The sequence below is a fragment of the Streptococcus sp. 3.1 genome (assembly GCF_016648915.1).
Lineage (GTDB): Bacteria > Bacillota > Bacilli > Lactobacillales > Streptococcaceae > Streptococcus > Streptococcus salivarius_E.
In genome coordinates this window covers 1-230,686 of sequence record NZ_JACLQV010000001.1, presented here as the reverse complement: position 1 = coordinate 230,686, position 230,686 = coordinate 1, and the positions used below count along the sequence as shown (strand labels likewise).

At 38.4% G+C, this 230,686-nt stretch carries 249 protein-coding genes, 5 tRNA genes, 2 other RNA genes, 6 pseudogenes and 1 other annotated feature (1 of these 263 cut by a window edge); of the genes and pseudogenes, 173 read left to right on the top strand and 89 right to left on the bottom strand.

Features of this window, described 5'->3' with window-relative positions; translation table 11 throughout:
* The 13 genes from tilS to H7U02_RS01215 form a co-directional block, all read right to left on the bottom strand.
* Nucleotides 1-739, bottom strand: partial view of a tRNA lysidine(34) synthetase TilS gene (tilS, locus tag H7U02_RS01275; RefSeq protein ID WP_073690160.1) — the 5' portion only. Its footprint begins 527 nt before the window's first position; 739 of the gene's 1,266 nt are visible here — the first part of the coding sequence; it begins with the start codon at nt 737-739; its stop codon lies beyond the left edge, outside the window.
* Nucleotides 739-2,031, bottom strand: a complete 1,293-nt coding sequence (locus H7U02_RS01270) for a serine hydrolase (protein ID WP_073690161.1) — start codon at nt 2,029-2,031, stop codon at nt 739-741. The genes tilS and H7U02_RS01270 overlap by 1 nt, the downstream gene beginning before the upstream one ends.
* Nucleotides 2,028-2,159, bottom strand: a complete 132-nt coding sequence (locus H7U02_RS01265) for an SP_0009 family protein (protein ID WP_002883955.1) — start codon at nt 2,157-2,159, stop codon at nt 2,028-2,030. The genes H7U02_RS01270 and H7U02_RS01265 overlap by 4 nt, the downstream gene beginning before the upstream one ends.
* Nucleotides 2,159-2,530, bottom strand: a complete 372-nt coding sequence (locus H7U02_RS01260; protein WP_037597264.1) for an FtsB family cell division protein — start codon at nt 2,528-2,530, stop codon at nt 2,159-2,161. The genes H7U02_RS01265 and H7U02_RS01260 overlap by 1 nt, the downstream gene beginning before the upstream one ends.
* Nucleotides 2,514-2,789 (bottom strand): RNA-binding S4 domain-containing protein, encoded by a 276-nt coding sequence (locus H7U02_RS01255; protein WP_002883975.1) that lies wholly within the window; start codon nt 2,787-2,789, stop codon nt 2,514-2,516. The genes H7U02_RS01260 and H7U02_RS01255 overlap by 17 nt, the downstream gene beginning before the upstream one ends.
* Nucleotides 2,790-2,973: 184 nt before the next feature.
* Nucleotides 2,974-6,480 carry a transcription-repair coupling factor gene (gene mfd, locus H7U02_RS01250; protein WP_201042633.1) on the bottom strand — a complete coding sequence of 1,169 codons (3,507 nt, stop codon included), beginning with the start codon at nt 6,478-6,480 and terminating at the stop codon, nt 2,974-2,976.
* Nucleotides 6,473-7,042 (bottom strand): aminoacyl-tRNA hydrolase, encoded by a 570-nt coding sequence (gene pth, locus H7U02_RS01245; RefSeq protein WP_037597255.1) that lies wholly within the window; start codon nt 7,040-7,042, stop codon nt 6,473-6,475. The genes mfd and pth overlap by 8 nt, the downstream gene beginning before the upstream one ends.
* A gap of 71 nt (nt 7,043-7,113) precedes the next feature.
* Nucleotides 7,114-8,229, bottom strand: a complete 1,116-nt coding sequence (gene ychF, locus H7U02_RS01240; protein ID WP_073690163.1) for a redox-regulated ATPase YchF — start codon at nt 8,227-8,229, stop codon at nt 7,114-7,116.
* A 209-nt stretch (nt 8,230-8,438) separates the two neighbouring features.
* Nucleotides 8,439-8,630 (bottom strand): DUF951 domain-containing protein, encoded by a 192-nt coding sequence (locus H7U02_RS01235; protein WP_110980769.1) that lies wholly within the window; start codon nt 8,628-8,630, stop codon nt 8,439-8,441.
* A gap of 51 nt (nt 8,631-8,681) precedes the next feature.
* Complete coding sequence (dnaN, locus tag H7U02_RS01230; protein WP_110980770.1) at nt 8,682-9,818, bottom strand: DNA polymerase III subunit beta; 1,137 nt, start codon at nt 9,816-9,818, stop codon at nt 8,682-8,684.
* 155 nt (nt 9,819-9,973) lie between these two features.
* A complete protein-coding gene (gene dnaA / locus H7U02_RS01225) occupies nt 9,974-11,338 on the bottom strand; it encodes a chromosomal replication initiator protein DnaA (protein WP_037599382.1) in 1,365 nt (454 codons plus the stop codon).
* Nucleotides 11,339-11,576: 238 nt separating this feature from the next.
* A complete protein-coding gene (locus H7U02_RS01220; RefSeq protein ID WP_037598566.1) occupies nt 11,577-12,344 on the bottom strand; it encodes a ParB/RepB/Spo0J family partition protein in 768 nt (255 codons plus the stop codon).
* Nucleotides 12,345-12,409: 65 nt separating this feature from the next.
* A complete protein-coding gene (locus H7U02_RS01215; protein ID WP_002892211.1) occupies nt 12,410-13,645 on the bottom strand; it encodes a S1C family serine protease in 1,236 nt (411 codons plus the stop codon).
* 205 nt (nt 13,646-13,850) lie between these two features.
* On the opposite strand from H7U02_RS01215, the gene rlmH reads away from it, so the two are divergent.
* Together rlmH and H7U02_RS01205 are read left to right on the top strand one after the other, a co-directional pair.
* Nucleotides 13,851-14,330 (top strand): 23S rRNA (pseudouridine(1915)-N(3))-methyltransferase RlmH, encoded by a 480-nt coding sequence (gene rlmH, locus H7U02_RS01210; protein ID WP_107373293.1) that lies wholly within the window; start codon nt 13,851-13,853, stop codon nt 14,328-14,330.
* A gap of 16 nt (nt 14,331-14,346) precedes the next feature.
* Nucleotides 14,347-15,030 (top strand): YoaK family protein, encoded by a 684-nt coding sequence (locus H7U02_RS01205; RefSeq protein ID WP_002892206.1) that lies wholly within the window; start codon nt 14,347-14,349, stop codon nt 15,028-15,030.
* Nucleotides 15,031-15,054: 24 nt separating this feature from the next.
* On the opposite strand, the gene H7U02_RS01200 is transcribed toward H7U02_RS01205, so the two are convergent.
* Nucleotides 15,055-15,128, bottom strand: a tRNA-Arg gene (locus H7U02_RS01200).
* A gap of 186 nt (nt 15,129-15,314) precedes the next feature.
* Between H7U02_RS01200 and H7U02_RS01195 the strand changes: the two genes are divergently transcribed.
* Nucleotides 15,315-15,386, top strand: a tRNA-Glu gene (locus H7U02_RS01195).
* A 22-nt stretch (nt 15,387-15,408) separates the two neighbouring features.
* A tRNA-Asn gene (locus H7U02_RS01190) sits at nt 15,409-15,482 on the top strand.
* Between the two features lie 96 nt (nt 15,483-15,578).
* Here H7U02_RS01190 and H7U02_RS01185 read toward each other — a convergent pair.
* The 3 genes from H7U02_RS01185 to H7U02_RS01175 form a co-directional block, all read right to left on the bottom strand.
* On the bottom strand, nt 15,579-18,173 hold the full coding sequence (locus H7U02_RS01185; RefSeq protein ID WP_107372429.1) for a YfhO family protein: 2,595 nt from the start codon (nt 18,171-18,173) through the stop codon (nt 15,579-15,581).
* Nucleotides 18,174-18,222: 49 nt separating this feature from the next.
* Nucleotides 18,223-19,845 carry an ABC-F family ATP-binding cassette domain-containing protein gene (locus H7U02_RS01180; RefSeq protein ID WP_037602413.1) on the bottom strand — a complete coding sequence of 541 codons (1,623 nt, stop codon included), beginning with the start codon at nt 19,843-19,845 and terminating at the stop codon, nt 18,223-18,225.
* Nucleotides 19,846-19,911: 66 nt separating this feature from the next.
* Entirely contained in the window at nt 19,912-20,784 is an 873-nt protein-coding gene (locus H7U02_RS01175) for a YitT family protein (protein WP_037599377.1), read from the bottom strand.
* 144 nt (nt 20,785-20,928) lie between these two features.
* Nucleotides 20,929-21,168, top strand: a binding site (T-box leader).
* A 45-nt stretch (nt 21,169-21,213) separates the two neighbouring features.
* Between H7U02_RS01175 and trpS the strand changes: the two genes are divergently transcribed.
* Nucleotides 21,214-22,236 (top strand): tryptophan--tRNA ligase, encoded by a 1,023-nt coding sequence (gene trpS / locus H7U02_RS01170; protein ID WP_073689258.1) that lies wholly within the window; start codon nt 21,214-21,216, stop codon nt 22,234-22,236.
* 178 nt (nt 22,237-22,414) lie between these two features.
* The gene (gene guaB, locus H7U02_RS01165) at nt 22,415-23,896 is read left to right on the top strand and encodes an IMP dehydrogenase (RefSeq protein ID WP_021144763.1); all 1,482 of its coding nucleotides are present in this window, start codon (nt 22,415-22,417) and stop codon (nt 23,894-23,896) included.
* 182 nt (nt 23,897-24,078) lie between these two features.
* Here the strand turns inward: guaB and recF are convergent, their stop codons facing one another.
* Nucleotides 24,079-25,179, bottom strand: coding sequence for a DNA replication/repair protein RecF (gene recF / locus H7U02_RS01160; RefSeq protein WP_073689259.1), 1,101 nt, complete (start codon nt 25,177-25,179; stop codon nt 24,079-24,081).
* A gap of 2 nt (nt 25,180-25,181) precedes the next feature.
* Nucleotides 25,182-25,559, bottom strand: coding sequence for a S4 domain-containing protein YaaA (yaaA, locus tag H7U02_RS01155; RefSeq protein WP_037599372.1), 378 nt, complete (start codon nt 25,557-25,559; stop codon nt 25,182-25,184).
* Nucleotides 25,560-25,636: 77 nt separating this feature from the next.
* On the opposite strand from yaaA (H7U02_RS01155), the gene yfmF reads away from it, so the two are divergent.
* The 18 genes from yfmF to rpsD all read left to right on the top strand — a co-directional run bounded on the left by yfmF (nt 25,637) and on the right by rpsD (nt 44,680).
* The gene (yfmF, locus tag H7U02_RS01150; protein ID WP_073689260.1) at nt 25,637-26,887 is read left to right on the top strand and encodes an EF-P 5-aminopentanol modification-associated protein YfmF; all 1,251 of its coding nucleotides are present in this window, start codon (nt 25,637-25,639) and stop codon (nt 26,885-26,887) included.
* A 1-nt stretch (nt 26,888) separates the two neighbouring features.
* Complete coding sequence (gene yfmH, locus H7U02_RS01145) at nt 26,889-28,166, top strand: EF-P 5-aminopentanol modification-associated protein YfmH (RefSeq protein ID WP_073689261.1); 1,278 nt, start codon at nt 26,889-26,891, stop codon at nt 28,164-28,166.
* Between the two features lie 58 nt (nt 28,167-28,224).
* The gene (locus tag H7U02_RS01140) at nt 28,225-29,082 is read left to right on the top strand and encodes a helix-turn-helix domain-containing protein (RefSeq protein WP_073689262.1); all 858 of its coding nucleotides are present in this window, start codon (nt 28,225-28,227) and stop codon (nt 29,080-29,082) included.
* Between the two features lie 12 nt (nt 29,083-29,094).
* A complete protein-coding gene (gene pgsA / locus H7U02_RS01135) occupies nt 29,095-29,637 on the top strand; it encodes a CDP-diacylglycerol--glycerol-3-phosphate 3-phosphatidyltransferase (RefSeq protein ID WP_002892178.1) in 543 nt (180 codons plus the stop codon).
* A gap of 12 nt (nt 29,638-29,649) precedes the next feature.
* Entirely contained in the window at nt 29,650-30,480 is an 831-nt protein-coding gene (locus H7U02_RS01130) for an energy-coupling factor ABC transporter ATP-binding protein (protein ID WP_073689263.1), read from the top strand.
* On the top strand, nt 30,456-31,298 hold the full coding sequence (locus tag H7U02_RS01125) for an energy-coupling factor transporter ATPase (protein WP_073689264.1): 843 nt from the start codon (nt 30,456-30,458) through the stop codon (nt 31,296-31,298). Before H7U02_RS01130 ends, H7U02_RS01125 begins: the two co-directional genes overlap by 25 nt.
* Nucleotides 31,291-32,085 carry an energy-coupling factor transporter transmembrane component T family protein gene (locus H7U02_RS01120; protein ID WP_002892171.1) on the top strand — a complete coding sequence of 265 codons (795 nt, stop codon included), beginning with the start codon at nt 31,291-31,293 and terminating at the stop codon, nt 32,083-32,085. Before H7U02_RS01125 ends, H7U02_RS01120 begins: the two co-directional genes overlap by 8 nt.
* Before the next feature lie 300 nt (nt 32,086-32,385).
* On the top strand, nt 32,386-32,967 hold the full coding sequence (locus H7U02_RS01115; RefSeq protein WP_073689265.1) for a LysM peptidoglycan-binding domain-containing protein: 582 nt from the start codon (nt 32,386-32,388) through the stop codon (nt 32,965-32,967).
* Nucleotides 32,968-33,150: 183 nt separating this feature from the next.
* A complete protein-coding gene (locus H7U02_RS01110) occupies nt 33,151-33,849 on the top strand; it encodes a transglycosylase SLT domain-containing protein (RefSeq protein ID WP_073689266.1) in 699 nt (232 codons plus the stop codon).
* Between the two features lie 100 nt (nt 33,850-33,949).
* Complete coding sequence (locus H7U02_RS01105; RefSeq protein WP_073689287.1) at nt 33,950-35,659, top strand: hypothetical protein; 1,710 nt, start codon at nt 33,950-33,952, stop codon at nt 35,657-35,659.
* 144 nt (nt 35,660-35,803) lie between these two features.
* Nucleotides 35,804-36,925 carry a tRNA 2-thiouridine(34) synthase MnmA gene (gene mnmA / locus H7U02_RS01100; protein WP_002892162.1) on the top strand — a complete coding sequence of 374 codons (1,122 nt, stop codon included), beginning with the start codon at nt 35,804-35,806 and terminating at the stop codon, nt 36,923-36,925.
* Nucleotides 36,926-36,944: 19 nt separating this feature from the next.
* Nucleotides 36,945-37,559 (top strand): MarC family protein, encoded by a 615-nt coding sequence (locus tag H7U02_RS01095; RefSeq protein WP_073686048.1) that lies wholly within the window; start codon nt 36,945-36,947, stop codon nt 37,557-37,559.
* 179 nt (nt 37,560-37,738) lie between these two features.
* Nucleotides 37,739-39,640 carry a tRNA uridine-5-carboxymethylaminomethyl(34) synthesis enzyme MnmG gene (gene mnmG / locus H7U02_RS01090; RefSeq protein ID WP_073686047.1) on the top strand — a complete coding sequence of 634 codons (1,902 nt, stop codon included), beginning with the start codon at nt 37,739-37,741 and terminating at the stop codon, nt 39,638-39,640.
* A 73-nt stretch (nt 39,641-39,713) separates the two neighbouring features.
* Nucleotides 39,714-41,678, top strand: a complete 1,965-nt coding sequence (locus tag H7U02_RS01085; protein WP_201042628.1) for a DHH family phosphoesterase — start codon at nt 39,714-39,716, stop codon at nt 41,676-41,678.
* 1 nt (nt 41,679) lies between these two features.
* Entirely contained in the window at nt 41,680-42,138 is a 459-nt protein-coding gene (gene rplI, locus H7U02_RS01080; protein WP_002885729.1) for a 50S ribosomal protein L9, read from the top strand.
* Between the two features lie 43 nt (nt 42,139-42,181).
* The gene (gene dnaB / locus H7U02_RS01075) at nt 42,182-43,543 is read left to right on the top strand and encodes a replicative DNA helicase (RefSeq protein ID WP_073689270.1); all 1,362 of its coding nucleotides are present in this window, start codon (nt 42,182-42,184) and stop codon (nt 43,541-43,543) included.
* Nucleotides 43,544-43,568: 25 nt separating this feature from the next.
* Complete coding sequence (locus H7U02_RS01070) at nt 43,569-43,871, top strand: Veg family protein (RefSeq protein ID WP_002885699.1); 303 nt, start codon at nt 43,569-43,571, stop codon at nt 43,869-43,871.
* A gap of 197 nt (nt 43,872-44,068) precedes the next feature.
* On the top strand, nt 44,069-44,680 hold the full coding sequence (gene rpsD, locus H7U02_RS01065; RefSeq protein ID WP_002885833.1) for a 30S ribosomal protein S4: 612 nt from the start codon (nt 44,069-44,071) through the stop codon (nt 44,678-44,680).
* Between the two features lie 210 nt (nt 44,681-44,890).
* On the opposite strand, the gene H7U02_RS01060 is transcribed toward rpsD, so the two are convergent.
* Entirely contained in the window at nt 44,891-45,079 is a 189-nt protein-coding gene (locus H7U02_RS01060) for a hypothetical protein (RefSeq protein ID WP_110980772.1), read from the bottom strand.
* Nucleotides 45,080-45,194: 115 nt separating this feature from the next.
* Here H7U02_RS01060 and H7U02_RS01055 point away from each other — a divergent pair, with 115 nt between their 5' ends.
* Entirely contained in the window at nt 45,195-45,557 is a 363-nt protein-coding gene (locus tag H7U02_RS01055) for a DUF1304 domain-containing protein (protein ID WP_110980773.1), read from the top strand.
* 74 nt (nt 45,558-45,631) lie between these two features.
* Here the strand turns inward: H7U02_RS01055 and H7U02_RS01050 are convergent, their stop codons facing one another.
* Nucleotides 45,632-46,171 (bottom strand): TetR/AcrR family transcriptional regulator, encoded by a 540-nt coding sequence (locus H7U02_RS01050; protein WP_110980774.1) that lies wholly within the window; start codon nt 46,169-46,171, stop codon nt 45,632-45,634.
* A 128-nt stretch (nt 46,172-46,299) separates the two neighbouring features.
* On the opposite strand from H7U02_RS01050, the gene H7U02_RS01045 reads away from it, so the two are divergent.
* A complete protein-coding gene (locus tag H7U02_RS01045; RefSeq protein ID WP_110980775.1) occupies nt 46,300-48,669 on the top strand; it encodes a YhgE/Pip domain-containing protein in 2,370 nt (789 codons plus the stop codon).
* 38 nt (nt 48,670-48,707) lie between these two features.
* On the opposite strand, the gene H7U02_RS01040 is transcribed toward H7U02_RS01045, so the two are convergent.
* From H7U02_RS01040 to H7U02_RS01030, 3 genes are read right to left on the bottom strand one after another with little or no spacing between them, the layout of a single operon-like run.
* Nucleotides 48,708-49,553 carry a DUF4097 family beta strand repeat-containing protein gene (locus tag H7U02_RS01040; protein ID WP_110980776.1) on the bottom strand — a complete coding sequence of 282 codons (846 nt, stop codon included), beginning with the start codon at nt 49,551-49,553 and terminating at the stop codon, nt 48,708-48,710.
* Nucleotides 49,550-50,134 carry a DUF1700 domain-containing protein gene (locus H7U02_RS01035; protein WP_110980777.1) on the bottom strand — a complete coding sequence of 195 codons (585 nt, stop codon included), beginning with the start codon at nt 50,132-50,134 and terminating at the stop codon, nt 49,550-49,552. Before H7U02_RS01035 ends, H7U02_RS01040 begins: the two co-directional genes overlap by 4 nt.
* A complete protein-coding gene (locus H7U02_RS01030) occupies nt 50,121-50,447 on the bottom strand; it encodes a PadR family transcriptional regulator (RefSeq protein ID WP_110980778.1) in 327 nt (108 codons plus the stop codon). Before H7U02_RS01030 ends, H7U02_RS01035 begins: the two co-directional genes overlap by 14 nt.
* Before the next feature lie 162 nt (nt 50,448-50,609).
* On the opposite strand from H7U02_RS01030, the gene H7U02_RS01025 reads away from it, so the two are divergent.
* Entirely contained in the window at nt 50,610-51,218 is a 609-nt protein-coding gene (locus H7U02_RS01025; protein ID WP_110980779.1) for an NUDIX hydrolase, read from the top strand.
* A gap of 233 nt (nt 51,219-51,451) precedes the next feature.
* On the opposite strand, the gene H7U02_RS01020 is transcribed toward H7U02_RS01025, so the two are convergent.
* From H7U02_RS01020 to H7U02_RS00920, 21 genes are all read right to left on the bottom strand, one after another.
* Nucleotides 51,452-51,952 (bottom strand): hypothetical protein, encoded by a 501-nt coding sequence (locus H7U02_RS01020; protein ID WP_110980780.1) that lies wholly within the window; start codon nt 51,950-51,952, stop codon nt 51,452-51,454.
* The gene (locus H7U02_RS01015; RefSeq protein WP_110980781.1) at nt 51,927-52,718 is read right to left on the bottom strand and encodes a hypothetical protein; all 792 of its coding nucleotides are present in this window, start codon (nt 52,716-52,718) and stop codon (nt 51,927-51,929) included. The genes H7U02_RS01020 and H7U02_RS01015 overlap by 26 nt, the downstream gene beginning before the upstream one ends.
* 1 nt (nt 52,719) lies before the next feature.
* Complete coding sequence (locus H7U02_RS01010; protein ID WP_110980782.1) at nt 52,720-53,652, bottom strand: hypothetical protein; 933 nt, start codon at nt 53,650-53,652, stop codon at nt 52,720-52,722.
* A gap of 302 nt (nt 53,653-53,954) precedes the next feature.
* Complete coding sequence (locus H7U02_RS01005; protein ID WP_201042627.1) at nt 53,955-54,389, bottom strand: protein-export chaperone SecB; 435 nt, start codon at nt 54,387-54,389, stop codon at nt 53,955-53,957.
* On the bottom strand, nt 54,390-54,734 hold the full coding sequence (locus tag H7U02_RS01000) for a hypothetical protein (protein ID WP_201042625.1): 345 nt from the start codon (nt 54,732-54,734) through the stop codon (nt 54,390-54,392).
* Nucleotides 54,735-54,748: 14 nt separating this feature from the next.
* A complete protein-coding gene (locus H7U02_RS00995; RefSeq protein ID WP_201042623.1) occupies nt 54,749-55,336 on the bottom strand; it encodes a hypothetical protein in 588 nt (195 codons plus the stop codon).
* Between the two features lie 439 nt (nt 55,337-55,775).
* Nucleotides 55,776-57,047, bottom strand: a complete 1,272-nt coding sequence (locus H7U02_RS00990; protein ID WP_201042621.1) for a tyrosine-type recombinase/integrase — start codon at nt 57,045-57,047, stop codon at nt 55,776-55,778.
* 10 nt (nt 57,048-57,057) lie between these two features.
* Entirely contained in the window at nt 57,058-57,315 is a 258-nt protein-coding gene (locus H7U02_RS00985; protein ID WP_201042619.1) for a MerR family transcriptional regulator, read from the bottom strand.
* Between the two features lie 13 nt (nt 57,316-57,328).
* The gene (locus tag H7U02_RS00980; protein ID WP_201042618.1) at nt 57,329-58,441 is read right to left on the bottom strand and encodes a CHAP domain-containing protein; all 1,113 of its coding nucleotides are present in this window, start codon (nt 58,439-58,441) and stop codon (nt 57,329-57,331) included.
* Between the two features lie 16 nt (nt 58,442-58,457).
* Nucleotides 58,458-58,682 (bottom strand): hypothetical protein, encoded by a 225-nt coding sequence (locus H7U02_RS00975; RefSeq protein WP_183135895.1) that lies wholly within the window; start codon nt 58,680-58,682, stop codon nt 58,458-58,460.
* Nucleotide 58,683: 1 nt separating this feature from the next.
* Nucleotides 58,684-60,564 carry a conjugal transfer protein gene (locus H7U02_RS00970; RefSeq protein ID WP_201042616.1) on the bottom strand — a complete coding sequence of 627 codons (1,881 nt, stop codon included), beginning with the start codon at nt 60,562-60,564 and terminating at the stop codon, nt 58,684-58,686.
* Between the two features lie 11 nt (nt 60,565-60,575).
* On the bottom strand, nt 60,576-63,080 hold the full coding sequence (locus H7U02_RS00965; RefSeq protein WP_201042614.1) for an ATP-binding protein: 2,505 nt from the start codon (nt 63,078-63,080) through the stop codon (nt 60,576-60,578).
* A 13-nt stretch (nt 63,081-63,093) separates the two neighbouring features.
* On the bottom strand, nt 63,094-63,504 hold the full coding sequence (locus H7U02_RS00960; RefSeq protein WP_201042612.1) for a conjugal transfer protein: 411 nt from the start codon (nt 63,502-63,504) through the stop codon (nt 63,094-63,096).
* A gap of 2 nt (nt 63,505-63,506) precedes the next feature.
* Complete coding sequence (locus H7U02_RS00955; protein WP_021144863.1) at nt 63,507-63,731, bottom strand: hypothetical protein; 225 nt, start codon at nt 63,729-63,731, stop codon at nt 63,507-63,509.
* A 9-nt stretch (nt 63,732-63,740) separates the two neighbouring features.
* On the bottom strand, nt 63,741-64,736 hold the full coding sequence (locus tag H7U02_RS00950; protein ID WP_201042610.1) for a conjugal transfer protein: 996 nt from the start codon (nt 64,734-64,736) through the stop codon (nt 63,741-63,743).
* An 11-nt stretch (nt 64,737-64,747) separates the two neighbouring features.
* Nucleotides 64,748-65,305, bottom strand: a complete 558-nt coding sequence (locus tag H7U02_RS00945) for a conjugal transfer protein (protein WP_104020566.1) — start codon at nt 65,303-65,305, stop codon at nt 64,748-64,750.
* A 4-nt stretch (nt 65,306-65,309) separates the two neighbouring features.
* Entirely contained in the window at nt 65,310-65,540 is a 231-nt protein-coding gene (locus tag H7U02_RS00940) for a hypothetical protein (protein ID WP_021144867.1), read from the bottom strand.
* Nucleotides 65,541-65,554: 14 nt separating this feature from the next.
* Nucleotides 65,555-66,787 carry a replication initiation factor domain-containing protein gene (locus H7U02_RS00935; protein ID WP_201042609.1) on the bottom strand — a complete coding sequence of 411 codons (1,233 nt, stop codon included), beginning with the start codon at nt 66,785-66,787 and terminating at the stop codon, nt 65,555-65,557.
* A 234-nt stretch (nt 66,788-67,021) separates the two neighbouring features.
* A complete protein-coding gene (locus H7U02_RS00930) occupies nt 67,022-68,161 on the bottom strand; it encodes a tyrosine-type recombinase/integrase (protein ID WP_061564367.1) in 1,140 nt (379 codons plus the stop codon).
* A complete protein-coding gene (locus H7U02_RS00925) occupies nt 68,148-68,351 on the bottom strand; it encodes a DUF3173 domain-containing protein (RefSeq protein WP_061564366.1) in 204 nt (67 codons plus the stop codon). The genes H7U02_RS00930 and H7U02_RS00925 overlap by 14 nt, the downstream gene beginning before the upstream one ends.
* Nucleotides 68,348-69,340: a replication initiation protein gene (locus tag H7U02_RS00920; protein ID WP_201042608.1), complete on the bottom strand. Its 993-nt coding sequence runs from the start codon at nt 69,338-69,340 to the stop codon at nt 68,348-68,350. The genes H7U02_RS00925 and H7U02_RS00920 overlap by 4 nt, the downstream gene beginning before the upstream one ends.
* 518 nt (nt 69,341-69,858) lie before the next feature.
* On the opposite strand from H7U02_RS00920, the gene H7U02_RS00915 reads away from it, so the two are divergent.
* The 4 genes and pseudogenes from H7U02_RS00915 to H7U02_RS00900 all read left to right on the top strand — a co-directional run bounded on the left by H7U02_RS00915 (nt 69,859) and on the right by H7U02_RS00900 (nt 71,284).
* Nucleotides 69,859-70,158 (top strand): helix-turn-helix transcriptional regulator, encoded by a 300-nt coding sequence (locus H7U02_RS00915; RefSeq protein WP_183140007.1) that lies wholly within the window; start codon nt 69,859-69,861, stop codon nt 70,156-70,158.
* A 103-nt stretch (nt 70,159-70,261) separates the two neighbouring features.
* Nucleotides 70,262-70,438: pseudogene (locus H7U02_RS00910) on the top strand (conjugal transfer protein); the annotation flags it as partial.
* A gap of 77 nt (nt 70,439-70,515) precedes the next feature.
* Nucleotides 70,516-70,944 (top strand): VOC family protein, encoded by a 429-nt coding sequence (locus tag H7U02_RS00905; RefSeq protein ID WP_049513388.1) that lies wholly within the window; start codon nt 70,516-70,518, stop codon nt 70,942-70,944.
* A 19-nt stretch (nt 70,945-70,963) separates the two neighbouring features.
* A complete protein-coding gene (locus H7U02_RS00900; RefSeq protein WP_183140006.1) occupies nt 70,964-71,284 on the top strand; it encodes a TfoX/Sxy family protein in 321 nt (106 codons plus the stop codon).
* A gap of 286 nt (nt 71,285-71,570) precedes the next feature.
* On the opposite strand, the gene H7U02_RS00895 is transcribed toward H7U02_RS00900, so the two are convergent.
* Genes H7U02_RS00895 through H7U02_RS00880 form a run of 4 tightly spaced genes read right to left on the bottom strand, consistent with a single transcriptional unit; the run spans nt 71,571 to nt 74,273 of the window.
* Complete coding sequence (locus tag H7U02_RS00895; RefSeq protein ID WP_201042607.1) at nt 71,571-73,259, bottom strand: FtsK/SpoIIIE domain-containing protein; 1,689 nt, start codon at nt 73,257-73,259, stop codon at nt 71,571-71,573.
* A gap of 13 nt (nt 73,260-73,272) precedes the next feature.
* Nucleotides 73,273-73,734 carry a conjugal transfer protein gene (locus tag H7U02_RS00890; RefSeq protein ID WP_201042606.1) on the bottom strand — a complete coding sequence of 154 codons (462 nt, stop codon included), beginning with the start codon at nt 73,732-73,734 and terminating at the stop codon, nt 73,273-73,275.
* Between the two features lie 21 nt (nt 73,735-73,755).
* Nucleotides 73,756-74,052, bottom strand: coding sequence for a hypothetical protein (locus tag H7U02_RS00885; RefSeq protein ID WP_021144871.1), 297 nt, complete (start codon nt 74,050-74,052; stop codon nt 73,756-73,758).
* A gap of 38 nt (nt 74,053-74,090) precedes the next feature.
* Nucleotides 74,091-74,273, bottom strand: coding sequence for a hypothetical protein (locus H7U02_RS00880; protein WP_081721214.1), 183 nt, complete (start codon nt 74,271-74,273; stop codon nt 74,091-74,093).
* A gap of 652 nt (nt 74,274-74,925) precedes the next feature.
* Here H7U02_RS00880 and H7U02_RS00875 point away from each other — a divergent pair.
* From H7U02_RS00875 to H7U02_RS11430, 5 genes are all read left to right on the top strand, one after another.
* Complete coding sequence (locus tag H7U02_RS00875) at nt 74,926-75,267, top strand: helix-turn-helix domain-containing protein (RefSeq protein ID WP_201042605.1); 342 nt, start codon at nt 74,926-74,928, stop codon at nt 75,265-75,267.
* Entirely contained in the window at nt 75,251-76,288 is a 1,038-nt protein-coding gene (locus tag H7U02_RS00870; RefSeq protein WP_201042603.1) for a hypothetical protein, read from the top strand. The genes H7U02_RS00875 and H7U02_RS00870 overlap by 17 nt, the downstream gene beginning before the upstream one ends.
* A 115-nt stretch (nt 76,289-76,403) precedes the next feature.
* On the top strand, nt 76,404-77,264 hold the full coding sequence (locus H7U02_RS00865) for an ImmA/IrrE family metallo-endopeptidase (protein WP_201042601.1): 861 nt from the start codon (nt 76,404-76,406) through the stop codon (nt 77,262-77,264).
* 8 nt (nt 77,265-77,272) lie between these two features.
* Complete coding sequence (locus tag H7U02_RS00860; RefSeq protein ID WP_201042599.1) at nt 77,273-77,962, top strand: XRE family transcriptional regulator; 690 nt, start codon at nt 77,273-77,275, stop codon at nt 77,960-77,962.
* 4 nt (nt 77,963-77,966) lie between these two features.
* On the top strand, nt 77,967-78,266 hold the full coding sequence (locus tag H7U02_RS11430; protein WP_221339815.1) for a DUF5960 family protein: 300 nt from the start codon (nt 77,967-77,969) through the stop codon (nt 78,264-78,266).
* A gap of 142 nt (nt 78,267-78,408) precedes the next feature.
* Here the strand turns inward: H7U02_RS11430 and H7U02_RS00855 are convergent, their stop codons facing one another.
* Nucleotides 78,409-79,143 (bottom strand): HAD family hydrolase, encoded by a 735-nt coding sequence (locus H7U02_RS00855; protein ID WP_201042597.1) that lies wholly within the window; start codon nt 79,141-79,143, stop codon nt 78,409-78,411.
* Between the two features lie 4 nt (nt 79,144-79,147).
* Nucleotides 79,148-79,906: a DeoR/GlpR family DNA-binding transcription regulator gene (locus tag H7U02_RS00850; RefSeq protein ID WP_201042595.1), complete on the bottom strand. Its 759-nt coding sequence runs from the start codon at nt 79,904-79,906 to the stop codon at nt 79,148-79,150.
* 516 nt (nt 79,907-80,422) lie between these two features.
* Between H7U02_RS00850 and lacA the strand changes: the two genes are divergently transcribed.
* The 8 genes and pseudogenes from lacA (at nt 80,423) to H7U02_RS00810 (ending at nt 87,291) form a co-directional block, all read left to right on the top strand.
* Nucleotides 80,423-80,848 (top strand): galactose-6-phosphate isomerase subunit LacA, encoded by a 426-nt coding sequence (lacA, locus tag H7U02_RS00845; RefSeq protein WP_201035983.1) that lies wholly within the window; start codon nt 80,423-80,425, stop codon nt 80,846-80,848.
* Between the two features lie 16 nt (nt 80,849-80,864).
* On the top strand, nt 80,865-81,380 hold the full coding sequence (lacB, locus tag H7U02_RS00840) for a galactose-6-phosphate isomerase subunit LacB (protein WP_002889666.1): 516 nt from the start codon (nt 80,865-80,867) through the stop codon (nt 81,378-81,380).
* 120 nt (nt 81,381-81,500) lie between these two features.
* Nucleotides 81,501-82,481, top strand: a complete 981-nt coding sequence (gene lacD, locus H7U02_RS00835) for a tagatose-bisphosphate aldolase (protein WP_201035982.1) — start codon at nt 81,501-81,503, stop codon at nt 82,479-82,481.
* Between the two features lie 28 nt (nt 82,482-82,509).
* Entirely contained in the window at nt 82,510-82,827 is a 318-nt protein-coding gene (locus H7U02_RS00830) for a PTS lactose/cellobiose transporter subunit IIA (protein ID WP_002290550.1), read from the top strand.
* Nucleotides 82,827-84,533, top strand: a complete 1,707-nt coding sequence (locus H7U02_RS00825) for a lactose-specific PTS transporter subunit EIIC (protein WP_201042593.1) — start codon at nt 82,827-82,829, stop codon at nt 84,531-84,533. The genes H7U02_RS00830 and H7U02_RS00825 overlap by 1 nt, the downstream gene beginning before the upstream one ends.
* A 136-nt stretch (nt 84,534-84,669) precedes the next feature.
* Entirely contained in the window at nt 84,670-86,076 is a 1,407-nt protein-coding gene (lacG, locus tag H7U02_RS00820) for a 6-phospho-beta-galactosidase (RefSeq protein ID WP_201042591.1), read from the top strand.
* 22 nt (nt 86,077-86,098) lie between these two features.
* Nucleotides 86,099-86,371 (top strand): annotated as a pseudogene (locus H7U02_RS00815) (DUF3884 family protein).
* A gap of 20 nt (nt 86,372-86,391) precedes the next feature.
* The gene (locus H7U02_RS00810) at nt 86,392-87,291 is read left to right on the top strand and encodes an aldose 1-epimerase family protein (protein ID WP_201042589.1); all 900 of its coding nucleotides are present in this window, start codon (nt 86,392-86,394) and stop codon (nt 87,289-87,291) included.
* Between the two features lie 1,156 nt (nt 87,292-88,447).
* Here H7U02_RS00810 and H7U02_RS00805 read toward each other — a convergent pair.
* From H7U02_RS00805 to H7U02_RS00800, 3 genes and pseudogenes are all read right to left on the bottom strand, one after another.
* Nucleotides 88,448-89,257 (bottom strand): hypothetical protein, encoded by an 810-nt coding sequence (locus tag H7U02_RS00805; protein WP_145517048.1) that lies wholly within the window; start codon nt 89,255-89,257, stop codon nt 88,448-88,450.
* Nucleotides 89,258-89,404: 147 nt separating this feature from the next.
* Nucleotides 89,405-89,643, bottom strand: a pseudogene (locus H7U02_RS11605) (Fic family protein); the annotation flags it as partial.
* Entirely contained in the window at nt 89,642-90,562 is a 921-nt protein-coding gene (locus tag H7U02_RS00800; RefSeq protein WP_145517049.1) for a helix-turn-helix domain-containing protein, read from the bottom strand. The pseudogene H7U02_RS11605 and the gene H7U02_RS00800, both read right to left, overlap by 2 nt.
* A 276-nt stretch (nt 90,563-90,838) precedes the next feature.
* Between H7U02_RS00800 and H7U02_RS00795 the strand changes: the two genes are divergently transcribed.
* From H7U02_RS00795 to H7U02_RS00775, 5 genes are all read left to right on the top strand, one after another.
* Nucleotides 90,839-91,294, top strand: a complete 456-nt coding sequence (locus tag H7U02_RS00795) for a hypothetical protein (protein ID WP_145517050.1) — start codon at nt 90,839-90,841, stop codon at nt 91,292-91,294.
* 274 nt (nt 91,295-91,568) lie between these two features.
* Nucleotides 91,569-92,000, top strand: a complete 432-nt coding sequence (locus tag H7U02_RS00790) for a hypothetical protein (protein WP_145517052.1) — start codon at nt 91,569-91,571, stop codon at nt 91,998-92,000.
* Nucleotides 92,001-92,002: 2 nt separating this feature from the next.
* Nucleotides 92,003-93,031: a replication initiation factor domain-containing protein gene (locus H7U02_RS00785; RefSeq protein WP_145517053.1), complete on the top strand. Its 1,029-nt coding sequence runs from the start codon at nt 92,003-92,005 to the stop codon at nt 93,029-93,031.
* Between the two features lie 65 nt (nt 93,032-93,096).
* Nucleotides 93,097-93,345 (top strand): hypothetical protein, encoded by a 249-nt coding sequence (locus tag H7U02_RS00780; protein WP_201042587.1) that lies wholly within the window; start codon nt 93,097-93,099, stop codon nt 93,343-93,345.
* Between the two features lie 9 nt (nt 93,346-93,354).
* Nucleotides 93,355-94,839, top strand: a complete 1,485-nt coding sequence (locus tag H7U02_RS00775) for a tyrosine-type recombinase/integrase (protein WP_145517055.1) — start codon at nt 93,355-93,357, stop codon at nt 94,837-94,839.
* 597 nt (nt 94,840-95,436) lie between these two features.
* Here H7U02_RS00775 and H7U02_RS00770 read toward each other — a convergent pair.
* From H7U02_RS00770 to rpmF, 8 genes are all read right to left on the bottom strand, one after another.
* Nucleotides 95,437-95,640 carry a CsbD family protein gene (locus H7U02_RS00770; protein WP_145517056.1) on the bottom strand — a complete coding sequence of 68 codons (204 nt, stop codon included), beginning with the start codon at nt 95,638-95,640 and terminating at the stop codon, nt 95,437-95,439.
* Nucleotides 95,641-95,687: 47 nt separating this feature from the next.
* Complete coding sequence (locus H7U02_RS00765) at nt 95,688-96,272, bottom strand: Asp23/Gls24 family envelope stress response protein (protein ID WP_145517057.1); 585 nt, start codon at nt 96,270-96,272, stop codon at nt 95,688-95,690.
* Between the two features lie 14 nt (nt 96,273-96,286).
* Nucleotides 96,287-96,457 carry a DUF2273 domain-containing protein gene (locus tag H7U02_RS00760; RefSeq protein ID WP_145517058.1) on the bottom strand — a complete coding sequence of 57 codons (171 nt, stop codon included), beginning with the start codon at nt 96,455-96,457 and terminating at the stop codon, nt 96,287-96,289.
* A gap of 11 nt (nt 96,458-96,468) precedes the next feature.
* Nucleotides 96,469-97,035, bottom strand: a complete 567-nt coding sequence (gene amaP / locus H7U02_RS00755; RefSeq protein ID WP_201042585.1) for an alkaline shock response membrane anchor protein AmaP — start codon at nt 97,033-97,035, stop codon at nt 96,469-96,471.
* Nucleotides 97,036-97,114: 79 nt separating this feature from the next.
* Entirely contained in the window at nt 97,115-97,354 is a 240-nt protein-coding gene (locus tag H7U02_RS00750) for a GlsB/YeaQ/YmgE family stress response membrane protein (RefSeq protein ID WP_145517060.1), read from the bottom strand.
* A gap of 162 nt (nt 97,355-97,516) precedes the next feature.
* Complete coding sequence (locus H7U02_RS00745) at nt 97,517-97,819, bottom strand: class I SAM-dependent methyltransferase (protein ID WP_260315545.1); 303 nt, start codon at nt 97,817-97,819, stop codon at nt 97,517-97,519.
* 84 nt (nt 97,820-97,903) lie between these two features.
* Nucleotides 97,904-98,053, bottom strand: coding sequence for a 50S ribosomal protein L33 (rpmG, locus tag H7U02_RS00740; protein ID WP_002262412.1), 150 nt, complete (start codon nt 98,051-98,053; stop codon nt 97,904-97,906).
* Between the two features lie 15 nt (nt 98,054-98,068).
* Nucleotides 98,069-98,251, bottom strand: a complete 183-nt coding sequence (gene rpmF / locus H7U02_RS00735; protein ID WP_002892130.1) for a 50S ribosomal protein L32 — start codon at nt 98,249-98,251, stop codon at nt 98,069-98,071.
* 231 nt (nt 98,252-98,482) lie between these two features.
* Between rpmF and H7U02_RS00730 the strand changes: the two genes are divergently transcribed.
* From H7U02_RS00730 to yaaA (H7U02_RS00700), 9 genes are all read left to right on the top strand, one after another.
* Nucleotides 98,483-99,595, top strand: coding sequence for a vitamin B12 independent methionine synthase (locus H7U02_RS00730; protein WP_073949428.1), 1,113 nt, complete (start codon nt 98,483-98,485; stop codon nt 99,593-99,595).
* Nucleotides 99,596-99,660: 65 nt separating this feature from the next.
* Nucleotides 99,661-99,792, top strand: a complete 132-nt coding sequence (locus H7U02_RS11460) for a PTS transporter subunit EIIB (protein ID WP_260318260.1) — start codon at nt 99,661-99,663, stop codon at nt 99,790-99,792.
* A 6-nt stretch (nt 99,793-99,798) separates the two neighbouring features.
* Nucleotides 99,799-100,146: a PTS beta-glucoside transporter subunit IIABC gene (locus H7U02_RS11455; protein WP_311637357.1), complete on the top strand. Its 348-nt coding sequence runs from the start codon at nt 99,799-99,801 to the stop codon at nt 100,144-100,146.
* 24 nt (nt 100,147-100,170) lie between these two features.
* A complete protein-coding gene (locus H7U02_RS11450; protein ID WP_037598555.1) occupies nt 100,171-100,818 on the top strand; it encodes a PTS transporter subunit EIIC in 648 nt (215 codons plus the stop codon).
* A 152-nt stretch (nt 100,819-100,970) separates the two neighbouring features.
* Entirely contained in the window at nt 100,971-102,251 is a 1,281-nt protein-coding gene (gene hisS, locus H7U02_RS00720) for a histidine--tRNA ligase (protein ID WP_201042583.1), read from the top strand.
* Nucleotides 102,252-102,258: 7 nt separating this feature from the next.
* A complete protein-coding gene (locus tag H7U02_RS00715; RefSeq protein ID WP_002885776.1) occupies nt 102,259-102,681 on the top strand; it encodes a hypothetical protein in 423 nt (140 codons plus the stop codon).
* A gap of 109 nt (nt 102,682-102,790) precedes the next feature.
* Nucleotides 102,791-104,542 carry an aspartate--tRNA ligase gene (gene aspS / locus H7U02_RS00710; protein ID WP_201042580.1) on the top strand — a complete coding sequence of 584 codons (1,752 nt, stop codon included), beginning with the start codon at nt 102,791-102,793 and terminating at the stop codon, nt 104,540-104,542.
* On the top strand, nt 104,535-105,476 hold the full coding sequence (locus H7U02_RS00705) for a YitT family protein (RefSeq protein WP_002892117.1): 942 nt from the start codon (nt 104,535-104,537) through the stop codon (nt 105,474-105,476). The genes aspS and H7U02_RS00705 overlap by 8 nt, the downstream gene beginning before the upstream one ends.
* A gap of 86 nt (nt 105,477-105,562) precedes the next feature.
* Nucleotides 105,563-106,294, top strand: a complete 732-nt coding sequence (gene yaaA, locus H7U02_RS00700; RefSeq protein WP_037599334.1) for a peroxide stress protein YaaA — start codon at nt 105,563-105,565, stop codon at nt 106,292-106,294.
* A 31-nt stretch (nt 106,295-106,325) separates the two neighbouring features.
* Here yaaA (H7U02_RS00700) and nrdG read toward each other — a convergent pair whose 3' ends face one another.
* From nrdG to rpmB, 9 genes are all read right to left on the bottom strand, one after another.
* Nucleotides 106,326-106,931 (bottom strand): anaerobic ribonucleoside-triphosphate reductase activating protein, encoded by a 606-nt coding sequence (gene nrdG, locus H7U02_RS00695; RefSeq protein WP_060973092.1) that lies wholly within the window; start codon nt 106,929-106,931, stop codon nt 106,326-106,328.
* A 4-nt stretch (nt 106,932-106,935) separates the two neighbouring features.
* A complete protein-coding gene (locus H7U02_RS00690) occupies nt 106,936-107,436 on the bottom strand; it encodes a GNAT family N-acetyltransferase (RefSeq protein ID WP_107372416.1) in 501 nt (166 codons plus the stop codon).
* A gap of 1 nt (nt 107,437) precedes the next feature.
* Nucleotides 107,438-107,569 carry a hypothetical protein gene (locus H7U02_RS11445; RefSeq protein ID WP_002885877.1) on the bottom strand — a complete coding sequence of 44 codons (132 nt, stop codon included), beginning with the start codon at nt 107,567-107,569 and terminating at the stop codon, nt 107,438-107,440.
* Nucleotides 107,570-107,658: 89 nt separating this feature from the next.
* Entirely contained in the window at nt 107,659-109,863 is a 2,205-nt protein-coding gene (gene nrdD / locus H7U02_RS00685) for an anaerobic ribonucleoside-triphosphate reductase (protein WP_002892109.1), read from the bottom strand.
* Nucleotides 109,864-109,961: 98 nt separating this feature from the next.
* On the bottom strand, nt 109,962-111,608 hold the full coding sequence (locus tag H7U02_RS00680; protein WP_073689285.1) for a hypothetical protein: 1,647 nt from the start codon (nt 111,606-111,608) through the stop codon (nt 109,962-109,964).
* Nucleotides 111,609-111,818: 210 nt separating this feature from the next.
* Nucleotides 111,819-112,124 (bottom strand): DUF1292 domain-containing protein, encoded by a 306-nt coding sequence (locus H7U02_RS00675; protein WP_002887079.1) that lies wholly within the window; start codon nt 112,122-112,124, stop codon nt 111,819-111,821.
* Between the two features lie 107 nt (nt 112,125-112,231).
* Nucleotides 112,232-112,651, bottom strand: a complete 420-nt coding sequence (gene ruvX / locus H7U02_RS00670) for a Holliday junction resolvase RuvX (RefSeq protein WP_002887078.1) — start codon at nt 112,649-112,651, stop codon at nt 112,232-112,234.
* The gene (locus tag H7U02_RS00665; RefSeq protein WP_002885737.1) at nt 112,651-112,917 is read right to left on the bottom strand and encodes an IreB family regulatory phosphoprotein; all 267 of its coding nucleotides are present in this window, start codon (nt 112,915-112,917) and stop codon (nt 112,651-112,653) included. Before H7U02_RS00665 ends, ruvX begins: the two co-directional genes overlap by 1 nt.
* Before the next feature lie 126 nt (nt 112,918-113,043).
* Complete coding sequence (rpmB, locus tag H7U02_RS00660; RefSeq protein ID WP_002885786.1) at nt 113,044-113,232, bottom strand: 50S ribosomal protein L28; 189 nt, start codon at nt 113,230-113,232, stop codon at nt 113,044-113,046.
* A 169-nt stretch (nt 113,233-113,401) separates the two neighbouring features.
* On the opposite strand from rpmB, the gene H7U02_RS00655 reads away from it, so the two are divergent.
* From H7U02_RS00655 to H7U02_RS00645, 3 genes are all read left to right on the top strand, one after another.
* Entirely contained in the window at nt 113,402-114,670 is a 1,269-nt protein-coding gene (locus H7U02_RS00655; RefSeq protein WP_049529097.1) for a replication-associated recombination protein A, read from the top strand.
* Between the two features lie 86 nt (nt 114,671-114,756).
* Nucleotides 114,757-114,952, top strand: a non-coding RNA gene (gene ssrS / locus H7U02_RS00650) — 6S RNA.
* Nucleotides 114,953-115,025 (top strand) — tRNA-Lys (locus H7U02_RS00645).
* An 86-nt stretch (nt 115,026-115,111) separates the two neighbouring features.
* On the opposite strand, the gene H7U02_RS00640 is transcribed toward H7U02_RS00645, so the two are convergent.
* From H7U02_RS00640 to H7U02_RS11600, 4 genes are read right to left on the bottom strand one after another with little or no spacing between them, the layout of a single operon-like run.
* The gene (locus H7U02_RS00640) at nt 115,112-116,251 is read right to left on the bottom strand and encodes a tyrosine-type recombinase/integrase (RefSeq protein WP_003091984.1); all 1,140 of its coding nucleotides are present in this window, start codon (nt 116,249-116,251) and stop codon (nt 115,112-115,114) included.
* 1 nt (nt 116,252) lies between these two features.
* On the bottom strand, nt 116,253-116,441 hold the full coding sequence (locus H7U02_RS00635) for a DUF3173 domain-containing protein (RefSeq protein WP_000369785.1): 189 nt from the start codon (nt 116,439-116,441) through the stop codon (nt 116,253-116,255).
* An 11-nt stretch (nt 116,442-116,452) separates the two neighbouring features.
* Entirely contained in the window at nt 116,453-117,430 is a 978-nt protein-coding gene (locus H7U02_RS00630) for a replication initiation protein (RefSeq protein ID WP_037601278.1), read from the bottom strand.
* Nucleotides 117,431-117,475: 45 nt separating this feature from the next.
* Complete coding sequence (locus H7U02_RS11600) at nt 117,476-117,658, bottom strand: hypothetical protein (protein ID WP_080702562.1); 183 nt, start codon at nt 117,656-117,658, stop codon at nt 117,476-117,478.
* A 207-nt stretch (nt 117,659-117,865) separates the two neighbouring features.
* Between H7U02_RS11600 and H7U02_RS00625 the strand changes: the two genes are divergently transcribed.
* From H7U02_RS00625 to H7U02_RS00410, 45 genes are all read left to right on the top strand, one after another.
* Entirely contained in the window at nt 117,866-118,378 is a 513-nt protein-coding gene (locus tag H7U02_RS00625; protein WP_037601283.1) for a helix-turn-helix domain-containing protein, read from the top strand.
* Between the two features lie 218 nt (nt 118,379-118,596).
* A complete protein-coding gene (locus tag H7U02_RS00620) occupies nt 118,597-119,112 on the top strand; it encodes a DUF308 domain-containing protein (protein WP_037601286.1) in 516 nt (171 codons plus the stop codon).
* Between the two features lie 579 nt (nt 119,113-119,691).
* Nucleotides 119,692-120,702: a YeiH family protein gene (locus H7U02_RS00615; protein WP_037601289.1), complete on the top strand. Its 1,011-nt coding sequence runs from the start codon at nt 119,692-119,694 to the stop codon at nt 120,700-120,702.
* Between the two features lie 347 nt (nt 120,703-121,049).
* A complete protein-coding gene (locus tag H7U02_RS00610; protein WP_014635148.1) occupies nt 121,050-122,195 on the top strand; it encodes a low temperature requirement protein A in 1,146 nt (381 codons plus the stop codon).
* A 510-nt stretch (nt 122,196-122,705) separates the two neighbouring features.
* Nucleotides 122,706-123,212, top strand: coding sequence for a DNA topology modulation protein (locus H7U02_RS00605; protein WP_110980790.1), 507 nt, complete (start codon nt 122,706-122,708; stop codon nt 123,210-123,212).
* A gap of 263 nt (nt 123,213-123,475) precedes the next feature.
* Nucleotides 123,476-124,768 carry an adenylosuccinate synthase gene (locus H7U02_RS00600; protein WP_014632520.1) on the top strand — a complete coding sequence of 431 codons (1,293 nt, stop codon included), beginning with the start codon at nt 123,476-123,478 and terminating at the stop codon, nt 124,766-124,768.
* 275 nt (nt 124,769-125,043) lie between these two features.
* The gene (locus tag H7U02_RS00595) at nt 125,044-125,478 is read left to right on the top strand and encodes a low molecular weight protein-tyrosine-phosphatase (protein ID WP_021144715.1); all 435 of its coding nucleotides are present in this window, start codon (nt 125,044-125,046) and stop codon (nt 125,476-125,478) included.
* Entirely contained in the window at nt 125,475-125,885 is a 411-nt protein-coding gene (locus H7U02_RS00590; RefSeq protein ID WP_014635145.1) for a membrane protein, read from the top strand. The genes H7U02_RS00595 and H7U02_RS00590 overlap by 4 nt, the downstream gene beginning before the upstream one ends.
* Complete coding sequence (locus H7U02_RS00585; protein WP_110980791.1) at nt 125,882-127,705, top strand: acyltransferase family protein; 1,824 nt, start codon at nt 125,882-125,884, stop codon at nt 127,703-127,705. Before H7U02_RS00590 ends, H7U02_RS00585 begins: the two co-directional genes overlap by 4 nt.
* Nucleotides 127,706-127,785: 80 nt before the next feature.
* Nucleotides 127,786-128,787, top strand: a complete 1,002-nt coding sequence (gene ruvB / locus H7U02_RS00580) for a Holliday junction branch migration DNA helicase RuvB (RefSeq protein WP_002892095.1) — start codon at nt 127,786-127,788, stop codon at nt 128,785-128,787.
* A gap of 243 nt (nt 128,788-129,030) precedes the next feature.
* The gene (gene rpsJ / locus H7U02_RS00575; RefSeq protein ID WP_002885653.1) at nt 129,031-129,339 is read left to right on the top strand and encodes a 30S ribosomal protein S10; all 309 of its coding nucleotides are present in this window, start codon (nt 129,031-129,033) and stop codon (nt 129,337-129,339) included.
* 114 nt (nt 129,340-129,453) lie between these two features.
* Complete coding sequence (gene rplC, locus H7U02_RS00570; protein WP_002885755.1) at nt 129,454-130,080, top strand: 50S ribosomal protein L3; 627 nt, start codon at nt 129,454-129,456, stop codon at nt 130,078-130,080.
* A 24-nt stretch (nt 130,081-130,104) separates the two neighbouring features.
* Entirely contained in the window at nt 130,105-130,728 is a 624-nt protein-coding gene (gene rplD, locus H7U02_RS00565; protein ID WP_002885795.1) for a 50S ribosomal protein L4, read from the top strand.
* Nucleotides 130,728-131,024: a 50S ribosomal protein L23 gene (locus H7U02_RS00560; protein WP_002887066.1), complete on the top strand. Its 297-nt coding sequence runs from the start codon at nt 130,728-130,730 to the stop codon at nt 131,022-131,024. Before rplD ends, H7U02_RS00560 begins: the two co-directional genes overlap by 1 nt.
* A gap of 17 nt (nt 131,025-131,041) precedes the next feature.
* Nucleotides 131,042-131,875, top strand: a complete 834-nt coding sequence (gene rplB, locus H7U02_RS00555; protein WP_110980792.1) for a 50S ribosomal protein L2 — start codon at nt 131,042-131,044, stop codon at nt 131,873-131,875.
* A gap of 93 nt (nt 131,876-131,968) precedes the next feature.
* Nucleotides 131,969-132,247: a 30S ribosomal protein S19 gene (gene rpsS, locus H7U02_RS00550; RefSeq protein WP_000533765.1), complete on the top strand. Its 279-nt coding sequence runs from the start codon at nt 131,969-131,971 to the stop codon at nt 132,245-132,247.
* 15 nt (nt 132,248-132,262) lie between these two features.
* Complete coding sequence (gene rplV, locus H7U02_RS00545; protein WP_002887063.1) at nt 132,263-132,607, top strand: 50S ribosomal protein L22; 345 nt, start codon at nt 132,263-132,265, stop codon at nt 132,605-132,607.
* 12 nt (nt 132,608-132,619) lie between these two features.
* Complete coding sequence (rpsC, locus tag H7U02_RS00540) at nt 132,620-133,273, top strand: 30S ribosomal protein S3 (RefSeq protein ID WP_002885727.1); 654 nt, start codon at nt 132,620-132,622, stop codon at nt 133,271-133,273.
* A gap of 3 nt (nt 133,274-133,276) precedes the next feature.
* Nucleotides 133,277-133,690: a 50S ribosomal protein L16 gene (gene rplP / locus H7U02_RS00535; protein WP_000960950.1), complete on the top strand. Its 414-nt coding sequence runs from the start codon at nt 133,277-133,279 to the stop codon at nt 133,688-133,690.
* A gap of 9 nt (nt 133,691-133,699) precedes the next feature.
* Nucleotides 133,700-133,906 carry a 50S ribosomal protein L29 gene (rpmC, locus tag H7U02_RS00530; protein WP_002885754.1) on the top strand — a complete coding sequence of 69 codons (207 nt, stop codon included), beginning with the start codon at nt 133,700-133,702 and terminating at the stop codon, nt 133,904-133,906.
* 27 nt (nt 133,907-133,933) lie between these two features.
* Nucleotides 133,934-134,194 carry a 30S ribosomal protein S17 gene (gene rpsQ / locus H7U02_RS00525; RefSeq protein ID WP_002885836.1) on the top strand — a complete coding sequence of 87 codons (261 nt, stop codon included), beginning with the start codon at nt 133,934-133,936 and terminating at the stop codon, nt 134,192-134,194.
* 24 nt (nt 134,195-134,218) lie between these two features.
* Nucleotides 134,219-134,587, top strand: a complete 369-nt coding sequence (gene rplN / locus H7U02_RS00520; protein WP_002885711.1) for a 50S ribosomal protein L14 — start codon at nt 134,219-134,221, stop codon at nt 134,585-134,587.
* 80 nt (nt 134,588-134,667) lie between these two features.
* Nucleotides 134,668-134,973, top strand: coding sequence for a 50S ribosomal protein L24 (gene rplX, locus H7U02_RS00515; protein ID WP_002885874.1), 306 nt, complete (start codon nt 134,668-134,670; stop codon nt 134,971-134,973).
* Nucleotides 134,974-134,999: 26 nt separating this feature from the next.
* Nucleotides 135,000-135,542: a 50S ribosomal protein L5 gene (rplE, locus tag H7U02_RS00510; RefSeq protein ID WP_002887058.1), complete on the top strand. Its 543-nt coding sequence runs from the start codon at nt 135,000-135,002 to the stop codon at nt 135,540-135,542.
* A 17-nt stretch (nt 135,543-135,559) separates the two neighbouring features.
* Nucleotides 135,560-135,745 (top strand): type Z 30S ribosomal protein S14, encoded by a 186-nt coding sequence (locus H7U02_RS00505; protein ID WP_001085699.1) that lies wholly within the window; start codon nt 135,560-135,562, stop codon nt 135,743-135,745.
* A gap of 123 nt (nt 135,746-135,868) precedes the next feature.
* Nucleotides 135,869-136,267: a 30S ribosomal protein S8 gene (gene rpsH / locus H7U02_RS00500; RefSeq protein ID WP_002885642.1), complete on the top strand. Its 399-nt coding sequence runs from the start codon at nt 135,869-135,871 to the stop codon at nt 136,265-136,267.
* A gap of 125 nt (nt 136,268-136,392) precedes the next feature.
* Entirely contained in the window at nt 136,393-136,929 is a 537-nt protein-coding gene (gene rplF / locus H7U02_RS00495; RefSeq protein ID WP_002887056.1) for a 50S ribosomal protein L6, read from the top strand.
* 89 nt (nt 136,930-137,018) lie between these two features.
* Nucleotides 137,019-137,375 (top strand): 50S ribosomal protein L18, encoded by a 357-nt coding sequence (gene rplR / locus H7U02_RS00490; protein WP_002885810.1) that lies wholly within the window; start codon nt 137,019-137,021, stop codon nt 137,373-137,375.
* A gap of 18 nt (nt 137,376-137,393) precedes the next feature.
* On the top strand, nt 137,394-137,888 hold the full coding sequence (gene rpsE / locus H7U02_RS00485; RefSeq protein ID WP_002885626.1) for a 30S ribosomal protein S5: 495 nt from the start codon (nt 137,394-137,396) through the stop codon (nt 137,886-137,888).
* 14 nt (nt 137,889-137,902) lie between these two features.
* The gene (gene rpmD, locus H7U02_RS00480; protein ID WP_002885773.1) at nt 137,903-138,085 is read left to right on the top strand and encodes a 50S ribosomal protein L30; all 183 of its coding nucleotides are present in this window, start codon (nt 137,903-137,905) and stop codon (nt 138,083-138,085) included.
* 127 nt (nt 138,086-138,212) lie between these two features.
* Nucleotides 138,213-138,653 carry a 50S ribosomal protein L15 gene (rplO, locus tag H7U02_RS00475; RefSeq protein ID WP_110980794.1) on the top strand — a complete coding sequence of 147 codons (441 nt, stop codon included), beginning with the start codon at nt 138,213-138,215 and terminating at the stop codon, nt 138,651-138,653.
* Nucleotides 138,654-138,669: 16 nt separating this feature from the next.
* Nucleotides 138,670-139,965, top strand: a complete 1,296-nt coding sequence (secY, locus tag H7U02_RS00470; RefSeq protein WP_002892081.1) for a preprotein translocase subunit SecY — start codon at nt 138,670-138,672, stop codon at nt 139,963-139,965.
* Between the two features lie 131 nt (nt 139,966-140,096).
* A complete protein-coding gene (locus tag H7U02_RS00465; protein WP_048790850.1) occupies nt 140,097-140,735 on the top strand; it encodes an adenylate kinase in 639 nt (212 codons plus the stop codon).
* Between the two features lie 117 nt (nt 140,736-140,852).
* Nucleotides 140,853-141,071, top strand: coding sequence for a translation initiation factor IF-1 (gene infA, locus H7U02_RS11440; protein WP_001040189.1), 219 nt, complete (start codon nt 140,853-140,855; stop codon nt 141,069-141,071).
* A gap of 25 nt (nt 141,072-141,096) precedes the next feature.
* On the top strand, nt 141,097-141,213 hold the full coding sequence (rpmJ, locus tag H7U02_RS00455; RefSeq protein ID WP_000868345.1) for a 50S ribosomal protein L36: 117 nt from the start codon (nt 141,097-141,099) through the stop codon (nt 141,211-141,213).
* Nucleotides 141,214-141,230: 17 nt separating this feature from the next.
* The gene (rpsM, locus tag H7U02_RS00450; RefSeq protein WP_002885820.1) at nt 141,231-141,596 is read left to right on the top strand and encodes a 30S ribosomal protein S13; all 366 of its coding nucleotides are present in this window, start codon (nt 141,231-141,233) and stop codon (nt 141,594-141,596) included.
* Nucleotides 141,597-141,622: 26 nt separating this feature from the next.
* Nucleotides 141,623-142,006, top strand: a complete 384-nt coding sequence (rpsK, locus tag H7U02_RS00445) for a 30S ribosomal protein S11 (protein WP_002885718.1) — start codon at nt 141,623-141,625, stop codon at nt 142,004-142,006.
* A 48-nt stretch (nt 142,007-142,054) separates the two neighbouring features.
* Nucleotides 142,055-142,993 carry a DNA-directed RNA polymerase subunit alpha gene (locus tag H7U02_RS00440; protein ID WP_002885793.1) on the top strand — a complete coding sequence of 313 codons (939 nt, stop codon included), beginning with the start codon at nt 142,055-142,057 and terminating at the stop codon, nt 142,991-142,993.
* A 17-nt stretch (nt 142,994-143,010) separates the two neighbouring features.
* On the top strand, nt 143,011-143,397 hold the full coding sequence (gene rplQ / locus H7U02_RS00435) for a 50S ribosomal protein L17 (RefSeq protein ID WP_002885709.1): 387 nt from the start codon (nt 143,011-143,013) through the stop codon (nt 143,395-143,397).
* Nucleotides 143,398-143,645: 248 nt separating this feature from the next.
* Complete coding sequence (locus H7U02_RS00430) at nt 143,646-144,941, top strand: gamma-glutamylcysteine synthetase (RefSeq protein ID WP_110980795.1); 1,296 nt, start codon at nt 143,646-143,648, stop codon at nt 144,939-144,941.
* Nucleotides 144,942-145,133: 192 nt separating this feature from the next.
* Nucleotides 145,134-145,219 (top strand) — tRNA-Leu (locus H7U02_RS00425).
* 145 nt (nt 145,220-145,364) lie between these two features.
* Nucleotides 145,365-146,246, top strand: coding sequence for a class II fructose-bisphosphate aldolase (locus tag H7U02_RS00420; protein WP_002885816.1), 882 nt, complete (start codon nt 145,365-145,367; stop codon nt 146,244-146,246).
* 300 nt (nt 146,247-146,546) lie between these two features.
* Entirely contained in the window at nt 146,547-146,903 is a 357-nt protein-coding gene (locus H7U02_RS00415) for a hypothetical protein (RefSeq protein WP_002892073.1), read from the top strand.
* A gap of 32 nt (nt 146,904-146,935) precedes the next feature.
* Nucleotides 146,936-147,274 (top strand): hypothetical protein, encoded by a 339-nt coding sequence (locus H7U02_RS11435; protein ID WP_080611667.1) that lies wholly within the window; start codon nt 146,936-146,938, stop codon nt 147,272-147,274.
* Between the two features lie 15 nt (nt 147,275-147,289).
* Nucleotides 147,290-147,850, top strand: a complete 561-nt coding sequence (locus H7U02_RS00410; RefSeq protein ID WP_070576053.1) for a TIGR01440 family protein — start codon at nt 147,290-147,292, stop codon at nt 147,848-147,850.
* 44 nt (nt 147,851-147,894) lie between these two features.
* Here the strand turns inward: H7U02_RS00410 and H7U02_RS00405 are convergent.
* Nucleotides 147,895-148,422, bottom strand: a pseudogene (locus tag H7U02_RS00405) (UTRA domain-containing protein); the annotation flags it as partial.
* Between H7U02_RS00405 and H7U02_RS00400 the strand changes: the two are divergent.
* The 13 genes and pseudogenes from H7U02_RS00400 to ilvC all read left to right on the top strand — a co-directional run.
* Nucleotides 148,418-149,452, top strand: a pseudogene (locus H7U02_RS00400) (alpha-amylase family glycosyl hydrolase); the annotation flags it as partial. The pseudogenes H7U02_RS00405 and H7U02_RS00400 overlap by 5 nt on opposite strands.
* Nucleotides 149,453-149,533: 81 nt before the next feature.
* Nucleotides 149,534-151,429 (top strand): M13 family metallopeptidase, encoded by a 1,896-nt coding sequence (locus tag H7U02_RS00395; protein ID WP_201042578.1) that lies wholly within the window; start codon nt 149,534-149,536, stop codon nt 151,427-151,429.
* Nucleotides 151,430-151,547: 118 nt separating this feature from the next.
* Nucleotides 151,548-154,157 (top strand): annotated as a pseudogene (gene adhE / locus H7U02_RS00390) (bifunctional acetaldehyde-CoA/alcohol dehydrogenase); the annotation flags it as partial.
* Between the two features lie 160 nt (nt 154,158-154,317).
* Nucleotides 154,318-155,163, top strand: a complete 846-nt coding sequence (locus tag H7U02_RS00385; protein ID WP_110980819.1) for a hypothetical protein — start codon at nt 154,318-154,320, stop codon at nt 155,161-155,163.
* A gap of 25 nt (nt 155,164-155,188) precedes the next feature.
* Nucleotides 155,189-156,166 (top strand): hypothetical protein, encoded by a 978-nt coding sequence (locus H7U02_RS00380; protein WP_110980820.1) that lies wholly within the window; start codon nt 155,189-155,191, stop codon nt 156,164-156,166.
* 159 nt (nt 156,167-156,325) lie between these two features.
* On the top strand, nt 156,326-157,810 hold the full coding sequence (thrC, locus tag H7U02_RS00375) for a threonine synthase (RefSeq protein WP_080611672.1): 1,485 nt from the start codon (nt 156,326-156,328) through the stop codon (nt 157,808-157,810).
* A gap of 60 nt (nt 157,811-157,870) precedes the next feature.
* Nucleotides 157,871-159,157 carry an MATE family efflux transporter gene (locus H7U02_RS00370; protein WP_110980821.1) on the top strand — a complete coding sequence of 429 codons (1,287 nt, stop codon included), beginning with the start codon at nt 157,871-157,873 and terminating at the stop codon, nt 159,155-159,157.
* Nucleotides 159,158-159,268: 111 nt separating this feature from the next.
* A complete protein-coding gene (locus tag H7U02_RS00365; RefSeq protein WP_002885694.1) occupies nt 159,269-159,634 on the top strand; it encodes an Asp23/Gls24 family envelope stress response protein in 366 nt (121 codons plus the stop codon).
* Nucleotides 159,634-161,301, top strand: coding sequence for a DAK2 domain-containing protein (locus H7U02_RS00360; RefSeq protein WP_070437464.1), 1,668 nt, complete (start codon nt 159,634-159,636; stop codon nt 161,299-161,301). Before H7U02_RS00365 ends, H7U02_RS00360 begins: the two co-directional genes overlap by 1 nt.
* A gap of 168 nt (nt 161,302-161,469) precedes the next feature.
* Nucleotides 161,470-163,191 carry a dihydroxy-acid dehydratase gene (gene ilvD / locus H7U02_RS00355; RefSeq protein ID WP_070437467.1) on the top strand — a complete coding sequence of 574 codons (1,722 nt, stop codon included), beginning with the start codon at nt 161,470-161,472 and terminating at the stop codon, nt 163,189-163,191.
* A 133-nt stretch (nt 163,192-163,324) separates the two neighbouring features.
* Nucleotides 163,325-165,025 carry an acetolactate synthase large subunit gene (locus H7U02_RS00350; protein WP_070437470.1) on the top strand — a complete coding sequence of 567 codons (1,701 nt, stop codon included), beginning with the start codon at nt 163,325-163,327 and terminating at the stop codon, nt 165,023-165,025.
* Nucleotides 165,018-165,494: an acetolactate synthase small subunit gene (gene ilvN / locus H7U02_RS00345; protein WP_002892046.1), complete on the top strand. Its 477-nt coding sequence runs from the start codon at nt 165,018-165,020 to the stop codon at nt 165,492-165,494. Before H7U02_RS00350 ends, ilvN begins: the two co-directional genes overlap by 8 nt.
* Before the next feature lie 75 nt (nt 165,495-165,569).
* Nucleotides 165,570-166,592 carry a ketol-acid reductoisomerase gene (gene ilvC, locus H7U02_RS00340; RefSeq protein ID WP_002885764.1) on the top strand — a complete coding sequence of 341 codons (1,023 nt, stop codon included), beginning with the start codon at nt 165,570-165,572 and terminating at the stop codon, nt 166,590-166,592.
* Between the two features lie 153 nt (nt 166,593-166,745).
* Here ilvC and tyrS read toward each other — a convergent pair whose 3' ends face one another.
* Entirely contained in the window at nt 166,746-168,002 is a 1,257-nt protein-coding gene (gene tyrS / locus H7U02_RS00335; protein ID WP_003092098.1) for a tyrosine--tRNA ligase, read from the bottom strand.
* Between the two features lie 101 nt (nt 168,003-168,103).
* Between tyrS and pbp1b the strand changes: the two genes are divergently transcribed.
* The 17 genes from pbp1b (at nt 168,104) to H7U02_RS00250 (ending at nt 187,087) form a co-directional block, all read left to right on the top strand.
* Complete coding sequence (gene pbp1b / locus H7U02_RS00330; protein ID WP_201042576.1) at nt 168,104-170,527, top strand: penicillin-binding protein PBP1B; 2,424 nt, start codon at nt 168,104-168,106, stop codon at nt 170,525-170,527.
* A gap of 359 nt (nt 170,528-170,886) precedes the next feature.
* Nucleotides 170,887-174,468 (top strand): DNA-directed RNA polymerase subunit beta, encoded by a 3,582-nt coding sequence (gene rpoB, locus H7U02_RS00325; RefSeq protein ID WP_002885744.1) that lies wholly within the window; start codon nt 170,887-170,889, stop codon nt 174,466-174,468.
* A 100-nt stretch (nt 174,469-174,568) separates the two neighbouring features.
* The gene (rpoC, locus tag H7U02_RS00320; RefSeq protein ID WP_070437474.1) at nt 174,569-178,207 is read left to right on the top strand and encodes a DNA-directed RNA polymerase subunit beta'; all 3,639 of its coding nucleotides are present in this window, start codon (nt 174,569-174,571) and stop codon (nt 178,205-178,207) included.
* Nucleotides 178,208-178,362: 155 nt separating this feature from the next.
* Nucleotides 178,363-178,725: a DUF1033 family protein gene (locus H7U02_RS00315; RefSeq protein WP_002887019.1), complete on the top strand. Its 363-nt coding sequence runs from the start codon at nt 178,363-178,365 to the stop codon at nt 178,723-178,725.
* A gap of 80 nt (nt 178,726-178,805) precedes the next feature.
* Nucleotides 178,806-179,747: a competence type IV pilus ATPase ComGA gene (gene comGA / locus H7U02_RS00310; protein WP_002885658.1), complete on the top strand. Its 942-nt coding sequence runs from the start codon at nt 178,806-178,808 to the stop codon at nt 179,745-179,747.
* Nucleotides 179,629-180,729, top strand: a complete 1,101-nt coding sequence (gene comGB, locus H7U02_RS00305; protein ID WP_142236643.1) for a competence type IV pilus assembly protein ComGB — start codon at nt 179,629-179,631, stop codon at nt 180,727-180,729. Before comGA ends, comGB begins: the two co-directional genes overlap by 119 nt.
* On the top strand, nt 180,726-181,052 hold the full coding sequence (comGC, locus tag H7U02_RS00300) for a competence type IV pilus major pilin ComGC (RefSeq protein WP_070576715.1): 327 nt from the start codon (nt 180,726-180,728) through the stop codon (nt 181,050-181,052). Before comGB ends, comGC begins: the two co-directional genes overlap by 4 nt.
* Nucleotides 181,012-181,440, top strand: coding sequence for a competence type IV pilus minor pilin ComGD (gene comGD / locus H7U02_RS00295; protein WP_253183867.1), 429 nt, complete (start codon nt 181,012-181,014; stop codon nt 181,438-181,440). The genes comGC and comGD overlap by 41 nt, the downstream gene beginning before the upstream one ends.
* Nucleotides 181,412-181,702 (top strand): competence type IV pilus minor pilin ComGE, encoded by a 291-nt coding sequence (gene comGE, locus H7U02_RS00290; RefSeq protein WP_073689936.1) that lies wholly within the window; start codon nt 181,412-181,414, stop codon nt 181,700-181,702. The genes comGD and comGE overlap by 29 nt, the downstream gene beginning before the upstream one ends.
* Nucleotides 181,689-182,126: a competence type IV pilus minor pilin ComGF gene (gene comGF / locus H7U02_RS00285; protein ID WP_037600123.1), complete on the top strand. Its 438-nt coding sequence runs from the start codon at nt 181,689-181,691 to the stop codon at nt 182,124-182,126. Before comGE ends, comGF begins: the two co-directional genes overlap by 14 nt.
* Nucleotides 182,104-182,421 (top strand): competence type IV pilus minor pilin ComGG, encoded by a 318-nt coding sequence (gene comGG / locus H7U02_RS00280; RefSeq protein WP_060973072.1) that lies wholly within the window; start codon nt 182,104-182,106, stop codon nt 182,419-182,421. The genes comGF and comGG overlap by 23 nt, the downstream gene beginning before the upstream one ends.
* A gap of 44 nt (nt 182,422-182,465) precedes the next feature.
* Nucleotides 182,466-183,422 carry a class I SAM-dependent methyltransferase gene (locus H7U02_RS00275; RefSeq protein WP_073689935.1) on the top strand — a complete coding sequence of 319 codons (957 nt, stop codon included), beginning with the start codon at nt 182,466-182,468 and terminating at the stop codon, nt 183,420-183,422.
* Nucleotides 183,423-183,478: 56 nt separating this feature from the next.
* A complete protein-coding gene (locus H7U02_RS00270) occupies nt 183,479-184,672 on the top strand; it encodes an acetate kinase (protein ID WP_073689934.1) in 1,194 nt (397 codons plus the stop codon).
* A 250-nt stretch (nt 184,673-184,922) separates the two neighbouring features.
* Nucleotides 184,923-185,120 carry a helix-turn-helix transcriptional regulator gene (locus H7U02_RS00265; RefSeq protein WP_013991261.1) on the top strand — a complete coding sequence of 66 codons (198 nt, stop codon included), beginning with the start codon at nt 184,923-184,925 and terminating at the stop codon, nt 185,118-185,120.
* Between the two features lie 11 nt (nt 185,121-185,131).
* Entirely contained in the window at nt 185,132-185,788 is a 657-nt protein-coding gene (locus H7U02_RS00260) for a CPBP family intramembrane glutamic endopeptidase (RefSeq protein ID WP_064523497.1), read from the top strand.
* A gap of 77 nt (nt 185,789-185,865) precedes the next feature.
* Nucleotides 185,866-186,312 carry a hypothetical protein gene (locus tag H7U02_RS00255; protein WP_013991259.1) on the top strand — a complete coding sequence of 149 codons (447 nt, stop codon included), beginning with the start codon at nt 185,866-185,868 and terminating at the stop codon, nt 186,310-186,312.
* Between the two features lie 112 nt (nt 186,313-186,424).
* A complete protein-coding gene (locus H7U02_RS00250) occupies nt 186,425-187,087 on the top strand; it encodes a CPBP family intramembrane glutamic endopeptidase (RefSeq protein ID WP_013991258.1) in 663 nt (220 codons plus the stop codon).
* Between the two features lie 26 nt (nt 187,088-187,113).
* On the opposite strand, the gene proC is transcribed toward H7U02_RS00250, so the two are convergent.
* Entirely contained in the window at nt 187,114-187,884 is a 771-nt protein-coding gene (gene proC / locus H7U02_RS00245) for a pyrroline-5-carboxylate reductase (RefSeq protein ID WP_073688780.1), read from the bottom strand.
* A 15-nt stretch (nt 187,885-187,899) separates the two neighbouring features.
* Entirely contained in the window at nt 187,900-188,967 is a 1,068-nt protein-coding gene (gene pepA / locus H7U02_RS00240; RefSeq protein ID WP_014632550.1) for a glutamyl aminopeptidase, read from the bottom strand.
* 99 nt (nt 188,968-189,066) lie between these two features.
* Between pepA and H7U02_RS00235 the strand changes: the two genes are divergently transcribed.
* From H7U02_RS00235 to tadA, 7 genes are all read left to right on the top strand, one after another.
* Nucleotides 189,067-189,351, top strand: a complete 285-nt coding sequence (locus H7U02_RS00235; RefSeq protein WP_002885838.1) for a DUF4651 domain-containing protein — start codon at nt 189,067-189,069, stop codon at nt 189,349-189,351.
* Entirely contained in the window at nt 189,348-189,662 is a 315-nt protein-coding gene (locus H7U02_RS00230) for a thioredoxin family protein (RefSeq protein ID WP_064523491.1), read from the top strand. The genes H7U02_RS00235 and H7U02_RS00230 overlap by 4 nt, the downstream gene beginning before the upstream one ends.
* Before the next feature lie 3 nt (nt 189,663-189,665).
* The gene (locus H7U02_RS00225) at nt 189,666-190,190 is read left to right on the top strand and encodes a hypothetical protein (protein ID WP_064523488.1); all 525 of its coding nucleotides are present in this window, start codon (nt 189,666-189,668) and stop codon (nt 190,188-190,190) included.
* 31 nt (nt 190,191-190,221) lie between these two features.
* A complete protein-coding gene (gene ytpR, locus H7U02_RS00220; RefSeq protein ID WP_002885779.1) occupies nt 190,222-190,845 on the top strand; it encodes a YtpR family tRNA-binding protein in 624 nt (207 codons plus the stop codon).
* Nucleotides 190,846-191,109: 264 nt separating this feature from the next.
* Nucleotides 191,110-191,787 (top strand): CPBP family intramembrane glutamic endopeptidase, encoded by a 678-nt coding sequence (locus H7U02_RS00215; protein ID WP_045001371.1) that lies wholly within the window; start codon nt 191,110-191,112, stop codon nt 191,785-191,787.
* 429 nt (nt 191,788-192,216) lie between these two features.
* Nucleotides 192,217-192,609, top strand: coding sequence for a single-stranded DNA-binding protein (locus H7U02_RS00210; RefSeq protein ID WP_064523486.1), 393 nt, complete (start codon nt 192,217-192,219; stop codon nt 192,607-192,609).
* 767 nt (nt 192,610-193,376) lie between these two features.
* Nucleotides 193,377-193,895 (top strand): tRNA adenosine(34) deaminase TadA, encoded by a 519-nt coding sequence (gene tadA, locus H7U02_RS00205; RefSeq protein WP_048790863.1) that lies wholly within the window; start codon nt 193,377-193,379, stop codon nt 193,893-193,895.
* An 86-nt stretch (nt 193,896-193,981) separates the two neighbouring features.
* Here the strand turns inward: tadA and H7U02_RS00200 are convergent, their stop codons facing one another.
* The 3 genes from H7U02_RS00200 to H7U02_RS00190 are packed head-to-tail and all read right to left on the bottom strand — an operon-like array spanning nt 193,982 to nt 194,626.
* A complete protein-coding gene (locus H7U02_RS00200; protein WP_064523483.1) occupies nt 193,982-194,233 on the bottom strand; it encodes a hypothetical protein in 252 nt (83 codons plus the stop codon).
* Between the two features lie 47 nt (nt 194,234-194,280).
* Nucleotides 194,281-194,448 (bottom strand): class IIb bacteriocin, lactobin A/cerein 7B family, encoded by a 168-nt coding sequence (locus tag H7U02_RS00195; protein ID WP_002885883.1) that lies wholly within the window; start codon nt 194,446-194,448, stop codon nt 194,281-194,283.
* Nucleotides 194,449-194,467: 19 nt separating this feature from the next.
* Nucleotides 194,468-194,626 (bottom strand): class IIb bacteriocin, lactobin A/cerein 7B family, encoded by a 159-nt coding sequence (locus tag H7U02_RS00190; protein ID WP_002885650.1) that lies wholly within the window; start codon nt 194,624-194,626, stop codon nt 194,468-194,470.
* A 321-nt stretch (nt 194,627-194,947) separates the two neighbouring features.
* Here H7U02_RS00190 and ffs point away from each other — a divergent pair.
* The 7 genes from ffs to H7U02_RS00155 all read left to right on the top strand — a co-directional run bounded on the left by ffs (nt 194,948) and on the right by H7U02_RS00155 (nt 200,010).
* Nucleotides 194,948-195,033, top strand: an RNA gene (gene ffs / locus H7U02_RS00185) — signal recognition particle sRNA small type.
* Nucleotides 195,034-195,047: 14 nt separating this feature from the next.
* The gene (locus tag H7U02_RS00180) at nt 195,048-195,887 is read left to right on the top strand and encodes a methyltransferase domain-containing protein (protein WP_073689933.1); all 840 of its coding nucleotides are present in this window, start codon (nt 195,048-195,050) and stop codon (nt 195,885-195,887) included.
* Nucleotides 195,888-196,000: 113 nt separating this feature from the next.
* Nucleotides 196,001-196,753, top strand: a complete 753-nt coding sequence (locus tag H7U02_RS00175; RefSeq protein ID WP_073689932.1) for an HAD family hydrolase — start codon at nt 196,001-196,003, stop codon at nt 196,751-196,753.
* 85 nt (nt 196,754-196,838) lie between these two features.
* The gene (dapD, locus tag H7U02_RS00170) at nt 196,839-197,537 is read left to right on the top strand and encodes a 2,3,4,5-tetrahydropyridine-2,6-dicarboxylate N-acetyltransferase (protein ID WP_037598512.1); all 699 of its coding nucleotides are present in this window, start codon (nt 196,839-196,841) and stop codon (nt 197,535-197,537) included.
* A 78-nt stretch (nt 197,538-197,615) separates the two neighbouring features.
* Nucleotides 197,616-198,749, top strand: a complete 1,134-nt coding sequence (locus tag H7U02_RS00165) for an N-acetyldiaminopimelate deacetylase (protein WP_037601504.1) — start codon at nt 197,616-197,618, stop codon at nt 198,747-198,749.
* Between the two features lie 68 nt (nt 198,750-198,817).
* Nucleotides 198,818-199,345, top strand: a complete 528-nt coding sequence (locus tag H7U02_RS00160) for a 5-formyltetrahydrofolate cyclo-ligase (protein ID WP_073689931.1) — start codon at nt 198,818-198,820, stop codon at nt 199,343-199,345.
* Nucleotides 199,336-200,010: a rhomboid family intramembrane serine protease gene (locus tag H7U02_RS00155; protein ID WP_073689930.1), complete on the top strand. Its 675-nt coding sequence runs from the start codon at nt 199,336-199,338 to the stop codon at nt 200,008-200,010. The genes H7U02_RS00160 and H7U02_RS00155 overlap by 10 nt, the downstream gene beginning before the upstream one ends.
* 45 nt (nt 200,011-200,055) lie before the next feature.
* Here the strand turns inward: H7U02_RS00155 and galU are convergent, their stop codons facing one another.
* From galU to H7U02_RS00125, 6 genes are all read right to left on the bottom strand, one after another.
* The gene (gene galU / locus H7U02_RS00150; protein WP_002891986.1) at nt 200,056-200,970 is read right to left on the bottom strand and encodes a UTP--glucose-1-phosphate uridylyltransferase GalU; all 915 of its coding nucleotides are present in this window, start codon (nt 200,968-200,970) and stop codon (nt 200,056-200,058) included.
* Between the two features lie 17 nt (nt 200,971-200,987).
* Nucleotides 200,988-202,010, bottom strand: coding sequence for an NAD(P)H-dependent glycerol-3-phosphate dehydrogenase (locus tag H7U02_RS00145; protein ID WP_060971571.1), 1,023 nt, complete (start codon nt 202,008-202,010; stop codon nt 200,988-200,990).
* Nucleotides 202,011-202,128: 118 nt separating this feature from the next.
* Nucleotides 202,129-202,689, bottom strand: coding sequence for an MptD family putative ECF transporter S component (locus tag H7U02_RS00140; protein WP_037600087.1), 561 nt, complete (start codon nt 202,687-202,689; stop codon nt 202,129-202,131).
* Nucleotides 202,690-202,697: 8 nt separating this feature from the next.
* Nucleotides 202,698-203,489 carry a formate/nitrite transporter family protein gene (locus H7U02_RS00135; protein ID WP_014635096.1) on the bottom strand — a complete coding sequence of 264 codons (792 nt, stop codon included), beginning with the start codon at nt 203,487-203,489 and terminating at the stop codon, nt 202,698-202,700.
* Between the two features lie 116 nt (nt 203,490-203,605).
* On the bottom strand, nt 203,606-204,856 hold the full coding sequence (locus tag H7U02_RS00130; RefSeq protein ID WP_002885631.1) for an NAD(P)H-dependent oxidoreductase: 1,251 nt from the start codon (nt 204,854-204,856) through the stop codon (nt 203,606-203,608).
* Between the two features lie 18 nt (nt 204,857-204,874).
* Nucleotides 204,875-205,477, bottom strand: a complete 603-nt coding sequence (locus H7U02_RS00125; RefSeq protein ID WP_002886986.1) for an NADPH-dependent FMN reductase — start codon at nt 205,475-205,477, stop codon at nt 204,875-204,877.
* Nucleotides 205,478-205,683: 206 nt separating this feature from the next.
* Between H7U02_RS00125 and H7U02_RS00120 the strand changes: the two genes are divergently transcribed.
* The 5 genes from H7U02_RS00120 (at nt 205,684) to H7U02_RS00100 (ending at nt 209,398) form a co-directional block, all read left to right on the top strand.
* Nucleotides 205,684-206,130 carry a dUTP diphosphatase gene (locus H7U02_RS00120; protein WP_002886985.1) on the top strand — a complete coding sequence of 149 codons (447 nt, stop codon included), beginning with the start codon at nt 205,684-205,686 and terminating at the stop codon, nt 206,128-206,130.
* Nucleotides 206,131-206,139: 9 nt separating this feature from the next.
* Nucleotides 206,140-206,592 (top strand): isochorismatase family protein, encoded by a 453-nt coding sequence (locus tag H7U02_RS00115; RefSeq protein ID WP_110980830.1) that lies wholly within the window; start codon nt 206,140-206,142, stop codon nt 206,590-206,592.
* A gap of 11 nt (nt 206,593-206,603) precedes the next feature.
* Nucleotides 206,604-207,965, top strand: coding sequence for a DNA repair protein RadA (gene radA / locus H7U02_RS00110; protein ID WP_110980829.1), 1,362 nt, complete (start codon nt 206,604-206,606; stop codon nt 207,963-207,965).
* A gap of 88 nt (nt 207,966-208,053) precedes the next feature.
* Nucleotides 208,054-208,749 carry a TIGR00266 family protein gene (locus tag H7U02_RS00105; protein ID WP_037598509.1) on the top strand — a complete coding sequence of 232 codons (696 nt, stop codon included), beginning with the start codon at nt 208,054-208,056 and terminating at the stop codon, nt 208,747-208,749.
* A 151-nt stretch (nt 208,750-208,900) separates the two neighbouring features.
* Complete coding sequence (locus H7U02_RS00100) at nt 208,901-209,398, top strand: beta-class carbonic anhydrase (RefSeq protein ID WP_002885818.1); 498 nt, start codon at nt 208,901-208,903, stop codon at nt 209,396-209,398.
* Between the two features lie 95 nt (nt 209,399-209,493).
* Here H7U02_RS00100 and H7U02_RS00095 read toward each other — a convergent pair whose 3' ends face one another.
* On the bottom strand, nt 209,494-209,847 hold the full coding sequence (locus H7U02_RS00095; protein ID WP_037600084.1) for a DUF3397 domain-containing protein: 354 nt from the start codon (nt 209,845-209,847) through the stop codon (nt 209,494-209,496).
* 171 nt (nt 209,848-210,018) lie between these two features.
* Between H7U02_RS00095 and rplK the strand changes: the two genes are divergently transcribed.
* The 18 genes from rplK (at nt 210,019) to tgt (ending at nt 230,384) form a co-directional block, all read left to right on the top strand.
* Nucleotides 210,019-210,444, top strand: a complete 426-nt coding sequence (gene rplK / locus H7U02_RS00090) for a 50S ribosomal protein L11 (protein WP_002885648.1) — start codon at nt 210,019-210,021, stop codon at nt 210,442-210,444.
* 99 nt (nt 210,445-210,543) lie between these two features.
* Nucleotides 210,544-211,233, top strand: coding sequence for a 50S ribosomal protein L1 (rplA, locus tag H7U02_RS00085; RefSeq protein WP_037598508.1), 690 nt, complete (start codon nt 210,544-210,546; stop codon nt 211,231-211,233).
* A 181-nt stretch (nt 211,234-211,414) separates the two neighbouring features.
* Nucleotides 211,415-213,385, top strand: a complete 1,971-nt coding sequence (locus H7U02_RS00080; protein WP_110980824.1) for a peptide ABC transporter substrate-binding protein — start codon at nt 211,415-211,417, stop codon at nt 213,383-213,385.
* 236 nt (nt 213,386-213,621) lie between these two features.
* On the top strand, nt 213,622-215,076 hold the full coding sequence (gene gltX / locus H7U02_RS00075; protein WP_073950622.1) for a glutamate--tRNA ligase: 1,455 nt from the start codon (nt 213,622-213,624) through the stop codon (nt 215,074-215,076).
* Nucleotides 215,077-215,528: 452 nt separating this feature from the next.
* Entirely contained in the window at nt 215,529-216,836 is a 1,308-nt protein-coding gene (locus tag H7U02_RS00070) for a GHKL domain-containing protein (protein WP_037600068.1), read from the top strand.
* Nucleotides 216,837-216,891: 55 nt separating this feature from the next.
* A complete protein-coding gene (locus H7U02_RS00065) occupies nt 216,892-217,782 on the top strand; it encodes a hypothetical protein (RefSeq protein ID WP_002891966.1) in 891 nt (296 codons plus the stop codon).
* Nucleotides 217,783-217,803: 21 nt separating this feature from the next.
* Entirely contained in the window at nt 217,804-219,084 is a 1,281-nt protein-coding gene (locus H7U02_RS00060; RefSeq protein WP_201042569.1) for a hypothetical protein, read from the top strand.
* Nucleotides 219,085-219,107: 23 nt separating this feature from the next.
* Nucleotides 219,108-220,424 (top strand): GHKL domain-containing protein, encoded by a 1,317-nt coding sequence (locus H7U02_RS00055; protein ID WP_201042568.1) that lies wholly within the window; start codon nt 219,108-219,110, stop codon nt 220,422-220,424.
* A gap of 1 nt (nt 220,425) precedes the next feature.
* Complete coding sequence (locus H7U02_RS00050) at nt 220,426-221,169, top strand: response regulator transcription factor (protein WP_002885796.1); 744 nt, start codon at nt 220,426-220,428, stop codon at nt 221,167-221,169.
* A gap of 944 nt (nt 221,170-222,113) precedes the next feature.
* Nucleotides 222,114-223,313: an argininosuccinate synthase gene (locus H7U02_RS00045; protein WP_002885646.1), complete on the top strand. Its 1,200-nt coding sequence runs from the start codon at nt 222,114-222,116 to the stop codon at nt 223,311-223,313.
* Nucleotides 223,314-223,639: 326 nt separating this feature from the next.
* The gene (gene argH / locus H7U02_RS00040; RefSeq protein ID WP_037600057.1) at nt 223,640-225,025 is read left to right on the top strand and encodes an argininosuccinate lyase; all 1,386 of its coding nucleotides are present in this window, start codon (nt 223,640-223,642) and stop codon (nt 225,023-225,025) included.
* 84 nt (nt 225,026-225,109) lie between these two features.
* Nucleotides 225,110-225,445 (top strand): ribonuclease P protein component, encoded by a 336-nt coding sequence (gene rnpA, locus H7U02_RS00035; protein WP_002891957.1) that lies wholly within the window; start codon nt 225,110-225,112, stop codon nt 225,443-225,445.
* Between the two features lie 114 nt (nt 225,446-225,559).
* On the top strand, nt 225,560-226,366 hold the full coding sequence (locus H7U02_RS00030) for a membrane protein insertase YidC (RefSeq protein WP_064523431.1): 807 nt from the start codon (nt 225,560-225,562) through the stop codon (nt 226,364-226,366).
* 11 nt (nt 226,367-226,377) lie between these two features.
* Complete coding sequence (jag, locus tag H7U02_RS00025) at nt 226,378-227,421, top strand: RNA-binding cell elongation regulator Jag/EloR (protein WP_110980826.1); 1,044 nt, start codon at nt 226,378-226,380, stop codon at nt 227,419-227,421.
* A gap of 129 nt (nt 227,422-227,550) precedes the next feature.
* Entirely contained in the window at nt 227,551-228,147 is a 597-nt protein-coding gene (locus tag H7U02_RS00020; RefSeq protein ID WP_073690050.1) for a TetR/AcrR family transcriptional regulator, read from the top strand.
* Nucleotides 228,144-228,707: an NAD(P)H-dependent oxidoreductase gene (locus H7U02_RS00015; RefSeq protein ID WP_073690051.1), complete on the top strand. Its 564-nt coding sequence runs from the start codon at nt 228,144-228,146 to the stop codon at nt 228,705-228,707. Before H7U02_RS00020 ends, H7U02_RS00015 begins: the two co-directional genes overlap by 4 nt.
* Nucleotides 228,708-228,902: 195 nt before the next feature.
* A complete protein-coding gene (gene rpmH, locus H7U02_RS00010; protein ID WP_002885866.1) occupies nt 228,903-229,037 on the top strand; it encodes a 50S ribosomal protein L34 in 135 nt (44 codons plus the stop codon).
* Nucleotides 229,038-229,241: 204 nt separating this feature from the next.
* Entirely contained in the window at nt 229,242-230,384 is a 1,143-nt protein-coding gene (tgt, locus tag H7U02_RS00005; RefSeq protein ID WP_037600045.1) for a tRNA guanosine(34) transglycosylase Tgt, read from the top strand.
* Nucleotides 230,385-230,686 lie beyond the last annotated feature (302 nt).

Here is a 230,686-nt window from a genome sequence, read left to right as displayed (position 1 = left end):
GAAGAAAAAGCTGGACAGCATCTGACTGTTGCTGAAAAACAGATAAATCAGTGGTACTAATATCCTTTGTTAACTCTCCTAGAGCTTGCTCCATAAGACCAATCTCCTCGGCTAAAAGACAAAGGTGCTCCTTAATTTTAGGATTTTCCTGAGATAAAGTAGGAAGATAGGACAGTCTGATGCGATTCCGAAGGTAGGCTAGTGAAGTATTACTCCTATCTTCAAAATGGAAAGTTACGGGAAGCTGAGCTTTCGTAAGATGCAAAAAGGGACGAATAATCTGACCAGTGCCAAATGGTCTGATAGCTGAAATTCCTGTCAGGTGTCTTAAACGACTTCCTCTCAACAGTCTCATAAAAATTGTCTCTGCCTGATCATCTGCATGATGGGCTGTTACAAGAGCAGAGTAATCATAATCTTTCATGACCTGCTTAAAAAACTCATAGCGAAAGGTACGGGCAGCATTTTCTGAAAACTTTCCTGAGAATGCACTATAGTGAAAAGGGACCTTGTGTTCCTCTGCCCAATGATGTAAATACGCTTCTTCATGCTCCGACTCTTGTCGTTGTTTATGATTAACGTGAGCAATCCCCAACTGAATATCCAAATCTTTTTGATGGTTATACAAAAAGTGCAGCAAACTCATAGAGTCTGCTCCACCTGATACTGCTACTAAAATTTTCTTGTGCCGGTTAAAATAACCCTTGGCTTGCATCATTTGCAACAATTTTTGTGTCATTATTTCAAAATTCCATAAACATCATCTGCAATTGAGGTGATTTTGTCATAGCCTTCTTTATCCGTAAAAATCGATAAAATAAAGGGAGAATCTGCATAAACAATAGCGACATCATGTTTAAAGTCGTAGGCATCCCCTATTTTATGTGCAACAGGGACATCAATGTTTTTGGAAATACGTTCGCCATCATAGTCCGTGCTTGAAAGATAATTGATAATATCTCCATTTTGTCTATAAACAGCCTCCATCAAAGTACCTGCGGCTCTAGCAGTCAACTCCTTTTTATCCATATTCCACGAGGTCGCTGCGGCTTTATCTACTGATTTTTGGAAGGCTTTATCATACTGATTGGCTACATAATAACCTAATATATTTGTCGCTACATTATCTGAGTTTTGGGCTACAGCCTTTAACAGATTTTCCAAGCTATAATTCTTATCATCAGGCATCTTACTAATCTTTCCAGAACCATCTGGATCATAAGCACCTGGAAAACCATTCACAGCAGAGGTATATTGATACTCATCTAATAATGCTAATTTCTCTTGAGACAGACGTTCCTGTGCATAGTAGAGTACACCAAGCTTCGCTACGCTAGCTGCATACATGCTTTTTTCGTCATTGATAGCAGCTACTCGGTTCGTATCAAGCTGTTTAACATAAACTGAAATGCGCTCTTGATTGTTATACTTCTCATTAAGGACTTTTTGAACAGACTCGATGCGATTATCAGTCGTTGACAAATCAGAAGCGTTAATCCACCCCTCTCCGTCTACCAAATAGTAGGTCCCTGCATGCGTCTGAGCTGCTTGGCTAACCTTAATAGGTTTGAAACTAGCGAGTTTAGAGTCAGCTTTTTCGGTTCCTAACACGTAAGGTTCTTTGTATACCGTTAAACCATCTTTAGTCCAGAAGGTCATATCTACTGGTTTTTGATTATAGATACTATCATCCACAATTGATTTCTGACTAGCGGCTACATAATCACCATCTTGAAGTTGGAAAACAGGTTCACCTTTTGCATTCCAAAAAATAGTAGAAATCGATAGTTTGGTATCCGCTTGGATACTGGTTTTAAATTCGGTTAATTCCTTGTTCTTATAAGTTAGGATATTTGTTATCGTTCTTGGATTTTTAGGAATCTGTTTAAATTGACTCAAGCTAGCTGTAGTATTTTGAGTCAATTTTTGAACCTGTTTTGGGGTCAGAGCTAGCTCCTTCTCCATAGGAAGTAGGACTAGAGGGCTAGAAGATACAAGCACAACAGTTGCAGCTATTAAGAGCTTTTTCATGCTTGTTTCTTCACCTCCTCTTTCCTCGGTAATTCCGTTTTAAGTTGCTGATTTTTTTCTGATAGTTCCTCTAACTTGGCTTCTGAATAGGTTAAAAAAGTTTCTACAGTTTTAAGTAAATCTTTCATTAGGGTAATAAGCTTGGTACAGGATAGATAGACTCTCCTTCACGTGAATAATAGTACTTAGCACGCGCATATTTCTCGGCGAAAGCATCATCCTTAAGTTTCTTAGCCAAATCCTTTCGTTCCTTTGTCTGATCTGACAATTTATCATAGTCTTTCTGAAGCGACAAGACTTCCTTCTCTTGCTGTTTGATGTTCATATAGGTCTCAACCAGATTGTAGGTTGGCAAGATAAAGAGTAAAACAACCACAAAGAGAATCCACCCCATAAAGCGATTCCTTTGTTCGTGTTCGGCACGCTCTAATCGTTGCTCTTGATTGGCACTATCAATGTAATCATTCGTAAGCTGTACAATATTAGGCTTCTTGCTCATCTGCTTCAATCCTTGTTTCACTTATAATCTCGTACATTTTTGCCGCATCTTCTTTTTTCGTACTATCTTTCATTTCTAGAACACGGACAGTCAAGAGTTTATTTCCAAAACGAACTTCCACTTGGTCACCAATTTTTAAATCTGTAGATGACTTAGCGAGTACACCATTTACTTTTATACGCCCTTTATCAGCCACTTCTTTAGCAACTGGACGGCGTTTGATAATTCGTGATACTTTTAAATATTTGTCTAATCTCAATGTTACTGTTTCCTTTTCGTTAGGATATCTCTTCTATGATAGCATTTTTTTTAGAAAATAGGGGACTAAAGCCTTTTCAATACAAAAATAAGAGGATCGACACTAGTCGACCCTCTCAGGAGATTTATGAAAAAGAAAAGTTTTAGGATGTTTTATAGTATAGAGAGACTTACTTAAACTTTCCTTAAGCTTCTTTTTTTTCTTTACGTTCTTTGATTTCCATAAATGTATGTCCAAAAATCTTTAATTCTTCAAGAATTTCATAGTCTTTCTTGTTACGAACATCAAAAGTAATCTCAACTTTCCCCTGGTTATCACTGATTTTTGCTTTTAAATGCGTTTTAGAGATGGCTTCGAAATAATCTTGAGTCAAGAAGAATTTGAGAGAGGCTTTTTCGAAACGAACAGTGATAGTATCGTTCTTACGCTCAACTAATTCTGCAAAGGCAGCATCCAAATAGGCCTTAACCAGACCAATCTCAATGAGATAGGCAACTTGGTCTGGATATTCTCCAAAGCGGTCAATAAGCTCATCTTGAAGGTCTTGATAATCTTTCTGATTCTCAATTTCTCGAATACGCTTATAAATTTCAATTTTTTGGCGCTCGTCAGAAATATAGTCAGAAGGGAGGTAAGCATCAATCTGAAGATTGAACTCTGCATTTCCTTTACGTCGAACTTGAGTTTTACCTTGACGTTTATTGATAGCCTCTTCCAAGAGTTGCGAGTACATCTCGAACCCGACTGAGTCGATGAAACCACTTTGAGAAGCACCAAGAATGTTCCCCGCACCACGAATTGATAAATCACGCATGGCTATTTTGAAACCTGATCCCAGTTCTGTAAAGCCCTTAATAGCATCCAATCGCTTCTCAGAGACTTCCGTCAACACTTTGTCAGGACGATACATGAGATAGGCGTAAGCAATTCGATTACTACGTCCCACACGACCTCTCAACTGATAAAGGGTAGATAAGCCCATATGATCTGCATTCTCAATGAAGAGAGTATTAACGTTGGAGATATCAATCCCTGTCTCGATAATGGTCGTTGCTACCAATACATCGTAATCACCATTCAAGAAATCCAAGAGGGTATTCTCCAACATAACCTCACTCATCTGACCATGAACAAATCCGATACGTGCTTCAGGGACTAGCTCATGTAATTCAGAAACTTTTTGATCAATGGTTTCAACACGATTATAAACATAAAAAATCTGACCACCTCGGTCCATCTCTCTTAATATCGCTTCTCGAATAAGACCAGGATTAGTTTCCATAACATAAGTTTGAACTGGATAACGGTTGGTAGGGGCTGTCTCAATAATCGACAAATCACGAATACCTAGCATAGACATATGAAGCGTACGAGGAATAGGTGTCGCAGTTAGAGTAAGGACATCAACCTTAGCTTTCAACTCCTTAAGTTTCTCTTTATGCTTCACGCCAAAACGTTGTTCTTCATCAATTACTAGCAAGCCTAAGTCAGAAAACTTAACATCTTTAGACAGTAGGCGGTGAGTACCAATAATAATATCAATACGCCCTTTAGCTAGATTTTCAATAGTCTCATTCTGCTCTTTTTTACTTCTAAAACGACTGAGTTCATCTACTTCAACGGCATGATTTTCAAAACGCTCTTTAAAATTCAAATAGTGCTGATGGGCAAGAACCGTTGTAGGAACTAGGATAGCAACTTGCTTTCCATCATTGACTGCCTTGAAGGCGGCACGCATAGCTACCTCTGTCTTACCAAAACCAACATCACCAACCAAGAGACGATCCATGGGTTTGTCTGACTCCATATCTGCCTTAATTTCCTTGCTAGAACGCAATTGATCCTCTGTCTCAGCATAGGCGAAATCATCTTCGAAATCCCTTTGATTATCATCATCTGGTGAAAATGCAAAACCTTTAAGTTGACTGCGTTCGGCATAGAGTTTTAGGAGGTCATCAGCAATATCCTCTACTTGCTTACTTACTTTTTGTTTAGTCTTTTGGAAACGCCCATCATTGAGTTTATTAATTTTAGGCTCTTTCCCGTCCGCTGACACATACTTAGAGAGACTCTCAATCTGCTCAACAGGTAGAGAAATTGTTGCAGCATCCTGATATTGGATGGTCAAGTAGTCACGATGCACCCCTTTAATCTCAATAGTCTCAATACCTTTAAATTGTCCGATACCATGAGTCTGGTGTACAACATAATCACCTTTTTCAAGCTCATTGTAATCTTTTAGACGCTCAGCATTGGAAACGTGACTGGCACGCGCACGACGTTTTACTTTTTTATGGAAAATCTCACGTTCAGTGACCAGAACAAGCTTTTCATCAGCAAAGTAAAAACCATTGGATAAGTTTCCTATAACTAATTGAGGCTTATAAGGAATCAAATCTCCAAAACTACTAAGTGGTAAATCTAAATCATATTCTTCCAAGGTTTCCTTCAAAGATTTGAGTTGCTTTTCAGACCCCACTTGTAAAATAACTGTAGCCTTATTCTTGGTATAGCGATGTATTTCATCAACTAGAAGTGGAAACTGGTTAAAGAACTCCTGCATTGGGTATTGCGTAAATTGATACAACTTATCAAATTTAAGATTTCCCAAGCCCTTATGAAAATTCGAAAAGAAACTAGCTGGCTGATAGTTACGTAAAGTCTTAAATGAATCCACTAAGTAATTTAGATGACTCAGAGACTTGCCTTGGTGAAGATCCTCAGTTAAAAGATTAGCCACCTCCAATTCAAGACGTCCATGGCGGTCCACTATCTTTTGAAAATCATCAATGAATACAGGAGTTCCTTTGGGAAGGTAGTCAAATAAGGTATAAGCCTTATCATAAAAGAGAGACAAAAACTTACGTAAATCTTTATGACGGTATCCATCAATCGTAACCGACAGAACTTCCTCAAGGTAAGCCTTATGAGGACCTTCTGCCTTTGAGACCGCACTTTCTAGGGCCTTCTCAGCACGTTGGTAATCCTCTCTTGTTAAGATAATATCATCTGCTGGTGATACGATAACATGCTCTAAATTGTCTAAAGATTTCTGACTATCGCTATCAAACTGACGAATGCCATCAATCTCGTCTCCAAAAAATTCTAAACGGTAGGGGAGCTCTGAAGTCATTTCATAAATATCTAAAATATCGCCCCTCCGACTAAACTCACCAGGTGAGAGAACTTGCTCCACTCTTTGGTATCCAATATGAGTCAGATGCTTACTGAGAGCCTCTAAATCATGTTCCTCCCCTAGTGTTAAGTCAATGCGAGAGTCTTTATAAACCTTAGGGTTAGGCAAATGTAACTTAGTACCAACTAAACTCATGACCAAAACCCCACTGGCCTCTTTATCCATTAAAAAATTAAGACTTTCAAGACGAGAATGGGTCTTTTCTGGTGAAGAGAAGATAAACTCTGCAGCTACTACATCATCTGCAAAAAAAGAATAAACCTTATCCTCTCCTAAGATAGCTGACAAATCTCCTATCAGTTGCTCAGCTTCATTTTGTGTTGAAGTAACTATTAAAATCTTAGGAACCTGCTCAGAAAGAGCGTATGCCATGACAACTGCCTTGCTGGAACCAGAAAATCCCATGACCAACTGCCTACTCAATAGGGTTACTTTATCACGCCACTCAAGCAATTGATGATTCTTCTCAAAAAGATCTAATAGAGTATTAGCCATTATAACGCCTCATAGTATCTTCGAAATCATTGGTTTTCAGATAATGATTGAGGGCTGTCTCTACCTTGTCTAAAGTCAGTAAAATTGTGGCATAGTCATCTTCACTAAATTTTCCAAGGACATGATTAACGACCGTCATTCCTTTCTGTGGGCGGCCAATACCAATTTTTATACGGTCAAATTCTTGAGTGCCAGTTTCAGCAATGATAGATTTAATACCATTATGACCACCCGCTGAACCTTTTTGACGAAAGCGCAATTTCCCAACTTCCATATCTAAGTCATCGTAAATGACGATAAAATCCTCCATGGGAATATTGTAATAAGCTAGTAATGCTCTAACAGCTAGACCTGATAGATTCATAAAGGTTGTTGGTTTCACAAAATAAACCTTCTCACCGTTTAAAAAGGTCGAAGCCACTTCAGCCTTAAAGGTCCTTTCTTCAGAAAAAGTTAATCCCAGTTCCTTAGCCATTAGGTCAATAGCCATAAAACCAACATTGTGACGTGTCTCATGGTATTTTGAACCAGGATTTCCCAAGCCAACTACTAATTTTGTCATTATTTCTCCTCTTTGATAAACAGCAAAAGGACTGAAAAATACTTTTCAGCCTTGTGCACTATTTTTATTTTCTAAACGTTGAAACGGAATTCCATGATGTCGCCATCTTGGACAACGTATTCTTTTCCTTCTTCACGAAGGCGACCAGCTTCCTTAACAGCTTTCTCAGAACCATATTTAATGAGATCATCGTAAGACATGGTTACGGCACGGATAAAGCCTTTCTCGAAGTCAGAGTGGATAATTCCGGCTGCCTGTGGTGCCTTGATACCGCGTTTAAAGGTCCAAGCACGTACTTCTTTCTCACCAGCAGTAAAGTAAGTTCCAAGACCAAGCAAGTGATAGGCTGCGCGTGTCAGTTTATCAACTCCTGATTCTGTCAAACCAAGGTCTTCCAAGAACATTTCTTTGTCTTCATCATCCAATTCAGAAATTTCTTCCTCAACACGTGCCGAGATAACAACTACTTCTGCATTTTCAGTCGCTGCAAACTCACGAATTTGCTTCACATAATCAATATCATCAGGATTTGCGACCTGATCTTCATCAACGTTAGCCACGTAAAGCACTGGTTTTGTTGTCAAGAGGAAGAGTCCCTTAACAATTTTTTGCTCTTCCTCAGTAAAATCAATCGTACGTGCAGACTTACCATCTTCTAGAACGGGTTTAATCTTTTGAAGAATATTAAACTCTGCTACAGAATCTTTATCTTTTTGTGTACGCGCAATTTTTTCGACACGCGCATAACGTTTGTTAATTGATTCAAGGTCAGCCAAAATCAATTCTAGATTGATTGTATCAATATCAGCCACCGGATCTACAAAGGCATCCTCACGCCCTTGTTCACGCATAACGTTTTCATCATCGAAAGCACGAACCACATGGACAATCGCATCTACTTCACGAATGTTCGCCAAGAACTTATTTCCAAGACCTTCACCCTTTGATGCTCCTTTTACGATACCCGCAATATCTGTGAACTCAAATGTAGTTGGAACTGTCTTTTTAGGGGTAATAAGTTCAGTCAGTTTGGTCAAACGCTCATCTGGTACCTCAACCATACCGACGTTTGGATCAATTGTCGCGAAAGGATAGTTAGCAGCTTCCGCACCCGCTTTTGTAATTGCATTGAAAAGAGTTGATTTACCAACGTTTGGCAAACCGACGATACCTGCTGTTAAAGCCATTAATTTATTTCTCCATAAAAAAGTAATTCAGTTAATTATAACACAAAAATTGTTAAAAATAGGCAACTTCCCTTTGAGAATCATAAAAAGGAAAGCAAGGCAAAGAATGCTATAAAGAAGATGATTAGGGACTTTAGAAAGTCTTTATATTGCTAGTGAACTAATTTTCTTAACATAAAACTCTCGTTATATAGTCTCTCCAACATCTGTTATAAAACCTTCTTAAGTTTCTTCTCGAAATCATGACGACTCATCATGACCACATGATTACAATTCGTACAACGAATCTTAATGTCAGCTCCAAGACGGATTACTTCCCATTCATTAGCTTTTTTTCCTGTTGCTTTGATAGTACAAGCATGTGGTTTTTTCATTTCAACTAAACTTCCAATTTGGTACATAAACTCCCTTTCTAGTAAAAAAGTTATCCACAGTGGATAACTTTTTCGATTTTAGTTTGTTCTTACAGGTGTAATCAATTGAATAAAATTCTCACTGTCATCTGCTGGCGTCAATGTAAATGGACGTACTGGTGAAATGAAACGTACACGGACAGTCTCACTCTTAAGAGCTTTCAAAGCATCTATTAGGTAGGTTGGATTGAAACTAATGACCAAATCACTACCTGAAACATCTTGCACGTCAATATCCTCATTCACCTTTCCGACTTCTGGCGAATTAACATGGGCACTGACACTACCATTAATGATTTCGAGTTTAACGGTACCACTTTGACTAGCATTAGAAATCAAATATGAACGTTCCATAGCAGAACGAAGGCTAGCTGTCTCAAAAACAACTTCTGTTTCAAATGAATCGGACAAGAGACGATTAGTGTCTGGATAATTTCCTTCAAGTAAACGTGTATAGAAAGAAATTGTTTCACTACGGAATAGAATTTGATTTGCTGAGAAGAAGACCTCTAAGTTTTCAATATCATCGCTAAAAACTGCCGACAATTCTTTAAGTGAGCGACTTGGGATTACGACATCAAAGTTATCTGCAGAATGCTCCAAAACAAGTTGACGTTGGCTCATTCGGTGAGAGTCAGTTGCTACAGCTTTGAGATCTTTATGATTTGAAAGAACAAAGTGAACTCCGGTTAAAATTGGACGACTTTCTTGTGTGCTTGCTGCGAATGAAGTTTCAGCAATGATAGATTTTAACACTTTTGTGTCCATGAGTAATGGTGTCAAGCTATCAACTTCCTGAATACGGGGATATTGTTCAACATCTTTCCCTTTTAAAGTAATCTCTGATTTACCACTCTTTAGTAAAACTTGGTATTGTTCGATTTCTTCAAAAGTAAGGGTAACATCAGGCAAGCTTGAGACAACATTAATGAAAAAGTTTGCTTCCAAAAGAATACTACCTGGCTGTGTAATTAATAGACCTGCATTTTCTTCCGAAACTGAAATACTATTTTCAATTGAGATTTGCCCGTTTGATCCTGTTAAATAGATACCATCACTGTTAACTTCGATTTTAATCGTCGATAGAATTGGGATAGCATTTTTAGAAGAAATAGCACGGCGAGTCGTATGAAGTGCTTGTAAGAAATAAGCTTTATTAATCGCAAATTGAATCATGATGCTCCTTTATTTTTATTAGTATTATTTTAGTAGTAGTAGTAGGTCTTGTGGACACTGTGCATAAGTCTACAAAACATAGTTTTATCAAGGCTTTGAACTTGTGCACAGCCTGTGGAAAAGTTTGAATGATTTTTAATAGTTTTCCACAAGTGTCATTTTATCTTGTTTTTGATGGTATCAATTTCAATGCGTAAACTGTCATCTTGGGCAATCATATTTTTGATTTTATTGTATGCATGTAAGACAGTTGAGTGGTCTCTTCCGCCAAATTCTTTTCCAATTTTTGGAAGGGAGTTATCAGTCATTTCACGCGCAAGATACATGGCTACCTGACGTGCCAAGACAATATTTTGTGTTCGTTTAGTTGCCTTAATTTCTTTTACAGTGACATTATAAAATTTCCCTACCTCAGTTTGGATATCCTCAATTGGAATAAGAGTTAACTTAGGACCATCCATTTTACGTGCGCGAATAGCTTCAGCAGCTACCTCAACTGTGATAGTATCTAACTGGCGAACATTGGCAACTAAGCTAATATCTTTTAATGCCCCCTCCAAGTCACGGACATTTGAATCAAATTGGCCAGCTAAATACTCAATTGTTTCAGGAGGAAAATGATAATCATAGTCCATAATCTTATTAGTAAGAATGGCCACTCGCGTTTCAAAGTCAGGTGGTGTGATATTGACGGTTAACCCCCATTTAAAGCGCGTGACAAGACGCTCTTCCATCTCGTTCAATTGATCTGGATTACGGTCGCTGGTCAGGACAATTTGTTTGTTATTATTGTGAAGGACATTGAAAGTATTGAAGAATTCCTCTTGAGTGGCTTGCGTTGATTTTTTAGCCAATGATTGAATATCGTCAATTAAGAGAACGTCCAGATGACGATATTTAAGTTTTAGTTCGTCCATTTTATCTAAACGGATATGTACAACAAATTCATTAATAAAATTCTCTGCAGTGATGTATTTAATGCGTGCTTGAGGATTATCATGTAAGACCTTGTTTCCAATGGCATTGAGCAAGTGAGTTTTCCCGAGACCAGGTCCTCCGTAAATAAATAGAGGGTTATAAGTAGCTCCTGGTGAGTCAGCTACAGCTAAAGATGCAGCAACTGACCAACGATTTTCATCCCCTTGGATAAAATTATCAAAGGTATACTTACTATTTAAGTCTGAGTCCAATGTAGGAAGAGCAGGGGTCTGCTGTTCCTTTTTATTACCAAAGTCATTATTTGCTACAGTTGAATTTGCCTCGTTTATGAGCGCTTCGTCAAAGACGTACTCAACTTTTATTTCACTATTATAGGCTTCAAAACCAGCCATCAAAATGAAAGATTGCATATTCTTTTCCCAGAATAGCTTTTTGACTTCTTCAAGCAGAATTGTAGCAACGTTATTTTGAACTTTGATGAGCTTGGTGTCTAGGACATAATAATCAAAAGTGGCTTGTGTTAGTTCCTCTTTGGCTAGCTCTAAGAGCTTATTCCAAAAAAAATGCTCTTTTTCGGTCATTCCATCAATTCTCCTTCTTTATTCTTGTTCTCTGATTCTATCATAAAACAAAAAAGTTTTCCACAGGTCAGAAGATAAAAGTTTCTCGAGTTATCCACAGCTAAAAAAAGACAATTCACATTGTGCACAAGAGTTATCCACAAGTTGTGAATAAAAAAAGAAACCCTCTAAAATAAAGGGAGGGCAACATTTTTATGATGTGGATAAGTTTGTTTCTCTTTTCTCATCAATTCACAGGTCAAATTAGCTTGTTGATAATTCTGTTAAAATCTTCTTCCGTCGAAAAGTGGATCTGAATAGTTCCAGAGTGATTTTTGTGATAACGAAGAGTAACGGGGAGACCAAGTGATTTTTCTAGTTCTTTTTCTTTATCTTTTATGTGAATATCTTTTTTTGATTTTTGTTTTTTAGGAAGTTCTTGAAGTCTTTTTTCCAGAGTACGAACGGACCATTTTTCAGTAAGCACCTGATGATAGATAGTTAATTGCTTTTGGGTATCCTCAACAGATAAAAGCGCTCTAGCATGTCCTTGACTCAGTTTGCCATTTTCGATACTTGTCTGTATCTCTTTGGGAAGTTGGAGGAGTCTGAGAGCGTTACTGATATAGGGCCTGGATTTCCCCATAGCTTTTGCCAGTTCCTCGTGACTGTAAGCTAACTCATTAATTAAACTACGATAGGCCTTTGCTTCTTCAATAGGATTGAGATTCGAGCGTTGTAAATTTTCAATAATAGCTTGTTTACGACTCTCTTGATCTGAGACTTCCTTTACGACTGCAGGGATTTCTGTCATTCCCAGACGTTTACATGCACGTAAACGTCTTTCCCCAGCAATTAGTTCATAACCAATAATGTCCGATTTTCGGACAATGATTGGCTGTATCAGTCCATTTTCAGCGATTGATTGGCTCAGTTCTGCTAATTCTTCATCAGAGAATTCTATACGAGGTTGAAAAGGATTTGGGTAGATTTCACTAATAGGTAAAGCTTTGAGTTGTTCTTGCATGTTATTCCTTTCCAAAAAAGACCTTTACATTATTGTAAAGGTCTTTTGACAGATTTGTCAATGACTTAGTCAGATAAGTCTTCTGTAGATTTTGTTAATTTAAGTTCTTCAGTTTTCTTCTCTTTACCACGATAGAAGGTTACCTTGATTGTATCTCCGATACTATGGCTGTAAAGATTGGTTTGAATATCAGTTTTTGAGCTGATTTCCTTACCGTCAATTTCAGTAATAACATCATTTTCTTGAAGTTTACCGTCAGCTGGCATACCTTTTTGAACGCTACCGACAACAACTCCAGATTTAACTTCATCTGGTAAATCTAATTTAGAAGTTGCACTGCTAGAAAGGCTATTAAGATCGGCCATTGAGATTCCTAGGGCTGGGCGTGTAACTTTACCGTCTTTTTCCAATTGATTAATGATTTCGACAACATCGTTTGATGGAATGGCGAATCCCATACCTTCAACGGCACTACCAGCGACTGCTGACGTTGATGAAATCTTACTTGAGTTAATACCAATAACTTGTCCTTCAATATTGACTAAGGCACCACCAGAGTTACCAGGGTTAATGGCAGCATCTGTTTGGATAGCATTTGTTGAGACAGTTTCACCATTGTCGTTTTGCATAGTTACGGTACGGCTAAGGCTAGATACGATTCCCTCTGTTACTGAGTTGGCGTATTCGGTACCAAGTGGGCTACCGATAGCAATTGCCTTTTCACCAACTGTGAGGGAGTTTGAATCTGCAAATTCTGCGACGGTTTTTATTTTATCTGAAGAAACTTTGACAACTGCTAGGTCAGAGTAAGTATCTTTACCAACGAGTTCACCAGTAATTTTTGATCCATCTGAAAGCATGATTTCAAGTTTTTTAGCACCATCAACAACGTGGTTGTTGGTTACGATGTAGGCCTCTTTCCCATCTTTTTTATAGATAACACCGGAACCTTCACCAGCGACTTGCAATCCATCAGAATCTTTTGATTTGTCTTGGCTAGAATCAGAACTATCATCTCCACCAAAAATACGACCATAAAGTTCATTTAGGGAATCTGAAGATGAGCCTTCTTGGTAATTGATGACAGAAACAACGGCATTTTGTACTTTCTTAACGGCCTTAGTTGTATCTGTTGTATTGTTGTATACGGTCTTAGCTGTTTTAACACCTGTATCTGTTGTATTGGTAAAAGATACCCCTGCTGCTGTTAATAGGATAAAGGCACCTAGTAGACCACCTAGTAAGCCAATAACAAGCATTGCAATTGGCGCTACTATTTTTTTCCAGTTAAATTTTTTCACGTTTAGTCCTCCTTTTTGATAAACATATCAAAGTAAGCTTAATTATATCATAAAGTGATTTTAAAAAACAGTTATCAACAGTCTGTGGATAAGTTTCAAAAAGTGTAGATAAAAAGCGATTTTATAAGGATAACTATAGATGCTTGACACGAAAAAGGTGTGGATAAGGTGTTAAAAGATTGTGGATATGTGCTATAATAAGCCTATGAAAGTTAAATTGATTACCGTTGGAAAACTGAAAGAAAAATATTTGAAAGATGGCATTGCGGAGTTTGTCAAACGACTAGGACGCTTCACAAAATTTGAATCTATAGAATTAACGGATGAAAAGACGCCAGATAATGCAAGTGAAGCTGAAAATAAAGCTATCCTAGACAAAGAAGGACAGCGTATCTTGGCTAAAGTAGGTGATCGTGATTATGTCATTGCCTTAGCTATTGAAGGAAAACAATTTCCCTCGGAACAATTTGCTAAAGAGTTAGAGCAAGTGACCCTTAGAGGCTATTCAGATATTACTTTTATTATAGGGGGCAGTTTGGGACTCTCTCCAACAGTAAAAAAGAGAGCTAATCGATTGATGAGTTTTGGTCTCTTAACATTCCCTCATCAGCTTATGCGCCTTGTATTAGTAGAACAAATTTATCGTGCATTCATGATTCAGCAGGGAAGTCCTTATCATAAGTAGAAAAAAGGAAACAGACATGTTCAGAATGAAAAAACGCTCCTATCGTGTTTTTGAAGGATTACGAGTAGCAACTCTAGTTAGTTATATAGGAGGCTTCATTGATGCCTATACTTACAATACTCAAGACGGTCGATTTGCAAGTATCCAGACAGGCAATCTCCTCTATTTGGTCATTCACCTTGTTGAGGGGCATATTGCAAGAGCTTTTAGCTATGTAATACCTATCTTTTTCTTTGTTTTAGGTCAGTTTTTTGTTTTTTTTGTTAAGAAGTGGCTCATTAACCATAAGTGGGGATGGCATTTGCAAGCGATTAGACTTGCCCTTCTCTTGATGACTATTCTTGCAATTATTACACCATACGTTGATTCTACTATTACGATTGCAGGCTTGGCATTCTTCGCCTCTCTTCAAGTAGGTATTTTTAAGCGAGTCAGAGGTGTAAATTATGCTTCCTTTATGATGACTGGTAATATTACTAATACTTCTTTAACCATTGCTAGGGCTATTGACGAGGGTGATGCCAAAGCGCTTAAACAAGCTTCTTATACAACTATTATCATCTTTACATTCATGGTAGGAGTCGCAGCCTCAACTTGGTTTGCTCAATATTTACATGAATACAGCCTATATACGACTTTGCTTCCCTTGTTTGTTTTAAATTATTTCTTATTTATCGAGGCAAAAGAAAAACGCAACTAGAAATTCTAGATTGCGTTTTTTATCTGATCCCAGCAGGATTCGAACCTGCGACCGTTCGCTTAGAAGGCGAATGCTCTATCCAGCTGAGCTATGGGACCAATAACTCTATTAGTTTACAAAATATATAGCAACATGTCAATACTTTGTAAAAGCAAGATAAAAACTAAGGTAAAATTCGAATAAATTTAGCAAAATTTAATATTTTTTTTGAAAAAAAGTATAGACAAAATCGAATACTCTGATATAATAATAAGAGTATTAACGAGATAAAAATCTCAGAACTTGGTCCGTTGGTCAAGGGGTTAAGACACCGCCTTTTCACGGCGGTAACACGGGTTCGAATCCCGTACGGACTATTTTTGCTACTTAGCAGTTTTATCCGCCATAGCTCAGTTGGTAGTAGCGCATGACTGTTAATCATGATGTCGTAGGTTCGAGTCCTACTGGCGGAGTGATAAGACACCTCAAGTTGTATAGCTTGAGTTTTTTTGTACCCAAAGTTAAATAGGTCTGGAACACTTGTTCCAGACCTATTTAATTTAAGATAATCAGCTTTTTTGAATAATAGTTGTTTTTCTGATGAAGTAAGCGTAGCAACAAAATATGATACTTGCCAATAGACTAATCAATGAACCTGTCTTAAGTCCATAGGGAATAAAGGTTAGAACAACTTTTCCTTTTCCACTAGGGACATCGACTTTCATGAACCCCTTTTGAGCTCGTTGAATCTTAACTTTTTTATGATTTATGGTCGCTGTCCATCCCTTATCATATGGAATGGTAAAGAATAGTGACGCATTCGTTTTACTGCTATAATCAACGAACACTTTATTTTTTGACGTAGTAACCTTGCTATCACGTTCATTAATAGTATTCATAGCTATCTGATAGTTTTGAGTATCAAGGGCATAAAAACTAGGATTATCAAAGGATATTGCTTTATTGCCAGGGAAACTAAGTTTGATGGTAACCATTGATTCTGTTTCAAAGTAGCCAAGGTCAAAGAAATCAAAGGTATTGTCAGTAACTTGATTCTTTGTCACACCGTTTACAGTAATTGACAGAGTGTGGTTATTGTCATCAGACCAAGAAATATTAGGAATACTAACATAGAGTTGACTATGTGGTGGAGCAATAACTTGATAGGTGATTGTTACAAAATCTTTATTCGAGTTGCTAACGTTTTTAGCCACGCGCTGATTCAAAGATCTAGCATCCTTATCAAACAGTTGAGATGGAGCTCGTTTAAAATAGGTTAAGTTAAGTCCAGAGAGAGTATTCAGCAAGCTAGTTTGATTGTCAAGCGTATTGACAGTGAAGTCAATATTATTGTAAATGCTATCAGTTAAGATAGCAAGCTGGCTTGCATTATTATTTTGATAAAGTCCCATTGTTTTCTCAGAAGTTACGTGATTAAAACCATACTTATTAAGGTCAAAGTTCGATAAATTATATTTTATTCCGAAGAGACTATCAGCGATAATGGTGTTATTTTGGTAACGTAGGTTTAAATTAGTCCCTTCAGATTTGAAGCCTAACCTATCGAGTGTTGAGCTTGAAGCAGTATTTCGAATGGATGAAAACTGAGAAATACCATTATAGTTAAATTTCATACTGTCGTTACCAGTTTGAGCCTCTAACCTTTCAGTACGGTAAAAAGTCTTATTCGCTTGCTTAGTATCTGAAACTAGTTTTGTAATGGCAGACATATTTCGTAGGTAGCCTTCACGAGTTGGGAATACCCACTCATTTCCCAGAGCTCCAACAACATAGTAAGTACTTAATGCAAGCTCAAAAATGCAGAATAAGAAGGTGAAACAGCGAAAAACACTCCCAGGAATTTGCTGTCTAAAATAGCTAATAAATAGAATGGCATAGGCTAGAAGAAATGCTAGGCTTAATAGCCAGGAGACTGATTCAATGAAGCTATAGTGAGATTGGAAAATCCAAGTTAGTAAGTAAGCGGTACTCAATCCTAAGAAAGATAGGAGGAGTCTTTTAAAAGAAAAGTTTTTAATTCGGTTGAGTGTTTCTCCTGCCAAAAGAACAATTAGGAGAGATAGGAGCCAAGAATAGCGATGGAGAAACATGTTGGGTGCATGCATTCCTTGCCAAAACAAATCAAGAGGCTGTAAGTAGAAGCTAGCGATAAAGAAAGCTACTAATAGGAGATAACCTATACGTAATGATAGCTTGACTTCCCTACTAATAAATAAAAGTAGAAAAAGAATCAAAGGTAAGATTCCCACATAGATCATAGGTATTGATCCAAATTTAGTAGTATCGTAAACTCCAACGAGATTTTTCGCAAAGAAGTCAAAATAATAGGTGGAATCTGTCAACAAACTTGACGCCCCTGTAAACTTTTCACCATGTGTGGTCAAGTCAAGTAGTGTAGGCAGTAACATGACAGCACTACTTAAACCAGCAAGTATAGAAACAATTCCAAAGTCTATGAAATGAAGAATCTTACTCTTCCACCCCTTGATAGTTATCAATTGTACTATGGTGTAAAGGGTTAGGAAAATCGCCATCATATATCCAAAATAGTAGTTTTGGATAAAAAGGCAGGTTAGACTAAAAAAGTATAAGCCCCGTCTATTGAATCTTAGTAAGAGGTGTAAACCTAATATGATTAGAGGTGCTAGAATAAAGGCATCTAGCCAGGTGTTAATTTCTAACTGACTGGTAGCAAAGCTCATCAAAGCAAATCCTGTAGAAAGACATAGGATGAAACTTCTTGACACTTTTGTAAAGAGACGCTTAAAGCTAAAAGCTCCTGAGAGCCCAATAAGACCAAACTTAAGCAGTGTTATATAATAAAAAGCATCGGCCATTTGGTTGACAGTAAAGAAATAGTAAAGTGGAGACAAGAAGGAACCTAAGTAATAGCTTGTTAGAGCATAGAAATTAAGACCTAGCCCACTTGTAAAGGTGTAAAAGAGGCTTCCATCTCCATGAAGTATATTCCTAAGTCCAGTTGCAAAAATCACATACTGATGAAAACCATCACTTGTTAAAATAGTCCGCTCACTACCAGGATAGATTTTTTGGCTATACAGCACACCTATCATGATTAGTACTGGCAAGAAAAAGGCAGCCAGATAAAATAATAAAGTCGTATGGTATTTTTTATTTGTCATAATGATACTAAGACAGGTTGGGATATCCCAACCTGCATCTTTTTATAGTTTAATCAGCCCATAGTGCTTTGACTTTAGCTTGCACTTCTTCATTTTCAAGGAATTCATCATAAGTTTCATCAATACGGTCAATAACCCCATTTTTAGAAACGACTACGATGTGGTTCGCTATTGTTTGGATAAATTCATGGTCATGACTGGCAAAGATAACAGACTCTTTGAAGTCACGGACACCATCATTCAGACTTGAGATTGATTCCAAATCCAAGTGATTAGTAGGATCATCTAGAAGAAGGACGTTAGATTTCAAAAGCATGAGCTTAGAAAGCATGACACGTACCTTTTCTCCCCCTGAGAGAACACTAACAGATTTATTAACCTCATCTCCTGAGAAGAGCATACGTCCAAGGAATCCACGCAAGAAGGTATCATCATCTTCACCTTTTTCGGCAAATTGACGGAGCCATTCGAGAATTGATTCACCGGATGCAAAGTCTTTAGAATTATCTTTTGGAAGGTAAGAGCGGCTAGTAGTAACACCCCATTTGATTGTACCTTCGTAGTCAATATCATCGGCAAGAGCACGAATCAATGCAGTTGTTTGAATATCGTTTTGACCGATGATGGCAGTCTTATCTCCTGGTCGCAAGATGAAACTAATGTTATCAAGAATAGTCTCACCATCCATCTTAACAGTGAGATTTTCAACTGTTAGAAGGTCATTACCGATTTCACGCTCTGCTTTAAAATTGATGAATGGGTATTTACGACTTGATGGGACGATTTCTTCTAGTTCAATTTTATCAAGCATTTTCTTACGAGAAGTCGCTTGTTTAGATTTTGAAGCGTTGGCAGAGAAACGTGCAACGAATTCTTGAAGTTCTTTGATTTTTTCTTCTGCTTTTGCATTACGGTCAGCCTGCAAGCGTGCAGCCAATTCTGAAGATTGTTTCCAGAAGTCATAGTTACCGACATAGAGTTTGATTTTACCAAAGTCAAGGTCGGCCATATGCGTACATACCTTATTCAAGAAATGACGGTCATGGGATACGACAATGACCGTATTTTCAAAATCAATCAAGAAATCTTCAAGCCAAGAGATTGACTGGATATCAAGACCGTTGGTAGGTTCGTCAAGAAGAAGTACATCAGGTTTACCAAAAAGCGCTTTTGCAAGGAGCACCTTCACCTTGTCACCATTAGCCAATTCACTCATGTTTTGATAGTGAAGGTCTTCTGAGATATTTAGGTTCTGAAGTAATTGTGAGGCTTCACTTTCAGCTTCCCAACCACCTAATTCAGCAAATAGACCTTCTAATTCAGCAGCACGGACACCATCTTCATCTGAAAAATCTTCCTTCATGTAGATGGCATCTTTTTCTTTCATAATATCGTAGAGGCGTTCATTCCCCATGATAACAACATCAATGACGCGTTCATCTTCATAGTCAAAGTGGTTCTGACGAAGAACAGAAAGACGCTCATCAGGACCAAGAGAGATATGTCCTGTTGTTGGTTCGATATCACCAGCTAAAATTTTCAAAAAAGTAGATTTACCAGCACCATTGGCACCGATAAGACCGTAAGTATTACCTGGCGTGAAGGCAATATTAACATCATCAAAAAGTTTACGATCGCTAAAACGAAGCGATACATCCGATACAGTAAGCATATAATATCCTTTATTTTTATTCTTAACTACTATTTTACGAGAAATTAGACTTTATTTCAATCGATTTTATAAGGGATTAATAAAGTCATTTGGAACTTTTTGGTAATCTTTTTGGAGGCTAAATCCACGTCCCATAACTGTAGAAGCAGGAACAATGACGATAAAGGCGGTTTCATCTATTTTTTGGATTTCTTCTTGAACTTTCGGAACCTCATGAGTTGACAAGGTAGTCATAATCATATTTTGTGCATGTCCAGTATGTCCACCAAGAACTGGAATTTTTGTTGCTCCTCGATCAGCCACTCTAGTGATGTAGTTTAGGATTTGTTCACTATTTTGCGAAATGATTAGAAGATTTCGTGATGAATTGAGTCCGACCATCATTTTATCAATTGTAAGAGAAACAACTCCAAGTGAGAGAATGGAGTACATAACAGTATCAGGTGGAAAGGCAATAGCACTGATTGCGACAATGATTCCATCAACAATAAGTAGTACCATTCCTAGTGGGAGTGGCGTATACTTGTGGAGAATTTGTGTGATAATTCCAGTTCCCCCAGTTGAGGAATTTCCGTAAAAGACTATTCCTAGTCCTAACCCTAATACAATCCCACCAAAAATAGCAGCCAACAAAGGTTGTTTGGTGAGTGTAGGTAAGCCCTCGGTTAATTTAATAAAAGTTGGGAAGATAAGAGATCCATAGAAGGTTTTTAGGAGAACTTCGCGACCAAGAAAGCACCAACATAAAATTAACAAAGGGATGGTGGTTGCTAAGACGAAGTTAGCATTGTTCCAACCAAAAAGGGCGTTTAAACTAATGGCTAGCCCTCCGACACCACCCGAGGCAATATTATTCTTAACTAAAAGTGAGTTATAGCCAACCGAAGCTATAAAAGAACCGATTGTAACTAAAAGTATATCTATTATTCGACGTTTCATATATTATCTCCTAGAAATGATATTCTTATTATCAAGTCTTTTTAAGTTTCCGTCAAGTATTGACTATTTTGGTTGTATCTAAGGTTGTGTTTCACGTGAAACTAGAAACATAATCTTGACAAGAATAGATAAAACAATGTAGAATAATAGTCATCAGAAGAGTAATTCTTTCCTTTTTTATAGAGAGCTGGTGGTTGCTGAAAACCAGTATGAAGGTGGAATGAATGGGCTGAAGAGAATTGACGGTTAACGTGAACACATAAACGTTAGGTTTGGCACCCCTTATCGTGCAACTTCTTTGTTGAGAAGGTTTGAGATGATAGCTTCAGAAAGAGTTATCAACTGAGGTGGTACCGCGTATCAAAAGTGATTAACGCCCTCACGCATGTTTTTGCGTGGGGATTTTTTTTGTATTAGAGAGGTAATTATATGACGAAACCTATTATTTTGACGGGAGACCGTCCAACAGGGAAACTTCATCTAGGACACTATGTTGGTAGTTTAAAAAATCGTGTCCTTTTACAAAACGAAGATAAATATAACATGTTTGTCTTTTTAGCTGATCAGCAAGCCCTTACGGATCACGCCAAAGAGTCAGAGATTATCAAAGAATCAATTGGGAATGTTGCTTTAGATTATCTCTCTGTAGGTTTGGATCCAACGAAGTCGACTATTTTTATTCAAAGTCAGATTCCTGAGTTGGCTGAGTTGACTATGTATTACATGAACCTAGTTTCATTGGCACGTTTAGAGCGTAACCCAACGGTTAAGACGGAAATTGCTCAAAAAGGCTTCGGAGAATCTATTCCAACAGGCTTTTTAGTTTATCCAATTTCTCAGGCAGCTGATATCACGGCCTTTAAAGCAAATTATGTTCCTGTAGGTAATGACCAAAAGCCAATGATTGAGCAGACACGTGAAATTGCACGTAGCTTCAATCATACTTATCATTGTGATATTTTGGTTGAGCCAGAGGGAATCTACCCTAAAAATGAAGCTGCAGGACGCCTTCCAGGTCTAGACGGAAATGCTAAGATGTCAAAATCCTTAGGTAATGGTATCTTCCTTTCAGATGATGAGGACGCTGTTCGTAAAAAAGTCATGAGCATGTATACGGATCCAAATCATATTCGTGTGGAAGATCCAGGCCAAATTGAAGGTAATATGGTTTTCCATTATCTTGATATCTTTGGTCGCGAAGAGGATGCTACTACAATTGCTGAAATGAAAGAACATTATCAACGAGGTGGTTTAGGAGATGTGAAGACAAAACGTTATCTTCTAGAAATCTTAGAACGTGAGTTAGCTCCAATTCGTGAACGTCGTTTAGAATATGCCAAGGATATGGGAGAAGTTTTCCGTATGCTTGAAAAAGGTAGTCAAGCAGCGCGTGAAGTTGCTGGACAAACATTGGCAGAAGTAAAAGAAGCGATGGGAATTAAGTATTTCTAAGAAATAAAAAGTAGGGACTCAAGATAATCTGGAGCCCTATTTTTATTTGGAAAAAGGTTTTCTTAGAATCTTATGCGAAATCTGTTGACAAATCATTTTAGCATGATATGATATTAACAATTAAAAAATAGGCTGGGGTTTTTGTACCTCAAAACTTTGAGAAAAGAGGACGATTATAATGTCAAATTGGGACACTAAATTCTTGAAAAAAGGTTACACTTTTGATGACGTATTGCTTATTCCTGCGGAAAGTCATGTTCTACCAAACAACGTCAACTTGAAGACGAAATTGGCTAAAAATTTGACATTAAATATCCCAATTATCACTGCAGCCATGGATACGGTCACAGATAGTAAGATGGCTATCTCAATTGCTCGTGCAGGTGGTTTGGGTGTCATTCACAAAAACATGTCTATTGCGGAACAAGCTGAAGAAGTTCGAAAAGTAAAGCGCTCTGAAAATGGTGTCATCATTGATCCATTCTTCCTAACGCCTGAAAATAAAGTTGCTGAAGCTGAAGAGTTGATGCAACGTTACCGTATCTCAGGGGTTCCGATTGTTGAGACACTTGAAAATCGTAAATTGGTTGGTATTATCACAAACCGTGATATGCGTTTTATCTCTAATTACGATACTCCAATTTCAGAACACATGACTTCTGAGAAATTGGTCACTGCTCCAGTTGAAACAGATCTTGAAACGGCTGAAAGTATTCTTCATGAGCATCGTATTGAAAAGCTACCTCTAGTTGATGAAGAAGGTCGTTTGTCAGGACTTATTACTATTAAGGATATCGAAAAAGTTATCGAGTTTCCTAATGCAGCTAAGGATGAGTTCGGTCGTCTTTTGGTAGCAGGTGCTGTAGGTGTTACTTCTGATACCTTTGAACGTGCAGAAGCTCTTTTTGAAGCAGGCGCAGATGCTATTGTCATTGATACTGCACATGGTCATTCAGCAGGTGTTCTTCGTAAAATTGCTGAAATTCGTGCCCACTTCCCAGACCGTACTTTGATTGCAGGAAATATCGCAACAGCTGAAGGTGCGCGTGCACTTTATGAAGCAGGTGTCGATGTTGTTAAAGTAGGTATCGGACCAGGTTCTATTTGTACAACACGTGTGGTTGCGGGTGTAGGTGTTCCTCAAGTCACTGCTATTTACGATGCAGCTAGTGTTGCGCGTGAATACGGAAAAACAATCATTGCTGATGGCGGTATCAAATACTCAGGTGATATTGTAAAAGCTCTTGCAGCAGGTGGTAATGCTGTAATGCTTGGTTCTATGTTTGCTGGTACTGATGAAGCACCAGGTGAAACTGAGATTTTCCAAGGTCGTAAATACAAATCTTACCGTGGTATGGGATCAATTGCAGCGATGAAGAAGGGATCAAGCGATCGTTACTTCCAAGGTGCAGTTAATGAAGCGAATAAACTTGTTCCAGAAGGAATTGAAGGCCGTGTAGCTTATAAAGGTTCTGCTGCTGATATCGTATTCCAATTGATTGGCGGTATCCGTGCAGGTATGGGTTATACAGGTGCAGAAGATATCCAGGCTTTACATGACAAAGCTCAGTTTGTTGAAATGTCAGGTGCAGGACTTATTGAAAGTCACCCTCACGATGTTCAAATTACAAACGAGGCGCCTAACTACTCAGCTCATTAAAAAAACATAAAAGTACTTACTTCAGGTAAGTACTTTTTCTTTACATTAATTTTTACAGTAGGTTTACAATATATTTACACAAACAAAATTGTTAACAAAGGGTTTGGGTGAGTTTTCATTTACACTCTTTTTAACATCACTTGTCATATATGTAAAGCACAAAAAACAGAAAAACAAGTCGCTTAATCGACTTGTTTTTCACAAATAATACCATTCTTGACTAAGAAGGTCTTTAAATCGGGTGGTAGCTTACTCAGATGATCAAGTGAAGTTGTCGTCATGAAGGTTTGAACCTCTTCGTCAATACTTTCTAACAGTTTGAGTTGACGGTGATTGTCAAGCTCACTCATGACATCATCGAGGAGAAGAATTGGAAATTCACCTGTTACTTTTTTTATCAGAGCAATCTCAGCCATTTTTAAAGAAAGAATGAGACTACGTTGTTGCCCCTGACTGCCGAAAGATGCGTTCATGTCATTAATGTAAAATGTCAAATCATCCCTATGTGGACCAACACCAGTGTTCTTTTTGAAGATATCCCTTTTGTGATTTTGCTTTAACGTGGTTAAAAATGATTCACGAATAACTTTGTTATTCCCGAATGGTATATTAGATTCGTAGGAGATTTTAAGGCGCTCTATCTGATTTGAGAGATTACTATGATGTCTATCTGCCTCTTCCTCTAATTGCTTGATAAATTCTAGTCTATGTTCGATAACGCGTGCTCCAAAATCGGAAAGCTGTTCATCTAACACTGAGAGAAAATTAATGTCTACATTGTCAGTAGATTTGAGATAAGCATTACGTTGCTTGAGTACATGATTATAACTTGATAGGTCTGAAAGGTAAACAGGCTTAATCTGTCCTAAATCAATATCTATAAATTTACGTCTTAGGCTTGGAGATCCCTTTACAAGTTGTAAATCCTCAGGAGCAAAGAGTACCACTGTCATGTGACCGATATAATCGGATAATTTAGCTTGTTTGAGGTGGTTGACCTTTGTTATGCGGCCTTTATTAGATAAACTGATTTCCAGAGGTAGCTTTCCACTATGACGATGCACGATGCCGTTCAGTTTGAGAGTATATTGCTGAAATTGAATCAGTTCCTTATCTGAACGGGTCCGATGACTACGTGTCAATGCTAGAAAATAGATGGCCTCAAGAATATTTGTTTTCCCTTGAGCATTGCGACCAAGAAAAATATTGAGATGAGGTGAGAAGCTCACAGAGGCTTCAGTATAATTTCTAAAGTGTTGAATATCAATATTTTCGAGCCACATAGTTAGGTTCCTGGGAAACGAACGGGTTTTCGTTTAGTTTTATTGCCTTCTTTTGACGGATGTGCCTTTTGTTTCTTTTTATTATCCTGATTCATTTTTTTAACAATGGCAGCAACACGTGCTTTTTCAGCGACTTCTTTTTGATGCTCTTCAATTTCATTTGTTGTAGGAGCTACAATCGTTATTTCAAGTTTCTCAGACGGAATGGTAATAACATCTCCATAACGAAGTTTTTTTCCACGACGTTTTTCATCTTCACCATTGAATAAAACGGTATTGTTAGCTAAAAAACCTTTAATAGCTCCGCCACTATGAATGATACTTAATTCTTTTAAAAGTGCCTGCAGTGTGATGTATTCATCAAATAATTTATATTCCATAGTACCTCAACTTTCTCTTGAGATAAGATAGCATAAAAATGGTATAATTGGAAGCATAAACTTTTTAGAGGTTATCAATGAAAATTGCTGATGGTGTCTATGTACACTTCATTCCAACACAAAAATATAAAACTAATCGTATTGTTTTTAGAATGACAGGTTCTTTGAATAAACAGACAATTGCTAAACGAGCTCTGGTTTCACAAATGTTGGCTACAGCCAATCAGACGTATCCAACAGTACAGTCTTTTAAAGAGAGATTAGCTTCTCTTTATGGAACACAGTTGTCAACTAGAGTGTTAACTAAAGGCTTGACACATAGTGTTGACATAGAGTTGACATACCTGAAAGATGCCTTTATCCCTAAGAATAATGGATTATTTTGGGAAGTTCTAGGATTTTTGAAAGAGTGTCTTTACAAGCCACTGTCAAGAGTAGCTCAATACCAAAATAAAGTATTTGATATAGAGAAACAAAATTTAAAGACCTACCTTGATGTTGACACAGAGAATAATTACTATTACAGTGAAGTTAAGGGAAGAGAGCTTTATTTTGTAAATGAGGGCTTGAAAGTTCCCAAATATGGTCAAGCAGAACTTGTTGAAGCCGAGACTTCGTTTACAGCTTATCAAGAATTTCAAAGTATGTTGACAAGAGATCGTATTGATATCTTTATGGTTGGAGAATTTGATGATTATCAAGTACTCCAAGGTTTACATCGTTTTCCTTTGGAGGGACGTCAAGTTGATTTACAGTTTAGCTATAGTCAACCTTATGTCAATGTGGTGAAAGAAAAGATAGAACCTAGACAGAGTAGTCAATCTATTTTACAATTAGGGTACCAATTTTCATGTCAATATGGAGATAAAGATTACTTTGCTTTAATTGTATTCAATGCCATGTTTGGTGAATTTGCCCACTCTGCTTTATTTACAACGCTTCGAGAAAAGGAAGGATTGGCTTATTCAATTAGTAGTCAATTTGATGTCTTTACAGGTTTACTAGAAGTTTACGCTGGAATTGAAAAATCTAATAGAAATCAGGCTATGCGAGGAATTAGTAGAGAATTGAATTACATTAAATTAGGACGTTTTTCAAGTTCTCTCCTGAATCAAACCAAAAAAATCATACGAATGAATGCCCTACTCTCTGAAGATCATGCCTTAACATTGGTGGAACAACGTTTTAATAAGGTGATTTTTGGCGATAAAAGTCTTTCATTAGAGAATTGGTTAGATGAGATTGAGAAGGTTACTAAAAAAGATGTTTGCCGTGTAGCGCGTCAAGTTAAGCTACAGAGTTTGTTCTTTTTAGAAGGAGTGTCTTAGAATGGCTGCTTTGAAGAAACGTTATTATCAAAAAATTGATGAAGAAGTTTATTCAGCAATTTTAGATAATGGTATGTCTTTATCAATTATTAAGAAAAAAGGATTTTTAGAAAAAGCCGCCTTTCTGTCAACGAATTTTGGGGCGCTAGATAATCACTTTTATATTGATGGTGAGTTACAATCTTACCCTGCAGGTATTGCTCATTTTCTAGAACACAAGCTATTTGAGGATGAACAGGGAAGGGATGTGACATTGGATTTTGTCAAGCTTGGAGCTGATGTCAATGCTTTTACAACCTTGGATAAGACAACATATTATTTCTCTACCCTTGACCACTTTGAGGAGTCTTTAGAACTTTTATTAAAGTTTACATCAAAGTTTACAAGTTCTGAAGATGCTGTCAATCATGAAAAAAGAATTATTGAACAAGAAATAAATATGTATCAGGATGATCCTGATTATAGAGTATATCTGGGTTGTTTGCAAAGTTTGTATCCTAATACTATATTAGGACAAGACATTGCTGGAAGTGTTGATAGTATTGAAAAAATTACTGTAAATGACTTGAAAGATAATTTTGACTGCTTTTACAGGCCAGCAAACTGTCATCTCGTCTTGGTAGGTGATTTTGATGTTGAAGATGTTTACACTTTTGTCAATGAAAAACAAAGCGGGTTTACACTACCTGAGAGAATAGTTGAAAAAGAAAAGAACCCCATTGAGTCAGATATCCAAAAATTAGATAGTCTTCAAATGGAGATTTTCATCTCAAAGCTAGCCATTGGTTTTAAGAGTGTTCCTTTTACTGATAATCGTATGAGAGAAAACATACTGGTACAGTTGTTGTTTAATTTACTGTTTGGCTGGACGTCTCCTTATTATCAAAATTGGTATGCTGAAGGAAAAATAGACGAGTCTGTATCAATTGAATATGAGGTATCTAATCGATATTCATTTGTCATTATGACTATGGACACTGCAGAACCTATCCGTATGTCAAGCTTAATTCGTCAAGTGATGACGTCGGCAGATAAAAAAAGACTGTTGACGGATGAGGCATTGGATTTGCAAAAGAAAGCTTTCTATGGTGAATTTTTACGTAGTCTAGACAATATCCAGAATTTAGGAAGTCAGTATTTAGCTTATTTTGAGAATGATAAAACATACTTTGATTTTGGTCAGGAACTGATGAGCATTACTTCCAAGGATTTGAAGGATTTTTTGAATCATTATCTCTCAAATATAGAGATTACCGATTTTGTTGTCTTCCCTAAATAAGTGATTATTTGCTATAATAGAGACACGAAAACAAAGAAGAATATTAGAAAGGGGAAAAATGAAGTTACACTCTCTAGGTGAGCAATTACGTGCAGCACGTATAAAGAAAGAATTAAGTTTATATGATGTAGAAAAAATTTCTGGAGTAGAAGCTCAGTTTCTTCTGGCTATGGAAATGGATCAACTTAAAGCTTTGCCAGAGGACATTCAGCAAGAAGCGCTTGAAAAGTATGCCACTTCGGTTGGTTTAGATGGAAAGCGTCTGTTTGAGGAGCAGAGACAGAGCGAGCAAAAACTAAAAAAAGAAAAGAAACCAGTTGAACGTAAGGAAGAAAGCATAGCTACCAAAGCACCTATGTCACGCTTTTTAAAGCATAAACGTGAAGAAAAAAGAAAGTCTAACTATCTACCTTTACTAATTCTTAGTGCGGTTTCGTTACTTATCATTTGTTCAGTAGGTTATATTATTATTAGACATCTTTCTAATCAACCTCAGGTGATAAAACCGAATACTATCTCTACAGTTAATCATCTATCAACGGCTAGTAAGGCTAAATCGTCACGAAGCATTTCTGAGGTTACCGTTTCGGGGGCAAATGTAACAACGACAACTCAAGGAAATCAGCTAATGGTTGATTTCTCCAATGTAAATTCTTCAGTAGTTTTAGATGTAGAGTTATCAGAAAATAATGATGACACCTGGTTTTCAGTAGATAATTCAGAGACTTCAGAGAGTTACCTCCTTTCAAAAACGAAAAATTCAAAATACTCTTTAGATTTTTCTGATAAAACGAAACCAACTCAAATTATTATTGCTCAATCTTCAAAAGTAACTCTAAAGGTAAATGGGGAGTCACTTGATTTATCTCAATTAGATAAAAATACACCTAGCTACCTCACATTAAGAATCCAATAGAATCGAGAAGAAATGTTTAAAAAAGAAAATTTACCTAATTTATTGACACTTGCTAGAATTGTTTTGATTCCTATCTTTTTACTGATGACATCACTTGCGTCAAGTAATGTTATGCATATTGCTGCGGCGGTTGTCTTTGCTATTGCCAGTATTACAGATTATTTAGATGGCTATTTGGCACGAAAATGGCATGTTGTTACTAATTTCGGGAAATTTGCAGATCCATTGGCAGATAAGATGCTAGTGATGTCAGCATTTATTATGTTAGTCGGTATTGATCAAGCGCCAGCCTGGGTGGTTTCAGTTATTATCTGTCGTGAGCTTGCAGTCACAGGTCTTCGTCTTTTATTAGTGGAAAACGGTGGTACAGTTCTCGCTGCAGCTATGCCTGGTAAGATTAAGACAGTGACTCAGATGTTATCTATCATTCTATTATTGTGTCATTTGCATTTTATTGGAACAATTATGCTTTATATCGCTTTGTTCTTTACAATTTACTCAGGCTATGATTATTTCAAAGGTGCAGGTTTCTTATTTAAGGATACTTTCAAGTAGTACGATAAACAAATGATTGAAATAAAAAATTTAAAATTTAAATATCATCAAGATCAACCATCCTATATTCTTGATGATGTATCGTTTCACGTGAAACGTGGGGAGTGGCTATCCATTGTAGGGCATAATGGTTCTGGAAAATCCACGACAGCACGTCTTATTGACGGACTATTAGTGGCAGAGTCTGGGCAGATTATCGTTGATGGTCAAGAATTAACAGAAGAGAATGTCTGGGATATTCGTGATAAGATTGGCATGGTCTTTCAAAATCCAGATAATCAATTTGTTGGGGCGACTGTTGAAGACGATGTTGCTTTTGGTCTTGAAAATAAAGGTGTTCCCTATGAAGAAATGGCTTCAAGAGTTCAAGAGGCTCTGGAATTTGTAGGAATGTCAGAATTTAAGGATAGAGAGCCAGCTAGATTATCTGGAGGTCAAAAACAACGTGTGGCTATCGCAGGTATTGTAGCTATGAGACCATCAATTTTGATTTTGGATGAGGCAACTAGCATGCTGGACCCAGAAGGTCGCCAGGAATTGATTCAATCTATTAAAGCTATTCGTAAAGAATACGGAATGACTGTTTTATCAATTACTCATGATCTAGATGAGGTCGCTTTGAGTGACCGTGTTTTGGTTTTGAAAAAAGGTAAAGTGGAGTCTGTTTCAAGTCCTCGTGAACTATTTAGTAGAGGCACAGAGTTAATTGACTTAGGTTTGGATATCCCTTTTAGTGCATTATTAACTCAAAAGCTAAGAAATAAAGGTCTGATAGAGTGTGAAGACTATCTGACAGAAAAGGAATTGGTAGAACAATTATGGGAATCTCTCTCGAAAATGTAAGTTATATCTATCAAGCGGGTACTCCTTTTGAGGGGCGTGCCCTTTTTGAATTGACAACGACGATAAAAGATGGTTCATATACAGCCTTTATTGGACATACAGGAAGTGGTAAATCTACTATTATGCAGCTCTTGAATGGCCTCTATTTACCAACTAGTGGTCAGGTTCAAGTTGATGATACTATCATAACCAGTCAATCAAAGAACAAGGACATAAAACCAATTCGTAAGAATGTAGGTTTAGTTTTTCAATTTCCAGAAAGTCAGTTATTTGCAGAGACTGTTTTAGAAGATGTTGCCTTTGGACCTCAAAATTTCGGAGTTTCTAAGGAAGAAGCAGAACAACGTGCTATTGAAAGTCTAAAATTAGTTGGACTCCCGGAAGAATTTCATAGACAGAATCCTTTTGATTTATCAGGAGGGCAAATGCGACGTGTTGCCATTGCAGGGATTCTAGCTATGCAACCAGATATTCTAGTGCTGGATGAACCGACTGCCGGTCTAGACCCACAGGGACGGAAGGAATTGATGTCTCTCTTTAAGGAGTTACATCTTTCTGGAATGACGATTGTTTTAGTCACTCACTTGATGGATGATGTTGCCGATTATGCGACAGCTGTGAATGTTATGGAAAAAGGGCAACTGGTATTTTCGGGAGCTCCTAAAGATGTTTTTCAAAAGGTTACTTTTCTTAAAGAAAAACAATTAGGTGTTCCTAAAATTACAGAGTTTGCACTACAGCTACAAGAAAAAGGTTATCGATTTGAAACTCTCCCTATTACAATCGAGGAATTCGTAGAGGTGGTGTCGCATGGATAAGTTAATTATTGGACGTTATATTGTTGGGGACTCTTTTATACACCGATTAGATCCTAGAAGTAAATTATTAGCCATGCTGATTTATATTGTTATTATCTTTTGGGCTAATAATCCCTTAACTTATGCTGTAATAACTTTATTTACACTTTTCTTGGTTTTCTTGTCTAAAATAAAACTTGGTTTCTTTTTAGGTGGAATTAAACCAATGATTTGGATTATTTTATTTTCTACCCTATTTCAAGTTTTCTTCAATACAAAAGGGAGTGTGCTTTGGTCTATCGGCTTTTTAAAGATTACGGAAGTCGGTTTAAATCAAGGTTGGATGATATTTCTTAGATTTATCCTCATTATTAGTTTTTCTACCCTACTTACTCTAACGACAACACCTTTAAGTTTATCTGATGCAGTTGAATCACTTTTAAAACCACTTACTGTTTTCAAAGTGCCAGCACATGAAATTGGTTTAATGCTATCTTTGAGTCTACGTTTTGTACCAACTTTGATGGATGATACGACTCGTATTATGAATGCTCAAAAGGCGCGTGGTGTTGACTTTGGTGAAGGAAATATTATTCAGAAAGTACGGTCAATAATACCTATTTTAATTCCTTTGTTTGCATCAAGCTTTAAACGAGCAGATGCTCTGGCGATTGCTATGGAAGCACGAGGCTATCAAGGTGGTGAAGGACGAACAAAATATCGTCGACTTTCATGGAATAGTCGAGATACCTTATCAATTATTGCTATTTTAGCTTTAGGATTAATGCTTTTTTATCTTAAGAGTTAATTCGTTGAGATAAATAAAAACTAGGTCTTAAGACCTAGAAATTTTAGATGGACGCCCACGTAGGCGTTCTTTTTTCGTCTAATCCCAACCTACTTGTAATATTTTTAATATCCCTAACAAGGGGATGTTATATTTCCAAGGTATCATAGATACATGGTTATAGTTCTTCAGCTTAATCTGGATTGAAAAATCCCTATATAGAATAAGCCAGTTGATTTACCCATTAGTCATAAACAATAAAATAACTTAATATCTTTGACTAATATGGATTGGACTATAAATAGATAAAGGAGCATCATCATGCAAAAAAAGAATACATCTAACACTAAAAAATTAGGTCTTTTTGGACTTGTTACAGTAGCAACACTTGGAGCAACAGCCTTAGCTAATGCAGAAACTTACACAGTTCAAAAAGGCGATACCCTTTCAGCTATTGCTAAGAAGAATGGTACGACTGTAGATGAAATCGTTTCAAAAAACAGTATTCAAGATGCCAATAAGATTTCTATTGGTCAAAACTTAACAATTAATGAAACTACTGAAGAAACTACAGAACCTTCAGTTACAACAGAAGCAACAGAAGCAACTGCTGAATCAACACAATCAACAGAGTCTACACAAAGTGAAGATACTCAAGCAACCAATACAAATCTTTCTTCTTCAGAGGCAGCTGCCAAAGAAGAAATTGCACAACGTGAGTCAAGCGGTAGCTATACAGCTCAAAATGGGCAATATTATGGACGTTACCAATTAGCATCATCATATTTGAATGGAGACTTGTCTCCTGAAAATCAAGAGAAAGTAGCAGATAATTATGTAGCAAGCCGTTATGGTTCATGGACTGCAGCTCTTGCTTTCTGGAATGCTAATGGTTGGTACTAAATCATTATTACTGACTTATGAGGAAAACTAGTAAAACCTCATACAAATAAGGGAAAAATGCCAGATTTTTGGCATTTTTTTATTAAATTGATAAATAATTGTAACATTAGACATAATACAAATAATCGGCAGTAATATTACTAGGTTATGATGAATGTAACTAGAATTAACTAGGAGGGATTTATGTTTAAAAAAAGTTATAAGGGACGCCGTATTAAATTTGCAGCGAAGAAATCATTGGCGGTACCAGTAGCAATTGTAACAAGTTTTATTGTCATTTTGGCAGTATCACTGTCTACACTAATTAATAAAGGGTTGGTTAATGCATTTTCAGATTCTGTTACTCCAGCGCCTTCAACAGCATCAACAACGTCAGAATCGACAGCAGATTTAGTAAAATCAACAGAAATTAGCTCAAGTAAAGATAATAAGGCTAATAAAGAAAAGGTTGAAGAAAGTAAGCCTCAGTCAGAAACAACAGGAGAAGCGGTAGAAGCAGCTGAAAAGTCTCAGTCAGATACTGCTACTACAAGCACTGCTACAACGAGTACTGATACTACGTCGACTCAAAATACTGGGACAGCTCCTTCGGCTGCTGCAAGTGGTAGTGGGTCAGTTGTTCTCTCAAATGGTAACACTGCAGGAGAAGTTGGTTCTTATGCAGCGGCACAGATGGCAGCTGCTACTGGTGTTCCTCAGTCAACTTGGGAGTCAATTATTGCGCGTGAGTCAAATGGTGACCATACTGCAGCAAATGGTTCAGGTGCATCAGGTCTTTTTCAGACAATGCCTGGATGGGGCTCTACTGCAACGGTTGAGGATCAAATTCAATCAGCCTTGAATGCCTATAACGCACAAGGTTTGTCAGCTTGGAATTACTAATATTAATAGAAGTTGGGAGCATACTCTCAGCTTTTTAATTTGGATGTGGTTAATATGTTTTATAGAGCTTTTTGTTATAATAGGAATGAAAGGTATAGCAATGAAACAAATTTTTAAATCAAGAGAAAAGTTGTGGGTTTCTCTTATTATTATAGCTTTTGCTGTGTTATTGGTTACACCACAACTATTTACAAGAAAAGTCATTTTAGGTTCAGATTCCATCTTTCACTATAACAGATTCTATGAAGCTGCTATGCAACTAAAAAATGGTAACCTTTCTTACTTTTTATCTTTATATGGATTCCAACAGTCAGGCCGCATTGTCAATGCTCTTTACGGTCCTTTTTTTGCCTATTTACAAGGAGGGCTTGTTTTAATAAGTGGCACTTGGTTTCGTTATCAGATTGTGTCAAGGGTATTACTACATATACTGTCTGAGTCCTCAATGTATGCTTTGCTCAAGCAGTGTAAAGTTAAGACAACAATTGCCTTGTCACTAGGTTTACTTTATGCGACAACATTCTCTATTCAATACTGGACGATGCGTCAGGGGTTCTCTAGTTGGGGAGCAGCTTTACTACCTTTTTGTTTTATTCCAGCAATTCACTATGTCTTTTATCAAAAAGTAGAACCAATTAGACTTGCCTTATCTATGGCATTGATTTTTCAGGTTCACGTACTTAGTGCTTTGATGCTAGTGATGATGTATCTTCCTTTTTATCTTTACACTTTTGTAAAGTCTCCTATCGCAAAGAAAAAGGAAACCTTCGTGCAAGTCGTTATAGCAGTCATTCTGTTCCTCTTACTGACTGTCAATATCTGGTTAGTACTCCTATATTTGAGAGGGACTAATCACCTTTTAGATCCATTTATAAATAGAGAAATAGGTAAGAATGGGATAGATGGAACGGCAAGATACTGGCTATATACCCCAATTTCCTTAATGGTGTTACTCATTTTACAGTTTATTTACGCTGTTTTGAATTGGAAGAAATTTGCTAAATGGAAAAAAATACTGCATTTTATTTATTTTATCTTTTTCTTCTTATCGACAGGTCTTTTTCCATGGCAGTATCTAGTAGAAAATGGAAATACATTTGCTGAATTGATTCAATTTCCATTTAGATTTTTTGTTCCTGCGACTATTTTACTTTTAGCAATTACAGGGTTAACGGTCACGCGATTTGTAAACTGGCGAAAAAGTATTGCTGTTTTACTCTTTGCCTTTGCGGGCGTTGGTCTTATTCAGAATATGATGGATACTACCGATCGTGTAAAAACTGCGGCACAAGATGGTGAACTTATTTCCATTGTTAAACATACTTACGTTGAAGGAGATTACCAGACGATAAGTCTTACCATGAATGACAGTGACTTGTCACAGTTTTTAAATTTAGTTGTCAAACCCACACCAGATTACGTACCGATTTATGGGAAAATAGGTGAGCAGAATACTTACGATCTTTATTATAAAAATATCGTTACGAATCAGAAGGCAGAAAAGCTAGTAGAAGATGGTTATCTTGTATTAACTTGGCCAGCTGCTGAAGGGGAGGAACTGAATCTACCAATAGTTGTTTATAAAGATTCTATCTTGACACTAAATGGTAAAGAACTAGACAAGGATGACTATAGTTTGTCAACGATTGGTACACCGACCGTTTCATCACAAAAAGGACAGAATAAACTTGTGTTAAGTTATCAGGAGCCAGGATGGCTATTTGTAGCGTTAGTGATTCCAATAATAGTTCTGGGAGTAATAGGTTTACAGTGGCTTTACACAAAAATAAGTATAAAAAAGGTTGCCTAGTGGTAACCTTTTTGCATTATTCTTTAATCATGATATAATTAGGCTTGCGTGCTTTTACGCTTCAAAATCGACCTTCAAATCGATATTTGAATAACTAGACCCTTCAAGTCTATGTTAATTTTTATTTGATGGGAGGAGTTATCTATGACTGATAATTCAAAAACACGTGTTGTTGTCGGTATGAGTGGTGGCGTTGATTCATCAGTGACAGCCTTACTTTTAAAAGAGCAAGGTTATGATGTAATCGGTGTTTTCATGAAAAACTGGGATGACACAGATGAATTTGGTGTGTGTACAGCAACCGAAGATTATAAAGATGTAGCAGCAGTAGCTGATCAGATTGGTATCCCCTATTACTCTGTCAACTTTGAAAAAGAGTACTGGGATCGTGTATTTGAGTATTTCTTAGCAGAGTACCGTGCAGGCCGTACCCCTAATCCAGACGTTATGTGTAATAAGGAAATCAAGTTTAAGGCATTCTTAGATTATGCGATGACATTGGGAGCAGATTATGTGGCTACAGGACATTACGCTCAAGTTGTTCGCGATGAGGACGGCATTGTCCATATGTTGCGTGGTGCAGATAATAATAAAGATCAAACCTACTTCCTTAGTCAACTTTCGCAAGAGCAGTTGCAGAAAACGATGTTTCCCTTAGGACATCTACAAAAGCCAGAAGTTCGTGAGATTGCTGAACGTGCAGGTCTTGCAACAGCCAAGAAAAAAGATTCGACAGGAATTTGTTTTATTGGTGAGAAAAACTTTAAAGAGTTTCTTAGCCAATACTTGCCAGCTCAAAAAGGTCGTATGATGACTGTCGATGGTCGTGATATGGGGGAACATAACGGACTCATGTATTACACCATTGGTCAACGTGGAGGTATGGGTATTGGTGGTCAAAAAGGTGGCGATAATGCTCCTTGGTTTGTAGTAGGGAAAGATCTTTCTAAAAATATTCTTTACGTGGGTCAAGGTTTCCACCATGAGTCGTTGATGTCAACTTCACTTGACGCTTCAATGATTCACTTTACTCGAGATATGCCAGAAGAATTTGAAATGGAATGCACAGCAAAATTCCGTTATCGTCAACCTGATAGTAAAGTTACTGTAAAGGTTAAGGGTGATAAAGCAGAGGTTATTTTTGCTGAACCTCAGCGTGCTATTACACCTGGTCAAGCCGTTGTTTTCTATGATGGTCAGGAATGTTTGGGCGGCGGTATTATTGACCAAGCGTATAAAGACGGAAAAGTTTGTCAGTATATCTAACTGGAGGTAAGTATTAACGATGGGTTCCCAATTGTTTTATGCATTTATGGCATTTTTCGCTATAATGAATCCAATTTCAAATCTTCCTGCTTACATGGCTTTAGTAGCAGATGATAGTCAAAAAATTTCACGAAAAATTGCTTTTAGGAGTCTTTTGATTGCCTTTGTTATTATAACTGTTTTTATCTTTTCAGGAGATTTCATTTTTAAAGTATTTGGAATTACAATTGTTTCTTTCAGAATTGCTGGTGGAATATTAGTGGCCGTTATCGGTTATCATATGATTAATGGTAATCATTCACCTAGCTATAAAGGAATGGAGCAGCAAGCAGTAAATTCAGATCCAATGTCTATTGCTATTTCTCCTCTTGCAATGCCGCTTTTTGCAGGACCAGGAACAATTACAACTGCCTTAAGCTTGGCTAATGGAGGTTTGCGGAATCAACTAATAACCGTAGTTGCTTTTGCTATACTATGTGTAATCACTTATCTCCTACTAAGAAGTGCAAAACAAATTGCAGGCTTCTTGGGAAAAAATTTGATGAAAATTATAACGAAAATGATGGGACTTTTACTATTCTCGATAGGAATACAGATGATTATCGTCAGTGTGCAGACCTTGATCAAACAGTGATTTGCATTGACAAAATGATTTGATTTGATAAAATAACTTTAACAATAGTCATGATGGTCAAAGCTCATGAGAATTGTACGTTTTTGCGTACAGTTTTCTGGAGTTTTGGCTATTTTTGTAGGAAAAAAATAAAGAAAGGATGGGGCAGTTGATTGTAAATCACTGCATAAATCTAAAAAATGTCTTACGAGTTTGATGAAAATTTTGATGTAATTGTTGTTGGTGCTGGTCACGCTGGTGTAGAAGCCTCCCTAGCTGCAGCCCGCATGGGATGTAAGGTTTTATTAGCGACTATTAACCTAGAGATGCTGGCATTTATGCCATGTAATCCTTCTATTGGAGGATCGGCCAAGGGTATTGTTGTCCGTGAGATTGATGCCCTCGGCGGAGAGATGGGTAAAAATATTGATAAAACTTATATTCAAATGAAAATGTTGAATACTGGTAAGGGACCTGCTGTCAGAGCTTTACGTGCACAAGCAGATAAAGCCTTGTATGCTATGACGATGAAGCATACAGTTGAGCGTCAGGAAAACTTAACTCTCCGTCAGTCAATGGTTGATGAAATTCTTGTTGAAGATGGTAAGGTAGTTGGTGTCAGAACAGCCACAAATCAAAAATACGGAGCAAAAGCGGTTATTGTAACAACAGGAACGGCTTTGCGTGGTGAAATTATCCTAGGTGAGCTCAAATATTCTTCAGGTCCTAATAATAGCCTTGCATCTGTTACATTGGCAGATAACCTGAGGGATCTTGGCCTTGAAATAGGAAGATTTAAAACGGGTACCCCTCCTCGTGTTAAGGCATCATCAATTAATTACGAAGAAACTGAAATTCAACCAGGTGATGAAAAGCCAAATCATTTTTCATTCTTGTCGAAAGATGAAGATTATCTTCAGGATCAAATACCTTGTTGGCTAACTTATACGAATCAAGAGAGCCACGATATTATCAATAATAATTTACACCGTGCACCAATGTTTTCAGGTATTGTCAAGGGTGTAGGACCTCGTTATTGTCCATCAATCGAAGATAAAATTGTCCGATTTGCCGATAAGAATCGCCATCAACTTTTCCTTGAACCTGAAGGAAGAGAGACTGAGGAAGTCTATGTGCAAGGTCTGTCAACTAGTCTGCCAGAAGATGTTCAAAAAGAGTTGATTCACTCAATTAAAGGTCTCGAGAAGGCAGAGATGATGCGAACTGGTTATGCGATTGAATATGATATCGTGCTCCCTCATCAATTACGTGCAACACTTGAAACGAAGTTGATTTCAGGTCTCTTTACAGCAGGACAGACCAACGGAACTTCTGGATACGAGGAGGCAGCAGGTCAAGGTCTAGTTGCTGGTATCAATGCGGCTCTTAAAGTTCAAGGTAAACCTGAGCTTATTCTCAAACGTAGTGATGCCTATATTGGTGTAATGATTGACGATCTTGTCACAAAAGGAACCTTGGAGCCATATCGTTTATTGACATCACGCGCAGAGTATCGTCTCATATTACGTCATGATAATGCTGACATGCGCTTGACACCTATTGGTCGAGAAGTTGGTTTGGTTGACGATAAACGTTGGCGTATCTTTGAAATTAAGAAAAATCAGTTTGACAGCGAGTTGACACGTCTGTCAAAAGAAAAATTAAAACCTATTAAAGAAACGAATGAGAAAATTCAAGCTCTAGGCTTTAAGCCATTGACAGATGCCATGACAGCTAAAGAGTTTATGCGTAGACCAGAGATTGATTACGCCACAGCTACTCAGTTTGTGGGCCCAGCTGCAGAAGATTTGGACGCTAAGATTATAGAGTTGCTTGAGATCGAAATCAAGTACGAAGGTTATATCAATAAAGCTTTGGATCAAGTAGCTAAGATGAAGCGTATGGAAGAAAAGAGGATTCCGAAAAATATTGATTGGGATGCTATTGATTCCATTGCTACCGAAGCTCGTCAAAAATTTAAGAAAATCAATCCTGAGACCATTGGTCAAGCGAGTCGTATTTCAGGGGTCAACCCAGCAGATATCTCAATTTTGATGGTTTATCTTGAAGGTAATAATAAGGCCCGCAGGAAAGTAGACTAACGGTGCTAACACGTTTAAAAGCCTTTTAATTAAGGCTTTTTTATGTTATAATTGTTAGATTAAGAGGTTTTATATGAAAAGATTTCACTTTGCAACGATTCATCTTGTAATGATTGGGCTAATTCTTTTTGGAATTGCTACTATTTTTGTTCGCGTACTAAAATCGGAGTCTGCACTCATTTTTGCGCTTTTTATTATTATGGTAGTAGTTGTTGCCTTATTGCATTACCAAAAGACAACATATGAGTCCTTAGAAATAGAGCAATTAGATGAACTGAATCAGGATGTTGAAGATTCTTTGAAGACCCTTCTCGGAAAGATGCCTGTTGGGGTTATTACTTTTGATGAGAACGATCATATTGAATGGTTCAACCCCTATGCGAAGCTAGTACTTTCGGATGAAAATGGAAATTTCAATAAGCAGTTGATTGCGGATTTTATTTCCCAGAAACGAAAGGGTTCACCTTCGAATGTGATAACCGTTGGTGATAATAAATATGCCGCTTTTGTGGATTTTGACAATAAGTTGACATATTTTATTGACAATGTTTATGATCAAGATGAAAATGCTGATCCAAATATGACTCGTCCTGTTATCGGGATTATTTCAGTTGATAACTACGACGATGTGACGGGAAGTTTACCCGATGCCGATGTTTCAAAAATCAATACATTTGTGGCAGGGTTTATTTCTGAGTTTGCTAAGGCCAAGCATATTCATTATCGACGTATTGAAGGTGATCGTTTTTACTTCTTCACCAACTACAGTGTTTTGACAGAATTCATGGATCAAAAGTTTTCTGTCTTGGATGACTTCCGTCAGCAGGCTCAAGAGCGTGGTTTACCACTGACTTTGAGCATGGGAATTTCGTTCGGTACGCTTAAGCATGATCAAATCGGTCAGGTTGCCTTGCAGAATCTGAACATCGCACTAGTTCGCGGTGGAGATCAAGCTGTTGTCAAGGAAAACGATGATCACAAGGAACTTCTTTATTTTGGAGGAGGTTCTGTCTCAACAGTAAAACGTTCTCGTACAAGAACAAGAGCTATGATGACTGCAATCTCAGATAAGTTGAAAACAGTCGAAAAAGTGTTTGTTGTCGGACATAAGAATCTCGATATGGATGCTCTAGGGGCCACTGTCGGTATGGCTCATTTTGCTAGTCAAATTGTTCGAAAAAGCTATGCTGTTTACGATGATACGGCTATGAATGCAGATATTGAGCGTGCGGTCGAACGCTTAAAAGAAGATGGTCAATCACCTCTTGTTACACTTTCAGAGGCTGAAGAGTTAGTCAACCAACAGTCATTACTAATTATGGTTGACCATTCTAAAATCAATTTAACTTTGTCTAAGGATTTTTATGATCGATTTAATGAAGTTATTGTGGTAGATCATCACCGTCGAGATGACGATTTTCCTGAAAATGCTGTTTTGACCTTTATTGAAAGTGGGGCAAGCTCAGCCTGTGAATTGGTTACGGAGTTGTTGCAATTCCAAGGTGCCCCAGAACGTTTGAGTAAAATCCAAGCCTCTATCCTTATGGCAGGTATCATGCTAGATACTAAAAATTTCTCAACTCGTGTGACTAGTAGAACCTTTGATGTCGCCTCTTATCTACGTAGTTTAGGAAGTGACAGTGGAGAAATCCAAACAATCTCTGCTACTGATTTTGAAGAGTATCGACGTATCAATGAGTTAATTCTATCAGGTGAACGTATTACAGATGATATCATTGTTGCCTCAGGTGATAATCCTAAATGTTATAATAATGTTGTGATTTCTAAGGCAGCAGATACGATGCTTTCCATGGCAGGTATCGAAGCAACTTTTGTTGTCGCTAGGACAAGCGATTCTACTGTGAATATCTCTGCTCGAAGTCATAAAACGATTAATGTACAACGTATTATGGAGAAAATGGGTGGTGGTGGCCATTTCAACTTAGCTGCCTGCCAATTGCGAGACTGTAGTGTTGCTCAAGCAAAAAATAAATTGATTGAAACTATTATGGGAGAGTTGGCTCCCAAGGAGGACTAAAATGAAAGTTATTTTCTTACAAGACGTTAAAGGTAAAGGTAAAAAAGGCGAAATAAAAGAAGTACCATCAGGTTATGCTCAAAACTTCTTGATTAAAAAGAATCTTGCTAAGGAAGCGACAAACCAAGCTATCGGTGAGTTGAAAGGCAAGCAAAAATCTGAAGAAAAACATGCAGCAGAGTTGTTGGCTGAAGCGAAGCAAGTTAAAGAGCAACTTGAAAAAGAAGAAAATCGTCTTCAATTTACTGAGAAGGTCGGACCAGACGGACGTACTTTTGGTTCAATTACAGCCAAAAAGATTGCAGAAGGACTTCAAAAACAATTTGGTATAAAAGTTGATAAACGTCATATTGAACTTGAACATCCTATTCGTGCGATTGGTCTGATTGAGGTTCCTGTAAAGCTTCATAAAGAAGTGAGCGCACAAATTAAACTTAACATCAAAAATAGTGCTGAGTAATTCGTTGACACTATAAGTAAATCTTGTAAAGGAGGGAATAATTGTGGTAGAGGCTCAAGAATTACGAGTACAACCTCATGATTTAGTAGCGGAACAGTCTGTTCTAGGGGCTATTCTCATTAACCCGGAAAAGTTGATTACAGTTCGAGAATTTATCGAAGCAGACGACTTTTACAAGTATTCCCATCGTGTCATTTTTAAAGCAATGGTAACGCTGTCGGATCGAAATGATGCCATTGATGCCACGACAGTACGTACCATTTTAGATGACCAAGATGACCTCCAAAATATAGGGGGTATTTCTTATCTTGTAGATTTGGTCAATAGTGTCCCAACATCCGCAAATGCTGAGTACTATGCTAAGATTGTGGCTGAGAAAGCCATGCTTCGACGTATTATAAATAGGCTGACAGAGACTGTCAACCAAGCATATGAGGGCGCAACAGAATCTGATGAAATTATTGCGAATGCTGAGAAAGCCTTGGTTGATGTTTCAGAGCATAGTAATCGTAGTGGTTTCCGCAAAATATCTGAAGTTCTTGACGTTAATTTTAATACCTTGGAGATGCGTTCCCAGCAAACATCAGATGTTACTGGATTACCAACAGGTTTCCGTGACCTTGACAAGATTACAACAGGTTTACACCCTGATCAATTAATTATTTTAGCAGCTCGCCCCGCAGTTGGTAAAACAGCCTTTGTGTTGAACATTGCTCAGAATGTTGGCACCAAGCAAAATAAAGCTGTTGCAGTCTTTTCATTAGAGATGGGTGCAGAAAGCTTAGTTGATCGTATGTTGGCAGCTGAAGGGATGATTGATTCTCATGCTTTACGTACAGGTCAATTGACAGAGCAAGATTGGAATAATGTTATGATTGCTCAAGGAGCACTGGCTGAGGCACCTATTTACATAGATGATACCCCTGGTATAAAGATTACTGAGATTCGTGCACGGTCCCGTAAATTGTCACAAGAAGTAGAGGGTGGTCTTGGTCTCATTGTGATTGACTACTTGCAGTTGATTACAGGTACGCGACCAGAAAATCGCCAACAAGAGGTTTCAGATATTTCAAGACAGTTAAAAATCCTGGCCAAGGAGCTCAAAGTTCCTGTAATTGCCTTGAGTCAGTTATCTCGTGGGGTTGAACAACGTCAGGACAAACGTCCAGTATTATCTGATATCCGTGAGTCAGGATCTATCGAGCAGGATGCCGATATTGTCGCCTTCTTGTATCGTGATGATTACTACCGAAAAGAGGGTGAAGAACCAGAAAATGCGATTGAAGATAATACCATCGAAGTTATCCTAGAAAAAAACCGTGCTGGTGCGCGTGGAACAGTCAAGTTACTATTCCAAAAAGAATACAATAAATTTTCATCGATTGCTCAGTTTGAGGAATCATAATTTTCAGATTTAAGGAGATATATATATGAGTGATGCATTTGCAGATGTTGCTAAGATGAAAAACATCAAGGAAGCTATTAAGTCACATGAAGGTCAGCTAGTAGAATTGACCCTAGAGAATGGGCGTAAACGTGAAAAGAATAAAATTGGTCGATTGACAGAAGTTTATCCATCATTGTTTATTGTTGAATATCAAGACTTCAGTTCCCAAGCAGGAGCTATTAATAATAGTTATGTTGAATCTTACACTTATTCAGATATTTTGACTGAGAAGACTCTCATTCGTTATTTGAGTCCTGAGGAACAAGCTGAAATCGAAAATAAATAAGAAAAAGCCTTTACTTGGGCTTTTTTTCGTGGTAAAATATTTAAGTATGTGAAATAATAGCAGGATAAAATGAAGCTCGTCAACAGGAAGTCGGCTAGAAAAGTAACCTTTGCTGTTTGGGCGAAGTCTTTCTGAACGAATCAGGTTTATCTAAAACGTTATTTCCTAAAAATATTTTTTATAGGAGGACATTATTAATGTCACGTTATACAGGTCCATCATGGAAACAATCACGTCGCCTTGGTTTCTCACTTACAGGCACAGGTAAAGAATTGGCACGTCGTAACTACGTACCAGGTCAACACGGTCCAAACAACCGTTCAAAACTTTCAGAATACGGTTTGCAATTGGCTGAGAAACAAAAACTTCGTTTCTCATACGGTTTGGGTGAAAAACAATTCCGTAACTTGTTCGTACAAGCTACTAAAGTTAAAGGTGGAACACTTGGTTTCAACTTTATGGTTCTTTTGGAACGTCGTCTTGACAACGTTGTTTACCGTCTTGGTCTTGCAACTACTCGTCGTCAAGCACGCCAATTCGTAAACCACGGTCACATCCTTGTTGATGGTAAACGTGTTGATATCCCTTCATACCGCGTTGAAGTTGGTCAAGTAATCTCAGTTCGTGAAAAATCAGCTAAGGTTCCTGCTATCCTTGAAGCAGTAGAAGCTACTATCGGACGTCCAGCATTTGTATCATTCGATGCTGAAAAACTTGAAGGTTCATTGACACGTCTTCCAGAACGTGATGAAATCAACCCAGAAATCAACGAAGCACTTGTCGTTGAATTCTACAACAAAATGCTTTAATTTTAAGATTATTGTATCGAAAAGCCCGTTGTTATGGGCTTTTTTGTTTGTCTTAAATCATTGATTTCTAGGTTTGTTCAGTTACAAGTTTCCTAAAGCCATTTCATAGAATGAGACGGCTTTTTGTTTTCGAATATTAAAAAGACCCCTAGTCTGATACAAGTGACTAAGGGATTCGTAACATGATGATAGATGATTTTGAGGTATAAATTATTTATTATCCAATCCGCCTTCAAAATCTGCTGAAACGTTTGAAACGTAGTTGGTGAAGTAGCTTTCAAAATCTTTTTTTAGTTGGTCGTACTCCTCTTCGGAGTAATCTTTATCCTCTATATAAGCCTGAAATCTAGGAATTCCCAAATCTTTTTGGAGATGTTGGATTACTTCTGTCTTTGTCATAAGAACCTCTCTTTCATTCTTTATTTTACCATATTTCAAATTGTATGAAGCATACATGTTGTTTTAAAAGTTTACTTTTGATATACTGTCAAAGTTATTTAAGAAGGAGGCTACTATGTCTATTATTACACTGATCTTAGCTGGGATTGTTGCTTTGGAGCATCTCTATATCATGTATTTGGAAACTTTTGCGACACATTCAGACACGACTAGTCGTGTTTTCAATATGAGTAAAGAAGAACTTCAACGTGATTCTGTTACAAACTTATTTAAAAATCAAGGGATTTACAATGGTTTGATTGCTGTATTCCTCTTGTATGGGATTTTCACAAGTAGTCAGCTACTTGTAACTGTTTTTGTACTCAATGTTTTCTTTGCTGCTATTTATGGTGCTATGACTGCAAATAAGAAAATTATTTTAACGCAAGGTGGACCCGCAATCTTGACCTTACTTTCACTTATCATTTCCTTATTTTAAGGATTTTATTGTAAAAGAAAAAGCTGCTTTAACTGTTGAAATGGTTTGCAGCTTTTTATGCTTTTGAAGTTGTTTTATTGTGGAATAAATCGTAGAAGAAAATCTGTCATTTCTCGGGGGGATTCTTTTTTTCCTTTATTTATCCAGGCTTGACAAGCACCAAAAATAGCGTGCGCAAAATAAATACTGGCATAGTCTTTCTCAAATCCTTTTAGAGATCTTTCTTCAGCACTAGGGACAATGAAGTCCTCAGCTATCATACGCTGAAGTTTGTGTATTAGAAAATCTTGAATTTCTTTTGATCCATTGGTAGACAATAGAGCTGATAGGAGCTTTTCACGAGTGAGAAATTCAAAGATTTCGAGAAAGGCTCCCTCTTTCTTTCCTTCATATTTATCGAAGATATACTCTAGCTTGTGGAAAAGCTCTTTCTGATAACTATCAATCATTTCATACTTATCTTTGTAGTGGGTATAAAAACTCGAACGGCTAATCCCTGCTGTTTGAACCAGACGAATGGTAGTAATATCATTGAAATCTTGGTCTTCAAGACATATTACTAAAGCATCTAAAAGAGCTTTTTTTGTTTGCGCGCGTCTTTGATCTTTTGACATACAAATCTCCTTTTATACACTTTTAGACTATGTGTCCAAAAAGCGATTGTTTAACATTGATTTTCAGGTAAATGAGTTTATAATTGATTATATCATAAAAATAAACACAATGTCTAAAAAGGAGAAATATGTTAGCAGAATTAAAGGCTCTTCTTAAAAGTCCAAAGCTCTGGATAACTATTATTGGTGTCTCATTGATACCTGCTTTATATAATCTAATCTTTTTGTCTTCTATGTGGAATCCTTATGGTAATGTCAAACACTTACCAGTGGCAGTAGTGAACAAAGATAAGAGTGCTAGTTTCCAGAATAAGACTCTGAATATTGGTCATGATATGGTAGACAATATGTCTAAAAACAAAAATCTAGACTATCACTTTGTGACTGAAAATGAAGCCCAAAAAGGGATTGAGGATGGTGATTACTATATGGTAATCACTTTTCCAGAAAACCTCTCAAGTAATGCAGCAAGTCTTTTGACAAATGATCCCAAGAAACTGGAAATTTCTTATCAAACAACAGCAGGACATAGCTTCGTTTCTTCAAAAATGAGCGATTCTGCCATGTCTAAGTTGAAGGATACTGTTTCTAAAAATATTACATCAACTTATGTTGGAGCTGTCTTTAGGAGTATGTCTCAACTTCAGGGTGGTATGGGAACTGCAGCGAATGGGGCTAGTCAATTATATGCAGGTGCAGGCGCACTTCAGTCTGGGAGTCAGACCTTATCAAATGGCTTAGGAACTCTTGCTGGATCTACACAAACATTGGCTACAGGTGTTGATACCTTGAGTTCAGGCGCGTCTGCCTATACTTCAGGTGTGTCAACTTTGTCAGGCGCTTTGTCACAGTTAAATGCGAACTCTGAGGCTGTTAATTCTGCTGCAGGTCAATTTGTATCAGGAGCAGAGGCCATGAATACCTTAGTTACAGGTGCAGATTCGTTGTCAACAGCGCTCAGTCAAATGGCCACAGCAACAAGTTTATCCGAAGAACAGCAAGCACAGTTGTCAACCCTATCAACTAATTTAACTGATTTAAATACAGCAATTCAAAATCTTAATACAGCGGTAAGTAACACATCATTACCAAGTGGAACATCAACAACATCAGTAGATACAAGTTCAATAGCGACTTATCTTTCAAATATTTCTTCTGCAGCTAGCTCTATAGCTACAGCTAGTGCAACTGATAAAGCAAATGATTTGGCTGCGGTACAAGGAACAGCTGCTTATCAAAGCTTGACTGCAGATCAACAAGCAGAGATTACATCGGCAATTAGTAATGCAGGATCTACAGCTAGTAGTTACGCTTCAACTATTGCATCTGATGTGTCAAGTATGTCAACTGCTTTATCTAGCTTGACAGGTACGACAACAACTAGTAGCGGCGATTCAAGTAGTTTGGCTTCTCTACAAACGTCTATTTCAGGCATTGCAAGTTCGGCGAATGCTCTTCTTCCTGTAGCTTCATCAACGGTATCATCAATGCAAGCTAATATTGCTAATGTCAATTCGGTACTTGTCAATCAATTATCACCAGGAGCAATTCAAGTGGCTTCAGGTGTGTCAACCGCTCAAAGTACTCTAGCAACAGGTGCAAGCGCACTTTCAACTGGTTTGTCAACTTATACTGGTGCTGTGTCAACAATTGCTAGTGGCGCTCAAACTCTAGATGTTAACAGTAGTAGTTTAATGACTGGTTTTTCTACTCTTCAAAGTGGTACAAGTGCTCTCAATGCAGGTGCTCAACAATTAGCAACTGGAGGAAACACCTTAACAAATGGTTTGACAAGTCTGTCAACTAACCTTTCTACATTATCTGATTCATTAAACAAAGCTAATCAGCAACTCTCTCTTGTTTCTGTAAACTCAGACAATGCAAAAATGGTGAGTGCTCCGCTCAAAGAGAAGAAAACTGATAAGGATAAGGTTGACACTAATGGTGTGGGAATGGCTCCATATATGATTTCTGTTTCTCTTATGGTTGTCGCTCTTTCAACTAATGTTATCTTTGCTAAGAGCTTGACAGGAAGAAAATTTACGGGCCGTTTTGATTGGGCTAAGAATAAGTTACTTATCAATGGTATTATTACAACTATGGCTGCTATTGCGCTTTATATTGCCATTCGATTTGTGGGAGTTGAACCAAATCATCCATTAGCTACATTTGGTATGATTCTCCTTGCAGCATGTACTTTAATGGCGCTGGTTACAGCCCTTGTAGGTTGGAATGATAGATATGGCGCATTTGCTTCCATGATTATGCTGCTTTTGCAACTAGGGTCTAGTGCAGGGACTTATCCAATTGAACTTAGTCCTAAGTTCTTTAAGGTCATCCAACCATTCTTACCAATGTCCTACTCCGTATCAGGTCTTCGTCAAACTATTTCAATGACAGGACAGATCTCAGATCAAGTTCGTATGCTATTTATTTTCTTACTTATCTTTGTAGTTGTAGGTATTATGATTTATAGACCAAAGTTTGAAAATGAATAAACTAAAAGCCAGCTCTAATGTGAGCGGGCTTTTTTATGTTATTCAACAGTTATATCACCGAGATCTGATGTAATGGTAAGTGTATTATCCTTTGAAATCTTAAGGTTATTTGTAATGTCAACCTCTCCTGAGTGACTATCGGCTTGAACATTGAGCATATAATCTTTAAGAGCTAGTTCAATATCACCAGATGTAACATCAAGTTTATTGTGACCATTGAAAATTAGGTTATCTCCAGAGTAATCTCCCATTGCAATAGATAAATCTGAGTTAGTAAAAAGTGTATGATTACTATCAACACTACCAACATCAAGGTTAGCTTTTAGGTTGCTGACAATCATTTTAGTAAAAGTTAGGTCCCCTACATTTAGATTGATATCTGCTTGTTTGATGGTGCTATTACTTAAATCTAGATTTCCAGTTGCTAAATCAACCTTTAAAAAATCAATCGTTTGTTTTTTAGGGAGTGTAATGACAATGGTTTTATTTCTGACTTCCTCGTTGAGAGTAGAAAGCTCTACTAAATCTTTTAATCCGAAAAAGTTAATATGTTTGTTAGAAGTTGAATCTAATTCAGAGTTGCTATCATTGATAGTCAATTGATCATCCTTTACAGATGTGTCAATTGGATTTTTTGTTTTTTGGTAGTAAGAAAGCGTTGCTTTGTCAACATCACCATTTTTTATAAGCACATTGTAGTTACTACTTTTAATATCAATTTTATTGAAGTCCTCAACTTCTTTCTTGACATAATCTTGCTCACTTATAGTTTGATTTTGTAAATCTGTTAAGCCACCTTGGCTATAACCCCAAGCTACTAATCCTCCTCCTAAAAATAGAGAGATAAGAGACACTCCGAGGACAATCTTTTTCCAAGTTTTCATGATTTTCTTCCTTTCTTGATGAGCCATTTAATCAATAGGGTAATTAGCTTTACAATAAGTTTACAGATTTCAAACGAAATCAAAAGTAGTAAGAGTGCTCCTCCAAACATCAATAGACCTAGACCTCCTCCAAACAGTGTTGAAGCTAGTGAAACACTTAAGAGAGAGAAGCTTGTAAAGAAAGTGTAAACACCACTAATGAGTAAAGCAAAAGTAAGAGCTAAGGCAGTCACTATAACTGCGAAAATAATCATAAGAAGTGTCATTATCATAGCTAAGAAGAATAGTAGAATTGGTAAGGCAACTGGACTGGCTAAAACAGCTAGAATCGCAATCCAAAGGATAGCTGTTTTATTGCGTAAGCTGCTCTTGTCCTCAACAATCTTTTCTTCTAGAAGACGACTAATGACTTCATGTGCGGCTTCCTTAGGTGTACCCAGTTCCGCAATAACCCGAGCTTCATTTTCAGGTCCAGCCTCTTCAAAATATTCCATGAAATATTCGAGGGCCTCTTCATAGTCCTTTTGTGGTAATTTTCGTAGATATTTTGTTAATTTGGCTATATATTCAGTCCTTGTCATGTCTTAATCTCCCTTCTACAATACCATCCATAGTTTCTTTGTAGGTTAACCATTCTTCATTAAGAAATTGAAGTTGATTTTTTCCCTCTTGGGTAATACTGTAATATTTACGTTTACGCCCTTGATACGCTTGGCTATAGGTGGTCATATAGCCTGCTTTTTCAAGCTTTTTTAGAATAGGATAAAGTGTTGACTCCTTGATATTAGCCACAAGCTTAATGGTTTGACTAATTTCATAGCCATAAGAGTCTTCTCTATCGATAATAGCTAGTATTAGGAACTCTATCAGGATTGACGATGTTGGAAAATACATAGTGTGCTCCTTTGCTTTTAGGATATGTATAAAAATTATATATAATTATTTTACACATTGAGTGTATCTCTTTTAGAAAGATATGTCAATATTTTATATATAAAAATTTTATATAATAGGGATAACTTCTTTTTTATGATAATATGAAGTCAAGGAGTTCTTATGACTATTAAAGATAAACTAGCTCATTACGAGCCGAAGCCACTAGGGGAGAAAGGACGCTATGCAGTGCTCTTACCCTTGATATATGATGTAAAAACTGATAAGTATCAAATCCTTTACCAAGTACGAAGTGAGCATATTTCTCAACCAGGTGAGGTCTCTTTTCCTGGTGGCCGTGTCGAAGATGGTGAGACTTTTCAAGAAGCTGCTATACGAGAAACTTGTGAGGAACTAAACTTAACTCCTGATCAAATTGACATTTGGGGAGAGATTGATTATCTCATTCATCAGGGGAGAACCATCCATTGCTTTGTTGGAAAGATAAATATAGAAAATTGGGAGGATATTCATCCAAATGAAGAAGTGAAACGGTTGTTTACAGTCTATGTTGACACGTTGTTGACAGAGAATCCGATTTATTATAAAGTGACTTCTACCTTGAGTGATGCAAAAGATTTCCCATTTTTCCTGGTAAAAAACAGAGAAAAATACAATTTTGGGTATAGTGAACGTCATATTCCTTTTTACAGAAACTTGACAGAAAATATATGGGGGATGACAGCTATGTTTACACACAGATTTACAGATATTCTGAAAAATTTAGAGTAAAAATAAAAGATCAACGGTCATATGTTGATCTTTTTACTATTAATTAAATTGTTTATTTGCTACAAAAGGAGTGAAATTTATTTCTGGGACATGAGTCTAGAGTATTCCTAAAATGATTTTCAAAATTAATATGGAAGCTTTTAGCTAGGTGGTCGACTTCAGAGTTGACAATGATTTTTTGTTTCGTTTGTGTCATTCCTATGCTAAAAAGAAGGGGAGGTGGATACAGGCAGTTATGCTTTGGTGTTATTCTGCCTAAGATTGATGATTCTATTGATCTTTCTTAGGGAGTTACCTATGTTGAAGAGAAGGTAAAGCATATAACTATAAATAGTAAAACTCCAAAAATCTGGGACAATACTGAGACTATAGACAAATAGGACTGTTGCACTAACAAAAATTAGACAGCTACATATTATTGAAAGTAGAGGATATCCTTTTGAAAATAATAGGCTTTCTATGATTAAGGCAAAAGCAGGTAGCAATAGAGTTAGAATGATAATAATAAAGATGAAGCGTTGTGTATCATCTAGCATCAAGTTACCCAATGATTTACCTAGGTAAAAACGAGAATCACTCCCACCAGGGTAAATCAATTCTTTTGTCAAGGGACTAACTAGGATTAGGGTGTCAAATAGTGAGAAAGCCGCCCATCTCCAAATAGGGAAAGCCCATTCTTCCTCAGATAATTCTCTCTGAGTGCTTTCTTTAGTTAATTCTAATTTGATTACCATCAATATGTACCTCTTTTGGAAAGTCGTTATTTTGATTTAAGATATACCATCCATCTGGTAGTTCAGAGTTTTTTAGTACTTGTTCTAATTGAGAATGTAAGTCAATTTCTTTAGTCGTGGAACCAGAAGGAAAACTCAATTGAACAGTAAGTTTTTTGCTTTGTAGAGCATCTTTAAGTGAAAAATCATAATAGCCACCTAGTGCTTTAGAATGTCCCCTTTCATAAGTATAGAGCGTCGTGTATGGTACAGGTTCTATTTGAACAATAATATTTTTTAAATCTTTCTCTGTGCTTAGAGCTTCAGAGATATCATTGATGAATTTCTGATTTCTAGGGTTGATTTTAATAGACTTTTTAACAAAATCGTCCCAATATTCCCTTTCATCAGGTAAAATCTTATATTCACTATTTTGGCGATTAAAATCTGAGTCGTTTTCTGTTGGGCTGGCAATGTAAGGATAGAGTAAATCTTGAATATGGAGAGGTAGTTGAGTCTTTACATGTTCTTTTTTGTTATTAATGGTCTCTTGATAATCAATATGGAAAATCAGGTAATGTTTAACCTCATCTTCTTTATTCATACGATAAGTAATTTTATCTGCCCATCCGATACCAGTTATTTGCACCTTTCCTTGAAATCCACGAGTTTTATAAAAACCTTTAATATTTTCTTGAGCATTGTAATAGAAAAAGATAGCAATCATGGTCAATAATAAAATCAAGGGCATAGTAATTTTAAGGTATTTGAAGCTATTTTTTACCATCTTAGTTCTGACTCTCCTTAACTAGTAGGTTGTAATCTTTTTGACTTTTAACTTCCTCGAGGCGTCCAGTAGTTGTGTTAGTGCTTGTAAAATACCAATAAATATCCTCCTTATCTGGTGTTAACTCTTTTTGTAGTTTAACAGCATCATCCAGATTAAGTGAGTCAGTTGTTACAATAATTAAGCTAAATCTTATTTTGAGTGATTGATCACTGTATTCGTTATCATCTTGATCTTTGTAATCAGCAAAATTTCTTTCTTTGGTCCAGATAAGGGGCATGGAGTTGATAGTGAGGGGATCATCTTTATGACCTACAGAAAAATTATCCTTTGAAAGGAGATAGCGGTAAGGTTTAGCAAATCCGTAGTATTGACTGACTCTTTTTGGTTTGGTTTTAGTTGCCTTCTGGGTGCGTAAATTGACATAGAATACTCTTTCGTTATCATAGGATGAAAATTTCACAAACTCATCCTTACCATCTGAGTACATGGTATTATCCATGGAACCGGGATTATCATATCCTAGTTTCTTAGCAAGGTTTAGTACATTAATAGTGTGTCCTTTTCCAGTGTCTTTACCGAGCTGATAATAGTGAATAATATCATAATTTTTAGAGTCCTTCTTGTGTTTAGATACTTTATACCTAGATTCTTGGAAGGCTAGATAGGTGCGACCGACGGCTAATTGACTTCTCTCCAGTGCTTTTTCATTTCCAAACTTAACACCTAAAACGTTAAAGTTTCCAATTTTGACGTTTTGAAAGGATGTTACAGTAACTTTTTTGTTAGTATAGTCGTAAAGTCTATCGTCTAAGGAATAAGCGGCCTGAATTCTATAACCATAGCGAACGAATGTACCTGTAAGTAGAATAGTGATAAAAATAAGGAGATAAACATGCCACATACGCCATCTAAATGTTTCTATTTTTGTCATGGGAGATCCTCTTTGAGTAATAGAAAAACCATGAAAATCTTATTTTCATGGTTTTTAATTCAATTATTTAACCTCAGTAAAGATTAAGTAATATCCTTTTCATATACCTATAAACCTTGATATCATCATGTTCTATACAATATATTATTTTTAGGGATTGAAAAGGTAGAGAAAAAGGTAGAGTGTTACAAATATATTGCTAAAAATAACCTTGAAAAAGGAAGGAGAACGGTCTTACTTTCTCGATAATAGCTAACCATTCTCCATACAGTTGATAAAGCACTAAAAAATATATACTTTATTTATTCGTAAGTTACCATGATAGAATCATTTTCGTCAAGCATTTTTTTTACGTTAACAACAGGTAGGATGAAATTTGGAAATTCATTACCTCGAGTAATCATATCAGATACCATAGGTCTAATATAAGACCAAAGAATTGCTAAACCATTCTCTTTAAGAAATGTTTCAAAATCAATATCAAACTCTTTTTCATCGTGTATAAATGAAAATTTACCAACTATATCTACAATAATTTCAAAAGCAGAATCTTCTAAATTTATATTTCCTTGCTTTGTTGATAAGTTAACATAAGCAATATTTTCAGATTTCTTTATTAAAATTTGTGCAGATAATTCGGGTTCCAGATTGATAGTACTATTTGTTTGGTCAAAATTTGGATTTCTTCGATATGATATCTCATTTAAAAAGTAATCTTTAAATTGTAGAGAGGACATTTAGGCCGCCACCTCACAGTTTTCTTTTGTTATGATAGAATTTTCAGAATTTGTTAAAAAATATGAAAAAACAGTCTTTCTATTTTTTATGGCATGTTTAGACATAGTATTTACGTTATTTATTGAATTTAAATTATAAAAACCATTTTGTTCATCAAGTCGAGAAGTAAAGCGTATCTCATCTCTATATTTTTGAGGTTTGCTTGACAAATTCAAAGAGTAATCGAATTCTCTGTTTGCTGAATAAATTCGATTATTCTTAATATTTTCAACTAACTCTTGAAACATCGGAGAATCCATCAAAGAAAAATCCTCAGTTCCCAAAAAGTCTGCTAATAAACTCATAAACCCCTCCTACTTTATAAAATGTTTGTAATACAGTTTAAATCACGGATACAAATTTCTTCCCCATTTTTGCCATCAAACACCGGTAAAAATGGAATATCTGTATATGTTTTGGACTGTACAGCTTTAAAATCTTTCCCATGTTGAGACGCTAAATCAAGTAGAAGTTCAATAACTAATCCTTGATTTTGATTAACTAGAGTAGCTCTATTTTTGGCTCCGCTATCTGAAATACTTGCAATCTCACGTTCAATTTCAATATATGCCCTTTGTCGATATTCATCTAATAGACTTTGGTTTTTTGGTTCATCCAAGATAAAAATATTGTCTTCAGATTCTATGGTAATTTCAGCATTAATTAATTCAGGTGTAATTCCTGGTTTTCTTAGTTCAGATGACTTATACTTTGCTACGTAAGCAGAAGCAATAATTTTGCCGGTATCTCTATTAAAAGGTAGAAAAAAGTAAATACCATTACCCAAGTCATTTGGATGTCTCTGTTTATCAATACCAGGTTCATATTTTTTATAGGAAAAACCAGTGGATAAGATTTCCTCTTTCCTTTTATTGGTGGTGCCGTGCCACCCACTATATTGTAGCATAGAACCTCCTAATAAAGCTACTGGTTCAATTATACTGCTTAAATTTAGATAATTCAATGACTAAGTAAAGTTTTTAAAATCATACAATTGCATTAACCAGCCCTTGTTGCCTAATTTATCAATAATAATACCATTAATCCCAAGCCATATTGCTAAATAATTCTCTAGTGATTATTGCATTGTGGCCGAAGATAATCGAGAATAACATAAATATTGGTACCTTCAATAAAAGTGAATGGTAAACCCAAACTACTATTTTCTCATTGTTTAATAGTGCATAGATGAATTGAATAATACAAATAATGCTTTCCAATTAAAAATTATAAAGAGTAAACAAAACTAGGCTCATCGAAGATTCAGAGGTTATATCTAATTTTCTACATTTTGTATATAATAGACGGAAAGATTTTGTTTCTTATCACAAATTAAATTCTCTGATTTATTGCGTTTTTTTTATTTTTGCAAGACGTTTCATCAAAATATCGACTGCTTCATTCTTGCGGTTAGGATCTAATTTAGCGTATATGTCCATCGTAGTTGAAATAGATTTGTGTCCCATTCGTTCTTGTAATTCTTTCCAATCTGCTCCAGAATTGAGCATTAAGGAAGCGTGGGTGTGACGGAACAAGTGAAAGCCGTAATTGGGTAAACCTATTTCATGTAAACGTCTGGTAAGTGTAGCTCGTTCATTTCGATCAGTCATGTAATTTCCATAGATTGTTGGAAATATTAGTTTAGATTTTGGTAGTCCATGTTTTTCAAAATAGCTATTCATTTCACTATTAAAGTCTCTAAGGTCTTGAAGGATGCTAATTGGTACTGAAACTTTACGATTTCCTGAATCAGTTTTCGCAGAATTTTTACAAACAACCTTTCCTTTAGTACCTAATTTTTTATCCCCTTTCTTCCACATGAGAGTCTTACTGACATTTATTTCAGAAGTATCAAAAAGTAAGTCATCTATTTCTAGTGCTAAAAGTTCATTGATTCTCAAAGCGGAGGCAAGAAGAGTGTTACAGATGATTTTAAATCGTCTGTTTGCTCTTGTATTAGGCAGTGTATCTAAATAATTCAGCCATATGGCGATATCTTGTTCATGAAGAACTTGAATTCGTTTTTGAGCTGGCTTTGGTTTTGGTGGTATTCTAACTTGCTTAGCAGGATTTTTCTTTAAGTTGAAGTGTACCATTCCAAAGTCAAGGATATCTATTAGTTTATGAATGATAGCTCCATAATCAGAAGCTTTTCCTTTATCCGCCTTACGTTTACCTTTGTTGACTTCAATTCGTGCTTGTTCTGCTAATTGGTCAACCCATTTCTGTACTTCCGTAGACTCTATAGCATCCATCTTATAATCACCAAATTTTGGGATGATATAGGTATCTAAATATCCCCTCACTTTATTTCTTGTATTATCTGAAGAAACCCATGATTTATAACTGCTATACCAAATTTCAGACAGTTCTTGTATAGTGCCGATAGATACAGTGTTTTTTCTAGTAGAATCATTCTCTTCAAATTTCCTTTTAGCCTCTAAATATTTACGATCTAGTGCCTTTAGAGTCGGGGCTGTTATGGTTGTTGTAACTTGCTTTCCTGTTTTTTTGTCAGTTCCTAGATAGGCCCCCTTCATCAAGTAAGTTATTGTGCCATCTTTTTTTGTTTTCTTAAGAACTTTTTTATTGTTTCTTTCTATAGTTTCTATCTGCATGTTTTTTTCCTTAAATGGTCAAGAATTTTAAGATGTCACCACGTTTATAATATACAGTTCGTGTTCCTTCAATAGGAGGTTCAAGGCGTGGTAATCCTTTGCGTTCCCAACTTTTGAGTGTATTTGGAGAAATATTAAGTTCCTTGAGAACTTGTTTTTGAGTCATAATTTCGAGATGACTTGTATCAGTTTTTTTATCAAGAAGATTTACTAAGACTTGTAGTAGGCTTTCAATTTTTTCTAGTTTTACTTGTTGCAGTGTATCCATATTATTGACCTTTCTATTTTCCAATAACATAAGTAAATTGTTTTGCTGTTTCTGCATCAAAAGTGCGGTAGCTAACGACTCCTAGTCCTTTGATGTTTGATTCAGAGATAAGAATGGAGCCATCTGATTTGACTTGTTCCACAAAGGCAATGTGTCCATAGGTTGGATCTGCTCCAGCTTGTCCTGGGCTAAAAGATAGTGCGGAGTGTTCGGTAGGGGTATGAGTTGTTTGGTAACCTGGGGCATTCATCCATTGACCACCATTTCCCATGTACTCGCCGAAGCTAACACCGACCTCTTTTCCTCGGTTATAGACAAACCAGGTACATTGTCCCCAAGGATAAGACAGTCCTGTATAGCTTGAGGTATTGATTTCTTTGGTGAGGCTATAGCCTTGTGGGACATCCCCAGTTGTAACACCGCCTCCGTCTCTGGTTTTTCCTGTCGTTTGTTCAGGGGCTTTTGGTGTGCCACCATGCTCATCAATATAAGTATCGAGTTTTTGCATGGTTTCAGCACGCCTCTTTCCTGAGCCAGAGGTATCGGTGAAGTAGACTCCACCATCTGTTGACGTATTGAGAGAACCGCTCGCAAATTTTTGCGCTTTGTCATCTTGGACTTTGAAGGTTTCATTTTTATTGCCAATGATGGTCTGATTGGTGAGTCCAACAACGGCTACTTCATCGTTAAAATGATTGGCGTTTTCTGGATTAGAGTCAAATGCCCCAAAACCAAACATGTTGGAACCAGGATTAGTAGCGACTCCAGCTGTTCCAAGTGAGCTTTCATTTAAGGCAATCGCTACAATAGCACGAACATCTAGATTAGACTTAGCTTCCCAGTCTAGGAGCTTTTTCCCATTGATGCGTTTCTTGTCATAGGAAATTCCTAAAGTATCTAAAAAACCGTCCAATTGCTCTGGTTTAATACCATAGCGATGGACGAGTAAATTATGGGTATAGGGATCTCCATTTGACCAGTGGTCTGTGTAGGTTGCCCCATTCAGTGATTGGGAAGAGCCCCCAGTGCTACCTCCTCCGACGGCTCCCATAATGATGATAATGATAAAGACAGGAAAAAAGAGAGGAATAAGACTAGATAATAGATACCATTTTAGTTTTTTCATTGGCTCTCCTTTCACCTTAATGTCTGATATAAGCTGTAAATAGAACAGTCCCAAAGCGCCATTTGGCATCTAAGACGACGGAATGGGCTTTCGTTTGTGCAATGATCTGATCTTTGTCTTTTTCTGAGACTGGAAATAAAAGAAGGAAATCGACGGAGCGTTTCCCTTCTTGGTAGGCTTTAAAAAGTGTCTCTTCAAGTATTCTTGGAAAGGCTGTTCTTGAGCGTATTTTAGTATTCATTCTATTCCCCTCTCAATTGGTTTAGGCGTTGTGTTAAACGATCTCGTCGCTCGATATTGGCTCTTATTTTATCGTCTCGTGTCAGGGTCTTTCGATAAGCACGGGTGAAGGCATTGGAACCTTGGGCTTTATACATGGCTTGAGGGTCCTTGTAAGCATCCAATCTACGTTCTAGGGTATTGATACGGTGTTGTTTGAATGGTGACATCCACTCTTCTCTGAGCGTTTGGAATTCGTCCTCTGAACTAGGTGTTCCTTCTGACATGATTGGTGAGTCACTTGGAGGTGTTGGGCTCTCTTCTTCAATTGGCTTGAAGTTATCAGGTGGGGTTTGTGTTGGAGGAATGATTGGTTCTGGATCTTCTGGCGTTATTGGAGCCTCTGTTGGCCCAGCTGGCATGACTGTCTCTGGTTGGCTTGGTTCTTTACGTGTGAAGAAGGAGCCTGCATTTTGGAAATGGCTCTTGGCATTCATCATTACTCCAGTCCCAAAACCAGCACCAGCCAATGCAAAGTTTCCTAGGTGTTGAGCCGTCGCAAGGCTTCGTGTTGGGACTTGTGAAGCAACCTCCTTGGTCTTTGTGACGCCATGTTCAACTTTAGTGCCAATATCTGTCGCAACCATTCGAGCTTTGGAGCCAAGAATAAATTGGAGGAGTTGTCCTTTAAATCTCCAAATGAGGAAATAAATGACACCTTTAGAAACTACAGATACTAAGAGTTTAAAGACAAGACCAAATAAGAGAAGGGATGGTAAGGTTTTTAGAACACCATCAAACCCATTTGTGACCAAGTTTTCTATCATTTTTTCAATATAGAAAATAAGGAGTGTTAAGAGAGTCGTAATTGCTGGAAAAATCAAGCCCCCAAACATAACTTTAAGTACTCCAAAGACCAACTCTTGCATCCTTGGAACGAAAGACATGAGAAGAACCACTGGAAACAGTAGAATCATGGTGAGGACAAGGATTTGAGCTACCACATTTAAGAGCTGGATAAGAATAATGGGGACGGCTAATACAAAGGCTTCTACAATTTTAAAAATCACATAGAACATCCGAGTGAAGATGAAGTCTGGCATGGCTGATACCCAACGGTTCTTTTCACCATCATCGTTGGCACCATCTCCTAAATCATCTAAATACTTGGAACGGTCTTTCGCTTTGACAGACTTAAAGTTTCCATTCTTATCACTAGTCCCAAGAACTTTACTATCGTCAAAGGTTTCTTCTTTCCCGTCTTGGCTGTTCTTGTATTTTCCATTTTCTTGGCCAGTATTGACAAAGACATAGGCTTTATAGGACGTTTCTGCAATGTAACTATCTGACATCGATTTTCCAATTTTAATCGACTTGTCTTTAGCATAGTCCACCTTAATGCCTGCAATCTTTTTGGTAACGTCTTTAGAGACGTTATTAACGGTATCAAGGAGATAGAGACCACCAGAGGTTCCAGCGACTGTCCCAAAGTACCCCAGAGCTAATAGGAGTACTAGACAGACATGGAGGAGTGTTCTTGAAAAGGAGCCTTTTGAAAAGAAATATTGGTAGAACAGGTAGAAAGCTAAAACCAAAAGCAAGGTGCCTACAAGTGATTTGTTGGTAATGTTGCCAGTATTAGAGCCCGTAAATCCGTGCCAAATACTGCTTGCCCCATGAAAGACATAGTTTTTATAGGTGGCGTAGAGATCAATCTTTTCTAAGATGCGGATGAGGAGGGAAAAGAAGCCAACGACGGCATTGAGAATGAAAAAGAAGAGGTTGACGAAGAGTTCATTAATTAGGACCCAGGCGCCATTAAAGGAGCCAAAGTTGGTTGGTTCCATGTAGGACTTTAGGGAGAAGATATCCACACCCTTTAGCTTGGCAAAAGCTTCTTGCATTGGTTCACCTCCTAACTAGCGTATTTATTTTCGAGACTTGAAGACACCGTTGCTTTCATAGGTTTTAGAAGCATATCAATATCTTCAAAGAGATTGTGGACGGAAATCATATTGAGATTACCGTAGACATCGTAGTAAAGGCACTGACCAGAAATCATATTATCAATCCATTCGAGGTTACTTTCAGTGACTTCGAGATTGACGTGTCTGAGAATATCTTCACGTTCAGATTTTTCATAGAAGGCAAAGATGGTTCCAAAACCAGTTGTGTCATCGTCATTTTCTGCATCATGTACAGATTGTGTAATCAGTGCCAAGGTATTGTTTTTGGAGCGTCCAATACGCCTCATATTTTTGATAACGGCCTTTCCCTCTGCGGACTTCATCAGAATCCAAGCTTCGTCAAAGAACTCGATGGTATCTTCATTTTCATTGCGTTCTCCAAAGTGGGTACAAAAGGCTCCAAGTGCAAACATGAGGGCAATAGAGTTTCGTTCGTGGTCTGAAATCTTTGTGGAGTCATCTTTTGGGAGCTTGAGGTTATTGACTTCTAGGATAGTGACTCGGGACTCATAGTTAAGACCTGGTGTACTACCATCTGAGAAAGCGAGTTCCAAGATGGAGTTTGTCACAATGGACGTCAGGTAGCGTCCAACTGAGGAAATCTCAGAAGAGGAAGCGTTCCTTAAGGCTTCTAGGACATGCTTAAACCCGACGTTTTCACCAGCCACTCGACGTTCCACGATAGCATTGATGGCTTCTGTGATGGCTGTTTTCTGGTCCATTGTCACGTCATCGACAGCTTGTAGGAGAAATTCAAGCATGTTCTTTGCGACCTCTACGGCTTGTTCCTTATCAAGGACTACAATGGGATCTAGGACTCCGTGGTTTGATGGCAGTGAGCTATCTAGTGTCACAAAGTTAAAGTGTTCAATCTGTTTTTTGCGTTCAGGATAGCGTCGTGCAAATTCAGGGGAATTGATTACTTCTTGATAGTGATTTCTAAGTTCTCGTTTGGGGTCAATATAGAGGGTTTTGACATTTTGTAAAGCTACACTTAAAAAGATAATCTGAGCGAGGAAAGATTTCCCTTGTCCTGTCGCACCCGTAATAATGATATGTGGGTTCTTGGTAATCTTTCCAGCGATGTCTTCTTTATTACCGACTGTGGCATTGTAGAGGACGATATTTTTAGAGGAATCAATGGCTTTAGTGATAGAGTCCCAACGTCCCGTCCAGTTATCCACTCGTCCGATATACCAACCGATACGGTTCCCTGAGGATGTATTGGTAAAGGGCATAAGTTCTGAAAATCCACGTGCTGTGACCATATGTGTCCAAGTGCGTGTTTTCTTTTGGAGGTTTTCCCCGTAGAGTAGGGCTTGAAAGAGGTAAGGACCATCTTGAGAGGCTTCACTGATTTCAACACCCATATCATCAAAATAGTTGAGAACTACTTGTCGTCTTTGACGAAGTTGATTGACACTAGAAGCAGAGACGATGAGATAGGCTCCATATTCGATGATATCTTCCTTGTTTCCGACTTTCTTCATCAAATCTTTTAAAGAGATAGAGCCCATAATGATTTCATCTTGTTGGACCGTATCTGTGTTTTCAGCTTCTTCCATGATGTTTCGATAACGAGTATTGGAACGTCCCATTCTCCCCTTGATTTTGTTGGTATCAATAAATTCTGCTTTGATACGCAGTTCTACGGGAAAGTTCAAGCGTTGGACGAATTCGCCTAGGTGAAAGCCGTTGAATTGCACAGGAAACTTTCCAACAGGAAGAATGGTCACAAAGGAAGACCCATAAGGACTTTCGAGCTTGAGGAAGCCTCCTTTTAGGACTTTAATTAGGGTATCTGTGATGTTAAATTGGGAGCGATTAGCGAGGACCTCCTTCTTGTAGTGGGGAATGTAGCGGAGGTATTGCATCCGCTGGTAGTAGAAGAGCTCTTCATTGCTCAGACGTTTAGCACGTAGGACGGAAAAAGCTTGGAAAATAGTGAATTCGTCACTTCTGTAATCGTCATACCAGGTGGGACTCAATGCGTATTCGTAGCCAAGACCTTTTGCGATTTTTTCTGAAAAGTCGTTAAAACTCTCATAGGCCAAGTCTTTCACCGTTGCCCCGTGATTTTGCTTGCGTAAGGTCACGCCTACAACCCAATCAAACTGATAAGGAATTTCCATTTCATCCGTGAGACGGTCGACCGTGTAAAGAAGGAGTTCTTCTCCTAGTTCACGGCTATCATCTGCCAGTGCTTCTGAAAAGTCCCTCATTTTCTCTTCTAAGAGATAGTCTTTGGGAATGAGTGAAATCTCAAAGAACTTGTTTTTCTGGAGCTTTTTCATCATCTGAGCAACTGTGATTTTATGTTTGTCCTTTTTCCCTTCATCTGTAATGGTGATGGGAGTATTGGGGATACGGTAGTAAGCCACCACCGTTCGATCTTTTTTGAGGGCCAGATTTTCATGGGTTTCCCTAATAGGATAGGTTAAGGTAATACTCATAGGGCCTCCTTTTCTATAGATTTGTTTTTTCAAAGACAATTTCTTCTACAGGCTCTATTCGGTCTTCATGGTAGATGGCTTTTTGATTGAGCTTGAAATCCCAGAAGTAAATGAGGTAGTCCCCGATGAAAACGTGCATCTTCTTACCGTGTGGCTCGTATTCGGTGTAGAATTTAGCCAGTTTATAGGGGAGGTACCAATAGAGCAGTAGTGAAATAGAGTGTGTTAATTTTGCGAGAGGAACCAGGACGAATCCTCCAAAGAGCAACATGGCTACAAAAACAAAGGTAAAGACAATGAAAAAGGATAATTGCATTGGTGTCGCAAAGTACCAAAGGCGAGTCCCTTTTTTTGTCTTGATTTCCTGGATCCAATAGGGGGCGTTTAAGCCCTTACTGTAGTCATAGAGTCTTTCGTCAGCCATGCTTATAGTCCTGAATCAATACCAAAGAGTCGTAGGAACCAGCCGACCACTTTTAGGATATCTTGTCCTTTTGCGATAGAGACAATGACGGCATAGAAACCAACGACTGAGAAAAGTTGAAGCCAAGAACTGTTTCGCCAAGCTTTAATAGCCAACAAAACAGCGATAGCGGTGAGAATCCAAATCCCATCGCCTTGGAGGAAGGTACGTAGATTGTCTGTATTCATAGAGTTCTCCTAATCTTTATCGTTTGCGTAGTTGAGAGGAATGGTGTGTTCTAGTTTTGTGACATAGTAGCTCTTGTCTTTTTCTGAGAGTGTGAAGGTGAAGTTTTCAGTGTGAGTCGTTCCTCCCACCTCAAAGGTTGCTTGGACATAGGCGATGAAATCAGCCCCATCTTTTTTTAGATAGGTGTAGTCAATCGTTTTAAAGGTGGTATTGGCTACAATAGGAACGTTCTTAGCAATAAGGTTAAGGTTATCTTGATTGGTAGTATAGTTGGTAAAGAAAACCTTGAGGAACTTTTCAACCTTCTTGTGTTGGCTATCTGAGACGTGGTCGTTAGCTGTGAGTTGAAGTTGGTCGTCTTCGCTAAAGTGTCCAGCTTGTGAAGAGTCAATTGCTGAGAACCAAGGGAGTCCAGAAATGTAGTATTTCCCTTCTTTCTCATCAAAGGGAATATTAAATCCCGTTACCAGTTCTTTTTCCTCGGTATCTTTGTCATGTTGGATGATTTCCTTGTATTTAACCTTGTAGGTAGCTACCTTACCTTCTACCGTGACTAATTGTGAGTAAAGTAGGGTGCTTGGGTTACGCACTTGACCTTGTGCTTTGACGTCTGGAACGAAGTTATAGAAACTGTTGAGGTGTTCGACTTGTGCTTGTTGTTTATCCCCTTCTTGTGGGAGGGTGAAGTAGGCATAGACATAGTCATTGAGGTAATACTGGAGCTTGTAGTCATACTTACGATTAGCATCCATAGGTTGTGCCTTCTGTTTTTGAGTCGCTTCGACTTGAGCTTGTAGTTTGCCCACTTTATTTGAGAGTGTGATGGCACGGATGGCACCCATAAGACCAACAAAAAGGAGGAAAGCAATTCCCCCGATGACAGCTATATTGACGGTCTTTTTCGTAGTGACTTTTAACTTTGGTGGACCTCCTTTCTTCTCCACCTTTTTAAAATTTGAGAGGTATTCCCTTGCTTTTAGTAAGTAACGTTTAGCTTTTATCATAGGTCCTCCTTCTAGAGACTAGCGAGTTCAATGAGTTTGGACCCTTTAGCGTAGAGGCGCTTATTGGCTTTTTCAATCTCACTGTTGATGTAGTAGTAGCCTCGTAACTCATTATGCAATTGTTCGACTAACTCAGTCTTTAGGTCTTTGGCTTCTTCTTTTTTGAGCAGAGCGTTGAGTTCTCCAGCCTTGGTCCAAGCTTGTTTGTGGTCTTTCTTTTTGAGTAGTTCTCCAAGTTCGTTGGTAACTTGTCCAACTTTTGTTTCAAACATCGTTTTAGTAGCCATATCAATTTCCTTTCTAAAAGTTTCGTGATTGTTTTTGATGGTCTGTTGAATATAGGCAATGAGAGAGGGACGCATCCGTTTATTGAGACTCAGAACTTGACCGTCTAGGGTGAAACAGGCATGTTCATAGTCGTAGAAGCCCCTATCATCTGGAGGCTTTTCGGTACATCTTCCAGCACATTCATAGTAGAAGTCCTTCCCTTTCCTAAGGAGGATATACATGTTCCAAAACTCCTGATCAGGAAGAAGGAGGAAGTCTGCTTGATAGATTTTCTTAAGCATGGCCTTAGCCCTCTAGGAGATCCTCGTAGCCTAGTGCTTGGTAAATAAAGTCTGTATCAAACCAAAGCCAATCATTGATTTGAGTGTCGGTAGGGGTGTTGCCTGAAAAGAGGTCTTCACAGATGGTGGTTAGGGTATCTATGCCACCACGTTCACGGACAGTGTTTAAGGTACTAAGGCCACCAGACCAGGCTTTAAAGTTGTTTAGTGAGTTGATTTCGACTTTGTATTCCATAAGGGAATTCCTTTCTAGTGTTCATAGTGTTTATTGGTTTTGAGGAGTCTTAAGATAGCTTCCCCACGATCGGTGATTTCACCGCTATTTTGAATCATTTTCATGTACTCTGTTTGCATGATTTTGTCTGCTTCAGAAACGAGTGCAAGAGAATTTGCGACTTGATAGGTTAGCCAACGAATGGTCCGTTCGATACTGTAGGGTTGTGGACTGGTTGAGAGTTTTAGGGGTTCAACCCCTCCAAAGAGTTCTTGCCACTTTTCATCGGGCTTATAGGCTCCAAAACGAGTGAGACCATCATAGACTTGGATTTCCTTATTGACGATACCTCGTGCAATTTCTCCGAGATCCACACCGTTGATGTATTCCTCCACAACGCCTTGTGCTTTCTGGTCTGAAAAGCGTAGTTCGTAGCGGTTCCAGATACCAAAAATCTCCAAGGATTCTTCCAAGGAGATATTTTCCATACGGGCGATTTCGTATCGCTTTTCATAAAAGTTGAAGTAGAGTTGACTTTGTCGGCTCCCAAAGTATAGGGAAAGCCCGTGATTGGCTTCCATGTCCTCATTATCGGTGAAGGAACCTCCACCAGTGATATTCCATTTTTTGATAGTATCTAGTACAATCTCTTTGGCATAGAGCTTATCAATGAGCTTGGGGATCTGGATGTGTTCCTCCTCGTGCCCATAGCCTTTATAGAGTTCGTCTAGGGCGATATCAAGGCGTTTTACCCTGACATCTTGGTAGGCATAGAGAATATTCTGAAGAAAGGTCTGCCAAGAAATCCCCTTGTGTTCTAGGAGGAGTTCCATCTCCCGACAGCCTTGACCCGATAGTTGGAGACACGTTTGGTAGTTATTGGTCGCAGACTTATCAAAGAAATCGAAAATCCAAATGTTTCCCCGTTGCCACAAGTGGGTATAATTCATAAGCCGTGTTTCTTGGTCAGTAAATTCGCTTAAGTGACAAAAAAGAAAGTTCTCACAGAAAGCTTCTAAATCTCGCAAACTGGGGAAAGTTAATCGCAAGTAGTCGATGTGAGCCCTGAGATTGTTTTTGTGACACTCTTGATAGTAACCAAGTTTTTCTTTGAGTTCTCGGAACTTGTCAATGGTGAGACCTCTTTCCCCTGATTCATAGGAGCGGTAAGTTCTTATGGGTAAGTTAACTGCCTGTGCAAAGGATTTTTGGCTGAGGCCTGTTTGTTTTCTGAAGTTTTTGATCTGAAAGGGACTTATTTTAGTCATTCATGGGCACACCTCCTTTTGACTAAGTGACACACTTTTTGGACCAAAGTGACACACTTTCTAAATCTTGAAATTCCAACTCCCACAAGGAATGAGGAGGGGTGGACGTGGCACTTTGGCCAAATGTAACCCCCCTATTAGAAATAGTGGGAAAAATTCAAAAAAAGACCTTTAAAATAAGGCTTTTTAGATACTTTTATATTTTTTGGTAGCTCTTTTGGTAGCTAAGTAGATTTAATCAATAAAATCATTTGATATGAGATTGAGTTTATCAGTTAATTCGGTATCTGCGTTGGGGTATAAATGACTATAAATGCTAAGTGTTGTTTTGACATCAGAATGGCCTAATCGTCTTTGGATATATAGGGCATTTACATTATATTCATTAATAAGCAAAGATGCGTGGGAGTGTCTCAAACCTTTTGGTTGAATGTATTTAACACCAGCACGTTTAGAGTATTTTAAAATTTGGTCTCTAATACTACGTTTACGATATGGAACTCCGTCGGGCGACAGAATGAATGGTATTTTATCGACTTTTTCTTGTCTTTCTTTCCACTCCTTAAGAACCTTTAGAGTATTATCATCGAGTCCAATAGTACGCCGAGAGCTTTCGGTTTTTAGCTTGTTACGGCGTTCCCAATTTTCACGATTTATATACTGTAAGTTGTGATTGATTGCTAGTGTTTTCTTTTCAAAGTCCACATCCTCCCAATAAAGAGCAGTCGCCTCATTTACACGCATTCCCGTAAAATAATAAAGCCAAAGGAGTGTATAAATAAAATGCTCAAAATAACTTTCTTTATCAAGGGATTGTATTACTTTTTGAAATTCATCTTTTGTCCAAAAGTCGATATGTTTTTTTGTTATTGGAATAGGACTGATATTACTTGTAGGTATTTCATGGAAAATTAACCCATACTTTTTTGCGGTTTTCAAAACTTGATTAAGTAATGTCATTTTGTTTCTTGCGTATGAATTTGAATATTTTTCTAATAAACTATTTCTATAATTTATTACATCATAAGTTGTAATTTCTCTAGGCTTTTTCTTACCAAAATATTGAATAAATTCATCAAATATAATTTGACGTCTTCGTTCAATATCTGGACTTGTAGTAGCATAATAGTTTGGTATAAATACTTCGTCCATAAATTGTTTAAACGTCCACTGAGTGTGCTTAATTCCACCTTTTTGATGCACTTTATTTAAAGCTCTTGTTCGTGCCTCAAAGGCTTCTTTTGCGGTTTGAAAACCACGTCTGCGTTCTTGATATGGTTTACCAGTAGCTAGGTCAACTCCAGCTTTAAAATAATAAGTATATTTCCCAGTTTTATCGTCTCTAGTAACACCAGTATATCTAGTTTTTGACATGAAGTTCCTCCAATCCAAGAATTTCTGATACAACTGATACGGGAACAGTTCCGAGCCCTTTATTGTTATAGAAATCGAAACCACGTTCAACCATAATGTGTTTTGCTTGTCGTAAAATGTTATAAGCAGTCCATTTTGAGAACCCTAAGTCCATAATATCTTGTACTGTCATAGTGTGTTTATTGTTCATAAAATATCTTCTCCTTTACTAGTAAGTTCAATGAATTCACCAATTAATTGTTTTAATTCATTGTTTAATCGTGGTGTTTGTTTTTTAAGTGCATCTTGAAGCTCTAAAGAAAATGAGTTACTATCAAATGCTTTTAGGTGTTTTCTAAGCCTAGTTTTTTTGACTCTTATAGTGTTAGGTTTTAGATAGGGAAATAATTCGGGTAAAAGAGCTGGTGCATGGAGAAAGATATAAGCAAATGCTTTGCTATCATCTGGAACACTTGAAAGACTAAAAAAGCTAAAATTCTCCAATCGTTTAGAAATCTCTGAAATGGTTTCTTCATTTATAGCCTTTGTCCGAAGTTGGAACTCTAATCGCCACCAAAAAGGCTTACTCTCTATATTTAATTTATCAGCTCTTTTATGACTTAATACCTCTATATTCTTATCATACAAACGTACTTGAACGTTGCTACCACTTGCACCCCAGTATTTACTTTCTATATTTCCCCCTCTACCGTAGAATATTTTATGACTAACCCCTCCTTTGATATGTTGTAAAAAAACTATTTCTGGCCTATTAAAGATATCAAAAGCAAGGTCTAATCGTGACAGTCTAATTTCTAATCGATTTAATCGAGCGTAATTCATAATCTGCCTCCACACTTGTAACCCCTCAAATTCTTTTAGTGAGTTTGGGTTGAAGTCTAGGCGTATGACCTGATAACCACCATAATCCGATAGTTGGAAGAAAATTAGATTTATACTATCTTCGTTTATTGTTTTATATAGAGTGAAATAGTCTTCTTTTAGATTTTCTTGAATACTAAATTCTTGAATTATATTATCGAGTGATTTTCGTAATTCACGAAATATTCGTCTAAGTGATTGGTTTTCACTATCAAAGATTACTGTTAATCGGTCAATGCTGATATAAATAGATTTTTCTAGTTTTGATAAATCTACTTGATTTTGATATTCTCGTAGAGATTGAATGGTATTTTTCAACTGTAACGCCTCCTTTCTATACTTAAAATCTGCGTAATTAGTTGCTACTATTGATTTTTGCCAATGACTCGTTACTTAGGACGTTGTCTTAAGTGTATCGGTTTGCTGGCTGTTAGAAACGCCAGCTTTTTATTAGAGATTGAGAGAACTGCGTGCTTCGGGCGCATTGCCTTCGGCTTGCGCCCTTGCTCTTGTCTCACAATCTCTAAACTAGGCGAATGGTAGAAGTAAGTAATGCCAATTTTTATGACTTTAACTGTGTAGAAGTCATAAGAACCTTAGCATAGCCAAATCTCGCTTCATGTGGACTTTTTATTACCATTTTGGTATAATCATATTGGTTTTAAACGAAAGCCTCAGAATGCTTTGCAGAGCTTTCTGGGGTGTTTTTTCATATTCATAAGTAGACTAGTATTGCCTACAAAGTATACTTTTTATTTATATAACCAAAATGGTTATATAACCATGATACAACCATTTTGGTTATAGGTCAATAGAAAAGCGAAAGGATTTTTAAAATGTTGAAAGACAATATAAAAAAAGCCCGTCTGAACGTAGGACTTACTCAATCAGAAGTTGCTGAAAAGTTAGGTGTAGCTCAAGCCCAGTACGCTAGGTGGGAAAACGGAGGGAGAAATCCGAAAGATGAAACAGTAGAAAAATTAGCTGAAATCTTTGGTACATCTTTTGAGATTTTAAAAGGACGTGATGACGGACTAGAAGAAATTGTTAGTTTATTGAGAGAGTATGAATTGACAGAAACAGATAAAAACAAAATTATTAACACTTTAAAGGATTTATTAAATCAATCAAAATAATGTGGTAGTTGGGGAGCACAATGTGAATAATATCCGGGAACAAAAAAAGCAAGCTAAAGCATTTATTAAACGCTGGGAAAATAGAGGAAACGAGAGGCAAGATATTTTCCAGCTTCGAGGTGTCAGACCATTTTTGTCGGATAAGTTCGATATTACAAAGCACAAGAATTATAAGTTACTTGAAGATTTTGATAAAAAGAATGTGTTTGATATTGAAGACTATATCAAGAGAAAAGGCAAAGTCAAGCTTAATAGAAATACAGTAATTTCAAGATTGTAATATTTTTCTGTTATAGCTTTATGTGACAGGGGTAAATTTGGTATAATTGAACAAATTAGAATTTATAGGAGGTAACGATGAACAAGATTACTTGTATTTGTTTAGGTGTTAAAGATATGGAAAGGTCAATCAAGTTTTATAGAGACGGTTTAGGATATAAGACTGATTGTACAGAAAATAATCCGCCGGTATGTTTTTTTGATACTCCGGGAACAAAGTTCGAATTATTTCCTTTAGAACAATTAGCAAAAGATATTAATGAAAATAATCCACCAAAAGGAAATGGATTTTCTGGGATTACATTAGCTTACAATGTTGAACATAAAGAAGATGTAGATAATGTGATTGAATTAGTAAGAAAAGCAGGTGGGGAAATTGTAAAAGAGCCACAGGAAGTTTTCTGGGGTGGATATCATGCGTATTTTTCGGACCCAGATGGATACTATTGGGAAGTTTCATGGGGACCGCATTTTCAATTTGATGAAAATGGATTGCTGAAATTTTGAGGATAAATAGGAAAAGAGTATGGCTTCAAGTAAAGAATATTTAGATTTTATTTTAGAACAATTATCCGATTTGGAAGAAATAACATATCGTGCAATGATGGGTGAATATATAATTTATTATCGTGGAAAAATTATTGGTGGAATTTATGATGATAGATTTTTAGTGAAGCCTGTAAAATCTGCAATAGAATATATGGAAAATGCAATATATGAATTGCCATATGATGGAGCAAAGGAAATGTTATTGGTAGATGATTTAGATAACAAGGAGTTTTTAACTGGTTTAATTAATGCAATGTATGATGAATTACCTGCACCAAAACCCAAAAAGAAGAAATAACTAAATGTATTTTGTTAAAAAACGACAAGGTGAATTTATTCTTTTAGATAACTAGGTATTTAAAAATAGTACTACTAATTTATTTTTTAAAAATTACAAATCTGTTGGTAGCTTTTTGGTAGCTAAACAGACAAAATATCTTGTTTTTTGCAAATAATACTTAAAAAGAATGTTGAATTATCAGCATTCTTTTTCATTTCAGATTGATTCTCGGAATTAGAAATCGGGGGTTGAAGTCTCATCATGGCCTAGGAACTTCGGGCTACGGTCTGCGCCTGACCTGTGGTCAGGCTTGCCCTTGCCCTTGTCCTAGCCCATGATGCCTAAGCGTCGCTTCAACGGCCTTTGGATAAGATTTGCGTCCTCCCTCCTCAAAGTGGATAAGACTTTCAAGAAGGAGTTCTTCTTGAAAAGGATCGACTAGAATGGCAGATTCCGTCCGTTCAAAATCAATCCCCTGTTCTTGTAAGAGATAAATGATCTTTCGAAGTGTCGCCATTTTGAGGTCTTGTTCCTCCGCAAACACCTTGAGCGGTCTTAGGTTAGTATCAGTGTTTAGAGCATCTTCCTCCTCTATTGATTCAATCGTTTCTGGTTGAGGTTGGACTTCTCCAAAGACCTCAAATTCTTTGCCATCATATTCCATAATAGGGATCTTTGCGTAGGCATCATAGAAAGAGAAGCCTTGGTCAAGTGGCACGTAAGGTGAGAAGAATTCCCCAGCCAGGTCCCCATTATTTGCGATATAGCCTCGTCCTTTAACTTTGACGCCATTGATTTCATCAAGCTTTTTGAACTCTTTGGTTTTGTTAGCATCTCCAAACATCATGTCGTAACCTGTTGATTCCAAGTGGCCAACTGAGAGACGTTTCATAAAGTTATCTCGAAGAGCTGTTTTGATGAATTCTCCATCAGGTCGTTGCATGGCAAAGATGATAAAGACACCAGCTTGACGCCCTTCTAGGACGAGCTGAGAGAGGTATTCCATGAGTTCAGATTGGAGACTATAGTCACGGTCAATCTTGGCTATAAGGGCTGCCCACTCGTCGACGAGGATGAATTTGGGTGTCATACCGTAGTATGTAAAGTTCTTTCCAGCTTGAAATTTAGGTGACGTTGACATAAGCTCGTAGCGTTTTTCCATGAAGGCGACGTTCTCTTTAAAACACTGGATGATATCTTCTTTACTTGTATAGACACGACCATGAAAGACAGGTATCTTTTTGAGACCAGCCAAATCAGAGTTCTTTGGATCACAGATATCCACAAAGCCAATCTTAGCCAGTGCATAGATAATGGTCATAAGGACAACGGTTTTACCACCACCGGTTCCCCCACCAATGAGCAAGTGAGGCTCTTCAATATAATCCCAAGTGACGTCTTTCATAAGTTGGAGTTTAGATCCCTTGACATCGACCTCATTAATGGTGATACGGCTATCAATGCGGTTGATGGCAATGTCATAGGTGATAAACCGTTTATCAAAGGTTTTATTACGAAAGTCCCCGTTAAACATGACTTCAAGAGTCGAGCCAAGATTGAGAAAACGGTCCTGAAATTTATTGCCTTCTAGGATAAAACGAACTTCAATCTTGTAGCGAGACTGTTTCAAGTAGACCTGAGGAAGGACAATCTTTTCAATCGTTTTGTTTTCACGTCTGATATTTTTAATCAAATAGAGGTTATTTTCTATCAAGAAGCGAGATAAAATCCGTAGGCTATTGAGCTTTTGGAAGAAGACGATTTTCTCGTAACACATCCGATTCAGTAGGTAAGCCACCAGGCAAGAAGCAACAAGGACACCCCCGATAAAGTAAACTTGTGGCAAGGGATGGTCCTTCAATTCTTCTAGGTTAAGATAGCAATAATTTCCAATCGCTAACAAAGAAGGGAACCACCAGATAAACCAGGTGATTCCCCGAATATAACGATAAAAGGCCGTGACTCTTATCCCACGATAGGTAAAGAGCTTCATCCTGCATCACCTCCTAATTATCCTTTTTGTTGTCTAGAGGTTTGTTTTCCTTGATAGGCGTCCCTCCATTCTTTTTCTTGATTTTAGAAGCAAAGAGCTTGTAAATATCATTACGATTAACGTGAGTGTGAGTAATGACGATATCTTCAAGTTCAACCTCTTCTCGATATTTAATTCCTAAGTCTTCAATTTCAGACTGTGCCATATCAGCAATGGTGAAAAAGAGGGTTTCATGTTGGACAGAAGAATGAATTGCGACAACGATCCCACGGATTTCTCCTGTGTTGACTTGGACGAAAGAGCCGTCAGGATTTCGTTGGGTGCGATCTTCTTCAAAGATGATATCAGGACCTTCAATGCCACGGAAGGATAGTCTTCCAAGGACTTCAGGTACGTTTAGGCCATCCGTAATGACACGATAGGTCTTGTCTGCAATTTGTAGTTTTTCTCCGTAGTTTAATCCAATTTTAGCCATAGGTATTTCTCCTTTACTTTCTTATTTTTTTAGGACTAATTTTTCCGCAAAGACATTGAGGGCTGGGGCAACTGAGTTGCCGTTTAGAGCCGTGTCTGAGAGAAAAATTGGGTTGACCGCTTCTACGAGAGCATCTTCTGGGAAAACGGTGGTAGAAGCAGGGGTAATGACGTGAAAAGCACCGTGCTTTTCGCTATTAAGGATATGACGTTGGTATTTGCCTTCTTTACCAAAGATAAAACGAGGAGCATTTCCTAATTTTTCGTAGTAAGCAGGGCCGATAAAATCTGGTTTCATAACAAGTGTTTCTGGAATCATAGGTTTTTCCTTTCTGAATTTAAGCAAAAGAAAAAGAGTTAAGCTAGTTGCTTCACTCTTGAGTAATAGTGGGTAAATAGTTTACGTTTAAACTGTCGACTATAGAACTGAATATCACCACTAGGATAGCTGTTTCTACGAGCTTCTTGGACTAAATGTTCGAGGTCAATAAGAGCTTGTGCATAGAGTTTAGCTTGTAGTTTAGGCGAGTAGCTAAACATGTTATAGGTGAATTCATAGTTATCATAGAGGCGTTTACATTGTAGTGCGAAAAAAGTTAGTCATAATTTCTCCTTTATTGTAAGCGTAAAAAAGCTACTAAGATATAAAGAAGACTTAGTAGCTTGAGAGTAAGTCTATCTCAAAAGATAGACAGCAGTATAGAAAAGTTGTTTGGTTGGAAAGATTCTTCTTTCCACGGTGGCAACGTTTAGCAAGGTGCATTGCATGAATTACCATCGCTTGCCCGGCCAATCTCTTTAGGTAGTCCTTATCACACCCAAGGGATTCTCTTACGCCCTTTGGCGAAGCCAGTTCACTTTACTATTCGGCAAAAGCGATGAACGTCCGAAATGCGTGGAAGCCCACAAAATATTTGTTTTAATCTTCACTTCAACCATAAAACAGACTTGACTTTTCTTATTCAAACAATTACAATAAAGGTACGAAGTTTAGTGTAGTTTGATAGTCAGTCCTCTGGTTGTCAGACGCACTTTTTATTTAATTTTCAATGATCCGGGAACTTAGCCTTGAAAGAGGTTATTATTTTCAAGTCAATTACAACTATCAGTTGTTGATTACATTATACAACCTGTGGTTGTATTTTGTCAAGGGGTTATTCGAAAAAGTTAAAAAATTTTTTAGAGGTTAAAAATGGAATTTTCGGAACGCTTAAAAAATCTTAGGAAGAAAGTAGGATTAACTCAGGTTGATGTTGCAGGGAAATTAGGAATTTCGCAACAAGCATACGCTTCATGGGAACGTGGAGTCAAAAAACCTACACAAGAAAATCTAGTCAAGATTGCACAAATTTTAAATGTGTCAGTTGACTATTTAGTAGGTAATTCAGAAGAAAAAGCTGATGAACTAGATAATATTGAATTGCTTTTTCGTATGAATTCAAAAGGTCTGACTGAAGAAGAGAAAGCAGTCTTCAAACAGGAGTTGATTGCATTCATGGAAGAAAGGAAGAGAGCTTTTGAGGAAGAAAGATAATATAATACGAGAAATAATTAGTCTATATAAAATAAAAGTTGAGCATAGAAAGAAAAAGAATCGTATAGAAGCTTATCTAGAAGGAAGTAAGGAATTTTCTAACTTTAATTTGAATCCATTGTTCAATGGAAATGATACACAATTAGAAGATTATTTGATTTCTGATATTTTATATTGTTTTCATTGTATGGAGTATAGCTATTCAGAACAAAAAAAAGCATTTTATGCAAATATATTGGTGAGATTATTGGGCTCGTTTCTTGATCTATATGCACAGGTTTTAAACAACTTTTATGATTTAGAATTAAATCCTCTAAGGAAAGATATTGCCCCTACTTTACTTTCAAAAGGTGTTGTTACTCAAGCTATAAATGGTGTAGAAGATTCTGATAAAAAATATAAAGCAGTTAACCTTAATGCAGTTATTAAGAAAATAAAAAGTAAGTATATAATAAATGAATATTTTATGGCGATTGAAGAAATTCTTGGTAAAAGTGAAATCCGATCTATGAATATATTAAGAAATTATGAAACTCACTATCAATCTATTTTTTCTAAGTATAATCAAAGCTACAGCTTTGATGGTAGTGGGCTATATAAAAAGGTCTTTTCCATCAATGGATCTATTTATAATGTAGATGAATTTAATAAATTTGTGGAATTATCGCAAAAGGTTATCAATCTATACTCAAAACTAGTTTACTATTTCAATAGAATGCTATTTGACAGAAAATTGATAGAGAAGGGGGAAAAACCAGAAGAAACGTATATTCTTCAATGTCCGGAATGCTCAAAAAAATTTTTATTTACTGAATCTCAGAAATTAACTTATGAACATGATTTAAATGTTACTATAGAGCACAAAAATTGTTCTTCAAAGAAATATCTCATATGGACTAATGAAAAAATAGAGGTTCATCCTGAAAAATATAATCAAATGATTATTGATGAACTTGAAGATATAAAGAAAGGTAACTTAAGGATATATGATAACGATGGAAAAGAGATATTTTTAATGTGAGACCAAAAAACAATGCTGAGATGTTATGAGTAGACAAATGTCTACTTTCTTTATACAATTAACTAAACCAAAACGGTTTAGTTGTATAACTTTTACTTAAAGGAGGTACTGTTCGTTGAATGAATTGTATGCAAGAGTGAGTAGGGCAACAAAACAAGTGTTATATCAGTATATGAAAGATGATGATATTTCATTATTGAACTATAATTTTAATTATTTTTTTCAACATTGTATCCAGAATAATCAAATTCAAGTGATTAGTCATCACTTTTCCAATCATAAAATAGAGGGATTAACAGTAGTTGACGAATTGGGGGTCAGTTTTTCTTATGAGATAGATAATCCAAAAGTTAAACAGAATTTTACACTTTGTCACGAATTGGGGCATTTTATTCTTAAACATAATGGAAATTATTTTGCAGAATCTATTGATAATCAAGAGAATTCGATAGAACGAGAAGCTAATGTCTTTTCAGCAGTAGTATTGATGCCTGATATTGTACTTTTATCAAAAATCTACTATAGTTGCGATACCTTCTATCAAGTACAAAATAGTCTTGAAGTTTCAAAACAGGCTTTATTTTTTCGTCTTTTGGACTTTCTACGTGAATATTATCCTGATAAAGATAGTGAAATCAAACAAGCAATTGAGACCTATATAGAAGGGAAGAATGCTTCTATTTTTCGTTTGTTTCACGATATTAAAGAACAAATTATAGATGAGTTCCATCAGTTTCAACCTTCTCTTCTTAATCAGGTTAGGCAGAGGGTGAGTAAACTAGGTTTTACAACCAGTCAAGAATATCCCGATTTATTGAATCAAGATAACTGGAAAGCAATTAAAGCTAGTAGTATCAATCTGAAGACGTGGCTTGTTTATAACAAAGGAAAGTCTATTGCCTATGTTTGGGATAAAGAAAAACTCTCTGATGAAGAGGCAAAGAAAAAAGCAGAATTACAATTACTATTAATGTGAGGTGAACAATGTACCAACCAGAAAAATTAAAAGCTCGTAGAAAAGAGCTAAAGTTAACCCAAAAGGATATAGCAGATCAATTAGGAATCAGTTATCAAGCCTATTCAGCATGGGAACGTGGAGTAAAAGAACCATCCAAAGAGAAAGTAAAACAGTTGGAAAAAATACTTAAAGTACCAAAGGGATATTTTACAGAAATTGAGATTGTTCGTCTGTATAATACATTATCGAATAAAGGTAAAAATCAAGTAGTAGAGTATGCACGTGACTTGGTGCGAAAAGAGAAAACTCAACAAGGAATATCGGTTTTAGAAAATCTCTACGAATACCATGTTTATGAAAAAATGTCTGCTGGTATTGGTGCATCAGTTTACGATGATCGAAATTATGATACTGTTTATTTTGGTGAAGAACTAGCTCATGATTTTGCCTCTTGGGTATCTGGAGATTCTATGGAACCAAAATATCAAGATGGTTCAGTGGCTCTTATCCGTGAGACAGGTTTTGATTATGATGGGGCAGTTTATGCTGTAGTATGTAATAACCAAACTTATATTAAACGAGTCTTCCGTGAAGAAGAAGGTTTACGCTTAGTTTCGATTAATCCAAGATATGATGATATCCTTATTTCCTATGATGAAGATCCACGAGTAGTAGGAATCATAGTTGGAAATTTTATACCATTGAAAGAAGGTTGAAGAAATGGATAGAAGGTCTTTATATGCAAGTGATTTACAAATAGACTACTTTTCTGAGAGCTACTCACATTTTGAGGAGGATTTTCAAAGGTACTCTAATATGAGTGTTCCTCTGACATTTTTGACTGATGATATTCTTCGAACGATGGCCCTATGTCATACTAATTACTTCAGATTAAATCAAGAAAATGCTAAAGATGGAAGAAATCATTATTTTGTTTTTAAAGTAAAGCAAAGACAAGAGATGAAAAACATAAGGATATTTGAGTATAGCCACCATTCGTTAAACTTAGAAGGAAAATAAAAATAGGGGAAAGCCATTATTCTCCTCCCATAGTTTTAATAAGATTACCAAAAAAACGCTCGAAATCAGCGTTTTTTCTTTTGTATTGATTCGAAATGGCCCCTTATTTCGCCTAAGTAGGTGAAGGAGCATGTTCTTAGATCTATTTGAAATCATGATTAATATTAAATAGGCCAAGAACTAAATCTCGAAGTTCACTTGCACTAAAGACTTCATAAGTAGGCATTTCTTCTTTCTCTTTTGCTACCTGTCTGTTTCTATGATTGAACCAGATAGGATGCCATCCTGCTAGGTAACTGCCTTCAATATCATTGATAAACGTATCTCCGATGTATAGGCTTTCTGAAGGTAAGAAATTTAATTTTTTGGCGGTATAGTCAAAGATTTCTTGTTGTGGTTTGCTATATCCTGTGGTCTGACTAATAATGATTTTTTTCTTTTCAAAATATTGATAGGCACCAATAAGTTGGAGTTTTCGACTCTGTAAGTCAACAGGGCCATTAGTTAGAATACCTATTGGGATGTGGTTTTCATGTAGAGCCAGCAGTAGTTGATGTATCTCAGGAATCATCGTAATCTGATCGAGTTCATATTCATAGTCAGCTTGAAAGTCTACGGCTTCTGTTTTAGAAATATTATCGATGCCAAATTCCTCCATTGTCTTCTGACAGCGAAAAATTCTAAGTTCTTCGATACTGATAAGTTTTTTCGTATATTTAGGAAAAGCAACATCAGACCAATATCTAAAACGTTTGTAAATAGTATCTATTTGTTCAATATTAATCGTTGGGAAACATTTCTCAACGCTCCGTTTAAAGGGAAGTTGGTGGTCGTAAAGAGTATCATCAAGATCAAAAACAATATTTTTAAAAATCATAATTCTAGTCTGCTTTTAAAATTGTAGTGTACTGACTAAATTCCTCGAATTGTTGAGGGCTAATTTTGTTATCAGTAATAAGGGTATCGAACTGGTCGAGATTGTAAAAGTTAAAGAAGTCATATCGGTGGAATTTGGTATGATCAACTAATAAGAACTTTTCAATAGCATTGTTTAGTGCAAGTTGTTGAATCTCCCCCTCCTTATCACTGTAGGTAGCAATAGAATTGTTAGTGACAGCATTTGCACTAACAAAGGCTTTAGCAAATCTCATTGACTTTAGGTTGGTTGAAGCCATCGAACCAACAAAGGCCCCTGTTACCTCTCTATATTCGCCACCAATAAGTAGTAAATCAATAGTGGCACTATTGATTAAAATAAGGAAAACAGGGAGACTGTTTGTAATGATACGGATGTTCCTGTCCTTCAATTCTTGGGCAAGATGCTCTAGCGTACTTCCAGGACCGATGAAAATAGTGTCGCCTTCTTTAATTAAAGAGCTGGCCTTTGTAGCGATGGCTCTTTTTTCTTTAGTATTAAGGATTTTCTTCTCGGTATGCGTTTTTTCAAGCGGTTTCTTAGAAGGAACAAGCTGAGCCCCTCCATGAGTACGCGTCAAAAACCCTTCAGCTTCGAGAGTATCAAGATCTCTTCGAGCGGTCATGTCAGAAATATCGAGTTCATCTATGATTTCTTTGATGGTTATCGTTCCATCTATCCTTAACATATCTAAAATTTTTTCTAATCGTCGTTTTTTGTTCATATAAAGCTTCTTCTCTCATTGAATAATTTTCTTAAACTTATAACTTTCTACTATTGTATTGTATCATAATTAGTCAGTTTTTCAAAGAAAAACAAACATTATCAAACACAATATAACTTTTCTAAATTGAAACACATGTTTGATAAGTTTGTGACTGTTAGCGTAGCCATCTTAAAAGACTTCCTATAAATAATAAGGTTCTAAGAGGGAGAAGCTTATAAGAACTTCGATAATACATATGAAAAATGATGAGCGAAGAGATGTCATATGACTTTTCTTGTAAGAAGTTTAGTCACAGAAAATACTCAATAAGAGAACAAAAACCCTTAACGAAAGAAGAATTTTCAAAAAAACACCAAAAATAAACAAAAAACAAACATAAAAGTGTTGCTTTTTTTTTTTTTTGTTTGATATTATAGAGTCAAAGAAATGATGAAAGCGTTATTTCAAACATTTTTGCAAAATATTTTCTACTTTTATGTAGCATTTCTTTCTAAAATTTAGGAGGTAGTCAAAATGGCTATTGTTGTTGGTGCAGATCTCAAAGGTAAGAGATTAAAAGATGTTGTCAAACACTTTCTTGTTGAAGAAGGTTTTGAGGTAATTGATGTGACTGAGGACGGACAGGATTTCGTTGATGTTACCTTGGCAGTTGCTTCTGTAGTAAACAAAGATGAGCAAAATTTGGGTATTGTCATTGATGCCTATGGAGCTGGCCCATTCATGGTAGCAACAAAAATTAAAGGTATGGTTGCTGCGGAAGTTTCAGATGAACGATCAGCATATATGACACGCGGACATAACAATTCACGAATGATTACAGTGGGTGCTGAAATTGTTGGTGATGAGCTTGCTAAAAATATCGCTAAAGGTTTCGTCAACGGTAAATATGATGGTGGACGCCATCAAATCCGAGTAGATATGCTTAACAAGATGTGTTGAGAAAAGGAGTTAACGAATGAGAATCGCAATTGGATGTGACCACATTGTCACAGATGAAAAAATGGCAGTATCAGAATTCTTGAAATCAAAAGGACATGAGGTTCTTGATTTCGGGACATATGACCACGTACGCACTCACTACCCTATCTATGGTAAAAAAGTCGGTGAAGCAGTAGTTAGTGGTCAAGCAGACTTGGGAGTATGTATCTGTGGTACAGGTGTCGGTATTAACAATGCAGTCAATAAAGTTCCAGGTGTTCGCTCAGCATTAGTTCGTGATATGACATCAGCTATATATGCAAAAGAAGAGTTAAATGCGAATGTTATCGGTTTCGGTGGAATGATCACTGGTGGTCTTCTTATGAATGACATTATTGAAGCTTTCATTGAAGCAGAGTACAAGCCAACAGAAGAAAATAAAAAATTGATTGCAAAAATCGAACACGTTGAAACTCATAATGCACATCAAGCAGATGAAGATTTCTTTACAGAATTCCTTGAAAAATGGGACCGTGGTGAGTATCACGACTAGATAATAGATCTATAAATCTCATAATTAGATAAAATAATTGGTTGAAAATTTTTACGTATAAACTAGAGACATTCATCTTGTAAAAGAACTTAGTAGGAAAAGTATAAAAGAGGTATAAAAATGGTACTTACAGAACAGAAACGCAAATCTTTGGAAAAACTTTCAGATAAAAACGGTGTTATCTCAGCTTTGGCATTTGACCAACGTGGTGCTTTGAAACGTTTGATGGCACAATATCAAGATGCAGAGCCAACAGTGGCTCAAATGGAAGAACTAAAGGTTTTGGTTGCTGATGAACTTACAAAATATGCATCATCAATGTTGCTTGATCCTGAATACGGACTTCCAGCAACAAAAGCATTGGATAAAGAAGCTGGTCTTCTTCTTGCCTATGAAAAAACAGGTTATGATACATCAAGTACAAAACGTTTGCCTGACTGCTTGGATGTTTGGTCTGCAAAACGCATCAAAGAGCAAGGCGCTGATGCCGTTAAGTTCTTGCTTTACTATGATGTAGACAGCTCAGATGAACTTAACCAACAAAAACAAGCTTATATTGAACGTGTTGGTTCTGAATGTGTAGCTGAAGATATTCCTTTCTTCTTGGAAATCCTTGCTTATGATGAAGAAATCTCAGATGCAGGTTCTGTTGAATATGCAAAAGTGAAGCCTCGCAAAGTCATTGAAGCGATGAAAGTTTTCTCTGATCCACGCTTTAACATTGATGTTCTTAAAGTAGAAGTACCAGTTAACGTTAAATATGTCGAAGGTTTTGCTGATGGTGAAGTGGTTTACAGTAAAGCTGAAGCTGCTGACTTCTTTAAAGCACAAGAAGAAGCGACTAACCTTCCATACATCTACCTAAGTGCAGGTGTATCTGCTAAATTGTTCCAAGAAACATTGCAATTTGCTCACGACTCAGGTGCCAAGTTTAATGGTGTGCTTTGTGGACGTGCTACTTGGGCAGGATCTGTAGAACCTTACATCAAAGAAGGTGAAAAAGCAGCACGTGAGTGGTTGCGTACTACTGGATTCGAAAATATTGATGAACTTAACAAAGTTCTTGTTAAAACAGCTAGTCCATGGACTGATAAAGTATAGTAAAAAATACAAAACGGAGGATATTGTTATGAACAGAGAAGAGATGACTCTCTTAGGGTTTGAAATTGTTGCTTATGCTGGAGATGCTCGCTCTAAACTTTTAGAAGCGCTTAAAGCGGCTGAAAATGGTGATTTCGCTAAGGCAGATAGTCTTGTAGTAGAAGCAGGAAGCTGTATTGCAGAGGCTCACAATTCTCAGACAGCTATGTTGGCTCGAGAAGCTTCTGGGGAGGAACTTCCATACAGCGTTACCATGATGCATGGTCAGGACCACTTAATGACTACTGTCTTATTAAAAGATGTGATTCATCACCTCATCGAACTTTATAAAAGAGGAGCAAAATAATGCATAAACTCATTGAACTTATTGAGAAAGGGAAACCATTCTTTGAGAAAATTTCTCGAAACATCTATCTTCGTGCTATTCGTGATGGATTTATTGCTGGTATGCCAGTCATCCTTTTCTCATCTATCTTTATCCTTATTGCCTATGTACCAAATGCTTGGGGTTTCCACTGGTCTAAAGATATTGAGACATTCTTGATGACTCCTTATAGCTATTCGATGGGTATCCTAGCATTCTTTGTTGGTGGTACTACCGCTAAAGCTTTGACGGACTCTATGAACCGTGACCTACCTGCGACAAATCAGATTAACTTCTTATCTACGATGCTAGCGTCTATGGTTGGTTTCCTTTTGATGGCAGCTGAGCCAGCTAAAGAAGGAGGCTTCTTGACAGCCTTCATGGGAACAAAAGGTCTTTTGACAGCATTTATTGCAGCCTTTGTGACAGTTAATGTTTACAAGGTCTGTGTTAAAAATAATGTTACTATTCGTATGCCTGAAGAAGTTCCACCAAATATCTCTCAAGTATTTAAAGACTTGATTCCATTCACTGTATCGGTTGTTCTCCTTTATGGACTTGAACTCATTGTTAAAGGAATTCTTGGTGTAACTGTTGCAGAATCAATCGGTACCCTTCTTGCTCCTCTTTTCTCAGCTGCAGATGGTTACCTTGGAATTACACTTATCTTTGGTGCTTATGCCTTCTTCTGGTTTGTTGGCATCCACGGTCCTTCAATCGTCGAACCAGCAATCGCTGCTATCACTTATGCCAATATCGATGCCAACTTGCATCTTATCCAAGCTGGACAACATGCAGATAAAGTTATCACTTCTGGTACACAAATGTTTATTGTTACCATGGGTGGTACAGGGGCTACACTGATTGTTCCATTCTTGTTCATGTGGATTTGTAAATCAGAACGTAACCGTGCCATCGGACGTGCCTCAGTTGTTCCAACATTCTTTGGGGTTAATGAGCCAATCTTATTTGGTGCACCAATCGTATTGAATCCGATTTTCTTTGTACCATTCATTTTCGCTCCGATTATCAACGTTTGGATCTTTAAATTCTTTGTTGACACATTGAACATGAACTCATTCTCTGCCAACCTTCCATGGGTTACTCCTGGTCCGTTGGGAATTGTACTCGGTACTAACTTCCAAGTTCTATCATTTATCTTAGCCGGACTCTTGGTTGTTGTTGATACTCTCATTTATTATCCATTTGTTAAGGTATACGATGAACAAATTCTTGAAGAAGAACGTTCTGGTAAAACAAACGATGCTCTTAAAGAAAAAGTAGCTGCAAACTTCAATACTGCTAAAGCAGATGCCGTTCTTGAAAAAGCAGGCGTTGCTAAAGAAGATGTAGTAGCAGACAATAACATCACAGAAGAAACTAATGTCCTTGTTCTTTGTGCAGGTGGAGGTACAAGTGGCTTGCTTGCCAATGCCTTGAACAAAGCAGCAGCAGAATACAATGTTCCAGTCAAAGCGGCAGCGGGTGGTTACGGTGCTCACCGTGAAATGTTGCCAGAGTTTGACTTGGTTATCTTGGCTCCACAGGTCGCTTCAAACTTCGATGATATGAAGGCTGAAACAGATAAATTGGGCATTAAACTTGCAAAAACTGAAGGAGCTCAATATATCAAATTGACACGTGATGGACAAGGTGCTCTTGCATTTGTTCAACAACAATTTGATTAATAAATTTGTAAAAGTTATTTGAGACGAGATTACTCTTTCCATTCCTTTTAATATTGTTAACCATATCATTTCATTTCCTTGGTTTCCGGAACTCAGAATCTCGTCTCAAATGCTTTTTTTGAAAGGATTTATAGTTATGACTAAAACACTTCCTAAAGATTTTATTTTTGGTGGCGCTACAGCTGCTTATCAAGCAGAAGGTGCGACTCATACAGATGGTAAAGGCCCAGTTGCATGGGATAAGTATCTTGAAGACAATTATTGGTACACAGCAGAGCCTGCAAGTGATTTTTACCATAAATATCCTGTTGATTTAGAATTAGCTGAAGAATATGGCGTTAATGGTATTCGTATTTCAATTGCCTGGTCTCGTATTTTTCCAACTGGCTATGGCGAAGTAAATGAAAAAGGTGTTGAATTCTACCATAATCTTTTTGCTGAGTGCCACAAACGTCATGTTGAACCATTCGTGACTTTGCACCATTTTGACACTCCAGAAGCTCTTCACTCAGATGGAGATTTCTTAAACCGCGAAAATATAGAACACTTTGTAGATTATGCCGCTTTCTGTTTTGAAGAGTTCCCAGAAGTAAATTACTGGACAACTTTCAATGAAATTGGCCCAATTGGAGATGGTCAATACTTGGTTGGTAAATTCCCTCCAGGCATTCAATATGATCTTGCCAAAGTCTTCCAATCACACCACAACATGATGGTTTCTCATGCACGTGCTGTGAAATTGTATAAAGATAAAGGTTATAAAGGCGAAATTGGTGTAGTACATGCGTTGCCAACCAAATACCCTTATGATCCAGAAAATCCAGCAGATGTTCGTGCCGCTGAGTTAGAAGATATCATCCATAACAAATTTATCTTGGATGCAACCTACCTTGGACACTATTCAGATAAAACGATGGAAGGTGTCAACCACATCCTAGCTGAAAATGGTGGAGAACTTGATCTTCGTGATGAAGACTTCCAAGCACTTGAAGCAGCTAAAGATTTGAACGATTTCCTTGGTATTAACTATTACATGAGTGATTGGATGCAAGCCTTTGAAGGTGAGACTGAAATCATTCACAATGGTAAGGGTGAAAAAGGAAGTTCTAAGTACCAAATTAAAGGTGTTGGTCGCCGAATCGCACCAGATTATGTGCCTAGAACGGATTGGGACTGGATTATTTATCCTGAAGGCTTGTATGACCAAATCATGCGAGTAAAAAATGATTATCCAAACTACAAGAAGATTTACATCACTGAGAATGGTCTTGGATACAAAGATGAGTTTGTAGATAATACTGTTTATGATGATGGTCGTATTGATTACGTGAAGAAACACTTGGAAGTTTTATCAGACGCAATTGCAGATGGTGCAAATGTTAAAGGTTACTTCATCTGGTCACTTATGGATGTCTTCTCATGGTCAAACGGATACGAAAAACGTTATGGACTATTCTATGTAGACTTTGACACGCAAGAACGTTATCCTAAGAAATCAGCTCATTGGTATAAGAAAGTAGCAGAAACTCAAGTGGTAGAGTAATATCACTTGAAAATGTAAAATATTGTTATCTGATACTTTAGAAAAAGTACAATACTTATTTAGATCAGGCTTTGAAAAGGTATATATTGTTAGTTTCGAAGATTGTCCTATGATTCCTAAGCTTGAAGCTATCTCGTTGCTAAAATGTGGTAAATGATATGTTTCAACTGGAAAAGAGTGGATTTGCCATTCTGATTTAGAGTTATCAGCATTTGAATGGGAATTTTTACAATCACTCGATGTAGAAATACGTGAGACTGTTCACTTCGAGGTAAATTATTTGCCTTTCCAATAATAAAAAGAAAGGAATTAGTTGTGACTATCGAATTAAAAAACGAGTATCTTACTGTTCAGTTTAAAACACTTGGTGGTCAACTGACTTCGATTAAAGATAAGGATGGGATAGAGTATCTCTGGCAAGCTGATCCAAAATATTGGAATGGACAGGCGCCTATTCTATTTCCTATCTGTGGTAGTTTACGAAATGATTGGGCTATTTATAGACCTCAAGAAAGACCCTTTTTTACAGGTCTTATTCGTAGACATGGTTTTGTTCGAAAAGAAGAATTTACTCTGGAAGAAGTTAATGATAATAGCGTGACCTTCAGTATTAAACCAAATGCTGATATGCTTGATAATTACCTATATCAGTTTGAACTTAGAGTTGTTTATACCTTGAATGGTAAATCAATTAGAACCGAATTTCAGGTGACGAACTTGGAAACGGAAAAAACAATGCCTTACTTTATTGGAGCTCATCCAGCATTCAATTGTCCTTTAGTAGAAGGCGAAAACTATGAGGATTATTATATTGAATTTAGTGAGGTTGAGTCGTGCTCGATACCAAAGAGTTTTCCTGAGACAGGGTTATTAGATTTACAAGATCGGACACCTTTTTTGGAAAATCAAAAGATTCTCGATTTGGATTACTCACTTTTTTCCCATGATGCCATTACACTTGACCAGCTCAAATCTCGCAGCGTGACACTTCGGTCAAGGAAGTCTGACAAAGGTCTTCGAGTAGATTTTGATGATTTTCCTAACTTGATTCTGTGGTCAACAACTAATAAGAGCCCATTCATTGCTTTGGAGCCTTGGAGTGGTCTCTCCACATCACTTGAAGAAGGTAATTTCTTAGAAGATAAAAGACAGGTAACGAAGGTTTCACCTCAAGAAACTTCTAGAAAAACCTACGATATTACGATCCTTAATTAAAATTTGTTATTATTTGAGTCTTCAATAAGATTTGAATACTCTTACCTTGTGATGATAGATTGGTCTTCTCCGTACCAGTCTTATATCGCAAGGTTTTTAAGTTTTTTGTGGGTCTATGTCAACTGTAGTGGGTAACGAAAAGCTAATATCTAAAGACAGTCTGGTAGAAAAAAATAAGATTATTTACTACTTATTGATTTAGAATAATAGTGAAGCTATTAATTTGTGGCAAATTTAGTTTAATATTTTGCCTCAAATTAGCCACACTTTTCATAGAATTAAGAGGAATAATGAAGTTCTTTTCCTATTAATATGGTTGTTTGAAATCTTAAATATAGAGATTTACGATGTAATGGAAAGTATGGCGAATAAATCAACTATGTTCAGCAAACAAAGCTTAATTGAACAAAGAAACTAGATCCGAAGAGAAACTTGTTTTTTGTAACAGAATAATGAGCTAGTCTTTGACTACAGATAAACAAAGACCAATCTTCTATCTGAACTTTATTTAAGACATAACCCTTTTAAGATGATAGGACCTATTGGTAGTGTAAAATAAGTTGTGTAAACACCAAAAGGAATAAATCCGTTATAGTAGAGTTGCGAAACATTACTAGAAAAAGATTTATTCCTATGACTCAGTTTCCACAGAACTACTTAACTTCCTAGTCCAAAAGCAAGATATTGATAATAACAGAAGGAGAAACTTTCCCTTTTTTAGTTCAACTTATTCAATTTTTTTATTAAATATTGTAATAGAAGGACAAAAGATGTTGATATCATGCTACACTAAAATAAATTAAAACAAAACCTTGTCAAACCAGGTTTTACGAAAAAAGGTAGAGAAAAAGGTAGAGTTTGAATTGAAATTCAGTGCAATATATCGCATTTGACAAAAAGAAAAAACGCTTGAAATCAGCGTTTTTCTTTTGTATTGATTCGTATTGAATCCTTATTTAACCTCAGTGAGCGTAATGTGTAATTTGGCAATATTCGTTACGTTCAGGAACGTTGATTTTAAGGGCTTTTCAATCTTTCAATTATTAATGAAATAGAGTGATTTTGACCTTGCTTTGGTTTTAATCAGACAAAAATCAGACAAAATTTAGTTCACTGATAATAAATTGCATAGGAGTGAGGTCGCTTTATTGGTGATTCAGTCAAACTGGACTAACTTACTTGGATTAGTTACCCACGGAAGTGAATCGGGAGAAATTTCTTTAGGGGCAGAATATATCTCTACTCTTTCAATACTAACTGTTAGTGAAGTTTCTTCATCTGACTTGTCTGCTTGAACTTGGTGGAAAATACGTAATTTAAACGATTGTTCGTACCAATTATTTAAGCAATCCTGAAAATAGGTTGAAAATTTGATAGGAGAAATGAGCAAATGAAATTTATCTTCCTGATTAAATTCTTTAAGATAACCAATTTTTTCATAGAACATAAGATTAAGTTGTACCTTATGGTTTGAATATAAAATTGGATTAAGTTGATAATAATGGTCGCCATTATCAAAATAAGTAGCTTCAAAATTTCCTATATATAAATTATACAGCTCTCTAGTTCCAAGATTTTCTAGAGAGATAGTGACATTTGGAGTGTCAACATTATACTTTCTTGGAAGGTTTGGATATGCTTTTGGGAACATAAAGTCAAATTGAATATACTTATCCTTGTAATTATACTCGTCAACGGGTGACACATCAATTAAAGGCTTTACAATCCGTTTGGTATCTTCTATCTGTGACTCATATTGACTGTTAATTGTTATAAGTACACCATATAGAGTTAACCCACTTCCTAAAAGTGTAGCGTAAATATTCCAAACTTCGATGTTTAAAGTCTTTATATTAAGACCAAGTTTTGTTGGAAGATTAACTATATCAAGGACTAATAGTATAAAAGAGACTACTAAGATTAAGCCTCCTATATTGATGAAATTATTTATCCTATTTTTGGGCATGGGTAAAATTCCTTTTATTAAATATAAGTAAATAGCGTACAAATGATAAGTCACTTGCTACTCGCTAAGTGAAGTGAAAACCAACTCTGCTTCATATAACGAAAAATAAGTGAAGCCAAAACGGGTTTTGCTTCACTAAGAGATACCTTATTGAACGATTGAAAGAAGTTGAGGACAGTAGTAGGTTCTATTCCTTTGAGCGTTATCAGTTAAAAGATACCTTTGTCAATCAGCTTATTTAGTAAAGTATAAGTAGTTCGTTCAGAAATTTTTAGGTGTTCACTAACTTGTTTTGCCTTAAAAATTGGAGCTGAGAATATAAAGTCAAGAAGCTGAATACCTGAAACAGAATTAAGTTTAGGGATGACTTTTTCCTTTCTAAAGTTATTTCTCTGCCCAGTCAGTCCAATCATCAAAGGTCGTGTTATTGTAAAGTTCTATCAGTCGTGGTCTGATAGATTGGATGATCTCAACTAACTCGTGTCCCTCATGAAATTGTGAAAAAGGCATACCGATAGTTGCTTGGGATATATCTGAAAGTAATTGGCGTGTTGTTTTGCTATCTGCAAGTGTATTAATCAGAAAACCAAGTAGATAATTAGAATCATAGTTAACTTGTACACCTGTTGAGGATGTATCCTTAAGCAGACGTTCATAGCCTTCTTTGATTTCTTGCTTGATTCTATCCTTGGAAAGCTCTTCTAAATTACCGACAAAGTCATATGAGATGTAGATTTGGTTAGCAAAGTAATCAGAAAGTTCGTTGATTTTAGTAGCATCAAGTCCGTCTTGCTGGCTTAAGTAGGTTTTGGCTTCCTTCCTAATTGTGCCCCTCAGCGTATCATAAAGCATTTCAAAAAAGATATCATCTAGGTAGCCTTCATTTGGGTATCCAAATTCATTTTCCCAGTCAGGATTTTCAAATGTTCCAATGGTTACTCCCCCACTTCTTGTGACCGATTGTATTGGATTTGTTTTTATTCTAAAAAGCTCTTCTTTTATTTTTAATGGAATATCAGGATACTCATCTAGGAATGTGCCATAACCAAGTTTTCTAAGGTAAAGTTCAATGTATTCTTCCAATTCACCATAATAAAACCAACCTACAGGCTTTCCATAGATTTTTGATACTTTTTCTAAAACTTCAAGAGGAGCTAGGTTGTCTCCTCTTACATATGCGTTAATAGTTGATTTTTTTAGTCCAAGGCGATTTCCAAAATCTGTAAAGGACAAATTTAATTCATCCTTGACTTGCCTAAGTCTTCGCCCGACAGCCTTTTTATCAGGTTTAAGTATTTCAAACATAAGTTACCTCTCAGACCATTATAACATAGGAGTTTATAAAATCGTACATTTTTTGAGCAAAACTCTTGACTCCGTATATGATATCGTATATAATTATTAGTGGGCGTTAAGATTGCTCAAAAATTTTCCGCTAAACGTACATAAAAACGTATATGGCGGTGGGAGGAGTTAACCCAACAATCAAAAGAGAAAGGAAGGTAGAAAAATCCTTGAATGATGTATCAGAGATTTCGGATAACTGCTAGCTGAATGCAAACGTCAGAAAAGAGAGGAATTATGAATGAATACGATTATCAAGAAGTAGTGGATAGAGTTGATGGCCTCAACTCAGTCTCAACGTTAAAAAAGTGGCGATTAAAAATTGAAAGCCTGACTGGTACTCAATTTAAAGAAAGTAGAGTGAGAACGGGTCGAAAATCTTATTCTAAAGTCTATCTTTTTACAGAGGATGACCTAAACCATTTTCAAGCGATTGCTGATAAGAAGTCTTCGTTGGGGCTGGAAAGAGCAATTCTAAGCGTTTATGGTTTTTCTAAAGAAAATGATAATCAAAAACCTATTAGAGAGCTTGTTGATGAGCTAGAGGTCTCCATCAAGGAAATCCAAGAAGATTATCGAAGGAACCTAGCAAAGTTGAAACAGGAGTTAAAAGTGCTTCTTGCTAGAATCCAGACCTTGGAGAAAGAGACGGAAGAGAAATCATCTAAGAGACTTGGCTTCTTTCATCGATGAAGACGGTTCGCCACCCCACCGCTGGGCGAGTGGTCAACACGGTAGCCCAGAGCAGGTGGGGAAGGTGGCAAACGGCTGAACTCGGTTTGATATTTGCACCCCAGTCCCTATTAGGGGGTGCACACATACATGAAATGTGGTCAAATCCCTTGATACGCAAGGGGTTCAGCGATTTGAAGCAAAAATCACGAAAAAACCTTTATAAAGCCCATGATATCAATAGTTTACTACAGATTTCATGTAGGCGTAGCTTTTATGAACAGGAGAAAAATGTATGACAAAATTTAACTTAACAGACGAAACCGTAAAAGTTGGCGATTTGAAATTGGATAAATCACAATTTGACATTCCAAAGAAAGTAACCATCCTTTCTTCACGGGTCGCCCCAGTCTATAAAAATGTGAATGGCGAAAGCATTGCGACAGATGAAGTGGCTAAAATTACTTGTTTTGTACAAGATACAGACAAAATTCAAGCCTTGAAAGACTTGGGATATTCCCCTGATGACCTTAAGAGCATTCGTTTGGAGATTGTAGATAACCTCGACAAGTTGGCCAAATCCGTTGAAAAGGATGAGCTGAACTCTCTCGTAGTAGAACTTATCAATCCAGAAGTCCACCTTGGCTGGCGAGCTAACAATAACGGTGGTGGAAATTGGGGTGGCTTAAAGCTAGTGGCAACCGATATTAAATTCATTGGAGCCTAGACATGGATAACTCAGTGATGTTAGACTACTTAGCCGTAACGATTAAAGGCTTAGCCCCAGATGATGTCATTGAGAAAATCCTCATTCTTCCAAAAGAAAAGTTTGTCCTCAATGAATGGGGGATAAACAAGTACCAACGGCATTATGCCTTCTCAGAAATAAAGGTTTATTTCAATAAGGATTGGGAATCGAAAATGGGGGTCTTTATCGAACTGAAAGGGCAGGGGTGCCGTCAGTATGAAGAATACATGGAAAGCAATGTCAATAACTGGGTAACCTTGATGAAGCGTATTTCTGAATGTCACAGTAACGTCACAAGACTAGATATCGCCAATGATATCTTTGATGACAGTCTATCCGTCCCACTCATTTACAGTTATTGTAAAAAGCAACTCTGCATATCAACCGCTAAAACCTTTGATTATCATGAAAAGAGCATTCTTGAAAATGGTGAAAAGGTCGGTGAGATGGTCACGATTGGTGTTAGAGGTACTCAGCAATGGTGTGTCTATAATAAGCTGTTAGAACAAAAACTAGACAAAGATTTACCAGAAACACCGTCATCATGGACAAGAGCGGAGCTAAGATGTTGGCAAGAAAAGGCAAATTTACTAGCTAAACAGATAAAAGATGGGCGACCACTCAAAGAGATTTACTTTGAGGCGATTAACGGACACTATCGCTTTGTCAGTCCGAGAGACACGGATTCTAATCGTTGGCGAAGGAAAAACGTAAGGTGGTGGAATGAGTACCTAGAGACAAGAGAAAAGACCGTCTTAAGTGTTAAGCGAACGAAGCCAACTCTAAAACAGTCTGAGCTATGGACGGAAAAACAAGTCTCACGGACACTTGGGAAACTTTATGTGGCAAAAGCAGAATCACATGGACGAGAAAAGGCAGATAATTATATTCAACACTTACTTGAACTTGGTATATCCAAGCTAACGGAAGTAGACGAAACAGACATTCAGCAGTACAAACAAGAGCAGTTAAGCTCAGCCTATTGGGGTGTAAGAAAAGACGACCTATAGCACGCTACAAATCGCCTTTCCAAAAATAACTAACTAGATTATAACCAAAGCAGAAGGAGAATTCAATGGCAACATTAAAAACAGAACATGACTTTGACTTGACCCGTAACTGGTACCGAAAATCCGTCTTTTTAGCTGAACTCTGGCATGGCATGACAGTTGCAACACTTAATAGTTACATTCGTCAGATGAAAGACAGCCCATATGCCTTCGGTATTAAAGGAACGCATGGTAACGTCTTTATCCACTCGGAAGTCTTCGTGGCATGGTTTGACTATAAAATTGCCAACCAGTATGTTGCAAAGATGGCGTAGGAGGTACCTATGAGAGATAACGGTTCAAGAGTACTCATCATCAGTTCTTGGCGACCTGATCCTTATAAATCCGGCAATGTTTTAGTGAAATTCGCTATGCGATTTACCCACCCTATTACAAAAAAATCTCACAAGAAATATCTTTCTACAGGAGCCAGCAAAGGGTGGTTTACCACTAAGGCAAGCCCAAGCAAAAGGACATCATCTGGAAAAGAGCGTCTTTTGGTCAACGATATTAAAAACTCCCAACTGATTACACAAGTCACGAAAGAACTGAACAAATTAGTTGATGACTATATCGCCGAGATAACAGGGGTTAAGCCAAAGAAAGCCAAGAGACTTTTAACCCTAGAAGAAATTGCCAAGCCCTTTGATGAAAACGGCAATCTCTATGGTAAAGCCTTTAAATCATGGCATGATAGAGTTAAACCTGCCAATAATACCCTCAAAACGAGAGTCACTATCTACAATCGCTATATCGAGCCTAACTTTGATACAAAGATGTCCATCACAAAATTTGTTACCATGACAGATGAAATTCAACGTCTAATCGATAGTTCATCGATATCCATGGCTAGAAATCTACATATTTTCCTTAAAATGATTTTTGACTGGTCAGTTGAAAATGGACAGATTACTCTTACACAAGACCCGATTGCCAACAACAAGGTTAAAAGGCGAGTTCTGACAAAGAGTGAGGAGCAGGACAAGAAACGTGAAGACATTGCGGAAAAATATCTAGAAGCAAGTGAGGTTAACTATGTTCTCCGCCTGATAGAGAGCTGGATTAACCGACCTGATAATCAACTTATCGCAGATGTTCTGAGAATGATTTTCCTAACAGGCATGCGACCAAGTGAAGTTCTGGGATTGAATGAGGATATGCTTGATTTCGAGGAGAAGTGGATAAAGGTTCATTGGCAAAGGGCAAGTAAGAATAAGTCAGACGAGGTGATGGAAGCTCTTGATCTTGATGAAAAGGAACGTTACCGTTCAGACCTTAAGACCAAGGAAAGTGTCCGTACGATTCCAATGAGCCCCGAGATAGAGAAAATCTTGCGACATTACATTGACAGAAATAAGTTTCAAGCTCAATTCAATCCGACTTACCAAGACTTGGGATATCTCTTTACTAGAACCTATATCAGGGCAGGTAATCGGCAAGGTTCTCCGCTTTATCACAACGAGCTTTCACAATTCCTGAGAGGCGGTTCTAGTCAGTCAGCAAAGTATAACAAGAAAGCTGGTAAACCCTATAAGGATATCGATAGCTTTCTAAACTTTGGCAGACCGATTCATGTCATTCCTCATATGTTCCGTCATAGCTTTATCTCTATTATGGCAAGTGAAGGCATTGACCTTCCCACCATTCGAGAGTTTGTAGGACATTCGGAGGATTCCAAGGAGATTGAACGTGTCTATCTTCATGTGATTAAGAAGCAAAAAGACACCATGAGAGGAGCGGTAGAAAAGCTAGAAAAGCTGATTGAATAACAAAAGTAACGTTTTAATCAGGCAAAACTAAATTTTGAACAACAGAAAAAGCCTAGAAATATTAATTTCATAAGGCTTTCTTTGTACTGATTTACTTAATTTCCACGAGTGCAAGATATGGTCTGGCATATGGTATGATTTCGAAGAATATTGGTATAATCGCATTTCTGATTTTCTAATTGTAGATAATTTGTGCGCTTTTTAAGTCAAATTGAGTTGACTCAGACATAAACTCTTAATAGTAAAAGATATAGATTGGTAGTGTAAACAATTGCGTATATTATAAAAACATCCAGAATAGTAACACTTTCTTAAAACATTTGATTAAAAAGCACCCTAACTTCTATGATTGAGCTAAAACTGTAGAAATTAGAGTGCTTTTACTATTAGAAAGAATATGTACATGGAATTAAAAAGGAATTTAAATTCATCTAAAGAAAGTTGATTTTTCAACTGAATAATATTAAAAGAATATCGAGTTGTAGTTATGTTGAAAGTAATCTTATAAGTGAGTAATTAGGAGTAGAATACGACAACCTTATCTTTTTAGTAGAGTAGCTTGTTATATTTTCTATGAAAAATCAATTGACTTTATGACTATTTATCGTCTTTTTTTACCATATTTTTAACGCCTTCGATTGCGCCTTCAACGGCATCTTTTGCGTCTTCTGCCACTTCTTTAACTTTAGAAACTACTTTTTCTGCAGCCCCTTCTTTTTCTGTTTTCTCGTCGCCAGTCAATTTACCGACACCTTCTTTGATCGCACCTTTTGCTTGATTTAATTTTTCTTCTGTAGACATAGTCTTACCTCCATATTTTTTTATTTGTACGTTTTTAAATATCCAAATTAATGAACACGTGGTTTTTCATTTGATGAAGAGTCAGTTACAGCTTCTACGCCTTCACCAACTTTTTCTTTAACTGCTGAGAATCCATTCCCCAAACCTGTTTTAACATTTTCAAACTGTTCAGATGCAAATTCACCTGTTGATTCAACTGTACCAGTTACACGATCTTGCAAGCTTACTGAATCTGCTTCATGTTGTTCTTTTGTTTTAATATCGACAACATTCACGTTCACTTCAACAACTTCCAAATCTGTGATTTTAGAAACTTGTTCTACAACTACTTCTTTAATGTGTTTGTACAAGTCAGGAACATTCTTTTGATATTCCACAACTACATTCAAGTCAACAGCGACTTGTTCTTTACCAACTTCAACGTTTACACCATTGGCAACATTGTCAGTGTTAACAATCTTATCAGCTAGATTAGAGAAAAATCCGCCATCTACAGCCAACAAGCCGTCTACTTTTTCTAAAGAAAGTCCGATGATTTTTTGGATGACTTTATCTTCGTAAGTCAATTCTCCTTTTACTGCATCTACTTTTTTAGTAGGTTCTTTTTTATCCACATTTTTTTCGTTTGACATATGAAACTCCTTTATTATTTAAATAGACCTTTTTGTTGTAAGTAAAATCCAACTCCAGCTCCTATGACGGCGAAGATTAAAACAAACAATGTTTTAAAGAACCCATAGGACAAGGTGCAGCAAGCTAAAATAACACCTGCTAATCCAAACAGTAGTGGGTACTGGTATTTTTTAAACCATTCCATTTTTTACTTCCTTACTTTACACGACTCACAGTTTTTTTAGCTGGTGTTTTAGGCTTATAATCTTTTACAGAAACATAAAGCTTAACACCATGATTCATTCCAAAAAACTGTGTCAATCCATTACCGATCTCATCTTTTATAGACTGAGTTCTTTTAATAATATTATCTGAGGGAAGAATTTCTCCTTCCACGGAAACTAAACATTTATTTTTCCGACTATTTACATGAACTTTAGGATTCTTAATGAAGTTATTTTCATTAACTACACTACGAACAAATCCTTCAATAGCAGAATTTTTTAGTTTTAGCTTACCACCTGCATCTTCTAACTTTATCTCTAAATGTTGTTTAGGATAAAAGATGATTACTAGCATAAATAATAAAATTAAAATTGAGAGAGCCAAGGAACCCCAGAAAAGATATCTTGAAAGATAATATTCTAAAAAGGAAATTCTCTTCCAATTAACTAATTGGAGTCCTAAACCACTAACTTTATGGTAATCTAGCAAAATAGGAATCAAAATTGTCAAGATTAAAATACAAAATATAAGAGAAAGTATTTTCTTAGATTTTGACATATTGAATCCTTTCATGAATACAATCAAATCATAACCTTGCCCTGTCTTAAAGATTATGATTTATTCTTGAAAAAGAACATTATTCTTTTTTACCTAAGAAAAACGACACTACGGCAACAACAATGACTGCTCCTAAGATTGATGGAACTAATGCCATTCCAGCTAGACTAGGTCCCCATGCACCGAAAAGTGATTGTCCAATAGATGAACCGACTAAACCTGCAATGATATTGGCAATTATTCCCATGGAACCTCCCTTTTTAGTGATTCCACCAGCTATAAAACCGATAAAGCCTCCTACAATAATAGACCAAAGCATAATAGGCCTCCCTTCTATCTCAAAGAAAAGTTATTCAATAAGTAAGTATTATGAAGAATATAACATTTTAATTGTTTTATTCTTTTGATTTTCAGCTAAAAATTACTTATTGAATGAAAATTAAAGCGCTTTCTTTTCTAAGATTAGTATCATTATACGCTATTATTTAGGGGAAATCAACGAAAATGTTTGACAGTATCCATTTAAAGGATTGAATGGCATTTTCAAAACTATTTCTTTTTCATCCTTATCCACAATATAGTTTATTTCATTATTTAATCCTGTGAGAAAAATGCCTCCCTTTTTCAAAACTCTATGCGCTTCATTGAAAATATGTTGCATATTCTCAGTATAGTAATTTGATACGGGGTGAAATACAATATCAAAAGACTCATCTTCGTATGGAAATGTTTTTGTCATATCTCCCTCTATAGCCTCTATTTTATATCCCTCCCTTTTAACCAATCAGACAAAAATCAGACAAAACTATATTTTAATCAAGCAAAAAAGCCTAGAGACGTTGGTTTCATAGGCTTTTCTTTTAATGTCTTATTTAACCTCAGTAAAGATTACGTGTTTACGCAATTTTGGTGAGTATTTTTTCAATTGAAGACGGTCTGGAGTGTTACGTTTGTTTTTTGAAGTAAGGTACAAGCGTTCACCAGATTCTTTGTGTTCAAGTGTAATATTTACGCGCATGGTATCTCCCTTCTATTATTTAGTTGCGTTAGCTTTAGCGATTTTACGTCCTTTGTAGTATCCTTTAAGTGATACACGGTGTGAACGTGAGTAATCTCCAGTTGTTTCGTCAAATTGTACTGATGGAGCAGTCAATTTGTAGTGTGTACGACGTTTGTTTTTCTTCGCTTTTGAAGTGTGACGTGCAGGTACTGCCATTTCTTTATTTCCTCCGAATTAATATTTATGTTCTTGATTTTAAATCAACTATAACAGAATAACATATCTTTTTTGTAAAGTAAAGTTGCTTGACAAAAAAACTTGTCAATAAAATATATAGTTAAAAACTATATCGTATGATAACAAATATATATTTCACTGCTATAGCAGCAAGTGCTAGAATAGGCTTATTATTACATTAAGCGAAAGCATAAAAAGGAGTAAATAACTATGAGTAAAGTTCATTATCATTTTGATCATGTTGGTTCTTACCTTCGTCCACAAGCTTTAAAAGAAGCACGTGAAAAATTTGCCAATGGTGAGATTTCGCAAGAAGAATTGTTGAAAGTACAAGATGAATTGGTTAAGGAACTGGTTCACCATGAGGTAGAAAATGGTCTTCAAGTAGTTTCTGATGGTGAATTTGGTCGTTCTTGGTGGCACCTTGATTTCCTATGGAACCTAACTGGTTTTGAAGCTTACCAACAAGAAGATTCATATAAATTCCATGGAGCTAAGACACGTACAACCAATGTTCGTATCAATGGTAAGATTGCCGAAAATCCTAATCATCCTTTCTATCGTGACTTTGAATATCTTAAATCAGTGACTCCTGAAGGAATTACTCCAAAAGTAACTATTCCAAGTCCATCACTCATCATTAACCGTGACCACCGTAGTGATCTTTATGCAGATTACTATGATTCATGGACAGATTTCCTTGATGATTTGGCTAAAGCTTACCATGATACCATCCAACATTTCTACGATTTGGGGGCACGTTATGTACAGTTAGATGATACGACTTGGGGTTATTTGATTCAACAGTTTGAGAATGAAAAAAATAATCCTGAGAAAACAGCTGAGTTGGTAAAAATTGCTGAGGATGATGTATACACTATCAATAAAGCCTTGGAAGGTCTTCCAGAAGATTTGACTTTGGCTACTCATATTTGTCGTGGAAACTTTAAATCAACTTATCTTTTTGAAGGTGGCTATGATTCAGTAGCTAAATATCTTGGGAAATTGAATTATGATATCTTCTTCTTGGAATACGATGATGCGCGTTCAGGTAGCTTCGCACCACTTCCAACGATTTGGAATAACCGTGATCATGTTGAATTGGTGCTTGGTGTGATTACTTCTAAGGATCCAGCTTTGGAAGATGTAGATGCTGTCATCGCTCGTATCCATGAAGCGGCTGAGCTTGTACCACTTAAGAACCTTGGTATCTCAACTCAATGTGGTTTTGCCTCAACTGAAGAAGGCAATATCTTGACTGAGCAAGACGAGTGGAATAAATTACAATTGATTAAAACAATTACTGATAAAGTTTGGTCATAATAGAAAAAATGCAGAGAACAGGCTCAGCTTGTTCTCTCTTTTTATGAGTATAGAAAGGAAGTGTCATGAACTATAAAGAGACAGGGCCGAAAATTTTAGATGCTATAGGAGGAAAGGAGAAAGTTCAGAATCTTGTAAACTGTGCTAAACGTTTATGTTTTACCTTAGCGGATGATAAAGTTGTTCAAACTATCTAAGGTATTGTGAGTTTGGCTAAGAGTGGTGGCCAGTATCAAGTTGTTGTTGGGAGTGATGTACCAAATGTATGCCGTGCTTTGGAAGGCTTATTAGACCTAGATGAAGTGTCTAAGGAATCATCGGAAAAACAAGACAGAACTCCTCTTCAAAGCTTTTTAGCCCTTATTTCTGGGATTTTCACACCAATCTTACCGGTAATTACAGCAGCAGGGATGATCAAAGCCGTTTTGTCTCTTTTGGTTGTCTTTAAGGTAGTAGCTGTAGATGATGTTAACGATCAAGTTCTTAATTTTATTAGTGATGCTGGATTTTATTTTTTACCTGTATTTTTAGGTGCTTCAGCAGCTCGATAGTTTAAGACAAACGCTCAATTGGGGATGTTGATTGGTGCTATTTTATTACACCCAATTTTTACGCAGATTGTGACAACTGCCAAGGAATCAGGTCAGGGCGTCTCTTTCTTTAGTATTCCCCTTACATTAACTTCTTACTCATCAACGGTTATTCCTGTTATTTTGGCAGTTTGGTTTATGAGTTATGTGGAGCGCTTTGCAATTAAAATTTCATCAAAGGCTGTTAAATTTTTCTTGGTGCCTATGATTACGACCTTGATTACTGCAATCGTAACACTTTTGATTTTAGGTCCAGGTGCTTTGGCTTCGAATGTGGCTCAGGGGGGAGTAACCCTTGCTATTGCTTTAAAAACTAAGGATACCAATAAAAAAGTTCTGGCTTCATCTGCTGGAATTACTGCAATTTGTGGGATTACGAAACCGGCTCTTTATGGGGTAACTTTGCAAAATAAAGCTGCCTTCATAGGATCTATTGTTGCAGGGGGAGTAGGTGGCTTCTTCCTTGGTATTTTAGGTGCGAGAAATTTTGTAGGTGCTTCCCCAGGTCTCTTGACGATTGCAGCCTATATCGGTGAAGATACACTTAAATATTTTTACACAGCTATTGCAGGTCTTGTAATTTCTGTTGTGGTCTCTTTTATTGTGACCTTCGTTCTTTATAAAGAAGATTAATGATTGTTGCAGGTCGAGAGGTCTGTTTCTTTCTTACGTTGAAAAAACCTCTACCATTTCCCAAAAGCTATGTAAATTATGATAGAATAGAGTGATTATATCTGTAATAACGGAAAAGGAGGGCAGGTCTATTTGAGACCTGTATCATCATTATGAAACTTCAAAAACCTAAGGGAACGCAGGATATTTTACCTGCTGATAGTGCTAAATGGCAGTACGTAGAAAATGTTGCACGTGAAACATTTAAGAAATACAATTATGGTGAAATTCGTACACCTATGTTTGAACATTACGAGGTCATTTCACGTTCAGTAGGTGATACAACTGACATCGTTACTAAGGAAATGTACGATTTTCATGATAAGGGAGACCGTCATATTACACTTCGTCCAGAAGGAACAGCACCGGTTGTACGCTCTTATGTAGAAAATAAACTCTTTGCGCCAGAGGTTCAAAAACCCGTTAAAGTTTATTATATTGGATCAATGTTCCGTTATGAACGTCCTCAAGCAGGACGCTTGCGTGAGTTCCACCAACTTGGTGTAGAGTGCTTTGGATCAAAAAATCCAGCCACAGATGTTGAAACCATTGCTATGGCCTACCAACTCTTTAATACGCTTGGCATCAAGGAAGTTACCCTTCATTTGAATAGCCTTGGAAATACTGAGAGTCGTCTGGCTTATCGTCAGGCCTTGATTGACTACTTGACACCAATGCGTGAAAGTTTGTCAAAAGATAGTCAACGCCGTTTGGATGAAAATCCTTTGCGAGTACTCGATTCAAAAGAAAAAGAAGATAAGGTTGCAGTTGAAAATGCTCCCTCTATCCTTGATTATTTAGATGAAGAAAGTCAAGCGCACTTTGACGAAGTACGTACCATGCTCGATAGTCTTAACATTCCTTACGTGATTGATACTAATATGGTACGTGGTCTTGATTACTATAATCACACGATTTTTGAATTTATTACCACTATTGATAAGTCTGAATTGACAATCTGTGCAGGTGGTCGTTATGATAGTTTGGTTGAATACTTCGGTGGTCCAGAAACAGCTGGTTTTGGTTTTGGACTTGGTTTAGAACGCTTGCTTTTGGTTCTTGATAAACAAGGTATCGAACTTCCTGTGGAAGAAAGTCTGGATGTTTACATTGCAGTACTTGGTTCAGGTGCCAATGGCAAAGCTCTTGAGTTAGTTCAAGCTATCCGCTATCAAGGATTTAAGGCTGAACGTGATTACCTTGGACGTAAGATTAAGGCACAATTTAAGTCAGCAGATACCTTCAAGGCTAAGACGGTTATCACATTAGGTGAGAGTGAAGTGGAGTCAGGTCAGGTCAATGTCAAAAATAATGCTACTCGTGAGGAAGTTACTGTAAGTTTCGAAGAGCTAACTAAAAACTTTGCTGTAGTCCTCGAACAGTTAGAAAAGTAGGGGGCATATGGTTAGTATAGTTGATATGCTCAAACGGAGTGAAAAGTTCAGTTTGGCTTTTGATCGTAGTATGCCCATTCGTTTCCAACAACAGTTTTGGCAATTGATTGCCTTTCTTGATAAACATGACATTACTTGGTTCAATGATGAGCCTGCAAGTGATCATGCGATGTGTCAGCAATTACTTGGTCAAGTTTGGCGTCAAGATTGTCAAGATGTGGTCTTGAGTTTTGAAACACAGGAACGTTATTTGGGATGGCAGGTAGACGAGGAAACTGATGAACTTAGTGTTATCATTGAAGATGTTTACGGATTCCGTTGGAATAGTTTACTTGACTTAGAAACAGCCGATTATCGTTTTGAAGATTTTGAAGAGTTTGCTGAAGATTACGTGGATACTAGTGATTTGTTGAAACAATTTGGCAAATAGTTTTATAAAAAAGAAAGTCTATTAAAATTCTAACCTGAAATGGGTGGGGTTTTGATGGGCTTTTTGCTATAATAGTTAAGACTAAAAAATTAACGAAAGAAGTGTATTTATGGAACGTTCTATGTATGCCGGACGTGTTCGTAGTGAACACATCGGAACTACTATTACTTTGAAAGGTTGGGTATCTCGCCGTCGTAACCTCGGAGGTTTGATTTTCATCGATCTTCGTGACCGTGAAGGTTTGATGCAGTTGGTTGTTAACCCTGAAAATGCGGATGCTAATGTTGTTGAAACAGCTGAAAGCTTGCGTAGCGAATTTGTTATTGAAGTAACAGGAACTGTTGAAGCGCGTGAACAAGCTAATGATAACTTGTCTACAGGTGCTGTCGAACTTAAAGTTGAAAATCTTAAAGTTCTTAATACTGCCAAAACAACGCCATTTGAAATTAAAGATGGTGTTGAGGCTAGTGATGATACACGTATGCGTTACCGCTACTTGGATCTTCGTCGTCCAGAGATGTTGGAAAACTTTAAGCTCCGTGCAAAGGTAACTCACGCCATCCGAAATTATCTTGATGACTTGGAATTTATCGATGTTGAAACACCAATGTTGACAAAATCTACACCAGAAGGTGCTCGTGATTACTTGGTTCCAAGCCGTGTTAGCCAAGGTCACTTTTATGCTCTTCCGCAAAGTCCTCAAATCACTAAACAATTATTGATGAATGCTGGTTTTGACCGTTATTATCAAATTGTTAAGTGTTTCCGTGATGAAGATTTGCGTGGAGACCGTCAACCTGAGTTTACACAAGTTGACTTGGAAACGTCATTCCTTAATGAGCAAGAAATCCAAGATATTACAGAGGGATTGATTGCTAAGGTTATGAAAGAAACTAAAGGGATTGAAGTTACATTACCATTCCCCCGCATGTCTTATGATGATGCCATGAATAACTATGGTTCTGACAAGCCAGATACACGCTTTGACATGCTTTTACAAGACTTGACAGAAGTTGTCAAGGGTGTAGACTTCAAAGTATTTGCTGAGGCACCAGCTGTTAAGGCAATTGTTGTCAAAGGAAATGCAGACAAATACTCACGTAAAAGTATTGACAAGTTGACAGAGTTTGCCAAACAATTTGGCGCAAAAGGTCTTGCTTGGGTTAAGATGACTGACGGAGCTCTAGCAGGTCCAGTTGCTAAATTCTTGACAAGTATTGAAGGAAAGTTGACAGATGCTTTACACCTTGAAGAGAATGATCTAGTTCTTTTTGTAGCAGATACACTTGAAATCGCTAATAACACACTTGGTGCTTTGCGTAATCAGATTGCTAAAGAACTTGACATGATTGACAATACTAAGTTCAACTTCCTTTGGATTGTCGATTGGCCAATGTTTGAGTGGTCTGAAGAAGAAGGACGCTATATGTCTGCTCACCACCCATTTACTTTGCCAACAGAAGATTCTGTAGCAGAGCTTGAAGGTGATCTTTCCAAGGTTCGTGCTGTGGCTTATGATATTGTCTTGAATGGTTATGAGCTTGGTGGGGGTAGTCTACGTATCAATCATAAAGACCTACAGGAACGTATGTTGAAAGCCCTTGGCTTCTCTGAAGAATCAGCCTACGAGCAATTTGGATTCCTTCTTGAAGCTATGGACTATGGTTTCCCACCACATGGTGGTTTGGCTATCGGTCTTGACCGTTTTGTTATGCTTCTTGCAGGTAAAGATAATATCCGTGAAGTGATTGCCTTCCCTAAAAATAATAAGGCATCAGATCCTATGACTCAGGCTCCAAGTCTTGTGGCTGATAAACAGTTGGAAGAACTTGCCCTTCATGTAGATTTAGAAAATGAATAAAGCACCTCTTCATAAACATGTTAAATTTGTAGCGAAAAAGTCTGCGAAGAGAATGGGCGTTTTGCAGGCTGTTCGTAGTATTTCCCGTGAAAAGTATACTGAAAAAGTCTCAGCGTCTTTACTTTATGGGCTCTTATCGTCAATCGCCGTTAATTTCTTTTTTCAACCTGGACATGTTTACTCTAGTGGAGCGACAGGTTTGGCACAGGTTTTATCGGCATTGAGTGTTAGAACTTTGGGCTTTGAGATACCAGTATCATTGACTTTCTACGCGATTAATATCCCTCTCTTGATTTTGGCTTGGTATAAGATTGGCCATAAATTTACTATCTTTACCTTCATTACAGTAACGATGAGTTCCCTTTTTATTCAGGTGATGCCACATGTAACCTTGACAGAGGATCCTTTGATCAATGCTATCTTTGGTGGTTTGGTCATGGGAACAGGGATTGGTTTCGGTTTAAAATCTCGTATCTCTAGCGGAGGGACGGATATCGTTAGCCTCACTATTCGTAAGAAAACAGGCCGTGATGTTGGTAATATCTCCTTGATTGTCAATGGGATTATCATGGTTTTTGCGGGCATTCTTTTTGGTTGGAAATACGCTCTCTATTCAATGGTTACGATTTTTGTTTCTAGTCGAGTAACGGATGCGATTTTCACTAAACAAAAGAAAATGCAGGCTATGATTGTTACAAGTAATCCAGATCCAGTTGTACGAATGATCCAGAAGAAACTCCACCGTGGAGTAACGTTGATTAATGATGCGGAAGGAACATATAATCACGAAAAGAAAGCCGTATTATTGGCGATTATTACGCGTGAAGAGTATACTGACTTCAAGCATTATATGAGAAAAGCAGACCCTAAAGCCTTTGTCTCCATTGCAGAAAATGTACATATTCTAGGTCGTTTTGTTGATTTAGATGACTAACAAAAAAAGAAAGTTGACGAACGTTAGCTTCTTTTTTGTTGGATAGAATTCTTGACGAAATGCTTGCTTGACTTTACAATATCAGTATGATTAGATTTTTAATTCCAACCGCAAAAGAAATGAAGGCCAGTAAGGAAGTTCCGTCTCAAAAATTATCTGAAAAGAGTGCGGCTATCCTAACTGAAATGGCAAAATTATCCACAGATGAATTGTCCACAGCTTATAAAATAAAGCCTGAGCAGGCTGAGAAAGAGAAGCAGCGCTGGGCTGCGATTTTGTCTGGAGAAGCGAAGAACTATCCGGCTGTCGAGCTTTTTAATGGACTGATGTATCGTCACATCAAACGTAGTGACTTATCCACATATGAAAAAGATTTCTTAGGCCAACAAGTATTCATCACATCTTCTTTTTATGGAATCATTCCCGCTTTTTACCCGATTCAAGAACATCGTCATGACTTTCATACGAAGATCAAGGTTAATGGTCAGTCCTTAAAAAACTATTGGCGTGCTGAATATGACCAATTTCTAGAGGAGAGTCAAGTTCCAGTTGTTTCTTTGCTTTCAAGTGAATTTGAAGATGTTTTTAGTCCAACTCTTCGTAAGCAGTTATTCACGGTTAGCTTTATGGAAGACCGCAATGGGGTTCTTAAGACTCACTCTACGATATCCAAAAAGGCAAGAGGGGCTTTTTTGACAGCTGTTATGGAGGAGAATTGTCAAACGATTAATGCTTTACGAAAATTGTCTTTTGATGATTTTAACTATCGTGAGGATTTATCCTCTAACAATGAGCTAGTTTTTGTTAAAATCGTCTAAAAAAGTCTGAGTTATCAACTCAGACTTTTTCTTATAGCATATCTTTACGATCAACTTGTTCATAGTTAGTTTGACCGTCATTTAGTTTGTCCCAAATAACGACTGCTCCTTGATCAAGAGATTTTTTGACATCAATAATACGTTGATTAGATGATCCTCGAAACTGGAGCATAAGATTCTTTTTAGTGATGTCAAAGCGGCCGTCAACGAGAATATCAACGAGTTGAAGAAGTTCTAGTTTATCAGGGGTTTCAAGCATCAACTCCTCCCAAGTATACCCAGTCCAAGACCAGATATCTTTTTCCGGGAGTTCCTTACGAATGCGTTTGACTAAGGGAATGAGAATTCCTGTGTTTAGGAAGGGTTCACCACCAAGTAGCGTGAGACCTTGTACGTAAGGTTGAGCTAGATCCCTCATGATTTGTTCTTCAAGTTCTTTAGTATAGGGAATTCCTGCCTTAAAGGACCAAGTGGCAGCGTTATAGCATCCCTCGCAATGAAACATGCAACCAGAGACGTAAAGGGAGTTACGTACGCCTTCACCATCAACGAAATTAAAAGCTTTGTAGTCAATAATGCGTCCTAGGCTAAGCTCTTCAGACTTCCATTCCTGTGGTTTTGGTGTATTCCATGTCATGATTCTACTCCAAATCTATCCAATAGCGCTCAGTTTCATGGCGAATGTCCTCCAACTGACCACCGTTGGCCAATATAACAGCTTGGCTAGCAGGATTCTTGATACTACAAGTGACCAGAACACGATGAATATTCTTTTCTTTAGCTATTTGTAAGCCTTGACGGAGAGATTCTTTCGCATAACCCTTTCCTCGTTCGGATGGACGGATGGAGTAGCCGATATGGCCCCCTTTTTCTAGTAAGTAGTCATTTAATCGGAGACGAAGGTTGAGAAAGCCAAGAGCCTGGCCTGCTTCGTCAAAACTAACCAGCTGGATAGCAGGAACCCAGTTTTCAGGAATATTGAGTCCCGCTTCCGCTTGAAGATTTTCTTCTAGCCACTCTTCATAAACAAAATTGTTGGCGTTCCAAAATCCACCATCATGAGCAGCTTGCTCCCTTTCAAATTCAGCCATCATCTCTAAGATAGCTTCTTTATCTGTTTGACTTGGACGGCGTAAAATCATATTACTTCTTCTTTCCAGCTTTTTTCAAAAGGGCTTGGACACGTGCTTTTTTATCATTTTTGACGGTTGCATTTTTTTCGTGGTAACGTTCCACTTGTTGCATACCTTTATAATCTAATTGATATTTTCCCATAATATTCCTTTCTAAAAATGAAATAAGCAAAGCAGTTGGAAGGTATCATCCAGCTGCTTCTAGTTTATTATAATGTATTCTAGGTCTTATTAAAGGTGTTTACCTTCATATTTTATGGTTGAACCGTTCATGTGTTTGACTCGAGCTGAGATTTCTTTGTGGCGTCCTTTAACCATTGGGCGTGCCTGTGGATTTCCTAGATAACCGCAAGTACGTTTGACAACATCAACTGTTTTAGGATCTGTGTTGCCACAGTTAGGACACATGAATCCACGTTCTGTTGGGGTGAAGTCCCCTTCAAAGTCACACTTGTAGCATTTATCTATTGGAGTATTTGTTCCAAGATAACCGACACGGTCATAAGCAAAGTCCCAGACAGCTTCGAGTGCTTTAGGGTTTTGCTGGAGGACTGGATATTCACAATAATGGATGAATCCACCAGTTGCGCCAGCTTCTGGGTAAGCTTTTTCGAATTCTAATTTTTCAAATGGTGTTGGATTTTTACGAACATCGTAGTGGAAAGAGTTGGTGTAATATTCTTTATCTGTTATATCAGTCACGACACCGAATTTTTCAGCATCCAAACGACAGAAGCGATCAGTCAAACTTTCTGATGGTGTTGAATAAACAGAGAAATGATAATCATATTCGTCAGACCAACCTTCACAAGCATTTTTCATAGCTTTTACGATATTTAAAGTAAATGCCTTGGCTTCTAGATTTGTCTCCCAGTCACTACCATAAAAAACAGATGCTACTTCATAAAGCCCAATATAACCAAGTGATACGGTTGCACGGCGATGTTTGAAGAGTTGATCTACATTGTCGAATTTACCTAGACGTTGGCCAAAGGCCCCATACTGATAAAGTATAGGCGCATTAGCAGGTGTAGCTTCTTTGACACGTTCAACTCGATAGACGAGTGCATCTTTGGCAATTCCCATTCTTTCTTCAAAAATTTCCCAAAATTTATCTTGGTCTCCCTTAGATTCTAGGGCAATTCGAGGAAGATTAAGGGTTACAACCCCCAGATTCATTCGTCCAGAATTAACTTCAATACCATTTTCATCCTTCCACCCCTGTAGGAAGGAACGACATCCCATAGGAGCCTTGAAGGAACCCGTCAATTCAATGACTTTGTCATATGATAGGACATCCGGGTACATACGCTTTGTTGCACATTCAAGAGCTAGTTGCTTAATATCGTAGTTAGGTGAGCTAGGCTCTAAGTTAAGTCCACGTTTTAAGGTAAAAATCAGTTTAGGGAAAATAGCTGTACGGTGTTCGGAGCCAAGTCCTAAAATACGAACTTGTAGGATAGCCTTTTGGATTTCACGCTCAAACCAGCTTGTTCCCAAACCGAAACCCAGAGAGGTAAAGGGAGTCTGTCCATTTGAAGTGAAAAGCGTATTAATCTCATATTCAAGAGATTGCATAGCATCGTAGATATCTTTACGCGTTTTGGCGCGTGCATAATCTTCACGTTTTTCTTCAGCTACCCACTCTTTAGCATCAGCTAAGTGCTTTTTGTAGTTAAGTTTTGCGTAAGGAGCTAAAAACTCATCGATACGGTCAGCAGTACAGCCACCATATTGACTAGAGGCAACATTTGCGATGATTTGTGAAATTTGTGCTGTTGCAGTTTGAATGGATTTAGGACTTTCAACTTCAGCGTTACCAATTTTAAAACCATTTGCCAACATGCCTTTGAAGTCAATCAAACAACAGTTGGTCATAGGTGTGTAGGGGCTATAGTCTAAATCGTGGAAATGGATATCTCCCTTTTGATGAGCATTTGCCACGTGTGGAGGAAGCATCTTAAGTCCTACAGATTTTCCGACAATTCCTGCGGTTAAATCACGTTGTGTATTGTAAAGGTCGCTATCTTTATTAGCATTTTCATGAACAACAGCTTGATCTTTATTAACAAGTTTACTGATGGTGAAATTGATGTCAGTAGCCTGAGAACGCTCAAAATCACGTTTGGTACGATAGTTAATATATTCTTGAGCGATAGTATATTCGTTAGCTTCGAGTAACTCGTGCTCTACAATGCTTTGGATTTCATATATTTTGATATTTTGAGTGAAGCGGTCATTGATTTCAGCAACAATACGGTTGGCAATTCCCTCCAACTTTGCTTCAATTAAGGGTGTGATAGGTGTAATAGCTTCACTCGCTTTGAGAATAGCTTCATATATTTTACTTGAATCAAAGACAACCATACGACCATCACGTTTGATGACTTTGATATCAGGGTTGATTGTAACCTTTTCTTTTTCTAATGTAATCATCTAAAAATCACCTCGTTACTAATTATAGCACTAGGCAAAAAAAAATCAATATATTGTGGTATATTTTTATTCCAACCACTATATATTGATTTTTTGACCTATTTTAGGACATAAACAGTGTATCGTTTAACGCCTTTTACAGGGGCCTTTTTATAGTTTTTTGAAAGTGTAGATTTAACCTCAGAAGGTAGTTGTGTATCCTGTTGGACAACGATATATTGTGCTGAATCTTGGATAATAGTATCCGAAAGAGCTTTCTGATGACTAGATTTAGCTGTGTTAAGTTCTGGAAGAACAAATTGTGAGGCTGCTTTACGACTGCTTTCCAAATAAATCTTTGCTGAGGAATCGTAAACGTAAATCGTTTCATCTTTCTTGGTATTTTTAGAGAGGTAATTTGCAACAGTACTACGTTCAGTATTATTTCCTAAATTAAATAGGAACATAATGATTGGTATCGCAAAAGCGAATGCAAAGACTGCAATAGGTAAGAAGTAATTACGACTAAGGAAGATACCAAAAACTTTAAGTGTGTGAATCTGGTTACCATTACGACGTCGGTGAGAAGTTCGCTCTGCTCTCTTTTTAATAGCATCATCTAAAGAAAGTGCTGTTAAGACTAGACCATAAGGTACGATATTGAGCATACTGTAAAGTCCAAAGCTTTGAGAGAATAAGCTGTAAACCACTGTAAAGATAAAACTAAGGAGCAGTACCCACTTGATGCTCTTATCTTTAGCCTCGCCAAGAAGGTGGTTGCTAGTAGTAAGTGCACCAATAAGTAACCCAGAGCCTAAAACAGCAAAGCTTTGATAGGCTAGTGTAAGTAGAAAGTCATTTTTTTCTACAGCGAGTTGTGTAAAGTTGTAAACCAAAACTTGGTTAATGTAGTCCGATGTAATTTGTAAATTAAGGATAAAGTAAAGACATAGATACAATACTAGAATATTACCAAAAACAATACAAAGAACTTGATAAAAACCACGAGCAAAGTGTTTGTTGACAAGATTGTAAACGAAGATTGTCACAAGTGACAATATCCAGAAAATAAGAGTTCGAGCTTCAAAGAGGGCCCCGGCAGTTCCAGCAAAGCCGTAAAGAATAAAGGCTTCGTCACGACTATGACCCGCAAAGTAACGAGTTAAGAAGAAGATTGCACCTAGGACAAAAGGCATAGCAAATTGGATAGGGTAAAGCCCACCAAAGCCTAGTGTTCCATTAGTGACATAGAAAATAATACTAATTAGAGTGGCAATTTCCTTCTTACTTGTCATGTGCATGACAGTCTTGTAAAGGTAACTACCAGAAAGATAGTAGGCGAGGAATTGTATAGGAATTAGCCAAAGCGTTGATCCTAAACGGAAAGCCAGAGAAACCAGGAGGTAATAAAAGAATCCACCTGTCGCAAAAAAGTCAGAGTAAGGTAAGCTACCATTGGCAAACATTTTTGCAATATAAAGGTTTTGAGACTGTATATTATTGGCAAAGTCTGTAAAGCAGGGAACTGATATACTAAAAATACTTAAGATCAAACTGAAAATCAGGATATGACCTTTATGCTTCCATGGAAGTGAGATCTTAGTTTTTTTCTCTATTTGAGAAGAATCTGATTCTTCGGTATGTCCTTGAATTGTCACTTCAATCTTTTCGGATTGACTATCTTGTGTATGAGATCGATGGTGGCTTCGATGATAACCTTGGTAGCCACTTGAATCTACAGTATTGTCTTCGTTGTATGGACTCACAATTAAACTCCTTTGTTGACATTTGGAAAGTTATAAATAGAAGGGTCTTGCCTCCTAATTGTCTTATTTAAAGTATATCAGATAATACCATTTAGTCAATTTTCCTCTAATTTCTTACATTTAATAAAAAATATCTAAAAAAGAGACTGAGATACAATATCCCAATCTCTTTTTAACAAGCCATTTCTTTGCCTATGGCATTGAATATTTTTAGTTTTCGTCGATAAAGCTATTGAAAACTTCTTCGATCATATCCCATTCAGCATCTGAATCTTCAGGGATTGGTTGAAGGTCGCCTTCAGTACCGTCTTCATTTTCAGTGAATGAGTATGCTTGTATTTCGATTTCTCCATTAGCATCTTCTTCAGCACCAGCTGGTACTAAAAGAACATAGTTTTTACCAAATTCTTCGCGTCCATCAATAGTCAACAAGATTTCAAAAAGTGTTTCATTTCCTTGTTCGTCTACTAAAGTGATGACTTCATGATCATGGTTGTGGTCGTGATTGTGTGACATATTGTTCTCCTTTTTGAAGAGAGCGCTGAATAGTGAGGACAATCTAGTATATTTGCTTGTCAGTTTACTAGATTGTCACTTGACTATTAGGTCTCTATTACACTTTCTTAAAACATTCGATCGAGGTAGTTTTGTAGAATAAGTTGGGCAGCTAATTTATCAATAACTTTTTTACGTTTTCCACGGCTGACATCTGCTTGTTCAACTAACATACGCTCGGCTTGAACAGTTGTCAAGCGCTCGTCTTGGTAATCTACAGGAATTCCAAAGATTTCCTTGATTTTGTCACCATAGGCTTTGCTTGCCTCAACACGTGGTCCTTCAGTGTTATTCATGTTTTTAGGAAGACCAACAACAAATTTTTCTACCTTATATTCTTTAACGAGCTCGCCTAGTCGGTCGAAACCAAACTCTTCAGCCTCCTCGTCAATTTTGATAATTTCAACGCCTTGGGCTGTAAAACCGAGGGGGTCACTAATCGCAACTCCTACTGTTTTTGAGCCAACATCAAGTCCCATTACTCGCATTAGAGGTCAATTCCATTTCCTTTAAGATAATAGCGAACGAGTTCTTCAACGATTTCATCACGTTCGTATTTACGAATCTGGTTACGGGCGTCATTATAACGCGGAACATAAGCAGGGTCACCGCTCAGAACATAACCGACGATTTGGTTGATAGGATTATAACCTTTCTCAGCCAACGAACGGTAGACATTTGTCAAAGTATTACTGATTTCATCTTTGCTACCGTCGTCTAGGTTGAAACGAACAGTTTCATCTGTAAATCCCATACTGACACCTTCTTTCTATAAGAATTATCTGTTAGTTCTTTATTATAACATAAGTATACCCAAAAGGGAAAGATGATAAATAAAAAAAGAGACGACTGAAGTCATCTCTCTTAATATCCAATAAGATTAAACGCGTTCAACTTTACCAGATTTAAGCGCACGAGCTGAAGCCCAAACTTTTTTAGGTTTACCATCAACAAGGATAGTAACTTTTTGAAGGTTAGGTTTAACGGCACGTTTAGTTTTGTTCATAGCGTGTGAACGGTTGTTTCCAGAAACAGTTTTACGTCCTGTAAAGTAACATACTTTAGCCATTTCGTGTTTTCCTCCTAGGTAGAATTTATTACGGATGTGCTAGCACCACATACCAAAACATTCTATCATAAGAATTTAGGTTTGACAAGAACTATTTATGATTTCTTTTTGTAACAAAATAGTATATGCTTATTGTAATAAGAAAAAATCAGTTAAAAAAGGAGAGAAGATGCCAGATAATCTTGCTCTACGCATGCGTCCACGTACAATTTCAGAGGTGATTGGTCAGAAGCATCTGGTTGGTGAAGGTAAAATTATTCGCCGTATGGTAGAAGCGAATATGCTATCGTCAATGATTCTCTACGGGCCACCAGGAATCGGGAAGACCTCAATAGCTAGTGCTATTGCAGGAACAACAAAATTTGCTTTTAGAACCTTTAATGCTACAGTTGATAGCAAGAAACGCCTGCAGGAAATTGCGGAAGAGGCTAAATTTTCAGGTGGCTTAGTTCTGCTCCTAGATGAGATTCATCGTTTAGATAAAGCTAAACAAGACTTTTTATTACCACTCTTAGAGAATGGTAATATTATCATGATTGGGGCTACAACGGAGAATCCGTTTTTTTCTGTAACACCAGCCATCCGTAGTCGTGTACAAATATTTGAGTTGGAACCACTCTCTAACGAGGATATTAAGGAAGCTATCCTAGGTGTTTTAGAGGACAAGGAGCGTGGTTTTGACTTTGATGTCCAGTTAGATGATGATGCTCTAGATTTTATTGCTACGGCTACTAATGGTGATTTACGTTCGGCTTATAATTCGTTGGATCTAGCTGTCATGTCGACGCCAGCTTCAGAAGATGGGCTTCGCCATATTACTTTAGATACAGTGGAAAATAGTTTACAACGTAGCTATATCACCATGGATAAAGACGGTGATGGACACTATGATGTGCTCTCTGCTTTGCAAAAATCTATTCGAGGCTCTGATGTTAATGCCAGTCTTCATTATGCAGCGCGTTTGGTTGAAGCAGGAGATCTCCCTAGTTTAGCGCGGCGCTTGACTGTGATTGCATACGAGGATATTGGTTTAGCTAATCCTGATGCGCAAGTTCACACGGTTACAGCTTTGGAAGCTGCACAGAAAGTAGGTTTCCCAGAGGCGCGTATTTTGATAGCCAATGTAGTTGTTGACTTAGCTTTATCTCCTAAGTCGAATTCGGCTTATATGGCTATGGATGCTGCCTTGGCAGACCTTAGAAAATCAGGAAATTTACCGATTCCTCGTCATTTGAGAGATGGGCACTATGCTGGAAGTAAGGAACTGGGCAATGCACAAGATTACAAGTATCCCCATGCTTATCCTGAAAAGTGGGTCAAGCAACAATACCTTCCGGATAAATTAAGAGGTGTGAATTATTTCCAACCCAATGAAACCGGGAAATATGAAAGAGCTCTTGGAGCTAATAAAGACCGAATCGATAAGTTATCTAGATAATGCGAGAGGAATCAAGGAAAACGATTGCAAAAAAATTGATTTTTCCTCTTGCAATAATTTTCAAAAGTGGTATTATAAAAACATAGAAATTGCTGTGGTATACGAATCCACATATAAGTGTTGACCGACTAATTTTTGTATTATCGGGAGACAGAGGTCTATTAACAGTGTGCAGGCTGGCTCACCCAGAAGCAACTGAAGTTAGTAGCGAGTCGCCCACCTGCTTTTTTACGTCGCGGGTTCAATACAAACCGTGGATCATCGGTACCAATACAGCATCCAGCCTCCTTAGCTCAGTTGGTAGAGCAGTGGACTCTTAATCCATGGGTCACAGGTTCGAGCCCTGTAGGGGGCATAGAAATACAGAAGAAAAAGCCTTGATTTAAAAGGCTTTTTTGCTTGTCTATAACTGATTTGCCCCATCATTTGCCCCATATTTTTTTATGAGCAATCTTTCCAGACATCTTTGATTTGATTAAATTCCTCAAAAATTTTCTCCTCTAAAGTGTGTCCATATACTTCTACTAACATTGAAATATCTCTATGCCCTAGAATTTTTGCAATAACCCCAAGGTCAAATCCTTTGTGCCAGAGGTAACTTCCATAGGTATGACGTGCTCCTTTTGTCGTGATAATTGGATAAATATCTAATTCATTTAAAAGAACACTCAAAGCTTTATTGACACTAGCAATATCTGGTACCATATGAATATATCCATAATGCTGAAAAATCATTTTATACCTGTTCTTGATACCTAGCTCTTTATTAGCCTTCTCTTGTTCAATTTTTAGGACTTGTAATATCTTAATACATTCTTCGTCTATCGGTACCATACGAATAGACGTTTTGTTTTTTGGAGGGACAAATTTATGAGAAAGGGTATTAAACCTTCTATATGTTTTTAACAGTCCTCTGTCAAAGTCAACTTCATTCCAAGTTAACGCTATTAACTCTCCAAACCTCATCCCTGTTTTTAATAGAAAATAGACGATATAAGGAACAATTGATCGTTGGTAATCAAATTTTCTCTTTACTGCTAAAAGTAAATCCAGATAGTCCTTTTCTGTATGCAAATATTTCTCTTCGGTCATCTGTTGTTCTTTGGATGAAAATAACTCGACATGTTGTGTAAAATCATCTATTAGAACTTTGTCGGCAATTGCCATTTGGATGCTCTGATGGATTCCAGTATTCAATCTACCAAGAAAATTTCTACCAACTGTTTGCCCATACTTATTCATTATTCTTTGGTATTCACTCGCACGAATTTGAGTGACTTTTTTATTTCCAAATAATCTTTCAATTGTGTTTTTACGGAGAAGATATTTTTTCTTTGTCTCTTCCGACCTGCTACTCGGTAGAATTTTTAGTTCAAGCCATTCTTGATATAGATCTACAAGAGAAATATCTCTAGAAATTCTTTTCCCTAAACGAAGTTCTTGCAGAATCGGTTCAGCTTCTGACTCTGCAAGCTTTTTTGTTTTAAAACCGCTATTATGAGCAACAGTCTTTCCTTCGTTACGAATTTCATAGGTCCATAAGTTGCTATCTCCTCGCTTTCGATAACGAACACTTGCCATATTACGCCACCTCTGTTCCTAGAATCTCATTTACAACACTTTTTGGAACAACCATCAAACGTTTGCGATTATAAAATGTATAGCCTCGTGATACAAGTAATTCTCTTGCCTGATGAATGATATCATTCGCTGTATGAGGGCGATAGCCCATTTCAATTAATTCTTTGTTACTAATTAAATTATTATCCATAGTTATCCTCCTTAATTATTTTCTAAATTCAGAAACTCGCCTACAAGTAGTTTTAATTCTGTATTTAATTTAGGGAGATTCTGTATTAATACTTCTTTTAATTCTTCCGCAAATTGGTTCGTTTCTTCTCTCAATAATTTGCGGACTCTTGTTTTTTTCTTTTTGATGCTGTCAGATTTTAAATTTGGAAAAGCTAATGATAACAGTTCAGGATTATTGAGAAAGATAATTGTAAATGCTCTTTGCTCTACTCGAATATGTTCTAGCTTATAAAATCCGAAATTATCAAGTCGATTCATAATATCTTGGACCATCTCCTCACCAATCGCTTTGGTTCTGAGTTGGAACTCCAGTCTCCACCAAAACGGATTTACAGCCAAATCTAGCTTCTCTTCGCGCTTATGAGCAATGATTTCTTTGTTCTTATCATATAACCTAACTTGTACATTACTACCGCTAGAACCCCAATATTTCGTCTCTAATTCGCCCCCTCGACCATAGAAGACCTTATGGGTAACACCACCTTTAATATGTTGCAAATTAACGATTTCAGGCCTGTTAAAAATGTCAAATGCCAAATCAAAACGAGACAAACGTACCGTCAATGAATTCAATCTAGCAAAGTACATTAATTGTCGCCATACTTTCATTCCATCAAATTCTTTTAAAGTATTAGGATTGAAATCAATTCGAATCAATTGTTCACCTCCATAAGTGGATAATTGAAAAAATATAATATTGATCGAATCATACTCATTAAAAACTTTAGCTAAAGTAAAGACATCATCTCGAACATTATCATATATTTCAAATGAGTCAACTCTTGTACTTATTGCCTGTTTCAGATTTTTGAAAATTCGTCTTAGGGAACCAGTGTCTGTATCCCAGATAACCGTTAATCTATCAATACTGACATCTAACATCTGTACTAATTCTCCTATTTCACATCGTTCTTGAATGCTTCTTAAATCTTGTAAAGAAACCAACAAAATTGTCCCCCCTTCTTTTAGATTTTTTAGGTCTCAGAAACACCGTCAAATCAACGTTTGCTCGTTCCGTCGTTCTTTGGACGTTGTCCTAAGTGTACCTTTTTGCTGGCTGTTAGAATAGCCAGCTTTTGCTTGGCTAGAAATTGTCTGGACGACAGTCTGCAGGACTTCGCCTGACTTCCCGTCAGGCTCGTCCCTTGACCTTGTCCACACAATTTCTAGCTCCAAGGCTTCGAATAGTCATAAGTCATAGTCTCGCCCTCAACTTCCTCCTCACTCACTGTCCTTAAACTTACGAACCATTTTGTATAGTTTATAACTTGTTTATAAGTTATAAATATATTTTATAAAAATTATTTTGGATAGTCAACTAAAAACTTGATTTATAAGTTTATAGGTGATAAAATAAGTTAAAAATAAAATTAGGAGTTTCCCATGACCTTTATTATTCAAAATTTTGGACCCAATTTGGCACGACTACGCATAGAAAAAGGAGTAAGTCAAACTCAACTTGCGGAAGATTTAGGAATCGGTAAACAGTCCATCTCTGATTATGAAAAACAAAAAAGCTATCCTACCTTTGCAAATTTGGATAAGATAGCAGAATATTTTAACGCAACTCCAACCCAACTATTTGGAACTAGTAAAGAGATTGAGTTAGAAAAGAGTGTTCTTGAATCGAATGAATACTCTGATAAAGTAAGTGAGATTTTAAAAGCTGTCAAATACATCGAGCATTTCCTACATACTAATGGACAACACTTAGAGGATTTACTTTACCTAACAAGAGGCAACCAACTATACACAGAAGATGGAGAAGAGTTGTATATTGATCCAACTTCTCAGAAAAGAACATTTCATACCCAATATGAACCTGGTTTTATTGTAGCAAGAGAAAAATCTCCACTAGAACTCTTGATTGAAAATAAGGAATTGTTTGATAAATAGAAAAAGCGAGGATAACCTCGCTTCAGATTGAAGTTAAAATCTTTAGAAGACACTTTTATAAGGACTTTGTCTTCAATCTGTGAAAAGGAGTGGAAACTCCTTTTCTTTTTGTAAGTCAGACTGAAACTTCCAAATTGTTTATTTATTTTATTGACATTTTCTATAAAAATAAGTATAATAGTTTAATTATCAGACTATACTATATAGGGGGTATTGAAATGAAATTTTCTAATCGTTTACTGCTATTCCTTGCAGGAGTTGTTTTTGTCCTTTTAGGACTTTTCCTATTTACAAACCCAGTAGCTAATCTTGTTGCTTACAGCTGGTGGATTTCATTTGGTTTACTGGTTTCTTCTATAGCAGCTATTTTAGGCTATTTCTCTGCACCAAAAGAGCTTCGCTCACCTGTTTATCTTTTCCAAGGGTTTGTTAGTCTTCTCTTAGCTCTTTACCTCGTTGCTTATGGCTTTGTGACCCTGCCGGTCGTCATTCCGACCATTGTAGGAATTTGGTTAATTGTAGAAGCCATTATTGCTTTCTTTAAAGGCAATCGTCTAGGATTGATTTTCCCTATTATTGGTAGCAATATCACGTGGGTAGCCTTGCTTGTATTTTTACTAGGTCTAGTGATTCTGTTCAATCCAGTGGCTACAGGTGTCTTTGTCGTTTATGTCATTGCCTTTTCATTTTTAGTTACTGGCTTCACCTACATTATTGAGGCCTTTCGTAAATAGTCTAGTTGCTATTTCTATCGAATTCAAAAAAGCTGGGAAATCATATTCTCAGCTTTTTTGTCTCTTTAATTATCACTTTTTCGCATTCCATTCTGCGTAGAATTGCTCCAAGTATTCTTCCAAAAAGTGATGGCATAGTGCTCTAGCATTCGATAAGTTGCAATAATAACCGGTCGAGAACGGGGCATCGACTCAATCATACCGAAAATAAAAGAGCGAATGTTATCTGCAAAAAGAAAGCTTAGATTCTTTGCGATTTCAACAAAAAAAGCACTGTTTGTACTGATCCCAAAAGTTAGATTTTTTCTGTCTAACTTTTGGGGTGCAGTACATTTTCAACTCTCTTATTTATTTTCTTATCTCACATAATTACTTCACATATCCAGGCTCATCAAATTCATTTTTTTCAATAACATATGCCACATTTGCATCCTTATTGATCAAAGAACATATATCTATTAAACTACAAAAGCTCTCTGACCGCAAAATTCCGTTAATTTACAACCTTATTCCTACTGTTTATTTTACTTTTCTGACAGATAAGATTATAATAAGGAGTATTTATTTTCGGAGGTTTTTATGTCATTTCTATCAAAAAATTGGGCAGGACTGTTAGTCTGTCTGATCATTTCTATCATCTCTTGGGTTTTAGGAGGCTTTCTGCCTGTTGTGGGAGCACCTGTTTTCGCCATTTTTATCGGAATGATTCTCTACCCCTTTCTCACTCCCTATAAACAACTGGATGCTGGTTTGACTTATAGCTCCAAAAAATTGCTTCAGTATGCTGTTATCTTACTTGGTTTTGGACTCAATATCTCTCAAGTTTTCGCAGTTGGAAAATCTTCTCTTCCCGTTATTCTTTCAACCATTTCTATCGCCTTGATTGTAGCTTATCTCTTCCAGAGATTTTTTGACTTAGATACAAAGCTAGCTACCTTGATTGGTGTTGGTTCCTCTATTTGTGGAGGTTCTGCTATTGCTGCTACAGCCCCTGTCATTCATGCTAAAGAAAAAGAGGTGGCTCAAGCCATCTCTGTCATCTTTTTCTTCAATGTCTTGGCAGCTCTTATCTTTCCAACTCTAGGTTCTTGGCTCCATCTCTCCAACGAAGGTTTTGCTCTCTTTGCGGGTACTGCGGTCAACGATACTTCCTCTGTAACAGCCACAGCTAGCGCCTGGGATAGTCTGTATCATACCAATACTCTAGAATCTGCAACCATTGTCAAACTGACTCGTACCTTAGCTATTATCCCTATTACTCTCTTCCTCTCCTATTGGCAAAGCCGTCAACAAGACAACAACCAAGGAGTAAAGCTTAAAAAAATCTTCCCCGTTTTCATTCTCTACTTCATCCTAGCTTCTCTGCTAACTACCGTCCTTACTTCTTTTGGTGTTAGCAATAGCTTCTTTTCACCTCTCAAACAGCTCTCCAAATTCCTCATCATCATGGCTATGAGTGCTATTGGTCTCAAAACTAACCTCGTTGCTATGATCAAATCCAGTGGAAAATCCATTCTTCTTGGAGCCCTTTGCTGGATCGCTATCATCCTGACTAGTCTTGGCATGCAATTACTCATCGGTATTTTCTAAGAAAAAAGGGAGCCTAAAGGCTACCTCAGAACGTAGACAAACGTCATTTTTGGCGTTTGTCTTTTTGTATCTTCAAAGATATTTTGTCTTATCATCTACTATTCCATCCAAAAATCTGATTTAAAGCAAAATAAAAAGGGATATTCCCTATCCATTTCGATAATTTTTTCATTACCCATTCTTCATTATCAATCATCAAACACTCTGCCTGTGAGTTGGTACATGAGGTAAATGTGCTCCAAGGTTTTGACAATTCGCGTCACATGAAGTTATTTAAGCATCTCCTTTTCTCTCATTACCATTTTCTGTTATAATAAATTGTACTTCTAGAATAGAAAGGTCTTAAGATGGCAACTCTTATTAAGCATAAACGTGTAGAATTTTCAGAACTATTTTATGACCTAGTGTTTGTTTTTGCAATTTCAAAAGCAACTGCTTTAATTCACCCTATTCATAACGGTGTTTTGGCTTGGGACTCTTTACTTGATTTCTTCATCTCTGTCATGGTTATCATCAATTCCTGGATGATTCAAACCATTTATACCAATCGCTATGGAACAAACTCGTTATTTAACATGGTAATCATGTTTATCAACATGGGACTTATGCTCTTTATATCCAATATGATTGGATACAATTGGCAACAATGGTACTATCATACCTGTTGGGCTGTTGGCACATTAACCCTTACCTTATTTTTTCAATATTTGGTTCAGTTTTTTAGAGGATCAACCGATAGTGCTGATCGGGAAAGTATCAAAGGTTTTCTATGGTTGACAGGTCTACAAAGCTTAGGAGTCTATCTGGCAGCTCTTTTTCCTATTTACGTTGGAGTCTATATCTTTATTGCTAGTATTCTGCTAACATTTATTGTGCCAATTTTCTTGATTACTAAAGATGAGCATTTCCAAGTAAATCTTCCCCATTTAATCGAGCGCGTCTCCCTTCTTGTCATTATTACGTTTGGAGAGATGGTTATTGGGCTAGTTAACTTCTTTACAGTTGAGAATTTCTCGATATATTCGGTTCTTAATTTCGTTATCATGCTTTCTCTGTTCTTGTTTTATTTTGGTGAATTTGACCATGCTATTGACGAAGGATCCAATCAAAAGGGATTATTTATAATTTATAGTCACTATCCTATTTTCATTGGGCTTATGTTGATGACAGTTTCGATGGGTTTTCTTCTGAATCCTGAGGCTAATCTTCTCGTTGCAATCAGCTTCTTTTATATCGGAATTGGCCTCTTCCAAGCTGCTGTCCTAGCAAATGGGCCCTATAACAAAAACTATCTTCGCTATTCGAAAAGTTACTACTGTGCTCAAGCGACACTCTATCTGGCTGCCTTGATTCTCTCTTTGGTTTTCGCTTCGAATCCTACAATAGTGCTGAGTATTGCAACCATCTTCGCTCTAGCTATAGCCATTCATTTTATTTATTTTTATGTGACACAGAATAAAAAATATTCCAAATCTAACTGGGGGTTCTTTTAATGAGTTTATAACATAAAAAAGCTTTGGGAACCAAGGCTTTATATGATATCAATCACCGACCACGAAAATGTTTAGCTTACAGAACTGCTAGTGAAGCTCTAGAGGATGAGTTCGAGTAAATGTTGCACTTATTCTTGCAATTTATCATTTACTTGATGCACGAACTCGATATTTTTTTCGTTAATTTGTTTTTGCCCCACTTTTGCCCCATTTTTAAATCCTGACATTGAAAATACCTAAAAGTATTTCCCTAAAATCAGCTATATTTCAACATTTTTGTTTATTTTCAATATGAAAAGTTCTTACAAATTCATGTAGGGGGCATCTTAATATCGGAAAGAGACTTGCTTATAAGTCTCTTTTTATTTTTCTAAGAAAGAACTCACTTTAAACAGAAATTTACGTGTTTATTTGTCTAAACGAGAGTTGTTCCCAATGATAATTTCTTCTAAATATATGCTTTGTGTTATGATAATAGTCAAGAAACAGAATTGAAAAAGGAGACATGAGTTGAAAATTGCAATCATTGGCTATAGTGGTTCTGGAAAGTCGACTTTGGCAAATTTTTTAGGTCAACACTACAATTGTGAGGTTCTTCATTTAGATAAAATTCATTTCACATCAAATTGGCAAGAGCGAACAGTTGATGAAATGACTGACGATATATCAACATTTATGCTACAAAGTGATTGGATTATTGAAGGGAATTACTCGGCCTGTCTTTATGAGGAACGTATGAGGGAAGCTGACTGTATTGTCTATTTCAACTTTAACAGAGTTAATTGTCTCTATCGGGCGTTTAGGCGTTATTTAACATATAGGGGAAAGACACGTCCTAGCATGGCAGAAGGTTGTAATGAAAAATTTGATTTTGCATTTGTGAAATGGATTTTATTAGACGGACGTTCTAAAAAATATGTAGAGCGATATAATGCAGTTGTTAAAAATTATTCTGACAAGACAATTATTTTAAAGAATCAAAGGCAGTTAAATGATTATATGAAGCAGGTTAAATAGCTACTAGAACTATTTAGTGGTAAAATAGCTGATAGTTATACATAAGAAGCAAGGTTAAAAAGATATAGTAAATAACTAGTTGCAATCTTAGCTATAACTGTCAGAATATTTTGTAAGAAGCGCTTTCAACGTTGAACAAATAGACTTTTTTCTGCTATAATAAACTGTAACGCAAAACTTGTGGGTGAAATTCCCACCGTGAAGTTTTTCAAGAAAGGTGGGGACAGCCTCGTAAAGGTGGAGCTGTCCGTTATCAAAATAATATGACATCAGTAGTTGTTGTGGGTACCCAGTGGGGTGATGAAGGTAAAGGGAAAATTACAGATTTCCTAAGTCAAGATGCCGAAGTGATCGCACGTTATCAAGGTGGAGACAATGCAGGTCACACGATTGTTATAGATGGTAAGAAATTTAAATTGCACTTGATTCCATCAGGTATTTTCTTCCCAGAGAAAATCTCTGTTATCGGGAACGGTGTAGTGGTCAATCCTAAATCACTTGTCAAAGAGTTGGAATATCTTCATGCAGAAGGTGTGTCAACAGAGAGCCTTCGTATTTCTGACCGCGCACACGTTATTTTGCCGTACCATATTAAACTTGATCAACTGCAAGAAGCCGCCAAAGGTGACAATAAGATTGGTACAACTAACAAAGGTATTGGTCCTGCCTATATGGATAAGGCTGCGCGTGTAGGTATCCGTATTGCAGACCTTTTGGACAAAGAAATCTTTGCTGATCGTTTGAAAACGAACTTAGCTGAGAAAAACCGTCTTTTCAGTAAGATGTATGAAGCTGAAGAATTATCATTCGATGAGATTTTTGAAGAATACTACGCTTACGGACAACAAATTAAGCAATATGTCACAGATACATCCGTTATCTTGAATGACGCTCTTGATGCAGGTAAACGTGTCCTCTTTGAAGGAGCTCAAGGGGTTATGCTTGATATTGACCAAGGTACTTACCCATTTGTAACGTCATCAAACCCAGTTGCGGGTGGTGTTACAATCGGTTCTGGTGTTGGTCCATCTAAAATTAATAAGGTAGTTGGTGTATGTAAGGCCTATACGAGTCGTGTTGGTGATGGTCCTTTCCCAACTGAGTTATTTGATGAAGTTGGTGAACGCATCCGTGAAGTTGGTCATGAATATGGAACAACAACAGGACGTCCACGTCGTGTAGGATGGTTTGACTCAGTGGTGATGCGCCATAGTCGTCGTGTATCAGGTATCACAAACCTCAGCTTGAACTGTATCGATGTTCTCTCAGGTCTTGACACTGTAAAAATTTGTGTAGCTTATGACCTTGATGGTGAGCGTATTGATCACTACCCAGCTAGTCTTGAGCAACTGAAACGTTGTAAACCAATCTATGAAGAATTGCCAGGTTGGGAAGAAGACATCACAGGTTGCCGTAGTTTAGATGAGCTTCCTGAAAATGCTCGTAATTATGTTCGTCGTGTTGGTGAATTGGTAGGTGTACGTATCTCTACTTTCTCTGTAGGACCAGGACGTGAACAAACAAACATCCTTGAAAGTGTTTGGTCAAATATCTAAAGCCAACAAAAGGAGAATCTAGGAAACTAGGTTCTCTTTTCTCACGCCTTAAACATATAGATTAATATGAATATTGCAACTGTTAAAAAAGGTTACTAATTTTTCGATATGATTAGGAAAGAAACCTTTCTATTTGATTAGTTTTTCGGTATAATATGGATTGATTAAATGAAAATTAATGAGAACCTACTTTCATGATTTAAAAGTGTGTTCATAATTTTGACGAAGAAAATAAGTGAGCATATCTCTTAATAGTTTTGGGCAAGAGGTGAATAATGAATAAGATTGTATTTGTTTGTCTGGGGAATATTTGTCGTAGCCCAATGGCAGAATTTGTGATGAAAGAGCTGGACCAAGAAAAGTCTTTGCATATCGAAAGTCGCGCGACATCTTCATGGGAGCATGGAAATTCAGTTCATCAAGGAACCCAAAAGATTTTAAGGAAATATGCTATTTCTTTTGACTCTTCCAAGGGCTCACAACAGATTAGTCAGGCTGATTTTGAGTTCTTTGATCTAGTTGTGGGAATGGATGAGTCAAATGTTGAGGATCTTTTACAGATATCTGCAAGGCGTTATGACGATAAAATCAAGCTTTTCCGACCTGGTGGAGTGCCGGACCCATGGTATACAGGTGACTTTGAAGAAACATATAAATTGGTAACTGCAGGTTGTCGAGACTGGTTACAGTGGATTAAGGATAGACAATGAATTTTAAACAACTAAAGGATTTTGATTTTAAAAATATTGATATCGACCGAAATCAATTTGAGCGTATTACAGTAGGGGTTATTATTTTATGCGCCCTGTCCTTGTTTTTGGTGACTATAAAAACGCAACATTCTATCAAGATTGATGGGACTAAGATTGCCTATAAAGGTCAGATGCAGAACCATCGTTTGAATGGTCAAGGAACTTTGACCTATGATAATGGTGATACCTATACGGGAGAATTTAAGAATGGTTCCTTTAATGGTCAAGGAACCTTCAAATCTCATGAGGGTTGGATTTATCAAGGAGAGTTCAAGTCTGGTCAAGCCGATGGTCAAGGAAAATTGACTACTGAAAATAAGGTTACCTACAAAGGAAAATTTAAACAGGGGATTTTTAAAGGATGAGAATTAACTGGTTTTCTTATATTCGTGTGACAGGACTTCTTTTGGTTCTGATCTATCATTTCTTCCCAAGTATTCTTCCTGGGGGCTTCATCGGTGTTGATGTCTTCTTTACCTTCTCGGGGTATTTGATTACAGCACTTTTGATTGATGAGGTATCTAGGACGCATCGCATTGATTACCTTGGTTTTATGCGACGACGCTTTTACCGGATAGTACCACCACTTGTGTTGATGGTTCTTATCTGTACCCCTTTGGCGCTCTTGGTTCGAAATGATTTTATTGCAGGTATTGGACGTCAAATCACCTCTGTTATCGGTTTTGTAACTAACTATTATGAGATTTTGACCGGGGGAAATTATGAGAACCAATTTAACCAGCATATTTACCTCCATACATGGAGTCTGGCTATTGAGGTTCACTATTATATTCTTTGGGGTGCCTTGCTTTGGTTCCTAGCTAAGCGTGTCAAACACCAAAATCAATTTAGAAGCCTAGTCTTTATGGTATCTCTTGCCTGCTTTATGGTGAGCTTCCTATCAATGTTTATTAGCGCTTTCTTTGTTGATAGTTTTTCTCGCTTATATTTCTCATCAATTACGCATGCCTATCCATTCTTCCTAGGTTCTCTCTTTGCGACACTTTCAGGTGTGTATGAAACGACCGCTAGGTTCAAGAAAAATATACGCCTTTGGACTCTGAAAAAGACAGTCCTTTATATGGTAGGAAGTTTTGCCTTGCTCGTATTGTTGGGCTTAGTTCTCCATTTCGAGGAACGCATTACCTATCTATTTGGTTTTGTTTTAGCTAGTTTGTTCACGGCTGTTATTATTTACTCTGCCCGTGTCCTCCATGAGAAATTGCCTGGAAAATCAGAGCCTGCTCTTATTAGTTATTTGGCAGAGATTAGCTATAGTGTCTATCTTTTTCACTGGCCGCTATATATTATCTTTAGTCAATTGACCAATAATATTATTGCAGTCATTCTGACAACGATTCTGTCAATTGTTTTCGCAACACTTTCCTACTATATAATAGAGCCATTTATTGCAGGAAGAAAGGCCAGTCTCTTTGGAATAGATTTAGACTTGACGCCGTACCGACATATTGTGCTTTATGTTTTTAGTGGTCTTACTTTAATTACAGTGCTTATTTCTCTCTTTGCGCCAGCTGTAGGGAACTTCGAGAAAGATTTAGAAGCTAATGGTTTGTCGCAAGCTCAGACTAAGATGAAATTAACGCGTACCAATGCGGAAAACAGTCAGGCTACTTCATTTGGTGTGAATAAGGGAGTGACAGTTTTAGGGGACTCCGTAGCTCTTAGATCAAAAGATCAGCTGGAATCAAGTATTGATAATGTCGCTATAGATGCAGTTGTCAGTCGTAACCTATCAACAATCAATGATTTGCTTAAAGATTACGCGGATAGTAATGCTCTTGCTAAGGATGTTGTCATTGCTGGTGGTGTTAATGAGATTGACGACTATAAAGGCGTTATTAATAAAATCATCAAGAATTTACCTAAGGGTCACCATATTATCTTTGTGACACCATATAATGGTAGTAAATCTGGTAATGAGGCCCAATCTTTGATTCAGTTACGTAAGTATGAGTTAGAGATGGCTAAGAAATACGACTTTGTGACGGTTGCTGACTGGTATCAAGTGGCTAAAGAAAATATTTCTATCTGGAATGGTACAGATGGGGTTCACTTTGGATCTGATAGCGACTCTATTAACCGTGGTGCTAAACTCTATACTAAGACAATTAAAGAAGCTATAGAGAAAGCTGATAAGGCACCAGTTAAGGGTGGTAAGAAATAATCAAAAGAGAAGGCAAGTCTTGTCTTCTTTTTTATGGACAAATTTTGACTGCATTTTTTGTTTTGTGCTAAAATAAGCCTATGGCAAGAATATTAGATAATGATTTACTAGGAGATGAAGAGTATGTTGAGCGTACCCTTCGTCCTCAGTACTTTAAGGAATATATTGGTCAAGATAAGGTTAAGGACCAATTAAAGATTTTTATAGAGGCAGCTAAACTTCGTGATGAAGCATTGGATCATACTCTTTTGTTTGGTCCTCCAGGTTTAGGGAAAACGACCATGGCTTTTGTGATAGCTAATGAGATGGGCGTCAATTTAAAGCAGACGTCTGGGCCAGCAATTGAGAAGGCTGGAGATCTGGTTGCCATACTAAATGACTTGGAGCCAGGTGATATCTTATTTATTGATGAGATTCATCGAATGCCTATGGCAGTGGAAGAAGTACTTTATAGTGCTATGGAAGATTACTACATCGATATCATGATTGGTGCAGGTGAAACAAGTCGTAGTGTTCACCTAGAGTTACCACCGTTCACTTTAGTGGGTGCAACCACACGAGCAGGTATGTTGTCAAATCCATTGAGGGCTCGTTTTGGGATTAATGGTCATATGGAATATTATGAGTTACCAGATTTGAAGGAAATTATAGAACGTACTTCAGAAATCTTTGATATGACTATAACACCTGAGGCTGCCCTAGAGTTAGCACGTCGTAGTCGTGGAACGCCACGTATTGCTAACCGCCTACTTAAGCGTGTGAGAGACTATGCACAAATTATGGGTGATGGAATCATTGATGATAAGATTGCAGACAAGGCGTTGACTATGTTGGATGTGGATCATGAAGGACTAGATTATGTCGACCAAAAAATTCTCCGAACCATGATTGAGATGTATGGTGGTGGACCGGTTGGTCTAGGGACCTTGTCAGTTAATATTGCTGAAGAGCGAGAAACGGTAGAAGATATGTATGAACCCTATCTAATTCAAAAAGGATTTATTATGCGAACACGAACAGGACGTGTTGCAACGGTTAAAGCCTATGAACACATGGGGTACGACTACACTAAAGAAAGTTGATAAAAAATCCATCGAAGGTGGATTTTTTTGTTTAGTCAAAAAGAAAATAAAGAAAAAAGAAAAAAACTTAAAAAATCCCTTGCAATGAGTGGGTTCTTTTGTTATTATATTATGGTGCTGTAAATACAGCGCTTAGCTATGATACAAGAGGTTGCGACACGCCTGGTTGCACTGCCACGCAATCCGTGTTGGTTTTCTTGAGGAGCTAGCCTATTATCTTAAATAGACGAAAGAGGAGAAAAAATGGCAAACAAAAAAATTCGTATCCGTTTGAAAGCTTACGAACACCGTACGCTTGATACAGCGGCTGAAAAAATCGTAGAAACTGCAACTCGCACAGGTGCGACAGTTGCTGGGCCAGTTCCACTTCCAACTGAACGTAGTCTCTACACAATTATTCGTGCGACTCACAAATATAAAGATTCTCGCGAACAATTTGAAATGCGTACACACAAACGTCTTATCGACATCATCAACCCAACTCAAAAAACAGTTGACGCTTTGATGAAACTTGATCTTCCAAGTGGTGTGAACGTAGAAATCAAACTTTAATTTAAAGTTTGATTCAATGAGCATAAAAAACGCTCGTTAAAAACTTTTTTGAGCATAAAAAACGCTCATAAAAAACTTTTTGAAAAAACAATAAAGTAAAGGAAATATTTTCTCATGACAAAAGGAATCTTAGGGAAAAAAGTGGGAATGACTCAAATCTTCACTGAAGCAGGTGAATTTATCCCTGTTACTGTCATCGAAGCTACTCCAAACGTTGTGCTTCAAGTTAAAACTGTTGAAACAGACGGTTACGAAGCAGTTCAAGTTGGTTTTGACGACAAACGCGAAGTATTGAGCAACAAACCTGCCAAAGGCCACGTAGCGAAAGCTAACACAGCTCCTAAGCGCTTCATTCGTGAATTCAAAAACATTGAAGGCTTGGAAGTTGGATCAGAAATCACTGTTGACACATTCGAAGCTGGAGATGTTGTTGACGTAACTGGTACTTCAAAAGGTAAAGGTTTCCAAGGTGTTATCAAACGCCACGGTCAATCACGCGGACCTATGGCTCACGGTTCTCGTTATCACCGTCGTCCAGGTTCAATGGGACCTGTTGCGCCTAACCGTGTTTTCAAAAACAAACACTTGGCAGGACGTATGGGTGGCAACCGTGTGACAATTCAAAATCTTGAAGTTGTACAAGTTATCCCAGAGAAAAACGTTATCCTTATCAAAGGTAACGTACCAGGTGCTAAGAAATCTCTTATCACTATCAAATCAGCAGTTAAAGCTGCTAAATAATAAGAAAGGAGAAATCAGTTAAAAATGGCAAACGTAAAACTATTTGACCAAACTGGTAAAGAAGTTAGCACAGTTGAACTTAACGACGCTATCTTCGGTATCGAACCAAACGAATCAGTAGTATTTGATGTCGTAATCAGCCAACGTGCTAGCCTTCGCCAAGGTACTCACGCGGTTAAAAACCGTTCAGCAGTATCAGGTGGTGGACGTAAACCATGGCGTCAAAAAGGAACTGGACGTGCTCGTCAAGGTTCTATCCGCTCACCACAATGGCGTGGTGGTGGTGTTGTCTTCGGACCAACTCCACGTTCTTACGGATACAAACTTCCACAAAAAGTTCGTCGCCTTGCATTGAAATCTGTTTACTCAGCTAAAGTTGCAGAAGATAAATTTGTAGCAGTTGAAGCTCTTTCATTTGCAGCTCCAAAAACTGCTGAATTCGCAAACGTTCTTTCAGCTCTTAGCATCGATTCTAAAGTACTTGTTATCGTTGAAGAAGGAAACAAATTCGCTGAACTTTCAGCACGTAACCTTGCAAACGTAACTGTTGCAACTCCTGCAACTGCAAGCGTACTTGACATCGTAAACGCAGATAAACTTCTTGTTACTAAAGAAGCTATCTCATCAATCGAGGAGGTTCTTGCATAATGAATTTGTATGACGTAATCAAAAAACCTGTTATCACTGAGAAATCTATGATTGCTCTTGAAGCAGGAAAATACACTTTCGAAGTTGATACACGTGCACACAAACTCTTGATCAAACAAGCAGTTGAAGCTGCATTTGAAGGTGTTAAAGTTGCTAGCGTGAACACTGTAACTGTTAAACCAAAACAAAAACGTGTTGGACGTTACACTGGTTTCACTTCAAAAACTAAAAAAGCTATCATCACTCTTACAGCTGATTCTAAAGCAATCGAGTTGTTTGCAGCTGAAGCTGAATAATCAAAGGAGAAATTAACGTGGGTATTAAAGTTTATAAACCAACGACAAATGGCCGTCGTAACATGACTTCTTTGGATTTCGCAGAAATCACTACAAGCACTCCTGAAAAATCATTGCTTGTTTCTCTTAAGAACAAAGCTGGTCGTAACAACAACGGTCGTATCACTGTACGTCACCAAGGTGGCGGACACAAACGTCACTACCGTTTGATTGACTTCAAACGTAACAAAGATGGCGTTGAAGCAGTTGTTAAAACAATTGAGTATGATCCAAACCGTACTGCAAACATCGCTCTTGTACACTACACTGACGGGGTTAAAGCTTACATCATCGCACCTAAAGGTCTTGAAGTAGGTCAACGTATCGTTTCAGGTCCAGATGCGGATATCAAGATTGGTAACGCTCTTCCACTTGCAAACATCCCAGTTGGTACAGTTATCCACAACATTGAGCTTCAACCAGGTAAAGGTGCTGAACTTATCCGTGCCGCTGGTGCTTCTGCTCAAGTTTTGGGTCAAGAAGGTAAATACGTACTTGTTCGTCTTCAATCAGGCGAAGTTCGTATGGTTCTTGGTACTTGTCGTGCAACTATCGGTACTATAGGTAACGAACAACAATCACTTATCAACCTTGGTAAAGCCGGCCGTAATCGCTGGAAGGGTATTCGCCCAACAGTTCGTGGTTCTGTAATGAACCCTAACGATCACCCACACGGTGGTGGTGAAGGTAAAGCACCAGTTGGACGTAAAGCGCCATCTACTCCATGGGGTAAACCTGCGCTTGGTCTTAAAACTCGTAACAAGAAAGCTAAATCTGACAAACTTATCGTTCGTCGTCGTAACGAAAAATAATTTAGTCGCTTAGCACATAACATCCGCCAACTCGGTAGCATTTCTTAGTGCAAGCCGCTGTGGTACATTCAATTTAAAGGAGAAAACTACAAAATGGGACGTAGTCTTAAAAAAGGACCTTTCGTCGATGAGCATTTGATGAAAAAAGTTGAAGCTCAAGCCAATGACGAAAAGAAAAAAGTAATTAAAACTTGGTCACGTCGTTCAACGATTTTCCCAAGTTTCATCGGATACACTATCGCAGTTTATGATGGACGTAAACACGTTCCTGTTTACATCCAAGAAGACATGGTAGGTCACAAACTTGGTGAATTTGCACCAACTCGTACTTACAAAGGTCACGCAGCTGACGATAAGAAAACACGTCGTTAATAGGAGGAGGACACAATGGCAGAAATTACTTCAGCTAAAGCAATGGCTCGTACAGTGCGTGTTTCACCTCGTAAAACACGTCTTGTTCTTGATCTTATCCGTGGTAAGAACGTTGCTGATGCAATCGCAATCTTGAAATTCACTCCAAACAAAGCAGCTCGCATTGTTGAGAAAACTCTTAACTCTGCTATCGCTAACGCAGAAAACAACTTTGGTTTGGAAAAAGCTAACTTGGTAGTATCTGAAACATTCGCAAACGAAGGACCAACAATGAAACGTTTCCGTCCACGTGCGAAAGGTTCAGCTTCACCAATCAACAAACGCACAACTCACGTAACAGTAGTTGTGTCAGAAAAATAAGGAGGTAAACTCGTGGGTCAAAAAGTACATCCAATTGGTATGCGTGTCGGGATCATCCGTGACTGGGATGCGAAATGGTATGCTGAAAAAGAATACGCAGATTACCTTCACGAAGATTTGGCAATCCGCAAATTCATTCAAAAAGAACTTGCAGACGCTTCAGTTTCAACTATTGAAATCGAACGTGCTGTAAACAAAGTTATTGTTTCACTTCACACTGCAAAACCAGGTATGGTAATCGGTAAAGGTGGATCAAACGTTGACGCTCTTCGCGCTCAACTTAATAAATTGACTGGAAAACAAGTACACATCAACATCGTTGAAATCAAGAAACCTGATTTGGACGCTCACCTTGTTGGTGAAACAATTGCTCGCCAACTTGAGCAACGTGTTGCTTTCCGTCGTGCACAAAAACAAGCTATCCAACGTGCAATGCGTGCTGGAGCTAAAGGAATCAAAACTCAAGTATCAGGTCGTTTGAACGGTGCAGATATCGCCCGTGCAGAAGGATACTCTGAAGGTACAGTTCCACTTCACACACTTCGCGCTGATATCGATTACGCTTGGGAAGAAGCTGACACAACTTACGGTAAACTTGGTGTTAAAGTTTGGATCTACCGTGGAGAAGTTCTTCCAGCTCGTAAAAACACTAAAGGAGGCAAATAACAAATGTTAGTACCTAAACGTGTTAAACACCGTCGTGAATTCCGTGGAAAAATGCGCGGTGAGGCTAAAGGTGGTAAAGAAGTATCATTCGGTGAATACGGTCTTCAAGCTACAACTAGCCACTGGATTACAAACCGTCAAATCGAGGCTGCTCGTATTGCCATGACTCGTTACATGAAACGTGGTGGTAAGGTTTGGATTAAGATCTTCCCACACAAATCATACACTGCTAAAGCTATCGGTGTACGTATGGGTTCTGGTAAAGGGGCACCTGAAGGTTGGGTAGCACCAGTTAAACGTGGTAAAGTAATGTTCGAAATCGCAGGTGTTTCTGAAGAAGTTGCACGTGAAGCGCTTCGTCTTGCTAGCCACAAATTGCCAGTTAAATGTAAATTCGTGAAACGTGAAGCAGAATAAGGAGAAGACATGAAACTTGAAGAAATCAAAAAGTTTGTTGCTGAGCTTCGTGGCTTGTCTCAAGAAGAGCTTGCTAAAAAAGAAAACGAACTTAAGAAAGAACTTTTCGACCTTCGTTTCCAAGCTGCAGCAGGTCAACTTGATCAAACTGCCCGTTTGAACGAAGTGAAAAAACAAATTGCACGTGTTAAAACTGTGCAATCTGAAATCAAATAATAGATTGGGAAAGGAGCAATTCTAATAATGGAACGTAATCAACGTAAAACCCTTGTTGGACGCGTAGTATCTGACAAGATGGATAAAACAATCACAGTTGTAGTTGAAACTAAACGTAACCACCCAGTCTATGGTAAACGTATCAACTATTCTAAAAAATACAAAGCACATGATGAAAACAACGTTGCTAAAGAAGGCGATATCGTTCGTATCATGGAAACTCGCCCACTTTCAGCTACAAAACGCTTCCGTCTTGTAGAAGTTGTGGAAGAAGCTGTTATTATCTAATAAAACTAAAAGGAGACAATTGAAATGATTCAACAAGAAAGTCGCTTAAAAGTTGCTGATAATAGCGGTGCTCGTGAAATCTTGACTATCAAAGTTCTTGGTGGTTCAGGACGTAAATTCGCTAACATCGGCGACGTTATCGTTGCAACTGTTAAACAAGCTACACCAGGTGGAGCTGTTAAAAAAGGTGATGTTGTTAAAGCTGTTATCGTTCGTACAAAAACTGGTGCTCGCCGTCCAGACGGTTCATACATCAAGTTTGATGACAACGCTGCAGTAATCATCCGCGATGACAAAACTCCTCGTGGAACTCGTATCTTTGGCCCTGTTGCACGTGAATTGCGTGAAGGTGGATACATGCGTATCGTATCTTTGGCGCCAGAAGTACTTTAATCTGAATTAACACAAACTTAGTCCCCTGAAATGTTCAGGGTGCCCATTAGGGCGTAAGAAATAATAGGAGAAATACTCAAATGTTTGTAAAAAAAGGCGATAAAGTTCGCGTTATTGCTGGTAAAGACAAAGGAACTGAAGCAGTAGTTCTTAAAGCTCTTCCAAAAGTAAATAAAGTTGTTGTTGAAGGTGTTGCAATCATCAAAAAACACCAAAAACCATCAGCTGAAAACCCTCAAGGTGCTATCGTGGAAAAAGAAGCACCAATCCACGCTTCAAACGTTCAAGTTCTTGACAAGAACGGTGTAGCTGGACGTGTAGGTTACAAAGTTGTTGACGGCAAAAAAGTTCGTTACAACAAAAAATCAGGCGAAGTGCTTGACTAATCACGAAGGAAAGGAGAAAGTATTAAATGGCTAACCGTCTTAAAGAAAAATACACTAACGAAGTAATTCCAGCTTTGACTGAAAAATTCAATTATTCTTCAGTTATGGCTGTGCCAAAAGTTGATAAAATCGTTATCAACATGGGTGTTGGTGAAGCTGTAAACAACGCTAAAACTCTTGAAAAAGCTGCTGCTGAGTTGGCACTTATTTCAGGTCAAAAACCATTGATTACTAAAGCTAAGAAATCAATCGCTGGCTTCCGTCTTCGTGAAGGTGTAGCGATCGGTGCTAAAGTTACCCTTCGTGGTGAACGCATGTACGAATTCTTGGATAAATTGGTATCAGTATCACTTCCACGTGTTCGTGACTTCCATGGTGTTCCAACTAAATCATTTGATGGACGTGGTAACTACACACTTGGTGTTAAAGAACAACTTATCTTCCCAGAAATCAACTTCGACGATGTTGATAAAGTACGTGGTATGGATATCGTTATCGTAACTACTGCTAACACTGACGAAGAAGGTCGTGAATTGCTTAAAGGCCTTGGAATGCCTTTTGCAAAATAATCTAGGAGGTAAATAAATTGGCTAAAAAATCAATGATTGCTAAGAACAAACGCCCTGCGAAGTTCTCTACGCAAGCTTACACTCGTTGCGAACGTTGTGGACGTCCACACTCAGTTTATCGCAAATTTAAACTTTGCCGTGTTTGCTTCCGTGAATTGGCTTACAAAGGTCAAATTCCAGGTGTTACCAAAGCTTCTTGGTAAAAAACATGGTACATTTAAGTTAGTTTCACCTAATTTGAATGTATTTAACACAATCTGAGCCTAGCTCAATCATTAACTAGCAAGTGAATTATTCAAACTACTAGTAAGAGGAGAAAATATAAAATGGTTATGACTGACCCAATTGCAGATTTCTTGACACGTATTCGTAACGCTAACCAAGCTAAACACGAAGTACTTGAAGTACCTGCATCAAACATTAAAAAAGGTATCGCTGAAATCCTTAAACGTGAAGGTTTCGTAAAAAATGTTGAAGTTATCGAAGATGACAAACAAGGTATCATCCGCGTATTCTTGAAATACGGACAAAACGGTGAACGTGTTATCACTAACTTGAAACGTATTTCTAAACCAGGTCTTCGTGTTTACTCTAAACGTGAAGATGTTCCTAAAGTTCTTAACGGACTTGGAATCGCGATCATCTCTACTTCAGAAGGTCTTTTGACTGATAAAGAAGCTCGTCAAAAGAACGTTGGTGGAGAAGTTATCGCTTACGTTTGGTAAGAAGTTGATACTAAGCACTTATCTCAATGATTTGTGCGAGTTTCGTTGATTATATTCTATGAAACTCATCCCCGTGAAAACTAGTCACTTTGTGGCTTGATAATCTAACAGGAGAATTAAATACTATGTCACGTATTGGTAATAAAGTTATTACTTTGCCTGCTGGTGTTGAAGTAACAAACAACGATAACGTTGTTACTGTTAAAGGACCTAAAGGCGAACTCACTCGTGAGTTTAACAAAAACATTGAAATCAAAGTTGAAGGCAATGAAGTTACACTTCACCGTCCAAACGACTCAAAAGAAAACAAAACAATCCACGGTACTTCACGTGCAAACTTGAACAACATGGTTGTTGGTGTTTCTGAAGGTTTCAAAAAAGAACTTGAAATGCGCGGTGTCGGATATCGTGCGCAACTCCAAGGAACAAAACTTGTTCTTTCAGTTGGTAAATCTCACCAAGACGAAGTTGAAGCTCCAGAAGGTATTACTTTTGAAGTACCATCTGCAACTTCAATCGTTGTAAGTGGTATTAACAAAGAAGTTGTTGGTCAGACAGCAGCTTACATCCGTAGCCTTCGTTCACCAGAACCTTACAAAGGTAAAGGTATCCGTTACGTTGGTGAATACGTACGTCGTAAAGAAGGTAAAACTGGTAAATAATAGGATTCTATCCTTATGGCAATTCTTTGTGGATTGTCACTTTACCAAAAGCTCTCATGAGCTAGCATTATAATTAAGAGGTGAAAATTGTGATTTCGAAACCAGATAAAAACAAACTCCGCCAAAAACGCCACCGTCGCGTTCGCGGAAAACTCTCTGGAACTGCTGATCGCCCACGTTTGAACATTTTCCGTTCTAATACAGGCATCTACGCTCAAGTTATTGATGACGTAGCGGGTGTAACGCTCGCAAGTGCATCAACTCTTGATAAAGAAGTTTCTAAAGGAACTAAAACAGAACAAGCCGTTGTTGTCGGTAAACTTGTTGCTGAACGCGCAGTAGCTAAAGGTATTTCTGAAGTGGTGTTTGACCGCGGTGGATATCTCTATCACGGACGTGTTAAAGCTTTGGCTGACTCAGCTCGTGAAAACGGATTGAAATTCTAATAGGGAGGACACTTAATAATGGCATTTAAAGATAATGCAGTAGAACTTGAAGAACGCGTAGTTGCTATCAACCGTGTTACTAAAGTTGTAAAAGGTGGACGCAACATGCGTTTTGCTGCTCTTGTTGTTGTTGGTGACCGTAATGGTCGCGTAGGATTTGGTACTGGTAAATCTCAAGAGGTTCCAGAAGCTATCCGTAAAGCAGTTGAAGCAGCTAAGAAAAACCTTATCGAAGTTCCTATGGTTGGTACAACTATTCCTCACGAAGTTCGTTCAGAATTTGGTGGAGCGAAAGTATTGTTGAAACCAGCTGTTGAAGGGGCTGGGGTTGCCGCTGGTGGTGCAGTTCGTGCCGTCATCGAATTGGCTGGTGTTGCTGATGTAACATCTAAATCACTCGGTTCAAACACTCCAATCAACATCGTTCGTGCGACTGTTGAAGGATTGAAACAACTTAAACGTGCTGAAGAAGTTGCGGCTCTTCGTGGCATCTCAGTATCTGACTTGGCATAAGAAAGGAGATAACAATGGCTCAAATTAAAATTACTTTGACTAAGTCTCCAATCGGACGCAAACCAGAACAACGTAAAACAGTTGTTGCTCTTGGACTTGGTAAATTGAATAGCTCAGTTGTTAAAGAAGACAACGCTGCTATCCGTGGTATGGTCAACGCAGTATCTCACTTGGTAACTGTAGAAGACGTTAAATAAAAATTGATTTAAGTCGTGAGGGTTACCTTGCGACTTAAACTGAATTTCATGTATAGGCGAGTTTCTAATCAAGCTACCTTACTTGGTTAGAGGCGCTAGCATTTTACAAAAAGAGGAGAAAATAATAATGAAACTTCATGAATTGAAACCTGCTGAAGGTTCTCGTAAAGTCCGCAACCGTGTAGGTCGTGGTACTTCATCTGGTAACGGTAAAACTTCAGGCCGTGGTCAAAAAGGTCAAAAAGCTCGTAGCGGTGGTGGCGTACGTCCAGGATTTGAAGGTGGACAAACTCCATTGTTCCGTCGTCTTCCAAAACGCGGATTCACTAACATCAACGCTAAAGAATACGCACTTGTAAACCTTGATCAATTGAACGTCTTTGAAGATGGTACAGTAGTAACTCCAGCAGTTCTTAAAGAAGCTGGAATCGTTCGTGCTGAAAAATCAGGCGTTAAAGTTCTTGGTAACGGCGAATTGACTAAGAAATTGACTGTTAAAGCAGCTAAATTCTCAAAATCTGCTGAAGCAGCTATCACTGCTAAAGGTGGTTCAATCGAAGTCATCTAATGAGGGGTAACTCATTATGTTCTTTAAACTATTAAAAGACGCATTGAAAGTCAAAAACGTTCGTAATAAGATTTTATTTACAATCTTCATTATTTTCGTTTTTCGTGTAGGGACTCATGTAACAGTTCCTGGTATCAATGCGGAAAGTTTGAAACAATTAAGCGATTTACCTTTCTTGAACATGCTTAACTTGGTGTCTGGTAATGCCATGAATAACTTCTCAATCTTCTCGATGGGGGTTAGTCCTTACATTACAGCATCAATCATCGTCCAACTTTTGCAGATGGATATCTATCCGAAATTTGTGGAGTGGGGCAAACAAGGGGAAGTTGGTCGTCGTAAATTGAACCAAGCGACTCGCTATATTACTCTTGTTTTAGCCTTTGTTCAATCGATTGGTATTACAGCAAGTTTTAATACTCTCTCATCAATTTCATTGGTTAAAACACCAAATGTTTCAACCTACCTATTGATTGGGACAATTCTAACTGCTGGTAGCATAATTGTGACATGGCTTGGTGAACAAATCACAGATAAAGGTTTTGGTAATGGTGTGTCAATGATTATCTTTTCAGGGATTATTGCTTCTATTCCAAAAATGTTCTCAACGATTTACGAGGATTTCTTTGTCAATGTTCGTTCAGGAGAATTGACTCGTTCATATATCATAGTTGCTTTGTTAATTGTGGTAGGTTTGGCGATTGTCTTCTTTACGACCTTTGTTCAACAGGCAGAATATCAAATTCCAATTCAATATACTAAATTGGTTCAAGGGGCTCCAACGAGTTCTTACCTTCCATTGAAAGTAAATCCAGCTGGTGTTATTCCCGTTATCTTTGCTAGCTCGATTACAACAATTCCTAGTACTATTCTTCCATTCTTCTCGAAGGTTACATGGTTATCACACTTACAAGGACTACTCTCGTATAATACACCTAGTGGAATGATTACTTATGCGATATTGATTATCTTATTCTCATTCTTCTACACATTTGTCCAAGTAAATCCTGAAAAAACTGCTGAAAATCTTCAAAAGAATGGGTCTTACATTCCTAGTGTTCGTCCAGGTCGTGAGACTGAAAAGTACATGTCTTCATTGCTTAAGAGATTGGCAACAATCGGGGCTGTATTTCTCGCGTTTATTTCATTGGCTCCAATTGCGGCTCAACAGTTTATGCACCTTACAAGCTCAATCGCGCTTGGTGGTACATCTCTCTTGATCTTGATTTCAACTGGTATCGAAGGTATGAAACAACTCGAAGGTTACCTATTGAAACGTCAGTACGTTGGATTTATGAATCTTGAAGACTAAGTCTTCTCATGAACAATTGAGAGGGAAAGAAAGGTTACTTTCTGTCCCTTCTCTTTTGTTTTTTGATAACTCTACCAATGTGTTAAAACCTTGATAGAGTTATTTGAAAACAAAAATAAGGAGTTCGTAAGATGAATCTTTTAATTATGGGTCTACCAGGTGCTGGTAAAGGGACTCAAGCTGCAAAAATTGTTGAAGAATTTGGTGTAGCTCACATCTCAACTGGTGATATGTTCCGTGCTGCTATGGCTAACCAAACTGAAATGGGTGTTTTGGCCAAATCATTCATCGATAAAGGTGAATTGGTACCAGATGAAGTAACAAACGGAATCGTTAAAGAGCGTTTGGCTCAAGACGACATTAAGGAAAAAGGATTCCTTTTGGATGGTTTTCCTCGCACAATCGAACAAGCTCATTCCTTGGATCAAATCTTGGTTGATCTTGGTTTGGAGCTTGATGGAGTAATCAATATCGAAGTGGATCCATCTTGCCTTCTTGAACGCTTGAGTGGTCGTATTATTCACCGCGAAACAGGTGAAACTTACCATAAAGTATTCAACCCACCAGCTGACTACAAGGAAGAAGACTATTACCAACGTGAAGATGACAAACCAGAAACAGTGAAACGCCGCTTGGATGTGAATATTGCTCAAGGTGAGCCAATTATTGCACATTACCGTGAGCTTGGTCTTGTATCAGATATTCAAGGTAACCAAGATATCGACGATGTATTCGCTGATGTTAAAAAAGCGATTGCAGCAATTAAATAATTATATAATCTTACTTGCGTATCAGACTTAAGCATGTTATAATACTTTAGTCTGACTTATAATTGTTACCTCTGTGCTCAGAGGAAATCAAATCGAAATTTTAGGGGGTACTTTTGCGTGGCAAAAGAAGACGTGATTGAAATTGAAGGTAAAGTTGTAGAAACTATGCCTAATGCTATGTTTACTGTTGAATTGGAAAATGGACACCAAATTTTGGCGACAGTTTCTGGTAAAATCCGTAAAAACTACATTCGTATTTTGGTCGGTGACCGTGTGACTGTTGAAATGAGTCCTTATGATTTGACACGTGGACGCATCACATACCGCTTTAAATAATCGAAATAATTGGAGGGATTGAAACATGAAGGTAAGACCATCGGTTAAACCAATTTGCGAATACTGTAAAGTTATTCGTCGTAACGGTCGTGTTATGGTAATTTGTCCAACAAATCCAAAACACAAACAACGTCAAGGATAATATAGAAAGGAGAAATCATGGCTCGTATTGCTGGAGTTGACATTCCAAACGATAAACGTGTAGTAATTTCACTTACTTACGTATACGGTATCGGACTTGCAACATCTAAGAAAATCTTGGCTGCTGCAGGCGTTTCTGAAGACATCCGCGTTAAAGATTTGACAAATGATCAAGAAGACGCTATCCGTCGCGAAGTGGATGCAATCAAAGTTGAAGGTGACCTTCGTCGTGAAGTTAACCTTAACATCAAACGTTTGATGGAAATCGGTTCATACCGTGGTATCCGTCACCGTCGTGGACTTCCTGTCCGTGGACAAAACACTAAAAACAATGCCCGCACTCGTAAAGGTAAAGCTGTTGCGATTGCAGGTAAGAAAAAATAATTAAAATAAAATAGGAGGTAAAAACATTGGCTAAACCAACACGTAAACGTCGTGTGAAAAAGAATATCGAATCTGGTATTGCTCACATTCACGCTACTTTCAATAACACTATTGTTATGATTACAGATGTGCATGGTAACGCTGTAGCATGGTCATCAGCTGGTGCTCTTGGTTTCAAAGGTTCTCGTAAATCTACACCATTTGCTGCACAAATGGCTTCAGAAGCTGCTGCTAAATCTGCACAAGAACATGGTCTTAAAACAGTTGAAGTAACTGTTAAAGGTCCTGGTTCAGGTCGTGAGTCTGCTATCCGTGCTCTTGCTGCTGCAGGTCTTGAAGTAACAGCAATCCGTGATGTAACACCTGTACCACATAATGGTTGTCGTCCTCCAAAACGTCGTCGTGTGTAATCTTTAATAACAATAGTACACAAGGTTCGTTTCGAGGGAGTATAATAAATGATTGAGTTTGAAAAACCAATAATAACAAAAATTGATGAAAATAAAGATTACGGCAAATTTGTCATCGAACCACTAGAACGTGGTTATGGTACAACTTTGGGTAACTCTCTTCGTCGTGTACTTTTGTCATCACTTCCAGGTGCTGCCGTAACATCAATTAAGATTGATGGAGTACTCCACGAATTTGATACCGTACCAGGCGTCCGTGAAGACGTGATGCAAATCATCCTTAATATTAAAGGACTTGCTGTAAAATCTTACGTCGAAGACGAAAAGACAATTGAACTTGATGTCCAAGGTCCAGCTGAAGTTACTGCTGGAGACATCTTGACTGATAGCGACATTGAAATTGTTAACCCTGATCATTATCTTTTCACTATCGCTGACGGCGCTTCTTTGAAAGCGACTATGACAGTAGCTACAAACCGTGGTTATGTTCCAGCAGATGAAAACAAGAAAGACGATGCACCAGTGGGAACATTGGCTGTAGATTCAATCTACACACCAGTGAAAAAAGTCAATTATCAAGTTGAACCTGCCCGTGTAGGTAGCAATGATGGTTTTGATAAATTGACAATCGAAATCATGACAAACGGAACAATCATCCCTGAAGATGCCCTCGGTCTCTCGGCTCGCGTTTTGATTGAACACTTGAACTTGTTTACTGACCTTACTGATGTTGCTAAAGCTACTGATGTAATGAAAGAAACTGAAAAAGTGAACGATGAAAAGGTGCTTGACCGTACCATCGAAGAACTTGATTTGTCTGTACGCTCATATAACTGTTTGAAACGTGCCGGTATTAATACCGTTCATGATTTGACAGAAAAAACTGAGCCTGAAATGATGAAAGTCCGTAACCTAGGTCGTAAATCTCTTGAAGAAGTCAAAGTTAAGTTGGCTGATCTTGGACTTGGACTCAAAAACGATAAATAATAATATAGGAGGATAACATGGCTTACCGTAAACTTGGACGCACAAGCTCACAACGTAAAGCGGTTCTTCGTGATTTGACTACAGATCTTATCATTAACGAAGCAATCGTTACAACTGAAGCACGTGCTAAAGAAATCCGTAAAACAGTTGAAAAAATGATTACTCTTGGTAAACGTGGTGATTTGCACGCACGTCGTCAAGCAGCTGCATTTGTACGTAACGAAATTGCATCTGAAAGCTATGATGAAGCAACTGATAAATATACATCAACAACTGCTCTTCAAAAACTTTTCTCAGAAATCGCACCTCGTTATGCTGAACGTAACGGTGGATACACTCGTATCCTTAAAACAGAACCACGTCGTGGCGATGCTGCCCCAATGGCAATCATCGAACTTGTTTAATTTTTATCAATTTTGTTGAGTGTTATGATGATGGAATAGCTTAGCTTTTCTTAGTCTAGCTCTGGTCTACCGCTGGGCATACGCCTAGCGGGAACACTCATCATAAAAATGGGAATAAATAAGCATGTAACGCTTGTTTACGAAAGGTAATACGGTTATTTTTCGTAAGCAGGCGTTTTTTTGTCTATAAATCGTCTGAATATTTTGATATAATGGAATAAGCTTATTTTAAAAAGGGGGACATTATTTTGACAACAGCCAAGGAACTGCTTAAGCAAAGGTACTATGAGCCAATTAAGGAGCAACCCGAATTATTTGTGGGGATTGAGTTGGAATACCCAGTTGTTAATTTGAGTGGTAATGCTACAGATGTCTCTCTTACAAAACAGTTACTAGTCTATCTTTTGGATAATTTTGATTTTCAAGCTGATAAGTATGATTCTTATAATAATCCTATTCAGCTTATCGATAAAGTTTCTGGAGACATGATTCTTTTTGAAGTTTCGTACAATACGATCGAGTTTGCTTTTGCAAAGGCTGAGAGAATTTCTGAGGTTGAGGAACGTCTGGATACTTACCTCAGTATAATCCAATCCTATCTTCAGAATCATAATCATGAGTTGCAAGGTTGGGGAGTGAATCCAAACTGGGCAAAAAATGACAACAGACCTGTTAAATCTCCTCGTTATGAAATGCTTATGGATTTTCTCGAGCTATCTAAAGCAAAGAACGATCCTTTCTTTCATGATTATCCAGAATATGCTTCTTTCATCTGTGGGAGTCAGGTACAATTAGATGTTTCAAAAACATCCTATTTAAGAGTCTTAAATGCTTTTAACCAAATAGAGGGACCCAAGGCAGTATTATTGGCAAACTCTGAGTTTTGGGGTTCTGATTGGGATTTAGCGCTTTCCCGTGATGTTTTCTGGGAGAATTCCATGCATGGTGTGTTTGAGGAAAATGCAGGAGTATTTCCTAAGGTATTTAAGAATGAAGATGACTATTTTTCTTACTTGTCTGAGACAGCCCTTTTTACTGCTAAGCGTGGTGACGAAACTTACTATTTTGAACCAATACGCGCTAAAGACTATCTGAGTACGCCATCTATCAAAGCACACTCTATTCGTGGCGAAGTAGTCACTATTGAACCAAGTGAGGAAGATTTTAAGACTCACCGTTCTTATCAATTTCAAGACTTAACGACTAGGGGAACCGTTGAGTTTCGCAGTGTTTGTACCCAACCTTTCTCATCAACCTTTGCGCCAGCAGCCTTTCACCTTGGTCTTTTAGTCAATTTGGTAAATCTAGAAAATATTTTAAATGACTCACCTTTTTTTGAAGCACTTGACTATGATTACCCTAGAATTCGTCGTTTATTTTCGAAAAAAGATATTTCTGCTACAGACCTCAAAATGATTTTACCTTTGACAGAATCGTTATTGTCTTGTGCTGAGGATGGCTTAAAATTGCGTGGTTTTGGAGAAGAAGTTTACTTAGCTCCCCTTAGAGAGAAATTAGATAGGCTGAATAAGAGTTTAGCTTAACCTTTGACAAGAGATATGATAGATAGTTTTTGCTAAAAAATTTAAAAAAAGTCAAAAAAGTATTGACGTCAGCAAACAATAAATGGTATTATATAATAGTTGTTTCGAAAGAGACAAGAGAAAGTTATTAAAAAACTTTCAAAAAAGTATTGACACGAGTTGTCAATCTTGATATAATAACTAATGTTGTTAGCGGAAATGGCGGAATTGGCAGACGCGCAGGACTAAGGATCCTGTGACCGCTTTAGGTCGTGAGGGTTCAAGTCCCTCTTTCCGCAGAGTAACCAGTCACATGACTGGTTTTTTTGTATTAAAAAATCAAAACGCTTACAAATTGTAGAAAAGCTAGTTTTTTGAGTTCAATTGTGATAGAATAAACTTGTAAACGGGTTCAAACCCAAAAAAATATAGGAGGCCTTTATAATGGCAATCGTTTCAGCAGAAAAATTTGTCCAAGCAGCTCGTGATAATGGTTACGCAGTTGGTGGATTTAACACAAACAACCTTGAGTGGACTCAAGCTATCTTGCGTGCAGCAGAAGCTAAACAAGCTCCAGTACTTATCCAAACTTCTATGGGTGCAGCTAAGTACATGGGTGGTTACAAATTGTGTAAAGTCCTTATCGAAGAATTGGTTGAATCAATGGGTATCACTGTACCAGTTGCTATTCACCTTGACCACGGTCACTACAATGACGCTTTGGAATGTATCCGTGTAGGTTACACTTCAGTTATGTTTGACGGTTCACACCTTCCAGTTGAAGAAAACCTTGAAAAAGCAGCTAAAGTTGTTGAATTTGCACACGCTAACGGTGTATCAGTTGAAGCTGAAGTTGGTACAATCGGTGGTGAAGAAGATGGTATCATCGGTGATGGTGAATTGGCACCAATCGAAGATGCTAAAGCTATGGTTGCAACTGGTATCGACTTCCTTGCAGCAGGTATCGGTAACATCCACGGTCCTTACCCAGAAAACTGGAGCGGACTTCACCTTGACCACTTGCAAAAATTGACAGAAGCTGTTCCTAACTTCCCAATCGTATTGCACGGTGGATCAGGTATTCCTGATGATCAAATCCAAGAAGCTATCAAACTTGGTGTTGCTAAAGTTAACGTTAACACTGAATGTCAAATCGCATTTGCTAACGCAACACGTAAATTTGTTGCTGAATACGAAGCAAATGAAGCAGAATACGACAAGAAGAAACTCTTCGACCCACGTAAATTCTTGAAACCAGGTTTCGAAGCTATTACAGAAGCTGTTGAAGAACGTATCGACGTATTCGGTTCAGCAAACAAAGCTTAATTAGACTATATAAGCTTGAAAATAAAGGGTTTGTCCAATATGGACAAGCCTTTTTCTTATGTTTTGCCACAAATTTGCCACACTTTCTAAATCTCAGTTCCTTTTGATTATAGATGTAGTGCAAACAAAGCGCAATTAGGCTATTAAAACAAGGTCCTTTCTGGGTCTTGTTTTTTTGTACCCAAATAAATAGTTAGTATCTGCGAATCAATCTGTGATTGAGAGGAAACAAATTTTAAAGATTGGATATGGCTTTGGTTGATAGATTCTATTTCCTAACTTTTTAAGATATGCTATAATATGAATATGTTTGATAATTATATTGTACCTGTATTTTTTGGTGGTGGAGCTCTTGCTCTACTAGGTTTAGTGTTATTTGGTTGGGCCTTGCCTTCATTTTTGAAGGGTAAGTGGTCTTATTTGATTTCTTTGCTAGGTTTAGGTTTGGTTGCTTTTGCCTATTTTGATGCGGCGATTGTTATCACTTATAAAATCTGGCTTGGATTGCTAGGTGTCATCATGATTGGTTGGGGACTTCCTTTCAACAATCGCAAGGGACGCCGTGCGATGACTATTTTCTGGGCTGTCATGGCAATCGTTGTGGGTATTGCTGCTATTGCATTCACTATTGCTTATGGTGTCATTAACCGCCACTAACATGAAACTGTAAAACATGCTATAATAATGGCATGTTTTATTTTATGACCCTATCATTTATTATCATGCCTGCCTTGGGCTGCTTCTTAATAGGCTTGGCTTTTGCTAAATCAGATTGTTGGGAGTTTTCTTGGATATTATCCTTAATAGGTTTAGTGGCCTTTATTTCTTCTTTTTGGCATATAGCACGCGTAGATTTATGGTTTATGCTAAGTTATAGTGTTGGTCCTTTTTTGATGGGATTTGGTTTCTCTTGGGATCTAAGTAAGAAACGCCGTAGGCAGTTATTATTATTAGGGGTATTTTTCCTTATCTTTTTTGTGATTCTGTACTATCTTATTGTGCGAATCCTGAATACAGCTGTTGTCTAAAGGAGGGCTGTTGTGATGTTGCTAGATTTAGAAGAGAAGACACGTGTGCTTGTAGAAGATATTGTTGAACGTTCCGCTATTGGGCGAGGAGCTATCTTTGTCTTGGGATTGTCTTCCAGTGAGGTCGCTGGTGGGATAATCGGAAAAGCCTCTAGCCGTGAAATTGGCCAACGAATTGTGAAAACGATTCTTGAAGTTTTGGAACCTAAAGGAATTTACTTGGCTGTTCAAGGATGCGAACATCTGAATCGTGCTTTGGTTGTTGAGCGTGAGCTCGCCATGGCTAAAGATTTGGAAATTGTTAATGTTCTTCCGACCTTGCATGCTGGGGGAAGTGGTCAGCTGGCTGCTTTCGACTATATGAAGGATCCTGTTGAGGTGGAGGAAATTGTCGCTCAGGCTGGTATCGATATTGGGGATACCTCTATTGGTATGCATGTGAAGAGGGTCCAAGTTCCTCTTCGCCCGATTGCTCCAGAATTAGGTGGTGCCCATGTGACTGCTTTGGCGAGTCGACCTAAGTTGATTGGTGGTGCTCGTGCGGAGTATCTAGCAGATCCTATCCGTAAAAACTAAAAAGTATCGGACAAGTGTTCGATACTTTTTCTTTTGGATTCGTTTTAGTGATGACGCTTGGCATAGTCGACAAATTTGAATTTTTCAAGTTTGTGTCGACTTTCGGTGAACTGAAACTGATTTCCATTATTCAGATAAACTTTTGAGCGTATGCAGACGACGTGGTGATCTTTACCGATATCGATGAGGATTTTGTCTTGCTCGGTAGTGTTGTCAATTGTGATTTCTTTAAAGGCATGAGAAATGCTAAGGTGGAGCTGATTCTCAAGGTAATCATAGATGGAGTTCTCAGCGATGCCACGGTTGAGTTGAGGCATAAGCCTCGCATCCAGGTAATCAATATCAACGACAGAGGCACAGCCATCAACGACTCTTTGCCGAATAAGACGCCAAACCTGTTGGCTTCTTGAAAATCCAGTTTTTTCTGAGAGATTGGTGTCAACGATGATTTTATCTAGAGAGATAACGTTGGTTTGTGATTTAATGCCTTGTTGTTCTATGAGCTCTTGGTAACTGGTTAAGTCAGATACAGGGAAGTTCACTTGTTCATGGCTAATAACTTGAGAAAAGGACGAAGTTTTAGTAGATTGTCCAGAAAATGAAGGGAAACCGGCTTATACGGATAAACCAATCGTGCATGATTATCTTCACATGATGAATGAAGCGACCTTTGGTTCTGACGATAGTTTTATGACGGTCGGAGAGATGTCTTCAACAACCATTGATAACTGTGTTCTTTATTCGGCACCGGAACGTCAGGAGTTGTCTATGGCCTTTAACTTCCACCATTTAAAAGTGGACTATGAAGATGGACAAAAATGGACCATTGCTCCCTTTGATTTTGAAGAGCTCAAGCGCCTCTACCACACCTGGGGCAAGGAAATGAGTGATCGTGGTGGATGGAGTGCCCTCTTTTGGAATAACCACGACCAACCTCGTGCCTTGAATCGCTTTGTGGATATTAAGAATTTCCGTAATGAAGAGGCTACCATGCTCGCAGCTAGCATCCACTTGTCACGTGGAACACCATACATCTACATGGGTGAAGAAATCGGGATGATCGATCCAGAGTATGACTCGATGGCAGATTACGTGGATGTGGAATCCATCAATGCTTATCAAATGCTCTTGGACCAAGGTAAATCTCCTGAGCAAGCCTTCAAGATTATCCAAGCTAAGTCACGTGATAATTCTCGTACGCCCATGCAATGGGATGCTTCTCTAAATGCAGGTTTTTCAACAGGCACTCCATGGTTGAAAGTTGGTAAATCTTATAAAGACATCAACGTTGAAAATGAAATCGATGGACCAATCTTTAAATTCTATAAAGAATTGATTCGCTTGCGCAAAGAAATGCCTATCATTTCAGAAGGAAGCTATCAGCCAGCACTTGAAGATAGCAAGCAGGTCTACGCCTTTGAACGCCACTTAGACGGTCAAAAACTCTTGGTGCTCAATAATTTCTATGGAAGTGAAGCTGAAGTGGAGATTCCAGAAGAATACCAAGCAGGGCGCGTGCTCTTGTCCAACTATGACGATGCGGAGCTTGCTGAAAAGGTAAGTCTTAAGCCTTATCAAACCCTAGCAATCTTAGTAAAATAAGCCAAACTTTCCTCAGTAAATGCTTTTGCTGGGGAATTTTGTTATAATGAAAGCACTTTTAATGTTGATGGAGGAAGTGTAATGACACGCTTACAAGATGATTTTTATGAATACGTCAATGGGAAATGGGCTGAGACAGCAGTCATTCCAGACGATAAACCTTCGACTGGTGGCTTTATGGACTTGGATCGAGATATCGAAAACTTGATGTTGGATATTACCGGAAAATGGCAACGGGGAGAAGAATTACCCGAAGATAGCATTCTGCAAAACTTTGTCAAATACCACAAGATGGTAGCTGATTTTGATGCACGAGAAGCAGCTGGTGTGGCTCCAGCCATGCCCTTGATCAATGAAATCAAGGCTCTGTCTTCTTTTGAAGACTATACCAGCAAGTTGGGCACCTATGAACTAGCTGGCAAACCAAATCTCTTGCCATTTAGCGTGTCGCCAGACTTTAAGAATGCCCAAATGAATGTCTTGTGGGGAGAAGCACCGGCTCTCATCTTGCCAGATACGACCTATTATGAAGAAGGCAACGAAAAAGGCCCAGAATTACTGGCTATCTGGCGTCAAATGATGGAAAAACTCTTATCTAAATTTGATTTCTCAGAGGAAGAAATCAAAGATATTCTGGATAAAGTGATTGCAGGGGACGCAGAATTGGCCAAATATGTCTTGTCGAACGAAGAAAAATCAGAGTACAACAAACTCTACCATCCCTATGAGTGGGCGGATTTCAAGGCCTTGGTCCCAGAATTGCCACTCGATGCCTTCTTTACAGAAGTAATCGGACAAACTCCAGATAAAATCATCGTGCCAGAAGAGCGTTACTGGAAGGAATTCGCACCAACATTCTACTCAGCAGCCAACTGGGAGACCCTTCATGCTGCATTGAAACTCGGCGCAGCTCTTTCTTGGACTCTATTTTTGACGGAAGAAATCCGTGTTTTGGCTGGTGAATATAGTCGTACGATTGCAGGTATTCCAGAACCTCGTCCAAAAGAAAAAGCAGCCTTATCAATAGCAGAAGTACCATATAGCCAAGCGCTTGGACTCTGGTATGCAGGTGAAAAATTCTCACCAGAAGCAAAAGCAGACGTAGAGCATAAAGTTGCAACTATGATTGAGGTTTACAAAGATCGTCTGGAAAAAGCAGATTGGCTCGCCTCTGAGACTCGTGAAAAAGCCATTGTCAAACTCAATGTCATCACACCTCATATCGGTTACCCTGAAAAGTTACCAGAAACTTATGCCAAGAAGGTTATCGACGAGAGCAAAACCTTGGTTGAAAATGCTCAGACTCTCTACGAAATTTCGATTGCCCATAGCTGGAGCAAGTGGAACCAACCGGTCGATCGTAGTGAATGGCACATGCCGGCTAATATGGTCAATGCCTACTATGATCCGCAACAAAACCAAATCGTCTTCCCAGCAGCGATTTTGCAGGTACCTTTCTATGACCTTCATCAATCTTCCTCAGCTAACTACGGTGGAATTGGAGCGGTCATTGCTCATGAAATTTCACACGCCTTTGACACCAATGGTGCTTCCTTTGACGAGCACGGTAGCTTGAAAGACTGGTGGAAGCCAGAAGATTACGAAGCCTTTACCGCTCGCACGCAAAAGGTCATCGATCAGTTTGAAGGGCAAGACTCTTACGGTGCTAAGATTAACGGGAAATTGACCGTTTCTGAAAACGTGGCAGACCTAGGAGGCATCGCTGCAGCCCTTGAAGCCGCTAAGAAAGAGGAAGATTTTTCAGCAGAAGAATTCTTCACCAACTTTGCTCGCATCTGGCGCATGAAAGCTCGGACAGAATATATGCAACTTCTTGCAAGTGTTGATGTCCACGCACCAGGAAAACTCCGTACCAATGTTCAACTACCAAACTTCGACGAATTCCACAAGGAATTTGACGTTAAAGAGGGCGACGGCATGTGGCGTGCCCCAGAAGATCGCGTGATTATTTGGTAATAATGATGAAATCTGTCCAAAAATGGACGGATTTCTTTATTTTTGTTGTTGTAAGGGTTTACATAGCGACTAGAAAACGCTATAATATACTTGTGTTAAAGCTTGTGAAGTTTTTAACAAGTATTCAAAGGAGTTTCATATGACTAAACAAACTAAAGATATTCAAACAGTAATTGATGAATTGGCAATAAAGGGGGTTAAAGCCCTCGATGCCATGGCTAACTTTACGCAGGAGCAAGTGGACCACATTGTTCACCAAGCTGCGATTGCTGCCCTAGATAAACACATGTACTTGGCAAAATTGGCCGTTGATGAAACAGGCCGTGGTATTTATGAAGATAAAGCCATCAAAAACATGTATGCCTCTGAATACATTTGGAATAGTATTAAATATGACAAGACAGTAGGCGTTATCGATGAAGATAAAGAACAAGGTTTGGTTTCTATCGCTGAGCCAGTAGGCGTTATCTGTGGGGTGACACCAACAACTAACCCAACTTCAACAACGATTTTCAAGGCCCTTATCGCTCTTAAGACACGTAACTCTATCGTCTTTGCCTTCCACCCATCAGCTCAAAAATCATCAGCAGAAGCTGCGCGCATTGTTCGCGATGCTGCTATTGAAGCGGGTGCACCTAAGAACTGTATCCAGTGGATTGAAGAGCCATCTATCGAAGCAACTGGTCTTTTGATGAACCATCCTAAGATTGCCACAGTACTTGCGACTGGTGGACCTGGTATGGTTAAGGCCGCTTATTCAACTGGTAAACCAGCTCTTGGTGTAGGAGCCGGGAACGTACCATCTTATATTGCTGCTGATGCTAAAGTTAAACGTGCTGTCAACGATATCATCGTTTCAAAAACTTTTGACAATGGTATGATTTGTGCTTCTGAACAAGCAGCTATCGTTGATGCGGCTATTTATGATGAAGTTAAGGCTGAATTCGAAGCACATCAATGTGTCATCATTTCTAAAAAAGCTGATATTGCTAAATTGGAAAAAGTCGTTCTTAATGAAGCACGTACAGCTGTAAATGGCGCTATTGTAGGTCACTCAGCTATTGAAATTGCTGAAAAAGCTGGTCTTAAAGTACCTGCAGGTACAAAAATGCTTTTGGCAGAAATTCCAGATGCAACAATGGAACACCCACTTGCCTTGGAAAAATTGTCTCCAGTCCTTGCCCTTATCAAATCTGATGGCGTTGAAGATGGATTCAAAAAAGCAGAAGGCATGCTCAATTTGGGAGGTCTTGGACATACAGCTGTTATCCACACTGAAAATGAAGAGCTACAACTCCAATACGGTATCCGCATGAAAGCCTGCCGTGTCTTGGTGAATAGCCCATCGGCTGAAGGTGGTATTGGTAATATCTACAATAACATGATTCCATCCTTGACTCTTGGTTGTGGTTCACATGGTCATAACTCAGTTTCACACAATGTTAGCTCATTTGATCTCTTGAATGTCAAGACATTGTCAAAGCGCCGCAATAACATGCAATGGTTTCGCGTCCCACCAAAAATCTTCTTCGAAAAAGATTCAATAACTTACTTGCGTCACATTGAAGCTGACCGCGTGATGTTGGTTTGTGACCCTGGTATGGTTCAGTTTGGTTACGCTGACTTGGTTAAACGCCAATTGGAACTTAACCGCCACAGACCAGTAGTAGATGTTTTCTCAGATGTTGAGCCAAACCCATCTACTAATACAGTTTATAAAGGATTGGAACGTTTTGTAGACTTCCAACCAGATGTGATTATCGCTCTTGGTGGTGGTTCTGCAATGGATGCTGCTAAGGCTATGTGGATGTTCTTTGAACACCCAGATGTAAGCTTCTTCGGTGCTAAACAAAAATTCTTGGATATCCGTAAACGTACTTACAAGATTCCTTACGCTCAGAAGACAACATTTATCTGTATCCCAACAACTTCAGGTACAGGTTCAGAGGTAACGTCATTTGCAGTTATCACTGATAGTGAAACTCATATCAAGTACCCATTGGCAGATTATGCTTTGACTCCGGACATTGCTATCGTTGACCCTGCTTTGGTTATGAGTGTACCTGCCAGCGTTACAGCAGATACAGGTATGGACGTTTTGACTCACGCCATTGAATCTTATGTATCAGTCATGGCTAGTGACTATACACGTGGGCTTTCACTCCAAGCAATTAAACTTGTTTTTGAAAATCTTGAACATTCTTACCGCTTTGGTGATGAAGAATCACGTGAAAAGATGCATAATGCGTCAACAATGGCTGGTATGGCCTTCGCCAATGCCTTCCTTGGTATCAACCACTCACTAGCTCATAAGGTTGGTCCTATGTTTGACATTCCACACGGACGTACTAATGCGATTTTGATGCCTCACGTTATCCGTTACAACGGTCGTGATCCTCAAAAACACGCTATGTTCCCTAAATATGACTACTTCCGTGCAGACAAAGATTACGCAGATATCGCTCGTTTTATGGGATGGGGTACTGACAAGCAATCAGATGCTGAATTAGTTGAAGTTTTGGCACAAAAAGTATACGAATTGGGTATTGCCGTTGGTATTGCCATGAACTGGAAGGGGCAAGGTGTTACTAAGAAACTTCTTCAAGACACTGCCTATACTTTGGCCGAACATGCTTATGAAGACCAATGTACAACAGCTAATCCGAAAGAACCACTTATTTCAGAATTGAAAGAAATCATCGAAATTGCCTTTGATTATAAAGGATAAGCGATAGACTAAAGTAGCTCTATAAGGGCTACTTTTTTTGCTAGAAACCTTCTATATTAGAGTGTTTATCCAAATTAAAAATAAAGGACTTTCCCGAATAAGATAGAAAAACGCTTTAAGAATTGTTATAATAACCTTACAGCGAGATAAGGAGATTCCTATGACAAAAGAAGAAGGGCTTAGTTTGGGTGAAACAGCACATCCTCTCAAGTCTCGTGAATTGAGGCCACCAGTGGCTTCTGCAGCAGGAAATAGAGCGACTAATAAGTTTAAAGAGTTTAATGCTGATAGGATGGTGAGTGTTCAATTCAATCCTAGTCAACAAGTAAAAGAATCAAAGGAGCCAGTAACCTCAAAGAATATTGTGGGGATGGTATCAGGTGTGATTGCAGCGATACTCACCATACTTTTGATTGTTTGTCTCGTGATGGGATACCGTTATCGAGCCGCAAGCATTGAGGGCGATTGGACAAGCCCAACCTTTAGTGAGAAAATGTTAGCCACTCTGAAAGATACTGCTAATACTAAGAATAAAGTTAGTAATGCTTTACCACAAGGTCAAGATCTTATCACCGATATCAATACAGCAATGAGTATTACTGACAATAAGGCTCACTTAAAAGTGAGCTTTGTTTACAATCGTAAAGGTCTTTATCAGGCTTACCAGAGTAGAGTTACTGAATTGAAAGGTCAGTACGGCGAGGAGTTCTCGGAGGTTTTTGATAGTTATTCATTGTCAGAAAAAGACTACTATAAACAGTTTGATGAGACAGTGAAGAAAGAACTTCCAAAGAGTTATACCTACGATGCCAAAACCGGTCGTGTCACAACAACTGCTTTTACGGGTGATATTAACCGTTGGGAGCAAACAATCACTGTGGATAAGGCTGGAGATTCAGATGCTTTTAAAAAAGGTGATGTATTAGATTATACGACTAACAATGGAGGCTTTACTATTAAGGCACACAGTGAATTTGGTGACATTAGCTTTACAAAAAATAAATAAAAAAGGAAATTAAAGGGGAATATAAATGACAAGAGCAGAATGGTTGGACTATTTTGAAACGGTAAACGGACGCAAGCCGAGTGTTCAGGAAATGGCGGATGCTTTGAAAGCTGGGGAGTTTGTTAATGAAGCACCGGCTAAAACTGAAGATGCAGCTACTACTGAACCTATTAAGGTTGAGGCAGAAATCGTCGAGACAAGTACTAGTCCTCTACCAACTGAAACGGCACCAGTAGTAACAGCAACTGCACCTTCTACGGTTCCTTTTCCAGAAGGACAAGCAGCTATGGCAAATTTGGCTCCTAAAAAACCAATGGATCCCAAAAAGAAAAAACGCATCCTAGTCTCAGTTTTGTCAGCAGTAGTCCTTGTCTTCTTATGTATCGGTGGCTTTATGACTTACCGTTATGTGACAGGTAATATTGATGGCAAATGGTACAGTAGTTCTCTAGGTAGAGAGTATAGCTCAAGCATGTCTGAAAGTTTGACAGACTTGGATAGTAAGGAGCTTGAAAAGTACTTTAAAGATACTGCTGTAACCATGAAAGTAAAGGGTAGCAATGCCAAGGTGACTGCTAGCTATACTTTTGATAAGAAAACCTATATCAAGGACTATCGTGAGAGGGTTCAGAAGTCCTTCTCAGCCTTTGGAGATTTATTTAAAGCCTTCTATGGAGATTCCTTTGAAAACTATTATAGTGAGGAAACCATAGAAAAAGAACTTGATGAAGCTCTTGAAAAAGCTGCGAAAGATAATGGTCAAAAGTATGATTCGAAGACAGGCGAAACAACAACAACCCTTTTCAAAGGGAAGGTTAGTCGCTTGGGGCATAAGATGACTGTTACTTCTGTCAACAAAGATGTTGATATCGATGGTCTCAATGTGAAAAAAGGTCAAGAGCTAAAAGTGACTAAAAAAGACAAGAAAGTAACGCTTAGTGGTGATGGTAAATCAAAAGATATTACTTTCTCAACTAAGAATGACACCAAAGATAAATTTTAAAATGACATCCGGAATCGCTATTCCGGATTTTTTCATGTCTTTGAGGGAAGAGAATAAGGTGATATCCGAATGATTTTCTCATAAGTCACAATACGTGTAGAAATATTCTGACAATTATGCTACAATAGAGCCACAGACTATCTAAAAAGAGGATTTACCATGACACTTGTATACCAATCAACACGTGACGAAAATAATAAAGTAACTGCTAGTCAAGCTATTCTTCAAGGTTTGGCAACAGATGGTGGCTTGTTCACACCATTGTCAACACCTGAGGTTGCTTTGGACTTTGATCAATTGAAAGACGCTTCTTACCAAGAAGTTGCTAAATTGGTCTTGTCAGCTTTCTTGGATGATTTTACGGAAGAGGAATTAGATTACTGTATCACAAATGCTTATGACGACAAGTTTGATACAGCTACTATTGCACCAGTAGTTAAACTTAAGAACCACTATAACCTTGAACTTTTCCATGGTTCTACTATCGCTTTCAAAGATATGGCCCTTTCAATCTTGCCTTACTTGTTAACAACATCAGCTAAAAAGCAAGGTGTTGATAATAAGATTGTTATCTTGACAGCGACATCAGGTGATACTGGTAAGGCTGCTATGGCTGGTTTTGCAGATGTTCCTGGAACTGAAATTATTGTCTTTTATCCAAAAGACGGTGTTTCAAAAATCCAAGAATTGCAAATGACCACTCAAACAGGGGCTAACACTCACGTTATTGCCATTGATGGTAACTTTGATGATGCTCAAACCGATGTGAAACGTATGTTTAATGATGTTGACTTGCGTGAGAAATTGTTGGCTCATCATACGCAATTCTCATCAGCTAACTCAATGAACGTCGGTCGTTTGGTACCACAAGTGGTTTACTATGTATATGCCTATGCGCAGTTGGTTAAGGCAGGTCATATCCAAAACGGAGATAAGGTTAACTTCACAGTACCAACAGGAAACTTTGGTAATATCTTGGCGGCTTATTATGCACGTCAGATTGGTGTTCCGGTTGGCAAATTAATCTGTGCCTCTAATGAAAATAACGTCCTCACAGACTTCTTCGCAACAGGTACTTATGACAAGAAACGTGACTTCAAGGTAACGACAAGTCCTTCTATGGATATCTTGGTATCTTCTAACTTGGAACGCTTGATTTTCCACCTTCTTGGTAATGATGCTGCTAAGACTAAAGAGCTCATGGATGCACTTGTGACTAAGGGCGAGTATACTTTGGCTGGTGCAGATAAAGATATTCTTGATTTGTTTGCAGCAGGTTTTGCAACTGAGGATGAAACAGCTGCTGAAATCAAACGTGTCTATGATGAAAACAAGTATATCGAAGATCCTCATACAGCGGTTGCCTCAGCTGTTTACGAAGCATATGTTCAAAAGACAGATGACCACACCCCTACAGTTATCGCTTCAACAGCTAGCCCATACAAATTCCCACGTGTGGCTATTTCAGCTGTCACTGGTAAAGACAGTGGGGATGATTTCAAAGCAGTAGAAGATTTGCACCAACTTTCAGGTGTAGCTATCCCAGCTGCTGTAAATGGACTTGAACATGCGGAAGTTCGCCATAAAACAGTTGTTGCGGCAGCTGATATGCAAAAAGCAGTTGAAAGCTATCTTGGTGTATAAGAATAAAAAAATAGGAGCTGAGAAATCAGCCCTATTTTTATCAATATAGAAGAGAATATTATGACAGAAACAAAGAAAATTCTAAACATAGCCTTGCCTGCTATGGCCGAAAACCTTCTACAAATGTTGATGGGGGTTGTCGATTCTTACCTAGTGGCTCAGGTTGGTATTGTCGCCATATCAGGGGTTTCCGTAGCCAATAATATAATCACGATTTACCAAGCTATCTTCATTGCTCTAGGAGCCTCAAGTGCCAGTGTCATTGCTAGAAGTCTAGGGAAGGGAGATGTTAAAGCGACTAACCGAGACACCTGGGATGCTATTATTATTACCCTTGCTCTTAGTCTCATTCTTGGTTTGCTTTCCATTTTTGGTGGTGGGGCCATTCTTAATCTTTTAGGTACTGAGCAATCTGTGACTCAGGCTGGTAGTCTCTACCTTGCTCTTGTCGGTGGAGGAGTGGTCTTCCTAGCCTTAATGACTACTTTTGGTAACATACTACGGGCTAAGGGACGGCCTCGTATTTCCATGGTCGTCAGTCTTTTGACTAATGTCCTTAATGCTATTTTATCTTCTTTAGCTATCTTTGTGGGACATTGGGGGATTATTGGGGTCGCAACGGCTACGGTTTTTTCTCGTCTGGTTGGGACAGTGATACTGTGGCAAGCGATGAAATTGGATGTGAAGCAGCTTGAAGTTACCAAACCTTTCAACAGGGAGTTGTTGGGGATTGCTCTGCCAGCAGCAGGTGAACGACTGATGATGCGTGCTGGAGATGTGGTCATTGTGGCTATTATTGTTACCTTTGGTACAGCCGTTGTCGGTGGTAACGCCATCGGTGAAAACCTTACTCAGTTTAACTATATGCCTGGTATGGGAGTCGCAACGGCTACGGTTATCTTGGTTGCCAATAGTTTGGGTCGAGGGGATAAGGCTCAGATGAAGCGTATTGTACGAGAGTCTTATTGGATTTCAACCTTTTTGATGGTTCTGGTTTCAGGGAGCATCTTGCTTTTTGGACAAGGCTTATCAGGTCTCTTTACAGATAATAAAGCAGCTATTGCGGCTAGCCAGGTAGTTATTCTTTATTCTTTCCTTGGGAATCCTGTGACCTCGGGGACTCTAGTCTACACAGCAGTTTGGCAAGGTCTTGGTAAGGCTAAGATGCCTTTCTATGCAACAACTATTGGGATGTGGATTATCCGAATTTTCTCAGGATATTTCCTTGGGGTGAGTCTGGGAATGGGTCTTGCTGGTGTCTGGATTGCAACCGTTGTTGATAATGTATGGCGTGCGGTCTTCCTCTATGTGATGTACCGTCGTTATCTCATAAAGAGAAAGTTTTAATGATAAATATTGAGGAGATACTCTTATTCAAAGGGTATCTTCTTCTTATTTTTTACAAGTAAGCTCGAATATGGTAAAATAAGCTGATAAAAACTTTTTGAGGTAGTAATTATGACTGTAAAAATCAATACAAAAGATGGTCAAATCGAATTGTCAGATGATGTCATCGCAACAGTAGTTGGCGGTTCAGCAACAGAAATTTTTGGCGTTGTCGGTATGGCAAGTAAGAGTGCTATCCGAGATAATTTTCAAGCACTTCTTGGAAAGGAAAACTACGCAAAAGGAGTTGTCGTGAAATCTACTGATGCAGGTATCACTGTGGATGTTTACACTGTTATGAGTTACGGTGTTAAGATTAGTGAGGTTTCAAAAAATATTCAAGAACGTGTGAAATTTAATCTTGAGAATCAACTCGGTATCAAGGCTGAAACAGTAAATGTTTACGTTCAAAATATTAAAGTCGTAGGAGAAAACTAGTGTCTAAAATTACAACAAGCTTGCTTCAGGAGATGGTCCAAGCAGCAGCAACACGTCTAGGTAAGCAAGCAGAATATGTGAATTCACTCAATGTCTTCCCAGTACCAGATGGAGATACTGGAACAAACATGGGAATGACTATGGATAACGGAGCTAAAGCTGTCGCAGATCAATCAGCTTCAACAGTTGGTGAAGTTGGTCAGATTTTATCTAAAGGTCTTTTGATGGGTGCCCGTGGTAACTCGGGTGTTATCACGTCACAATTGTTCCGTGGATTTGGTCAAAGTATCAAGGATAAAACGGAACTTGATGGTCAAGATTTAGCTCATGCCTTCCAAGCAGGTGTTGAAGTTGCTTATAAAGCAGTTATGAAACCTGTCGAAGGAACAATCCTTACAGTATCACGTGGTGCAGCTTCAGCAGCGATTAAGAAAGCTGAATCTACAAATGATGCTGTTGAGGTTATGCGTGCAGCTCTCGATGGAGCTAAGGCTGCCTTGGCCAAGACACCAGAGATGCTTCCAGTTTTGAAAGAAGTTGGTGTGGTAGACTCAGGTGGTCAAGGTTTGGTCTTCATTTATGAAGGTTTCTTGTCAGCCCTCACAGGTGAGTATATCGCTTCAGAGGACTTCCAAGCGACACCTGCTACGATGACAGAGATGATCAATGCAGAACACCATAAGTCAGTTGCTGGTCATGTTGCAACAGAAGACATTACCTTCGGTTACTGTACGGAAATCATGATTGGTCTCAAACAAGGTCCGACTTATGTGAAAGACTTTGACTATGAAGAGTTCCAAAATTACTTGAGTAACCTTGGGGATTCTCTTCTTGTGGTTAACGACGATGAAATTGTAAAAGTTCACGTCCATACAGAGGATCCAGGTCTTGTCATGCAAGAAGGTCTTAAATATGGGGCTCTTGTCAAAGTTAAGGTTGACAACATGCGTAACCAACACGATGCACAAGTTCAAAAAGAAGAAGCTATCCAAGCTACACCTTCTGCTCCTAAAGACTTTGCCCTTATTGCAGTTGTTGCCGGAGATGGACTTGCAGATATCTTCAAATCACAAGGTGTTGACTATGTGATTTCAGGTGGTCAAACAATGAACCCATCAACAGAAGATATTGTTAAGGCTATTGAACAGGTCAATGCTAAGAATGTAATCATCTTGCCAAACAATAAAAACATCTTTATGGCAGCGCAATCAGCTGCTGAAGTAGTAGATGTCAATGCGGCTGTTGTTGAAACACGTACAGTTCCACAAGGATTTACAAGTTTGCTTGCTTTCGATCCTAGCCAAAGTATCGAAGCTAATGTTGAAGCTATGACAGCTAGTCTTTCAGATGTAACAAGTGGTAGCGTGACATTGGCGGTACGTGATACAACTATTGATGGTCTTGAGATTCATGAAAATGACATCCTTGGTATGGTGGATGGTAAGATCCTTGTGTCTACACCAGATATGGACCAAGCCCTTCTTGATACCTTTGACAAAATGATTGACGAAGACAGTGAAATTGTTATGATTTACGTCGGCGAAGAAGGTAATCAAGAACAAGCTCAAGCACTTGCGGAAAAATTGGAAGAGGCTCACGAAGATATCGAAGTTGAAATCTTCCAAGGAGACCAACCAGTTTATCCATACCTCTTCAGTGTTGAATAATTTTGAATAATCATTTAGGAAGTCTTAGGGCTTCCTTTTTGTTTTGTCAGTTTTGATATAGCAGGGATATCTTTTCGGAATTACAAAAATATTCTGAAAATTCCTTGACATTACTTTCCAAAGTGGTAACATATGTTGTAAGAAATTTTATAGATTGAAGGTAACATCATGAGAAGTGATATGATCAAAGTTGGTGTTGATAAGGCACCAGCACGCGGACTTTTGTATGCGACTGGGCAAGTTAAATCTGCCAATGACATGCAAAAGCCCTTCATTGCTATTTGTAACTCTTATATTGATATTGTTCCAGGGCATGTTCACTTGCGTGAATTAGCAGATATTGCCAAGGAAGCTATCCGTGAGGCTGGCGGTATTCCTTTTGAGTTTAATACCATTGGTGTGGATGATGGGATTGCCATGGGGCATATTGGGATGCGTTACAGTCTTCCATCTCGTGAATTGATTGCCGATTCTGCAGAAACAGTTATTAATGCCCACTGGTTTGACGGGGTTTTCTACATTCCTAACTGTGATAAGATTACACCAGGGATGATTTTGGCGGCCATGCGTACTAATGTGCCAGCAGTATTTTGTTCTGGTGGCCCTATGAAGGGTGGCGTTGACATGACTGGTCACCAAGCGACGCTATCAAGTTTGTTTGAAGCTGTAGGTACCTATCAGGCTGGAGATATGAGCAAGGAAGAGCTCGATTATTTGGAGAAAAATGCTTGTCCAACTTGTGGTTCATGCTCAGGAATGTTTACCGCTAACTCAATGAACTGTTTGATGGAAGTTTTGGGCCTTGCCCTTCCAGGTAACGGTACTATCCTAGCCGTTTCAGATGAACGCCGTGAATTGGTTCGTCAAGCAGCCACAAAATTGATGGATAACATCAAAAATAATGTTCGCCCACGTGATATTGTGACCAAAGAAGCCATCGATGATGCGTTTGCTCTAGATATGGCCATGGGTGGTTCAACCAATACTGTTCTTCATACGCTTGCTATTGCGCGTGAGGCCGGTATTGACTATGATCTTAAAGACATTAACGAGATTGCCAAGAAGACACCTTATCTCTCTAAAATTGCACCTTCAAGTGTTTACACTATGCATGATGTCCATGAAGCTGGTGGTGTTCCAGCCATTATTAATCAGTTGATTAAAAAAGGAGCCATTAAGGGTGATCGTATTACAGTTACTGGTAAGACTTTGAAAGAAAACGTAGCTGGTGCTGAAATCAAAAATGAAGAAATTATCCATCCAATTGAGCATCCTATCTCACCAGTTGGTGGTTTGTCTATCCTTTACGGAAATATTGCTCAGGATGGAGCGGTTATCAAGGTCGGTGGTGTAGATCCGTCTGTTAAAACTTTCCGTGGTAAAGCTATTTGTTGTGATTCACAAGATCAGGCCCTTGAGTTAATTGATAATGGAACAGTTAAGAAGGGCCATGTCGTTGTCATTCGTTACGAAGGTCCTCAGGGTGGACCTGGTATGCCAGAAATGTTGGCACCAACTTCTAAGATTGTCGGACGCGGTCTTGGTAAGGATGTGGCTCTGATTACGGATGGTCGTTTCTCAGGAGCTACTCGTGGTATTGCTATTGGTCATGTTTCTCCAGAAGCAGCAGAAGGTGGTAATATCGCCCTAATCGAAGATGGGGATGAAATCGTGATTGACCTACCAAATCGTACCCTTGATCTGCTTGTCGATGATGCAACCCTTGAAGAACGCCGCAAACATTTGAAAACTTTCAAATCAAAAATTTCAAGTGGTTGGTTGCGTCGCTATACAGCCTTTGCTAAATCAGCCAATGTTGGCGGAACTTTGATGAGTGACGAAGAATTCGAAGAACGTAAAGCAGAACGTCAAGCACAAGAAAAAAACTAAGAACATTCTTTCCGAAGAGTTTGTGATATTTTTCTCCGAAACCCTTGCAAATTTGGTTAAAAATGTTATCATAGTATACAAGGTTTTGAATTTTTAGACAATTCGAAAAAAACAACTACTAAAGGAGGTCCATGTGAAGAAAATTGAACTTGAAGAAGCACGCTCTGGTGCTGATTTAATTCTAGATACACTTCTTGAACTTGGGATTTCAACTATCTTTGGATATCCTGGCGGAGCGGTTCTTCCTTTGTATGATGCTATTTACAAAAATGACAAGATTAATCATATCTTATCTCGTCATGAGCAAGGAAGTCTGCACGAAGCTGAAGGTTATGCCAAATCAACTGGTAAACTCGGTGTTGCTCTTGTAACGAGTGGTCCTGGTGCCACTAATGCTATTACCGGGATTGCAGATGCTATGAGTGATAGCGTACCTCTCCTAGTCTTTACTGGTCAGGTCGCAACACCAGGTATTGGTAAGGATGCCTTCCAAGAGGCTGACATTGTCGGAATTACCATGCCGATTACCAAATACAATTATCAGATTCGCGATACAGCTGATATTCCTCGTATTATTAGGGAAGCGGTTCATATTGCAACAACTGGCCGACCTGGTCCAGTTGTTGTCGACCTCCCTAAAGATGTCGTGGCTAAGGAAACAGCCTTCATCAACGATCCTGAAATTAATCTTCCAAGTTACCAACCGACGCTAAGACCAAACGAAATGCAAATCAAGAAAATCTTGAAGCAGTTGGGTAAAGCTAAGAAGCCGGTTATTGTAGCTGGAGGTGGGGTGTCTTATTCTGAATCTGCTAAGGAGCTAGTTACTTTTGCAGAACGCTACCAAATCCCAGTTGTTACAAGTCTTTTAGGTCAAGGGACAATTGCTACTAGTCACCCCCTCTTCTTGGGTATGGGTGGTATGCACGGTTCATATGCAGCTAACATTGCTATGACCGATGCTGACTTTATGATTGCCATTGGTTGTCGTTTTGATGACCGTTTGACAGGTAATCCTAAAACATTTGCCAAGAATGCCAAGGTTGTCCATATTGATGTAGATCCAGCTGAGATTGGTAAAATTATTGCAGTGGACCTTCCAGTTGTTGGTGATGCCAAGCAAGCTCTTGAAATGCTCTTAGCAGAACCAGTGGTTAAGAATAACACTGAAAAATGGATTGAAAAAGTTACAAAAGATAAAGAGCGTGTACGTTCTTACGATAAGAAGGAACGTATGGTACAGCCTCAGGCAGTTATCGAGCGTATCGGTGAATTGACTAAGGGTGACGCGGTTGTTGTTACTGACGTTGGTCAACATCAAATGTGGACAGCTCAGTATTATCCATACCAAAATGAGCGTCAATTGGTGACCTCAGGTGGTCTTGGAACAATGGGGTTCGGTGTTCCAGCAGCAATTGGTGCTAAAATTGCTAATCCTGATAAAGAAGTTATCCTCTTTGTTGGTGATGGTGGTTTCCAAATGACGAATCAAGAATTGGCTATCTTAAATGTTTACAAGGTGCCAATCAAGGTTGTTATGTTGAATAACCACTCACTTGGTATGGTACGTCAATGGCAAGAGTCCTTCTACGAAGGGCGTACATCAGAGTCTGTCTTTGATACCCTTCCAGATTTCCAATTGATGGCTCAAGCTTACGGCATTAAGTCTTACAAGTTTGATAATCCAGAGACAATTGATCAGGATTTGGAAGTTATCAAGGAAGACGTGCCAATGTTCATCGAGGTGGATATCTCTCGTAAAGAGCATGTCTTGCCAATCGTTCCGGCTGGTAAGAGTAATCACGAAATGTTGGGGGTGAAGTTCAATGCGTAGAATGTTAACAGCTAAACTTCAGAACCGTTCAGGTGTCCTTAACCGCTTCACAGGTGTTCTTTCACGACGTCAAGTTAACATTGAAAGTATCTCTGTAGGGGCTTCTGAGGATCCTAACGTTTCACGTATTACGATTATTATTGATGTGAATACTCAAAATGAAGTGGAACAAATCATCAAACAGCTTAATCGTCAGATTGATGTGATTCGCATCCGTGATATCACGGATCAGCCACACTTGGAACGTGAAGTTATCCTAGTTAAGGTATCAGCACCAACCTCTAAACGTGCTGAAATCTTGGCGATTATTCAACCTTTCCGTGCTTCGGTGGTTGATGTGGCACCAAGCTCTATCACTATCCAGATGACTGGTGATGCTGAAAAGAGCGAGGCGCTTCTACGAGTTATTCGTCCTTACGGAATCAAAAATATCGCTCGTACGGGTGCTACTGGATTTACCCGTGATTAAAAAATCCAACTTAAATTTGTTAACCCAGCCTTAAAAAGGCAATAAATTATTTTTTTAGAAAAGAGACATATTACTATGGCAGTTCAAATGGAATATGAAAAAGACGTAAAAGTAGCAGCACTTGACGGTAAAAAAATCGCCGTTATCGGTTACGGTTCACAAGGTCATGCGCATGCACAAAACTTGCGTGATACAGGTCACGATGTGATCATCGGTGTTCGTCCAGGTAAATCATTTGATAAAGCTAAAGAAGATGGTTTTGATACTTACACAGTAGCAGAAGCAACTAAATTGGCTGACGTTATCATGATCTTGGCTCCAGACGAAATCCAACAAGAACTTTACGAAGCAGAAATTGCTCCAAACCTTGAAGCTGGTAATGCTGTTGGTTTTGCACACGGATTTAACATCCACTTTGAATTCATCAAAGTTCCTAAAGATGTTGATGTCTTCATGTGTGCTCCTAAAGGACCAGGTCACTTGGTACGTCGTACATTTGAAGAAGGTTTTGGTGTTCCTGCACTTTACGCAGTATACCAAGATGCTACAGGTAACGCTAAAGACATCGCTATGGACTGGTGTAAAGGTGTTGGTGCAGCACGTGTTGGTCTTCTTGAAACAACATACAAAGAAGAAACTGAAGAAGATTTGTTTGGTGAACAAGCAGTTCTTTGTGGTGGTTTGACTGCCCTTATCGAAGCTGGTTTTGAAGTCTTGACTGAAGCTGGATATGCTCCAGAATTGGCTTACTTTGAAGTGCTTCACGAAATGAAATTGATCGTTGACTTGATCTACGAAGGTGGATTCAAGAAAATGCGTCAATCAATTTCAAACACTGCTGAATTCGGTGACTACGTATCAGGTCCACGTGTTATCACTGAACAAGTGAAAGAAAATATGAAAGCAGTTCTTGCTGACATCCAAAATGGTAAATTCGCTAACGACTTCGTTAACGACTACAAGGCTGGACGTCCAAAACTTACTGCTTACCGTGAAGAAGCTGCTAACCTTGAAATCGAAAAAGTTGGTGCTGAATTGCGTAAAGCAATGCCATTCGTTGGTCAAAACGACGACGACGCATTCAAAATCTATAACTAATGTGATAGTCTCGAAAACCGGCCTAGTGCTGGTTTTTTGTGTTCTGAAGAGAGTAGTTGGGAATCAATCCTACTGCTCTTTTTTGGTAGATAAATTGTAAAATATAGTGCAACAAAAAAACTCACTCCATTAAGGAGTGAGAATAGCTATAAATTAGTAAGTCAAGACAAAGTTTTTCTTCTTACCACGACGGATAACAGTAATTTCATTATCAATTTTATCTGTGTCTGAGAGAGTGTAATCCAAGTCTTGTACACGTTCACCGTTGATGTAGATAGCGCCGTTTTGGACATCTTCACGTGCTTGACGTTTAGATGGTGAAATTTTTGCATTGACGAGAAGTTCAACGATGTTCAGATTTTCATCTGCAGAAATTTCATAAGTTGGGACACCGTTAAGGGCAACTTTAAGGTCTCGTGCTGAGAGAGCTTTAAGGTTACCAGCGAAGAGTTGTTCAGTGATGTGAACAGCTTGTTCGTAAGCTTCTTTACCGTGGACCAAAGTAACAACTTCACGAGCCAAAACCTTTTGTGCCAAACGTTGATGACGAGCTTGGTCAAATTCTTTACCGATCTCTTCGATCTCTTCAAGTGACAAGAAAGTGAAAATCTTCAAGAAGCGAACGGCGTCATCATCCATGACGTTGAGCCAGAATTGGTACATTTCGTAAGGGGTTGTTTTAGTAGCATCAAGCCAGACAGCGTTACCTTCTGATTTACCGAATTTTTTACCAGTTGAATCTGTGATAAGTGGTACAGTGATGACGTGTCCAGATTTATCTGCTTTACGACGCAAGAGCTCAGTACCTGCTGTCATGTTACCCCATTGGTCAGAACCACCAATTTGGAGGGTTACGCCGTACTTATCGTTGAGTTCATAGAAATCGTAACCTTGCATGATTTGGTAGGCAAACTCAGTGTAAGAGATACCTGTTTCGATACGTTTCTTAACAGATTCCTTACTCATCATGTAGTTAACTGTGAAGTATTTACCTACGTCACGTAAGAAATCAATGAAGCTGACTGAACCAAACCAGTCATAGTTGTTGACCATAACGGCCTTGTTGTCACCATTTTCAAAATCAAGGAAACGAGAGAGTTGTCCTTGGATTTTTTCAACCCAACCTTCAACAGTTTCTTTGGTTTGCAGGCTACGTTCAGCATCTTTAAATGATGGGTCACCAATCAAACCTGTTGCACCACCAACGAGGGCGTAAGGTTTGTGTCCAGCCAATTGAAGCCGGCGACTTGTAAGGATAGCGACAAGGTGTCCAAGGTGGAGACTGTCTGCTGTTGGGTCATAACCAGTGTAGTATGAGACTGGTCCCTCTTCAAAGGCTTTTACAAGGGCTTCTTCATCAGTGGTTTGAAAAATCAAGCCACGTGCTTTTAGTTCTTCAAAAATTGTCATGATATTCTCCAGTAAAGTATATTCTGAACCATTATACCAAAAGAAAGCAACCCTATGCAAGCTTTGTCAAAGTTTGTTATAATAGGCTTTGAGGTATTTCTATGAATTTTGAAAAAATAATAAATTATTTTAGGCGACTAGGGCAGACTATTCGTACAAAGTTTGCTAGTTCTAGGTCTAAAAGAGGAGATAAATCTTTTAAAGAAAGGAAAGCTACGACTGGATCTAAGTGGAATCGTAAGCAAGCACGGAAGTCGCCTGAGGATGGGATGACACTCTTAGACATGGGTGATGTTTTCTTAAAAACTTTAAAGCTCTTGTCTGATTTCTTTTATGTGGTTATTATCGTTCTTACCTTATTCGGTGCAGGAATTGGTTTGGGTTATCTGGGGAGTCAAATTGAGTCTGTTCCGTCGATTAAGGACAAAACCTTGTTGAATCAGATTAGTGAGGTTAGTTTGGTATCTTCGATGAGCTATTCTGATTCCAAGAAGATTGCGGATATTGATACTGACTTGCTGAGAACACCTATTGAGAGTGATGCGATTTCTAACAATGTCAAAAATGCCATCATTGCGACTGAGGATGAAAATTTTAAAAAGCATAAGGGTGTTGTACCAAAGGCAGTTTTTAGGGCTTTGGTGTCATCAGTTTTGGGGGTTGGCTCTTCAAGTGGTGGTTCGACGCTAACGCAGCAGTTAATCAAGCAACAGGTAACAGGCGATGCGCCAACCTTTAAACGTAAGGCAGCAGAGATTATCTATGCCTTACAATTGGAGCGTCGCGCTTCTAAAAATGAAATTTTAACCGATTATCTGAATGTTTCTCCTTTTGGACGTAACAACAAGGGGAAAAATATTGCTGGTATTGAGGAGGCTGCTCAAGGTATTTTTGGGGTATCTGCAGCGGATTTGACAGTTCCTCAGGCGGCTTATCTGGCAGGTTTGCCACAGAGCCCGATTGTCTACTCACCTTATACAGCTGACGGTCAATTAAAAAATGCAGAGGATCTTTCTTATGGCTTAGCACGTCAGCAAGATGTACTCTACAATCTTTATCGCGGTGGCTATCTAGATAAGTCGCAGTATGAAAGCTATAAGGATTATGATATCACTAAAGATTTCAAGGCTGGTGAGAAGTCTGATGCCGTAAGTCATGACTATTTGTACTATTCTGTCATGTCTGAGGCTCAGGATGTCATGTATGATTATCTAGTTAAACGTGACAAGGTATCGAGTCAAGATTTGAAAAATGATAAGACCAAGGAAAGCTATCGTGAGAGGGCCCTACAAGAGCTACAAACCGGTGGCTACAGCGTTAAGACAACTATTGATAATGCAGTTTATAATGCGATGCAAGATGCTGCGAGTCAATATGGTGGCCTCCTCGACCAAGGTGGAAATAGTGGAGTTGAAGTCGGAAATGTGCTCATGGATAATGCGACTGGAGCAATTCTAGGATTTGTTGGTGGTCGTAGTTACGAAAATAATCAAAATAATCATGCTTTTGATACGGCACGCTCCCCAGGCTCATCTATTAAGCCTATTATTGCTTATGGAATTGCTATTGATCAAGGTTTAATGGGTAGCTCAAGTATCCTTTCTAACTACCCAACTAATTTTACGGGTGGAACGCCTATTCTCCATGATGGTGATAAGGGTACAGCTATGATGAACCTCCAAGAGGCACTCAATACCTCGTGGAATATTCCAGCCTTTTGGACATATCAAATGCTTCAACGTCATGATGTTGACGTTGAGGGTTACATGACCAAGATGGGTTATAAGATTGCTAACTACAATATCGAGAGTTTACCTCTTGGCGGGGGAATTGAAACCACGGTTGCCCAGCAAGTAAATGCCTATCAGATGCTTTCAAATGGTGGCGTCTATGAGAAGGGTCATATGATTGATAGTATTACTGACCGGACTGGCGAAGTTATCTATCAGCATAAATCTGAAGGGGTTCAAGTCTTTTCAAGAGCTACGGCTAGCATCATGGATAACCTGCTCAAGGAAGTTGTGGTTAAGGGAGCGACAACTCAATTTCATTCTGAATTGAAAAATGTCAATGGTGCAGCAGCCTCAGCTGACTGGATGGGTAAAACAGGAACGACAGATAACTTTGCAGATGCTTGGTTGATCGTCTCAACGCCTGGTATTACTCTTGGTGGTTGGGCTGGTTATGACAATAATACACCAACCAATTCTAAAACGGGTTACACCTACAATGCGCAATATATGGCTCGTTTAACTTCCGCCATCTACAATGCCAATCCAGGTATTTTTAAAACGGGAGATAAGTTTAATATCGATTCAAGTGCTATTAAGGCAAGTGTGCTCAAATCAACAGGCCTTAAACCAGCAACAGTGTCTGTCAATGGTCGTAATGTTTCTGTAAGTGGTGAAATGGTCGATACTTATTGGGCTAAAAATGGGCCTGGAGATACAACCTACAAATTTGCTATTGGTGGAACTGACAGTGACTATCAAAAAGCCTGGTCTAGCATTCTTGGAGGGCATTAGGAATTCCCAAGAAAACTTGCAAAAAAGCAAAAAATTAGGTATAATATAGACAACTATTTGTCGTCTTACTTGGTTGAAATATTGTCCAATCAAGAGATACAGCAGTTAAATCAACGTTTTTTCGGTCAGATTTAGCTGCTATTTTTGTGCTTATTTTTAGGATTTTCAAGTGTTGTAACTCATATTTAAAGGTTCTAAAAATTCAAATACTAAGAGTTTTGCTTATCCTTGATCAGATAAGTGGATGTTAGTGTTTAATCACTTGTTAATGGGACAAGCGACTGAACAAGGCAGAAGACAAATATTTAAAGTGCACGACTTGCAAAGCAGGTCTCGAATGTAGAAAAGGAGTAGAAGACTTGGCAGGACATGACGTTCAATACGGGAAACATCGTACCCGTCGTAGTTTTTCAAGAATCAAAGAAGTTCTTGATTTACCAAACTTGATTGAAATCCAAACGGATTCATTCAAAGAATTCTTGGATACTGGTCTTAAAGAGGTTTTTGAGGATGTACTTCCTATCTCAAACTTCACAGACACTATGGAATTGGAATTCGTTGGTTACGAATTGAAAGAGCCTAAGTATACACTTGAAGAAGCTCGTATCCACGATGCATCATACTCAGCACCTATCTTTGTGACTTTCCGTCTTATTAACAAAGAAACTGGTGAAATCAAAACTCAGGAAGTCTTCTTCGGAGATTTCCCTATTATGACTGAGATGGGTACTTTCATCATCAATGGTGGTGAACGTATTATCGTTTCTCAGTTGGTGCGCTCACCTGGTGTTTACTTTAACGATAAGGTTGATAAAAACGGTAAAGTGGGTTATGGATCAACAGTTATCCCTAACCGTGGGGCATGGCTTGAGCTTGAAACAGATTCAAAAGACATTGCCTACACTCGTATCGACCGTACACGTAAGATTCCATTCACAACGCTTGTGCGTGCGCTTGGATTCTCAGGTGATGACGAAATTGTTGATATCTTTGGTGATAGCGAGTTGGTTCGTAATACCATTGAAAAAGATATCCACAAAAACCCAGCAGATTCACGTACTGATGAAGCGCTTAAAGAAATTTATGAACGTCTTCGTCCAGGTGAACCAAAAACTGCCGACAGCTCACGTAGCTTGCTTGTAGCTCGTTTCTTTGATCCACGTCGTTATGACTTGGCTGCTGTTGGTCGTTACAAAGTCAATAAAAAACTTAACATCAAGACACGTCTTTTGGGACAAACAATTGCTGAAAACTTGGTAGATCCTGAAACAGGTGAAATCCTTGTTGAAGCTGGTACTGAAATGACACGTGATGTGATTGATTCAATCGCAGAATACTTGGATGGTGATTTGAACAAATTTGTATACACACCAAACGATTATGCGGTGGTTACAGAACCTGTTGTTCTTCAAAAATTCAAGGTTGTTGCACCAAATGATCCAGATCGTGTGGTTACAATTGTTGGTAATGCCAACCCAGATGACAAAGTTCGTGCTTTGACAACAGCGGATATCTTGGCTGAAATGAGTTACTTCCTCAACCTTGCTGAAGGTATCGGTAAAGTAGACGATATCGACCACCTTGGTAACCGTCGTATCCGTGCCGTTGGTGAATTGCTTGCTAACCAATTCCGTATTGGTTTGGCTCGTATGGAACGTAACGTACGTGAGCGTATGTCAGTTCAAGATAACGAAGTCTTGACACCACAACAAATCATCAATATTCGCCCTGTAACTGCAGCTGTTAAAGAATTCTTCGGTTCTTCACAGTTGTCACAGTTCATGGACCAACACAACCCATTGTCAGAGTTGTCACACAAACGTCGTTTGTCAGCCTTGGGACCTGGTGGTTTGACACGTGACCGTGCCGGATATGAAGTTCGTGACGTGCACTACACGCACTACGGTCGTATGTGTCCAATTGAAACACCTGAAGGACCTAACATCGGTTTGATCAATAACTTGTCTTCATACGGACACCTTAACAAGTACGGTTTCATTCAAACACCATATCGTAAGGTTGACCGTGCAACTGGTAAAGTAACCAACGAAGTGGTTTGGTTGACTGCTGATGAAGAAGATGAGTACACAGTTGCTCAGGCTAACTCTAAATTGAACGAAGATGGAACATTTGCAGAAGAAATCGTTATGGGTCGTCACCAAGGTAATAACCAAGAGTACCCATCACACCTTGTAGATTTCGTGGATGTTTCTCCTAAACAGGTAGTTGCCGTTGCGACAGCATGTATTCCTTTCTTAGAAAACGATGACTCTAACCGTGCCCTTATGGGTGCCAACATGCAACGTCAGGCTGTGCCTTTGATTGATCCTAAAGCACCTTATGTTGGTACTGGTATGGAATATCAAGCTGCCCACGATTCAGGAGCTGCAGTTATCGCCCAACACGACGGTAAAGTTGTCTACTCTGATGCTGATAAAGTTGAAGTTCGTCGTGAAGATGGTTCTCTTGATGTTTATACTATTCAAAAATTCCGTCGTTCAAACTCAGGTACTGCCTATAACCAACGTACTTTGGTTAAGGTTGGCGATATTGTTGAAAAAGGTGACTTTATCGCTGATGGTCCATCTATGGAAGGTGGAGAAATGGCCCTCGGTCAAAACCCTATCGTCGCATACATGACATGGGAAGGTTACAACTTCGAGGATGCCGTTATCATGAGTGAGCGTCTTGTGAAAGATGACGTTTATACATCTGTTCACTTGGAAGAATTCGAATCAGAAACACGCGATACAAAGCTTGGGCCTGAAGAAATCACACGTGAATTGCCAAACGTTGGTGAAGAAGCCCTCAAAGACCTTGACGAAATGGGTATTATCCGTATCGGTGCTGAGGTTAAAGAAGGTGACATTCTTGTTGGTAAGGTAACACCCAAGGGTGAAAAAGACCTTTCTGCTGAAGAACGTCTTCTCCACGCTATCTTTGGTGATAAATCTCGTGAAGTACGTGATACGTCACTCCGTGTACCTCACGGTGGTGATGGTGTCGTTCGTGATGTTAAAATCTTCACACGTGCAAACGGTGATGAATTGCAATCAGGTGTTAACATGCTTGTTCGTGTTTACATCGCTCAAAAACGTAAGATCAAGGTCGGAGATAAGATGGCCGGTCGTCACGGTAACAAAGGGGTTGTTTCTCGTATTGTTCCGGTTGAAGACATGCCTTACCTTCCAGACGGTACACCAGTTGATATCATGTTGAACCCACTTGGGGTGCCATCACGTATGAACATCGGTCAGGTTATGGAACTTCACCTTGGTATGGCTGCACGTAACTTGGGTATCCACATCGCAACACCAGTCTTTGATGGAGCAAGCTCAGAAGATCTCTGGGATACTGTTCGTGAAGCAGGTATGGATAGTGATGCTAAGACAATCCTTTACGATGGACGTACAGGTGAACCATTTGATAACCGTGTGTCAGTTGGTGTCATGTACATGATCAAACTTCACCACATGGTTGATGATAAACTTCACGCTCGTTCAGTAGGTCCTTACTCACTTGTTACCCAACAACCTCTTGGTGGTAAAGCACAATTTGGTGGACAACGTTTCGGTGAGATGGAGGTTTGGGCCCTTGAAGCTTATGGTGCATCAAATATCCTTCAAGAAATCTTGACTTACAAGTCAGATGACGTTAACGGACGTTTGAAAGCCTATGAAGCTATCACTAAAGGTAAACCAATTCCAAAACCAGGTGTACCAGAATCATTCCGAGTACTTGTTAAAGAATTGCAATCACTTGGTCTTGATATGCGTGTCCTTGATGAGGATGACTACGAAGTTGAATTACGTGATCTTGATGAAGGTGAAGACGATGATGTCATGCACGTTGATGATCTTGAAAAAGCACGTGTACAACAAGCTAAAGAAGCTGCTGAATTAGAAAAAGCTAAAGAAGAAGCTTCAGATAAAACAGAATAAAATAAGCTTTAGAGAGGGAGCTCACTCTCTCTGCTAAGGTAGCTGATAAAGGTGAGAATAGCGCTGCTATTGTCAATAGAACAAAAGAAAGGTAATACTAGTGGTTGACGTAAATCGATTTAAAAGTATGCAAATCACACTAGCTTCACCAACTAAGGTCCGTTCATGGTCTTATGGTGAAGTTAAGAAACCTGAAACAATCAACTACCGTACGCTCAAACCAGAACGCGAAGGTCTCTTCGACGAAGTGATCTTTGGTCCTACCAAAGACTGGGAATGTGCGTGTGGGAAATACAAACGTATCCGTTATAAAGGTATCGTTTGTGACCGCTGTGGTGTTGAAGTAACACGTGCTAAGGTTCGTCGTGAACGTATGGGTCACATCGAGTTGAAAGCACCAGTATCACACATCTGGTACTTCAAGGGAATCCCTTCTCGTATGGGATTGACTTTGGACATGAGTCCTCGTGCGCTTGAAGAAGTTATTTACTTCGCAGCTTACGTGGTTATTGATCCAAAGGAAACACCACTTGAACCAAAATCTCTCTTGACAGAACGTGAATATCGTGAAAAATTGCAAGAGTATGGACATGGTTCATTTGTCGCTAAAATGGGTGCCGAAGCTATCCAAGATCTCTTGAAACAAGTAGATTTGGAAGCTGAAATTGCTGAACTCAAAGAAGAGTTGAAAACAGCAACTGGTCAAAAACGTGTTAAAGCTGTTCGTCGTTTGGACGTTCTTGATGCCTTCTACAAGTCTGGTAACAAACCAGAATGGATGGTGCTTAACATCTTGCCAGTATTGCCACCAGACCTTCGTCCAATGGTTCAATTGGATGGTGGACGTTTTGCGGCATCTGACTTGAACGATCTTTATCGTCGTGTTATCAACCGTAACAATCGTTTGGCTCGTTTGCTTGAATTGAATGCCCCAGGTATCATCGTGCAAAACGAAAAACGGATGCTCCAAGAAGCGGTTGACGCTTTGATCGACAACGGTCGTCGTGGTCGTCCAATCACTGGACCAGGTAGTCGTCCACTTAAATCTTTGAGCCACATGCTTAAAGGTAAACAAGGTCGTTTCCGCCAAAACTTGCTTGGTAAACGTGTTGACTTCTCTGGACGTTCCGTTATCGCCGTTGGTCCAACACTTAAAATGTACCAATGTGGTGTGCCACGTTTGATGGCCATCGAACTTTTCAAACCATTTGTGATGCGTGAAATCGTTGCGCGTGAATACGCAGGTAACGTGAAAGCCGCTAAACGTATGGTTGAACGTGGTGATGAACGTATTTGGGATATTCTTGAAGATGTTATCAAGGAACACCCAGTACTTCTTAACCGCGCACCTACCCTCCACCGTTTGGGTATCCAGGCCTTCGAACCTGTCTTGATTGATGGTAAGGCCCTTCGTCTTCACCCATTGGTATGTGAGGCCTACAATGCCGACTTTGACGGTGACCAAATGGCCATCCACGTTCCATTGTCTGAAGAAGCTCAAGCTGAAGCACGTTTGCTCCTTCTTGCGGCTGAACACATCCTTAACCCTAAAGACGGTAAACCGGTCGTAACGCCATCTCAGGATATGGTTCTTGGTAACTACTACTTGACTATGGAAGAAGACGGCCGTGAGGGTGAAGGTATGGTCTTCAAGGATATTGATGAGGCAGTTATGGCTTATCGTAATGGTTATGTTCACTTGCATAGCCGTGTCGGTATCGCAGTAGACAGCATGCCTGATAAACCTTGGAAAGAAAACCAACTTCACAAGATTTTGGTTACAACTGTTGGTAAGATTCTCTTTAACTCAATCATTCCAGCAGAAATTCCATATCTTCAAGAAACAACAAATGAGAACTTGACAGATAGTACACCAGATAAGTACTTCCTTGAACCAGGTCAAGATATCCAAACAGTTATTGATAGTTTGGAAATTAATGCGCCATTCAAGAAGAAAAATCTTGGTAACATCATCGCTGAAACCTTCAAACGTCTTCGTACGACTGAAACATCAGCCTTCCTTGACCGTTTGAAAGACCTTGGTTACTACCACTCAACACTTGCTGGTTTGACAGTGGGTATCGCCGATATCCCAGTTATCGATAACAAACAAGAAATTATTGATGCTGCTCACCACCGTGTTGAAGAAATTAACAAGGCCTTCCGTCGTGGTTTGATGACAGATGATGACCGTTATGTTGCTGTTACAACAACATGGCGTGAAGCGAAAGAAGCACTTGAAAAACGTCTGATTGAGACACAAGATCCTAAGAACCCAATCGTTATGATGATGGACTCAGGAGCTCGTGGTAACATCTCTAACTTCTCTCAACTTGCCGGTATGCGTGGTTTGATGGCTGCTCCTAACGGACGTATCATGGAATTGCCTATCCTTTCAAACTTCCGTGAAGGTTTGAGCGTTTTGGAAATGTTCTTCTCTACTCACGGTGCGCGTAAAGGTATGACCGATACGGCCCTTAAGACAGCCGACTCAGGTTACCTTACTCGTCGTTTGGTTGACGTTGCCCAAGATGTTATCATCCGTGAAGATGACTGTGGAACAGACCGTGGTCTTCTCATCCGTGCGATTACTGACGGTAAAGAAGTTACGGAAACACTTGAAGAACGTCTTCAAGGTCGTTACACTAAGAAATCAGTTAAGAATCCTACAACAGGTGAAGTAATCGTAGGTCCAGATACTTTGATTACTGAAGACATGGCTGCTGCTATTGTCAATGCTGGTGTTGAAGAAGTAACTATCCGTTCAGTCTTTACATGTAACACACGTCACGGTGTCTGCCGTCACTGTTACGGTATCAACTTGGCAACAGGTGATGCGGTTGAAGTTGGTGAAGCAGTTGGTACTATCGCCGCTCAATCTATCGGGGAACCTGGTACACAGCTTACTATGCGTACCTTCCACACCGGTGGGGTAGCCTCAAACACCGATATCACACAGGGTCTTCCACGTATTCAGGAAATCTTTGAAGCACGTAACCCTAAAGGGGAAGCGGTTATCACTGAAGTTAAAGGTACTGTTATTGAAATCGAAGAAGATGCCGCAACACGTACTAAGAAAGTCTTCGTTCAAGGTAAGACTGGAATGGGTGAATACGTTGTTCCATTTACAGCTCGTATGAAAGTTGAAGTGGGTGACGAAGTACACCGTGGTGCAGCCTTGACAGAAGGGTCAATCCAACCTAAACGTCTCCTTGAAGTGCGTGATACCTTGTCAGTTGAAACTTATCTTCTTGCAGAAGTACAAAAAGTTTACCGTAGCCAAGGGGTAGAAATCGGTGACAAACACGTCGAAGTAATGGTTCGTCAAATGCTTCGTAAAGTACGTGTTATGGATCCAGGTGATACAGATCTCCTTCCAGGTACACTTATGGACATTTCTGACTTCACAGATGCTAACAAGGATATTGTTATCTCTGGTGGTGTTCCTGCAACATCTCGTCCAGTCCTTCTTGGTATTACGAAAGCCTCACTTGAAACAAATTCATTCTTGTCAGCGGCTTCCTTCCAAGAAACAACACGTGTGCTTACAGATGCAGCTATCCGTGGTAAGAAAGACCATCTCCTTGGTCTTAAAGAAAATGTTATCATTGGTAAGACTATTCCTGCTGGTACAGGTATGGCTCGTTACCGTAACATTGAACCACTTTCAGTTAACGAAGTTGAAGTTATTGAAAACATTGCTGTTGATGAAGCAATTGTGGAATCATCTGAAGACTAAAACGAAATCAAAAGAACTCACAATGAATTGTGAGTTCTTTTCGTATTTATATGACTAGAATTTCTTCAATTTTTGATAAATATAAAACCATTTTTTTTATCTTTTCCAGAAAATTTTGTATAATAGGAACACCAAAGATGAAGTGAGAAAGAAAAATGTACCAAGTAGTTGAAATGAAAGGGGATTTGGAACCGTGGTGGTTCTTAGAAGGCTGGCAAGAAGATATCATCAGTACTAAGGAATTTGAAAATTTTTATGATGCCCTCAAGTACTATAAAAAACTTTGGTTTGCCATGGAAGAAACCTTGCCAAGTTATATCAGCCGTAGTAGTGTCATGACTGCTTTTTGGGACCAAGAGGATAAACACTGGTGTGAGGAGTGTGACGAATATCTGCAGGTCTATCAATCGATTGCTCTTTTGGATGATTGGCAGGAAATTCCTGAGGAAAAATACCGTCCGGGATATGAAAAGCGAAATGACCTTCCAAATCATGCCCACTGTAAAATTAAACGTTAAACAATGCAGAAGCTCGAATTTTTTCGGGCTTCTTTTCATTTTCTTAAACTTTTTACGAATAGGTCTATGAGGAGGTCCTTATGGTAACAGAATTTGCTAAGGAAATGATCAAAAATGCTGATAGTTGTGGGGCTCAAGACATCTATGTCATTCCACGTCAGGATAATTACGAGCTCTATATGCGAGTTGGCCAGGAGAGGAGATTAATTGATGTATATCGGCCTGATTTCATGGCTAGTCTTATTGGTCACTTTAAATTTGTGGCGGGAATGATGGTGGGTGAGAAGCGTAGGAGTCAACTAGGTTCCTGTGACTATGATTGTGGTGATGGTCAAAGGGTTTCTCTGCGTTTATCAACCGTTGGGGATTATCGCGGCTTAGAAAGTTTAGTTATTCGTGTTCTACATTCCGAACGTCGAGAATTGGTGTATTGGAATCAAGGAATCCAGCCGATTATGGATGCTTTGGATTATCGTGGCTTGTATCTCTTTGCAGGTCCCGTAGGTTCTGGAAAGACTACGCTTATGCATGAATTGGTTCAGGAGCGTTTTAAGGGACAGCAGGTGATTTCGATTGAAGATCCTGTGGAAATTAAACAGGATAATGTCTTGCAACTCCAGGTAAATCAGGCAATTGACATGACCTATGATAATTTGATTAAGCTATCACTACGTCACCGCCCGGATGTTTTGATTATTGGAGAAATTCGAGATAAGGAGACTGCTCGAGCGGTTATTAGAGCTAGTCTGACAGGAGTGACTGTTCTTTCAACTATTCACGCAAAGAGTGTGGCAGGTGTTTATGAGCGTCTTCTGGACCTTGGTGTAGATAAGTCTGAGTTGGATAATGCTCTTCAAGGGATTGCCTATATGCGTTTGATTAAGGGAGGAGGTGTGATTGATTTTGCCAGTGAAAATTTCCAAAGCCATTCGTCAACCAGCTGGAACCAACAGTTGGAAGGCTTGGTTCAACAAGGATATCTCACTGAAGGGGATATCCAAGGGGAAAAAATTAAAGATTAATCAGCAAGTCAAGGTTATCCAGCTTTTCAAACAACTTCTAAAGGCAGGGTTTACTTTAACTGAAATCGTAGCCTTTTTGGAGCGAAGTCACTTGTTGAAAGAATCGTCATTATCTCTTATGAAAGCAAGCTTAATGCGAGGCGACAGGCTAGACCAGATGTTTGCGTCAGTGGGTTTTTCGGACAATATTGTTACTCAGATTGCCCTTGCTGATAAGCACGGTAATCTTCTAGGGAGTTTAACCAAGATTGAAACCTACATGCTTCGCATGACCAAGGTTCGTAAGAAACTCATGGAGGTAGCGACCTACCCTATCCTACTCCTGGGTTTCCTGATTCTGATTATGTTAGGACTTAAAAATTATCTTTTGCCTCAACTGTTAGAGGGTGATGGTAAGGATAATTGGGCTGTACAGTTGGTTCAAATCTTTCCCCAGCTCTTCTTTGTGGGTTTGTGTGGACTTCTTGTATTAAGCTTAATTCTTTATCTATGGGTCAAACACCAGCCAGCCCTTGTCTTTTATCGACGAATGGCAAAAATCCCTTTCATAGGCCAAACTGTCAGGCTATATACGACCGCCTATTATGCTAGGGAATGGGGAAATCTCTTAGGACAAGGCATTGACCTGTTAGACTTGGTTTCTCTTATGCAAGAGCAAAAGTCCAAGCTCTTTCGTGAGCTGGGGGCTGATTTAGAAGAGGCCTTGATGCTAGGACAGAGTTTTCCTGACCGTATTGCTACTCACCCTTTTTTCACTAAGGAACTATCCTTGATTATTGCTTATGGAGAGGCTAATGCTAGGTTGGGCTATGAGTTAGAAGTCTATGCTGAAGAGGTTTGGCAGGCTTTCTTTAACCGTCTTAATAAGGCAACAACCTTTGTGCAACCCCTCATTTTTGTTATTGTTGCTGTCGTGATTGTAATGATCTATGCAGCCATGCTATTACCAATGTATCAAAATATGGAAGGAATGATATCATGAAAATGATGTTTAAAAAATTGAATGCCGTTAAACTACGAGCTTTTACGTTAATTGAAATGCTAGTCGTGCTTCTCATTATCAGTATTCTCCTCTTGCTTTTTGTTCCTAACTTGAGTAAGCAGAAGGATTCTGTTAAAGAGACTGGAAATGCGGCTGTGGTCAAGGTCGTGGATTCTCAAGCAGAACTTTATGAAATGAAGAATAACAAGACAGCTAGCTTAGCAGCTCTTGTTTCAGAAGGTCAAATCACGCAAAAACAGGCAGATTCATACAATGATTACTATGCGAAACATGGTGGCGAAAGCCGCTCAGTGGCCAATTAGAGCCTTCACCTTGTTGGAGAGTCTGGTGACACTAGCAGTGGTTGCCTTTCTCACTCTGAGTTTGTCAGGCTCAGTGACAGGTATTTTTCAACAGGTTGAAACTAACCTTTTTTATCTGCGCTTTGAGTACCTATACCGAGATAGTCAGCGCTTGGCAGCGGCAGAAGGGGCCAATGTTGAATTGCAGTTGACCAAGGATAAAATCAGTAACGGAAAATCCAGTCTGGTGATTCCTAAAAGTATTCATCTTGATAAGGGGCAGACGCTAATGTTTGATGCCAAAGGAGGCAACTCGAGCCTCACCAAGATTCGTTTTTCAAGTGATAAGGAGGTGGTGACCTATCAGCTTAACATGGGCAGTGGTAAATATAAAAAGACGGTCTCTTAGAGGCTATATTCTTATCGAAAGCCTGGTAGCAATGGCTGTCTTAGTGCTTGTCAGTGGTCTTATATTAGATCAAATCAATACCAATCGTAGGTTAATGGCTAGGAATCTCCACCAACAGGAGGTTTTGAGTGTGGCAACCATGGCAGTTCAGACCAAACAGGATCAGTTGACCTTAAATGGTATCACAGTGACAGTAAAACGTAGCAAGCAAGGTATCGCGGTTTATGAATCAGGAAAGGAGATTATTCATGTCTCTAAATAGTAAGGTCCGCGCCTTTACCCTCTTGGAATGTCTAGTAGCCTTGTTGGTGATTGCTGGTTCAATTCAAGTTTATCAAGGTCTGACCACAGTATTGGTGAGCAATGTTAAGCAGGTCAAGCAACAAGAAAACCAAGACTGGCTTCTATTTGTTCAACAAATGGAGGCAGAGTTAGAAGGTTGTCAGTTTGTAAAGGTAGAAGGGAACAAACTCTATGTTAAGCAGGATAATCAAGACCTGGCTTTTGGACTTTCAAGTGCTACTGATTTTCGAAAAACAAATGCTGACGGTCGAGGCTACCAACCAATGCTTTTCAATGTAAAATCTAGTACGATTAGTCAAAATAACCAGATAGTCACTATCCAAGTGACTCTTAAAAATGGGCTACAAAGGAGTTTTGTTTATGCTTTTGAAAAAACAGGTTAGGGGAGGCGTTCTCCTCTACGCTCTTTTTATGGCTGGCATTTTCACACTTCTTCTTCATGTTTATCTGGAGCGGGTGGTTGCTAGCTCTAGACAAAACCAAGCGCAAATGACTTCCAGTCAAAGTCATCTCATGGCAGAAATGACCATGGACTTGGCGGACAAGGAAGCTGGTGCTTTTAGTTTTTCTCAGGGAACTACGACTTATGAGGTTAAGGACAAACAAGTGATTGTTAGAGTTGCCAGTAAAGGCCAAATCAAGACCTATCGTTATATGAAGAAACAGGAGCAGAAATAGAAATTCTCTTCCCTTTTTGATATGATAGAAGGACGGAGGAAATCATGAATTTTGAAGCAATTGAGACAGCTTTTGAGCTATTGTTAGAAAATGTCCAAACCATTGAAAATGATCTTGGAACCCATGCTTACGATGCACTTATTGAGCAAAATTCCTATTATTTGGGGGCTGAGGTAGCTAATGAAGTCATCATCAAAAACAACGAGAAATTACGTGCTCTTGATCTAAGTAAAGAGGAGTGGCGTCGTGCTTTTCAGTTCTTGTTTATCAAACTAGGGCAATTGGAAGCTTTACAAGCCAATCACCAATTTACACCAGATGCTATTGGATTTATCATTCTTTACCTACTCGAAGGTTTGACCAAGGACGACCAATTAGATATTTTGGAGATTGGTTCAGGGACAGGAAACTTGGCTGAAACTCTTCTAAATAATAGTCAGAAAACCCTTAATTATATGGGAATGGAGGTTGACGATCTCCTTATCGATTTGTCAGCTAGTATTGCTGATGTGGTGAATTCAAGTGCAGTTTACATCCAAGAAGATGCTGTTCGACCACACATTCTCAAAGAGAGTGATGTTATTATCAGTGACCTACCTGTTGGGTATTACCCAAATGATGAGATTGCGAGTCGTTTCAAGGTTGCAGCAACTGGTGAACACACCTATGCCCATCACCTTCTCATGGAGCAATCACTCAAGTACCTGAAGAAAGATGGTATTGCTATTCTTTTGGCACCAACTAATCTTTTGACAAGCCCACAAAGTGACTTGCTTAAGAAATGGCTATCAGGATATGCTGATATTATTGCCGTTATCACTCTTCCAGAAGCAGCTTTTGGCAATAAACATAGCATGAAGTCTATCTTCGTGCTTAAAAAACAAACTGAAAATGCTCCAGAGACCTTCGTTTATCCACTTAGCGATTTGCAAAACCCAGAGATCCTCAAGGATTTTACAGATAATTTCCAAAAATGGAAATCAGATAATTCCATTTTCTAGCAAAACATGTTAGAATAGGACTATATTATTGAAAGCGTTTTACAAAGAGGTGGCTTATGACAAAAACAATAGCAATTAATGCAGGAAGCTCAAGCTTGAAATGGCAACTATATGAGATGCCAGATGAAGTTGTTCTTGCTAAGGGGTTGATTGAACGTATCGGCTTGAAGGATTCTGTTTCAACAGTAAAATTTGATGACCGTTCAGAATCGCAAACCCTAGATATTGCTGACCATGTTCAGGCAGTAAAAATCTTGCTTGATGATTTGATTCGTTTTGATATTATCAAGAGTTATGATGAAATTACAGGTGTTGGTCACCGTGTGGTTGCTGGTGGAGAATATTTCAAAGAATCAAGCTTGGTGGATGAAGATGCCTTGGCTAAGATTGAAGAATTGTCAGCCTTAGCACCTTTGCACAATCCAGGTGCAGCTTCAGGGATTCGGGCCTTTAAGGAGCTCCTCCCAGATATTACCAGTGTTGCTGTTTTTGATACAGCCTTCCATACATCTATGCCGGAAGTGGCCTACCGTTATCCAGTGCCTAATCGTTACTATACAGACTACCAAGTCCGTAAGTATGGAGCACACGGAACTAGCCACCAATATGTTTCTCAAGAAGCAGCTAAGTTGTTAGGTAAGCCAATTGAAGAAACTAAGATTATCACAGCCCATGTGGGAAATGGTGTTTCAATTACTGCCGTTGCTGGTGGTAAATCAGTAGACACGTCAATGGGGTTGACACCACTTGGTGGCGTTATGATGGGAACACGTACTGGGGATCTTGACCCTGCGATTATTCCATTTGTTATCGACCGTGAGCCTGAAATGGCAGATGCAGAGCGTATCCGTCACGTCTTTAATAAGGAATCAGGTCTCCTTGGTATTTCTGAAAAATCAAGTGATATGCGTGATATCATTGCTGGTAAGAATGCTGGCGATGAAAAATGTGCCTTGGCCTATAATCTTTATGTGGATCGTTTGCGTAAATACATTGCTCAATACTTCGGTGTGTTGAACGGAGCGGATGCTATCGTCTTTACAGCAGGTATTGGTGAAAACTCTGCAGAAGTTCGTGCTTCAGTCTTGGATGGTCTCACTTGGTTTGGTATTGAAGTGGATCCTGAAAAGAATGTCTTTGGACATGTAGGCGACATTACAACAGCAGAGTCAGCTGTTAAAGTATTTGTTATCCCAACAGATGAAGAGTTGGTGATTGCGCGTGATGTTGAGCGCCTTAAAACTAAATAAGTTATCAAAAATTTGATAAGACCAGAAAAGTTGGCTGAGTGATTGGCCAGCTTTTTTGAATGCTCTGACAGAATCATTCGCCTATGTTTATAAATGTGTAATTCAATAAGTAAAGAAAACTTTATAAAAAATGTAAAAGAGACTTTACAAAAAATGTAAAGTGAACTATACTATATATGTAAAGTAAACTTAACAAAGAAAAGTAAGGAGTTTAACTATTTGAGAATAAACGATAAAGTTGAGGTACCACATGGAAACAAAAATTCAGGAACTTCGTAAGGCTAATAAGATTAGTCAGGCAGACTTAGCAGATGAGATGGGGGTCACGAGACAGACCATCATTTCACTCGAAAAAGGTCGCTATAATGCGTCGTTGGAACTAGCTTTTAAAATTGCTAGGTATTTTGGAAAGACTATTGAAGAAGTCTTTATTTTTGAGGAAGATTAAGGAGAAAAGATATGTTTAAACAGGTAATGAAGAAAATTGGTGTTATTGTTTTAGCGCTCACTCTACTAATCTTAGATTTAACACTATTAGGTGCTTTCCCGCTACTTACTCAGGATGGTAAGTTTTCACTTGTGGAGCAAATAGGTTACGGTATTTGGGCATTAGGGAGTTTGGCTATTTTTATCGTGATTGCTTATAGATTTAAACTCTTATCGCTTAAAGAGATTAATTGGAGACGTCTCGTTGCGATTGCTTCTCTTAATCTCGTCATCTTTTTCCTAGGTGATCTTCTAGGGTATTTTGTTGGTCAGTTAACACACAATGCGACTATGGAAAATCAAGATGCTTTAAATAAGATATTTATTCACGTACCAACCTATCTTAAGTTTGCAGTAGTAGGTTTTATCGTTCCTATTATGGAAGAAATCATTTTTAGGGGACTCTTAGCCAAGGTGCTCTTTGGAAAATACTTTAAGACGGGTCTTGTTATTTCCAGTCTTCTCTTTATGGCTGGTCACTCAGCATTTACGCTTCAGACAATTGTCATCTATGGTGTTATGTCAGCTGGTCTTGCGATAACATATTATAAGACTAAGCGTATCGAGTACAGTATGGGTGTTCATATCTTAAACAATAGCATAAGTGTACTACTCAGTCTTTTCGTTTAAGGTGAATAAGTGTTTAAAGTTGTCAGTGAAAAAAGTTATATTGCTCTTATAAAGGATAATAAAGGGAGTGTTAAGATATGTTAATAAAAATGTTAGTAGGAAAGAGAAAAACAGAGGATGAGTTTAAGAAATACATTACACGAGTAGCCTGTTCTCTTTTGTCTTTGGGTGTTTTGGGATTGTTTATTATTCGCTCTAACAGTCTTAGTGATTATGCTCTAGGCTTAGTTTTAGGACTTACCATTGGGGTTTATGTCTTGTCAATCTATTATTTTGCGACGCTTACTCATCCTAAACGTCTTCACCAGATGTATATTGCTGCCTATGATGAGCGAAATAAACAGATTTTAATGGCGACAGCAGTTGCAACTCTGATTTTAGAGTTTTTGCTTATCTTTGCTTTGATTGCTCTATATGCCTTTGTCAATATTCAGTTGCCATATGTTACAGTCTTATCAGTCTTGCTCTATGGCTTAGTATTGGGATTTGCTCTTATTCGTCTCATCCTATCTAAAATAGGATAAGAGCCTATATTATCTTGAAAAATTCACCTCTCGTTCTCTTTTTGTCTTGTCAAGTAAGTTTTGTTGTATTATAATAAAGATACAAATAAATGATGAAAAGAGGTGGATTCTCATGAACAAAGGGTCAATTCTCAAACGCTTTCTTTATTTTTTACTAGCTTTCCTAATACTAATTATTGATCAAGTTCCAACCATCTATTTAGGTGTCAAAGATATAAGGCTGGTCTGTCTCTTAATTTTTGTCTTGCTTCTTATGAGCGCAGGAGCTCTTTTCTTAGGAAAACGTCTTGGGCTTTTCGAAGGCTTTAAGGCCCTTTCTTCCCTGAAGGCCTGGGGTATGATTGGCTTGACCTACCTAGGTATTTATATCGTTACTAGGATTGGTTCTATGGTCATGATGATGGAAGGTGTTAGTAATAGCACCAATCAGGCAGCCATAGAAAATGCCCATATGAATCCCTTCCTCCTCATAACGTTTACGGTAATTATGGCACCGATTGTGGAAGAGCTGGTTTTTCGCGGGCTCCTCATGGGACGCGTCTTTAATCCATATTCTATTGTTGGCTTGATTGTTAGTAGTTTACTTTTTGGCCTTGTTCATATGCCGAATAGTATCGGTGTTTGGATTGTATATGCAGGTATGGGTCTTGCCCTTGGAATAGCATATCGTAAGTTTCAAAAGTTAGAGTACTGTATCATGGCCCATATCATTAACAATAGCATTGCGGTTTCAATGTTGTTACTCTTACAATTTTTAGCGCCATATATCAAATAAAGCTCGGAATCTTCCGAGCTTTTTTCTTATAGTTTTTTGGCTTTAGCAATGGTTGTATCAATACTTGAAACTACACTATGGGTGAGGCCTGTACGCTCAAGGTCCATGAGACCGGCGATAGTAGTCCCACCAGGGCTACAGACCTTGTCAATAAGGTCATGTGGACTGTCGCTACCAAGACTGAGATTTTCAGCAGTAGCTAGAACCGTCTGTGTGGCAATGGTCAGAGCGACCTGCTTACTTAGGCCGTTTTTGACACCAGCCTTGGCTAGAGCCTCGATAAAGAGGGCGATGTAGGCAGGGCTAGAACCTGCTAAGGCAGTAAAGGTATCAAAGTCCTTCTCAGCCAATTCAACAGTGGTTCCAAAACTGTCTGTGATTTCCTTGGCAACTGCCAAAAGGTCCTCGGATACCTTATCATTAGTGCAAAGACCAGTAGTGCTTTTGAGAATTTGAGCATTAAGGTTCGGCATGATACGAATAAGAGGAAGGTCTGGACTGGTGAGGGAAGCGAGGCGTTCTAAGGTCACTCCAGCAGCCATACTTATGATAGGTTGATGGAAATTGAGATCGGCTAGTACCTTATCAAACATTTGAGGTTTGATACCAAGGATGACCAGGTCAGCATTATCCAACAATTCCTGATGGGAAGCAGCCGCTTCAACCTCTAGTTCCTCTGCAATCTGGCGTGAACGAGCCAAGGAAGACCCTGAAATAATGATACGATGTGAGCTTTTATTTAGGCCGTTGATAATGGCTGTAGCCATCTTTCCGACACCGATAAAACCTATAATCATGGGTTACTCCTTGTCTTAGTAGTTTTTAATTAAATCTACTGTTGAGCGATCCAACTTCTTAACAATAGCTTGTAAGAAGGCCTGTGCTTCTAGGAAGTCATCCATCGCATAAAGGGTTTGGTGCGAGTGAATGTAGCGGGCACAAACACCGATAGTTGTTGATGGAACACCAGCATTCTGCAAGTGAGCGGCACCAGCATCTGTTCCGCCCGCAGCACAGTAGTATTGGTATTTGATACCCGCTTCTTCAGCTGTAGTCAAAAGGAAATCTTTCATATTTGGCAACATGATGTGACCTGGATCGAAGAAACGAATAAGGGTACCATCGCCTACCTTACCTTGATTACCATAGATATCCCCTGCAGGAGAACAGTCCACTGCAAAGAAAACTTCAGGATCAAATTTAGTGGTAGAGACATGGGCACCACGTAAACCAACTTCTTCTTGAACATTGGCACCAGCAATTAGAGTATTGTTGAGTTCTTGATTCTTAACGTTTTCCAAGAGTTCACGAATCATGAGAACACCATAACGGTTATCCCAAGCTTTAGAAATGACATTCTTTTGATTGGCTGTGAGAATTGTTTCTGATTCAGGAATGATGACATCACCTGGGAAAACACCGTAGGCATTTGCTTCTTCTTGGTTGGCAAAACCAGCATCAAAGACGATATCAGAAACACTAGGAAGACTTGAAGCTCCGCCACTAGCACGTAAGAAATGAGGTGGAACTGAACCCGAGATGACAGGATAGACACGACCGTCACGAGTGTGTAGGGTGAAGCGTTGTGAGCTGACAACCAGTGGGTTCCAACCACCAAGTTCGACGACACGGAAAGTCCCGTCTGCTTTGATTTCCTTAATCATAAACCCAACTTCATCCATGTGGGCAGCCACAAGCACCTTAGGGGCATTTTCTGCTTGGCTATGCTTGATACCGAAAATACCACCGAGACCATCTGTTTGGACCTCATCTACAAGTGGGGTGATGTTTTTGCGAAGGTAGTCGCGTACAGGAGCTTCAAAGCCTGAAGTAGCACTGAGCTCGGTTACTTCTTTAATTTTGTCAAATAGGGTAGTCATAAAATCCTCCTTGAGTAGTACTTGCTACTATTTTAGCACGATTCTCAAGAGATAGGTAGCCTCTCCCCATTCGTCTAAAATTATGGTAAAATGTTTCTTATGAAACGTAAAACATTGGCCTTGTTTGCTGGAGGCGTAGGAGCTTTAGGTCTCTTGGCAATGGCAGAGAAGTATAGACAGTCACGTGCAGAAATGAAGAAGGCTGCATTAATCCAAGATATTAGACAAGAATTATCTCACTTGGGGACTATCGCAGTTCTTTATACAAATCCCACTGATAAGGAAAATCCAGGACTTACAGGAGGTATCGTCTTAGAGGATGGACGTTCCTATAGCTTTGTTTATGCAGAGGATATCTTGACCTATGAGGAGGAGCAGGCATGATTATTCCTAAGAATCTTGAAGAATTGGCAAGCTATGTTGAAAGTGATCAAAAGGTGGTTTTCTTTTTCACTGCTGATTGGTGTCCAGACTGCCAGTTCATCTATCCAGTTATGCCTGAAATTGAAGCCCTCCATCCAGATATGACCTTTGTGCGTGTTAACCGTGATGATTATATGGCTTTGGCACAAACTTGGAATATCTTTGGTATTCCAAGTTTTGTCGTGACTCAGAAAGGTCAGGAATTGGGACGCTTGGTCAATAAAGCTCGTAAAACCAAAGAAGAAATCAATGTCTTTTTGTCGGAGATTTAAAAGATGAAAATCAATCACTTTCCTAATATCTCTCTTGATATTTCAGAAACCAAAGAAAAGTATCTGACAGAAAAAAATGAGAGGATCATCGAAGAATTATGCCAAGTTTTAGTAGAGCATTCCAAAATTGAAAGTGATATCTTCCTAAAACACCAAGAAATAAACACCTACAAAAAGGAAAATAATCTTCCTACACATCAAACTATTCCTAGAGAAATGGAGTTATTTGATGAATTTAAAGAGAAGTTGACTCCTTTAGCTCAAAAACACTTGACTGATAACTGTTATAAAAGAGGTTTTTCAGCTTCTTTTGGTTCTCCAGGCACCTATGATTTTGTGTTAGAGCCTTGTCGAGTTAAGTTTATTATGAAGAGTAAGGCTAAGATGTTTCTCGAATTTTCTTATGGGAATGACTTTTGGTACCATAAACAATTTATCGTAAAATTAACAGAGAGTGACTGGAAAATTGACAAGATTAGTTATCGCTATGGTAGTAATGACGATTCTTGGCATGTCAGTCGATTTTAAAATCTATAAAAGAACTATTGAAGGAGAACCCATGATTTTTGCATACAATAAGGAACAAGTTGGTGACGTTTTGTTGGTTATCTTGGAAGATACTAAGGACATCAAACGTAGCGTAGAACGTAAAGGTAAAGTGGCGCGTGTCACAGCTGATGAAACAGGCAAGACTCTTGCTTGGAATATTTTTGAAGCGTCAAGCCTCATTGATATTGAAGGTAACGGTCAAGTTTTCTTGTCAGACCAAGATGTAGCTGTTTTGAACGAGGAATTGGCTAAAGAGGGCTTTGAAGAGCGTTTGGAAAATACACAAGGTCCAGTCTTTGTGGTTGGACAAATTGATGAAATGGTTGCACATCCAGACAGTGACCACCTTAACATCTGCCAAGTGAACATCGGTGATAAGAAGGTCCAAATCGTTGCAGGAGCACCAAACGCAGCCCTTGGTCTTAAAACTATCGTAGCTCTTCCTGGTGCTATGATGCCTAGCGGTGCCCTTATCTTCCCAGGAAAACTTCGTGGTGAAGATAGTTATGGTATGATGTGTGCCCCACGTGAGTTGGCACTTCCAAATGCCCCACAAAAACGTGGTATTATTGAACTTGATGATTCAGCAGTAGTCGGTGAGGCTTTTGATCCAGCTAAACACTGGAAAGGGTAAATAAGACAAGAAGCGGTAAGTAAGCCGCTTTTTTTCAGGAGAGCTCGTCTTGGCAAATGGTTCAAAATTTTCGAGAACCTCTTTATGCTTACCAAGTTCATCATCAAAATATAATAGTATTGCTCTCAATCTCTATTATTTGCCAAAACAACTTTATCCGAGCAATTATCTAAAAAATGTGGCTTCAAGTTTATTAATCAAGTTGTATTTTATTTATCTGTCAGACTCAGATTTGGTGATGATTATAAAAGAAAGGAAAGTTCAATGGCTTACAACAAACATAAGGGAGTCCTTGTTTTTATGATTCTCTATACAGTCCTCTTTGTTTTTGACGGTATACGAGTATTTGATGCTCCCTTACCTTCTTCTTTAACGACCTATTTAGTTTATACCATCATGTTTTTGTATGGTTGCTTCTTATTTAAGTCTGAATTGCTCAAAAAGTGGGAAGAGGTCAGAAGTTCTAAAAGAAAATTTTTCTTGGGGGTTTTAAAAGGCTGGCTCTTACTTGTCCTGGTGACCATTTTCTTTGGACTACTATCGGCAATATTGAGGCAGGTTTTGGGACTAAGTGAACAAGGACTAAACGAGGCTAATATACAAAGTACCTTTAAAGAACAACCACTACTGATAGCAGTTTTCGCCTGTATCATTGGACCTTTGGTGGAAGAACTCTTTTTCCGTCAAATTTTATTGCATTGTTTACAGAGACATTTGCCAAGCTGGCTAAGCATTTGTGTGGTAGGATTTGTTTTCGCCTTGACCCATATGCACAGTTTGTCTTTATCAGAGTGGGTCAGTGCAGTTGGTTACTTAGGTGGCGGAGTAACCCTTTCAATTATTTATGTGAATGAAAAGGGAAATATTTACTATCCCTTGATGGTTCATGTGCTAGGAAATATTTTATCTTTTATAGTATTGGTCATTGGTAGTATGCAATAAGTGAATTCCAAACTATTTCAGCTTACAAAGAAAAAGGCAAAGGACTCTCGTCTCTCTTCTATCAATAAAACAACTTCAAAACGGAGTGTTAAAATTATTTTAAGTGGTAACTCTGGGTCAGCAGAGGATGATTTGAGTAAGTAAACTAATGACAAGTTTGTATGGCGATAACTGTTCTTTGAATCGACAGCTCATACCAAGCTTCCTACTTCCTTTGCTAGTAGCTCAGCTCATCTTCAGATGTCTAATATTTAGTGACAAGTACATTTATTGCAGAACTCATCCTGCTTTTCACCCGAATAGATTTTACTTTTTTCTATTTAATTGAAGTCAATAATGTGATATATATATCTTATTTTTATTCTTGCTTTTTCAAAATCTGTCACTTTTTTTACTTCTACTTACGAATAGATAGGTGGAGGTAAAAAAATGTATAACAAAGTTATTTTAATTGGACGTTTGACGGCGACTCCTGAAATGGTAAAAACTGCTAGTGATAGGTCTTTTACACGTGTCACAGTTGCGGTTAATCGTCGCTATAAGACGCAAAATGGTGAGCGTGAGGCTGACTTTATTACAGTGGTTGTCTGGGGGCGTTTGGCTGAGACCTTAGCATCTTATGCTAGCAAGGGGAGTTTAATTTCTCTTGATGGGGAGCTTCGTACCCGTAGGTACGATAAGGATGGTCAAACCCATTACGTTACTGAAGTGCTTTGTTCCTCTTTCCAACTTCTGGAGAGTCGTGCTCAGCGTGCTGTGAGGGAAAATAATCCTGATAATGACTTGGCTGACCTCGTCTTGGAAGAAGAGCTTCCCTTCTAGTTTATCCTTTGACTAGCTATCTAGGTCTCCCATCTTTGAAGAACCTCTCTAAAAAATCATTATCTTGTTCCATACCTTGTTTTGAAGAATTGTTGGAGATAAAATATTAAACACTTGTTAGACTAATAAACAGTAAAATTAGATAAGACTTAGGATGATAGGTGTTTAATAGTGTAGATAGACTAGAAAAAATAGTTTATGAAGCCCTAAAAGGTTGATATATCAACCTTTTAAATGTTAAGCAAAATATTCAAAAGAATGCATACAATTAACAGTTGTTTCTAATCTATATCATTGTTTTATTACCGATTTTTAAATTAAATGATAGAGGTTTCATGATAAACTATAGATGGGTAAGGAAAAAGCTATAAAAGTTACTTTTATAGTAGGCATTATTTGTTTGGAAGGAAAGTGTGAAATATCACAACTATAACGCTATCCTTGCAATTGTTTGAGACAGTTGCATTTTTGTTTATCGTTGTGAGGCCCTAGGCCTGTATAATGATTTCACAGACAATTGACTATGACACTCCGACTGACATATGAATTAGGATGTTAAGCGGTCGTTGACTTTTCGTCTAGCCTTGGGGGAACACATTGGTGTGATTCCTAAGACTCACCAGACTAATGTGTTTGAAGCTAGGATGATTCGTCTTAGCTTTTTTGTGTCCTTTAAAATGGAGGTCTTCGGTATTTCTTTTCTTATGCTATAATAGAAGGACTAAGTGAGATATTGTCTCGCAAATCTTGGAACGGGAGTGACACTAATGCTTGACTTTACCCAAGAAGAGAAAGACTTTTTTATGTCTGAAGCTCTTAAGGAGGCCGAAAAATCTCTAGTTAAAGCAGAGATTCCAATTGGCTGTGTCATCGTTAAAGATGGCGAAGTCATAGGTCGTGGGCACAATGCACGTGAGGAGCTCAATCAAGCTATCATGCATGCGGAGGTCATGGCTATTCAGGAGGCTAATAGGACTGTGGGCAATTGGCGTTTGTTAGATTGTACCCTCTTTGTAACCATCGAACCCTGTGTCATGTGTAGTGGGGCAATTGGCTTGGCTCGTATTCCTAAAGTGATCTATGGAGCAAGCAATCAAAAGTTTGGTGGTGCGGGTAGCCTTTACGATATCCTAAGAGATGAGCGTCTCAACCATCGCGTAGAAGTAGAGACTGGTGTCATGGAGGAAGAGTGTGCTAAGATTATGCAAGACTTTTTCCGTCAGAGTCGTGAACGCAAAAAAGAAGCCAAACGATTGGCTAAATTGGAAACAAGGCAAGATATGTAAACAAAAGTGCAAGTCCAAAGGGACTTGCACTTTTTAATGGAAGAAGAGTATTTTTGTTTTCCTGAAGGCAGTTTAGGTCACTCTTTCTATGATTTTTTTTCTTTTTCTCTTGTTAAAAGAAAAATAGGCATAAAGAGGATTAGAGTACCAAAAGCGGACTTCAAATTAGTATCAATAATTGGTGTTCCTAATCGTACATGAAAGATAAGGTTGATTAGGAGTATCAAAAGTAGGCTACCGATAATTCCAGCTAAAGCTATTTTTACGAGTAAATAGTTATTCATTTTAGGTGATTGATTAGCAGTAGTATCATTTGTTTGATTTTTTGTATGTTTCATGAGTTATCATCCTCAAAATCTTTGAGATGTCAGGTGAGTTCTGTTAGTTAGTGGGTGAGGTTATAGAAAGACTTACCTGCAGCATAGCTAAGGTCATAAGTCAGTTTTGCAGCAGCAATGCCAACAGAAATAGCGGCCCAAGGAACCACTCCACCTGATACAGCTTCAAGTTCTTGAGTAGTCATGTTTTTACGATTGTTAATGGTCTTAGTCATTGTTCATATGTCCTTTCTTTTATCGCGCAGAGTCCATGTAGCCATTGTAGGCTCCAAGGCATACCATAGTTCCAATAGGTCCTGAAGCTAGGCAGAGCCCTCCAATGGCAAGGTTAGTCTTCCATCCGCCTCCTGTTACTGAGGCTAGGTCAGCTGCCTTCATTTCTTTATTAATCATTGTCATTCTCCTTTTTTTATTTTTGGTGAGTTTTTAAATCTCATACCCTCTCACCACGAGTTAAGAGATGTGTTAAACATGACTTCTCCTTTCAATAGAGTCAGCCATGTCACTAGCTTTTGGTGCTTTCCTCAAGCTATGGATTTATTATAAGGTGTCGAGAAATAAAAAAGTAGTGACATAAATGTCACCATGGTAAGTCTTATGTTTTATCGAAGTTTAGACTGACCGAAGGAAATAATAGGGACTGATAGGAAATAGGTCTAGCTAGTCTTATCGTAAGTTCTCTACTTGCAATCACTTCGATTTATGGTATAATATTTTTCGGAGCAACATCTGTGCGTGAAGCGGGTCAGGGGAGGAATCCAGCAGCCCTAAGCGATTTCAGGTGTGTGCTCTTTTTTTGTGTCGAGGAGGATTTATGGCCAAATTTAGTGTTTTTAAAGATCAAGAGAGCCTTTTTGCTTGTCCAATCTGTCAGGTGCCAATGCATTTGGATTTGTCTAGCTTGGTTTGTCAGAATAGGCATACCTTTAATATAGCTAAGCAGGGCTTTGTCAATTTTTTAAGACAGACTAAGGGAGATAAGCACTATGATATGGCTTCTTTTGAAAAGAGGAGTCAGATTCTTGCAGCAGGTTATTACGATCCTATCCTGGAGGTGATTTCAGAGCGCTTGCGTGACCTTCCTGGACACTCGCACGTGTTAGATGTTGCCTGTGGTGAAGGCTATTATAGCCGTCAGTTGGCTCAAGAGTTTGACAAGGATTTCATGGCCTTTGACTTGTCTAAGGATTCTATCCTTCTTGCGGCTCGTCAAAATCCTCAGAAAAATGTAGCTTGGTTTGTTGGTGATTTGGCTCAATTGCCCTTACGTGAACACAGTATCGATGTCATTTTAGATATCTTTTCACCAGCTAATTATCAAGAATTTGGAAGACTTTTGTCTGATCAGGGCTTGATTTTCAAGGTTATTCCTCACGAAGATCATCTTAAAGAGTTTCGTCAACTGTTACCGGAGGCGCAGGCTTATTCTAACCAGGATGTTCTGGAACATTTTCAAGAGTCTTGTGAGCTTTTGGAGCGTGTGCCGATTGCTAAGACTTGGTCTATGCCATCAGAGCATGTTCAAACATTTGCTGAGATGACACCTCTTTTCTTCCATGCCAATAAGGATACTTTGGACTTGACTTCAGTGACGCAATTAACCGTTGCGGGAGAGCTGCTGATTGGTCGTATTAGAGATGATAAGCAATCCTAACAGTCGTTGGGATTTTTTTGATGGGAAAATATCTCAGTTAGCTTGTTTGGTCTTCCTAAAAGGTGTATGATGGGACCAATAAGTAAGAAAGTTTCAGTAATGGGTAAAAAGTGATGAAAAATAGAGCCTATAAGAACTACATATTTGATTTTTATGGTACCTTGGTTGATATCCTAACCGATGAGAAGGATCCTATGTTATGGGATAAATTAGCCCAACTTTACCAAGCTTATGGGGCGGATTATAAGGGTGAAGGTCTTAAAAAATCTTATGCTAAGCATGTGGCTCAGACTCGTAAGGAGTTAATAGAGATTAAAGGAGTTACTTATCCAGAAGTTGATTTAGCTCACATTTTCAACCAGCTTTATGTAGATGGTCGGTCTCAGTCTAGTTGCCATAATCAGCCAGAAGATTGGGGCCAACTGATAGCTATGGTATTTCGCGTCTTATCTCGTAAGCAGTTGTTAGCTTATCCGCATACCAAGGAGGTTTTGACCTTTCTAAAAGAGCAGGGCTGTCGTCTCTATCTCTTGTCTAATGCTCAAGCAGCCTTTACTAATGCTGAGATTGACTTAATGGAGTTAAGACCTTACTTTGATGCCATTTACCTGTCTTCGGATGTGGGTATCTGTAAGCCTCAACCTGAATTTTTGAAGCAAGTTTTGGATGATTATGGGTTAAAGCCATCTGAGACTGTCATGGTGGGAAATGACCTGACGACTGATATTGCTGTGGCTGAGGCAGTTGGGATCGATGGTATCTTGCTGAATACCTTCCCTTATTCTCGTCGAGAGTTGGAGAATTCCCCAATCAAACCAGATCGAGTGATTACTGACATAGAGGCTCTAAAGACAAATTTTACATAAAAATACACTCTATTTGGCAAAAGCAAAGACAATTATCAGAATTTTTGGTATAATAATTCCTAACTTTATGTGAATGGAGAATCTCATGACTGCACAAAAAATGTCTGCACAAGAAATTATCGCTTTTATCGGTAATGCTGAAAAGAAAACGAATGTTAAAGTAACTTTTGAAGGGGAATTGGCAACCGCTGTTCCAGCTTCTGTCACTAAGCTTGGTAATGTTCTTTTTGGAGACTGGAAAGATATCGAACCACTTCTTGTAAACTTGACTGAAAACAAGGACTATGTTGTGGAACAAGATGGCCGTAACTCAGCTGTTCCATTGCTTGATAAGCGTCACCTTAATGCGCGTATCGAACCAGGCGCTATTATCCGTGACCAAGTAACTATCGAAGATAATGCTGTTGTTATGATGGGTGCTGTTATCAACATCGGTGCTGAAATCGGTGCTGGTACTATGATTGATATGGGAGCAATCCTTGGTGGTCGTGCTACTGTTGGTAAAAACAGCCACATCGGTGCGGGTGCGGTCCTTGCTGGTGTGATTGAACCAGCTTCAGCAGACCCAGTTCGTATCGGTGACAACGTTCTTGTTGGTGCTAATGCTGTTGTTATTGAAGGTGTTCAAGTTGGTAACGGTTCAGTCGTTGCTGCTGGAGCTATCGTTACTCAAGATGTTCCTGAAAATGTGGTTGTAGCTGGTGTTCCAGCTCGTATCATCAAGGAAATCGATGAAAAAACACAACAAAAAACAGCACTCGAAGACGCTTTGCGTAACTTGTAACATATTGATAGTAGAGGCCTGTAAGGCCTCTATTTCTAGATTCTCTATAAAATAAATATAAATAAAAAGGACAAAAACATGACACTTGATTTAATCAAAATCAGACGAGACCTTCACCAAATTCCCGAAATTGGTTTGGAAGAATTTAAAACTCAGGCCTATCTCTTAGAACGTATTGCTGAAATGACTGAAGGGAAGGACTTTGTGGAGCAACGTTCTTGGCGTACAGGAATTCTTGTCTATCTTCACGGGCATGCTCCTGAAAAAACCATTGGTTGGCGTACAGATATTGATGGCCTCCCAATCGTAGAGGAAACAGATCTTGACTTTAAGTCTACTCATGAAGGTCGTATGCATGCTTGTGGACACGATATGCACATGACCACAGCACTTGGTCTTTTGGACCAGATGCTTCAAGTACAGCCTAAAAATAACATGCTCTTCCTCTTCCAACCAGCTGAAGAAAATGAAGCTGGTGGTATGCTTATGTATGAAGATGGTGCCTTTGGAGATTGGTTGCCAGATGAGTTCTATGGCCTCCACGTCCGCCCAGATTTCAAGGTAGGTGATATTGCGACTAACACAAGTACCCTTTTTGCTGGGACTTGTGAAGTCCTTGTTACTTTCAAGGGGAAAGGTGGACATGCGGCCTTTCCACATGAGGCCAATGATGCTCTTGTAGCAGCTTCTTACTTTATTACTCAAGTGCAAACGATTGTCAGTCGTAATGTTGACCCTATTCAGGGTGGGGTAGTTACCTTTGGTTCTTTCCATGCAGGAACGACTAATAATGTTATCGCTGAAACTGCAGAGGTTTATGGAACTATTCGTACCCTTACTCAGGAAATGAGTCTCCTTATCCAGAAGCGCGTGCGCCAGATTGCAGAAGGTGTAGCAGCTAGCTTTGGTATGGAAGTGGATATCATGTTGAAACAAGGTGGTTATCTTCCTGTGGAAAATAATCCAGCCTTGGCTAAAGAGTTGATGGCCTTCTTTGATGCTAGCCCAGAAGTTAACCTGATTGATTGTCCACCGGCTATGACTGGAGAGGATTTTGGTTATTTGCTTAGTAAAGTTCCTGGTGTCATGTTCTGGTTGGGAATCGACACGCCATATGCACTTCACCATCCTAAGATGAGTCCAAACGAAGATGCCCTCGCTTTTGCAGTGGCTGAAATTGGAAAATTCCTTAAACACAAGGCAGAAGCCTAATCAGAGTCGATAAAGCTAAAAAATCTACCAAGTCTGACTTTTGGTAGATTTTTTGATATGATAAACCTATGAAAAATGAACTTAGAAAAACAGTCTTGGCTCAATTAACTTCACAAGAACCTGAGACTAAGGCTAAGATAGATAAACATCTTTTGGAGCAATTGATTGCCTTACCTGCTTATAAAAAGGCTCAGGTGATTGCGACTTATTTGTCTTTTCCTCATGAATATGACACCAGTCTTTTAATCAATCAGGCTTTAAAGGATGGTAAACGACTTTTGATTCCTAAAACATATAAACAAGGTCGAATGATTTTTGTGGATTATGATCCAGATAATCTTGTTGCAACCTCTTTTGGCTTGATGGAACCTGCGTCTGATTTGGCTGTGGAAAAATCAGAGATTGATTTGATTCATGTGCCAGGAGTAGTTTTCAATGATGAAGGCTATCGTATTGGTTACGGAGCAGGTTACTATGACCGCTATTTGTCTGATTTTGAAGGGGATACAGTTAGTACGGTTTATCCTTGCCAGAAACATGATTTTCAACCAGACAGCTATGATATTCCTGTTAAGGAGGTCGTCACATGCCAGTAAATGAGTGGAAAAAATACCCAGCAACCTATCTATTGTTGGGGCTTACGACGTTGACTTTTATCTGTCAATATCTTTTAAACGGCTTTCAAGCGACTTCGCCTTTGAGCCTTTTTAAGATGGGAGCTATGTATGGTTCCTTCGTTCAATACAGTCCCTTGAACCTCTGGCGTCTTGTAACACCAATTTTTGTGCATATAGGTGTTGAGCATTTTCTATTTAATATGCTTGCTCTTTACTTTATGGGGAAAATGGCTGAGCAGATTTTTGGGACTCCACGTTTTCTAGGGCTTTATTTGTTAGCTGGTGTTATGGGAAATGCCTTTACCTTACTTTTTACGCCTAATGTTATTGCAGCTGGTGCTTCGACATCCTTGTTTGGACTTTTTGCGGCTGTTGTGATTCTTGGTTATTACAGTCACAGCCCCTTGCTTAATCAGTTAGGCCGTAATTATTTGGTTTTGATTGTTATTAACTTAATCTTCAACCTTTTTACACCTAGTGTTGGGATTACAGGCCATCTCGGTGGTTTAGTTGGAGGTGCTCTTGCAGCTATCTTTTTGGCCAACAAGGTTGAAAGTCGCTTATTTAGTAAAGGTTGGCGTTCTACAGCCCTTTTAACCTACATTTTACTATTGCTGATTCTTCTAGGATTCACTTATTTTTAAGTCATATGAAAAAACCATCGAATGTCAGGTTCGATGGTTTTTATATTAGTCTTTTTTAGCTGGTTTGCCTTCAAGTTTGTGGCCCAAGTCAATGAGGTATTGCTTGAGGTCATCTTTAACTTGAGGATGTTTAAGTGCGTAATCGATAGACGTTTTCATGAATCCGAATTTGTCACCGACATCATAACGGTTTCCAGTAAATTCGCGAGCAAAGACGCGTTGTGTCTTGTTAAGTGTATCGATGGCATCAGTCAGTTGGACTTCGTTTCCAGCACCTGGTTTTTGAGTTTCCAAAATACCGAAAATTTCAGGTGTTAGAAGGTAACGTCCGATGATAGCAAGATCACTTGGTGCATCTTCTGGATTTGGTTTTTCAACGAAAGTTTCAACGCTATAACGTCCATTTTCGCCTTTGCCTTGAGGGGCGATGACACCATATGAAGAAACTTCTTCGTGAGGTACAGGCATAACTGCAATGGTTGATGCATGTGTTTCCTCATAGTCGTTAATGAGCTGCTTAGTCAAAGGTACTGCTTTGTCATTAGTGATATCCATGAGGTCGTCACCAAGCATGACAACGAATGGCTCATTTCCGACAAATGCTTTGGCTTGAAGAACTGCATCTCCAAGACCACGCGGATGGCTTTGACGGATAAAGTGGAGGTTGATAGCAGTGGTGTCATTAACCAATTTCAACAAGTCTGTCTTACCTTTTTGTTCCAAGTTGTATTCTAACTCGAAGTTTGAATCAAAGTGGTCTTCGATAGAACGTTTTGACTTACCAGTAACCACCAAGATATCTTCAATACCTGATTTGAGGGCTTCTTCAACGATAAATTGGATGGTTGGCTTGTCAACGATTGGCAACATTTCTTTGGCCAAGGCCTTAGTAGCTGGTAAAAAGCGTGTCCCGAGTCCTGCAGCGGGGATGATAGCTTTTCTAACTTTTTGATTCTTCATGAGAACTCCTTAGATTTTTATTTTTTATCCCATTCATTTTCAGAGCGCAATTCATTGGACATCATATTGAGAATAGATTCCTTGATATCAGCACCCTCATAGATAGATTTGTAGATTGCTGTTGTAATTGGCATGTAGACACCGAGTTCTTGGGCGATTTCGTAGGCAACCTTTGTGGTTGAAATACCTTCGATAACCATTCCCATGTTACGTTCAATGTTTTCTAGTTTTTCTCCACGACCGAGCGCATCCCCAGCACGCCAGTTACGTGAATGGATAGAAGTTCCTGTAACAATAAGGTCACCAACCCCAGATAGACCGCTGTAAGTCAAAGGATCGGCACCGAGTTTCACACCAAGACGAGTAATTTCTGCAAGTCCACGAGTAATAACGGCTGCCTTAGCATTGTCCCCATATCCCATACCGTGGAGGGCACCTGCACCTACCGCGATAATGTTTTTAAGAGCACCAGCTGTTTCAACACCAATCACATCTGAATTGGTGTAGAGGCGGAAGTAGTTATTACTGAAAATGCCTTGGACATAGCGTGCCACTTCAAGATCCTTAGATGCTGCTGTAATCAAAGTGATATCGCGAACGATAGTTTCTTCAGCGTGGCTTGGACCAGATACGACAACAATGTCACTGCGAAGTTCCTCAGGAATCTCTTCTTCAAGGATTGTTGAAAGACGTTCGTGTGTTCCGGGTTCCAATCCTTTTGAAGCATGCATGACAACGACTTTGTGGTCCAAAAGTTCGGCAACTTGTTTAGCAACTAAGCGAGTAACCTTGGTTGGAACAACAAAGAGAACAGCGTCGACACTATCTAGGGCTTCAGACAGTTCCTTGTAGGCTTTAATGTTTTCATCCAAAACCACATCCTTAAAGTAGCGGGTGTTGGTGTGTTTCTCGTTAATTTCATCAATTTGTTCAGGGATGTTTCCCCAAATACGGACCTCGTGTCCGTTGTCGTTGAGTACCTGAGCAAGGGCAGTTCCCCATGAACCAGGGCCCAAGACAGCGATTTTTTGTTTTTTCATCATTAGGTCTCCCTTTAGGTCCTTTCTAACAAAGTAGAAAAAGACTGTATTCTTTCTCATTATAACATAAGAAAAGCATGTTTGTCTTGTACTCTCTGTTAGGAAGGCTGACGGCCATTTATTTTTTCAGCCAATTTTGGGCAATGTAGCCTCCAATGAGGGCAGCCATGAGCGTTCCTCCAATCAGGATTAAGATATGACTGCCTGTAAAGGGAACCATAACTTGATTGACATAATCTTGAGTTTTCCCTTTGGCCAGGAGTTGTGCGATATAAGCTTTGGGCGCAAGCCACATGGTGATAATGGGTGCTAAGTTTCCTAGAGAAAAGATCATATAGGAGAGTAGATTAAGTTTATTATTCTCATAGTTCCCTTTCTTAGCTAGAAAATCAGCGACAAGGCCAGCTAAAAAGCTAGGAAGAAAGGCTAGAACAAAGTGCCCAGAGGCAAAGAAGAAGAGGGACATAAAGATACCCAGACAGGTAATAGCTCCAAATTGTTTAGTTTTTCTGATAAGCCCCAAGTAGACCCAGCCTGCAAAGATAGCCGCTAAAGCAGGCGTATGATACATATTTTTGACTTTGAAAAAGATTAAATCAATGGCAACTGCAAAGGCTAGGCAAATAAAATAGAGTAGAATAGCTAGACTGGTTTGTTTGATGAATGTCTTTTGACGCATGAGGTCTCCTAATCAATGTGAGGTGTTTTAGTTTTATTGAGCCAAGAGTATGCCAAACCAATGAAAATACCTCCGCCAATCCAGTTTCCGAAGAAAACGACTATCCACTGACGTAGAATATTTGCCAAAGTGAAATTATCCACAGCGTCACGCACACCGTTGAAACCGAGCAACATGAAAGAGGCAAAGTTAGCAATCAAGTGTTCATTAATTAAAAATACAAACATGAAGATAGCTGATAGCGCAATGAAAATCTTAGCAGATTCTTCTTTGAGGAGCATGTAGCCCAAGATGGCAATATTAACGAACATATTCGCTGTAATACCTTCTGTAAAGTTCATCCAATCTGTTTTTCCAAGCTTGGTTGAGACAGCAGTAACTAAGAAACTCTTGTCAGTCAAATGTTGGAAAGAGAAGGATTGGTTGAAGAACCAGGCCAAGATAAGGGCACCGACAAAATTAAAGAAGGTACAGTAGAGGAGGATGGTACACACCTTGCTCCATTTGATTTTACCATAATAGGCACCACTGGTCAGGAACATCATGTTTGAAGTAGCCAACTCTCCATTGAATATGAGAACGAAGACCAGTCCGATGGCAAAGATAAAGGCAAAAACAAAACGAGAAAGGGCTGGAATACCTGTAGCGATAACATCCGCACCAATAATTCCTACAGCAGTCGACATGGTAAGATAAGCTCCTGCAAGCATAGAACGCAAGGCATAGCGCCCCAGACTTTCGTCAAAGAGAGCTTCTTTTTTAGCACAAGCAGCGAATACTTTTTCTTGAAATTGAGACATAGGTTTACCTCTAAAATATGTGGCATGGAGCATGGCGAATGCGCAAGCTCGAGTGAAACTTAATCTAGGATGACCATGAAAAAAAGTCAGGACAGTTGTCCCAACTTTTCCAAGTCTTAATATGAGGATGCTCCAGATGTGGCATCTGCGGCTGGGGCTGCGTCGCCACCATGACCACCCGCATCTGATGCACCAGATGTGGCATCGCTACCGCCATGACTAGCTGCAGCTGGTGCAAAAGGACCGCTTCCTCCGACAAGGCGTTGACCAGTTGTTTCGAGATACCAGTCAAGCCATGGTTTAAAGTTAAAGACGATTTCATTGATTCCTGCATAAGAACCATCATCATAGTACATAGCCTGATAGTTATGCGTATTGATAACTCCTTCAGGTGACCCTGGAACAATCGTACGAACATATTCTTGGTTACCATTACGAAGTGTACCGATAACCCATTCCACATTTTTCATACGAGCTGGTGGAAGTGAGCCGTGAACAGTTGACATACGGCTACCAGATTGAGGCGGTACACGTTTGGCGAACATAGTATCAGGATCTTGATGGGCGTTATTGTAGTAGAGGAACTGGTTGTTATCATCGGCATAGGTCAATTCAAATGGCATAGCCTTGAGGAACATGTCAATTTGATTAACCGTCAAAATACCGTGGTCCAATTTCACGTAGGTATCACCAGATACCGCACCAGTGATTTCAGCTACTTTTTCTACCCACTCTGGATCGTCAGGATCAACTTCGGTAACAGTTGTAGCGATTGGGTTGTTACAATCCAAGTCTTCAGGTTCAATTGGTTTTGGTTTTTTCAATTTAGAAACCACTCCTACATATTGGATGAAATTGTCTAAGCATTGTTCAAGGAAATTAATAGTACCTTCGTTGGTAATGTTCCCCTCAAGGTCAAAAGCTTCTTTAGCCTTTCCAAGCAAGAATTCATTACCTGGAAGTGTATAAGCATTAACACCAGGTGCTTCAAGGATTTTACGCAAATGCACTTGGGCACGTGAAGTTCCTTGGTCGTAGTAAGAAGCACCAACAATCATTACAGGCTTGTTTTCAAAAGGGTGCACTTCGAATGATAGCCACTCTAATACTGATTTAAGTGCTGCAGAGATAGTGTGATTGTGCTCAGGTGTTGCAATGATGACACCGTCAGCGCGTGTAATTTTGTTATTAAGTAAGCGAAGTTGGAAACTTTCATCCCATTTTTCATCTTGGTTAAACATAGGAACTTCATCAATTTCCAAAACTTCAAGTTCAAATTTAATTTTAAAATGTCTTCTGATAAATTCGAGCAGTTTACGGTTATATGATTGATCATAATTTGCTCCAACGAGTCCAACAAATTTCATAGTTTATATTCTCCTGTCTTATAGGCTTTCCCAGTCGAAGTCTTCAGCTTCTTTATGTAGCAACTCTGTAGCATGTGAGAGTTTACCAGTAATTTTGACGTAGAGACGGAAGTCATCGAAAATAGCATCTAATTTTTTGATGACATCGAGGTCAACTAAATCGCCGTTGCTATCAAAAGCTTGAAGGGAATGTGAAAGCAAGAATTCGTCTGGAAGCACGTTAGCTTTGATTTCTGGAGCATTCAAAATTTGACGAAGTTGTAGCTGTGCACGAGAAGCTCCTAGAGTTCCATAAGATGCTCCTGTAATCATAACAGGCTTATTCAAAAGAGGGAAAACACCGTATGAGACCCAAGCTAAAGCATTCATGAGAACAGCTGGAATTGAGTGGTCATACTCAGGTGTTCCAATAATAACCCCATCAGCCTCATCGATTTTTTTAACGATTTCAAGGACACTTTCTGGCAATTGTTTGTTAGCGGGTTTGTTAAAGACAGGGAGGTCTTTGATTTCAACAAGTTCGATGTCTGCCTTATCTGCAAAATGTTTCTGAATATATTGCAATAATTGTCTATTAGTTGAACGTTTTGAATTCGTACCAACAAGTCCGATGAATTTCATGACAATTCTCCTTAAAAGTATTATATCTATTATTATGTTAGCGTTTTCCTGGTTAAAAGTCAATCTTCGTTTAATGAGAAAGTGATTAGACTATTACCTTTGTCATCTTATTTCGAATAGATTATAATAGGATAGATTTAAAAGTCTGAAGCTAGCATGGCTAGTTTTACAAGAATTAATTTATAGATGTATCGAAAGGAAAAATAATGACAAAAATTCGTGGATTTGAACTTGTATCAACCTATACCAATCAGGACTTGCTTCCAAAACGGGAGACAGCCCATGCAGCTGGTTACGACTTAAAGGTGGCAGAGCGCACAGTGATTGCACCAGGAGAAATCGTCCTCGTCCCAACTGGGGTCAAGGCTTATATGCAAGCGGGTGAGGTGCTTTATCTTTATGATCGTTCTTCTAATCCTCGCAAAAAAGGTCTGGTCTTGATCAACTCTGTGGGGGTTATTGATGGCGATTACTATGGAAATCCAGGGAATGAGGGTCACATCTTCGCCCAGATGAAAAATATTACTGATCAGCCCGTGACTCTTGAAGTCGGCGAACGCATCGTTCAAGGTGTCTTTATGCCCTTCTTAATTGTAGATGGAGATGAAGCTGACGGTGTTCGTACAGGTGGTTTCGGATCGACAGGGAAATAGAGAAAGAATATGGCAGACTATTTATTAGTTGTAGATATGCAGTCAGATTATGTTGCTGTAGGAAAAGCATATCATGAAGAACTGACTGCAGCTGTAAATGACAAAATTGCTAGCTATCCCAGCGACCGGGTTATCTATATTCTCAATCGTTTTTTCTGGGAGAGAAAAGATAGAAAGAAGAAATTTGCGACCGGCTTGCTGCTTGTATCTTCTCGTATCTTTGAGAAGCGTCGGGCTTCTTGCTTTACTAATCCAGATTTAAAAGATTTTTTAGAGGGAGACGGTGCTAAAAGCATAGAGTTTATAGGGGTAGATGGCAATGGCTGTGTTAAGGCTTCCGTTTTGGCAGCTGTCAAGGAGAATTATCAGGTTTCTGTCGATTTGTCCGCTGTCGGAGTTGCCAACCAGAAGAAATTTAAAAAAACATTGCATAAGTGGCATTCTGTCGGAGTAATCGTATAAGGAGAATTATCATAGCAAAGAAAAAATCAACTTTTGTTTGTCGAGAATGTGGCTACAATTCACCCAAATATCTAGGGCGCTGTCCCAACTGTTCTTCTTGGTCCTCTTTTGAAGAAGAGGTTGAGGTGCAGGAGGTGAAAAATGCCCGTGTCAGTTTGACGGGTGAAAAGTCTAAACCAACTAAATTAAAAGAAGTATCCTCAATCAATTATGCTCGCATAAAGACTGACATGGATGAGTTTAACCGTGTTTTAGGTGGCGGTGTGGTTCCGGGTAGTTTGGTTCTTATTGGAGGAGATCCAGGAATAGGGAAATCAACCCTCCTCTTACAGGTGTCAACGCAACTGGCTAACAAGGGTACGGTCCTCTATGTATCTGGAGAAGAATCTGCCGAGCAAATCAAATTGCGGAGTGAACGTTTAGGTGATATTGATAACGAATTTTATCTGTATGCTGAGACCAATATGCAAGCCGTTCGCAGTCAAGTAGAGGTCATAAAACCCGATTTCCTCATTATCGACTCTATTCAGACCATCATGAGTCCAGAGATTTCTGGCGTTCAAGGTTCTGTATCTCAGGTTCGTGAAGTCACTGCTGAACTCATGCAGATTGCCAAAACCAATAACATTGCCACATTTATTGTTGGGCATGTGACCAAGGAGGGACAGCTGGCTGGACCACGTATGTTGGAACACATGGTAGATACGGTACTCTATTTTGAGGGGGAACGTCATCACACCTTCCGTATTTTACGAGCAGTCAAAAACCGTTTTGGTTCAACCAATGAGATTGGGATTTTTGAGATGCAGTCTGGTGGTTTGGTAGAAGTGCTAAACCCTAGCCAGGTTTTCTTAGAGGAACGCCTAGACGGTGCCACAGGTTCTGCCATTGTTGTGACAATGGAAGGTAGCAGACCTATCTTAGCTGAAGTTCAAGCCTTGGTGACACCAACCGTCTTTGGTAATGCCAAGCGGACAACGACGGGACTGGACTTTAACCGTGTCAGCCTCATTATGGCTGTTTTAGAGAAACGTTGTGGCCTTCTTCTCCAAAATCAAGATGCCTATCTCAAATCGGCTGGTGGTGTCAAATTGGACGAGCCAGCTATTGACCTTGCTGTAGCCGTTGCGATTGCTTCTAGTTACAAGGAGCTTCCAACCAATCCACAAGAAGCTTTCATAGGAGAAATTGGGTTGACTGGAGAGATTCGCCGAGTAACTCGCATTGAACAGCGTATTAATGAGGCTGCTAAATTAGGTTTTACTAAGATTTATGCTCCTAAAAATTCGCTTCATGGCATGAAGATTCCAGAAGGTATCCAGATCATTGGGGTCACGACGGTAGGAGAAGTACTCAAAAAAGTTTTTTCTTAAAAAAATGCCTCAAAGCCAGAATTTGGAAGCGCTTGCAAAAATACCTGTTCGATGCTATACTTTTCTTAAGAATAGGGAGGTATTTATTATGCAATTTTTTACAGACAGCAACATGCAGTTCCCTTTAGTAGAGTTATCTCTTAATCAAGGTGAAACAGTCTTTATCCAGCGTGGCAGTATGGTATATCACACACCGAATGTGACACTGAGTACCAAATTAAATGCCAGTGGATCAGGTTTAGGTCGCTTTGTAAAAGCAGTTGGGCGTTCAATGGTTTCGGGCGAAAGTAGCTTTATTACTCAGGTTGTCTCGCAGTCCAATAATGGCTATATAGCCTTGGCCCCTGATTCTCCAGGTCAAGTGATTCCACTTTATTTAGGTGAAAAACAGTACCGACTCAACGACGGTGCCTTTCTAGCACTTGATGGCACAGCTTACTATACAATGGAGCTCCAGTCTGTTGGTAAGGCTCTTTTTGGTGGTCAGGGTGGTTTCTTTGTAATGACTACCCAAGGCCAAGGAACTCTCTTGGCAAATGCTTACGGCTCTATTAAAAAAATTGAGCTAAACAATCAAGAAGTGACTATTGATAATGCTCATGTCGTTGCCTGGAGTCAGACACTTGATTATAATATTCACCTGGAAAATGGTTTCTGGCAGTCTATTGGGACAGGAGAGGGTGTTGTTAATACCTTTAGAGGAACAGGTGAAATTTATGTTCAAAGTCTCAATCTTCAAACCTTTGCAGGCTTGCTTAATAGATACTTGCCAAAACGTTCATAATATAAATTGAAGGAGGATGGATGCTTGTTAGCATTTATTCTCCTTTTTTATGTTGCGGACTCAATAGCTGACAAGTTAATAAAAAGATGATAAGATAGTGTGTAAATAATTTGATAGTCAAATTATTTTCTTCATTAGAAAGTGAGTTATTATGTCTTATTTTGAAAACTTTCTCAATGCCAACAAAGCCTATGTTGACCTCCACGGGACAGCCCATCTTCCCTTGAAACCAAAGACTAAGGTGGCTATTGTGACTTGTATGGATTCACGCCTTCACGTTGCTCAGGCCTTGGGGTTGGCCCTAGGTGACGCTCATATTTTGCGTAATGCGGGTGGTCGTGTGACGGAAGATATGATTCGTTCTTTGGTCATTTCTCAACAACAGATGGGGACACGAGAAATCGTAGTTCTTCACCATACAGATTGTGGTGCTCAGACCTTTAAGAACGATGAGTTTACCGCCTATCTCAATAAAGAACTTGGTGTTGATGTTTCTGATCAAGATTTTCTTCCATTCACAGATGTGGAAGAGAGTGTTCGTGAAGATATGGCCATTCTTCGTCAGTCACCGCTTATCCCTGAGGATGTTATCATCTCCGGTGCGGTTTATGATGTAGATACTGGCCGAATGACTCAAGTTCACCCCTAATACCGAAAAGTTAAGCAGGCATGGTTGCCTGCTTTTTTCATGGTTGGATATAAAAAAACTCAGCACAAAATAAATTTGCTGAGTTAAGCTGGTTTTTAAGAAACGATAAAAATGAGAATCACAGTCCCTAAATAGAAAAGACTGGTGATAAAAAAGCTGATACGCCAGAATAACTTAAGAAAACGTTTAAACTTGAAGGATTGTGTTTTTCTTAGCATCTGAATCGTGATAATGATAGCCGCCAAGGATAATAAAATGGTGATGTAAGGCAAAAAGCTATGGGTAAAGAAACGGGCTGACACAGCAACTATCTCAATAAAATAAAGAGGGAAGGTAAGGTCAGCAAAATTAAGCCCGAGGTATTTTAAACTGAAGAAGCGGTGGATAATAAAAGCAAAGATAGGTGTTAGAATCAAAAATGCTATAGCAAAGAATTTATATAGAATCATAAGTCTATTTTACCTCGAAAAGCCCTTTATGTAAATTTTTTCCTAAACTTAATAAGAAATTCTTGCATCTAAAAAGAATTTCTGTATAATAGATAAGGTATGTAAAAACATACTTGTGGGAGGTAACAAAACTTACTTACCGCCAAAACCACAATAGGAGGAAATTACAAAATGGCTAAAAAAGTCGAAAACATCGTAAAACTTCAGATTCCTGCTGGTAAAGCGACTCCAGCTCCACCAGTTGGACCAGCTCTTGGTCAAGCCGGAATCAACATCATGGGATTCACTAAAGAGTTTAACGCTCGTACAGCTGACCAAGCTGGTATGATCATCCCAGTTGTTATCTCTGTGTATGAAGATAAATCATTTGATTTCATCACTAAAACACCACCAGCTGCTGTTCTTTTGAAAAAAGCTGCAGGTGTTGAAAAAGGTTCAGGTACTCCAAACTCAGTTAAAGTTGCTTCAGTAACTCGTGCACAAGTACAAGAAATTGCTGAAACTAAAATGCCTGACTTGAACGCTGCAAACATCGAATCAGCTATGCGTATGATCGAAGGTACTGCACGTTCAATGGGATTCACTGTTACTGACTAATTCAGTTAACAAGAAAACCACAGACGTCGTCTCACTTCGCTGAGTGACGTGGAAGATGAAAGTCGTTATGACCACATTACACAAGGAGAAATAATTAACATGGCTAAAAAAAGCAAACAAATGCGTGCTGCTCTTGAGAAAATCGACAGCACAAAAGCTTACAGCGTAGAAGAAGCTGTAGCTCTTGCACAAGAAACTAACTTCGCAAAATTTGATGCTACTGTTGAAGTATCATACAACCTTAACATCGACGTTAAGAAAGCTGACCAACAAATCCGTGGAGCAATGGTATTGCCAAACGGTACTGGTAAAACTCAACGCGTTCTTGTATTTGCTCGTGGTGCTAAAGCTGAAGAAGCTAAAGCAGCAGGTGCTGACTTCGTTGGTGAAGACGAACTCGTTGCTAAAATCAACGGTGGATGGCTTGACTTTGACGTTGTTGTTGCAACACCAGACATGATGGCAATCGTTGGTCGTCTTGGACGTGTCCTTGGACCACGTAACTTGATGCCAAACCCTAAAACTGGTACAGTAACTATGGACGTTGCTAAAGCAGTTGAAGAGTCTAAAGGTGGTAAAATCACTTACCGTGCTGATAAAGCAGGTAACGTACAAGCTATCATCGGTAAAGTTTCATTCGAAACTGAAAAATTGGTTGAAAACTTCAAAGCATTTAACGATGCAATCCAAAAAGCTAAACCAGCTACAGCGAAAGGTGCTTACATCACAAACCTTTCAATTACTACTACACAAGGTGCTGGTATCAAAGTTGATCCTAACTCATTGTAAGAGTAGTAAAGGGCCTATCTTCGGATAGGCTTTTTTCTTGCTCTAAACACGAAATTTGAGTAGAAAATAAAAAATATTCAGAAAGTAGTGTTGCTTTTTCGAATTTATGGTATAATTTAAACGTATACACATAATTATTGATTTTTGAATTTTTTACGTTGCAAATTTAAGGAGGCAATGAATGAAAAAGAGTAAGGTATTTTTACTGGCAGCCGTAGGCCTGTTATCTGTAGGTGTTTTAACGGCTTGCTCGTCATCAAGTAAGACGTCTGGTAAGACTTATAATTATGTCTACGGTGGCGATCCTGCAACCCTAGACTATGTTTCTACAAATAAGAAAAATATGACGACAGCCGTTAGTAACGGTGTTGATGGTTTGTTTGAAAATGATCAATACGGGAATCTAAAACCTTCTGTCGCTGAAAACTGGTCTGTTTCTCAAGATGGTTTGACCTATACTTACAAGATTCGTAAGGATATCAAATGGTACACTTCAGACGGCGAAGAATATGCCAATGTAACAGCTAAAGACTTTGTGACAGGACTTAAGCATGCTGCGGATACAAATTCTGAAGCGATTTATTTGCTACAAAACTCAGTTAAGGGCTTGAATGATTACCTTTCAGGTGCCAACAAGGACTTTTCAAATGTAGGTATCAAGGCTATTGATGATTACACCTTGCAATATACGCTTAGTCAACCAGAACCTTATTGGAATTCAAAATTGACCTACTCTGTTACTTGGCCTGTTAATGGAGAATTCTTGAAATCTAAAGGTAAAGACTTTGGTAAGTCAACAGATCCGACTTCTATTCTCTATAACGGTCCATACCTTCTTAAATCTTTGACAACGAAATCATCTATTGAGTTCACCAAGAATGAAAACTATTGGGATAAGGATAATGTCTACTTTGATACAGTTAAATTGACTTATGATGATGGTACAGACCAAGAATCCTTGGAACGTAACTTCACAGATGGAGTCTATAACTTAGCTCGTCTATACCCAACTAGTTCAAACTATTCTAAAGTTGAAAAACAGTACAAAGACAATATTTTCTATACACAACCTGGAGCAGCTGTAGAAGGTGTCGGTATTAATATCGATCGTCAAACTTATGGTCATACATCTAAAGAAAATGACCAGCAAAAGACATCAACTAAGACAGCTCTTCTTAACAAAGATTTCCGTCAAGCATTAGGTTTTGCTATTGACCGTACGAATTATGCTGCACAACTTAACGGTAAAGAGGGTGGTAGTACTGCCGTTCGTAATATCTATGTTAAACCAGACTTTGTTCAAGCAGATGGTAAAGATTTCGGAACTATGGTAATGGATCAATTACCAAGCTATGGTGATGAGTGGTCTGGTGTGAATCTTGCAGATAGTCAAGATGGTCTTTATAATCCAGAAAAAGCTAAGGCTGAATTTGCTAAAGCTAAAGAAGCTCTTCAAGCAGAAGGGGTTCAGTTCCCAATCCATTTGGATGTTCCTGTCAATCAGTCAAATAAAATCTTTGTGAATCAAGTGCAGTCACTTAAACAATCTATTGAATCCGCTCTTGGAAAAGATAATGTTGTACTTGATCTTCACCAATTGTCAACTGATGATTTCTATAATATTACCTACTCTGCTTCAAATGCAGCTGCAGAGGATTGGGACTTGTCAGTAGGTGTGGCTTGGGAGCCTGATTACCTTGATCCATCAACTTATCTTGATGTCTTGAAGACTACAAATAGTGAAAATACTAAATCTTTCATGGGCTATGACGATCCAAATAGTCAAGCGGTTCAAAAAGTAGGTCTTAAAGAATATGACCAATTGGTTGATGATGCTTCTAAGGAAACAACAGACTTGACGGCTCGTTATGAAAAATATGCAAAAGCTCAGGCATGGTTGACAGATAGTGCCCTCTATCTTCCAACGACTACTTATAACGGAGCAGCCGCTGTAATTTCTCGTATTAAGCCATTCTCAGGAGCATATGCTCAAGCCGGTGATAAAGGTTCTACATACTACTTCAAGTATCTTAAATCTCAAGATGATATTGTAACTAAGAAACAATACGACTCAGCTTATAAAGATTGGCTTAAAGAAAGAGCAAAATCTAATGACAAAGCTCAAAAAGATCTTGCCAAACACGTTAAGTAATCTATCGAAAACGTCTACCTTTAGGTAGTCGTTTTTTTGACAAAATTTCTCGAACCACCCCTAGATTGTGATATAATAAAAAAGATTGGTACTCGCTTCTAGATTTTTATTTGGAAAGTTTGGGGGATAGAGTTGCCTACTGGTACTTATCGTCTTAAGGTTGTTCCAAAGGGAAGGACTTTAGGCTTAATAGGTATCCAAAGACTGAAGAATGAAACATAAAAAGGAGATTTATCTTGGCTAAAGATATCCGCGTTCGTTACGCACCAAGTCCAACAGGGCTTCTACACATTGGTAATGCTCGTACAGCATTGTTTAACTACCTTTATGCACGTCATCATGGTGGTACATTCATTATCCGTATTGAAGATACTGACCGTAAACGTCACGTTGAAGATGGTGAGCGTTCACAGCTTGATAACTTGCGTTGGTTGGGAATTGACTGGGATGAAAGTCCTGAAACACACGAAAACTATCGTCAATCAGAGCGTTTGCCACTTTACCAAAAATATATTGATCAACTTTTGGCAGAAGGTAAAGCCTATAAGTCATATGTAACTGAAGAAGAGTTGGCTGCGGAGCGCGAACGTCAAGAAGCGGCAGGTGAAACTCCTCGTTACATTAACGAGTTCCTTGGTATGACTGAAGAAGAAAAAGCTGCCTATATCGCAGAACGTGAAGCGGCAGGTGTTGTACCTACAGTTCGTTTGGCAGTTAATGAGTCAGGAATTTATAAATGGCATGATATCGTTAAGGGAGATATCGAATTTGAAGGTGGTAATATCGGTGGTGATTGGGTTATCCAGAAGAAAGATGGTTACCCAACTTACAACTTTGCGGTAGTTGTTGATGACCACGATATGCAAATCTCACACGTTATCCGTGGAGATGACCATATTGCCAATACACCAAAACAACTCATGGTTTATGAAGCTCTTGGCTGGGAAGCACCTGAGTTTGGACACATGACCCTTATCATCAATTCTGAAACTGGTAAGAAGTTGTCTAAACGTGATACTAACACCCTTCAGTTTATCGAAGACTATCGTAAAAAAGGTTACCTTCCAGAAGCAGTCTTTAACTTCATTGCTCTTCTTGGTTGGAATCCTGGCGGTGAAGACGAAATCTTTTCTCGTGAAGAACTCATTAAACTTTTTGATGAAAACCGTCTAAGCAAGTCACCGGCGGCCTTTGATCAGAAGAAATTGGATTGGATGAGTAACGACTACATTAAGAATGCAGATTTCGATAAAGTCTTTGCTCTTTGCAAACCTTTCTTGGAAGAAGCTGGTCGTTTAACAGATAAAGCTGAAAAATTAGTGGAGCTCTACAAACCACAAATGACAGCTGCGGAAGAAATTGTCCCTCTTACAGATCTCTTCTTTGAAGATTTTCCAGAATTGACAGAGGCTGAAAAAGAAGTTATGGCTGGTGAAACAGTACCAACAGTACTTGAGGCTTTTAAAGCCAAACTCGAAGCTATGTCTGATGATGAGTTTGTTGTTGAAAACATTTTCCCTCAGATTAAGGCTGTTCAAAAAGAAACAGGAATCAAAGGGAAAAACCTTTTCATGCCAATCCGTATTGCTGTTTCAGGAGAAATGCACGGTCCAGAATTGCCAGACACTATTTTCTTGCTCGGTCGTGAAAAATCAATCAAACATATTGATCAAGTTCTTGCAACGCTATAAAAACAAACCCAACAATTGTTGGGTTTTCGAATGCACATAAGTGATGTGTCAATGATTATATGATTATTGATAAGACTGCATTTGTAATATAATGATGATATTTCGTAATCATATCATCATTTTCAAAACTTTAAATTAGTTTTATAATAGATTGGTAATAAAAATTAGGGAGGAGTGAGCATTATGAGAAGATTTGGTTGGTATTTCTACTACGTTATTGGCATGTACCCATAAAAAGAGGTAATGAGTCAGTTAAAGAGCTTAGTTTTTCTAAGCTCTTTTTTATGTTTATGAAGAGTAAGGGATATGTGGGGTCGTCTGATGTTAGATTGTTCTGAATCAGGAAAAAATAGCTTTATATTTTTAGCTTTTTCTAATAGGAGTGACGCTAAATTATATATTTATGTTACAATAAAGTAGGTTGATTTTGAAAGGAAGGGGGGAGTCTAGAGATGATCGTTTTATTTACGGTTCTACGTCTATTGGCTATTTTAATTGTTAGTCACGATATGTCAGGTTTGCTCAAAACTTGGAAGAGTAAATGCTGGTTTATCGCAGGGAGTCTCTTGCTCTCTCTATTTGTTGGAGGCATTACAGGGTCGCTCTTAGCACTTTTGTTCTGCTATCTTTTCTTAAATAAAATATCAAGTAGTGAAAAGAATTCTTTTCTTTTCACCTTTTTGCCGTGGGTTTTTGTTGAAGTCACCTCGAAACTGCTTCAACTTTACTTTTTCCCATGGATTTTTCAAATTAATTATTTACAGGTCAAGGACACCCCAGTACTTATTGCTTTGTCTTATCTCTTGATTTACCCAATTTTTCATCTGATTGTCAAAGTATTCTTTATTGACTTTGGTGCTCTCAATGTTATGGGAAATAACCATACTTACCAAGTTAGGCAACGCTTATTGGTTGGGGTTACTCTGGCTTATATTGTTTTATCTTTAATTATTTTCTATGCCAGTAACATCTTTCCTTACACAGGCCTCTTTATTTATTTAGCAGGCAGTATTACGATTGTTTACTCCATTCTCTTTATTTTGCTCTTTGCTCAGCTTAATATCTATTCTAAGAGAAGAGTGAAAAACCAGTTGGCCGAAGAAATGGCTAGACATGAGGAAAGTTTAGAGGAATATAGCCACCGTTTAGAAAATCTCTATAATGATATTTCTCAGGTGAAGAAGGATTATCTTGAAGGACTTAAGACAATGGAGGTTAGTATCCAACGTCGAGACTTACCTGCTTTGAAACAAGAGTATGCAGAGCTTTTAGAGAAATCTGGAAATAGCTTAACTTTGTCAAATTATGAATTGTCACGTTTGATTAACTTAGAAATCACGTCTCTCAAGAGTCTCTTTTCTGCTAAAGTGCTTGAGGCAGAGAACTTAGGAATTAAGGTCAATTTGGAGTTACCAGATGTTATATCGTCAACTCAGATAGAGGCCTTAGATTTGGTTGTGATTTCTTCTGTCTTCTTAAACAATGCTATTGAGTCGGCAGTGGATTCTGAAAATCCTACTTTAACCATATCCTTCTTTAAAAATCAAGGTTATCTTATCTTGGTTATTGATAATACAACCAGAGAAGAACGTATTCCTGTGTCAAGGATTTTTGATGAAGGGGTTTCTAGCAAAGGTGAAGGCCGAGGACTTGGTTTGTCTAAGGTCGCAGATATACTTAATCGCTATCCAAAAGTAAATCTTGAGACTCGTAGTTGTGACCATCATTTTACCCAGGTCCTCTCTTTTCAGGATAATTGATAAATCAAAGATAATATTTGTGGAGGATAAGGGAAAATAGAAAGGGGAAAAGCATATGCAACTTGCGATTGATGGCCTTATTGCTTTGGTTGTTGTCGTTTCACATCTTGTGATTTTAGCTAGAATGGCTTATCTAGATGTTTTTACTTACCGTTATATTCCTTATGTAATCGTAGTAACTGCCGTTAAGTGGTTAGCCAAGGTTCTATGGCAAATTGATATTCCAGATGCAATCTATCTCCTAGTCTTTATTTTTCTTGAAAAACCTCAGGCTTTACGAGAAGAAAAGTATTTTTATGCTTTCTTTGCCCCTGTCTTTTGGACCCTGATTACAAGTTTCTTTAGTTTTTATCTTTTCCGAGTTTTCTTTAATAAGCCGGTTGAGTTGGTTCCAAACCATTTAGGAATCTTGGCTGTAGATAGTGTTGTCCTTCCTTTCTTTCTAGGCTTGCAAAAAATGTTTGGTTTAGATAGCTTTTTTAAGGAACCATATCAGGACTTGCAGGATAAATATAAGAGCATGCTTTTGCAAGTTGATCATATTTTAATTATCAGTTATCTGCTTATCCTCTTTAAACAGGAGATATTCTCCTTGCTCCTGAGTCAGACCTACCTCCCGGGTTACCCTCAAATTTATATTTGGGTTGGTTTTCTTATACACATGTATATTCTTGTTCGTTTTGTTTCCTACGGTAAAGATGTTCGTGATAGTAAAATTCTTAGAGAACAAGAGGAGCATTTGAGGAGTCTGGAAGCTTATAATGAAAAAATCGAAACTGCCTATAAGAGTGTACGTTCGTTTAAACATGATTATGAAAACATACTCATTAGTATGCAGACAAGTATTGATAGTGGGGATTTTGACCTTATTGAACAAACCTATCAAGATATTTTGAAAAAGGCAGGTCAAGAACTCATTGAAGAAGATGACGAAAATGTCTCTTGAGTATAAACAGGAAATATTATCATGAACTTACAGCTTTGGACCATGGTATCCCTTGAAAATAGTATTATTCAGATTATTAGTTTTCATATTACCTGGTTTATTTATAAAAAACTAACAAGGAGCACATTAGCTTACTGGAAAGTATTTTGTCTAAGTCTCTTAGGTATAGTGGTATCACTTGGTAAGGGTGATGGCTTCTATTATCAAGTTGTTATCTTTTTAGCTTTGGCCTTAAAGGAACGTCGGGAACATCGTTTGACGCTCTGGGCAAGCCTCTTTTTTGGAGCTTTCTCGGTTATTTTTACAGATTTATTTGCGACTTTTACTCCATATTATGTATTCAATAATCTGTTTACAAATATGACTTTGAGTGAGATTCAAGAAAACTTCTTCCTCAAATTGTTATCGTTTGTACTGATTTATCCATTCTTTCTCTATATCAATTACCTTTCCAGTTCAGATGTTGATAAGGTCAAGGAATTGATTTATTCACGTGGTCGTGAACGTCTGTTGATAGCCGTTGATCTGACCTTTGCACTCTACATTACTTGTAGTACTCTTTTGGTATCAACAGGTAGTGATGTGGGAGGGCCAATTTTTATTGCAATGGCAGTTTATCTCCTAATGGTAACAACCTTGAACCGCTATTCTCATAAATTTGTCAGAGAACGTAGTAAGGAAGCTGTGGAGACTTATGTCTATAACTTGGAAGTCTATAATAAACATATTGAGGATCTTTTTACAAAAGTAAAACCTATTGAAAAAGATTTTGAGAGTCTTTTGGTAGCTCTTGAGACTCCATTGGCTAAAAATCAATTATCAGAGGTTTTATCCGTTTATCATGAGCATTTGAATCATCTTAAACTTGATAATTTGGACTTAAATGATAAGTTGGCTCCTCTGTTTGAGATTCCTTATCCGGTATTAAGAAGTTGGATTGTAAACCAAATCATTCCTTTGGAACAAAAAGGTATCACCGTTAGGTTGGATGTCAATGTTGATGCTTATCCTAACAATTTAAATATTGCAGTTCTTATTGGAGTTTTAGAACGTTGCATGAACTTAGCTGAAAAACTTTGGGCCAAGGAGCCGGAGACAGATATTGGTTTCCTTATTCAACAGAATGAGGATGGTAATCTCAGCTTTATTCTTGAGAATACCAATCAGGAAGCTGATCCGAAACTCGATGATAGTCTGGCTATTAGTCGTGATTTTGCCCAGTTTTGCTGGTCAAACGGTATCGGTTTAACAAATAAAAAAGAATTATTTAAAACCTATCAAATTGTCACGGTAGGACTATAATCGTAGAAAGGAGAGGGACAACTATGCTGGGTAACATCCTATTTCAAATTTTGATGTTTGTCATCATTTGGGATATCTACTTACGTATTGGTGGACAAAACACTAATCTTAAAAATCGTATACTTTATTTGTTATTTGATGTTGCTCTATGCATTTGGGGACAACTCATTGGACGCTATATAGGCATAGTACCTCCCTTAGTAGCCATTGTAACATTGACATTTAGTTACCAATTGAATAAAAGTGTCACCTCTGTAGAGCGCTTTTTTCTAGGTTTTTACCCGGTGGTACTAGTCGATTTGGCAAGACGTTTTTTGGCTACCTTCTTCTTTCCACCGATACTTGGTATAACTGTTGACACTTTAAACACTAATATTTGGTGGTCTATGGTACCACTTTCCTTCGTCATGTTGACGGTCAGAATAGTAGATTTTATTTTACGTCTAGATTTTACAGATATCTTGAAAGTTGCTGCCCAACAAGAAAAAAAGAACCGTCTGGGTTTGGTCAACATGCTTCTTTTACTTTATTATTTAGTTATCTTTTTAGTGTCGACATTTGATACTTATTTCCCAGAGTTACATCTTGAGAGTAGATTTAGGTTGCCATTAGTAATGGGATATCTCTATTTACTCCTCTTTGTACTTGGTGCTGTAAACCAGTTTGCTAAGGAAAAAATAGAGCAGGATTTAGCGATGAAGCAAGCCAACTATCTTGATGATTTGAAGCGTGAGAATACCAGGGTAGAAGGTTTGTATAGAGACTTGATGCATGTTCGCTCTAACTATAATTTCCTACTTAATAATCTGAGAGATATCGAAAGAACAGGGGATATTCGTTCTTATAAAAAAGATTTGGTTGATCTTTATGTCAATCGAGATCAGCATAGTTTTTCAACTCAGGTCACAGATTTGGATAATATCCAAAATCCAAGTATTCATAGTCTACTTTCATCAAAATATCATGAAGCTCAGATGCATCGCCTCAATATTCATGCAGAGATTCCAGATCCAGTGATTCATAACTATCTAACTGATTTAGATTTAGCTGTTGTTTTGGGTCACCTCATGGATAATGCTATTGATGGTGCTCGTAAAGCCAGTGAAGGTTTTATTAGTCTGGCCTATTTTGATGAAGAGGATTGCCAGAGTTTTATTATTGAAAGTACAATTGCAGAAGAGCAAGTGCCACTTTCAATGATGAGTACCCAGCTTTCTCATCCTGAGGGTGGTATAGGTGTTAATGCTGTTCAAGATATTTTGGAACGTTATCCGAACACGTCCTTCTCTGTCCGTAGTCAGAATCATAAAATGATGCAAATACTAGAAATGAGGCCCTAATATGAATATATACATTTTAGAAGATGACTTAATGCAGCAAACACGTATTAGTGACATCATCAGAGAATTGGTTTCAGAGGGCACGTTTTCCGTACGAAAACTTGAAGTTTTTTCTAAACCTCACAAACTATTGTCCAGTATCAATGAAAAGGGCAACCATCAGGTTTTCCTTTTAGATATCGATATTGATGGTGAGCGAAAGAAGGGGCTAGAAGTTGCCTCAGAAATTCGTCAACAAGATGCTAATGCAGTTATTATTTTTGTAACAACTCACTCAGAGTTTGCACCGATTAGTTTTAAATACAAGGTTTCTGCACTAGATTTCATTGATAAGACAGTTTCTAATGCAGAGTTCAAACAACAACTAAAACAAACATTGACTTTTGTGAACCAAAAAGTTGGAGATGTGGATGATGATGAGATTTTTGTGTTTGAAACCGCTCAGTCTCGGATCCAAGTCCCTATGAGAGATATTTATTATTTTGCGACTGCTGTGACACCTCATAAGGTGATGCTGATTACCAAAACAGAGCGTTTGGAGTTTTATGCCAATCTTGGAGATATTACTTCGGTAAATAAAAAACTCTTTTCTTGTCATCGCTCATTTTTAGTTAATTTGGATAACATATCTCGTATTGATAAGACTCAGTTGATGATTTACTTTGAAAATGGTGATTCTTGTCCAGTTTCACGTTTGAAAATGAAGGCTCTGCTTAAAAAATGGTCAGAGGTAAAAGAACATTAGTCATCGACTAATGTTCTTTTTAGTCTAAAAAAGCATGTGTTTATTTCATAGGTGATTGATTATCTTATAAGTGAACAAATTCTGTAAAAACACAAAATAGATGTCCTTTAGTGATGAAATTTAGAGATTTATAAAAAAATGACTAAAAAAAATGCAGTTCAGGATGAAAAAACGACATTCTATGAAATCGTATAGACAATTAAATTGAAAAAAGTTAATATATAATCAAGATATGTGATTCGGAAATGAGACATCGTCAATCTTATTGAAATCTACATACACTTTATGAAAATAAATAATGTACTTTTATATAACTTTTTCCTAATCCCCATTTTTTATTGGCCGCTCGTCCAATTACATATCTTTTTTATAGAAATTAATAGGCTTGAGAAATCAAGCCGTTTTTTTGTTTTTAAGGGCATTAGTGCAGATTAGGATAAAAAATACATTCTGTGAGTGAAATTCGACATTTTAGGAAATCAAGATATACATTTGGGGATTGCATGCTATAATGTAATCAAGGTTAGAGAGCAAGAAGAATGTATGGTTTAAGTTAGTCCCTTAAACATAATAATTTCCCTCATTCATTCTATCTAAAATTGCTGTTGTGTTCTCTACCGATGATGCTGTTGTTCAAAAGGTCTGTACTTTGTACAGGCCTTTTGGCATTTTAGAAGATAACTAGTTAAAGATGCTTTTGAATCTATTGGTATAGTTTCAAAAGTGTTTTTTTATTTTTCATCACCTCTTGCATAAAATTGAATAAAAATTAAGAATTAAGCACTTTTTAGGTCAAAAGAATAAGTAAAAACAAATAAAAACTAAATAAATATAAAAAAATAACAAAAAAGTGTTGACAAGTGAATAAATATGCAATATAATTAATCTCGTAAGGTTGATAGAGATAGCAACCACAAGAAAATATAAGAAAAGAGAAAAATACTATGTCAAAAGAGAAAGTTATTCTTGCCTATTCGGGAGGTCTTGATACCTCAGTCGCTATTACATGGCTTAAAAAAGATTATGATGTTATTGCTGTTTGTATGGATGTCGGTGAAGGTAAAGATCTTGAGTTTATCCATGACAAAGCTTTGACAGTTGGAGCTGTCGAGTCATACGTGCTTGATGTTAAAGATGAGTTTGCTGAAGATTATGTGCTTCCAGCACTTCAAGCTCACGCTTACTATGAACAAAAATATCCTTTGGTTTCAGCGCTTAGTCGTCCAATTATTGCTAAAAAATTGGTTGAGATTGCTCATAAAACAGGAGCAACGACTATCGCTCACGGTTGTACTGGTAAAGGTAATGACCAAGTTCGTTTCGAAGTTGCGATTGCTGCCCTAGACCCAAGTCTTAAAGTAGTGGCGCCAGTACGTGAATGGAAATGGTCTCGTGAGGAAGAAATTGAGTATGCTAAGGCTAATGGTGTTCCAGTTCCAGCAGACCTTGATAATCCTTACTCAGTCGATCAAAACCTTTGGGGACGTGCCAACGAGTGTGGTGTTCTTGAAAATCCTTGGAATCAAGCTCCAGAAGAAGCTTTTGGGATTACCAATTCACCAGAGTCTGCGCCAGATGAAGCTGAATATGTCGATGTAACCTTTAAAGAAGGGAAACCAGTTGCTCTTAACGGTAAAGAAATGAAATTGGCTGACCTTATCCAAGAAATGAATGTTATTGCTGGTAAGCATGGCGTCGGACGTATCGACCACGTTGAGAACCGTCTTGTAGGTATCAAATCTCGTGAAATTTATGAATGTCCAGGAGCTATCGCCCTTTTGACAGCTCATAAAGAAATTGAGGACTTAACTTTGGTACGTGAGGTTTCTCACTTTAAACCAATTCTTGAAAATGAATTGTCAAACCTTATCTACAATGCTTTGTGGTTTAGCCCAGCAACACAAGCTATCATTGCTTATATTAAGGAAACACAAAAAGTTGTTAATGGTATCGCTAAAGTTAAGCTTTACAAAGGGCATGCTCAAGTAGTAGCACGTCAATCAGCTAATTCATTGTATGATGAAAACTTGGCTACTTACACATCAGCAGACAGCTTTGATCAGGATGCTGCAATTGGATTTATCAAGCTTTGGGGTCTTCCAACTCAGGTTAATTCACAAGTTAACCATCCATTTGACAATTAATGACAGATTACATAAGAAAAGTAGGCTATTAGAAGAAAAACGCTTCTTATCAGATAAAAGTGGACAGAGAGCCACATCTGATACTCTTTTCTTATAACTTATATTATTATCGTTAAGGCGTTCTGAGAGGCGTCACGAGCCTAAATAAACTACGACAGAGATCTGGTTTTAGGAAAACAAGTGTCCAGAGAGACAAATTAAGCTAGACAAATACTATCTAGCTTTTTTCATTTAAGTTATTGTGACCAAAGAGGTCGTTGCTTGTTATAAGTATTAAGAAAGGATGGAAGATTATCTCAGTGTAGGGAAATCTTCAAAATAAAACTATGGCAGAAAATCATAAACTATGGGGCGGTCGGTTCGAAGCTAGTCTTGAAAAATGGGTAGAAGAATTTGGTGCTTCAATCTCCTTTGACCAAAAGATGGCAGAGTTTGATTTGAAAGGATCTATTGCCCATGTTACGATGCTTGGTGAGACAGGGATTATTACCAAAGAGGAAGCATTGCAAATTAAACAGGGCTTGGAAGAACTGCTTGAGGAATATAAGGCTGGTAAACTAGAATTTGATGTTTCCAATGAAGATATCCATATGAATATGGAGAGCCTTTTAACAGCTAAAATTGGACCAGTAGCGGGAAAACTTCATACAGCACGTTCACGTAACGACCAAGTGGCAACGGATATGCACTTGTATCTGAAAGCTAAATTAGTGGAAGTTATTGAGAAGCTTGATAATTTACGTGGTACTTTAGTCAACCTAGCAGACAAACATACCTACACAATTATGCCAGGCTACACCCACTTGCAGCATGCACAACCGATTTCTTTTGGTCACCACTTGATGGCTTATTACAACATGTTTACACGTGATGCCGAACGTTTTGAATTTAATATCAAGCATACGGATATTTCTCCACTTGGAGCTGCTGCACTGGCAGGAACAACTTTCCCAATTGATCGTAATATGACATCTGACTTAATGGGCTTCGCAAATCCATATAGCAATTCCTTGGATGCTGTTTCTGATCGTGACTTTATTCTCGAATTCTTGTCAAACTCAAGTATTCTAATGATGCATATGACACGTATTTGTGAAGAAATCATTAACTGGTGTTCTAACGAGTTTAAGTTTGTGACTCTATCAGATACTTTTTCAACAGGCTCTTCCATTATGCCTCAAAAGAAAAACCCAGATATGGCAGAACTAATTCGTGGAAAATCAGGTCGTGTCTATGGCAATCTGATTGGATTATTGACTGTGATGAAGTCATTACCTTTAGCCTACAATAAAGATCTCCAAGAAGATAAAGAAGGTATGTTTGATACGGTAGAAACGATTACTGTTGCTATTGATATTCTCGCAGGTATGCTCAATACAATGACTGTTAACGACAAGCATATGGCAGAATCAACAGAGAAAGATTTTTCAAATGCTACAGAGTTGGCTGATTATCTTGCGTCTAAAGGACTTCCATTCCGTGAAGCACATGAGATTGTTGGAAAACTTGTCCTTGAGTGTACCAAAGCTGGTTATTATCTTCAGGATGTTCCTCTCGAACGTTATCAAGAAGTTTCGGATTTAATTGAAGAGGACATCTATGAGACGCTTAAATCTCATACAGCTGTTGAACGTCGTCATTCCCTTGGTGGAACTGGTTTTGACCAGGTTAAATGGCAAATCAAAGAAGCTCAAAAAGCTCTAAAAAAATAAGTCTCTAAGGCCCTAACCATAAGGTTTTGGGCTTTTTTGCTATTTATGATATAATAGTACTAATTTTGAGTTTGGAGTCGTATTTTGAAAAAATCTTATCGCGTTAAGAAAGAGAAAGACTTTAAAGCATTATTTGATGCGGGACACAGTGTTGCTAATCGAAAATTTGTTGTCTACTGTCTGGATCGTGATCTACCTCATTTTAGAGTAGGTTTGTCGGTCAGTAAGCGTCTTGGTAATGCGGTTACTCGGAATCGGGTAAAACGTCGTCTACGACATGCACTGATGGACATGTCATCTCAGTTAGAACATCAAGATTTTGTCGTTATTGCTCGTAAAGGTGTCGAAGACTTAAGTTATCAAGACATTTATAGCAATCTCGTTCATGTCTTAAAAATAGCAAAGTTATATAAGGACTAGAAAATTATTTTGCTTCTTTACATTGTAGGATAAACTAAGATCATTCCTGATTTTTGAGATAGTCTTAATGAATGGAAGCAAGCAGTTCTTTATCGTATTAAAAAGGAGTTTTTAGTGAAGAAAAAACTTAATTTATCTGTTTTAGGTGCAGGAGTTCTCTTACTTTTGTCCGCATGTGGACGAAGTGATGTTACAAGTCATTCTACAGGCCTTTGGGAACGTCTCATTTTAATGTTTGGGAAGGCTATTCAAGGGCTCTCATTCGGAGGTTCCATTGGATTAGGGATTATCATTTTCACGATCTTAATTCGTGCGGTAATGATTCCTCTTTATAATCGCCAAATTAAGTCAAGCCGTGAACTACAAGAGTTGCAGCCAGAGTTACGTCGCTTGCAGAGTGAGTATCCTGGACGCGAGAATCGTGAAGCTCTTGCTTATGCACAACAAGATCTTTATAAAGAGCATGGTGTAAATCCTTACGCAAGCTTTGTTCCTCTCTTGATTCAATTTCCTATTTTGATGGCTCTTTATGGAGCACTCACGCGAGTGCCAGAATTGCGAGAAGGAACATTCCTCTGGGTTGACCTAGGTCAGAAAGACCCTTACTTTATTCTTCCGATTTTGGCGGCTGCTTTCACCTTCCTTTCAACTTGGTTGACCAATAAGGCAGCTAAAGATCGTAGTGCAATGCTTCTTGTTATGAATATCATGCTTCCAATCTTTATTTTCTGGTTTGGAACTCAGATTTCTTCAGGGGTAGCACTTTATTGGGCGGTTTCAAACGCCTTCCAAGTTATTCAGATTTTGGTTTTTAATAATCCGTTTAAAATCATCGAAGAGCGTAATCGTTTGGAAGCGGAAGAAAAAGAACGTAAAGCTAAGATTCGTCGTGCCAAGAAAAAGGCGCATAAACGTAAATAAGGAGGCTTATTATGGTTGTCTATTCTGGACGAACAGTCGAACAAGCTATTGAAAAAGGTTTGAAAGATCTTAATTTACCCCGTATGAAGGCTCATATTAAGGTTATTTCTCGTGAGAAAAAAGGTTTTTTAGGGTTCGGAAAGAAGCCAGCTCGAGTTAGCGTTGAACCAATAAATGAAAAGATAGCTCATGAAGCAGATCAAAACACCGTTAAAGTGGCTCCTGATGCTATAAAACAATTCGACGATTCTGTCGCAAGTCCAAAAGACGAAACGATTGCTTTCAATAAAGTGACAAAACTCGTTACGGTTTCAGATAATAAGGAAATTACACAAGAAAACTTAAAGCAACCAGTGTCTACAGAGCACCTTGGTGAAGAGCTGCTAGATAATAAACAGGAGCAACCAAAGGCAACAATTATTCCTCTATCTGTTAAACGTGAGTCATCAGAAGAGGATGCTACAGAATTTATGGCAAGTTCGCTTGAACCTCAACTAGAATCAATCGCTAAAGTTCAGACTTTGGAAACTCCAGAAGGAGATTTCAGTGATTTTGTGGCATCTGAGTTTAGTTCGGATGATTCTTCTGAAAATAATTTAGAAGATATTCAAGCAGCTGCAGATGATGTTTTATCTTATCTCGAAAAAATTATCTATGAAATGGATGTTGATGCTAGCCTAGAGGTTAGTCACAATCGTCGCAATATTATCATTCAGATTGAAACAGACCAGCCTGGTCGTGTTATCGGTTATCATGGCAAGGTTCTCAAGTCTTTACAACTTTTAGCGCAAAATTATTTGCACGATTGTCATTCTAAACGCTTTAGTGTTGTTCTTAATGTTCGTGATTATTTGGAGCAGCGCACAGAGACTTTGATTGATTTAGCAGAAAAAACAGCAGCTAAAGTAAAAGAAACAGGCCGAGAGTATGTTATGGATCCAATGACGAATAGCGAACGAAAAATTATCCATAAGGCACTTTCTCAAATTGAAGGGGTTGAAAGTCACTCGGAAGGGGACGATCCTAATCGTTACGTTGTTGTGACAAAAGTATAATTAGAATAGCGTTATTGCTTACAGAAACTAGTCTTAATTGAAGGCTAGTTTTTTTGACAATCAAAAGTAGACGGTGTATACTTTAATAAAAAGTAATCGCTGTCTACTAATATGCAAATAGGAGTCAAAATGAAACGTAATACTGCTGAATTGAAGGAAAAGTTAATCACAACTGGAATTGAGGAGATAAGAATAAGAGGGATTGATCAACTATCTATCCGAACGGTGGCTCAAAGATGCGGGATCACCCATGGAGCACCCTATAAGCACTTTGAAAATAAGGGTGTATATCTTCAGGTAGTTTTAGAGCGTTTATCCGAGATCTTTTTGAAGTATCTGACACAAGGAATAGACTCTCCTCTTGATGTAAGGGATCACTTAGTATTAATGGGGTGTAATTTTGTGGAATTTGCTCAAAAAGAAACAAACAGTTTTGAGGCCTTATTTATTAAGTTTCCTTTCAATTATATGGAACTAACCCAGAACAGTATCTCTGTTAATGCCCATTTACCAGGATTTGAGCACTTTAAGAGTGTGGTTTTGAAGCTAAAAAGTGAAATGAACATTTCTGGTAGTGAGACAGAAATATTAGTTCATATCTGGAGTTTTATTACTGGATTAGCTGTTTTGGTAAGGAGTCCTATTGGTGATAATTTCAATAGTAACACTATTAAAGAGACTGTTAGTACTATGTTAGACATCTACGTTAAAGGAGCTAAACAATGAAAACTTTAATTATCTACGCACATCCAAACGACAAGGGGTACAATGCCTCTATACTAGAGACAGTCAAGGAGAATTTATCGTCTAAACATGAGTTAAAGGTTCTAGATTTGTATAAAGAGCGGTTCGATCCTGTTTTACGCTTTGATACAACGCATAGGAGAAGAGACTTAGCGCACGATGTAGCTATGAAAGACTATCGAGATTTAATAATTTGGGCAGATCAGTTGATTTTTATTTTTCCAATTTGGTGGAGTGGAATGCCGGCTATCTTGAAAGGATTTATTGAACGCGTCTTTGTTGCTGGTTTTGCCTATGAAAATACACCCCGTGGATTGGATGGTTATCTGACTGGGAAAGCTTGGATTATTACAACCCACAATACACCGAAAATTATTCTACCTTTAGTTCAAGATTATAGCAAAGTTCTAAAATTTCAAGTCCTAAAACCTTGTGGTATTAAATCAGTCAAAGTTACCCAGGTTTCACCTGTTGAGTATATGGGTGACCATAAGCGAAAAGAGGTGCTCAAGAAAATAGCTAAAATAGCAAGAACGTTATGAGCAAGCGATGATATAGGGATAGTAATGTGGTCTACAATTATCACCAGCCTAAGGGTTTCAAAGATATAATAAAATTAATATCTAAGTAATTCTTGACAAGATTAAGCTATTGCTATAAAATAGTATGGTATGTTTAGTAACTGATCAAAAATAGCCGGCTAAACGAATACGAAAATCTATCAGGAGGTATTCAACGTGAAACGTACTTATCAACCAAGTAAAATCCGTCGTCAACGTAAACACGGATTCCGTCACCGTATGTCAACTAAAAATGGACGTCGTGTTCTTGCAGCTCGTCGTCGTAAAGGACGTAAAGTTCTTTCAGCTTAAGACATTATTGAAAGCAACAGTGCTCGAGACTGTTGTTTTTTTGTTTGCTATGAATGTTAGTGTTGATGTTTGATGCTATTCATCGAGAGTTTGAAAATATAGAGCTGACAATTCTTGTAATTTTTGATAAACTAAAGCGGTTGTGTATAATGACCACTGACTAAAAAATACTTAGGACTGTTTTTCCTAATGTAAGGAGTATAAATGACTGATTTTCCTATTAAATATCGTCTTATAAAGAAAGAAAAACACACAGGAGCACGCCTGGGGGAAATTATCACGCCTCATGGGACCTTTCCAACGCCGATGTTTATGCCTGTAGGCACCCAAGCTACAGTAAAAACGCAATCTCCTGAAGAATTAAAACAGATGGGTTCAGGGATTATTTTGGCCAATACCTATCATTTATGGCTAAGACCTGGTGATGAGCTCGTTGCTAAAGCTGGAGGACTCCATAAATTCATGAATTGGGACCAAGCGATTCTTACAGATAGCGGTGGTTTCCAAGTTTATTCATTGGCAGAAAAACGCAATATTTCTGAAGAAGGTGTAACATTTAAAAATCACCTTAATGGAAGTAAGATGTTTTTATCTCCTGAAAAAGCGATCTCGATTCAGAACAATCTCGGTTCAGATATTATGATGAGCTTTGACGAATGTCCTCAATTTTACCAACCATACGATTATGTGAAAAATTCTATTGAACGGACAAGTCGTTGGGCAGAACGAGGGCTAAAAGCACACCGTCGCCCACATGATCAAGGCCTATTTGGAATTGTGCAGGGAGCAGGTTTTGAAGACCTTCGTAGACAATCTGCACAGGATTTGGTTTCTATGGATTTTCCAGGTTATTCAATTGGAGGTCTTGCGGTTGGAGAAACTCATGAAGAGATGAATGCGGTTCTAGACTTTACTGTACCTTTGCTTCCTGAGAATAAACCACGTTATCTTATGGGTGTAGGAGCACCAGATAGTTTAATTGATGGTGTTATCCGTGGCGTTGATATGTATGATTGTGTTCTTCCAACTCGAATTGCTCGAAACGGAACTTGTATGACGAGTCAAGGGCGTCTCGTGGTTAAAAATGCGGCGTATGCAGAAGATTTTAGCCCTATAGATCCTGAGTGTGATTGTTATACATGTAAGAATTACACACGTGCTTATGTGAGACATTTGTTGAAAGCAGATGAAACGTTTGGAATTCGCCTGACAAGTTACCATAATCTCTACTTCTTGGTAAATTTAATGGCCAAGGTACGACAAGCTATTATAGATGACAATTTACTTGAGTTTCGCCAAGATTTCATTGAAAAATATGGTTATAATGCAAGTAAAAGAAATTTTTAAATAATTTATTTAGCAGTACATGATTGTACTGCTTTATTTTTTTCAAAAACCCTATTGACAAGAACTAAATTGGGTGTTAGAATATAAAAGTTGTCTTAACAGACTTGCCACAAACTTGAAAAGGTTCCAAAACTTTAAAAAAGTTATTGACAAGATAAGTCAGAGATGATATTATAAATAAGCTGTTTCGGAAGAGACGGCGAACACGAGAAGTGAAAAAACTTCAAAAAAAGTGTTGACAAGCTATTCTAGATTTGCTAGAATATAGGAGTTGTCTTAAGAGAGACAAAGACCTTTGAAAA

Bases quoted from the DNA above. Each gene is read 5' to 3' on its own strand.
- H7U02_RS01085 (WP_201042628.1), top strand. From the start codon at position 39,714: ATGAAAAGATTTCACTTTGCAACGATTCATCTTGTAATGATTGGGCTA.
- H7U02_RS00235 (WP_002885838.1), top strand. From the start codon at position 189,067: ATGAAACGTAAAACATTGGCCTTGTTTGCTGGAGGCGTAGGAGCTTTA.
- H7U02_RS00415 (WP_002892073.1), top strand. From the start codon at position 146,547: ATGAATATGTTTGATAATTATATTGTACCTGTATTTTTTGGTGGTGGA.
- rplC (WP_002885755.1), top strand. From the start codon at position 129,454: ATGACAAAAGGAATCTTAGGGAAAAAAGTGGGAATGACTCAAATCTTC.
- H7U02_RS00275 (WP_073689935.1), top strand. From the start codon at position 182,466: ATGAATTTTGAAGCAATTGAGACAGCTTTTGAGCTATTGTTAGAAAAT.
- H7U02_RS01025 (WP_110980779.1), top strand. From the start codon at position 50,610: ATGACTATTAAAGATAAACTAGCTCATTACGAGCCGAAGCCACTAGGG.
- rpmG (WP_002262412.1), bottom strand. From the start codon at position 98,053: ATGCGCGTAAATATTACACTTGAACACAAAGAATCTGGTGAACGCTTG.
- rplN (WP_002885711.1), top strand. From the start codon at position 134,219: ATGATTCAACAAGAAAGTCGCTTAAAAGTTGCTGATAATAGCGGTGCT.
- dnaN (WP_110980770.1), bottom strand. From the start codon at position 9,818: ATGATTCAATTTGCGATTAATAAAGCTTATTTCTTACAAGCACTTCAT.
- H7U02_RS01055 (WP_110980773.1), top strand. From the start codon at position 45,195: ATGTCTATTATTACACTGATCTTAGCTGGGATTGTTGCTTTGGAGCAT.
- H7U02_RS00780 (WP_201042587.1), top strand. From the start codon at position 93,097: ATGGCAACATTAAAAACAGAACATGACTTTGACTTGACCCGTAACTGG.
- pth (WP_037597255.1), bottom strand. From the start codon at position 7,042: ATGACAAAATTAGTAGTTGGCTTGGGAAATCCTGGTTCAAAATACCAT.
- H7U02_RS00860 (WP_201042599.1), top strand. From the start codon at position 77,273: ATGTACCAACCAGAAAAATTAAAAGCTCGTAGAAAAGAGCTAAAGTTA.
- rpsS (WP_000533765.1), top strand. From the start codon at position 131,969: ATGGGACGTAGTCTTAAAAAAGGACCTTTCGTCGATGAGCATTTGATG.
- H7U02_RS11430 (WP_221339815.1), top strand. From the start codon at position 77,967: ATGGATAGAAGGTCTTTATATGCAAGTGATTTACAAATAGACTACTTT.
- H7U02_RS00915 (WP_183140007.1), top strand. From the start codon at position 69,859: ATGTTGAAAGACAATATAAAAAAAGCCCGTCTGAACGTAGGACTTACT.
- galU (WP_002891986.1), bottom strand. From the start codon at position 200,970: ATGAAGAATCAAAAAGTTAGAAAAGCTATCATCCCCGCTGCAGGACTC.
- H7U02_RS00980 (WP_201042618.1), bottom strand. From the start codon at position 58,441: ATGAAAAAACTAAAATGGTATCTATTATCTAGTCTTATTCCTCTCTTT.
- rpsJ (WP_002885653.1), top strand. From the start codon at position 129,031: ATGGCAAACAAAAAAATTCGTATCCGTTTGAAAGCTTACGAACACCGT.
- H7U02_RS00060 (WP_201042569.1), top strand. From the start codon at position 217,804: ATGAACTTACAGCTTTGGACCATGGTATCCCTTGAAAATAGTATTATT.
- H7U02_RS01040 (WP_110980776.1), bottom strand. From the start codon at position 49,553: ATGAAAACTTGGAAAAAGATTGTCCTCGGAGTGTCTCTTATCTCTCTA.
- rpsM (WP_002885820.1), top strand. From the start codon at position 141,231: ATGGCTCGTATTGCTGGAGTTGACATTCCAAACGATAAACGTGTAGTA.
- H7U02_RS00715 (WP_002885776.1), top strand. From the start codon at position 102,259: ATGGTTAGTATAGTTGATATGCTCAAACGGAGTGAAAAGTTCAGTTTG.
- nrdG (WP_060973092.1), bottom strand. From the start codon at position 106,931: ATGACATGGAATACACCAAAACCACAGGAATGGAAGTCTGAAGAGCTT.
- rpmB (WP_002885786.1), bottom strand. From the start codon at position 113,232: ATGGCTAAAGTATGTTACTTTACAGGACGTAAAACTGTTTCTGGAAAC.
- H7U02_RS00105 (WP_037598509.1), top strand. From the start codon at position 208,054: ATGCAATTTTTTACAGACAGCAACATGCAGTTCCCTTTAGTAGAGTTA.
- H7U02_RS01070 (WP_002885699.1), top strand. From the start codon at position 43,569: ATGAGTGATGCATTTGCAGATGTTGCTAAGATGAAAAACATCAAGGAA.
- H7U02_RS01030 (WP_110980778.1), bottom strand. From the start codon at position 50,447: ATGTATTTTCCAACATCGTCAATCCTGATAGAGTTCCTAATACTAGCT.
- H7U02_RS00165 (WP_037601504.1), top strand. From the start codon at position 197,616: ATGACACTTGATTTAATCAAAATCAGACGAGACCTTCACCAAATTCCC.
- H7U02_RS00705 (WP_002892117.1), top strand. From the start codon at position 104,535: ATGAATAAAGCACCTCTTCATAAACATGTTAAATTTGTAGCGAAAAAG.
- yaaA (WP_037599334.1), top strand. From the start codon at position 105,563: ATGATTAGATTTTTAATTCCAACCGCAAAAGAAATGAAGGCCAGTAAG.
- H7U02_RS00730 (WP_073949428.1), top strand. From the start codon at position 98,483: ATGAGTAAAGTTCATTATCATTTTGATCATGTTGGTTCTTACCTTCGT.
- H7U02_RS00595 (WP_021144715.1), top strand. From the start codon at position 125,044: ATGAATAAGATTGTATTTGTTTGTCTGGGGAATATTTGTCGTAGCCCA.
- mnmG (WP_073686047.1), top strand. From the start codon at position 37,739: ATGTCTTACGAGTTTGATGAAAATTTTGATGTAATTGTTGTTGGTGCT.
- H7U02_RS01110 (WP_073689266.1), top strand. From the start codon at position 33,151: ATGTTTAAAAAAAGTTATAAGGGACGCCGTATTAAATTTGCAGCGAAG.
- H7U02_RS01130 (WP_073689263.1), top strand. From the start codon at position 29,650: ATGATTGAAATAAAAAATTTAAAATTTAAATATCATCAAGATCAACCA.
- H7U02_RS00070 (WP_037600068.1), top strand. From the start codon at position 215,529: ATGATCGTTTTATTTACGGTTCTACGTCTATTGGCTATTTTAATTGTT.
- H7U02_RS00635 (WP_000369785.1), bottom strand. From the start codon at position 116,441: ATGGATAATAATTTAATTAGTAACAAAGAATTAATTGAAATGGGCTAT.
- hisS (WP_201042583.1), top strand. From the start codon at position 100,971: ATGAAACTTCAAAAACCTAAGGGAACGCAGGATATTTTACCTGCTGAT.
- rpmJ (WP_000868345.1), top strand. From the start codon at position 141,097: ATGAAGGTAAGACCATCGGTTAAACCAATTTGCGAATACTGTAAAGTT.
- H7U02_RS00790 (WP_145517052.1), top strand. From the start codon at position 91,569: ATGACAAAATTTAACTTAACAGACGAAACCGTAAAAGTTGGCGATTTG.
- H7U02_RS01105 (WP_073689287.1), top strand. From the start codon at position 33,950: ATGAAACAAATTTTTAAATCAAGAGAAAAGTTGTGGGTTTCTCTTATT.
- H7U02_RS00125 (WP_002886986.1), bottom strand. From the start codon at position 205,477: ATGAAATTCATCGGACTTGTTGGTACGAATTCAAAACGTTCAACTAAT.
- H7U02_RS11460 (WP_260318260.1), top strand. From the start codon at position 99,661: ATGAACTATAAAGAGACAGGGCCGAAAATTTTAGATGCTATAGGAGGA.
- H7U02_RS00230 (WP_064523491.1), top strand. From the start codon at position 189,348: ATGATTATTCCTAAGAATCTTGAAGAATTGGCAAGCTATGTTGAAAGT.
- thrC (WP_080611672.1), top strand. From the start codon at position 156,326: ATGACACTTGTATACCAATCAACACGTGACGAAAATAATAAAGTAACT.
- H7U02_RS00625 (WP_037601283.1), top strand. From the start codon at position 117,866: ATGACCTTTATTATTCAAAATTTTGGACCCAATTTGGCACGACTACGC.
- H7U02_RS00135 (WP_014635096.1), bottom strand. From the start codon at position 203,489: ATGTCTCAATTTCAAGAAAAAGTATTCGCTGCTTGTGCTAAAAAAGAA.
- H7U02_RS00895 (WP_201042607.1), bottom strand. From the start codon at position 73,259: ATGAAGCTCTTTACCTATCGTGGGATAAGAGTCACGGCCTTTTATCGT.
- mnmA (WP_002892162.1), top strand. From the start codon at position 35,804: ATGACTGATAATTCAAAAACACGTGTTGTTGTCGGTATGAGTGGTGGC.
- H7U02_RS00160 (WP_073689931.1), top strand. From the start codon at position 198,818: ATGAAAAATGAACTTAGAAAAACAGTCTTGGCTCAATTAACTTCACAA.
- H7U02_RS00130 (WP_002885631.1), bottom strand. From the start codon at position 204,856: ATGAAATTTGTTGGACTCGTTGGAGCAAATTATGATCAATCATATAAC.
- H7U02_RS00640 (WP_003091984.1), bottom strand. From the start codon at position 116,251: ATGGCAAGTGTTCGTTATCGAAAGCGAGGAGATAGCAACTTATGGACC.
- amaP (WP_201042585.1), bottom strand. From the start codon at position 97,035: ATGTCAAAATCTAAGAAAATACTTTCTCTTATATTTTGTATTTTAATC.
- H7U02_RS00850 (WP_201042595.1), bottom strand. From the start codon at position 79,906: ATGAACAAAAAACGACGATTAGAAAAAATTTTAGATATGTTAAGGATA.
- rpmD (WP_002885773.1), top strand. From the start codon at position 137,903: ATGGCTCAAATTAAAATTACTTTGACTAAGTCTCCAATCGGACGCAAA.
- pepA (WP_014632550.1), bottom strand. From the start codon at position 188,967: ATGACTACCCTATTTGACAAAATTAAAGAAGTAACCGAGCTCAGTGCT.
- H7U02_RS01000 (WP_201042625.1), bottom strand. From the start codon at position 54,734: ATGAGTTTATTAGCAGACTTTTTGGGAACTGAGGATTTTTCTTTGATG.
- trpS (WP_073689258.1), top strand. From the start codon at position 21,214: ATGACGAAACCTATTATTTTGACGGGAGACCGTCCAACAGGGAAACTT.
- H7U02_RS00855 (WP_201042597.1), bottom strand. From the start codon at position 79,143: ATGATTTTTAAAAATATTGTTTTTGATCTTGATGATACTCTTTACGAC.
- rpsE (WP_002885626.1), top strand. From the start codon at position 137,394: ATGGCATTTAAAGATAATGCAGTAGAACTTGAAGAACGCGTAGTTGCT.
- tadA (WP_048790863.1), top strand. From the start codon at position 193,377: ATGCTTGACTTTACCCAAGAAGAGAAAGACTTTTTTATGTCTGAAGCT.
- rplK (WP_002885648.1), top strand. From the start codon at position 210,019: ATGGCTAAAAAAGTCGAAAACATCGTAAAACTTCAGATTCCTGCTGGT.
- lacG (WP_201042591.1), top strand. From the start codon at position 84,670: ATGACTAAAACACTTCCTAAAGATTTTATTTTTGGTGGCGCTACAGCT.
- ytpR (WP_002885779.1), top strand. From the start codon at position 190,222: ATGATTTTTGCATACAATAAGGAACAAGTTGGTGACGTTTTGTTGGTT.
- H7U02_RS00210 (WP_064523486.1), top strand. From the start codon at position 192,217: ATGTATAACAAAGTTATTTTAATTGGACGTTTGACGGCGACTCCTGAA.
- H7U02_RS01045 (WP_110980775.1), top strand. From the start codon at position 46,300: ATGTTAGCAGAATTAAAGGCTCTTCTTAAAAGTCCAAAGCTCTGGATA.
- H7U02_RS00145 (WP_060971571.1), bottom strand. From the start codon at position 202,010: ATGAAAAAACAAAAAATCGCTGTCTTGGGCCCTGGTTCATGGGGAACT.
- H7U02_RS00380 (WP_110980820.1), top strand. From the start codon at position 155,189: ATGACAAGAGCAGAATGGTTGGACTATTTTGAAACGGTAAACGGACGC.
- H7U02_RS00115 (WP_110980830.1), top strand. From the start codon at position 206,140: ATGGCAGACTATTTATTAGTTGTAGATATGCAGTCAGATTATGTTGCT.
- rplE (WP_002887058.1), top strand. From the start codon at position 135,000: ATGGCTAACCGTCTTAAAGAAAAATACACTAACGAAGTAATTCCAGCT.
- H7U02_RS01265 (WP_002883955.1), bottom strand. From the start codon at position 2,159: ATGAAAGATTTACTTAAAACTGTAGAAACTTTTTTAACCTATTCAGAA.
- H7U02_RS00935 (WP_201042609.1), bottom strand. From the start codon at position 66,787: ATGACTAAAATAAGTCCCTTTCAGATCAAAAACTTCAGAAAACAAACA.
- H7U02_RS00255 (WP_013991259.1), top strand. From the start codon at position 185,866: ATGTTAATAAAAATGTTAGTAGGAAAGAGAAAAACAGAGGATGAGTTT.
- H7U02_RS00370 (WP_110980821.1), top strand. From the start codon at position 157,871: ATGACAGAAACAAAGAAAATTCTAAACATAGCCTTGCCTGCTATGGCC.
- rplD (WP_002885795.1), top strand. From the start codon at position 130,105: ATGGCAAACGTAAAACTATTTGACCAAACTGGTAAAGAAGTTAGCACA.
- H7U02_RS00385 (WP_110980819.1), top strand. From the start codon at position 154,318: ATGACAAAAGAAGAAGGGCTTAGTTTGGGTGAAACAGCACATCCTCTC.
- H7U02_RS01180 (WP_037602413.1), bottom strand. From the start codon at position 19,845: ATGCTTACTGTATCGGATGTATCGCTTCGTTTTAGCGATCGTAAACTT.
- H7U02_RS01125 (WP_073689264.1), top strand. From the start codon at position 30,456: ATGGGAATCTCTCTCGAAAATGTAAGTTATATCTATCAAGCGGGTACT.
- lacA (WP_201035983.1), top strand. From the start codon at position 80,423: ATGGCTATTGTTGTTGGTGCAGATCTCAAAGGTAAGAGATTAAAAGAT.
- H7U02_RS01220 (WP_037598566.1), bottom strand. From the start codon at position 12,344: ATGCAAGAACAACTCAAAGCTTTACCTATTAGTGAAATCTACCCAAAT.
- H7U02_RS00955 (WP_021144863.1), bottom strand. From the start codon at position 63,731: ATGAATACAGACAATCTACGTACCTTCCTCCAAGGCGATGGGATTTGG.
- H7U02_RS00590 (WP_014635145.1), top strand. From the start codon at position 125,475: ATGAATTTTAAACAACTAAAGGATTTTGATTTTAAAAATATTGATATC.
- H7U02_RS00765 (WP_145517057.1), bottom strand. From the start codon at position 96,272: ATGTCAAACGAAAAAAATGTGGATAAAAAAGAACCTACTAAAAAAGTA.
- H7U02_RS00120 (WP_002886985.1), top strand. From the start codon at position 205,684: ATGACAAAAATTCGTGGATTTGAACTTGTATCAACCTATACCAATCAG.
- H7U02_RS00930 (WP_061564367.1), bottom strand. From the start codon at position 68,161: ATGTCAAAAACTAGATATACTGGTGTTACTAGAGACGATAAAACTGGG.
- jag (WP_110980826.1), top strand. From the start codon at position 226,378: ATGGTTGTCTATTCTGGACGAACAGTCGAACAAGCTATTGAAAAAGGT.
- H7U02_RS00250 (WP_013991258.1), top strand. From the start codon at position 186,425: ATGAACAAAGGGTCAATTCTCAAACGCTTTCTTTATTTTTTACTAGCT.
- H7U02_RS00600 (WP_014632520.1), top strand. From the start codon at position 123,476: ATGACATCAGTAGTTGTTGTGGGTACCCAGTGGGGTGATGAAGGTAAA.
- H7U02_RS01270 (WP_073690161.1), bottom strand. From the start codon at position 2,031: ATGAAAAAGCTCTTAATAGCTGCAACTGTTGTGCTTGTATCTTCTAGC.
- H7U02_RS00190 (WP_002885650.1), bottom strand. From the start codon at position 194,626: ATGATTAATAAAGAAATGAAGGCAGCTGACCTAGCCTCAGTAACAGGA.
- H7U02_RS00925 (WP_061564366.1), bottom strand. From the start codon at position 68,351: ATGAACAATAAACACACTATGACAGTACAAGATATTATGGACTTAGGG.
- H7U02_RS00395 (WP_201042578.1), top strand. From the start codon at position 149,534: ATGACACGCTTACAAGATGATTTTTATGAATACGTCAATGGGAAATGG.
- H7U02_RS00080 (WP_110980824.1), top strand. From the start codon at position 211,415: ATGAAAAAGAGTAAGGTATTTTTACTGGCAGCCGTAGGCCTGTTATCT.
- H7U02_RS00875 (WP_201042605.1), top strand. From the start codon at position 74,926: ATGGAATTTTCGGAACGCTTAAAAAATCTTAGGAAGAAAGTAGGATTA.
- rpsH (WP_002885642.1), top strand. From the start codon at position 135,869: ATGGTTATGACTGACCCAATTGCAGATTTCTTGACACGTATTCGTAAC.
- H7U02_RS01015 (WP_110980781.1), bottom strand. From the start codon at position 52,718: ATGGTAAAAAATAGCTTCAAATACCTTAAAATTACTATGCCCTTGATT.
- H7U02_RS11445 (WP_002885877.1), bottom strand. From the start codon at position 107,569: ATGGGAAAATATCAATTAGATTATAAAGGTATGCAACAAGTGGAACGT.
- H7U02_RS00985 (WP_201042619.1), bottom strand. From the start codon at position 57,315: ATGGATACACTGCAACAAGTAAAACTAGAAAAAATTGAAAGCCTACTA.
- nrdD (WP_002892109.1), bottom strand. From the start codon at position 109,863: ATGATTACATTAGAAAAAGAAAAGGTTACAATCAACCCTGATATCAAA.
- H7U02_RS01120 (WP_002892171.1), top strand. From the start codon at position 31,291: ATGGATAAGTTAATTATTGGACGTTATATTGTTGGGGACTCTTTTATA.
- H7U02_RS00825 (WP_201042593.1), top strand. From the start codon at position 82,827: ATGCATAAACTCATTGAACTTATTGAGAAAGGGAAACCATTCTTTGAG.
- H7U02_RS01005 (WP_201042627.1), bottom strand. From the start codon at position 54,389: ATGTCCTCTCTACAATTTAAAGATTACTTTTTAAATGAGATATCATAT.
- rplI (WP_002885729.1), top strand. From the start codon at position 41,680: ATGAAAGTTATTTTCTTACAAGACGTTAAAGGTAAAGGTAAAAAAGGC.
- H7U02_RS00970 (WP_201042616.1), bottom strand. From the start codon at position 60,564: ATGCAAGAAGCTTTTGCCAAGCTAAAGGGTGTGGATATCTTCTCCCTA.
- rplX (WP_002885874.1), top strand. From the start codon at position 134,668: ATGTTTGTAAAAAAAGGCGATAAAGTTCGCGTTATTGCTGGTAAAGAC.
- pgsA (WP_002892178.1), top strand. From the start codon at position 29,095: ATGTTTAAAAAAGAAAATTTACCTAATTTATTGACACTTGCTAGAATT.
- H7U02_RS00905 (WP_049513388.1), top strand. From the start codon at position 70,516: ATGAACAAGATTACTTGTATTTGTTTAGGTGTTAAAGATATGGAAAGG.
- comGA (WP_002885658.1), top strand. From the start codon at position 178,806: ATGGTAACAGAATTTGCTAAGGAAATGATCAAAAATGCTGATAGTTGT.
- H7U02_RS00795 (WP_145517050.1), top strand. From the start codon at position 90,839: ATGAATGAATACGATTATCAAGAAGTAGTGGATAGAGTTGATGGCCTC.
- dnaA (WP_037599382.1), bottom strand. From the start codon at position 11,338: ATGACCGAAAAAGAGCATTTTTTTTGGAATAAGCTCTTAGAGCTAGCC.
- H7U02_RS11435 (WP_080611667.1), top strand. From the start codon at position 146,936: ATGTTTTATTTTATGACCCTATCATTTATTATCATGCCTGCCTTGGGC.
- H7U02_RS00365 (WP_002885694.1), top strand. From the start codon at position 159,269: ATGACTGTAAAAATCAATACAAAAGATGGTCAAATCGAATTGTCAGAT.
- yaaA (WP_037599372.1), bottom strand. From the start codon at position 25,559: ATGGAATATAAATTATTTGATGAATACATCACACTGCAGGCACTTTTA.
- H7U02_RS00015 (WP_073690051.1), top strand. From the start codon at position 228,144: ATGAAAACTTTAATTATCTACGCACATCCAAACGACAAGGGGTACAAT.
- H7U02_RS00265 (WP_013991261.1), top strand. From the start codon at position 184,923: ATGGAAACAAAAATTCAGGAACTTCGTAAGGCTAATAAGATTAGTCAG.
- H7U02_RS00885 (WP_021144871.1), bottom strand. From the start codon at position 74,052: ATGATTCCAGAAACACTTGTTATGAAACCAGATTTTATCGGCCCTGCT.
- aspS (WP_201042580.1), top strand. From the start codon at position 102,791: ATGGAACGTTCTATGTATGCCGGACGTGTTCGTAGTGAACACATCGGA.
- H7U02_RS00095 (WP_037600084.1), bottom strand. From the start codon at position 209,847: ATGATTCTATATAAATTCTTTGCTATAGCATTTTTGATTCTAACACCT.
- H7U02_RS00225 (WP_064523488.1), top strand. From the start codon at position 189,666: ATGAAAATCAATCACTTTCCTAATATCTCTCTTGATATTTCAGAAACC.
- H7U02_RS00045 (WP_002885646.1), top strand. From the start codon at position 222,114: ATGTCAAAAGAGAAAGTTATTCTTGCCTATTCGGGAGGTCTTGATACC.
- lacB (WP_002889666.1), top strand. From the start codon at position 80,865: ATGAGAATCGCAATTGGATGTGACCACATTGTCACAGATGAAAAAATG.
- H7U02_RS00805 (WP_145517048.1), bottom strand. From the start codon at position 89,257: ATGCCCAAAAATAGGATAAATAATTTCATCAATATAGGAGGCTTAATC.
- rplO (WP_110980794.1), top strand. From the start codon at position 138,213: ATGAAACTTCATGAATTGAAACCTGCTGAAGGTTCTCGTAAAGTCCGC.
- H7U02_RS00800 (WP_145517049.1), bottom strand. From the start codon at position 90,562: ATGTTTGAAATACTTAAACCTGATAAAAAGGCTGTCGGGCGAAGACTT.
- ilvC (WP_002885764.1), top strand. From the start codon at position 165,570: ATGGCAGTTCAAATGGAATATGAAAAAGACGTAAAAGTAGCAGCACTT.
- ilvD (WP_070437467.1), top strand. From the start codon at position 161,470: ATGAGAAGTGATATGATCAAAGTTGGTGTTGATAAGGCACCAGCACGC.
- secY (WP_002892081.1), top strand. From the start codon at position 138,670: ATGTTCTTTAAACTATTAAAAGACGCATTGAAAGTCAAAAACGTTCGT.
- ruvX (WP_002887078.1), bottom strand. From the start codon at position 112,651: ATGCGAGTAATGGGACTTGATGTTGGCTCAAAAACAGTAGGAGTTGCG.
- lacD (WP_201035982.1), top strand. From the start codon at position 81,501: ATGGTACTTACAGAACAGAAACGCAAATCTTTGGAAAAACTTTCAGAT.
- H7U02_RS00655 (WP_049529097.1), top strand. From the start codon at position 113,402: ATGCCAGATAATCTTGCTCTACGCATGCGTCCACGTACAATTTCAGAG.
- H7U02_RS00620 (WP_037601286.1), top strand. From the start codon at position 118,597: ATGAAATTTTCTAATCGTTTACTGCTATTCCTTGCAGGAGTTGTTTTT.
- rplA (WP_037598508.1), top strand. From the start codon at position 210,544: ATGGCTAAAAAAAGCAAACAAATGCGTGCTGCTCTTGAGAAAATCGAC.
- rpsQ (WP_002885836.1), top strand. From the start codon at position 133,934: ATGGAACGTAATCAACGTAAAACCCTTGTTGGACGCGTAGTATCTGAC.
- comGF (WP_037600123.1), top strand. From the start codon at position 181,689: ATGTCTCTAAATAGTAAGGTCCGCGCCTTTACCCTCTTGGAATGTCTA.
- H7U02_RS00770 (WP_145517056.1), bottom strand. From the start codon at position 95,640: ATGTCTACAGAAGAAAAATTAAATCAAGCAAAAGGTGCGATCAAAGAA.
- rpmF (WP_002892130.1), bottom strand. From the start codon at position 98,251: ATGGCAGTACCTGCACGTCACACTTCAAAAGCGAAGAAAAACAAACGT.
- H7U02_RS00465 (WP_048790850.1), top strand. From the start codon at position 140,097: ATGAATCTTTTAATTATGGGTCTACCAGGTGCTGGTAAAGGGACTCAA.
- H7U02_RS00180 (WP_073689933.1), top strand. From the start codon at position 195,048: ATGGCCAAATTTAGTGTTTTTAAAGATCAAGAGAGCCTTTTTGCTTGT.
- comGD (WP_253183867.1), top strand. From the start codon at position 181,012: ATGCGAAACATGGTGGCGAAAGCCGCTCAGTGGCCAATTAGAGCCTTC.
- H7U02_RS00900 (WP_183140006.1), top strand. From the start codon at position 70,964: ATGGCTTCAAGTAAAGAATATTTAGATTTTATTTTAGAACAATTATCC.
- H7U02_RS00965 (WP_201042614.1), bottom strand. From the start codon at position 63,080: ATGAGTATTACCTTAACCTATCCTATTAGGGAAACCCATGAAAATCTG.
- H7U02_RS00100 (WP_002885818.1), top strand. From the start codon at position 208,901: ATGTCTTATTTTGAAAACTTTCTCAATGCCAACAAAGCCTATGTTGAC.
- recF (WP_073689259.1), bottom strand. From the start codon at position 25,179: ATGTGGCTCGAAAATATTGATATTCAACACTTTAGAAATTATACTGAA.
- H7U02_RS00050 (WP_002885796.1), top strand. From the start codon at position 220,426: ATGAATATATACATTTTAGAAGATGACTTAATGCAGCAAACACGTATT.
- H7U02_RS00315 (WP_002887019.1), top strand. From the start codon at position 178,363: ATGTACCAAGTAGTTGAAATGAAAGGGGATTTGGAACCGTGGTGGTTC.
- H7U02_RS00215 (WP_045001371.1), top strand. From the start codon at position 191,110: ATGGCTTACAACAAACATAAGGGAGTCCTTGTTTTTATGATTCTCTAT.
- rpsD (WP_002885833.1), top strand. From the start codon at position 44,069: ATGTCACGTTATACAGGTCCATCATGGAAACAATCACGTCGCCTTGGT.
- H7U02_RS00420 (WP_002885816.1), top strand. From the start codon at position 145,365: ATGGCAATCGTTTCAGCAGAAAAATTTGTCCAAGCAGCTCGTGATAAT.
- H7U02_RS01010 (WP_110980782.1), bottom strand. From the start codon at position 53,652: ATGACAAAAATAGAAACATTTAGATGGCGTATGTGGCATGTTTATCTC.
- ychF (WP_073690163.1), bottom strand. From the start codon at position 8,229: ATGGCTTTAACAGCAGGTATCGTCGGTTTGCCAAACGTTGGTAAATCA.
- rplF (WP_002887056.1), top strand. From the start codon at position 136,393: ATGTCACGTATTGGTAATAAAGTTATTACTTTGCCTGCTGGTGTTGAA.
- H7U02_RS00260 (WP_064523497.1), top strand. From the start codon at position 185,132: ATGTTTAAACAGGTAATGAAGAAAATTGGTGTTATTGTTTTAGCGCTC.
- H7U02_RS00940 (WP_021144867.1), bottom strand. From the start codon at position 65,540: ATGGAATACAAAGTCGAAATCAACTCACTAAACAACTTTAAAGCCTGG.
- H7U02_RS00065 (WP_002891966.1), top strand. From the start codon at position 216,892: ATGCAACTTGCGATTGATGGCCTTATTGCTTTGGTTGTTGTCGTTTCA.
- H7U02_RS01035 (WP_110980777.1), bottom strand. From the start codon at position 50,134: ATGACAAGGACTGAATATATAGCCAAATTAACAAAATATCTACGAAAA.
- guaB (WP_021144763.1), top strand. From the start codon at position 22,415: ATGTCAAATTGGGACACTAAATTCTTGAAAAAAGGTTACACTTTTGAT.
- H7U02_RS01115 (WP_073689265.1), top strand. From the start codon at position 32,386: ATGCAAAAAAAGAATACATCTAACACTAAAAAATTAGGTCTTTTTGGA.
- H7U02_RS00880 (WP_081721214.1), bottom strand. From the start codon at position 74,273: ATGTTTAGCTACTCGCCTAAACTACAAGCTAAACTCTATGCACAAGCT.
- H7U02_RS00055 (WP_201042568.1), top strand. From the start codon at position 219,108: ATGCTGGGTAACATCCTATTTCAAATTTTGATGTTTGTCATCATTTGG.
- yfmF (WP_073689260.1), top strand. From the start codon at position 25,637: ATGAAAATTGCTGATGGTGTCTATGTACACTTCATTCCAACACAAAAA.
- H7U02_RS01060 (WP_110980772.1), bottom strand. From the start codon at position 45,079: ATGACAAAGACAGAAGTAATCCAACATCTCCAAAAAGATTTGGGAATT.
- tgt (WP_037600045.1), top strand. From the start codon at position 229,242: ATGACTGATTTTCCTATTAAATATCGTCTTATAAAGAAAGAAAAACAC.
- yfmH (WP_073689261.1), top strand. From the start codon at position 26,889: ATGGCTGCTTTGAAGAAACGTTATTATCAAAAAATTGATGAAGAAGTT.
- comGG (WP_060973072.1), top strand. From the start codon at position 182,104: ATGCTTTTGAAAAAACAGGTTAGGGGAGGCGTTCTCCTCTACGCTCTT.
- H7U02_RS00830 (WP_002290550.1), top strand. From the start codon at position 82,510: ATGAACAGAGAAGAGATGACTCTCTTAGGGTTTGAAATTGTTGCTTAT.
- dapD (WP_037598512.1), top strand. From the start codon at position 196,839: ATGACTGCACAAAAAATGTCTGCACAAGAAATTATCGCTTTTATCGGT.
- H7U02_RS00890 (WP_201042606.1), bottom strand. From the start codon at position 73,734: ATGGCTAAAATTGGATTAAACTACGGAGAAAAACTACAAATTGCAGAC.
- H7U02_RS01095 (WP_073686048.1), top strand. From the start codon at position 36,945: ATGGGTTCCCAATTGTTTTATGCATTTATGGCATTTTTCGCTATAATG.
- H7U02_RS00690 (WP_107372416.1), bottom strand. From the start codon at position 107,436: ATGATTTTACGCCGTCCAAGTCAAACAGATAAAGAAGCTATCTTAGAG.
- pbp1b (WP_201042576.1), top strand. From the start codon at position 168,104: ATGAATTTTGAAAAAATAATAAATTATTTTAGGCGACTAGGGCAGACT.
- H7U02_RS00585 (WP_110980791.1), top strand. From the start codon at position 125,882: ATGAGAATTAACTGGTTTTCTTATATTCGTGTGACAGGACTTCTTTTG.
- H7U02_RS01260 (WP_037597264.1), bottom strand. From the start codon at position 2,530: ATGAGCAAGAAGCCTAATATTGTACAGCTTACGAATGATTACATTGAT.
- proC (WP_073688780.1), bottom strand. From the start codon at position 187,884: ATGATTATAGGTTTTATCGGTGTCGGAAAGATGGCTACAGCCATTATC.
- H7U02_RS01020 (WP_110980780.1), bottom strand. From the start codon at position 51,952: ATGGTAATCAAATTAGAATTAACTAAAGAAAGCACTCAGAGAGAATTA.
- ilvN (WP_002892046.1), top strand. From the start codon at position 165,018: ATGCGTAGAATGTTAACAGCTAAACTTCAGAACCGTTCAGGTGTCCTT.
- H7U02_RS01050 (WP_110980774.1), bottom strand. From the start codon at position 46,171: ATGTCAAAAGATCAAAGACGCGCGCAAACAAAAAAAGCTCTTTTAGAT.
- H7U02_RS00785 (WP_145517053.1), top strand. From the start codon at position 92,003: ATGGATAACTCAGTGATGTTAGACTACTTAGCCGTAACGATTAAAGGC.
- H7U02_RS00760 (WP_145517058.1), bottom strand. From the start codon at position 96,457: ATGGAATGGTTTAAAAAATACCAGTACCCACTACTGTTTGGATTAGCA.
- H7U02_RS00975 (WP_183135895.1), bottom strand. From the start codon at position 58,682: ATGAATACTAAAATACGCTCAAGAACAGCCTTTCCAAGAATACTTGAA.
- ruvB (WP_002892095.1), top strand. From the start codon at position 127,786: ATGGCAAGAATATTAGATAATGATTTACTAGGAGATGAAGAGTATGTT.
- H7U02_RS11450 (WP_037598555.1), top strand. From the start codon at position 100,171: ATGTTGATTGGTGCTATTTTATTACACCCAATTTTTACGCAGATTGTG.
- H7U02_RS00945 (WP_104020566.1), bottom strand. From the start codon at position 65,305: ATGCTTAAGAAAATCTATCAAGCAGACTTCCTCCTTCTTCCTGATCAG.
- H7U02_RS00775 (WP_145517055.1), top strand. From the start codon at position 93,355: ATGAGAGATAACGGTTCAAGAGTACTCATCATCAGTTCTTGGCGACCT.
- tyrS (WP_003092098.1), bottom strand. From the start codon at position 168,002: ATGACAATTTTTGAAGAACTAAAAGCACGTGGCTTGATTTTTCAAACC.
- H7U02_RS00270 (WP_073689934.1), top strand. From the start codon at position 183,479: ATGACAAAAACAATAGCAATTAATGCAGGAAGCTCAAGCTTGAAATGG.
- H7U02_RS00995 (WP_201042623.1), bottom strand. From the start codon at position 55,336: ATGCTACAATATAGTGGGTGGCACGGCACCACCAATAAAAGGAAAGAG.
- H7U02_RS01185 (WP_107372429.1), bottom strand. From the start codon at position 18,173: ATGACAAATAAAAAATACCATACGACTTTATTATTTTATCTGGCTGCC.
- argH (WP_037600057.1), top strand. From the start codon at position 223,640: ATGGCAGAAAATCATAAACTATGGGGCGGTCGGTTCGAAGCTAGTCTT.
- H7U02_RS00560 (WP_002887066.1), top strand. From the start codon at position 130,728: ATGAATTTGTATGACGTAATCAAAAAACCTGTTATCACTGAGAAATCT.
- H7U02_RS00200 (WP_064523483.1), bottom strand. From the start codon at position 194,233: ATGAAACATACAAAAAATCAAACAAATGATACTACTGCTAATCAATCA.
- H7U02_RS00960 (WP_201042612.1), bottom strand. From the start codon at position 63,504: ATGGCTGACGAAAGACTCTATGACTACAGTAAGGGCTTAAACGCCCCC.
- H7U02_RS01235 (WP_110980769.1), bottom strand. From the start codon at position 8,630: ATGTACCAAATTGGAAGTTTAGTTGAAATGAAAAAACCACATGCTTGT.
- rplQ (WP_002885709.1), top strand. From the start codon at position 143,011: ATGGCTTACCGTAAACTTGGACGCACAAGCTCACAACGTAAAGCGGTT.
- rpmC (WP_002885754.1), top strand. From the start codon at position 133,700: ATGAAACTTGAAGAAATCAAAAAGTTTGTTGCTGAGCTTCGTGGCTTG.
- H7U02_RS00615 (WP_037601289.1), top strand. From the start codon at position 119,692: ATGTCATTTCTATCAAAAAATTGGGCAGGACTGTTAGTCTGTCTGATC.
- H7U02_RS00175 (WP_073689932.1), top strand. From the start codon at position 196,001: ATGAAAAATAGAGCCTATAAGAACTACATATTTGATTTTTATGGTACC.
- comGC (WP_070576715.1), top strand. From the start codon at position 180,726: ATGAAAATGATGTTTAAAAAATTGAATGCCGTTAAACTACGAGCTTTT.
- H7U02_RS00675 (WP_002887079.1), bottom strand. From the start codon at position 112,124: ATGTCACACAATCACGACCACAACCATGATCATGAAGTCATCACTTTA.
- H7U02_RS01205 (WP_002892206.1), top strand. From the start codon at position 14,347: ATGTTCAGAATGAAAAAACGCTCCTATCGTGTTTTTGAAGGATTACGA.
- H7U02_RS00665 (WP_002885737.1), bottom strand. From the start codon at position 112,917: ATGGGATTTACAGATGAAACTGTTCGTTTCAACCTAGACGACGGTAGC.
- H7U02_RS00440 (WP_002885793.1), top strand. From the start codon at position 142,055: ATGATTGAGTTTGAAAAACCAATAATAACAAAAATTGATGAAAATAAA.
- H7U02_RS01140 (WP_073689262.1), top strand. From the start codon at position 28,225: ATGAAGTTACACTCTCTAGGTGAGCAATTACGTGCAGCACGTATAAAG.
- H7U02_RS00155 (WP_073689930.1), top strand. From the start codon at position 199,336: ATGCCAGTAAATGAGTGGAAAAAATACCCAGCAACCTATCTATTGTTG.
- rlmH (WP_107373293.1), top strand. From the start codon at position 13,851: ATGAAAGTTAAATTGATTACCGTTGGAAAACTGAAAGAAAAATATTTG.
- H7U02_RS00750 (WP_145517060.1), bottom strand. From the start codon at position 97,354: ATGCTTTGGTCTATTATTGTAGGAGGCTTTATCGGTTTTATAGCTGGT.
- H7U02_RS00020 (WP_073690050.1), top strand. From the start codon at position 227,551: ATGAAACGTAATACTGCTGAATTGAAGGAAAAGTTAATCACAACTGGA.
- H7U02_RS00950 (WP_201042610.1), bottom strand. From the start codon at position 64,736: ATGATAAAAGCTAAACGTTACTTACTAAAAGCAAGGGAATACCTCTCA.
- H7U02_RS00195 (WP_002885883.1), bottom strand. From the start codon at position 194,448: ATGACTAAGACCATTAACAATCGTAAAAACATGACTACTCAAGAACTT.
- H7U02_RS01175 (WP_037599377.1), bottom strand. From the start codon at position 20,784: ATGAAACGTCGAATAATAGATATACTTTTAGTTACAATCGGTTCTTTT.
- H7U02_RS00410 (WP_070576053.1), top strand. From the start codon at position 147,290: ATGTTGCTAGATTTAGAAGAGAAGACACGTGTGCTTGTAGAAGATATT.
- rplV (WP_002887063.1), top strand. From the start codon at position 132,263: ATGGCAGAAATTACTTCAGCTAAAGCAATGGCTCGTACAGTGCGTGTT.
- H7U02_RS00610 (WP_014635148.1), top strand. From the start codon at position 121,050: ATGGCAACTCTTATTAAGCATAAACGTGTAGAATTTTCAGAACTATTT.
- rplP (WP_000960950.1), top strand. From the start codon at position 133,277: ATGTTAGTACCTAAACGTGTTAAACACCGTCGTGAATTCCGTGGAAAA.
- H7U02_RS00140 (WP_037600087.1), bottom strand. From the start codon at position 202,689: ATGCGTCAAAAGACATTCATCAAACAAACCAGTCTAGCTATTCTACTC.
- H7U02_RS00990 (WP_201042621.1), bottom strand. From the start codon at position 57,047: ATGCAGATAGAAACTATAGAAAGAAACAATAAAAAAGTTCTTAAGAAA.
- mfd (WP_201042633.1), bottom strand. From the start codon at position 6,480: ATGGCTAATACTCTATTAGATCTTTTTGAGAAGAATCATCAATTGCTT.